This window comes from Sorangium sp. So ce1335 (genome assembly GCF_051521615.1).
GTDB lineage: Bacteria > Myxococcota_A > Polyangia > Polyangiales > Polyangiaceae > Sorangium.
This window is the reverse complement of the sequence record NZ_CP150363.1, coordinates 7118858-7349543: the sequence shown is the minus strand read 5'-3', so window position 1 is coordinate 7349543 and position 230686 is coordinate 7118858. Positions and strand designations below refer to the sequence as shown.

Genomic DNA, 230686 nt, shown 5'->3' with positions numbered 1-230686 from the left:
ACCGCGTAGGTGCCGGCCAGCGGGTGCGACGAGACGGCGCGCGCGCGGCGCGAGAGCAAGAGCTCCGGGCTCGCGCCGAGGAAGCCGTCGAAGTGGAAGATCGCGCACGAGGGGTACAGCGCGGTCAGGCGGCGCAGGACCTCCTCGACGACGATGGGCCGGTTGGCCTCGACGTCGACAGCGCGCGCGACGACGACCTTGGAGAGGTCGCCGCGCTGGATGTCCGCCACGGCGTGCGCGATGCGCCCGCACCACTCGTCGTGCGGCAGCGCCGACTTGAGCGTGAAGCTGTCGGGCGAGCGCCTGTGACCCTCGCTCCGCTCGAGGTGCGGCGCGGGCGCGGCGCCCTCGCCGATGGTGGTGACCCAGGCCGTCCCGTCGGGCGCCGAGCCGACGATCTGGGCGGGCACGACGAGCGCGGCCGGCTCCGTCCGGTCGAAGGGCAGGGCGCCGAGCGCCACCGGGCCGCAGCCCGGGCGGCCCACGGCGTCGGTGGTGGCGATGGACGAGAGCACCTCCTGGACCCACCCGACGCCGCCCTCGATGCCGTGCGGCAGCTCCAGGCGGGCGGCGATCCCGTGCGCGATGAGCTGCGCGCTCGGGTGCATCCACACGCGCGCGTTGTCCCCGGCGAGCGACGAGATGCCGCCGGGCATCCTCGCGAGCGTGTCAGCGTCGAGCCGGACGGTGCGGGCGACCAGCCTTGCCGCCTGGCGGGGGGCATCGGCTGAAGAGGAGAGCGTCAGGGGGGTCATACAGCCTGCGCAGGCCGGTTCGGGCTCGTCCTGCTCGGCAGGAGCAGGCTGGAGCCAGCAGGCCGAGCGCCCGCGGCACCATGCCGGATCGCGAGCGCCGGCCGCGCAGCGTCGGCTCTAGCCCCTCCGGATGGGCTCCGCAAGCGCAAAGCAGCCCGCGCCAGGGGCGCGCGGGGAGGCCGATCCGGCGCAGAAATCGCGCGCGGTGTCGCGTGTCTGTTCGCGTCTGTTCGCGTCTGTTCGCGTCCGTGCGCGTCCGTGCGCGTCCGTTCGCGTGTCCGCCGCCTGCGCCGTTCGCGAAAGCGCGTGCGCCTCCGCCGCCCGCGTGACGCTGTCGTGCGGTGCGCGATGCGCGCGCCGCACCTCGTGCAACCCGCTCGCGCTCGTCGACGCGCAACGCCCTTGCGCTCCGCCTTCATGCGACCCGTTCGCGCTCCGTTGCACCTCCGCCGTTCGCGCAGCGCACGCGCGGTTCGCCTCCGCGTCGCGCACGCGCTCGGCGCGCCTCGTGATGCGCCGCGCGCCTCGTGATGCGCCGCGCGCCCGCGTCGCTGCGGCGTGGCGTGTCGCGCGGCGCAGTAGGCTGCGTCCCTATCCTTGATCAGGTATCTCCCGACGTTGAATCCGTTGCGGGCAGGCGGTGCGAGCCCTTGCCCCGGAGCGCGTATCTGTTCGATGCTGCTGCGGGCCTCTTCTTCGCGGCGCTCGTGGGCGGCGCGTCTCGATAGTACCGAGGGGCCCCGGGTACCTGGAAATTCCCCCAGAACTGAGCTCAGAAAGGATCTGCGATGGACCTCACTCGGCAGCATGACCTCCGCGCATGGCGCGCCACAACGCTGCTCCTCTTCGTCGTTGGACTGTGCGCCTGCCGCGGCGGCGACAAGAGCCCGCCTGCCGGCGAGAGCCGCCCTGGCGCCGCCGCCCCGACCGCGGCCGCGGTCGCAGAGGCCCCGGGCGACAAGGCGATCAAGGCGCAGCCGCCCGCGGTGCCGAACGCCGCCGAGGCAAAGAAATACGCAGGCAGCAAGCTCAAGTATTACAGCGAGCCGCTGGGCGTGGGCGCCGAGCTCGACAGGGTGATGGTCCAGCAGTTCCAGAAGGACACCGGCATCGAGGTGACCATCATCCCCCGTCCCAAGGACGCGACAGAGACCTACGCTGTCTACCAGCGCCTCTTCCAGGCGCAGTCCGGGGACGTCGACGTCATGATGATGGACGTCATCTGGCCCGGCGCCTTCGCGCAGAACCTCGTCGATCTGAACGAGAAGCTCGGCGAGGCGGCCAAACAGCACATCGAGAGCATCGTCCAGAACAACACGGTCGACGGCAAGCTCGTGGCCATGCCGTGGTTCACCGACTTCGGGCTTCTCTACTACCGCACCGACCTCCTGGAGAAGTACGGTTACGCGAAGCCGCCGGAGACGTGGGACGAGCTCGAGCAGATGGCGAAGAAGATCCAGGACGGCGAGCGGGCGCAGAACCCGAACTTCCTCGGCTTCGTCTGGCAGGGCAAGGCCTACGAGGGGCTGACCTGCAATGCGCTGGAGTGGGTCGCCTCGCACGGCGGCGGCGCGATCATCGAGGGCGGCAAGATCACGGTGAACAACCCGGGCGCCGAGAAGGCGCTCGCGCGCGCCAAGGGCTGGGTGGGCACGATCTCCTCCGCCGGCGTGACGAGCTACGAGGAGGAGGACGCCCGCAACACGTTCCAGGGCGGGAACGCGGCCTTCATGCGCAACTGGCCCTACGCCTACGCCGCGGGCAACGCCGACAAGTCGCCCATCAAGGGCAAGTTCTCCGCGGGCCCGCTGCCCCACGAGCCAGGCCAGAAGAGCGCTGGCACCATCGGCGGGTGGCAGCTCGCCGTGTCGAAGTTCTCGACGCAGAAGGACGCGGCCATCGAGCTCGTCCGCTACCTGACGAGCCCCGAGGCGCAGAAGTTCCGCGCGACGGCCGGCTCGTTCATCCCGACGATCCGCGCCGTCCAGCAGGACCCGGACGTGGTGAAGTCGCTGCCCTTCCTCGCGAACGCGAAGGACATCGCGCTCGTGCCGCGCCCCTCGAACAGCACCGGCGCCCGCTACAACGAGGCGTCGATCGCGTTCTTCCAGGGCGTGAGCCAGATCCTGCAGGGCAAGCAGCCGAAGGAGGTCCTCGGGCAGGTGGAGCAGCGCATCACGCGCGCGCTGCGGTAGCCGGCGCTCGCGTCGGGCCACCCGCGTTCCATCGACCTTCGGCCGCGCCGCGCCCGCGCGGCGCCCGCGAGCCCACGGCCACGCTACCTCACGAGAACGGATCGCCCCATGAGCACGCCGGTGAACCCCAACGTCACGAGCGCGGCGGCCCGCGCCCACCACGCCTCGTTCGAGAAGCGGCAACAGCGGCGCGCCTGGCTGTTCCTCCTGCCGACGCTCGTGGTCGTCGCGTTCGTCGCGCTCTACCCGCTCGCCCAGACGTTCTACCTGAGCTTCACGAACGCGCGCCTCGGCACGGGGGAGGCCGCCAGGTTCATCGGCGCGCAGAACTACGCCGACCTCGTGCAGGACAGCTTCTTCCATGACGCCGTCCTGCTCACGGTCCTCTTCACGGTCGTCACCGTGCTGAGCGAGCTCGCGCTCGGGCTCGCCATCGCGCTCATCGTCAACTCCCAGTTCAAGGGCCGCTCGGCGGTGCGCGCGGCCATGCTCATCCCCTGGGCCATCCCGACCGTCATCTCGGCCCAGATGTGGAAGTGGATGTACAACGACGTCTACGGCGTCTTCAACGACCTGCTCGTCCACCGGCTCGGCGTCCTGGAGCGCAACGTCGCCTTCGTCGCCGATCCGGACCTGTCGTTCTGGGCGGTGGCGATCATCGATATCTGGAAGACGACGCCGTTCATGGCGCTCCTCCTGCTCGCCGGGCTCCAGCTCATCCCGAGCGACCTCTACGAGGCCGCGCGGGTCGACGGCGCGACGGCGCTCCAGCAGTTCACCCGCATCACCCTGCCGCTCCTCAAGCCCGCGATGCTCGTCGCGCTCATCTTCCGCACGCTGGACGCGCTGCGCGTCTTCGACGTCTTCTTCGTCATGTTCGGCAACCGGCCGGACATGCAGACCATGGCGACGTACGCCCAGCAGACGCTGGTCAGCGTCTCCAACATCGGCTACGGCTCGGCGATCTCCGTCGCGCTCTTCCTGATCATCGCGGTGTTCATCATGATCTATCTCGCGGTGTTCCGCACCGAGGAGGCGTGAGATGAAGGGCTCTCCGCAGGGCTCCGGGGCGCGGCGCTCGCCGGGGCAGCGCGCCCTCCGGGCCGCGTTCTACGCGCTCGTCGCCGCGGTCGTCGTGTTCACGGTGTTCCCGTTCGTCTGGGCGTTCGTGTCCTCGATCAAGCCCGACGCCGAGCTCTTCACGACCCCGGTCCGCTACTGGCCCGACCGCGTGACGCTCGAGAACTACCGCCTCGTGCTGGAGAACGGCGAGTTCCAGACGGCGCTCCTCAACAGCGTGATCGTCGCCGTCTCGGTGACCGCGCTCTCGATCGCCGTCGGCTCCCTGGCCGCGTACGCGCTCGGGAGGTTCCGGTTCCGCGGGCGCAGCGTCGTGCTCTACACCGTCCTGGCCATGACCATCTTCCCGCAGATCGCCGTGCTCGGCGCGCTGTTCGAGATGATCAACTTCTTCAAGCTGTACAACCAGCTCCCCGCGCTGATCCTGACGTACCTCATCTTCACGCTCCCGTTCACGGTCTGGGTGCTCACCGGCTTCCTGAAGGCGATCCCGCGCGAGATCGAGGAGGCGGCCTACGTCGACGGCGCGACGCCGTGGCAGGTGTTCACGAAGATCATGCTGCCGCTCTCCGTCCCGGGGATGGCGACGACCGGCATCCTCGCGTTCATCGCCGCCTGGAACGAGTTCCTGTTCGCGCTCTCGTTCACCCAGACGCCGGACAAGCGCACGGTGACCTACGCGATCCAGGCGTTCTCGACGACGACGAGCGGGCTCTACGAGATCCCCTGGGGGCAGACCATGGCGGCCTCCATCGTCGTGACCGTGCCGCTCGTCGTGCTGACCCTCGTCTTCCAGCGCCGGATCCTCGCGGGGCTCACGGCCGGCGCGGTGAAGGGCTGACGGCGCGCCGCGCGCCGCGCCGGGCCGCGCCGCGCGGGCGCGCCTCGCGCGCAGGGCCGGCGCGGCGCCTGCGTCACGCGTCCTCCGGGAGCATCTCGCGCGGCAGGGCGGGGCTCCTCGGGGCGACGGCCGCGTCGGCCAGGTCGCGGACCTTGACGAGGATCGGCTGCTCCGCGTCGCTCTCGGCCTCCTCGCAGAGCGACCGGATCTGCCAGAGCAGCTTGCGCGTGCGCCGCAGCTCGAAGACGAGCCACCGCGTCTCCGGCCGCGCCTCCTGCGGGTGGCGCTCCAGCTCGACCTCGATCGCGCGGATGCGCTCCTCGATCTGCTCCCCCGTCGGAATGATGCGGCCGTTGCCGTTACAGTCCTTGCAGAGGTAGGGGCCGGAGTCTGTGTTGATCTCGCCTTCGCCGTAGCAGCTCGCGCACGTAACCAGATCGTAGGAGTTCATGGCCGGCACTCTATCCGATCCCGCGGCGCATCGGAGACGGCGGAGCGTCGCGACTGGGAGGCAGCAGCCCGGCATCGCGCGCCTGCCGGGGGCGGAGCGGCCTGCCGCGCGGTCGCGTTGATCGCCCGTGATCGCGCGCGATCGCAGCGGTCCGGCCCAAGATGGCCGGGGCCTGCGCGTCCTAATTCCGCTTGCGCCGTTCCTTGCGGTAAACCGGGAGGCCTCCCGTGACCTACCCTCGTCCCTCGCTTGGGGGCGCGCTCTGCGTCCTCTCCCTCTGCGCCTCGTCCCTCGGCTCGCCGCGCGCCGCCTCGGCGGCCCCGCCGCGCCCGCGGCTCGCCGTTCACCGGACGCCGTCGGCGGCCGACTGCCCCGACGCGCCGTCGCTGGCCGCGGCGGTCGAGCGCCTGATGAAGCAGCCCGCTCTCGACCCCGTGAGCACCCCGTCGGCCGCGGACGGCGCCTCGGTCGGCGCGGACGGCGCCTCGGTCGGCGCGGACGGCGCCTCGCCGGCCGCGGCAGGGGCCTCCGCGGGCGCGGGCGGCCCGGCGGCCGCAGGCGGCGCCCCGGCCGTCGCGGGCAGTGCCCCGACCGTCGCGGGCAGTGCCCCGACCGTCGCGGGCAGCGCCCCGGCTGCCGCCGCTGCGCCGGGCGCCGGCGCGGCAGCGGACGCCGCTGCGCCGGGCGCTGGCGCGGCACCGGGCGCCGTCGGCGCCGTGCCCGAGTACGAGGTCCACTTCGTCCGGACCGAGTCCACCTACACCGCCGTCCTCCAGGCCGGCGGCCGCGCCCGGCAGCTCTCGTCGGAGGCGGGGGCGACCTGCGGCGAGCTCGTCGAGGCGCTGGCGCTGACCATCGCCATCCTGCTCGACAGCGAGCCGGCCCCGCCCCCGCCCCCGCCTGCGCCGGCCCCGGTGCCGCCCGCGCCGGTCCTGCCCCCGCGCCGGCCCGCGCCGCCGCCCCCTCCGCGCCAGACGCCGTCCTGGGACGTCTCGGCGGAGCTCGGCGCCGCGGGGACCGTGGGCATGCTCGACCCGTTCCGGGCGGCCGCGACGGCCGGCCTCTCGCTGCGGCGCCGCGCATGGTCGGCCGGCCTCGGCGCCGTGTGGCTGCCGAGCCAGGACATCGACGTCGCGCCGGGCGTCGCCTCGATCGGGCTCGTCGCCGCGACGGCCCGCGGCTGCGCCACCATCGCCGGCCAGCTCGACGGGCTGCGGCTCTCGGCGTGCGCGGCGTCGGTGCTCGGCGCCGTCCACGGCGCGGGCAGGGGGTTCACCCCGAGCCGCAACGAGTCCGCGCCCTGGTTCGCCGTCGGCGGCTCGGCCCTCGCCGAGGGGCCGCTCTTCGGCTCCCGCGCGCTCGGCTGGTCCGCGCGCGCGACCGTCCTCGTCCCGGTGGCGCGGGCGCGCTTCACGATCGACCGCCGCGCCGGCACCGACGCCGACGCGCCGGTCACGACGGACCCCGTGCTCGACCCGTCCCCGGTGGGGCTGCTCGTCGGGCTGGGCGCCCGCGTGTCGATTTTTTGATCCGCGTGTCGATTCCCTGATGGCGAACCAGGCGACCTTCCACGGAGGGGGCGAGCATGACGAGAACCGGCAGGACAGGATGACCTTCGGAGAGGTCTATGCGCAGCATTTTCGGTTCGTGTGGCGCTCGCTGCGCCGGCTCGGCGTGCCCGAGAGCGACGCCGCCGATGCGGTCCAGGACGTGTTCCTGGTCGTCCACCGCCGGCTTCCCGAGTTCGAGGGTCGGTCGAAGATCACGACCTGGCTGTACAGCATCTGCTTTCACGTCGCGCGCGATCGGCGCAAGCTCGCGCACATGAGACGGCGCGCCCACGACGACGAGCCGCTCCTCGACTGCGCCGACGACCGCGCCGACGTGGGCGCGCAGGCGGAGCGGCGGCAGGCGATCGAGCTGCTCGAGGTCATCCTCGACGAGCTGCCCCTCGAGCAGCGCGCCGTGTTCACGCTGTTCGAGCTCGACGGCATGGGCGGCGAGGAGGTCGCGGAGCTGCTCGACGTCCCGCTGGGGACGGTCTACTCGCGCCTGCGCCTCGCGCGCGACGCGTTCCGCCGCGCCGTCGCGCGCCTGAACGCGCGCGACCAGTTCCGCGTGGGCGGGCCGGCGGTCACGAAGTCGCAGCCCGTGCTGAAGGCGGCGGCCGTCGACGCCGGGATCTCGTCCGCGGAGCGGGCGCCCGCCGCGCGGGGGCCCTCGTCGAACGTTCTTCCCTTGCCGGGGGTCGAGCGGAAACCCGTCTGGAAGCACGCGGGAGGGGAGCGATGAGCGATCCCGTGCGATGGATCGACGCCGACGAGGGCGCGCTCGATGTGGAGCGCGAGCTGCTCCGCGCGGCGCCGCCGGTGGACCCGCCCGACGGAGAGCAGGAGCGGGTGTGGGCGGCGATGGCCGCGCAGCTCGGGCTCGCCGCCGGGGCCGCCTCGCTCGGCGGGGCGCAGGGCGCCGGGGGAGGGGCGCTCTCGGGCGGCGCGGGCAGCGCGGCGAGCGCGGGCAACGCGGTGAGCGCGGCCAACGCGGCGAGCGCGGCCAACGCGGCGAGCGCGGCCACGGGCGGCGCGGGCAAGCTCGCCGCCGCCGCGTCGGCCGGGAACGTCGCGGTCGCCACGCCCGTGGCGAAGGTCGCGATCGCCGCGTCGGCGGGCAAGGCCGCGGCTGCAGCCGCAGGCGGCGGTGGTCTCGCCGGCGCTGCCAGCGCGGCGGGCGCCGCCGGCGCGGCGGCCGCGGCGGGCACCGCGGGCATCGTGAAATCGATGCTGCTCGGCGCCGCCTGCGGGGGCCTGTTCCTCGCGGGCTATGCGGTCGTGACCCCGCCGAGCGCCGCGCCGCCGGCGCACGTGGTCGAGGCCGCGCCGGCCGTCGCACCGCCGGATGCCCCGCCGACGGCGCTGCCGGCGAGCCGGAGGAGGCCTGCTGCGCCGGCCGAGGCACCTGCGCCGGCCGAGCAGGCGCTGCCCGGCGAGGGGCGCGCGCCGGCCAGGGCGGCGGCGCCGGCCGAGGCTCCTCGGCCGGCCGCGGCGCCCACCGCGCCCCGCGCCGCCGCGGCGCCTCCGAAGCCGAACGCGCCGCGGCCGGGGCCTGCGGCGAGCCGGCCGCTCGCGGCCCCGGCGGAGGACTCCGCCGCCGCGCCCGCGCCGGAGGAAGCCGCCGCCGCGCCGGAGGCCGCGGACGCCGCCCTCGGCGCGGAGGACGCGCCCGGCGCGGACGGCGCGCCCGGCGCGGATGGCGCGCCCAGCCCGGCGGCGCTGCGCGAGAGCCGGCTGCGCGAGGAGCTCACGCTCCTCGGCGACGCGCGCGCGGCCCTCCGGCGCGGCGACGCCGCCGGCGCGCTGGTGATCGTCGAGCGAGCGCGCCTCCGCTTCCCGGGCGGCGCGCTCGCGCAGGAGCGCGAGGCGCTCACCATCGAGGCGCTCTGGGACAGCGGCCAGCGCGCCGCCGCGGCGCAGCGCGCGTCGGCGTTCCTCCTCGCCTACCCCTCCAGCCCCCACGTCTCTCGCCTCCTCGCCTTCACCCGCTAGAGCGGGGCTCGTCCGCTTCGGATACGGGCCCATCTCGGCGTTTTCGGTGCTCGGCGTACGAGAGTACGCCTGCGCGCCGAAAACGCCGATCTGGGCCCGTCTCCTGTGCGGACGAGCCCCGCTCTGAGGTCGCGGAGGGGAATCCGTTGGGCGAGCGGGGGGAGAGATTCCTTCGTGTTCTCAACGGGGCGGTCGTCGGGATATTGCGGTCGATGAGGGGGGAGACGATTTCTTGAGCGAGGGGGATTTTTTGAAATGGGGAGTGGGGGGAGCGTCCCTTCATGCTCGTCACGGCCGGTGTTCGGCGGTGCCCTCGACCGGAGGAGATACCATGGTGTGGAAACTCGCACGGGCCCTGTCGCCTTGTGTCGTTCTGGGCGCCATCGCGCTCGCTGGATGTCAGGTGGAGGTATCGCTCGGCGGGGCAGACGCCAGCTCGGGCGCCGGCGGGGCCGGCGGCGCGGCCTCGACGACGACCAGCGCATCAGGGACGGGAGGCTGGGATCCTCCGCAGTTCACGCCGGACAAGGTCGACCTCCTGTTCGTTGTCGATAACTCCGGCTCGATGTCGGACAAGCAAGAAATGCTGCGCCTGGCGCTCGCCGACTTCGTCAACGGCATGACCAACCCACCCTGCGTCGACCCGACAGGATCGACGGCGTTCGTGCCCGGGAACGGACTGAGCCCATGCCCCGCCGGCACCTCGCGCGCGAGAACCCCGGTGCACGACATGCACATCGGCGTGATCAGCAGCAGCCTCGGCGGCCATGGATCGGGCGCCTGCCCGGCGGAGACGTCCCCTTCCAACGTCGACATGGCCCACCTCCTCGCTCGCTCCGATCCGTCGCGCTTGGAGAACGATCTGCCAACGTACCTGGACAAGGGCTTTCTCGTGTGGGACGCGAACGGGAGCCGCACCCCCGCAGGAGACTCCGATCCGATCGAGCTCGTCAGCAAGCTCGGCGCGATCGTCGAGGGCGTCGGACAGGCAGGGTGCGGCTTCGAGGCGCCGCTGGAGAGCTTCTATCGCTTCCTCGTCGATCCCGAGCCGTACGCGACGATCGAGATCGGGGACGGTGCCGCCGCCGTGCCGGTAGGGATCGATCAGACGGTCCTGCAGCAACGCACGGAGTTCCTCCGGCCAGACTCGCTCCTTCTCATCGTGATGCTGTCCGACGAGAGCGACTGCTCGATCAAGGACGGCGGCGTGAACTACTTCGTCGCCGAGACGAGGAACGGCTTCAGGCTGTGGCGGCCGCGGAGCGAGTGCGCCACAAACCCGAACGACCCGTGCTGTAGGCCCTGCTCCGCGGATCAGACGGGCTGCCCCGTGGACCCGGCCTGCACGGGCGATGATGGATCCCCCGCCAGGCTCACCGCGGACGAGGATCCGGTGAACCTGCGGTGCTGGGACCAGAAGCGCCGCTTCGGGGTCGACTTCCTCTACCCGATCCAGCGCTACGTCGAGGCGCTCTCGTCGCCCGTCGTGGCGTCGCGGAGCGGAGAGCTGGTGCCGAACCCGATCTTCTCGGATCTCGATCCCCATGACGGCATCACGCGCACCCGCGGGCCGCAGCACGTCATCTTCACCGGCATCGTCGGGGTGCCGTGGCAGGACCTCGCGCGCCAGAACGCGGACGGCATGCCCGATCTCCTCGGCGGCCTCGACGCGGAGAACAACCCGGTCGGCGGGCTCAAGAGCGCTGACGAGCTGCGCGCCCCGGTGCCCGGCGGCTTCAGCAGCACCTGGGAGATCATCCTCGGCGATCCGGCGAACCACGTCGCGCCAGAGGACCCGTTCATGATCGAGTCGCGGGCGCCGCGCTCGGGCGCGAACCCGATCACATTGGACGTGATCGTCCCGCCGAGCCAGACCGGATGGAACGCGATCAACGGCCGCGAGTACACGGTCCCGGCGGGCGGCGCGGGAGACCTCCAGTACGCCTGCATCTTCCCCCTGCTCGTCGAGCGCTCCTGCGAGGGGAACGCCCAGAGCTGCGATTGCAGGGAGATCCCGGGGCACGCCGTCGACAGCCCGGTGTGCATGCCAGAAGGCACGAACGATCCGGCGGACCCGCTCCCGCGCACGACGACGCAGATCATGGCCAAGGCTTACCCGGGCCTCCGCGAGCTGGAACTGCTCCAGCGCCTCGGCGAGCGGGGCGTCGCGGGCTCGATCTGCCCGGCGCAGCTCGCGGACACCTCGTCGCCCGACTTCGGCTATCGACCGATCATGAACGCGGTGCTCGACCGGCTCTCCACCGCGCTCTGATCGGTCACGAGCACCGGGGACCGGCCGCGCCGCCAGGCCGTCCGGCGGCGCGCCGGCCCCCAGGAACCTCGTTGAACGAAGATGCTTTTTTTGAAATGGAAAGCCGCTCGTGCGCCCCTTCACGCTCTGTCACGACCGGTCTTCGGCCGCGCTGCCCGGCGCCGCACAAGGAGAAACCATGTCATCAAAGATGTCACGAACCCTGCTGCCCGCTCTCGTCCTGGGCGCTGCCTCGCTCACCGGATGTCAGCTCGACCTCTCGCTCGGCGGAGTGGACTCCACCACGACCTCGAGCTCGGCCGGCGGCTTCGGCGGGGCGGGCGGCGGCGGCGGCGGGACGGGTGGCCTCGACGCCTCTACCACCGTCTCCATCTCCAGCACGGGCACAGGAGGCTGGGATCCGCCGGACTTCACGCCGGACAAGGTCGATCTCCTGTTCGTCGTCGACAACTCCGGCTCGATGGCGGACAAGCAAGACGTCCTGCGCATGGCGGTCGCCGACCTCGTCTCCGGCATGACCAACCCGCAGTGCGTGGACCCGACCGGCTCTCCGGTGCGCGAACAGCCGGTGAGCGGGCTGAGCGCGTGCCCGGAAGGCTCATCGCGCGTGCGCACCCCCGTGCACGACATGCACGTCGGCGTGATCAGCAGCAGCCTCGGCGGCCACGGGGCGAGCTCGTGTCCGCGGAACGTCTCTCCGTCGAACGCCGACATGGCCCACCTGCTCGCGCGCTCCGATCCGAGCATGACGGACAACGATCTGCCGACCTACCAGGACAGGGGATTCCTCGTGTGGGACACGACCGGGAGCCACGACCCCGCGGGGGAGTCCGATCCGTTCGCGCTCGTGACGAAGCTCAGCAACATGGTGAGAGGGGTCGGGGAGGCAGGGTGCGGCTTCGAGGCGCCGCTGGAGAGCTTCTACCGCTTCCTCGTCGATCCCGAGCCGTACCAGACGATGGCCCTCGAGGGGGACATCGCCGTGCCGGCAGGGATAGACCAGACCGTCCTGCAGCAGCGGAGGGACTTCCTACGGCCGGACTCGCTCCTTGTCATCGTGATGCTGTCCGACGAGAACGACTGCTCGATCAGGGACGAGGGCAGGAACTACCTGGTCGCCGAGACGAGGAACAACTTCAGGCTGTGGCGGCCGCGGACCGAGTGCGCCACAAACCCGAACGACCCGTGCTGCAAGTCCTGCTCCCAGCCTCTGGGAGAGTGCCCCGTGGACCCGACCTGCACGGGCGCTGATGGATTCGCCACCAGGCTCACCGCGGAGGAGGACCCGGTGAGCCTGCGGTGCTGGGACCAGAAGCGCCGCTTCGGGTTCGACTTCCTCTACCCGATCGGGCGATATACCCAGGCGCTCACGTCGCCCACCGTGCTGGCGCGGAACGGGGATCTCGTGGCGAACCCGATCTTCTCGGACCTGGATCCCGAGGACGGCAACTCGCGCACCCGCGGGCCGCAGCACGTCATCTTCACCGGCGTCGTCGGTGTGCCGTGGCAGGACCTGGCGCGCCAGAACGCGCAGGGCGTGCCGGATCTCGCGGACGGCCTCGACGCGGAAGGCAACCCGGTCGGCGGGCTGAAGAGCGCCGGAGAGCTCGAGGCCCCGGTGTCCGGCGGCTTCGACAGCACGTGGGAGGTCATCCTCGGCGATCCGGCGAACAACGTCCCGCCCGCGGATCCGTTCATGATCGAGTCGATGGCGCCGCGCTCGGGGGCGAACCCGATCACCGGCGACGAGCCCGTTCACCCGGACGACATGGGATGGAACGCGATCAACGGCCGTGAGTACACGATCCCGGCGGGAAGCACCGGGGATCTCCAGTACGCGTGCCTCTTCAACCTCCCCATCGCGCGCACCTGCGACGGGAACGTCCAGAGCTGCGACTGCAGGTTGATCGGGGGCCAGCCCACCGACAACCCGCTGTGCAAGCCCGAGGGCACGAATGATCCGGCGGATCCCCTCCCGCGCACGACGACGCAGGTCAATGCCAAGGCGTACCCGGGCATCCGTGAGCTGCAGCTCCTCCGGAGCCTAGGGCAGCAGGGCGTCGCGGGCTCGATCTGCCCGGCGCAGGTCGAGAGCTCGACGTCGCCTGCCTACGGCTATCGGCCGGTGATGAACGCGGTGCTCGACCGGCTCACCACCGCGCTCTGACCCGTACGACACCGAGGATCGGCGCGCTGCCAGGCCGCCCGGCAGCGCGCCGGTCCTCGGGGCCCCCGTCGAACGAAGAAGCTTTTTTTGAAATGGGAAGCCGCTCGGGCGTCCCTTCACGCTCTGTCACGCACGGTCTTCAGCGGCGCCCCTCGGCGCCGCGCAAGGAGGAACCATGTCATTGAAGATGTCACGAACACTGTTGCCCTTTCTCGTCCTGAGCGCCGCCTCGATGGCCGGATGTCAGCTCGACGTCACGCTCAACGGCGTGGATCCCATCACGATCTCGAGCTCGAGCTCGGTCTCCGGCAGCGCCAGCGCCAGCGTCGGCAGCGGCGGGTTCGGCGGCTTCGGCGGCGGCACCAGCGTCGGCAGCGCCAGCGCCAGCGTCGGCAGCGGCGGGTTCGGCGGTGGCACCAGCGTCGTCAGCGGCAGCGTCGTCAGCGTCGGCAGCGTCGGCAGCGGCGGCTTTGGCGGCAGCGGCGGCGAAGGCGGCAGCGGTGGCGAAGGCGGCGGCTGGGATCCGCCGGCGTTCACGCCGGACAAGGTCGATCTCCTCTTCGTTGTCGACAACTCCGGCTCGATGGCGGACAAGCAGCAGGTCCTGCGCTCGGCGGCCACCGATCTCGTGCTCGACATCACCAACCCGCGCTGCGTGGACGGCGCCGGTCAGCCGGTGCCCGCGTCGGAGCAGCCCGCGAGCGGGCTCGAACCGTGCCCGGCCGGCACCTCGCGCGCGCGCACCCCGGTGCACGACATGCACATCGGCGTCATCAGCAGCAGCCTCGGCGGCCACGGGTCGGGCACCTGCCCGGCGGCGGTGTCCCTCTCCAACGCCGACATGGCGCACCTGCTCGCGCGCTCCGATCCGTCGTCGGTGGTGAACGACCTCCCGACCTACCTGAACAAGGGCTTTCTCGTGTGGGACGCGGCCGAGAGCCGCACCCCCGCAGGGGACGCCAGCGTCACGACGCTCCAGGGCAAGCTCGGCGCCATCATCGATGGGGTCGGGCAGGCGGGGTGCGGCTTCGAGGCGCCGCTGGAGAGCTTCTATCGCTTCCTCGTCGATCCCGAGCCGTACCAGGAGGTGGTCCTCCAGAATGATAACGCCGTGCCGGCAGGGATCGACCAGACCGTCCTGGCGCAACGGATCGAGTTCCTCCGACCGGACTCGCTCCTTGTCATCGTGATGCTGTCCGACGAGAACGACTGTTCGATCAGGGACGAGGGCAGGAACTACCTTGCCGCCGAGACGAGGAACGGCTTCAGGCTGTGGCGCCCGCGGAGCGAGTGCGCCACAAACCCGAACGACCCGTGCTGCAGGTCCTGCGCCCAGAACCAGGCCGGCTGCCCCGAGGACCCGACCTGCACGGGCGCTGATGGAGCCCCCGCCAGGCTCACCGCGGACGAGGACCCGGTGAACCTGCGGTGCTGGGACCAGAAGCGCCGCTTCGGGTACGACTTCCTCTACCCGATCGAGCGGTACACCGAGGCCCTCACGTCGCCCACCGTGGCCTTGCGGGACGGGAGCGTCGCGCCGAACCCGATCTTCTCGGACCTGAATCCCCACGATGCCACCACGCAGACCCGCGGGCCGCAGCACGTCATCTTCACCGGCATCGTCGGTGTGCCGTGGCAGGACCTCGCGCGCCAGAACGCGCAGGGCGTGCCGGATCTCGCGGACGGCCTCGACGCGGAAGGCAACCCGGTCGGCGGGCTCAAGAGCGCCGGCGAGCTCGGCGCCCCGGTGTCCGGCAGCTTCGACAGCACGTGGGAGGTCATCCTCGGCGATCCGGCGAACAACGTCCCGCCCGCGGATCCGTTCATGATCGAGTCGCGGGCGCCGCGCTCGGGCGCGAACCCGATCACCGGTGATGCGATCGTCCAGCCGAACCAGACGGGATGGAACGCGATCAACGGCCGAGAGTACACAATCCCGCCGGGGAGCACCGGCGATCTGCAGTACGCCTGCATCTTCGATGTCGCGGCGCGCTCCTGCGATGGAACGAGCCAGAGCTGCGATTGCAGGTCGATCGCGGGCCAGCCCACCGACAACCCGGTGTGCAAGCCCGCAGGCGCGAACGATCCGGCGGATCCCCTCCCGCGCACGACGACGCAGGTCAAGGCCAAGGCGTACCCGGGCCTCCGCGAGCTGCAGCTCCTCCAGAGCCTCGGGGATCAGGGCGTCACGGGCTCCATCTGCCCGGCGCAGACGAGCGATCCCCTCGGCGACAGGGCCGACTACGGCTACCGCCCGGTCGTCAAGGCGGTGCTCGAGCGGCTCGACGCGGCGCTCTGACGCCGGCGGCGGTCCGATTGCCCAACTTGTGCATGTGTGGCGCTTGAAGTGCAAGCGCCGCACGGCGCACAAGGGGAGAGAACCTACGCCCGCGAGGCCGGCACACCCTCCCGCCAGGGCGTTGGCACAACCAGGACACAGCGAGACATCACGATCGCGGTGCGCGCGCCGGAGAGCATGAGCTCGGCGAGAAACACGGCGCGTTCCAGTGGCACCGAAGCTGCTTGAAGGCGGTCGTGATGGTGGGACGCCGTCTCGAACGACCCTCTGCGGCGAGCGCAGACCACAGCAGCCCTGCTGTTGGTCTGGACGGCCGCGCCGGAGGGGGTCGCCGCGGCGGCGCCCGCACACCATGTTGTGCCGCGCGGTCGCCGTCCGGGGCCGCAGCGGGGTTCGGACGGGTACAACGCGGAGGTGAGGTTGTGATGCGCCACAAGGGACTGGCTTTCTTGCTCATGGTGATCGGGCTCGTCGGCTGCGCGAAGGAGGATGGCGGCGACACCGGTGAATCGCAGGATCCGCAGGGGACCGAGACCTGCGGAGGGTTCCTCGGCACAGAGTGTCCAGAGGGGCTGGCGTGCGTGGACGATCCGAGCGACGACTGCGACCCGGAGCACGGGGGCGCGGACTGCATCGGCGTCTGCGTGGAGCCGAAGCCGACGATGTGCGGCGGGTTCGCCGGGTTCCCGTGCCCTGATGGGCTCGAGTGCGTGGACGACCCGGGCGACGACTGCGATCCGGAGAACGGGGGCGCGGACTGCGCCGGCATCTGCGTGGAGCCGAAGCCGACGATGTGCGGCGGGTTCGCCGGGTTCCCGTGCCCCGAGGGGCTGGAGTGCGTGGACGATCCGGGCGACGACTGCGACCCGGAGAACGGGGGCGCGGACTGCGCCGGCATCTGCGTCGTGCCCGAGCCCGCGCCCACCACGTGCGGCGGCATCGCGTCGCTCCCGTGTCCCGACGGGCTCGTGTGCGTGGACGATCCGCGCGACGACTGCAGCCCGCCGCTCGGCGCGGACTGCGGCGGCATCTGCGTGGAGGGCTGAGCCGGCGCGCGCGGGCGGCGCGCCTGAGCCGGCGCGCGCGGTCGGCGCCTGAGCCGGCGCGCGCGGGCGGCGCGCCGCCCCGACGGACGGGAGAGCGCCCCGCGCGGCCGGCGCTCAGTACCGGTGCTTCCAGAGCAGGTCCAGGGTCGTCCCCATCTGGTCGCCCGTCGCGAACCCGGCCCGCACCGACCAGTCGCGGCGGAAGCGCCACTCGAGGCTCACCTCGGTGCGGGCCTGCGCGCCGCTGTTGCCGCCGCCGCGCGCCGGCCCGGTCCCTTGCACGCCTTGCCCGCTCGATCCCCCCGCCTCGTAGCTCGCGCTCGCGGTCACCCGCTGGCCGAGCTGGTAGCCCACCGTCGTCTTCAGCGCGCCCTCGTCGGTCGTGTCGAGCTGCGTCTCGAAGTTCTGGAGCGGGCCGATGCTCTGCAGGATCATGTTGATCTGCGCGGACGCGAGCCCCGTGCCCACGCCGGCCGCCACCCCTCCGGCGGCGCTGCCGCCGCCGGAGCCGGGCTCCTCGGTCGACGTGCCGCCCGCCAGCGTCCCCTCCGCGTACTCCTTGCCGAGCAGCAGCTCGGCGATGACCTCGTTCTCCGGGCGCGGGGGCTCCGAGCGGAAGGTGATCTTCTCCTCGGTGATCGGGTTCAGCTCGCCGACGTAGTCGATGTAGATGCGGGTCCCCTCCGCCGTGTCGTGGAACGCCTTCACGTTCAGGTACGGGTTCGAGGGATCGCCCTGCAGCGCGACGACGCCCGGCTCGATCTCGAACTCCTTGCCGATCACCTCGAGCTTGCCCGACAGGATGTTCACGTTGCCCTCGATCTTCGTCTCCCCCGCGACCGTGATGCGGAGCGGGTGAGCGCGATCGCCGGACAGCGAGGCCTGCACCATGTCGCCCTCGACGCCGATCCTGCCCAGGTGGACCTCCATCACGAGCGGCGTGCCGCCCGCGTCCCGGCTCGCCTTGCCCTCCACCGGCTCCGCCGGCGCGCGCCGCGCCTCGTACTCCTCCTGGCTGAGCGGCGCCGAGGTGACGATGTCCTCGTTCTCGTCGAGCGGCTGGACGCTCCGCCCGATCGTCGGCGGCAGCGTCAGATCGAGCGTGGGCACGTCGACGCGCACCGCGATCTGATCGTCGCGCTGCTCGGCCGCGAGCGCCACCTTGCCGCGCACGTCGCCCATCGGGACACCCTCCAGCGCGATCGGCAGGTCCCGGCCCTTCGGGATCTCGAGCTCGGCGCGGGCGCTCCGGAAGGCGAGCCCCTCCATCTGGAGCGTCGCCTCGCCGCGGACGAGGCCGCTGCCGGCCTCGGCGCGGATGTCTTCGAAGCGCAGCTCGCCCGAGGGGCTCGCGGTGACGCGGAACGTGGCGTTCTCGAACGGCTGGCCGATCGTGGCCACGTGGAGGAGGCCCTTCGTGAGGCGCATCTGGCCGGTGAAGCCCGCGTGCGCGCCGAGCCCGAGCCGCACGTCGCCGTCGAGGATGCCGTCGAGCCGGTTCACCGTGCCCTGAACGAACGGCTCGACCGCCGCGAGCCGGAAGCGGTCGACCGACAGCGACACCTCGGCGTTCTGGTCGTCCGTGAGCGTCGGGACCGCGTTCGCCTCCCACGTGACGGGCGCCTCCGCCCTGGCCTCGAGCCGGCCGCCGTCGCGCCCGACGAGCCGCACGTCGGCCACCGCCGCGGTGCGCCCGCCGTCGCCCGGCGGCGGGACGTCGAGCGACACCTCGGCGGTCTCGTACTGCGCGTCGGGGCCCATCCGGAGGCCCGGGAACTGGAGGCGCGCCTTGACCTCCGGGGCCGCCCCGAAGAGGCCCCGCACCGCGATCTCGCCGCGCGCCTGGCCGCTGACCTGCATGTCCGCGAGCACGGGGATCTCGGCGAGCGGCAGGTCCGCGATCTTCGCCTCGAGGCTGCCCTCGCTGAGGAGCGGGGCGCCCGGGGCCCCGCCCATGAGGGCGGCGGCGTTCGCGCCCACCTTCGCCTTCGCGGTCAGGTACGTGCGCGGGCCGCGGAACGCGTACGCGTCGAGCGCGGCGTCGCGCCCGTCGTAGACGAGCAGCGTGTCGATCCGGAGCTTGCCGAGCGGCGAGGAGCCCCCCATGCCGCCGATGTTCGCCGCCGTCGCGCGGGCCACGAGCTTCGGCTCGGCGATCGTCCCCGCGAAGTACACGTCGACCCCCGCGGCGCCGGACAGCACCGGGGTGCGCTTCCCGAGGGCGGCCAGCTCGGCGAGGTCGTTGAGCCGGCGGCGCGGCACCTGGAAGTGCGCCGCGATCGGCATCTTCGGCAGCGCCGCCGCCGGATCGGCGAAGAGCGCCGGGAGATCCGCCTGGAACGCGGCCGAGAGCTCCGCCACGAGCCGGCGATCGAACACCGACAGCGTCACGTTGGCGTCGCCCGACTTCGCGTCGAGGTCGCCGGCGAGCCGCGCGTCGAGCTTCCGCGACACCCACGCCGGCGCGCCCGTCTCCTCGTCGATCGGCCCCGCCGCGCGCAGACCCTCGGTGCGGACCAGGAGGCTTCGCACCGACGGGAGCCGCTCTCCTGCCTCGCGCACCACCGCGAGGCGCGCGGTGAGCCGGCCCGCGAGCTCGCTCAGCGCGAGCGGCACCGGCGACGCCTGGGCCAGGCACCCGAGCTGCCACGCGTCGGCCTCCATGCGCGCCGAGCCCGTGACCGTCTCCCAGGTGCGCCCGGACATCAGCGACCCGCGCAGGTTCGCCGCGCTCCCGTCGACGAGGAAGCGCGCGATGGCGCCGTGGCACGCCGGCGGCGGCGGCGCCTTCGGGCGCTCTGCCAGGTCGCCGACCGTGGCCGACGGCTTGTCCGGCGTCGCGCCCTGCCGATGGGCCTCCCGCGCCTGCGCGGGCGGGGGCTCGGGCGGCGCGATGAGGCGGACGAGGCCATCCGCCTTCAGCGCCTCGCCCTCGACGCGCGCGGTCATGTTCACCGAGAGCCGCGGCGCCACGCCCTCGACCGAGCCGTCCTCGAGCTCGACGAGCACGTGCCCGGCGCGGCGCTTCCCCCGGCCGTGCATCGACACGTCGAGGTTGGCGAGGCCGCCGACCCCGAGCGGCACGCCGGCGACGTCCGCGACGCGCCGGAGGTCGATCGCCGTGCCGCGGAGGTCGCCCTCGATCTCGTCGCCGACGAGCGACAGGCTCCCCTTGAGCTCCCCCACGCCGCCGCCGCGCAGCGCGAGGTCGCGGACGGCGATCCCGCGGTCCCACGCGACGCGCGCCGCCTGCGCGACCACCACGTCCTCGCCGCGCGCCACCTCGACGCGGATCCGCCGCGCCTCGCTGCGCGGGATGTCGAGGTCGGCCGAGGCGGCGAGGCGGCGCTCCGCGCTGGCCAGCGACACGCGCACGCGCGGCGCGGTGACCGGCCCCGCGGCGCTCGCCGCGACGCTGTCGAACGCGTACTGCTGCGCGCGGAGGTCTGCCCCCCGGAACGCGCCCTCGATCGTGAGCTTGTCGAGCGGCCCTGCGGCCTTGGCCCTGATCTCGCCGCGCCCGAGCGCGAGGTCGGACCCGACGCGGAGCCCCGCGACGCGCACGGTCGCCCTGGCGTCGAGCGCGTCGTCCTTGAGCGCGCCCTCCACGTGGAGCGCGGCGCTGCCGTGGATGCCGCTCGGCACGTGCTGCACGGCGCTGAGCGACGGGATCTCGCTCCGCGCCTCGAACTGGATCTCCCCCTCCTTCGAGAGGGCGACGCGCGCCTCGATCGGCGCGCCCGGCTCGCGGATCGTCGCGGTGGCCCTCAGCGCGCCGCGCTCGAAGGTCGCGCGCGCCTCGGTCGCCGGCACGCGCTGCCCCACGACGAGGAACGGCTCGGTCCTCGCCTCGGCGACGACGCGCGGCCCGCCCTCCTCGTCGAGGGTGATGTCGCCGCGCGCCTCGGCGCTCACGCGCGCGGCCGGCGCCGCCGCCCCGACGAAGGCGCGCGGATCGAGCTCGCTGATCCGGACCTCGGCCGTGATGCGCTTCGGATCGAGCGCGTCGAGCCGCGCGCGGGCGGTGATCTCGCCGGTCACGGCGTCGTCGCTGACGAGCGGATCGAGGACGGCGACGCGCGCGGTGACGGAGAGATCCGAGAGCTCTCCGTCGGCGGTGACGAGGACCGAGATCGGCCGCGCGAGCGGCGCGCTGGGATCGATCGCCAGCGCCGCCTCGGGCGTCACGCGCGCCGACGAGACCCGCGCCGAGAGGCGCTCGTCCTCGAGCGTCCCCTCGGCCGTGATCGGGATCGCGCCGACGCTCCCCTCGAGCCTCGCGGTGAGCTCCATCGGCGCGTCCGCGGGGACGCTCACGCTCCCGGCGACGCTCGTCGCCTCGACCGGCACCGGCAAGAGGCGCCGCTCGGTGATGCGCACGCGCTCGAGCGCGTACCGGCTCTGGTCCGCCACGACGATCGCGCCGGCGAAGTTCTCGATGGTCGCGTCGATGGGGGTCTCGGGGGCGACCGTGCCGTGGACCGCGGCGCGGTCGAGCACGATGCGCGAGAGCTCGAGGCGGAGCGGCCGCCCTTCCTCGGCGGGCGGCTCCTCCGACGGCCTCGGCGTGAACGCTTCGGCGAGGGTGAGCGCGCCCTGTTCATCCTGCTCGAGCAGGACGTCCGCGTCGCCGACCCGGACGAGCGGGATGGTGATGGCGAGGTCGCCGTCGCCGAGCAGCAGCTCCTTCACGATCGCGAGCGCGTTGAAGTCGGCGTGGACGCCGCTGACGCGCAGGAGCTCCGTCCCGCCGGGGTGGCGCACGGTGACCGTGGAGACGTCGGCGGTGAAGAGGCCGAGACGATCGATGTGCGCGATCTCGATCTGCCCCTCCAGGCTGGATCGCAGGATGTCGTTGACGAGCTGCCTCGTCAGGCTGCGCGTCGAGGGGGTGTTCAGGTGAATCACCGCGCCGACCGCTGCGGCCGCGACGAACACACCTCCCAGGCCGATCACGCTGGCCGACACGGCGGCCGCGCGCGCGAGCGCCCGGCGAAAGCGGCCCTGCCGGTGCGGGACCGCCGCGCGGGGATCGGGAGGGAGCGAGGGATCTTCGGGCATGGGGATCAGCTAGGGATACAGGTCAGGACCGCAGCTCCGCGAGACAAACGAACCGACGAATCCGGGGAGACCCGACGGTCTCTTGCGGATCTCCCCGGGGGTGCGGCGGCTCCTGGCGCGACGCGCTCCCGTCGGCGGCGGAGCTGCGCCGGCGATCCGCCCGCCCGCCGTCCAGCAGACGGCGGGCGCTGTCGATCCCGCGTCGCGCGGACCCGGGGCTCCGGCCCTCCTCGCTCCGCTTCCGCTGCCGCGCTCACGCGCGGGGGAAGTCGTGGCGCGGGACCTCGTAGGGCGACGGATCCGGGATCTCGTGCGTGTGCGGAGGCGCCGGCACCTCGGGCTGGTGCTTCTCCGGAGCCCCTCCGGGGGTGGGCTGCTCCGTCGTCCCCGGCAGGTGGATCTCGCGGTCGGGCGAGGTGCGGCCGGGCGAGCCAGGGTTCTCCGGCTCCGGGCCGGGAGGGCTCATCATCGGCTGCGGCACGCCGGGCCGCGAGGGCTCGCCGGTCGACGGTTGCGATACGTTCCTCATGGCTTCACCGATTCCTTTGCCTCATGTCCGCATCACGTCGGGACGCGGCGCCCGAGCGCGAGCGAGATCACGGCGAGCACCAGGAAGGCGACGAACAGGATCTTCGCGATGCCCGCGGCGCTCGCGGCGATACCGCCGAAACCGAAGATGGCGGCGATGATCGCGATGATGAAGAAGGTGACAGTCCAGCCGAGCATGATGTCCTCCAAAGGGGTCTCAGGGGGTCGATCCGTTGTCTTCGTGGAGACGACCTCAACGTCCCGTTTGCTTGCACTCCCTGATTGCACCCCCCGTGCCGGAGCGCGGTGGAGGCTGGCGGCCGGCGCGCGCCGCGCCCTTCCGGGCCGGACGCGGCCGCGGGGCGCCGAGCTCGGCGCGCTACCTTCGGTCGGGGCTTCCGTCCGGGCACGCGGGCGGCGCTGGTTTTCCTGGGGCAGGATGCCCCGACCGTGACAGGGTGGACCTGTGCGGGCGCCGGCCGCGGCCGCGCTGCCGCGGCCTCCTGGGGGCTCCGCTGCACCGAGGCTGCACGTGGACGCCCCACAACTTCCCGGATCGGGCGACTCGGGACGAGCTATAAGGACCTGGCCATGCCGAAATCGAAGGTTGCTGTCATCCGCACGTCCCCCGCGACGGTGCTCTCGGACTACCACCGGCTGATGAACCTGGCCGGCTACCAGGATGTGGTCGCCAAGGACGCCGACACGGCGCTCAAGGTGAACATCTCCTGGCACTTCTTCTACCCGAGCTCATCCACGACGCCCTGGCAGCTCGAGGGCGTCATCCGGGCGATGACGCAGGACGGGTACTCGAAGGACCTGATCCACGCGTGTCACAACCGCACGGTCGTCATCGACGCCCACCTGGGCGAGCGCGAGAACAAGCAGGTCGACGTCGTGCAGGCGCACGGCCTTCGCAACGTGCACCTCTACGAGGGGGAGGAGTGGATCCCCATCGGCGAGGCCGTCGGCGATCTGCGGAAGAAGTTCCTCTGTCTGAACGAGGTGTACCCGAAGGGGTTCTCGATCCCGAAGCGCTTCATCGGTGAGAACATCATCCACCTGCCCACGGTGAAGACCCACATCTTCACGACGACGACGGGCGCGATGAAGAACGCCTTCGGCGGCCTGCTCAACGAGCACCGGCACTGGACGCATCCGGTCATCCACGAGACGCTCGTGGATCTCCTGATGATCCAGAAGAAGATCCACCGCGGGGTGTTCGCGGTGATGGACGGCACCTTCGCGGGCGACGGCCCCGGGCCGCGCTGCATGGTGCCGCACGTGAAGAACGTCCTGCTCGCGTCGGCGGACCAGGTGGCCATCGACGCGGTGGCGGCGAAGCTGATGGGGTTCGACCCGATGCGCGACTGCAAGTTCGTGCGCCTCGCGCACGACCTCGGCCTCGGGACGGGCGACGTGCGCGACATCGAGCTCGTGGGCGACCTGGACGCGGCGAACGAGAACTGGAACTTCGACGGGCCGTTCAAGGAGATGACGTTCGCCTCGCGCAACCAGCACCGCATCTACTGGGGCCCGCTCAAGAAGCCGGTGGAGTGGTCGCTCAAGACCTGGCTCGCGCCGTGGGCCTACGTTGCCTCGGTCACGTACCACGACATGTTCTGGTACCCGCGCTACGCGAAGGAGAAGATGGCGCCCGTGCTGGAGAGCCCGTGGGGCCGGCTGTTCGCGAACTGGGGCAAGGTGCAGCCCGACGCCGAGGGGCGAGGGTACCCCGACGTGGGGACGGCGAGCCCGGATCTGGTCCGCACCGGCGTGAGGCACTTCCTCGAGGGCATGCGCCTCGTGGGCATGGCCGTGGCGGAGTCGCCGGAGATCCAGGTCCGCAAGCGGGCGCGCGCGCAGGCGGCCGGCGGGAGCGGGGCGCCGGCGGTGTGAGGAGGCGGGGGGAGACTTTCCGCCGAGCAGCGGCGGCGGGCGCCCTGAGAGGCGCTCGCGCCGCTTGCCATGGCGGGCAAGCGGCGCTTTACTGGGAGCACGTCGAAAAAGGCGGACCGGTTCGGTGAGCCCGGTCGCTTCCGCTAGGAAGTTCTGTCCGACGCACGAGCGCCAGGACCCACGACGAGCAGGGCGCGGTCTGTGCTGCGCTCTGGTCGGGCGGTCCATGGGCGAGCACATCCATCACCAGCATCGTGCGAGAGCGCGCGCCGGCACACGTCGGCGCGGGATCGCTCGCGCATGGCGGGGCCCGACCTTTCATCCACCGGAAAGGACCCGACATGCACCTCAACCACCTCGATCTCTGCGTACCCAGCGTCCGGGAGACCAGCGAGTTCTTCGAGCGGTTCTTCGGCTTTCGCTGCCAGCGGGAGAAGGGGCGCGACGCCCTCGCCATCCTGCAGGACGAGGCCGGCTTCACGCTTGTCATCAGCCGGCTCCGCGCCGACGACCCGACCAGGTACCCGGCCCAGTTTCACGTCGGCTTCCTGCTCGAGAGCGAGGCCGCGGTCCACGAAGCCCATGAGCGGATGACGGCGGCCGGCGCTGGAGACGTCTCCCCGGTGCGAGATGTCCGCGGCGGGCCGGCCTTCTACACGCGCGCTCCCGGCGGCGTGCTCGTCGAGGTCAGCCACCGTCGCTGAAGGCGCCGGGGCGGCGCGCCGCCGACGGATCAGGGAACGACAGGGCCGCCCTGTCGACGGCCGCGCGTCGCGCGGCGTCGCTCAGGCGTCCGCGGGGCGGGCGAAGACCTTGAGATAGAGCTCGTCGACCGCCAGATCGCATCCGATGGAGGCGAGCTGAAGCTCCTCGCCCGGGCCGAGCACCCGGAGGAGCCAGGTCCCGTCCGGCTGACGGCAGAAATGCTCGATCTCCACGTGCGACTGGGAAAGAAGGACGTAATCGGTGATCGAAGGGATCCCCCGATACAGCGCGAACTTGCCGCCGCGGTCGTAGCGCTCCGAGGACTCGGAGAGGACCTCGAAGACGGCCGTGGGGTTGAGGAGCGTGTCGCGGTGCTCGTCCTCGAACAGGGGTTCACCGCAGACGACCGACGCGTCCGGGTAGACGTAGCGGTTGGCCGTCACGCTCTTGATCCGCAGGTCGGACGCGTGCGCCTCGCACGGGCGCGCCCGCAGCGCGCTTCGGAGCTCACCCACCACGTTGGCCGCGATGAGGCTGTGCTCGCGCGTGCCGCCCGACATCGCGAACACCTCACCGTCGGCGTACTCGTGCTTCAGCTCGGAGGAGCGCTCGAGCGCCAGGTACTCCTCCGGGGAGAGCTTCGCCTCGGGTGCCTTCTGGGCCATGCGGCATCGTAGCATCCGGCCCCGAACACCGGCGCCACGCTCCTTGGTCCGCCCGCTCAGCAGGATGGCGCGGCGGCAACCCGGGAAGGAGGCCGCGTGGTGCCGACGCTGGACGGCGCGCTGCCGACCGAGGCCGCTCGCGCCGGCAGCTCCTCCGGCGGCGCTCGTCGCGTGCTCAGCGCGCCGCGCTCGTGGCGTGCGACGGCCGTCGCCCCGACGTCACCGCCGGCGCCGCGCCCGCGATGAACCGGACGCGCACCGGCCTCGGTCGGAGCGGCGGCAGCGACCGCGCGAGCGCCTCGTAGGCGTCGCGCCCCACGCGCCGCTCCTCGTGCACGAGCGTCGCCCAGATCTCGGCCTCGCGTGCCTCGGCGTGCTCGGCCGCGCGCGGATCGAAGCGCAGGCCGCGCTCGATGGCCTCCGCGCCGGGCACGCCCTCGGGGGGACGCTGCGCCGCGCGGTCGCGGAAGACGCCGGGCCCGAAGCGGTCGTACTGGAGGATCGTGTGCGCGGTCGACACGGCGCCGGCCCACGGATACGTGCGCAGCGTCCATCCGCGCGACAGGTCGGCGAGCCGCGCGTCGACGTCGGCGCGCTCGGCGTCGGTCTTCCACGGCGCCCGCGGGACGAAGAACAGGCCGAGCCCGAGCTCGTCGCCCTCGAGCGCGAACACCTCGTCGATCCCGAAGCGCTCCGGCGCCTGCGCGACGAGCGAGCCGTGCGTCAGACCGAACTCGCCGACGATGTAGACCGCGAGCGCCTCGCGCCGCGCGCGGAGGAAGTCGAGCGTCGCGACGGCCTCGGCGTGCGTCTCGGTGGGGAAGTCCGTGAAGCACATCGCCTCGGCGGCCACGCCCGCGGACGCGAGGTTGTCGATCACGTCGGAGACGACCTCGACCGGCGCGCCCTTGTCGATGAGGCCGAGGACGCGCGGCGACGCGGACTCGACGCCGAGCGCGCACGCCACGGCGCCCGCGCGGCGCAGCACGTCCGCGCGCTCCTTCGTGAGGTATTTCTCCGGCTTCAGGTCGGTCGCCCACCGGACGTCGAGGCCGGCGTCGAGGATCGCCTGCGACATCTTCACGAGCGTCTTCGGCGCGACGGAGTCCTGCGACAGGTAGAAGTGGCGCGTGCCGTGCCGCGCGGCGAGCGCCCCGAGGTGCGCGACGATGGTCTCGACGGCGCGCTCGCGGTACGCCGCGGTGCCGACCTCGGCGAGGCCGTAGTGGCAGAAGGTGCACTTGCCCCAGTAGCAGCCCCGCGTGGGGTCGTACGGGAGCACGAGCGCCGGGGCGAGGTAGGCGTGGAGCGGGAGCCCGTCGAAGTCGGGGGCCGGGAGCGCCTTCAGGTCCTCCATGCCGTGCCCGGACAGCCAGCGCGCGCCCATCAGGCGGTCGCGCACGACCACGTCCGGCACGTCGCGCAGCGGCCGCCCCTCGTCGAGCGCACGGGCGAGCGCGAGGAGGGTGTGCTCGCCCTCGAAGAGGCACGCCGAGTCGAACGGCCCGAGCGCGCGGGCGAGCCGCTCGCCCGAGAGCCGGAGGAGCATCTGCGTGACGCCGGGCCCGCCGCACGTGACGTGCACGCCGGGCAGCGCCTGCTTGATCTTGAGCGCGAACGCGTACGCGGGCTGGAGCTGGCCCGGGAAGCACACGGAGAGGCCGACGATGTCGGCGCGCGCGTCGCGGAGCCGCGGCACGAGCGTCTGCTGCACCCAGCCGTCGAACGGATCGTGCTCCGGCTGGCTCGACCGGGCGATCTCGTCCATCGAGAGCAGGCCGAACGGCGTCCTGTACGCGGTGAAGTCGAGCTTGAGCGGGTGGTGCGTCGCGGAGACGACGCCGAGCGCCGCGTCGATGGTCGCGACGGCGCGCGCGTAGGCGTCGGGGTCGTGGAAGCCGTCGCCGGAGCGGAGCGTGGCCTTGGCGCGGTCGATCGCGGCGGGGACGGCGTGCGCGTCGCCGCGCGCGCGGGCGAGGGCGAGGTACTCGAGCTGATCGACGTGCGGGAGCGCGTGGCGCCGGTCGAGCTCGCCGAGGCGCGCCTCGAGGCGGTCGCGGAGGCCGGCCATGGGCTCGGGCGAGAGGAGCGCGTCGAAGGCCTCGACGTTCGCGTCGACGGGCAGCACCTCCACGCCGTTGGCGCGCAGGAAGCCGGTCAGCATCGGCACCGCGAGGTACGGCGCGGTGGGGTCACAGGTCGGCGGGTAGACGAGCGCGAGGCGCATTCGGGCGGCGGTCTAGCACACCCGGGGGCGGAGCAAGGTGCGGTGGCGGGCGCGACGTTACATCGGCGCGGGACGCGAACCGCGTCACAGCCCCGCGGGCTCCTTGAGGAGCCGCATCACCGCACCGTTGCCCACGGGGACATCGCTGCCCCCCATGGCCGGCGCGACCGCTCCTTCGTTGGTCCAGTAGACCGCCTCCTGGTCCACCACGATCGCCCTCGGTCGATCCTGACCCCGGGCCAGCTCCACCGGTGCGCCCCCCGCCTTGGGCGCGTACATCACCGTGCCGCCTTGCCAGTTGGTCCAGAACACGAACTCCCGATCGATCGCGATCCCCCTGGGGGCCGCCTGCCCTTCGGCGAAGATCTCCGGTGCACCCAGGTCGCTGCCGCCGAGGTTGATCCGGGAGATGGTCCCGTGCTCCATGTCGGCCCAGTAGACTGCCTGCGCGTTGCCCTCGGCGTCGACGTCGAGCGCGATCGCCTGCGGCGTCCCCTGTTGCTCGGCGACGATCCGCGCCGGCTCTCCCTGCCGCTTGCAGGCCACCGCGCCGGGGCTCCGCTGCTCGCGTTGCTGTCCGCCCTCGTAGATCCAGCACACCACGTCCGCCGCAGCGGCCACCCGGTACGGTGACGCGCCGAGCAGCGCGCCCTCGGTCAGCGCGGAGACGTCGTCCTGCGCGATCAGCTCAGGCCCTGCGCCGGCCGTGGTCGCTTGAAAGACCTGGTCGCCCAGCTGCTCGGTCCATACCAGCGACTTCGCGTTCGTGCTCGCGCCCTTGTAGCGCGCGATCCCGAGGGGCCTGCGCCTGCCCGTGAGCACCGGCAGCGCCGCCTCGGTCTCGGGCGACCAGGCGCGGATCTCCCCGTCCTGCGTGTCCATGCCGGTCACCGTCCAGAAGACCACCCCGGTGTCCTGATCGATCACGAGATCGCTCGGCGCGCGCAGCTCCTCCGCGATGGATAGCGGGTCTCCCCCGTCGCGCGGGATCCATCGCACGGCCCCATCCGGGTTCGGCGTGCTGTCGTCGAACGTCCCTCCCTCGACCCAGTAGATCCTGCCCTTCCTGGCCTCCGTGTCCTGCGTCGCCGCGAGCGCGATCGGGCGCAGCAGCCAGAGCGCCAGCGGCAGCGGCTGCGCCTGATCGGGCGCCGTGTAGAGGCCTCTCCCCGACGAGGACCACGGTCCGCACGTGGGCACCTTCGCGTCCTTCATCGGGCAGGTTTCGCTGGCATCTGCCACGGCCAGCCCCACGAGCTTGCCCTCTTTCGCCTTCGTGCACACCGCCTCGGGCAGGGTGATCCACCCGTCGTCCGCCGCGCGCCAGCCCGTCGTGCTCTGGGCGTCCATGGGCACGTAGCAGGCGCGATCCCCGCAGATGCCGCCGCCACGGGTCAGCAGCGCCACGTTGATCTCCGTTCCGCGGTGGGGCAGCCGCGCCCGGCACTCCCCCGCGGTCGCGTCGCTGAGCTCCGCGCTGGCGACGCCCTGCTCGAAGCAGCCCACGGTGTCGAAGCACAGCCCGCTCCCGTCGCCGTCGCCGCCGCCGAACACCAGCGTCGGCTCGTACTCGATCAGCTCTTCCGAAGGCTTCACGGCCTTCACGCAGGCCCCGGCCTCGCAGGTCTGCCCCTCGTCACAGAGGCTGTTCCTCGCCACCACGGCGTTCGTCCCGTCGCGCTTGACGGTGCCGTCCGGGTTCCGCTCGGCCTCGCCCGAGCCATAGCAGAGGAAATGGAGGGGCACCGCCAGGAGCGCGGTCCGGTCCTCGGGCACGGTGGTGACCACCTCGCGCAGCACGCGTATCTGGTCGTCGCCGCCCTGCGTCGCGATCACGCGCAGGCGCAGCGCCTGGCTGGGATCGTCCGGCGTCAAGAAGCCGAGCGTCGCGGGCAGCTTGATCCCTTCCTCCGATCCGAGCGACCTGTACGTCTGGTCGAAGATCACCGTGCCTTCGAGCGTCACCAGCACCCGGATCGCGTCGATGTCCTTGGGCAGCGACATGTCCGTCTGGAAGGCGAACATCAGCTGCCCCTTGGAGCCCGAGCAGCCCGCCCCGCCCCCGCTCGCCGCCCCGAGCGCGAGCAGCGCCCCTGTCAAGCACCATCCAGCCCGCAGGCTCCTCGCCATTATCGACCTCCGCGGCGCACATCCTAGACGCGCTCTGGGTGTGGCGGTGAACTTTGGTATGCGCTCCCGCGCCCCGCGCGCTCGCCGCGCGGCCGCAGGGTCGGCAGCCGCGCCCGCGCGCGGGACATCCGCCTCGGTGCCCGCATCCGCTGGCAGGCGAGGGGCTCGGCCGCTGCAGCCGCGCGATGGCCGCGTTGCCCGTCGAATAGAAGCGATCGTTCGACGGAACGCGCGTAGACTGCGGCGCGTGAGCGGTGAGACCATCTGCGCGCGAGGATCCTGGCTCTGGTGGGCAGCTCAGATCGCCCTCGCGGCGGCGACGGCGGCGTGCGCGAGCCGTGAGGAGCAGCCCGAGGAGCGGCTCGGAGTGGCGCTGGGGCGCGCTGTGGCCGAGGGGAAGCTCGCGTCCCCCGACAGCTCCCCGGGCGACTCGTTCGGGTATGCGGTCGCCGTGTCCGGGGACACCGCCTTGATCGGAGTGCCCAACGATACTCCCGGTGCGGGTTCCGCGTTCGTCTTCGTCCGTGATGCCGTCGGGAGCTGGTCGGAGCAGGCCAAACTCCAGCCGGCCGGCGGCGTCAGCGGCGACGGCTTCGGCTTCAGGGTCGCGCTGGACGGGGACACGGCCGTGGTGGGATCCCCTTTCCGCGACAGCGCAGGCACCGATTCCGGCGCGGCGTACGTGTTCGTGCGCGCTGGCGCGAGATGGGCCGACGGAGTGGAGCTCACGCCGGATGACGGCGCCGGAAACGATGCGTTCGGCATTGCGGTCGCGGTGGACGGGGATACCGTGCTCGTCGGGGCGCCCTCTGCCGGCAGGGCGCCGGTCGGCGGCGGAGCGGCTATCGAGTCGGGCGCGGCCTATGTGTTCGTGCGCGAGGGGGCGAGATGGCGGCAAGAGACCAAGCTCACGCCGGACGACGGCGCAGCCGGCGACAATTTTGGTCTGGCGGTCGCGCTCTCGGGCAACACGGCCATCGTGGGGGCCCCGAACCAGGACGCGTCGGACAGCCAAGATGCAGGCGCGGCGTACGCGTTCGTGCGCGCCGGCGCGACATGGCTCAGCGAAGGCAAGCTGCTCGTCGACTCTGCTGCGGACGATAAGTTCGGCACGTCCGTCGCCGTCTCTGGAGAGACTGCGCTCGTCGGGGCACCCCAGGACGATGATGATGACAGAGGGGCCGACGCCGGGGCGGCACATCTGTTCGTTCGCAGCGGTTCGAGCTGGTCCCACTCCACCAAGCTGCTCGCCGACGACACACGCTCAGATGACCAGCTGGGCGGGGCGGTGTCGCTCTCCGGAGGAAATGCGCTGATCGGGGCTCACCGCCACGACAGCGCTGCCCTCTCCAACGTGGGGGCCGCGTATCAGTTTGTTCGGATCGGCGGAGCCTGGATGCAACAGTCCAAGTTGCTGCCCGCTGACGGTGCGGCCAGCGACACGTTCGGGGTCGCGGTCGCCGTGGATGGGGCCACGGTCGTGGTCGGATCTCCCAACCACAACCGCTTCACCGGCGCGGCGTACGCTTTCCGCGCCACGCTGCCGATCCCGGCCTCTTGCGCTGTGGGCGCCGAGTGTGACAGCGGATTTTGCGTGGACGGCGTGTGTTGCATCAGCGCTTGCGGCGGCGGGGTTGCTGACTGCCAGGCGTGCAGCGTCGCTGAAGGCGCCGAGCAGGACGGCCGTTGCTCCTTGCTTCCGACGGGCGCGCCCTGTCCGGACGGCGTCTGCTCGGCGGACGGGCGCTGCGCGAGCCCCCGCGGGGCGTCTTGCGCGACAGCCGCCGAGTGCGCCATCGACCAATTCTGCGTGGACGGCGTGTGTTGCATCAGCGCTTGCGGCGGCGGGGTTGCTGACTGCCAGGCGTGCAGCGTCGCTGAAGGCGCCGAGCAGGACGGCCGTTGCTCGTCGCTTCCGACGGGCGCGCCCTGTCCGGACGGCGTCTGCTCGGCGGACGGGCTCTGCGCGCACATCCCTCGGCTCGGGGCGCCTTGCGCGACAGCCGCCGAGTGCGCCACCGACCAATTCTGCGTGGACGGCGTCTGCTGCAATGAGCTCTGCGGCGGCGGGGTTGCTGACTGCCAGGCGTGCAGCGTCGCTGAAGGCGCCGAGCAGGACGGCCGTTGCTCGTCGCTTCCGACGGGCGCGCCCTGTCCGGACGGCGTCTGCTCGGCGGACGGGCTCTGCGCGCACATCCCTCGGCTCGGGGCGCCTTGCGCGACAGCCGCCGAGTGCGCCACCGACCAATTCTGCGTGGACGGCGTCTGCTGCAATGAGCTCTGCGGCGGCGGGGTTGCTGACTGCCAGGCGTGCAGCGTCGCTGAAGGCGCCGAGCAGGACGGCCGTTGCTCGTCGCTTCCGACGGGCGCGCCCTGTCCGGACGGCGTCTGCTCGGCGGACGGGCTCTGCGCGCACATCCCTCGGCTCGGGGCGCCTTGCACGACAGCCGCCGAGTGCGCCATCGACCAATTCTGCGTGGATGGCGTCTGCTGCAATGAGCCTTGCGGTGGCGGGGTTGCTGACTGCCAGGCGTGCAACCTCGGCGGGGACGCGGACGGCACCTGCACGGTTGTCATGAACGGCACGCCGTGTCCGGGGGGCGCCTGCGCCGACGGGGGCTGCGAGAGCGCCGCTCAGGACCGCGATGGTGACGGCACTCCCGACGACAAGGACAACTGCCCGGACACCTACAATCCCAGCCAGAACGATGACCCTGACGGCGACAAACTGGGCGATGCTTGCGATCCGGACGACGACGACGACGGGGTACTCGACGCGGACGACAACTGCCCGGTGCTCGCCAACCCCGCGCAAGGCGTCAATGACTGCGGCTGCGACGCGAAGGAGGACGGGGCGGCCTGCGACGATCGCGACCCGTGCACCAGGAATGACCGGTGCCGGGAGGGCGTCTGCTCGGGCGTAGAACCGGTCGCGTGCGAGCCGTCTCAGGACGCGTGCAACACGTCCGCCTGCCATCCGATCACCGGGGAATGCGTGCTCCTCCCCAACAATGGCGTCCCCTGCGACGGCGGTATCTGCATCGGCGGGCAGTGCTATGCCGGCGGGCCTGTGACTGGCTCAGGCGGCGCGGGGGGGACGGGCGACGGAGGCCACGCGAGCGATGGGGGGGCTCCACCCGGAGGTGATGGCGGGGGCGGTGCAGGAGGCGCGGGCGGCGTCGCGTCCACCGGTGGCATCACGGCATCGGGGGCCGGCGGTGAGGAGCCGTCCGGTGGCACCACGGCCCCCGAGGCAGGTGCCGACGAGTCATTGCGGCTGCGAGGCGGTGGCTGCGCCTTGGGCGCTGCGCCGGTGCGCGTGGGTCAGGCGCCGTGGCTGTTGCTCGGGCTTTTGCTGGTGGTGCGGCGCGGCGCCGTGCGGCGGCGCCACGCCGGGACCTGACAGGGCTCGCCTCGGCTCAGTACGCGATCCCGACCGTGCCGCTGCAGCTGTGGCCGGAGAAGCAGCCGGACCTGATGACGTAATTGCCGCCGCCGCCGGGGGGCACCTGGTACATCAGGAACGTCGACAGGGAGTTGCAGGAATCGTCGTTGGAGGCGACCTCCACGCCGAATGGATTGAACAACCGCAGCCACGTGTCGCCGCTCGCCGACGCGCCCGGGACTCCACACGTGCCGATCGAGACCGTCGTGCCCTCAGGGAGCGTCACCGTGTGGTTGTGCGTGTTCCGTGTGGCGCTGCTCGTGTCGCTCGCGCTGTACGAGTAGTGGGTGAGGTGGGACGGGCAGCCCTCGTTGACCTGGCCGTCGCAATCGTCGTCCTCGCCCGTGTCGCAATCCTCGGGCTGCGGCTGGTCGGTCTGCACGCACGTGAGGATGCCGGAGAAGCAGGACGTCGTCCCCCGCGCGCAGCGGCCAGGGGTCCCGGTGTCGCAGGAGCTTCCGAGCCCGACGATATCCTCGTCTACCGCGGCGTCGCAGTCGTTGTCCAGTCCATCGCAGATCTCATCGGATGCGGGCGCCGCGCTGACACAACGCAGCTGACCATCGCTGCAGGTCATCACGCCCGCGGCGCAGACGCCCGGCTGACCCGTCTCGCAGGAAGTGCCGCCGCCGGGATTGCCCTCGTCGATGTCGCCGTCGCAGTCATTGTCCAGGCCGTCACACAGCTCGGGCGCCGGCAGCACCTCGTTCTTGCAGGAGGTCCAGATCCCTCGATAGCCCTGTCTCACACATGACTTGTAGCCGGATTTGCATACCCCGACGCCCTGCGTACCGTCGGGTCCGGTGTAGCAAGGGGGGAGTGAACCGTCGGGATTGCAGATGCACCCATCGTCCGGGTCGCCGTCGCAGTCCTCATCGTCCGGCATCGAGCAATCCTCGGGTTGCGGGGTCACCTCACCCTCGCACGGCCCCCAGGCTCCATCGATGCACCGCCGGACTCCGGCCTGGCACCGCCCCGCATTCTCTGTGCCAGGCGGACCCGAATAACAGGGAATCGGCGGATCGTCCTCTTCGCACTCCTCGCAACCGTTGTTGAGCCGTCCGTCACAGTCCTCATCGACGCCGTTCTCGCAGACCTCGCTCGTTGCGTTCACCTGCCCGACGCACGCCCCCCACGTGTACCCGTTGCAGACGCGGCGGCCGACCTTGCAGGCGCCCTGTCCTGGCTCGCCCGGGCCGGTGTAGGCGCACTCCTGGATCGTGCCCGGGGCGCCGCACGGCACGTTGACGGTCAGCGTCACCGACTCGCAGCCGCCGGTCCCGCACGTCGCCTGGGCGCTCGGGGTGACGGTGATCGTGTCCTGGGGATCCCAGAACGAGCCCACCGTGATCATCGCGGTGCCGTTCCTTTTCACCGGCACGCAGGCGGTGCCGGCCTGTCCGGTCACCTCGCTCCGCTGGTAGCCGTAATCGACCCCGCGCGCCGTGACCGTCCGGCCGGCGAGCGGCGCGCCGTCCTGGTCCTGCACGGTGACGTTCACGCAGCTCTGCGTCTCGATGGGCCTGTCGCAGTTCCACGAGCTGAAATGAGAGACCTCCGCGGTCCAGACGAGCACGTTCGGGTCCTCGGGGGACGGCTCCACGACGCCGAAGCCTTCCTCGACCCACACGCCCTCCGCGTGGTCGAACCACCAGGACTGAATGAGGTCGCCCGGGGCCACCGTGGCCGCGAAGTCCGGCGGCAGCCTGAACGTGATCGTCGCCGTGGCGCCCGGCGCGAGCTGGAGCGGACGCCCGTCCTGCGTCAGCTGGATCTCGGCCATGTACCCGCTCTCCAGCAGCACGGGCTCGGCCCCGGGCGCGGTCACGCCCAGGAAGGGGCCCGGCGCCGAGGCGATGTCGTCCGTCGTGGGATCCAGGGGCGCAAACGCGATCTCCGCCGTCCCCGTGACGGGCTGACCGTCGTCGTCCAGGAGCGAGCCGGCGGGGAGCTCCACCTGCACCGCGTCGGCGACGACCGTCGCATCCTCGTCGGCGTCGAACGCGATCGGCGGGCCGAGCGGGCGCAGCGAGATGGTCGTCCCACCATGGACCGCCGACTCCAGCGCCGCCGCGACCGTGCCCGGCGCGAAGCCCGGGGCCCGCACCACCGCCACGGCCGCACCCGGCGCGAGGTCCTCGAGCAGCGCGTTGCCCAGCGCGTCGGTCGGGACCTCCACGCCGCCGACCTCGACCGTGGCCCCCGCGATCGGCGCTCCCGCCGGGTCGACCACCTGGATGAGCAGGCTCGTCCCCGAGGGCTCGATCGGCGGCCCCATGGGCGGCCCCGGATCGGGGTTGCAGGGGCCGCAGTGCGGGCCGCCGCAGTCGAAGCCGGTCTCCTCGCCGTTCTGAGCGCCGTCGTCGCAGGTGACGTAACAGACCGTCAGCGCGGGCCGCTGGGTCACGTAGGGGCTGTTGCTGCTCCGGAACTCCGTCGCCCCCGGATCCGTGAGGTCATCGAGCACGAGGCCGTAGTTCGGCGCCTCGCTGCTGATCCAGTCCTGCACCAGGCCGCGCACATCGATCGCCCTCGTCCCGCTGCTGCCGCCTCCGAGGACCTCGAAGGTCGCGACGGGAGCGGGATCGAACGCGGCGCCGAAGCTGCTCCAGGTCGACGTGCCCTCGGACCATGGCGCCGTGGCGCGCAGCACGCTGACGATGCTGTTGGATCCGCTCTTGTAATTCTGAAAGAGGGAGAGGGTCGCGGAGACGACGGTGGCGCCGGCCGGCACGCCGCCCAGGTCGAACCGGAGCAGCGATCGGCTGTAACCGCCCGTCGCGCTCGTGCCGGTCCTGATGCGTTCGTTGGCGCCGTCGTTCCAGGTGGGGGCCGCCTGCCAGAGGGTCACGTCCTCCGCCTGTCCAGACGCGCCCCGCTGCACGGTCAGGCACACCTGACGGTCGGTGGAGAGCGCCTGCGCCAGCGAGCCTGATGGTTCGTTCGCCGCGCCGTCGTCCCGGTCGGACAGGCTCTCGCAGGCCACCGCCGTGATCACGAGAACCGGGAGCCACGCACGGCGCGTAGTGCATCGTAATTTGCCCAAGCTCAGCCGCCTTTCTGATGGTTGATGCTAACGAGTCGTCCCGCGGCATGCAGGCGACTCCGGGCCGGCGCAGACCTCCAGCGCATGTCAGCAGCCCGCCCCCTCCGAACGCGACGCAGTATCTCATTGCGCGTGAAAGTGGAAGTGGACCTTTGGGGGTAGCTGCCGCGTCCGATCCATTCCATTGGGCGCGCCGTTTCACCCTCGCATCGAACGCCTTCGCCCGGGCGGCCACGCCGCCGAGGCGATCATCTTGGACCCCGCTCCCCGATCGCCTAGAGTGCCCGTCGGCTTCCTCTCGAAGCCGCTACAGCAGGAGAGTTCGCCGTGAGCGCACGGATCACCGAGGGGCAGGTCCTGGCAGGCAAGTACCGGGTCGAGCGGGTGCTCGGGAAGGGCGGTATGGGCATGGTGGTCGCCGCCATGCACCAGCAGCTCCAGCAGCGGGTGGCGGTGAAATTCCTGCTGCCGGACGCGACTCCGGAGATGATCCAGCGCTTCCTGCGCGAGGCCCGCGCGGCCGTGCGGCTCAAGAGCGAGCACGTCGCCCGCGTGATCGACGTCGACACGCTCGAGGACGGCACGCCTTACATGGTCATGGAGTACCTGGAGGGGGTCGATCTCTCGCAGCGAGTCCGCCAGGCAGGCCCGCTCCCGATTGACGAGGCGGTCACCTATGTGCTTCAGGCGTGCGAGGCGATCGCCGAGGCGCACGCCGCGGGCATCGTCCACCGCGATATCAAGCCCGCGAACCTGTTCCTCACCACCGCGGCCGACGGCTCGCAGATGGTCAAGGTGCTCGACTTCGGCATCGTCAAGGCCCTCGCCGACGCCACGGACGAGGCGGGCCCTGACGGACAGGCCGCCATGGCGCTCACCCGTACCGCGGCCATCATCGGCTCGCCGCTGTACATGTCTCCGGAGCAGCTCATGTCGGCGCGCTCGGTCGACTCCCGTGCCGACATATGGTCGATGGGCGTCGTCCTCTTTCAGCTGCTCACCGGCCGGCTCCCCTTCGAGGCCAGAGAGTTCGGGGAGCTGTTCGGCATGCTCACCACACAGCCGCCGTCCCCGCCGCGGCTCTTCCGCGCTGACCTCCCCGAGGAGCTCGAAGCGGCGATCCTCGGCTGCCTGCGCAAGCCCCGCGAGGAGCGCTTCCAGCACGTGGGCGAGCTGGCGCTGGCGATTGCTCCCTTCTCCTCGCCCGAGGCGCAGGTCTCGGTCCCGAGGATCCTGCGCACGCTCGGCGTGGCAGCGTCCTCGCCGCCCAGCAGAGGCTCTTCCATTCCGTTCGGGTCGCGGTCGTCATTCCCGCCATTCAGAGCGTCGGCCGTCTCCACGGCGCCGTCGGCCGTCTCCACGGCGCCTGCGAGCGAGATCGCTCCGAGCCGCCCGCCGTCACAACCGCCCGCCCGCGCTTCGCTGCCGCCGAGGGCGTTCGCGCCCGCGGCGCAGGCGCCTTCGGGGCCGGAGAGCCGCGTCTCCTCGTCGACGGGCGACGTGGTGGAGAGGATTTCGGCAGCGCCCGGCGCCCGACCGGCGGCGCGGCGCGGCGCGGCAGGGGCCATGGCCGCGGCCGTCGTGGCATTGCTCACGATGACCGGCGGCGCGATCGTCGTATCGCAGCTCTGGGCGCGGACCGAGGACGAGGCCGATGTGTCTCTGAAGGCCAACGTATCTCGGGAGGAGACGGCGCCGCAGGCCGTCGAGGCCGCGCCAGCTCCGGTGAACAAGGAAGAGACGGCGCCCCGGGACAGCGAGGTCGAGCCGGCGCCGCCGGACCCGGCGCCGCCGGCCCCGACGCTGCCGGCCCCGACGCCACCGACGCAGAAGATACCGACCGCGCCCGCGCCGCCGAACGCAGCCCCGAGGGCGCCGGCGCCGCAGCCCAAGCGCCCGCCGAGCCCTGGCCCGACGTCCACGCCGGCCCAGGGCGCGAGCTCGGCGGCATCGGATACGTCGACCCGTCGCGAGAGCCCGATGGAGATCCTGATGCGGCGGACGAATCAGAACCAGCAAGGGACTCCGAACGGGCAGGTGCCTCAGTGATGCGGCCGCGCAGCGCCGGACAGGAGCGCAGGGGGCGAGGGAGCGTGCGGTGGGCCGCGGCGCTCGTGACCGTCCTCGCGAGCGCCCACGAAGCCGCAGCGCAGCCTGCTCCTGCGCAGCCCGTCCCCGCCGAGACCGCGACATCCGGCGCGCCGGCGTCCTCCAGGCCCCTCGTCGAGGTGCTGACCGGCACCGCCCGGGCAGAGTACGAAGCCGGCCTCGTCCTGTTTCAGGATCGCGACTACGCCAACGCCATCATCAAGTTCGAGCGCGCCTACGAGCTGTCGGGCAAGCAGCCGCGCGTGCTCTGGGACATCGCCCTCTGCCAGTGGCACCTCAAGCGCTACAGCCGGGTCCTCACGACGATCGAGGGGCTGCTCCACGAGGGCGGCCCTGATCTTTCGGCGCAGGAGCGTCAGGACGCCGAGGCGCTCATCCAGGCCACCAGGCCCTACGTGAGCCGCCTCGAGCTCCTGGTGAGCGAGAAGGACGCGGAGGTCTTCGTCGACGGCCGGCCAGCGGGGAGGACGCCGCTCGACAAGCGGGTGCTCCTCGACGTCGGCCAGCGGGAGATCCGCGTCTCGAAGCGGGGGTTCAAGGACGTCACGATCTCCCGAAAGATCGCCGGCGGCGGTGAGACCGCGCTCGTCGTGGTGCTCGAGAAGGAGGTTCACCGCGGGCGCCTGATCGTGGCCGCCGGGCCGGGCGACCTCATCGCGATCGACGGCCGGGTGGTCGGCCGCGGCGCGTGGGAAGGCGAGCTGCCGAGCGGTGGTCACACCTTGCGCGTGACGGGTCCGGGCATGCTCGCGCACCAGGCCGAGATCATGCTGAACGACGACCAGGTACGCCGCGTGGACGTGCGCCTCACGTCGCGGCCGGGCGACGGCATCGAGCGCTGGTTGTGGGCGGGGGGCGGCGCGGCCCTCCTCGCCGGCGCGGTCGTTGCGGGCGTGCTCGTCTTTCGCTCCGAGCCGCCGACGCCGGGCACCGTCGAACCGGGCACCGTCCGCGTGGCCAGCCGGGGCGGCGGGCTCGTCGTGCGCTTCGGGGAGGCCCGATGAGGTCGGCGCTGCGCGCGGCGGCGGCGGTGATCGGGCTGATCGCGCTGGGAGGATGCTCCTCGCCCAGCGAGCTGATGATCGCGGTCCACACCGATCTCGGCGTGCCCGACGATATCGACCTGGTGAAGATCGCGGTGTTTCGCGGCGGCCGGGAGAAGTTCGTCGATGAGTACCCGAACCTTGGTAGCGAAGGCGCCGGGGCCCGGCTCCCGTTCACGCTGGGCCTCGTCGCCGAGGCGCCGGGGGTCGAGGTTCACGTCCGGGCGAGCGCGTGGTCAAAGGGGCTGCCTCGGATCGTGCGAGATGCGGTGACCACGATCCCGAGCGAGCGGGTGGCGCTGCTGCACCTGCCGCTGCACTTCCTGTGCGACGGCTCCGCCCGGCGGGTGGATCGAGCAGACCTCGATGCGCCCCTCGACGGGGTGGAGAACGCGCGCTGCGGCGAGGGCGAGACGTGTGTGGCGGGCGCATGTGTGGCCGCCCAGGTGGACTCGTCCACGCTGGCCGATTACGCGCCCGAGGACGTGTTCGGAGGGAGCGGCGGCCAGGGCGGCAGCGCGTGCTTCGACGTCGCGCGCTGCTTCGCGGCCGCCCGCGAGGTCTCGCTCCTGGACGCGGGAGGCGATTGCTCGTTCGTCAGCGTGCAGGAGCCGGGGAGTGCTGGGCAGCCGGTGAACGTGGCGCTGAAGACGACGCCGCAGAGCGAGGCGCGCGGCATCTGCGGCGAGAGAGGCTGCTTCGTTGCGCTCGACGCGGGCAGCGAAGCTGGCTTCGACGAGGGGGCTGACGGGGTCGTCCGCCTGCCGCCCGCGGTCTGCGGTCAGATGGCGGCGGGCAAGGGGATCGAGGTGGTGTCGCAGCCGGCAGGTGAGGGCTGCCCGCAGAAGGTCCAGGCGCTCCCCACGTGCGGGCCCTGGTCGGTGGCAGGGGGCGGGTAGCCTTTCACTTCCTCTCCAGCACGAGGAGCTGCACCCGCCGGTTCTTCGCCCGGCCCTCCGCCTTCGTGTTGTCCGCGATCGGCTTGCTCGCACCGTACCCCTTCGCCACGAGCCGGTCCGCCGCGATCCCCTTCTCGACGAGCCATTTGCGCACCGCCTCTGCCCGCGCCGCGGAGATCATCTCGTTGAACTTCGCGTCCCCTGTGCCGTCGGTATGCGCCTGTACTTCGATCCTCGCCCACTCCGGGTGGTCCTGGATCACCGCGGCCATTTCCTCCAGCGCGGGCGCCGATCGCGGATCGATCGCCGGCTGCAAGGCCTGCACGCCCTTCCACCCGATCGGCTCGAGCAGCACGACCTCCTCGCCCTGAACCCGTACGCGCTTCGGACAGCCGCGCGCCGCTGCGTCCTCGCTGGCCGGCCCCTTCTCTCGCGGGCAAACGTCGTCGGGATCCAGGATCCCGTCGCCGTCCGCATCCGTCACCGGCGGCGGCGCCGGCGGCGGCGGCGGCGCGGGGCACCCCGGCTTCGTGTCCTTGCCGTCCGCCGCGCCGGCCTCCTTGGGGCAGAAGTCCAGTGAATCTTGCAGCCCGTCGCCGTCGGTATCCAGCGGGCACCCCCGCCGCGAGGCCGTCGCGCCGGCCTCGCCTGCCTTCTCCGGGCAAGCATCGTCCGGGTCTGGCACGCCGTCCTCGTCCCGATCCTCCACCGGGCAGCCGTTGCGCCTCGCGTCCGCGCTGCGCTGTCCGGCCGCGTACGGACACGCCTCCTCGGTGTCCAGCAGCCCGTCGCCGTCCGAGTCTGCGGCCGCTGCGCCGCGGCCGCCGGAAGGCGGCGCCCAGGCCAGCATGCCCACGAGCCGGAACGCCGGGGTTCCGAGGCCCTCGCCGAACCCGGGTCCGAGAGCGGCGCCCACCACGAGGCCGCCGAGCGCGGTGCCTGCGAGCGGCCGGACGCGGGCTCCGAGCAGCGCCTCGGCGCGCGTCGTGCGCCTGTGCTCCACCCGCGTGAAGTCGGAGAGGCCCACCGAGCCGCCCTGGATCGGCGTTGCGGCGTAGATCTCCGGGCCCACCTGCAGCCGCTCCTCCCAGAGCAGCAGCGCCGCGCCGCCGCCGTAGGTCACCGTCGAGGGGTTGCCCGAGCTGCGGAACGTCGCGCCCACCGCGGCGCTCCAGACCAGCCGCTCCACACGTCCGCCGGCGATGAGCTGCGGCGTGACCCGCACCGTTCCCTCGCCCATGTACGCGTCGGTCGCGCCGGTCGGCAGGTGCAGCCCGAAGCTCGCGCCGATCTGCACCGGGGCGTCCTCCCCGCCGAACGCCCGGATGCGCACGCCCAGGCGCAGATCGCCGGCGGCGGGCGACTCCGGCGCGTCGGGCGTCGGCGCACCTGGCGGCGCCGGCTCGCCTGGCACCGCCGCGCCGTCGCCGGTTTGCGCCACGGCGAGCGGCAGCGTCGCGGACACGAGCAGCCGATCCCACAGCGGGAGCGCCAGGCCGAGGTGCAGGATCGTCTGGCTTCCCACCACCTCTCGCACGTCATCGCCCTGCGCGAGCGTCAGAGGCGCGTCCGCATGGCTGACGGACACGTGGGCTCGCGGGACGACGTGGCCGTCCACCCAGGGAGACGGCACCCCGAAGAAGGGATCGCCGGCAGGTGCTGGATCGAGCTGGTCCAGCGCAATGGCGGTCGACGACTGCGCCGCCGCCTGCGTGGGCAGAGAGAGCGTGGCCAGCAGCAGCGCGGTCCCGAGCAAGAGCCTCATGAGCGCGCGATGCTACTTCCCCAGGCGGCAGCCAGGCAAAACGAGCGCGATGGAGCTTACGATTTTCTCCGTTCGGACCGGCGCCGTGGCTAGGATGCGCCGTGGTGGCGGCGGGTAGGCCTCCGCTGAGGGACGATGAGGGCGAGCAGAGCGCGGCGTGATGTACCAAGGGTGTGGACCCTGCTCCTGATCATGGGGCTTGGCGTTACGGCTGCCGGTGCCAGGGCGCAGACGCAGCCGCCGCCCCGGCCGGCGCCGAGCACGCCCGCGCCGCCTGCGCCCGCGTCCGCGCCGGCAGAGCGGCCGCCGCTCGCGCAGTCGCTCACGGGCATGGCCAAGGCGGAGTACATCACGGCGGGCGTGCTCTTCCGGCAAGGCGACTACAGCGGCGCGGGCGAGCGGTTCCATCGCGCCTATGAGCTCTCGCGGGACCACCGGTTGCTCTGGGACGTCGCGCGTTGCCACAAGGAGATGCGCCGTTACGCGCGGCTGCTCAAGACGCTCGATCGGATGGAAGCCGAGGCCGGGGCTGCGCTCACGGTCGACGAGCGGAAGGACATCGTCGAGCTCCGCGCGTTCGCCGAGCGGCTGGTGAGCCGCATGGAGATCCTGGCGAGCGCGCCGGGGGCCACGGTGTTCGTCGATGGCGAGGTCGTGGGGACGACGCCGTTTCCGGAGCCGGTACCGGTGGACATCGGAGAGCGGCAGATTCGGATCGTCAAACCGGGCTTCAAGGAGCTCACGCGTACCGAGACCGTCACCGGCGGGGGACATATCGCGTTCTCCGCGGCCCTGGAGAAGATCGCCCCCCGGGGTCGTCTCCGGGTGGTGGCCGGATCGAACGATGCGATCGCGGTCGACGGCAAGGTGGTCGGTCGCGGCGCGTGGGAGGGCTCTGTGCCGAGCGGAGCGCATCTGTTGCGGGTGACTGCGCCGGGGATGCTGGCGTATCAGGCCGACGTCCTGGTGCGAGACGGCGAATCGCGGCGCATCGAGGTGAAGCTGGACGATGCTCGCGGGCGCGCCGCGTACTGGTTATGGCTCGGCGGTGGCGCGGCGCTGCTCGCCGGCGGTCTGATCACGGGAGCGCTCGTGTTCGAGCCGGGCAGGCCGGCGAAGCAGGGGACGCTCGGCTCGTTCCCGCTGTCGCTCGGCGGCGTAGGCGGGCGGCGATGAGCGCGCGCTCGATCCCGAGCGGCCGCGGCGCTCGTCGCGCGCGGCGCGGCGGTCGTCGTGCCTGCCGGCTGCTCCGGGACCGTCCTGAACTGGATTGACGAGCGATCGCCAGGCCCACGGGAGCGCGACGGGGCGATCCTGCGCCTCCGCCTCCAGCGGGCCACGCGCCCCCGGCCGGGCTCCGCTGGGCGGCGTGCCGCGAGCCTCTCCGGCGGATGCGCTCCCGGCGCCGATCCTCTAGAGCAGGTCCCCATGCGCAAGATCGTCGTCCACGAGCCCGGCAGCCACGACAAGCTCCGCGTCGAGGAGCACCCCGACCCGACCCCTGCGCGCGGCGAGGTGCTCGTCGACGTGCAGGCCGCGGGCGTCAATTACGCCGATTGTGTCGTCCGCATGGGTCTCTACGAGTCGGCGAAGAAGTACGTCGGCTGGCCGATCACGCCCGGCTTCGAGCTCGCCGGCACCGTCGCCGCGCTCGGCGAGGGCGTCTCCGATCTCGCCCCGGGGGCGCCCGTGTTCGCGGTGACCCGCTTCGGCGGCTACGCGTCGCGCGTCGTGGTCCCGCGGCACCAGGTCTTCCCGCTGCCCGCGCGCCTCACGCCGGAGCAGGCGGCCGGCTTCCCGGCGGTCTTCATGACGGCGTACTACGCGCTGTACGAGCTCGTGCGCCTGCGGCCGGGCATGGCGTTGCTGGTTCACTCGGCCGCCGGCGGCGTGGGCGGCGCGCTGGTGCAGCTCGGCAAGGTCGCCGGCTGTCGCGTGGTGGGCGTCGTGGGGGCGGCGCACAAGGTCGAGGCGGCGAGGCGGCTCGGCGCCGACGCGGTGATCGACAAGAGCCGCGAGCCGCTCTGGGTTGCGGCGGAGCGGCTCGCGCCCGAGGGCTACGACGTGGTGCTCGACGCGAACGGGGTCGAGACGCTGCGGCAGAGCTACAGGCACCTCGGGCCGGCGGGGAAGCTCGTCGTGTACGGCTTCCACACGATGCTGCCGCGGCAGGGCGGCCGCCCGAACTACGCGAAGCTCGCGCTCGACTTCGTGCGGATGCCGCGCTTCAACCCGCTCGACCTCTGCAACGACAACAAGAGCGTGCTGGCGTTCAACCTCTCGTACCTGTTCCACGAGACGGAGATCCTGCGCGAGGCCATGGAGCGGCTCGCGGGCTGGCTGGACGAGGGGCGCCTGTCGGCGCCGCCGGTGACGACGTACCCGCTGGAGCGGGCAGGGGAGGCGCACCGGGCGCTGGAGTCGGGCAGCACGGTGGGCAAGCTGGTGCTGACGATGTAGGGCGCCGGCGTGCTGCCTGAGCGCTGCCGGCGTGCCGCCTGAGCTGCTGGCGCGCGCGGCGTCGTGGGCTGCTCACGCCGGCGGGCCGCGCTGGCCGGATGACAGACGCCGGACAGCACGAAATCGCCACGGCCGGCATTCGTTCTTCCCCCTTGCCCCCCCGGGGGTCGAGAGGCTCCGGGGAGAATTGAAATTCAACCCGCAGGCTGTCGGGAGCCGCGGACAGAATTGAAATTCAACCCGGAGGCTGTCGAGAGGCTCCGGGGAGAATTGAAATTCAAAGCGGAGGCTGTCGAGAGCCGTCGGGAGAATTGAAATTCAACCCGGAGGCTGTCGGAAGCCGCGGGGAGAATTGAAATTCAACCTGGCACCTGCCGAGCGCCCACCAGGACAGCTTTTTGCCGGCCCGGCGGATCACCCGGCCGTGCAGGGCCGCGCGGAACAAGAAAACGACGGGGGCCCCGGTCGATTTTCGTGACCCGATCGGGGTCGCGCTCCCGATTTACCCCTGTGACGGGACAGAGCGACGCCGGGCGGTGATCCCCTTCGCGCGGCGCGCTCCTTCCCACGGGCCCCGGTCCATCGTGCGCTCGCGTCCCGCGCGGCGCGGCGATGGGCCGGGCCGGGTCCAACCAACAGCCTCCCTGTTCGAGGAGACTTCAGGAGGAGAGACATGCCTGCTGCGACGAAGACGAAGAAGCGCTCCCTGACCGCCGCCTCTGGAGAGCCGTCCTACACCCCGCCCATCTACGACCCTGCGGCCGGGAAGAAGGCCATCGAGGCGCTCGCCTCGCAGCTCGACGGCCTCTCCGAGGCCGAGCTCGTCACCGTGAGGATGGACGTCGAGGCGGCCACGTACGCGGCGCTCGGCGTCGTCGGCTTCGTGTCATCGCCCGACGTGCGCGCGCGCTTCGCGCGGCTGCCCCGGGAGGAGTTCGACATCACCCACCTCGACGAGCTCGGGCTCGCGTGCTTCGCCACGCTCCACGCGCTCGCGGAGGCGCGGGCCGCCGGCGCGCTCGAGACGGACGCGCGGCTGCCGGAGGCGCTCGTCACCGAGGCGGTGGAGGTCGAGGGGCGCATGCAGGCGCTCTGCGAGTACCAGCTCGCGGACGATCCCGCGATCAAGCCGGAGCTCGACCGGCTGCGGCCGGGCACCGGCCACCGCGACCTCGCGAACGACCTGCTCGGCTACGCGCGGATCTACGAGCTGCGCGCCGACGTGGTGAAGGCGGACCGGAAGCACTACCGGGCCGGCGACGCGGCGCGGGCGCGGGAGCTGGCCGGGGTGATGATCCAGAAGCTCTCGGCCGCGCTGACGCCGAAGGCCCGGGAGGCCTACGACCGGTACGTGCGGGTCTGGACGCTGCTCTGCCAGCGCTACGACGAGGTGCGGGCGGCGGCGCTGTGGCTCTGGCGAAAGAACGCGCGCGTGCAGGAGCGGTTCCCGTCGCTGTTCGTGGCGGGCCGGCCGAACGTGGGCCGGTCGAGGAAGGAGACGCCGAAGGGGAGCGAGGGGCCCGGGAAGGGCGGCAGCGGCGGTGGCGGGACCGGCGGCAGCGGCGGCGGGGAGGACCCGGACATGACGCCCGTCCCGGATCTCGTGGCGGAGAGCCCTGCCTGAGCGAGGCGACGGTGCCGTCCTGCGCGCGAGCCGCTTCGAGCGCAGGGCGGCAGCGCAGCGTTTCCGGGCTTCCGGCTCGCGATGCGTTCGCGTGCAGGCGGGTCGCCTGACCGGGATCACGGGCGGACGATGCGGATCGATGCCTCGCCCACCACGACAAACGCGCCGGCCAGATCGGCGGCATGGTGCGCCAGGAGGCGCTGCAGGGCGGCGATCTTGCTGGCGCTGCGCTCGTCTGCCAGCCGAAGCAAGACGACGCCGCGATGCGGCTGGCGGGAGCGGAACACGCGCTCCCCGAAGTCCGTATCGTTCGTGATGAGGATCCGGTCTTCCTGGACAGCCATTGCAAGCACGCTGGCGTCGTCGAGGCCGCGAGCTTGTTCGTAAACCGAGAAGACGTCGTGCTGCTGATCGCGCAGCCAGCTCGCCACGCGCGGTCCAGTGCACTCATCTACCAGGAACCGCACTCAGACCGCTTCCCTCAGGCTCGGCAGAAATGAGGTCTGCTCCAGGGAGCGGCTGGCGAAGAGCAGGCAGGCCTGGATGTCCTCGCGGGTCAGGCCTTCGTACTCGTCCAGGAGTTCGTCGACGGTGGCGCCGTGGGCGAGCAAGCCCAGAAGGAACGGCACGGTGAGCCGGGTCCCGCGCACGACCGGCTTCCCGGACATGATCTCGGGTTCGGCGGTGATGCGTTCGAGCAGGCTCTGGTCCGTCATGGGGTGCCCTCGGCGGCTCAAGCTTAGCAGGATCACCCCCCATCGCGCCGCCGTTCGCGCGGGGCGGCCACTGGCGTGCTTGCGCCACGGGATCACCCCCCGGGGGGACCTCCGGAGCTCATCCGGGGGCCGCGCCCGGAGACCCCGGCCCGCTCCGGCGCGGACGCGTCCCCCTGCGCGCGCTGCCGTTCCGCGCGCAGCGCGGCGGCGAAGCGCTTCCGGGCCGCGGTGCCGCGCCGCTTCGCGGTGCTCTCCGAGCAGCCGAGCGCGTCGCCGATCGCCTGCCAGGTCCGCTGCTCGACGTGATGGAGCAGGAGGACGCGCCGCTCTCCCTCCGTGAGCCGCGCCAGCGCGTCCTCCGCCGCGCGGATCGCGCGCTCGTACGTGGCGCGGAGCCGCTCGCCCTCCTCGCCTGGCGCGGCGAGCGCTCGCCCCACGAGGCCGAGCACCGCCGCCGCGGCGACCTGGTCGCCCATCTCGTCGACGTGCGCGGTCGTCTCGGCGTCGCCGTCGGCGAGGAGGTCGCTCGCGTCGTGCACCGCCTCGGCGGCGTCGTAGCCGTCCTCGCGGGCGGCGCGCCAGTGCTTCGACTCCTGCCGCAGCGCGTCCGAGAGCGCGCCGTCGATGCGCCGCCACGCGTAGACCGCGAAGGGGACGCCGCGGGCGGGGTCGTACCCGAGCGCGGCCTCGTGGAGCGCCTGGAGCGCGGCGGAGCGGAGATCGTCGGCCACGTAGCGCGCGCGCGTGCGCCGGAGGAACTGGTCGCAGAGCTTCTCTGCGAGCGGCACGGCCTGCGCGACGAGCGCCTGCTGCTCGGGGCTCAGCGGCCTCTGCGCCCGGTCGTCGGGGCTCATCGGGGGCGCCCTCGGCCGCGTCCCTGGTTTGCGCTCGACCTCGCCGCGAGCCGCTCCGCCGCCGCGGCCAGCGCCGCCGGATCGCGCCGGTCGACCTCGCCGCTCGAGGTGGGCGGCGTGCGCGGGCGGATCCGGTCGACGAGCGGGGCGGCGACGGGGTGCGTCGCGAGGAAGCGCGCGGTCAGCGCGCGCAGCGCCTCGAGATCCTGCGCCGGCAGGAGATCGGCGTAGGGCGCGACGGCGTGGTCGACGCGGGCCTCGAGGGTCGGATCGCCGTCGTCGGGTTCGGGGCGCTGGCTCGACATGGGGCTCCGGGGGCGCGCTGCTCGGGCGCGGCGTGCGTCGAGCGCGCGATGGACACCCGAAGCTACCTTTCCCCGGGAGGGGCAACAAGGGTAGAGAAGCGACGATGGCCGGTGTGTTGCGGCGTGGCGCGCCGCGAGGCGGGGAGTCGCGAGGTGGCGGGGAGTCGCGAGGTGGCGGGGAGTCGAGAGGTAGAGAGCGTCGATGATCTGACGCGCCCCGGGGCGCTGTTCCAGGGGCGCTTCCTGATCGACCGCCTCCTCGGGCGCGGCGGGATGGGCGAGGTCTGGGCCGCGCTCGACACGACGCTCGAGCGCCCGGTGGCCATCAAGATCATCCACCGCGCGCTCGCGGGGGAGGCGCGCTACGCCGAGCGCTTCCTCCGGGAGATGAAGCTCGTCGCGCGGGTGGCGCACCCGAACATCGTGCGCCTGTACGACGCCGGAAGGGCAGCGGACGGGCGGCTCTTCATGGTGATGGAGCGCGTGGTCGGCGTCGCGCTGCGGGAGATGATCGCCGGCGGCGCGCGGCTCGACGTGGTGCGCGCGCTCCACTGCGCGATCCAGATCGCGGACGCGCTCTCGACGGCGCACGCGGCCGCGCTGGTGCACCGCGATGTGAAGCCCGAGAACATCCTGGTGAGCGACGGCGTGCGCGCGCGCCTCGTCGACTTCGGCGTGGCGAAGGACGCGCGCGGGCTCGCGCTGACGCGGCTCGGGAGCGTGGTCGGGACGTCGCGCTACATGGCGCCGGAGCAGGTGAAAGGGGGCGCCGTGGACGCGCGCGCGGACGTGTATGCGCTCGGCGTGGTCCTCTACGAGATGCTGGCGGGGGTGCACCCGTACGCGGTGCTCGACGAGGCGTCGGGCATCGGCGAGACGGAGATCCAGGCGGCGCACGTGCACCTTCCGGCGGCGCCGCTGCCGGACGTGCTGCCGGGGTGCCCGGAGGCGCTGTGGCGGGCGGTGGCCACGTGCCTCGCAAAGCGGCCGGAGGAGCGGTTCGCGCGGGCGGCGGACCTCGCGGAAGCGCTGCGCGACGTGGCGCGGCGGGTCGTGCCGGGCGAGGTGGCGCCGGAGGACGCGACCGCGCGGCAACTCGTGCGCGAGGCGGAGGATGCGGCGCGGGAGAGGGCGATCCGCGGGCGCGGGGAGATGGACCGGGAGGAGGAGGGGACGGCGAGGGGGGCGGCGCGGTCGGTGGACGCGCTGCGGGCGGGGGCCGCGCCGGTGGGCGGGGTAGCGGCGGGAGCCGCGGAGGGCAGGGCGGCGGCGGGCGCAGATGCGCGGGGCAGGCTGGGGATGGCGCAGCAGTTCAAGGTGGACCCGGCCTGGGGGCTGCGAGAGGTGGGGGAGCCGGAGAAGGGGACCTGGAGCGAGGATGTGGCGGCCGGGGCGCGGTTGCGGTGGCCAGCGCTGCTTCCGATCGAGGGTGGGGTGGCCGAGACGGCGGAGGGGGACGGCCCGGGGGCGGGTGGGCCCGGTGCGGCAGAAACCAGCGCGCTGGTGAGCACGGAGAAATGGGACGGTGCGGCGGTTCCAGCGGCGGGAATGGGGACGCCCGCGAGCACGGAAAAGTGGGCGGGGGCAGCGGCGGTCATGGCGGCGAGGCCGGCGGGAGAGCGGCTGGCGAGGACGGAGCCCTGGGAGCAGGCGAGGGCTGGCGCTGGCGTGATGGCGACGCGTGCGGCGTCGTCGCGGATACGCTGGGTGCTCGTCGTTGTCGGGGTGCTGGCCCTTGGTCTGGTGGCGCTCCTTGCCACTGTGGTGGTCGGGAGCATGAGGCGGTGACGCGCCCCCGGGATCTGCCTCTGGCTTTGCCGGCCAGTCGCCGCGCGCGCCCACGGGACATGCGATGTCAGATCATGAGCTTTGCAGGGAGGCCGCGCGCTCGACGGACCCGACCACTCACCTGACCATCGTGAGGTTCACCAGCAGGCTCCTGTGAAGAACAGCCGGCCGGCTTTGCTCGCCCCTCCGACCGCGCTGTCGACGCAGGTGCCGCAGATCCTCCGGAACGCGCAGAATCCCGCGCATCAAGCCCCTCACTCGCCTTCATCTCCCGCGAGGAGGCCATGCACCGAGAACTCGACCGCATCGAACGGCTCGGCACGGGGAAGACCCATCCCCCCTGGCCCGCGTCCCCGGGCGCGCGGCCCGTAAGCCCCGGCGATCTCCGTGGTGAGCTCCGCCTGCGCGGCGCCGTGGCGAGAGCTCGGCAGCGCTTTGTGGACGAGCTCGCCATCGACTATCCCGTGGAAGCGCTCCGCCTCGGGAATCGCCAGGAGGTCCTCCACCGTCGCATGGCGGCATCCCGGGGTAGCGCTCGACATGAGCGCAACGATAAGGCGACTACCGCGATGCGGCCAGCAGCGCCTGGGTTCCAGGAGCGCAGCTCGGTAGAGCAGCGGTCTCCTGAACCGAAGGCCGCAAGCTCACGAGCTCCCAAGGGGGTATGCTCGTCGCGCATGCCGCTGCACGCCAGCGGTCTTCTGCTCACCCGGCGGTGAGCGCACACGCTGACACTGTCCTGGAGCCACCTTCGGGACTTGAACCCGAGACCTACGGTTTACGAAACCGTTGCTCTACCACTGAGCTAAGGTGGCACGCCTCGCGTTGAGGAGGCGCGCAGATTACCTACTCGTCCTGCCAAGTCAAGGGCTTTTATTCACGCCCCGGGCGGCCTCGCCTTCCCCCGTGGGCTTCTGCCGTCACCTTCCGGGATTCCCCGGCCCCGCCGAGCCCGCGCCCGCGTCCACGTCCGGGTTCCCTCGGCCGAAGAACTCCGCCAGCCGCGCCGCCAGCTCGCTCGCCGCCGACCAGTGCATCATGTGGCCGGCCTCCGGCAGCTCGACGTGCTCCGCGCGCCGGAGGCTCGCCGTCCGATCCGCCTCGTCCGGCGGGTGCCAGCCGTGCGGCCCCCCGCTCACGACGAGCGTCGGGCACGCGATGCGCTCCAGGAACGCCTTGAACGCCTCCAGCTGGAACACGAGCGGCGACGTCGTCCGGTGCACCGGATCGTACGCCCACGCGAGCCCTCCGCCCGGCTCCTCCCGCGTGAGCAGCGGCGCGCGCGTCGCGAGCACCTCGCGCGGCACGCGCGGGTGGTGCGCCACGAGCCGCGCGATCGCGTCCTGCATCGACGCGAGGCGCCGCGGCGCCCGATCGATCCCCTTCATCTCGCGCAGCCACGTCTCCATGCGCACGACCGCCAGCTCGGGCGCGTTCGCCGGCGGCCCCATGCCCTCGAGCAGCGCCAGGCGCTCGACGCGGTCGGGGCACGCGCCGGCGTAGTACACCGCGACCGCGCCGCCCATCGAGTGGCCCACCACGCCGAGCCGCGCCGGCGCGAGCGCGTCGACGAGCGCCGCGACGTCCGCGATGTAGTCGGGGAAGTAGTAGTAGCTGCCCGGGCCGACGCGCGCGCTCCGGCCGAAGCCGCGCAGGTCGGGCGCGACGACGTCGTGCCCTGCCCGCGCGAGCGGCTCGGCCACGAGATCCCACGTGCTCCCCGCGTCGAGGAAGCCATGGAGCAGCAGCAACGTCAGGCCGGTCGGCCGCGCGCCCTCGTCGCGGAAGCGATGGACGCACAGCCCGAGCCCGTTGACCTTCCAGGTGTCCGACGACCTATGCACCACGCGCGTGCTCTCGCGTGCGGATGCTCCCGTCAACCCCCCTCGCGCGCCGCGCCGTCACCGCTTCGCCGGCGCCGCAGGAGCCGGCGGCGGCAGCATGGCCCCCGTCGCCACCGGCACCGCCGTGCCCGGCGCCGCCGCCGCAGGCACCGCCGCGCCCGGCGCCGTGCCCGCGCCGCCGGGCGCCGTGCCCGCGCCGCCGGGCGCCGTGCCCGGCGCAGCGCCGTCCGATCCGGCCGGCGCCGCGCTGCCAGACCCCGCAGGCGCCACCGGGAGCGCGGCGCCCGTGAGCTGCGCGGCGTCCTTGAGCACCTCCTCGGCGTGCACGCCCGGATCCACGTCCGGATACACCTTCGCGACCTTGCCGTCGGGGTTGATCAGGAACGTCACGCGCGCCGTCATCCCGAGCCGCGTGGGCACGCCGAACGCGTTGGCCCACGTGCGATCGGTGTCGACGAGGATCGGGAACGGCAGCCGGTTCTCGGTGGAGAACTTCTCGTGCGACTCGCGCGAGTCGGACGACACGCCGAAGATCTGGACGTTTGCCTGCTTGAAGCGATCCCACGCGTCGCGGAACGCGCACGCCTCCTCCGTGCAGCCCGGCGTCCCGTCCTTCGGATAGAAGTACACGACCACGGCCCGGCCCCGCTGGTCCGACAGCCGCTGGATCGCGCCGTTCTGATCGGCGGCGAACACGTCGGGCGCGGGCGCGCCGACCGGGAGCAGCCCTTGTCCACCATCGGGTCGCTCGGCCGCGCCGCAGCCGAGCAGCGAGACAAGGGCAAAGACGACAGCAACTACGACAAATACGAGGGCAGTCGGGAAGCGTCTCATCATCAGAGCGCCACGTTAGCACGCACTCGGTAGGATCGATCCGACGCTTCTGATACGTTGCGCCGACAGGAGACGAGGCCGATGGCGATCTTCGGAAACGCGAGCGGCACCACCGACGGTACGGTGGGCCAGGGCAGGGGAATCACCTACCCCGATTTCTCTTCGCCTACCGTGGATAAGGTCATGGTCGAAGAGCGCGCAGCCGGGCTCGGCAAAAGGAGCATCAAGGGCCCCGCCAAGGTCGCCGGCCTCAAGCTCGCCATTTCCATGATGGACCTCACCACCCTCGAGGGAAAAGACTCCCCGGGAAAGGTCCAACAGCTCTGCCAGAAGGCGCTCCGACCCCACGAGCGCGCGGACATCCCTTCCTGTGCGGCGGTGTGCGTTTATCCCAAGCTCGTGCCCGTCGCCAGGCGAGCGGTCGAGGGCTCATCCGTCAAGGTGGCGAGTGTGGCGACCGCCTTCCCGAGCGGCCTGTCGACGCTCGCCGTCAAGCTCGCCGACGTGCGCCAGGCGGTCGAGCTCGGCGCCGACGAGATCGACATGGTGATCGACCGCGGCGCGATGCTCGCGGGCGAGTACGCCGCGGTCCACGACGAGATCGCGGCAACCAAGGAGGCCTGCGGGCGCGCGCACCTCAAGGTGATCCTGGAGACGGGCGAGCTCGGGAGCTACGACCGCGTCCGCAAGGCGAGCCGCATCGCGATGCTCGCCGGCGCCGACTTCATCAAGACCTCGACCGGGAAGATCACCCCGGCGGCGACGCCCCCGGTGACGCTCGTGATGCTGGAGGCGATCCGCGATCACGCGCACGCGACCGGCCGGCGCGTCGGGATGAAGCCGGCCGGCGGCATCCGCACGGCGAAGCAGGCGCTCCACTACCTCGTGATGGTCAAGGAGACCCTCGGCGACGCCTGGCTCTCGAGCGACCTCTTCCGCTTCGGCGCGTCGACGCTCCTCAACGACGTGCTCATGCAGCTCGAGAAGGAGCGGACAGGCGCTTACCAGAGCGGCGACTATTTCAGCAAGGACTGACCCGGCGCTCCGGCCGACCGTGCGCGGCGGCCGTACGCGCCCGAGCCCGCCGCGCGCAACCCGGCGAGCGCGCGCGCCCCCGGTCCCCTGCGCGCCTCAGCCCGCCGTGGGAGGCCACGGCCCGCTCCGATGTTCAACCCGCGGCGGCGGGCGTAGAGTGCGCGCCATGAGCGACAAGAGCACCGCCGCGGCAGGCGGCGACGGGGGCGCACCCCGGCAGACGATCGCCGCTCGGGACGCGGGCCCTGCGCGCGACGCCGCGCGTGACGCTGCCGACGCCGCCATCGTGTTCGGCGACGCGTGGCGCTACGCGCCGGCGCCCGAGGCGCGCGATCACGTGAAGATCGCGCCGCGGTACGACCTCTTCATCGGCGGCGCGTGGCGCGCCCCGGCGTCGGGCCGCTACCTGGACAGCATCAACCCGTCGACCGAGGAGAAGCTCTGCGAGTTCGCCGAGGCCTCCGAGCGGGACGTCGACCTCGCCGTGCAGGCCGCCCGGGCCGCGTACGAGAAGCACTGGTCGCGCCTGCGCCCGCTCGATCGCGGCAAGTACATCTACCGCATCGCCCGCGCCCTCCAGGAGAAGGCGCGCGAGCTCGCGGTCGTCGAGTCGCTCGATGGCGGCAAGCCGATCAAGGAGTCCCGCGACGTCGATCTGCCGCTCGCGGCCGCGCATTTCTTCTACCACGCGGGCTGGGCCGACAAGCTCGACCACGCCTTCCCGGGGCGCGACCCGCGCCCGCTCGGCGTCGCGGGCCAGGTGATCCCGTGGAACTTCCCGCTCCTCATGGCGGCGTGGAAGCTCGCCCCGGCCCTCGCGGCGGGCAACACGTGCGTCCTCAAGCCCGCCGAGACGACGCCGCTCACCGCGCTCCTCCTCGCGAAGATCATCGAGGAGGCCGACCTCCCGCCCGGCGTCGTCAACGTGGTCACGGGCGCTGGCCCGACGGGCGCCGCGGTCGTCGGCCACCCCGGCGTCGACAAGGTCGCCTTCACCGGCTCGACCGAGGTCGGCAAGCGCATCCAGCGCGCGCTCGCCGGCACCGGCAAGAAGCTCACCCTCGAGCTCGGCGGAAAGGCCGCCAACATCGTCTTCGAGGACGCGCCGCTCGACCAGGCCGTCGAGGGGATCATCGGCGGCATCTTCTTCAACCAGGGGCACGTCTGCTGCGCGGGCTCGCGCCTCCTCGTCGAGGAGAGCGTCCACGACGCGCTCCTCGTCAAGCTGCGCGAGCGCATGGCCACCCTGCGCGTCGGCGACCCGCTCGACAAGAACACGGACGTCGGCGCGATCAACTCGCGGGCGCAGCTCGAGAAGATCCAGGAGCTCGTCGCCGCGGGCGAGCGCGAGGGGGCCGCGCGCTTCTCGGTGAGCTGCGCGCTCCCGCAGCGCGGCTACTGGTTCGCGCCGACGCTGTTCACGGGCGTCGCGCAGTCGCACCGCATCGCGCGCGAGGAGATCTTCGGCCCCGTGCTCTCCATCCTGACCTTCCGCACGCCCGAGGAGGCGATCGAGAAGGCGAACAACACGATGTACGGGCTGTCGGCCGGCGTCTGGACGGGCAAGGGCTCGAAGAGCTTCTGGGTCGCGCAGCGCCTGCGCGCCGGGGTCGTGTGGGCGAACACGTTCAACAAGTTCGATCCGAGCTCCCCGTTCGGCGGCTACAAGGAGAGCGGCTTCGGCCGCGAGGGCGGGCGCCAGGGGCTGCTCGCCTACCTCGAGGTGGACTGATGGCGCTCGGCAACCAGGACAGCAGCGAGAGCGAGGGGCGCGCGGCGACCGGCGCCGGCGCGCACGACGCCCCGGCGGGCGAGCGCGTGGGCGTACGCAAGGCGTACAAGATGTTCGTGGGCGGCGCGTTCGTGCGCTCGGAGTCCGGGAGGTACACGCAGGTGCGCGATCACGGCGGCGCGGGCGCGGTCGAGAACATCCCGCGCGCGTCCCGCAAGGACGGGCGCGACGCTGTGGTCGCGGCCGCCGGCGCGTTCGCCGGCTGGTCGTCGCGCTCGGCCTTCAACCGGGGGCAGATCCTCTACCGCCTCGCCGAGATGCTCGAGGCGCGGCGCGCGGAGCTCGCGGCCTCGCTCGAGCGCGGCGGGCTCGACGCCGGCGCCGCGCAGCGCGAGGTCCTCGCGACGATCGATCGCGCGGTCGCGTACGCCGGGTGGGCCGACAAGTTTCAGAGCCTGTTCTCGAGCCTGAACCCGGTCGCGGGCCCGCACTTCACCTTCACGGTGCCCGAGCCGATGGGGGTCGTCGTCATCGCGGCGCCGCCGCGCCCGGCGCTCCTCGGCCTCGCGAGCTCCCTCTTGCCGGTGATCACCGCCGGCAACACCTGCGTCGTGCTCGCGAGCGAGGCGGACCCGCGCACCTCCCTCGTCTTCGGCGAGGCGCTCGCCACGAGCGATCTCCCGGGCGGCGTCGTCAACGTCCTCACCGGCCAGCTCGCGGAGGTGCTACCGCACCTCGCCGCGCACATGGAGGTCGCGGCGCTCGACCTGCACGGCGTGGACGCGGCCCTGCAGAAGCGCCTCGAGGAGGCGGCCTCCGCCACGGTCAAGCGCGTGCGCGCCCGCGCGCTCGACGAGGCGGCGTGGTTCGACGACAGGGCGGCGACGTCCCCCCGCTGGATCGAGCGGTTCGTCGAGATGAAGACGATCTGGCACCCGGCAGGGCCCTGACGCCGGCGCCCGCGCCGCGCGCGGCTCAGGTGCCGAGCACCATCCCCGTCTGCAGCGTCCGCCCGGCCACGAGATCCGCGGCGGCGAGCGGCTTCCGTCCCTCGACCTGCGCCCGCAGGATCTGGATCGCGCCCGTGCCGCAGGCGACGATCACCACGCCGCGGCCGGCCATCACCACGGTGCCCGGCGGCGCCTCGCCGTGCGGCGCATCGCTCTCCACGCGCGCCGCCAGCACCTTGAGCGCCTTGCCCCCGATCGTCGTGAAGGCGCCCGGCCACGAGGTCATCCCCCGGATGTGGTCGTGGATCTGCCGCGCGCTCCGGTCCCACCGGACGCGGCCGTCCTCCTTCTTCAGGAGCGGCGCGTGCGTCGCCGCCGCGTGGTCCTGCGCGGTCAGCTCGAGCTCGCCGTCGACCGCGCGGCGGAGGTCCTCGCGCACGACGCGCGCCGCGAGCGCGCCGAGCTCGACGGCGAGCTCGTCGGCCGTCGTGTCGGGGCCGATCGGCGTGCGGTGCACGGCGTAGACAGGCCCCGTGTCCATGCCCTCATCCATCTGCATCAGCGCGACGCCCGTCTCCGCCTCGCCCCGGACGATCGCCCAGGTGATCGGCGCGGCGCCGCGGTAGCGCGGCAGGATCGACGCGTGCAGGTTCATGCACCCGCGCCGCGGCGCCTCGAGCACCGCCTTCGGCAGGATGCGCCCGTAGGCGATCACGAGCGCCACGTCGGCGCCGGCGTCCCTCACCCACGCGGCGAACTCGGGCGTGCGGATCTTCTCGGGCTGCACGACCGGGATGCCGAGCTCCCCCGCCTTCACCTTGACCGGCGGCGCCTTCAGCTCGAGCCCGCGTCCGGCCGGCCGATCCGGCTGGCAGACGACGCCGACGACGTTGGCGATCGACGCGAGCGCCTCGAGCGAGGGCACGGCGATGGCGGGGGTCCCGAAGAAGAGCGCGCGCACGCCCTGGCTTCTAGCAGGAGCCGCGCGTCATCGGGCCTTCTTCTTCGCGGCGAGCTCCGCCGCGGCGGCGCGGCGTCAGGGCGTCCCCGCCGCGGGGCGCGGGTCCGCGCAGCAGCGGAAGCCGGTCTCGTAGAACACGAACGTCGGGTCGTGTGCGTCGTTCGTCCCGCGGCACCCCGTCCACGGCTTGGCCCAGAAGCCGCCCATGAGCGCGCCCGGCCACCGGCGGCCGGGGCGCGACGCGACCCACTCCTCGACGTTGCCCATCATGTCGAAGACGCCGAAGGCCGAGGCGCACCCCGGGTACGATCCGCTCGGGGCGCCCTGCCAGAGCCGCTCCACCTCGCGCTGCGCGACCGCGCCGGAGGCGCCGAGCTTCCGCTCGTCGACCGGCCGCCAGGCCTTGCCGCTGTTGCAGACCGTCCTGTCGACGCGCCAGCCGTAGGCGAGCGGGCGCCGCTCGGGCCCCTCGCACGCGAGCTCCCACTCCTGCTCGGCGCAGACGCGCTTGCCGCGCGCCGCGCACCAGGCGGTCGCCATCTCGAACGACTGCATCACGAGCGGCTTCGCGCCGCGCTGGTTCGGCGCCTCGAACTGGTCCATGCACACGGCGATCTCGGTCGTCCGACCCTCCTCGGCGGTGATGCCTTCCCAGTAGGCGAAGCAGTGGGTCGCCTTGCCGTTCTTGACCGGCTCGACGCAGACATGCTGCACCTCGTCATGGTGCGTGCCGGTGACGAGCCGCATGTCCGGCGGGCACGCTGCGCTGGGGCCTGGATCGAGGGAGGGCGCCGCTGGCAGGCTGAGCATCGCGAGCGCGAGCGCGCCGAGGCCGAGCAGGGGATCGATCATCGTTCCGCGAGGGCTGCGAGGGCTGCGAGGGCTGCGATGAGCGGCGCTCTCTGCGGCGGATCCGCCGCGGAGGATCCTGCGCTGCGTCGACCAACGGGCGAGCGCTGCAGGTCGGAGCTGACCGCAGCGTATCCACATTCAAAAAAATGACCAGGGCTGTGGCACGCGGCATGCGCCGTGTCTATGGTGAGCTCCCGTAGCCTCGCGGGCTGTCTTCGGGCCAGCAGGGCTCCGCGTCGCACGATTCTCATCCGTCTGGATGCAAGCCAAGATGACCGGGGCGCGCGTCGACCGCGCGGCCCGGCCGCGGTTCATGAAGGGGTTTACCTCCCCCGGTCGGGTGCCTAGAGGAGATCGCCATGTCCGAGAAAAAGAACCCGCCGATGCCGCCGCGCTCCGAAGAAGAGGTCGTCTTCGGGGACGAGCTGCCGGTCCTGCCGATTCGCAATGCGGTCCTGTTCCCGGGCGCCGTTGCGCCCTTCGACGTCGGCCGCGAGAAGTCGGTCGCGCTGGTCGAGGATGTCGACAACCTCCCCGGCCCGGTCATCGCGATTTTTGCCCAGCGCGATCCGTCGACCGACGATCCCGGGGCTGAAGACCTGTACCCCATGGGCTGCGCCGCGCGCGTGCTGAAGGCGCTCAAGCACAGCTCGGGCAACTACTCGCTGATCCTGCAGGGCCTCACGCGGATCCGGCTGGAGAGCGTCACGGCGCACTCGCCGTACCTGCGGGCCAAGATCCGCCGCATGGACGAGCCGGCGACGGAGGACGTCGAGGCCGAGGCGCTGGCGATGAGCCTGCGCGACATCGCGAAGCAGGTCATCCAGCTCATGCCCGAGCTGCCGCGCGAGGCGGGCTCGCTCATCGACTCCATCCAGGCGCCCGGCGCGCTCGCCGACCTCGTCGCGGCCAACCTGGACGCGCCGGTCGAGGAGAAGGCGCAGCTCATCGAGACGATCGACGTCAAGGAGCGCATCCGCAAGGTGCTCCGGCTGCTCACGCGGCAGCTCGAGATCCTGAAGATGCGCGAGCGCATCAACTCCCAGATCAAGGAGGAGATGGGCAAGAACCAGCGCGAGTACGTCCTGCGCCAGCAGCTCAAGGCGATCAAGGAGGAGCTCGGCGAGGACGACGGCGATCAGGGCGATCTCGACGGCCTCGAGGACCGCATCGCGAAGGCGAACCTGCCGACCGAGGCGGAGACGGTCGCGAAGAAGCAGCTCAAGCGGCTGCGCACGATGCAGGTCGGGTCGGCCGAGTACACCGTGGTGCGGACGTACCTCGACTGGATCCTCGACGTGCCCTGGACGCAGTCGACGCAGGACAACCTCGACATCGGCAGCGTCCGCAAGGTGCTCGACGAGGATCACTACGGCCTGGAGAAGGTCAAGAAGCGCATCCTCGAGTACCTCGCGGTGCGCAAGCTGAAGCAGGACAAGAAGGGACCGATCCTCTGCCTGCTCGGCCCGCCCGGCGTCGGCAAGACCTCGCTCGGCCGGAGCATCGCGCGCGCCCTCGGCCGCAAGTTCCACCGCGTCTCGCTCGGCGGCGTGCACGACGAGGCGGCGATCCGCGGCCACCGGCGCACCTACGTCGGCGCGCTCCCTGGCCAGATCATCCAGGGCATGAAGAAGTCGGGGACGATCAACCCGGTCTTCATGATGGATGAGGTCGACAAGATCGGGCACGACTTCCGGGGCGACCCCTCGGCGGCGCTGCTCGAGGTGCTCGACCCGGAGCAGAACAACACCTTCGCGGATCACTACCTGGAGATCCCGTACGACCTGTCGCACGTGATGTTCGTCGCGACCGCGAACGTGGCCGACCCGATCCCGCCGCCCCTCCGCGACCGCATGGAGATCCTCGAGATCCCCGGCTACACGCGGAAGGAGAAGCTCGCGATCGCGCGGCAGCACCTCCTGCCGAAGCAGCTCTCCGAGCACGGGCTCACGACGGAGCAGCTCGAGGTCACGGACAAGGCGCTGGAGGAGATCATCGATCACTACACGCGCGAGGCCGGCGTTCGCTCGCTCGAGCGGCAGATCGCGGGCGTCATCCGCGGCGTGGCGGTGAAGGTGGCGGAGGGCGACACGCAGAAGCGGCGCGTCGACAACGAGGACGACCTGCACGAGTTCCTCGGCCCGGCGAAGTACACGAGCGAGGTCGCCGAGCGCACCGCGGAGAGCGGCGTCGCGACGGGCCTGGCGTGGACGAGCGTCGGCGGGGAGATCCTCTTCATCGAGGCGACGAGGATGTACGGCACGGGCAAGCTCCAGCTCACCGGCCAGCTCGGCGACGTGATGAAGGAGTCGGCGCAGGCGGCGCTGTCCTTCGTGCGCAGCAACGCGGGGAGGTACGGCATCGCGAAGGACTTCCTCGAGAAGAGCGACCTGCACATCCACATCCCCGCCGGCGCGATGCCCAAGGACGGGCCGAGCGCCGGTGTGACGATGTTCACGGCGCTGGTCTCGCTCCTCACGGGGATCAAGGTTCGCCACGACGTCGCGATGACGGGCGAGATCACGCTCCGCGGTCGGGTGCTCCCGATCGGCGGCCTGAAGGAGAAGGTGCTGGCGGCGCACCGCGCCGGCATCAAGCGCATCATCGTCCCCGAGCGCAACCGGGCGGATCTCGAGGAGGTTCCGAAGGAGGTCGTGGACGAGCTGCAGTTCTTCTTCGTCAGCCGGATGGAGCAGGTCCTCGAGGCCGCGCTCGAGCGGCTGCCCGAGCCCGCGCCCGCGACCGAGGAGTCGAAGGACGGAGAGAAGAAGGAGCTCGAGAAGTCCGAGAAGAGCTCGATCGCCAGCAACTGAGCCCTGATCGCTGAGCGACAGGGCTCCACGGGCGCCGCGCGTCTTGAACGCGCGGCGCTTTTTTCGTCAAGAGGGGGCGTGGCCCGGTGACTCCCGCTGCGCGCGCGCCGGTCCTGACGCGACGAAAGCGCGCTCCTCTGCGGTCGGCCTTTCGTCTCGACGGATGTCAAGCGAATCGGTAGCCTCGTCGTCGCATGAGGCCGTGCCCGAATTGCGCGTGGATGCTCAAGGAGACCGACACCGCCTGCTCGATGTGCGGTGCGAGCGTGGCCGGCGCAGCTCCTGGAGCCTCTGTCCCGGTCGCGCCGCCGCCGCCGGTGCAGGCGGGGGGCGCGTATGCTCCACCCGGCCCTCCGGGCTACCCGGCGCAGCCGGGCGCCTCCAACTATGGCGGCGCGGTGCCGCAGCCGGTGTCGTCGGGGTACGGCGCGATGGGGGGCGGGCAGGGCGCCTATCCTCCTCCGCCTCAGCCGGTCGGGCTGGGAGGCGGTCTCGCGGCGCCTGGCGGTGCCGTCGCGTTCTCGACGGGCGCCGAGGCTCCCTTCCCGGTCTCCCCGTGGGCGCGCGCGGCGCCCTCGGCGGGGCTCACGTCGCAGCCCTCGTCCCCGCCGGCGAACACGCCGGGCGTGCCGCCGGCCCAGCCGCCGCTTGCGTCGCCGATCCCGGGGATCGGGCCCGGGGCGGGGCTCGGCGGCCTCGGCGGCGCGATGGGGCAGCAGCCTGTGCCGCAGGCCCCGGTGTTCGGCGCGCCCCCGCCGATCGTATCGCCCCCGCCGATGGTGACGCCGGGGATGGTGGCGCCGCCGCCGCTTGTGCAGCAGGGCGGGGCGGTGGCGCCGCCGCCGCTCGTGCAGGGCGGGGTGCCCGCGGCGGTGCCGACGGGGACGCCGGGGATGGTGGCGCCGCCGCCGCTTGTTCAGCAGGGCGGGGCGGTGGCGCCGCCGCCGCTCGTGCAGGGCGGGGTACCGGCGCAGGTGCAGGTCAGGGCGCCGGCGATCGTCGCGCCGCCGGTGGTGCAGGGTGCGGTCCCGGGCGTTGTGCAGCCGGTGTCGGCGCAGCCGTCGCGCGTGCTCGTCGGCTTCATCGTGACGTTCCAGAACGATCCCGGCGGCAGCTTCTGGCCGATCTACAGCGGCCGCACCCAGGTCGGGCGCGCGGGGGCGGATCCGGGGACGGAGATCGGGCTCGCGGACGCGAGCGCCTCCTCGCGCCACGCGTCGCTCCACGCGGACCCGACGACGGGTCAGGTCTTCATCGAGGACGACGGCTCGCGGAACGGCACCTTCGTCAACGAGCAGCGCCTCGCGCAGGGCGAGCGCCGGCAGCTCCGCGACAACGACCGGCTGCGGCTCGGGAGCACGACGTTCGTGGTGAAGGTGCTGGTGGCGTGAGCGGAGGCGTCCAGTCCAGGACCGGAGGACAGCTCTGCGCCTGCTGCGGAAGAGAGGGATGCCTCGGCGATCGGGCCGTCATGCTCCCAGCGCAGAGGTGGCCAGTCTCGAGCGATCCTGTCGGCTGAGCTCGCCTAGAGCAACAAACGGGTTGAACCCGCCTGAAACGAGCAGACCTTCGAACCGCCAAGGCATTGTCTTCTTCTTGGCGTCCTTGGCGTCTTGGCGGTTCATTTCTCGCTCGCTCAACGTGACCGTTGTTCTAGGGGGCAGCCTAGCGATCGGGGCCCTCGGTCGACAGCGAGGCGGGGTTACTCTCCCCCTGCGCCGCCCGAGCCGCCTGCACCCGCACCGCCTCCGGTCATAGCGCTTGCGCTGCTGCCGTCAGGCGCTTTGCACTTGAGAAATCCGCTGCTGTCGAGCACACACGGCATTCCTGCGCAATCTTGATCCACTGCGCATGACTGACCATTGTCGCACCGCTTGTCGCAAAGCATGCCTCCGCAGTCGACGTCGGTCTCCAGTCCGTCCTTCTGGCCGTTCGCGCAGAGCGGCGCAGGAGGCGGGATGCGGCAGTTGAAGTATTCGATCACTTCCGGGGGGGTGGAGACCTGCTTCACCTTTTTCCCCTCTTCGTCCTCCACCTCCGTGATCGCTTCGCTCTGCGGGTAGTGGATACTGAGCTTGATGAAGCCTGCATAGTTCTCCACCGTTTCCGGCGCCGTCGGGCCGGCATCCGGCGGAGGCTGGTTGCCAGGGCTCGCCACCAGCACGGCTCGAGGCTGCAGCCTGTCTTGCCCGCTCGCCGCACATTCCTCGATGTCGACCCGGTTGAAGTGGTGGGATGTCCCGTCTGCACAATTCACATCGAGGATATCCCTGCCCTCCGGTGTCGCTAGTGTGATGGTCCTGCCGACCATACCCGTGCTGTCGGTGCCGGCATCCACGCACCCTTCAGCGCCGGCGTCGACGTCCTCACCGGTGCAGGGCACCTGAACGGTCACCGAGTAGCTGAATTCGCCTGAGAGCGTGACAGAACCGCACTCTGCTGCCTGGCTATCAAGTCGCTTGAACGCGACGCTTGTCGGTGGAAACGTCGCAATATCGAGGGGTGGATCGAAGACGATTTGCCCGCCACCTTCGAGGAAGCAGACGTCGAGCTTCTCTCGGCTTGCAAACGTGCCGCTTGGTGAGCTCTCGCCGGACGGCCAGCAGCGAGTCGAGGTTTCGTCCCGGAACTTGTGATAGCAGCTATTCGGCTCGTCGAGGAACGCGCAGATGTTCTCGAACTCCTCGCCGCAACCGGGAACAGACACGGCTGCGGTCACGGCGAGGAGCGGGGCGACGGCGGCGGCGAGCAAGACGTAACGGCGCATGGGCGCAGTCTACGCGGTCTCCCTGTGGGTAGGCCAGACTCGCAGAGGTCGCCCGTCGCGGCGGAGGCGACTCGCGCCTCCGCCCCCCGCGCCGGCGGCTCGGCTCAGAGCTCGGCGTACGGCCCCGGGACCACGTACGCGTCGTCGTTGCCCGCGTACGTGAACACCCCCCAGCAGACGAGCTTGTACTTGATCGCGAACGCCATCGCCTCCCTGAGGCTCGCCTTCGGCGCGAGCACGGCGAGGTTCGAGCGGTGGACGCCCCACCAGCCCGGGCCGTGCTGCAGCAGGGCGTCGTGGAGATCCTGCGTCGCGCCCTTCGCGTCCTCGAGCACCGCCAGGCGCAGCCGGACGAACGACCTGTCGCTCGCGGGGAAGTCGAACCAGTACAGGTTCGACCTCGCCAGCTTCGGGGAGATGTCCCCGGCGCCCTGGGCCGCGAGGAAGCGGGTGAGGTCGTCGGGCGACAGCTTCTGGGTGACCGGGTGCGTGTCGACGCCCTGGCACGTCTCGGGGCCGACCTTGAACTTGCCCAGCGCGAGCGACGGATCCTTGCCGTTCTCGGGTGTCAAGAGGTATCGATCGATGTCGGGCAGGTCGCTCGGGTACTCCACGCCGGCGTCGATGCCGCTGCACGCCGGGGCCCCCAGCGCCAGCGCGAGGGCCGCTGCCAGCGCAGGGCGTCGGGGCGCGCGGCGGCTCGGCGCCGGACGCCCGCGATCGGGGCTCGTGCTGCAGGGGGTGCTCGACGCGCTCGCCGCCGGTGCTCCGGCGGGCGCGCCCTTGCGGCTCGGTTTGCTTTCGTTCGACATGGCTCTCTCGCGGCGCCTGGGGCGCCGCCTCGATCGGCGGGCGCAGCGCTGCCCGGGCCGGGCAATCATTCAATGCCGGACGCCTCGATGGCAAACTCCTCTGCGAACATTTGGCTGGCGCGCCCCCGCTGGCCTAGAGTTCGGCCGATGAGGCACCTCGGAATGCCGATGCTCGCGCACGCCCCCGCCCCCCGCGCCCGGCGTCCGCTCGCAGCCACCCCAGGGCGCACCGGCGCGTCCTGCGCGGCCGTCGCCGCGATCGCGCTGCTCGCAGGCTGCGGCGGGTCGCCCACCGCCCCCAAGCAGGACGACGTCTTCTACCTGCACGGCGCGGCCGGCCTCCTGAGCAAGGACGCGAGCTTCGAGGTGCACTTCCCGCCGCTCGACGCCCCGGCCACCGACCGCGTGCCCCGCAGGATCGGCGTCGGCCTCATGAACGGCGACGTCCGCATGAGCCGCCCGATCGACTGGAACGTCGGCGGCGCCGACTACACGCCGGAGCGCCGCTTCATCACGTACCAGTCGCCGCGGCAGTTCCTGTTCTCGATCTACGAGCGCATCGACAGCCCCGAGGACCCGTGGCCCGACGTGCTCAAGCGCTACGAGGCCGACCTCGAGGAGCAGGGGGCGGAGATCCTCTCCGGCCGCGCGCCCGTGGCGACCGCGAACACGCAGGGGCGCAGCTACGTCGTCAAGGCGAAGATCCCCTCGAAGCCCGTCTCCGAGGCGTTCGCCCACGAGATCCTCGTCCGGAGCCCCCGCCGCGTCCTGCTCGTGCAGATCGTCCACCACGAGAACATCGACGCGAACGCCGACGAGATCACGGCCGCGCTCCAGAGCCTCACCGTCTACTGAACGCCGCAGCGCCGCGGCGCAGCGCGGCGTCGCTCACATCGGCGGCGGCTCGCCGCGATCCTCGTCGTCCTCGTCGTCGCCGCCCGCGAGGTGCTTGTCATCGAGGGGGATCGTGATCACGAGCCGCTCCGCCGCGGAGCCGCCGATCCACGCGGTGCGCTTGAGCGTGGAGGCGCGCGGCGAGCCGAGCTGGAACCGCGGCGCCTCGTCCGTATCCACGTGGATCTCGAGCATCACGTCGTGGATGCCCGGCGTGAACGTCTCGATGACGCCGCGCACGAGCTCCTGGCGGCTGCCGCCGGGCAAGAAGGAGAGGTACTCGTCGTAGCCGACGGGGCCGAGCACGACCTTGTAGCGGCCCGAGCCGTCGAAGACGTAGCGCCCCAGGGTCAGGCTCTCGCCGAGCTGGTGGTTCATCACGCCGAGCTTGTTCCGGAACGGCTTCTCGATCTTCGTCCAGTGACCGACGAACTGCTCGATGCGCACGCCGATGTTCCCGAGCATCTCGGAGAGCACGGTCTCGAGGTTCCGCGCCGAGCGCGACTTCGAGGCGAGGATGGACGCGTAGCGGAGGAAGAAGAAGCGATCGAGCGGCGTCTCGTAGTCGCGGAACCCGTCGAGGCCCACCGCGCAGAGCATCCGGCGCGAGAACGGGTCGGCGCCCCGCTTGCGGTAGGTGACGGGCAGCCGGTACTTGGTCCACGCGCGGTAGAGCAGCGACAGGAGCCGGTGATGGAGGACGTCGAGGAGCTCGCGGACCGGCTGCGGCCCGCCCTGGTAGTCCGCCAGCGCGATCTGCTCGATGAAGTACGCCGGCAGCGGCGACACCGAGCCGTACAGGGCGAGGAACGTCGTCGAGACGCGCGCCCGCTGCACCGCGTCCGGCGACTTGACCACCGCGAGCTCGCTCACGTCGCTCGAGGCGAAGATGAGCGACGGATCGCCGCGGAGCCGGATGCGCTCGTCCTGCACGGGCCCGAGCTGACCGACCGGCGGCGCGGCGGGGAACAGCCGCTCGAGCAGGTAGATGAGGCGGTAGTACGAGAACCGCGGCGCGGTCGCCTCGAAGCGCCGGAGCGTCTCCAGCGCGGCGGGGTCGGCGCTCGCGGCGCCCTTCGGCGCAGCGGCCTTCAGATCAGGGTCAGGCTGCCGCTCTTCGGCTCCCATTTGTGCACCACGCGTGTGTTCGTGCCGGTGACCGTCAGCTGCGTGAACGAGTTCAACGAGACGTAGGACCCCAGCATCTCGTTCAGGATGCTCGCGAACAGGTACATCTCCCCCTCGCCGACGAACCCGCCCTCGTCGAGCTCGATGTCGACCGCCACGCCGCGCACGGGCGCCCCGCGGTACAGCCGATCCGTCGGCCGCACGCGGATCGACTTGATCGCGGCCAGGCGGAGCTGGTTGGCGCGCGCCGCCTGACGGTCGACGATCGCCTGGAAGTTGTAGAGATCGACCGTCGCCCGGAGCACCTCGAGCTCGGTGATCGAGCGGTAGCTCATCGCCATGTGCGCCAGAACGCGCCACTGCAGCTCGCGCCCGATCGGCGGCGGGAGCGGCGCGGTGACGCCGGTGAGGTTGGTGAAGCTCGCCACCGCGGGGGACGTCGCCGTCGGCACCCGGAGATCGCCCACCCGGAGCTGCGCCGGCAGGCGGCGGTTCGTGCTCGTCGCCTCGATGCTGATCACGTCGAACTCGGGGAGGGCGCCCGCGTCCTGCGGCGAGCCGAACGACAGGTACATGTCGACCCCGTCGCCGATCGCCGCGGGGCGGAGGTGCGCCTGATAGAAGATCGTCCGCGCGGCGGCCTCGGGATCGAGCTCGTGCTGGAAGCTGAAGAACGAGGGGATCTCGACGCGCTGGCTCGTGCGCCGCGCGATCCCGACGACCTTGTCGATGCTGTGGATCTCGTAGGCGGAGGGCGCCGCGCCCGCCGGGCGGCACAGGTACTCGTGCTTGGTGGCCTCGGGCTTGATCGGGTCGCTCGTGTGCTCGAACAGGTTGACGACCGGCGAGCAGAAGAGGCGGAGGTTCTCCTTGCCGACCCGCGTGCCCGGCGGGAGCCCGTCCTTGAACTGCAGAAGGATCGCGAACCGGTCGGAGATCCGCTCCGCCGAGAGCGCCTGGAGCTCGGTCACCTCGAAGAACGCGAACTTCTGCGGGAGCGTGAAGAACTCCTGGAGCAGCCGGAAGCCGGGGTAGACGGTCTTCGGGTACGGGATCAGCGCCTCCTCGTCGGTGAAGCCCGTGAGCCGCACGGCGCGCGCGGGGAGCGACGCGATCGTCGTGTCCCGCCCGGCGGCGTCCACCGCGGCGAGCGCGACGGCGTCGACATGCGCGCCGACCCAGAGGCGCAGGTCGTCCTGGAGCCTGCGCTCGCCGTGGATGTAGAAGCGCAGCGACGAGAGCGACAGGCTCGACAGCGCGGCGCCCCCCGTCAGGCGGAGCTCGATGCGGAGCGTCTGCGCGAGCTGCGCGCCCGTGTCGACGCGCACGTCCTCGACCGCCAAGGGGACCAGCTCGACGTCCTGCGTCGTGCGGAACCGGCACGAGACGCCGTCGACCGGGACCGACCCGACCTCCGCGTGCCGGGCCACGACGAGCTTCTCGCGCACCACGTTCGGCAGCGGCGTGAACTCGACGATCGACGTCGCCGGGATCTGGCGGAGGTAGTGCGGGAAGAGCAGCGACGCGACCGAGTGGATGACCTCGGGGAGCTCGTCGTCGAGCTTCTGGCGGATCTTGCCCGTCAGGAAGGCGACGCCCTCGAGGAGCCGCTCGACGTCGGGGTCGCCGCCGCGCTCCGCGAGCATGGGCGCGATCCCGGGATAGGCGGCGGCGAACTCCCGCCCCAGGTCCCGCAGGTAGGTGAGCTCGTCCTGGTAGTACTTGTTGAACATCCTCTCGCCACCGCCAGTCGACCGCCGGGGCCGGAGCGTGTCAACCGCCGAGAGCCCGGACGCCGGGCAGGCGCTACGTCATCCGGACGTTGCCGCTCTGGTCCACCGCGGCGCCCAGCCGGAGCGCCTGGCGCCGGCCGTCGGCGAACTGGATCTGCGCGGTGATCTCGAACTCGAGGACCATGGACTGGGTCGCGTCGCTGCGCAGGTGCCGGACCTGGACGTTCTTCAGCCGCGGCTCGTAGGACTGGATGCAGTTCTTGATCGACCGTTGCACCAGGCCGATCGCCTCGGGGAACTCGTGGAGCACCTCGGACACCTCCATGAGGCCGTAGTCCGGACAGGTCAGCGAGCTGCCCTGGCGGGTGTTCAGCATGTGCCCGAGGTGCGTCAGGATCGCCGTCTCCAGGTCGTGATCCCGGTAGGTGTGCCGCTCCGTCGAGTGCGGGTCGGCCGCGTGCGTGATGCGGGTGAGGAGCGATGCGCCGGCCACGGCGCCATCGTAGATCAGCTCGCGCCTCGAGCGGAAGCCCGCCCGTTCAGCGCGGGGTGAGCCAGTCGTCCTCCGCCGAGATGCCCCCGTCGTTCCACGTCCAGACGACCTTCTGGTAGGTGAACGCGATCTGCTCCTGCTCGGGCACGCGCGCGAGCGCCGGGTTCCTCACGTTGAGGACGTGGAACTGGATGCTCGAGATGTTCGCGTTCGTGAGCCGGACCGTGAAGATGGGCCGCTCCACGCCGATCGCGATCGACCTGTAGAACTGCAGCTCCCAGTGCGGGATGTTCTCGTTGTGGCAGAGAACGTTCAGGAGGTGGGGGGTGGACCGGTCGAGATCCTTCGTGACGATGAAGGGCTTGTGCATCCGCTTGCCCGTCGGGCGACCGGTCACCGGATCGCGCGGAGCGACCAGCGAGTGGAATACCTCAGTCACCAGGATGCTACCTTCACGCCCCTTCTGCGTGACGGAGCCCCTGATTTCCCCTTGTCTTTCGCCGACGAGTCTGAGGTAGGCGTGGAGGGGCATGCCAACATTCTGATCCTGCTGAGCGTGATGGCCATGCCTGATCTGGGGCCCCCTGGCACCCCCATCTCAGGACGACAAACGCAACCGGGCGACCCGAAGGCCGCCCGGTGCGATGAGACCTCAGCCGCTAGGCGCTACTGCTGCGGCGCCTCCCAGTCGTCGTCCGCCTGGCGAGCGCCGTCGCCGTCGTCGTACGACCACTCGATCTTCTGGTACGTGAAGGCGATCTTCTCGTACTCGGGGATCTCCCTGCCGTCCGGCCGGCGGGTGTTCTCCATGTAGAAGTCGATGCTCGCGACGGTCGCGTTCGTGAGCTTGACGGTGTAGTGGTTCTGCTCCTTGCCGATGTTCTTCGCCGCCTGGGTGCCCGGCGTGTAGAACTTGAGCGTCCACTCCGAGATGCTCTCGTTGTTGACCAGGGCGTTGTAGAGGAGGGGGGTCGCCTTGTCGAGCTCCTTGGTGATCACGAAGGGCTTGTGCTGGCGCTTCCCGCTGGGCATGCCGGTCGCCGGATCACGCGGGCTCACGATCTGATGCTGCACCGCGATGATAGCGATCGACTTCTCGCGACCCTTCTGGGTGACCGAGCCGTCGATCGCCCCCTGCGTGACACCCTTCAGCGTAAGATGAGCTTGCAACGCCATGATCAGATGCCTCTTCCTTCTAGGTCTCGCCGCCTGGGCTCAGTCTACGCCCCATTGCGCGCTGGCAGACGGTCCGTCCCGTCGGGAGTAGGAGTTTGAATATCCAGAGATACGACTCTCATCGTATCTCTATCCCTGCTCATCGCAGGGAGTCCAGAAGGTAACTCCCTATATGGGAGCGTCAAGACTTTTGTGTCCCAGAACAGCGCGTGCTCCAGACCGCGGCAGACTGTCGCGGATCGTCCCCTGCCGTTCCCGATGGCCGAAATATTCCGTCGCAGGGACACGGCTTCGATAGGGAGGCAAGGGCGTGTCCAGCGCGTTGCGAAGCGGCGGACGCTGTGGGCGACGTGACGTCGTGCGGTGTGACGGAGCGATCCTGGGGTGGGCGCGACAGCCGACATGGAGAACAGGGTAGTCTGGCCGGCCAGCGGGCCTGGCCGGCCAGGGGTGGCCGGCCAGCGCGCGGCGGGCCAGCGGGGCAGGCGGGCCACACGCTGGCCGGCCAGGTGTTCGGTCGCGAACTCGCCTCGGCGATGCCTGGCATGATACGAAGGGCGCGTGAGCATCGTTCGTTTCGGCTCCGTCGTCGGCCTCGGGCTCGCCGCCGCCCTCACGGGCTGCGGATCGTACCCCGAGCAGCCGCACGGCGAGCTGCAGACACGCAAGCAGAATCCGATCCCGGTGTGCACCGCCCAGCTCCCGCCGGCGCGGCGCGCGGCGGGGGACAAGGCGGCCGTCCGCACCCTCGACGCCGACCAGTGGCTGGGGATCGTCGTCCCCAGCTACAGCGAGGAGCGCGGGATCGGGCCGACCGACGTCGACTGCACCGGCCACTACGTGTTCGCCAACGAGACGCTGCGCGGCGGCGTCTCCAAGTCCGGCTGGCCGCGCAAGATCGACCCCGACGAGGTCGAGATCCGCTCGGGGCCGGAGGGGCTGCGCGCGATCTGGGTGCGCGTCCTCAAGTTCGAGAACGGCGACGAGGGCGGGCTCGTCGCGCTCGTGCGCGCGGCCGGCGATCGCGCGGACGTCTACGGCGTGGGCAGCTTCCGCGCGCCGGGGAAGGGGACCAAGCTGTCGCCGGTGCGCCTCGGCAACGACAACCTCGTCGTGGCCGAGACGAAGGACTGCCCGGATCCCGACGACTGCAGGCAACGAGCGCACTTCTACCTCGCGCGGAGAGGGCGGTTGATCGAGGCCGCGTCCGTCGACCTGGAGCGCACCGCGGTGGTCCCCTCGGTGACCGAGCGCGGGCTGTACGCCCGCTACGTGCTGCGCACCGACGTCTCGTACAAACCGAACGGGATCCAGCTCCTCGAGCAGGTGCGGGTGAAGATCGTGAAGTACGAGGACGGCAACCGCGACAGCGACCGCGAGCTCCGCCGCGTCGAGTTCCAGCGCTTCCTCCGGGTGGAGCGGGATACGCTCTTCTCGTCGAACGACCCGCTCTGGGAGCGCGTCGTCGGACAGGACTAGAACGGCAGCGGCGGCCAGGGGGCCGGAGGGGGAGCGCGGGGGGGCGGGCGGGGGCCCGCCGAACTCGCAGGACGCGCGCCTCGCCCGCGCAGAGCGCGGACGAGGCGCGCGTGGATCTGCTCGGACACCGGCCCGTCCCCGCCCGCCCCCCCGCGCTCCCCCTCCGGCCCCCTGGCCGCACCACCGGGGGAAATGAAGGGGGCGCCGTCCCGGCGGCGTGACGCCGTGCTGGGGTTGGGAGAAGGGCCGTGAGAGAGGGGCGTGGGGCGCCGGCGAGGTCGCGACCGCGCCGGCGAGGGGACGCCTACCAGCAGAAGAGCGCGTTGCCGTAACCGCAGTTCGGGGGCTGGAACATCGCGTAGGCCGTGCCGATGGCGAGGCCGCTCAGGAAGCCCGTGACGCCGCCGATCGCGATCTGACCGGCGTGCTCGTGCGGGCGCGTGCGCTCACTCGGCGCGCCATCGGTGGCCATGCCACGGGCGATCGAGGTGACGACCGAGGCCGTGAGAGGGAAGGCCACATTGCCGATGAAGCCGCCTGCGTTGAAGCGGCCCGACGAGTAACGGAAGGTGTCGACCAGGAAGATGCCCGTACCCGCACCGGTCGCACCCCACGAGGCGAAGGCGTGCGTGGAAGGGCCACCGAAGGATCTGCATTCCGAGCTGGACAGGGCCGTCTTCGTCTCGTCGGTGCTGCAACCCCGGCGCGTCGACTGGATCGCGTCCTTGATCGGCAAGTCCACGAGCAGCGTCAGCGCGGTCATCGTCATGGCCGGCGCCAGGACCGAGAAATGCCAGCGCCCCTTCCAGCCGACCGTGGCCTCAGGGTCGCTGTAGTAGACGCGCGGCATCAGGAAGACGACCGAGGTTCCCAGGACGAGGCTCACGTCCGATACCGTGGCCCAGTCCTTGTCGCGCTTTACCTGCGCAGCCGCCTCGCGGGGGGCGAGGAGGCACGCGGCGACGGCCACACAACCTGCTGCTGCTACGACTTTCTCCCTGATTCGCATGAACGGCGCCTCGCGTTCGGCTGCGCCTCCGGCGAAGATCGGCGAGCCCAAGGCGCGGCTCGCCGCGTGAAGCCCCGCCGTCGAGGGGCGCTACCGTTTGTTCGGATTCCCAGAGACGGGGAAGCGGACGATGCTCCGGCCTCCCGGCTCGCCGGATGACACGTAGTCCTCTGCGGCGGTCGCAGCGTACGCCCGGTAGAACTGCTCGCCAAATATTTCCCGAAACGTCTCCTTGTCCTCGCCCGAGTAGTCGCCGTGGCGACGCTCGTACAGCCGCCAGAGCTCCTCGTACTTGTTCGAGAACAGCCCGCCCTTCTTGCCCTCGCGCTCGAGCTTCTCCTCGAGCGTCTTCGGCGAGAGCTTCACGAGCAGCGACCGGACACCCCCCATCACGCCGCTCAAGAGCGCCATCTGGTGGCTCATCACGTCGGCGAAGATCTCCTGCAGCTGACGCGCGGCGTCCGCGCCCCCCTCCGGCGTGAGCAGCACCGTGCCGAGCGCCTTCGCGTCCTTCACGGTCGCGACCTTGTCGGTCTCTCCCGAACGATCGCGGGCGAGCACCTCGGCCTCGAACGTCTGGTAGCCGTCGCGCAAGCTCACGAAGCACTTCAGGAAGACCTCCATCGTGTCGCGGAGCCGCCGCGCGAAGTTGACGATGCTCGCGACGTCGTCCGGGGGCTTCGCGCCCGGCGCGAGCGCGCTCGCGAGCTCCGAGAGCGCCGCGAACGCGGCGTTCGCTGGGGCCAGCTCGCCGAGCGTGCGGTAGTCCACGCCGTAGTACTGCGAGATCTTCTGGAAATCCCGCTCCGCGAGGACGCTCGGGTGCTCCTCGCCCAGGCGGCGGAGGTAGCTCTGGCGCGCGTCGGGCGGGAGCCGCGCGAGGTGATCCCAGATCATCCGGTACACCGCGGCCCACGCGGTCCGGTACGCCTCGAGGTACGGGACCACCTGGCGCAGGTACGGGTCCTCGCCGCCCGGCGCGGCGCGCTTCTGCGGCGTGAGCAGCGCCGAGAGGTGCTCGCCGCTCGTCCCGAGCAGGGTTCCGTCGTTCGGGCTCTCGGCCTTCAGCGGCGCGTCGATGATCGCGAGCCGGATCTGGATCGGGCCGATCGTGATCTCCGGCTGGCTGGTCACGTCCACCGACGTGTCGCGCGCCAGCCGGTGCCCCGCGAACATCGTCCCGTTCGTGGAGCCGAGGTCGCGCACGAGGATCCGGCGATCGCGGACGTCCACCGCCGCATGGAACTGGGAGATGTACGGCCGGTCGATGTGAAGGTCGTTCAGCTGGTTCCTGCCGATCCGGACAGGGAAGCGCTCGAACGAAGCGTCGAAGCTTTGGTTGGCCTGGGTGTCGGACACGCGGGCCGAGAGCGCCGCCGGCATGGGGTGCAGACTAGCAGACCCGCTCCGCCGCACGGGAGTGCCTGACGTGGCTCCGCGCCGGGCCGGCCCGCCTCGGCCATCGACCCGCGGCCCACGGCGCTCGCGCGCGCCGGCCGGTCGGTTTGTTGACCCGCTTGCCTACATGGTGCGACCTTAAACCACACATGAGCCTCGTCGATAAGATCCCTCCGATGGTCTCGGCCCTGGCGTTCGGCTACGGGGTCGGGATGGCGGCGCCGCAGTCGGCGATCTCGTCGGTCCAGTCGGCGGTGTCGACCTACCAGGTGGGCGGAGCGCGGACCACGGCGCCCGTCACCGCCGCGGCGCTCGCCGCCGCGTCGCCGACGTATGGGGCGCTGACATACGCGCCGCCGGCGCGCGGCTTCGGCGCGGCCGCGGCGACGCCGGGGAGCGAGTCGCGGGAGCTGTCGCGGCTGCGCGACGCCGCGGGGCGCGACGCGCGGGAGGGCGCCGCCTGCGATCTCGATCGGCCGAGCTACTCGCGCCCGCCGCGCGCGTTCTCCGCCGAGGGCACCTACGCCGACGACGTGGACGACCTCGACGCGGCCGGCGCCGAGGCGCTGTCGAAGCTGCAGCTGCCCGACCTCCGGCTCGCCGTGTCGCGCCGCACCCTCAAGTACGTCCGCTTCTTCACGCGCACCGATCGCGGGCGGCAGATGTTCGAGACGTGGCTGAAGCGCAGCGGGCGCTACCAGGAGATGATCCAGGCCGAGCTCAGGGACCGGCGGCTGCCGGAAGATCTCATCTGGGTCGCCATGATCGAGAGCGGCTTCGATCCGACCGCGAAGTCGCCGGCCGGCGCCGTCGGGCTGTGGCAGTTCATGCCCGCCACCGGGGCGGTGTACGGGCTCCAGCAGTCGCGGCACCTCGACCAGCGGAAGAACCCGCGCCTCGCGACGCAGGCGGCCGCCCACCACCTGCGCGATCTGTACATGCGCTTCGAGAGCTGGGATCTCGCGCTCGCGGCGTACAACATGGGCTACGAGCAGCTGCTCGACCGCATCGATCGGTACGGCACGTCCGACTTCAACGAGCTGGCGCGCCAGGAGGCGCTCCCGTCGGAGACGGCGGCCTACGTGCCGAAGATCGGGGCGGTGGCGATCGTCGCGAACAACCTGGAGCGGTTCGGGTTCGACAGCGTCGAGGTCAGCCGGCCGGTCGACGCCGCCGAGATCGCGGCGCCCCCGGGGACGCCGCTCAAGACCATCGCGAAGGCGGCGGGCGTCGCGACGTCGACGCTGCGGAAGCTGAACCCCGATATCCTGGGCGATCGCGTGCCGCCCGGCCGGGGGGACTACCTCGTGATGGTCCCCTCGGACACGCTGGCCCGGGCGCAGGCGGCGCTGCCCGCCATGCTCTCCACGGAGCTGCTCGCCACCGACGACGCGTCGATCCTCGATCCCGTCGACCTGCTCGGCGGGCGCGACTTCATGCCGCGCAAGGGGTACCGCGACGACGAGAGCCTGCTCTCGCTGCTCCCGAAGCCGCGGAAGCGGACGGCGGACACGGCGGACGACGACGAGCGCTCCCCGAGCCGCAAGCGGCGCTCGATGCGCGATCCGGTGGCCGCGGCGCCGCTCGACGACGGCGCAGGCGACCCGGACGACGCGGTCCGCGGCACGCCGCGGCCGGAGCGCAGGCGGCCGGAGCGCGAGGTGATGCTCTACCGCGTCGGGCCCGGCGATACGCTGATCGGCGTGGCGCGGCAGTTCGTCATCGACGTCGAGGACGTCGCGCGCGATAACGGCCTTGACCCGGACCAGAAGCTCCGCGTCGGCGCCCTGCTGAAGCTGCGGATACGGCCCGACATGGTGGACCGCGTGGCCTCCGGCGAGGCGCACGCCGCGCAGGCGAAGGACGGCAAGAGCGGAGGCGGCGCGGCGCCGGGCGGCGAGGCGACCCGCGGCGAGGCCAGGCCGCCCGCGCGGGGGCGCGGCGAGGCCGGCGGGACGGATGGACGCGCCCCGGAAGCCGCGGAGAAGAAGCGCAAAGGGCGCGGCTGACGACGGCGCTTTCGGACGAGGGCGCGCCTCGGTTAGCATGCCGCGCATGCAGCTCGTCGACACCAAGGCCATCGTCAAGCGACTAACCAAGAACTGCACTTCAGCCCTCGAGGCGGCGATTGGCCAGTGTGTCAACGCGCGCCACTACGAGGTGACCCTCGAGCACCTGCTCCTCGCGCTGCTCGACGACGCGAACTCCGACATCGCGTTTCTCGTATCCCACTATGATCTCGACCCGTCGCACCTCCGCGCGGCGCTCCAGCGCAGCCTGGAAGAGCTGAGGAAGGGCAACGCCGGGAGGCCCGTGCTCTCGCCGACGATGCTCGAGTGGATGCAGGACGCCTATCTCGTCGGATCCATGGAGTACGGATACCAGCGGGTGCGGAGCGGCGTGCTCTTCCAGCGCCTCGTCCAGCTGCCGACCCGCTACTCGGTGAGCGGCATCGGCGCTTACCTCGAGGGCATCTCGAAGGAGGACCTCAAGAACAACCTGCCCAAGATCGTCTCCGGCTCGAAGGAGGAGGCCGAGGCCGTCGCGGCGTCCGCGGGCGCGGGCGCGCCCGGGGCAGGGAAACTACCGGCGGGGATGGCGAGCGCCGGGCCCGATTCGGCGCTCGCGAAGTTCTGCGTGGACTACACGGGCAAGGCGCGCGCGGGGCAGATCGATCCGATCTTCGGGCGCGAGCGGGAAATCCGGCAGGTCATCGACATCCTCGCGCGCCGGCGCAAGAACAACCCGATCATCGTCGGCGACGCGGGCGTCGGGAAGACGGCGCTCGTCGAGGGGCTCGCGCTGCTCATCGTCGAGAGCACGCCGGAGAACCCGAAGGTGCCGCCGCTCCTCCAGGGGGTCGACATCCTCGGGCTCGACATGGGGCTCCTCCAGGCGGGCGCCGGCGTGAAGGGCGAGTTCGAGAACCGGATGAAGCAGGTGATCGCCGAGGTGAAGGGGTCGCCGAAGCCGATCATCCTCTTCATCGACGAGGCGCACACGCTGATCGGCGCGGGCGGCCAGCAGGGCGGGGGCGACGCGGCCAACCTGCTCAAGCCGGCGCTCGCCCGCGGCGAGCTCCGGACGATCGCGGCGACGACGTGGAGCGAGTACAAGAAGTACATCGAGAAGGACGCGGCGCTCGAGCGGCGCTTCCAGCCCGTCAAGGTCGACGAGCCGAGCGAGCCGGCGGCCGTCGTCATGCTCCGCGGGCTCCGGCCGAAGTTCGAGCAGGCCCACAACGTCATCATCCAGGACGAGGCCGTGACCGCGGCCGTGCGGCTGTCGGCGCGCTACCTGACCGGCAGGCAGCTCCCGGACAAGGCGGTCGACCTGCTCGACACCTGCGCGGCCCGCGTGAAGGTCGCGCTGCAGCAGCGCCCCGCCGCGGTCGAGGACGCCGAGATCCTCATCGTGAACACCGAGACCGAGCTCAAGGCGCTCGAGCGGGATCGCGACAGGGGCGTGCACATCGACGAGGAGCGGGTCGGCGCGCTGAAGGACAGGCTCGCGAAGGCGAAGGCCGAGCTCGAGACGGTGCGCGCCGCGTACGCGAAGGAGACCGCGGGCACGCAGCGGGTCATCGACGCCCGCAAGAAGATGGACGAGGCCAAGACGAACGAGGAGCGCGACGCCGCGCGCCGCGAGGTGGTCAAGGCGCTCGACGAGCTCAAGCAGAGCCAGGGCGAGGTGCCGCTGGTCCGGCCGGACGTCGACGAGGCCATGGTCGCGAGCGTCGTCGCGGCGTGGACGGGCATCCCCGTCGGCAAGATGGTCCAGGACGACGTGAAGGCGCTCCTCGAGATGGAGGACCGGCTGACCCGGCGGATCAAGGGCCAGACGAACGGCATCGTCACGATCTCCAAGGAGCTCCGGAGCGCGCGCGCGGGCCTGAAGCCGCTGAGCACGCCGCAGGGCGTGTTCCTGCTCGTCGGGCCGAGCGGCGTCGGCAAGACGGAGACCGCGCTCGGGATCGCCGACCTCATGTTCGGCGGCGAGCGGATGATGACGGTCATCAACATGTCCGAGTTCCAGGAGAAGCACACGGTCTCCCGGCTCATCGGCTCGCCGCCCGGCTACGTCGGCTACGGCGAGGGCGGCATGCTCACCGAGGCCGTGCGCCAGCGGCCCTACACGGTCGTGCTCCTCGACGAGGTCGAGAAGGCCGATCCCGACGTGATGAACCTGTTCTACCAGGTGTTCGACAAGGGCATGCTGAGCGACGGCGAGGGGCGGCTCGTCGACTTCAAGAACACGGTCATCATCCTCACGAGCAACCTCGCGACCGACAAGATCACGAACATGACGATCGCCGCGCGGGAAGAGGACCCGGCGCGGCGGCTCGACGCCGATCCCGAGTTCATCAAGGAGGTCGTCGAGGCGATCAAGCCGACGCTCTCCGCGCACTTCAAGCCGGCGCTGCTCGCCCGCATGACCACGGTGCCGTACCTGCCGATCTCGCCGGACGCGCTCGGCGAGATCACGCGGCTCAAGCTCGACGCGCTCGTCGATCGCCTGCGCAAGAGCCAGCGGATCGAGGCCTCGTACTCGGACGCGCTCGTCGACACGATCGCGGCGCGCTGCACCGAGGTCGACACCGGGGCCCGCAACATCGATCACATCCTCCGGGCGTCGCTCCTGCCGCAGCTCTCGGTCGCCGTCCTCGAGAAGATGTCGGAGGGGCCGCTCCCGAAGCGGCTCCAGATCGGCGTCGACGCCGAGAAGAACTTCACGATCGCGTTCTCGGACTGATCGACCCCGCCCCGCGCACCGAAAGTTGTACGAGCCGCGGGACTCCGCCTAAATTGGGTGGAGCATGGTCGCGTTCGCCAAGCTCCGACAGCGTTCGATGTGGATCGGGGAGCCGCGCTCGCCCTCCCCGGAACCGGAACCGGAACCGAAGGAGGAGGGCGCGGCGGCCCGGCGTGGGCCGGCGTCGCGCCTCGGCGGGGCAAAGCCGGCGAGGGTCGCCGCCGCCCTCGCCGCCGCGACCCTCGCCGCACTCCTCGGCGCCGCCCTGCCCGCGGCGATCGCGGGCTGCACGTCCGCCGCGCCGCCGCCCGCGGCGCCCGAGCCGTGCGACGTGCAGATCGTGACGCTCTCGATCTACGCGTCCGACAACATCAACCCCAACGAGAACGGGAACCCGCGGCCCGTCGTCGTGCGGCTCTACCAGCTCAAGAGCACCGCGCGCATGGAGAACGCGACGTACGACCAGATCCTGCTCCGGGACAAGGAGACGCTCGAGGACGACCTCGCGAAGGTCGACGAGGTCGAGGTCTTCCCGAACGACCTCGTCGAGGTGAAGTTCGAGCGCTTGCCGGACGCGAGCCACCTCGTCGGCGCCGCCTTGTTCCACAGCCCGAAGGGCAACAGCTGGAAGACGTTCTACGAGTTCCCGCTCCCGCCCGGAGAAGCGCAGTGCGGCGGGCGCGAGTCCGACGCGGGGCCGCCCGTCGCCGACCCGCGGGTCGCGTTCTTCATCGACTCGACGAAGATCGACAACGGGGTCGAGTTCGACGAGTCGATGTTCCCCAACGCGAGCGCCGTGCGCCGGCTCAGCCTGCCGAAGAAGGTGGCCGCGCCGGAGGCGCCCGCCTCGCGGGGGAGGTAGGCGATGGAGCGCCCCGGTCGTCCTCGGTGCGGTCGCTGCGGCGGTCCTCGAACGACGAGCGGCGCGACGCGCGCGCCGCGGCGTCGGGGCGCCCAGCGCGCGGCCAGCTTTCGCGCCGCGGCGCAACGCACATCTGATAAGACTGGACGGGCGACATGATCCACCCGCGCAAGCCTGTCTGGACCGAGGGGCTCTTCATGACCCCTCAGCATCTTCAGCAGTCGGACCTGTACCACGAGACGCTGCTCCACGCGCGCCTCCACGCCGTCGTGGGCTACGACTGGGGCATCACCGCGGCGCAGTTCGATGAGCGCGCGCTCTCGGCCGGACAGTTCAAGGTGGTGAAGTGTCACGGCGTCTTCCCCGACGGGACGCCGTTCTTCATCGGCGATCGCGGGGAGGACCAGGTCGAGGCGCGGCCGCTCGAGGGAGTCTTCCCGGCCGCGCTGAAGACGCTCGACGTCTTCCTCGGGATCCCGAACCTGCGCGAGACCGCCGCGAACATCAGCCTGGACCCGGCGAAGGCTGGGCCGGCGCAGCGGTTCGTGGCGTCGCAGACGACGGTCCCGGACGTGAACTCCGGGCGCAACGACACGTCTGTCACCTGGGCCCGCGCCAACCTGCGGCTCATCTTCGGCACCGAGCCGCGCGACGCCTACCAGACGGTGCGCATCGCGCAGCTCGCCCGCGACCGCGCGGGCGCGATCGTCCTCCAGAAGAGCTTCATCCCGTCGGTCCTCCGCATCAACTCGTCGGACCACATCATGTCCGGCCTCCGGCGGGTGCTCTCGGCGCTCGTCGGCAAGCAGAAGTCGCTCGTCGACGGGCGGCGCATGCGCACCGCCGCCTCGGTCGACTTCCAGGCGTCGGACATCACGAAGTTCTGGCTGCTCCACACCTTGAACTCGTACATTCCGATCGTGTCGCACCTCGTCGACCACGGGGGCGCGCACCCGGAGCAGTGCTACGTCGTCCTGGGCTCGCTCATCGGCGAGCTCTGCACGTTCTCGGCGGCGGACAGCGACCCGACGACGCTCCCCAAGTTCAACTACCTCGAGCTCGAGGGCGTCTTCGATCCGATGTTCGATCGGGCCGTCACGCTCATCAGCGGGGTCGTCACCGATCAGTTCGTCATCGTGCCGCTGGAGAAGCGCGAGGACGGGATGTACCTCGGCAAGTTCGACGACCCGAAGCTGCCGCGGAGCCACGAGCTGTTCCTGGAGGCGAAGGGGACGGACGAGGCCACGCTGCGCGAGCGGCTCCCGCGCCTGCTCAAGATCGGATCGTGGAGCCAGATCGGGCACATCCTGCACTCCGCGACCCCCGGCGTGCGCGTCGCGATCGAGTACCGGCCGCCGGGCGCCATCCCGGTGAAGCCGGGGCTCGTCTACCTGCGCGTCGACCAGGCCGGCGATTACTGGAACGACATGCTCGGCTCTGGCACGATCGCCATCTACCAGCCCATCGAACCGCAGAAGGTCGACCTCCGGCTGATCGCGGTCCCGGCAGGGAAGTGATCGTGCCCGGCCGTCTCTCCCGGGTGAGGAGCCCATGAGCCTCTCGCAGACGATGTACTTTGTTTGCTCCGACGTCCTGTCGCTGATCCTGCAGCTCAGGAACTCTCGCGATCTGCCGGCGCCGGACATCCTCCAGCGGCGCGTCCTCGGCCTGTTCGAGACGATGATGCAGAACGGGCGGGAGGCGCGCATCCCCGAGCAGGACATGATCGACGCGAAGTTCGCGCTCGCGGCCTTCGCCGACGAGGTGATCTTCAACTCGAACTGGCCGGGCAGGACGCAGTGGCTCCAGAACCCGCTCCAGTTTCAGTTCTTCCAGCTCAACACGGCCGGTGACGGGTTCTTCACGAACCTCGACAACCTCTACGGCCAGCGCGGCAGGAACCACGTCGCGCAAATCTACTTCCTGTGCTTGGCCCTCGGCTTCCAGGGGAAATATCGTCTGCGCCAGCAGGAGGGCCTCGGCGCCGTCATCGAGGGGGTTGGCAACTACGTCGCGGTCAGCGAGGGCGGCGGGGAGGTCCTCGCGCCCAACGCGGAGCGCAAGGACGGCGGCGCAGGCGCGGTGCGCCGCGAGCTGCCCTACCTCGCGATCGCGCTCGGCCTGCTCGTGCTCGCCGTCCTCGTGGTCATCGTGCTCCGGCTCGTCGTGGCCTCGGACGCGGAGGACGTCGCCGACCAGATCAGAAAGCTCATCAGCACAGGGACCTAGGCGAGTCCGCCCGTCCTCTGCTGTTCCCGAGGGAGACTTCCGATGTGGCTGTGGATCCTGAGCGCCCTGTTCCTCGCCGCCGTGTGGGGACTGTGGTTCATGCTGCGACCCGGGGCAGGGGAGGGGGCCGAGGCGTTCCCGATCGAGATCCCGCTCGCGGCGACGGCGGCCGTCGTGGCGCTGCTCGTCGGGCTCGCCGTGTACCGGCGCATCCGCGCGGCGCGCGCCGCGCGGGCGCTCGAGAAGGCGATCGCGCAGCAGGCGCAGGAGCAGGTGATCAACGCGAAGCCGGAGCGGCGCGCGGAGATCCAGGAGCTCAACCGGCAGATGCAGGAGGGCATCGCCGCGCTGAAGGCCTCGAAGCTCGGCGGGGGTAAGCGCGGCGCGGACGCGCTCTATGTCCTGCCCTGGTACGTGATGGTCGGCCCGCCCGGCGCCGGCAAGACGACCGCGCTCCGGCACTCGGGGCTCGTGTTCCCGTACATCGACCCCGAGCGCACCGGGGTGCGCGGCGTCGGCGGCACGAGGAACTGCGAGTGGTGGTTCACGAACGAGGCGATCCTCCTCGACACCGCCGGCCGGTACACGACCGAGAGCGACGACCACGACGAGTGGATGGCGTTCCTCGAGCTCCTCGTCCGCTACCGCGAGCACAAGCCGCTGAACGGCATCATCGTCGCGGTGAGCCTGAGCGAGCTGCTCGACGCGAGCGACGACCAGATCGACCAGACGGCCAAGAAGATCCGCGCGCGCATCGACGAGATGCAGCAGACGCTGCACATGGTGCTGCCGGTCTACGTGCTCTTCACGAAGAGCGATCTCGTGGCGGGCTTCACCGAGTACTTCGGCGACCTGAAGAAGAGCGAGCGCGCCCAGCCCTGGGGCGCGACGATCCGGCTCGACGAGAACAAGGACGAGCCCGGCAAGATCTTCGACCGCGAGTTCGACGTCCTCGTCGAGAAGCTCCACGCGCGGCTGACGAAGCGGCTCATCGGCGAGCGCAGCCGCGAGGTGAAGGAGAAGAGCTACCAGTTCCCGCTCGAGTTCGCGGCGGTGAAGCGCAACCTGTCGGACTTCATCGCCGCGGCGTTCGCGCCCGGGGCCGGCGCGGCGCCCGCGCCGATCCTGCGCGGGTTCTACTTCACGAGCGGCGTGCAGGAGGGGCGGCCGCTCGACCGCGTCGTCGGGGCGATGGGGCGGGCGTTCGGGCTGCGCGCGGCGCTCGGCGAGGGCGAGGAGGACGCCGCGATCCCGAAGGAGTCGAAGAGCTTCTTCCTGCACGACGTGTTCACGAACGTCGTCTTCCCCGATCAGGACCTCGCGGCGCGCACCGAGGCGGAGCTCCGACGGCGCCGGCTCCAGCGGATCCTCGTCGCGGCGGCGGCGGCGATCGTGGCGCTCCTGTTCCTCTTGCCGGCCTTGATCTCGTACTTCAACAACAGGGAGCTCGTCGCCGAGACCCGGCGCATCTCCGACGAGATCGCGTTCGTGGACTGGTCCGGGCGCAGCGGCGGTCCGCCGAACGTGCCCGCGAACATCGACAAGCTCGACAAGCTGCAGGCGCACGTGGGGAAGCTCGACGGCTACGTCGAGAACACGCCGCTCGACCACAGCTGGTTCATGTTCCAGGGGGACAAGCTCTTCCCGCCGACGATGGCGCAGTACATCAAGAGCCTGAAGCAGGGGTTCGTCGGTCCGGCGAAGGCGCAGCTCGAGGCGAAGCTCGAGCGGGTGCGCGACGGCGAGTTCCTCGAGGGCTACAACGCCCTGCGCACGTACCTGCTGCTCGGCAAAGAGTACCAGGACTACATGGATGACCAGGCGGCGCGGCGGGAGACCGGGCGGCTCGTCCAGGTCTGGGCCGACTTCCTGAAGCAGTGGACCGACCTGCCCGAGAGCGACCTCAAGGAGCGGCTCACGCCGCACGTCGCCTATTACATCGACCTCGTGCGGCGCAGGAAGCTCGAGGCCGAGGATCTGAACGGGCCCCTCATCGACAGGGCGCGCGCCGACCTCCTGCGGGTGGATCCGACGAAGCGCTACTACGACCAGTTCGTCACGAAGCTGATCGACGAGAAGTACGACGAGTCGGGGCCGAACACGCCGGAGAACCTGAAGTACCCGCCGGTGTCTCTCGACGAGATGTTCGCGGACCGGCCCGAGGTGCTGACCGTCGTCCACAGCGCGCAGAAGAACCGGACCGGGAAGTGGTTCCAGGTGCAGGGGCCCTACACGGCCAAGGGGCACGCGCAGGTGATCGAGTCGCTCAAGGAGGGGAGGAAGGAGCTCGAGCGCGAGCTCTGGGTGCTCCCGCTGACGAGCGTCGAGCAGCGGCAGGGCGATCAGATCCAGAAGGAGCTCGACCGCGTCCGGCAGGACTACGACAACGCGTACGTCGCGCAGTGGGAGGCGTTCTTCCGCGACATCCAGGTCGACGTCCCGCAGACGAACCGCGACGCGGTCCGCGAGTTCAGGATCCTCTCCACGCCCGACTGGCCGTACCGGCGGCTGCTCCAGCGGCTCTCGGACGAGACGCAGTTCGCGAAGGACGAGCAGCCGAACGTGCTGACCGCGGACGGCGGCCTGATCGATCGCGCCAAGAACATGATCGCGCAGAAGGTCGACCAGCGGACCGGCGCGCGGATCGACCAGATCCTCCCGGGCAGCAACCGGCGCGAGCACTACGACCCGGTGCCCAAGAAGTTCGAGTCGATGGCCCAGTTCGGGGTGCCGGGGCCGGCGGTCGAGGGGCAGCCTCCGCCGCCCGCGCCCAAGCTCAACCAGTACGTCGGGCACCTCGAGCGGCTCGCGGGGGAGATGAGCGTCGTCGAGGACGGGCCGCCGGACGCGGACACCTCGAGGGCCACGGAGGCGTTCCAGGACGCGGTGAAGGAGACCCAGGGGCTGCTGCTCTCGATGGACCCGACCGGGCAGCGGCTGATGGAGCCGCTGCTCATGAACCCCCTGCGTCAGGCGTACAAGGCCGTCGTGCGGCGCGCGGGCGGCGCGGCGAGCGGGATCTGGGAGGTCGAGGTCTGGCCGCACTACCGCGACAAGATCAAGGACCGCTACCCGTTCAACCTCGCCTCGTCGCGCGACGCCTCGCTCGAGGACGCGATGGCCTTCTTCAAGCCGAAGGAGGGGGTGCTCTGGGGCTTCTACGAGACGTACCTCAAGGGCTTCCACTACCAGGTCGGGCACGAGTACTTCCCGAAGTCGCACCTGTCGGGGCAGCCGCAGTCGGCGAAGCCGTTCACGCCGTTCAACCCGAACCTCTACAATTGCCTGCGGCGCTCGAACGAGATCACCGACGCGCTCTTCGGCAGCAGCGGCGGCGCGGAGCCCAAGGTCGTCTTCCACATCAACATGAAGACGGTCAGCCCCATCGTGAGCGAGGTGATCTTCGAGGTCGACGGCCAGAAGAGGCTCTATCGCAACGAGAAAGAGTTCTGGCACACCTTCAACTGGCCCGGGGAAGGATCGAAGGGCGCGAGGATCCAGGTGCGCGGCGCGGGCGGGCTCGACGAGGAGCTCGTGCGCGAGGGGCCGTGGGGGATCTTCCGGCTCTTCGAGGCCGGGACCACGACCGCCCAGAAAGACAACGACGAGCTCTTCACGGTGACGTGGCAGATGACGGCGCCTCCGGTGACCGTGACCATGGAGATCCGGCCGACCCGCGGGAACCACCCGTTCCCGACGAGCTTCTTCCGGGCCACCAACTGCCCCCCCAGCATCGGCGACCGCTTCGGCAAAGGGTGATCCGAACAGCAACGGAGCCGGCGGGGGAGGGGGTGTCGTGCGGGGGGCCGGCGGGGGCCCCTCCCGCGAACTCGCGCCTTGTGGTGGCTATTGCCGTGGGAACGGAGAGGCTTGGACTACGAGGGATCGCTGCGATGCGGGCCGGCGCTCGGATTCGCGGGGCCCTACCCCGCCGGCCCCCCGCACGACACCCCCTCCCCCGCCGGCTCTTTGTGACGGAATGAAGGGGAAGGGGGCGGTTGATCCAGGCCGCAACCGCCCCGGCCTGAGACCGCTCCAGCCTGCGCTGTGGCTCTGGCCCGCAACCGCAACCCGACATCGCTCCCGCCCACGGTCGCTCCACTCGAGCCTGCAGTCGCTCCAGCCTGCGGTCGCTCCCGCGGACGGTCGCTCCCGCCCCCTCTCGCTTCAGGCTGCGGTCGCGCCTGCCTGCGAACGATGAGCGTTGCGATCGTGACGACTTTTTATTTCAAAGGAGCCGGGTGGGGAGGGGGGCTGCGCGGGCGGGGGGCGGCGGGGGAGGGCCCCGCGAATCCGAGCGCCGGCCCGCGGCGAAGCGAGTCGCTCCTGGTCTCGCCTGGCCCGTATGTGAGGCAATAGCCACCAAAAGGCGCGAGTTCGCGGGAGGCGCCCCCGCCGCCCCCCGCCCGCGCAGCCCCCCTCCCCACCCGGCCCTCCCCACCCGGCCCTAGCGTTCCGTGTGGGGTTCGTGGTTCACTCTCGGGCCGTCATGTTCTGGCGCCGCAAGAAGGGCCCTGCCGCTCCGCCGCAGATCGGCTGCTTCGGCAAGCTGCCCGCCACGGGCGATTTCATCCGGCTGAACGCTGGCGGAGAAGAGCTCGCCGCCTTCGACCGATGGCTCGGCGCAGCCATCGATTTCGCCCGGCGCGCCATGGGGCCCCATTTCGACGCGTACTACCAGACCGCGCTCGGGCTCTTCGTCTTCCACGGCGACCCGAAAGGCGACGAGCCGCCCACCCGCGGGCTCGTGGGCGCCTGGGCCGCCAGCGGCGACAACGCTGGCCGGCTCTACCCGATCGTCGTGTTCGGCTCGTACGATTACGACCAGCTCGTCGCCGCAGGCGCGTCGCTCCCCATCACCCTGTTCCCCCTCCTCGCCGCCGCCCACGACGCCGCAACCAACGGGCGCAACATGCCCGTCGACGCGTTCCTCCACCGCGTCTCCCAGATCGCTCCGCCGTCGCTCGACGACGCCGAGACGTCGCACGCCAACTACCGCGCATGGCTGAAAACCCAGCCGATGAAGGCGCTCTGGGACGCAGGCTTCGGCACCGACGCGAGCCGCTTCTGGGTGCTGCAGAACATCCTCGAGTCGGTGACGCCGTTCCGCGGTCAGGAGCTGCCACGGACAGGGCTCGCGCTCAGGCTGCCGCTCGGCGCAGGCGACGCCTACGCCGCCGCCGTGTGGATGGACATCACCCTCCGCCTGTCCAAGTGGGGACGTACGCTGATGAACGCGTTCTGGACACCCCAGCGCACCCTGCTCCTCCACCTCGGGCCACCCCACGTGGGCTCGTTCCGCGAAATGATCGCGCCCACCACCCAGGCCGAACACATCGCCGACCTCTGCGGGCCCCCGCCGGTCGAGGAGCACGTCTCCCGACACGCCCTCGGGCCAGAGCTCGACGCGCTCGTCGCACGCACCGACCTGTCGCTCGATAGCTTCCTCGAGGCCCTCGGCTGACCGATGCCCGAGCGCCGACGCCCGAGCTGCCCCGTCCGCCGCACCCTCCATCGCACCCGTCACCGCCTTGGTTACCGCACGGGGCCGCGCTCCGGTCGGCGCGACGGCTTGCGCGCGGGGGTCCATGATTCGCCGTCCACGCTCGGGACGTCTTGATATCCTGCGCGACCCATGGCCGCTGAAGACGCGATCAACCAATCCAAGGAGCGCATCGAGGCGCTGTTCGCGCCCATCAACGGAGGCGTCGGCGCAGACGTCACCTACGACGAGGCGTTCGAGGCCCTCAAGAACGAGGTCGACAAGCTGCAGTCGCTCGCGGGCGGCAAGGTCGACTGGGCGCGCATCGCGAGCGGCGCCGACGAGATCCTCACCGAGAAGTCCAAGGACTTCCGCGTCGCCCTCTACTACGCGGCGGCGAAGGCGCAGCTCGACAAGCTCCCCGGCCTGCTCGATGGGCTCGTCCTCGTGCAGGAGCTGAACGGCGCGTTCTGGGACACCATGTACCCCGCGCTCCGGCGGCCCAAGGCGCGCGGCAACCTGTGCGCCTGGTTCAGCGAGATCTCGGCCGCCGCGCTCGCCGGCATCACGCCGTCCGCCGCAGAGCGCGACGTGGTGAACGCCCTCGAGCAGGTGAGCCGCGCCGTCGACGCCGACCTCGGCGACAAGCTCGGCGAGGCGTACGGCGGGATGGGCCCGCTCCGCAACGCGATCCGCAGCCTCGTCGCAAGCCTGCCGGCCGAGGCGCCGCCGCCCCCGCCGCCGCCGCCCCCGCCGCCGCCGAAGCCGGAGCCGCCGAAGGCAGAGCCGCCGAAGGCCGCCGAGGCGGCGCTGGTCCAGGCGCCCGTGGCCACGGCGGTCGTCGTCACCCCGCCGCCGAGCCCGCCGGCCGTCGTCGCCACGGCGGACCCGGCGCTCAGCGTCGAGGCGATCGTCGACGAGGACTCCGCGCTCACGGCGCTCGGCCGCTGCGCGCCGCTGCTCGCGCGCGCGGGCGACGCGCTCCGCGCCGCAGATCCGAAGCGCGCGGCCGCGTACCGCATCCTCCGCGTCGGGCTCTGGGTCGACCTCCTCGACGACCCGGGCGCCTCGTCCCCGAACGGCGCAACGGCGATCCCGCCGCCGCCCGAGCACGTGCTGCAGACGCTCCCGGCGCTGACGAGCCAGGGCGCGTTCGCCGACCTCCTGTCGGTCGCCGACGAGTACGCGCAGAACTACCCCCTCTGGCTCGATCCGCACCGGTACGCGGCGAACGCGCTCGAGCAGCTCGGCGAGGACTACGCCGACGCGCGGCGCGCCGTGCTCGTCGAGGTGGGCGCCCTCGTGCTCCGCGCGCCGCTCCTGCCCAACCTCAAGTTCAGGGACGGCACGCCGTTCGCGGACAGCGAGACGCAGGCCTGGCTCGCGAACGAGGTGGCGGCCGTCCTCGGCGGCGGAGGGAACGGCGCGGCGGCGCCGGCGAGGCCGCGGAGCTACCTCGACAAGCCGCTGTCCGAGGCGCGCGGGCTCGTCGCGAACCAGCAGCCCGTCGACGCGATGGCGCTCCTCGAGAAGGCCGCGGCCGCCGCTCCGTCGGCGCTGGACCGCTTCCGCGTGCGGCTCGCCATGGCGCAGATCAACATCGATCTGTCCCAGTTCCTCGTGGCGCGCGCGCAGCTCGAGGCGCTGGAGCAGATCGTCGACCACCACCGATTGTCGACATGGCAGCCGGATCTCTGCGCGGAGCTCTACGCCGCGCTCCACACATGCTACCGGGTGCTGAACCAGGGCTACGAGGCCACACCCGAGGCGAAGGCGAAGGAGGCGCTCTGCTTCGAGCGCGTCTGCCAGCTCGACGCTGCGCTCGCCCTGAAACTTTCGCTGGAGGCCTGAGGAGGGCCCGTGCGACGCCCGATGCGCGCCGCGCCGAGAAGCTTGCCCGATGGGCGAGGGTTTTGGTCTATGCTCGAACGGCCTGCGGGCGCTCCGCCCGCTGCCGACGGGGAAAGGAGCCTGCGATGAAAGAGGGATCGGTCGCGCCGAAGGAGCGCGTGAACATCACGTACAAGCCGGCCACGGGGAACGCGAAGGAAGACGTCGAGCTGCCGTTGAAGCTCCTGATGCTCGGCGACTACACGCAGCGGCCGGATCCGCGGCCCCTCGAGGACCGCAAGCCGATCAACGTGGACAAGGACAACTTCCAGAAGGTCATGAGCGAGCAGAAGCTCGCGCTCACCTTCAATGTCAAGGACGTCCTCTCCGAGCAGGAGAACAGCGAGCTCACGGTCAACCTCAAGTTCCGCCGGCTCAGCGACATGGAGCCCGAGGCGATCGCGAACCAGGTGCCGGAGCTCAAGAAGCTGCTCGACCTGCGCGCCGCGCTGACGGCCCTGAAGGGCCCGCTCGGGAACGAGAAGGCGTTCCGCAACAAGATCCAGCAGATCCTGAGCGACCCGGCCCAGCGCAACAAGATCGTGAGCGAGCTCGGGCTCGACAAGGAAGGGGAGTGAGCGATGGCGACAGAGACACAGGTCGCGGGGAGCGCAGGCGTCCAGACCCTCGAGGGAGGGTCCCTGCTCGACGAGATCCTCGCCGAGACGAAGATGACGCCCGGCGACGAGGGGTACGAGATCGCCAAGAGGGGCGTGCAGGCCTTCATCTCGGAGCTCGTCGCCCCGCGGCGCGAGGGTGAGAAGGTCGACAAGGCCTTCGTCGACGCGCTGATCGCGGAGATCGACGTCAAGCTCTCGCGGCAGATCGACGAGATCCTCCACCACCCCAGCTTCCAGAAGCTCGAGTCCGCGTGGCGCGGCCTCAAGTTCGTCATCGACCGGTGTGATTTCCGCGAGAACATCAAGGTCGAGATGCTCAACTGCTCCAAGGAGGACCTCCTCGCCGATTTCGAGGACGCCCCCGAGGTGCCGAAGAGCGGCCTGTACAAGCTCGTCTACTCGGCGGAGTTCGGCCAGTTCGGCGGCAAGCCGGTCGGCGCGATCGTCGCGAACTACGAGTTCGGGCCCGGACCCCAGGACATCGCGCTGCTCCAGAAGTGCGCCGCCGTCGCGGCGATGTCGCACGCGCCGTTCATCGCGGCGGCCGGCCCGCAGTTCTTCGGCCTGAAGGACTTCATCGGACTGCCCAACCTGAAGGACCTGAAGGCGCTCTTCGAGGGGCCGCAGTACACGAAGTGGAACGCGTTCCGCGAGACGGAGGACGCGCGCTACGTCGGGCTCGTGATGCCGCGCTTCCTGCTCCGCCTGCCGTTCGGCGCCAACACCGTCCCGGTGAAGGCGTTCAACTACGAGGAGGACGTGGTCGGCAAGCACGACGCGTACTGCTGGGGCAACGCGACGTACGCCTTCGCCACCCGGCTCGCCGACAGCTTCGCCAAGTACCGCTGGTGTCCGAACATCATCGGCCCGCAGGCGGGCGGCGCGGTGGAGAACCTGCCGCTCCACCAGTACGAGGCGATGGGCGAGATCCAGACCAAGGTGCCGACCGAGATCATGCTCACCGAGCGGCGCGAGTTCGAGCTCTCCGAGGAGGGGTTCATCGGGCTCACGTTCCGCAAGGACTCGGACAACGCCTGCTTCTTCTCGGCCAACTCCGCGCAGAAGCCCAAGTTCTACGGGCAGAGCGAGGAGGGCCGGGCGGCCGAGATGAACTACCGCCTCGGGACGCAGCTCCCGTACATGCTCATCATGTGCCGCATCGCGCACTACCTGAAGGTGCTGCAGCGCGAGCAGATCGGGACCTGGAAGGAGCGCGCCGACCTCGAGAAGGAGCTGAACGACTGGATCGGCCAGTACGTTGCCGATCAGGACGTCGTCTCCGCCGCGACCCGCGGGCGCCGGCCGCTCCGCAAGGCGAGGATCATCGTCACCGAGGTGCCGGGCAACGCCGGCTGGTACAAGGTCGACATGCAGGTGCGCCCGCACTTCAAGTACATGGGCGCGTTCTTCACGCTCAGCCTCGTCGGCAAGCTCGACAAGGAGTAAGCCGCCCGACGCGCGCCGCGCCGCCTGCGCGCGGCGGGGTCGTCGACCCGGCGCCGCGCCCGCCTGCGCGCGGCGCCCCTGCGGGGCTCACGCCACAGCGGCTCGCCACAGCGCGTCGGCCAGCGGCGCGACGGTCCCCCGGGGGGAACGCCGCTGGAACGGGCGCGCCTGCCGGCGTAGGCTCGCCCCATGAGGAAGCTCTCGAGGATCTGCGTCTACTGCGGGTCGAACCCCGGCGCGTCGCCGGCCTACCGCGAGGCGGCCGTGCGGCTCGGGGAGCTCCTTGTTTCGCGAGGGATCGGGCTCGTGTACGGGGGAGGCCGCGTGGGCCTCATGGGCGCGATCGCCGACGCGGTGCTCGCGCGCGGCGGGGAGGTGACCGGCGTGATCCCCCACTTCCTCAACCAGCGAGAGATCGAGCACCGGGGGCTGACGGAGCTCCACGTCGTCGAGACGATGCACGAGCGCAAGGCGAAGATGGCGGCGCTGTCCGACGCCTTCATCGCCCTGCCAGGCGGCATCGGGACGCTGGAGGAGCTGTTCGAGGTGTGGACATGGACGCAGCTCGGCTCCCAGGACAAGCCAGTCGGGCTCCTCGACGTCCAGGGGTACTACCGCCCGCTGATCGCCTTTCTGGATCACGTGGTGTCCGAGCAGTTCATGAAGCCGGGCCACCGCGCCGTGCTCCAGGTGGCCGACGACGCGACGGAGCTCCTCGCGCTGCTCGCCGCGTGGCGCCCGAGCGCCGAGTACAAGTGGATGCTGCCTGGAGAGCGATAGGCGCCGCGCGCGCTCCTCAGCAATCCAGGAGCGGCGTGCATTCCCTCGAGTCGAGTGCTCTTCTAGCGTCCTGAGCGCGCAGCCCGGACGTCGAGTGTCGCCTGCGGTGTTTTCCTTAGGGAAGAGCCCAGCTCGTCTCCGGTGCTCGATGTAGCTTCTCGCCGTTTCGAGGGGCGTTTTCGGCCACAAGGAGCCCACGTGGGATCTTTTTGAACCGCCAAGGGGCCAAGGACGCCAAGAAAACACAAAGATCTTGGCGTTTTATGGCGCCTTGGCGGTTCCATCATGCCGGCAGGGCGGGGGAATTCCCCACCACCTCCGCCGGCTGCGGAGGCGCCTCTCCGGGCGCATCGATGTTGCATCCTTCGTGAAGAGGCAGCAGGAAACGCCCGATCCGCGGCGCATTTTGCCCCATCTGTGGCAGGTTCGTCCGTTGCGTCCGTCGAGCGCTGCCCACGCGGCGGGCACGCGCCGTTCGCGCTCCACGCAGCGGATGTAGCGGATTGCCGCGCTTCCAGGGGCGGCGTTTCACGCCGTGATCGCGGCGTCTCCGTCGATGGCTGTATCGTGCCGTCGGCCCGTAACTTGCTAAACGTCCGGCGCGCACAGGTTCCCTTTTCCACCGATTGGAGACAAGATGAAGCAGGCAGGGCCGGATCTCATCTGTTTGTCGCACCTGCGCTGGAACTTCGTCTTCCAGCGACCGAACCACCTGATGAGCCGCTTCGCGCAGGAGAGGCGGGTGTACTTCGTCGAAGAGCCGGTGTTCCAGGAAGGACCTCCGCGGCTCGAGGCGAGACACATCGAGGCCAATCTCACCGTCGTTGTGCCGCACCTGCCCCACGGCACCGAGCCGGAGGAGGCCCTCGCGCAGCAGCGCCGGCTGCTCAACTCCCTCGTGAAAGAGCAGGACATCCGGCAGCCGATCCTCTGGTTTTACACGCCCATGTCGCTGCCGATCGCCGCCGACGTGGAGCCGTCGCTGGTCGTGTACGACTGCATGGACGAGCTCTCCGCCTTCCGCGGCGCGCCGCCGATGCTCCGGGAGCGGGAGCGCGAGCTCTTCTCGCGCGCCGACCTCGTGTTCACGGGGGGCCAGAGCATCTACGAGGCGAAGCGCGCCCACCACCCGTCGGTGCACGCCTTCCCGAGCAGCGTCGACGCGGCCCACTTCGCGCGGGCGCGCGAGGCGACGCCGGACCCGGAAGATCAGCGCGACATCCCCAGGCCGCGCCTCGGGTTCTTCGGCGTGATCGACGAGCGGCTCGACGTGGAGCTCGTCGCCCGCGTGGCCAAGGAGCGGCCCGATTTCCAGCTCGTGATGCTCGGGCCGGTCGTCAAGATCGACCCCGCCACGCTGCCCCGGCGGCCGAACATCCACTGGCTCGGCCAGAAGTCGTATCAGGATCTCCCGGCCTACCTCGGCGGCTGGGACGTGGCCATCATGCCGTTCGCGCTCAACGAGGCGACCCGGTTCATCAGCCCGACGAAGACCCTCGAGTACCTCGCGGCGGGCAAGCCGGTCGTCTCGACCGCCATCCGTGACGTCGTCACGCCGTACGGGGACAGGAAGGCGGTGCACATCGCCGACGCGTCCACGTTCGCGGCGGCCGTCGATGCGGCGCTCGCGCAGCCCAGAGAGGAGCGCCTCGCGATCGCGGACGCGATGGTGAGCGCGACGTCGTGGGACAAGACGTGGCGCTCGATGTCCAGGCTCATGACAGACGCTCTCCACTCCAAGCGTTCGGCGGCGGTCCGGACGGAAGGAAACGTGCCGTGTTCGACTATCTGATCGTAGGTGCTGGGTTTGCTGGCAGCGTCCTCGCGGAGCGCCTCGCCTCGCAGATGAACAAGTCGGTCCTCCTGTGCGACAAGCGTCCTCACATCGGCGGCAACGCGTACGATTGCTACGATGACGCCGGGGTCCTCATCCACAAGTACGGACCGCACATCTTCCACACGGCGTCGCCGCGCATCTTCCGCTACCTGTCGCAGTTCACGGAGTGGCGCCCGTACGAGCACTGCGTGCTCGCGCACGTCGACGACAAGCTCGTTCCGTTCCCGATCAACGTCGACACGGTGAACGCCCTCTACGGGACGAGCTACTCGCCCGCCGAGGTCGAGGCGTTCTTCGCGCGCGTCGCCGAGCCGATCAAGAACGTCCGCACCTCCGAGGACGCTGTCGTCAGCAAGGTGGGACGGGAGCTCTACGAGAAGTTCTTCCGCAATTACACGCGCAAGCAGTGGGGGCTCGACCCGTCCGAGCTCGACGCCGCCGTCGCGTCGCGCGTGCCGGCGCGCACGAACTACGACGCGCGGTACTTCACGGACGAGTTCCAGGCGATGCCGCTCCGCGGGTACACGCGGATGTTCGAGAACATGCTCGATCACAAGAAGATCAGGATCGTCCTGAACACCGATTATCGCGACATCATGAACGAGGTGAACTTCAGGGAGATGATCTATACCGGGCCGGTGGACGCCTTCTTCGACCACCGCTTCGGGAAGCTTCCCTACCGTTCCCTCGATTTCAAGTTCGAGACGCACGACAAGGAGATCTTCCAGCCGGGCGCGGTCATCAACTACCCGAACGAGCACGCGTACACCCGGATCACGGAGTTCAAGTACCTCACCGGGCAGCAGCACCCGAAGACGAGCGTTGTCTATGAATTCCCGACGTCCGAGGGCGACCCGTACTACCCGGTGCCGCGGCAAGAGAACGCGGAGATCTACCGGAAGTACAAGGACCTTGCCGACGCGACGCCGAACGTGCATTTCGTCGGGAGGCTCGCGACGTACCGGTACTACAACATGGACCAGGTGGTGGGTCAGGCCCTCGCCACCTACGACCGCATCCGCGAAGCCAAGATGAACGGAGCCGCCGTCACCGTCGCCGCCTGATAGACCCATGCCCCGACAGCACCTTGCACAGATCGGCATCCCTGGTTCGGTGCCGCCGCCTGCCGATGACGGCAAGAGCGGCGGCTCCCGCGGTTACCCCCGTCCTCTGCTCAGGCGCGACGACTGGATCTGCCTGAACGGGACGTGGGAGTTCGCCCTCGATCCGCGGGCGGACTGGTGTTCCCCGGCAGACGCGCGCTTCGACAGGAAGATCGAGGTGCCGTTCGCCCCGGAGACGCAGCGGAGCGGGGTCGGGGAGACCGGCTTCTACAAGGCCTGCTGGTACCGGAGGCAGGTCGACGTGCCGGAGCTCGAGCCGTCCGAGCGGCTGATCCTGCACTTCGGGGCCGTCGATTACCTGGCCAGGGTGTGGGTCGACGGCGGCTTCGTCGGCGAGCACGAGGGCGGCTACACGCCCTTCAGCCTCGACATCACCGAGCTCGCGCGGGGGCGCAAGAGCGTCACGATCGTGGTCCAGGCGTACGACGATCCGGGCGACCTCGCGAAGCCGCGCGGCAAGCAGGACTGGAAGCTCGAGCCGCACTCCATCTGGTACCCGCGCACGACCGGGATCTGGCAGACGGTGTGGCTCGAGCGCGTGCCGCGGATGCACGTGGAGTACCTGCGGTGGACCCCGAACCTCGAGCGCTGGGAGATCGCCGTCGAGGTCCGGGTCGCGAACGCGCCCGTGGAGGGCGCGCGCGTCGGCGTGCGGCTGCGCGTCGGCGACGTGACGATCGCGAACGACCAGTACACGGTCGTGGCCGGGGAGGTCCACCGGCGCATCACGCTCTCCGACCCGGGGATCGACGACTTCCGCAACGAGCTCCTGTGGTGCCCCGAGCGCCCGACGCTGATCGACGCGGAGATCGTCCTCTACGATCAGGCGGGGGGGACGATCGACCGGGTGAAGAGCTACACCGCGCTGCGCTCGGTGGCCGTCCGCGGCGACCGCTTCCTCCTGAACGGGCGGGCGTACGTGCTCCGGATGGTGCTCGACCAGGGCTACTGGAACGACACCGGGATCACGGCGCCGGACGACGACGCGCTCCGCCGCGACGTCGAGCTCACGAAGCAGATGGGCTTCAACGGCGCCCGGAAGCACCAGAAGATCGAGGATCCGCGGTACCTCTACTGGGCGGACAGGCTCGGGCTGCTCGTCTGGGAGGAGATGCCGAGCGCGTACAGGCACACGCGCAAGTCGATCGATCGGCTCGCGCGGCAGTGGCTGGAGGCGATCCGGCGCGACATCAGCCACCCGTGCATCATCGCGTGGGTGCCGTTCAACGAGTCGTGGGGCGTCCCGAACCTGCCCGACAACCCGAACGAGCGGCACTACGTGCAGGCGCTCTACCACCTCACGCGGTCGATGGATTACACGAGGCCGGTCATCGGCAACGACGGGTGGGAGAGCGTCGCGACCGACATCATCGGCATCCACGACTACGATCCCTCGCCCGAGCGCATCGCCCGCCGCTACTTCGCGCACGACGTCGTGCCGAAGCTGCTGAAGCGGGAGCGGCCCGGCGGCCGCGCGCTCGTGCTCGATCCGTCGGTCAGCCACGAGACGGCCATCGTCCTGTCCGAGTTCGGCGGGATCGCCGTCGCGCCGACGAGCTGCGGCGAAAACGGCGGCACCTGGGGGTACTCGGCGTGCAGGACGCCGGAGGAGTTCGCGGAGCGCTATACAAGGCTGATGAAGGTGATCAACTCCCTCGAGCTCTTGGCAGGCTTCTGCTACACGCAGTTCGCTGACACGTACCAGGAGGCGAACGGGCTGCTCTACGCCGACCGTACGCCGAAGTTCCCGCTGCACCAGATGGCGGCCGCGACGCAGGGGATGCCGTTCGTGGGCCCGAGCGTGACGCCCTCGGCGCTGAGCGACGGCGGGCTGGCGGACATGCCGGGGCTGGCGGACATGCCGGAGCTGGCGGACATGGGGGCGCCGCGATGACGGCGGCGGCGCAGGGCTTCGAGGCCGTCTTCGGCCGCCCGGCGAAGCGCCTGGCCGAGGCGCCGGGGCGCGTGAACCTGATCGGCGAGCACACCGACTACAGCGGTGGTTACGTGCTCCCGACGGCGATCCCGCAGAAGACGCGGATCGAGATCGCGCCGCGGGACGACGGGCTCGTCCGGATCGCGACGACGAACGTGGACGGCGGGGCGCACCTCTCCTTCCGCGCCGGGGAGGAGGCGCGCCGCGGCCTGTGGATCGACTACGTGCAGGGGATCACCGCGGTGCTCCGGCAGCGCGGCGTCGCGGTCCCCGGCTTCGACGCGCGGATCGCGTCCACGGTGCCGCTCGGCAGCGGGCTGTCGTCGAGCGCATCGCTGCTCGTGGCGCTCGCCCGCGCGCTGCGCGCGATGCTCGACCTGACGATCGACGACGTGGACATCGCCCGGATCGCGCACGCCGCGGAGCATGACTTCGTTGGCGCGCCGGTCGGGACGATGGACCAGATGGCCGCGAGCCTCGCCGACGAGAACACGGCGCTCTTCCTCGACACGAGGACGCTCGCCTTCGAGCGCATCCCGCTGCCGGCGCAGGCCGAGCTGCTCGTGATCAACTCCGGGGTGGCGCACCAGCACGCGAGCGGCGACTACAAGACGCGGCGCGCGGAGTGCGAGCGCGCCGCGGCGGCGCTCGGCGTCCCGCAGCTCCGGGACGTCGACGCGGCCGCGGAGCCGCGCATCGCGTCGCTCCCGCCGCCGCTCGACCGGCGCGCGCGCCACGTCGTGACCGAGAACGCGCGGGTGCTCGCCGCCGTGGCCGCGATCCGCGCCGGGGACCTCGGCCGCCTGGGCGAGCTCTTCGACGCGTCGCACCGGTCGATGCGCGACGACTTCGAGGTGTCCGTGCCCGAGATCGACGATCTGGTGGAGAGCGCGCGGGCGCAGCCGGACGTCTTCGGCGCGCGGCTGACCGGCGGCGGCTTCGGCGGATCGATCGTCGCCCTCGTGAAGCGCGGGAGCGCGACGAAGGTGGGGCGGGCCGTCGTGGACGCCTACGCGCGCGTGCCGGGCCGGCGGGCGACGGTGCTCGTGGGAGGGCTCGTCCCGTGAGGGACCGGTCCGGGATCGCGCTCTGGGCCGGCGTGGAGTGCACGGTCAACCGCGTCGGCGACGCGTACTTCAACCAGCTCGAGCGGACCGGACATCACGACCGCATCACGGATCTCGATCTGCTGGCGGAGCTCGGCGTCAAGGCCGTGCGGTACCCGGTGCTCTGGGAGCGCACGGCCCCGGACGGCCTCGGGAGCGCCGACTTCTCCTGGGCCGACGAGCGGCTCCACCGGCTGAAGGAGCTCGGCATCGACGTGATCGTCGGGCTCGTCCACCACGGGAGCGGGCCGCCGTGGACGAGCCTGATGGAGGACAGCTTCGTTGCCGGCCTCGAGGCGTTCGCGGGCGCGGTGGCGGAGCGGTACCCGTGGGTGCGCGACTACACGCCCGTCAACGAGCCGCTCACGACAGCGCGCTTCAGCGCGCTCTACGGGCACTGGTACCCGCACCGCCGGGACTCGGCCTCGCTCATGCGCGCGCTGCTCGTGGAGACGCGCGCGACCGCCGCGGCGATGCGCGCCATCCGGCGGGTGCGCCCGGACGCGCGGCTCGTGCAGACCGAGGACTTCGGCGCTGTCGCCAGCACGCCCCGGCTCGCCTACCAGGCCGCGTTCGAGAACCACCGGCGCTGGCTGAGCCTGGATCTGCTGTACGGGCGCGTGGACGCCGCGCACCCGCTCCACACGCACCTCCTCGACTGCGGCGTCGCCGACGAGGAGCTCGCGCAGGTCGCGGCGGCGCCGTGCCCGCCGGACGTGATCGGCGTGAACTACTACCTGACGAGCGACAGGTTCCTCGACGACCGCCTGGAGCTGTACCCCGCGTGGACGCACGGCGGGAACGGCCGCGACGCGTACGCCGACGTGGAGGCGGTGCGCGTCCGCGAGGAAGGGATCTTCGGCCATCACCACGTGCTCCGCGAGGTGTGGGAGCGCTACAGGACGCCGATCGCGATCACCGAGGTCCACCTCGGGTGCACGCCGGAGGAGCAGATCCGCTGGCTCGTCGAGGCGTGGGAGGCCGCGCACGCGGCGCGCGCGGAGGGCGCCGACGTGCGGGCGGTGACGCTGTGGTCCGCGTTCGGGGCGTACGACTGGGACAGCCTCGTCACGCAGGCGCGCGGCCACTACGAGCCGGGGGTGTTCGACGTGCGCGGGCCCGCGCCGCGCCCCACGGCGCTCGCCGTCGTCGCGAAGGAGCTCGCGGAGGCCGGCCGGTCCGAGCACCCGCTCGCCGACGTGCCGGGGTGGTGGCGGCGCGACGAGCGGCTGCTCTACGGGGCGCCGCGCGCGACGACGCGGACCCTCTGCGAGCCGCGCGAGCGGCCGATCCTGATCACCGGCGCGGGCGGGTCGCTCGGCGCGGCGCTGGCGCGCGCGTGCGAGGAGCGCGGCATCCACGTCCGGGCGATGACGCGCAGCGAGCTCGACATCACCGACGCGGCGGCCCTGGAGCGCGCGATCGCGGAGGTCCGCCCGTGGCTCGTGGTCAACGCGGCGGGCTACACGCGCGTGCACGACGCCGAGGACGAGATCGAGGCGTGCCGCCGCGCGAACGTCGTCGGCCCGACCCTGCTGGCGGAGGCGTGCAGGCGCCACGGCTCGCGGCTCCTGATGTTCTCGTCGTCCTTCGTGTTCGACGGGAGCAAGCCCGCGCCCTACGTGGAGGATGATCCTGTCGCGCCGATCAGCGCGTTCGGCGCGGCGCAGGCGCAGGGCGAGCGGGGCGTCCTCGAGGCCCTGCCGAGCGCGCTGGTGGTCCGGACGGGCAGCCTGTTCGGGCCGTTCGAGGCGCGCAGCTTCGTCGCCCTCGCGCTCTCGGCCGTCCAGCGCGGCGAGCCGTTCCGCGCGGCGGACGATCTCTTCGTGTCGCCCACCTACCTGCCGCACCTGGCGCACACGTGCCTGGACCTCGCGATCGATCAGGCCGAGGGGGTGTGGCACCTGGCGAACGACGGCGTCGTCAGCTTCGCCTCGTGGGCGAAGATGATGTGCGACGCGTTCGGCCTGCCCTCGCGGGCGGTGCACCCGTGTCCCGCGCACACGCTCGGGCTCCGGGCGAGCCTGCCCCGTCAGGGAGGGCTCCACAGCCGTCGCCGCGCGACGCTGCCGACGCTGCCCGAGGCCGTCGAGCACTACGTGAAGCACCGGGCGGACGCCGTGCTGGCGACCCTGTAGCGCGGCGCGCAGACGGGGATCGCGCCGTCTGGGCGTCCGGGAGGCAAGGAGAAGAAAGGTATGGTTCTCCTGGCGTCCCTGGCGTCCTGGCCGTTCTCGTGATCCGGGCTCGACCCTGTATGCTCGCGTCCATGATGAGACATGGTTCATGGACTGCTGGGATCCTCGCGGCGCTGCTCTGTACCGTCGCCATGGAGTCGATCGCTGACGCGTGCAGCCCGCCGCTGCCGGGCCTGACGGGCACATTGCCCGAGAGCGGCGGGGCGCTCCCGGGGAACGCCGCTATCTTCTTCGACGGGTTCTCGATCTCGCTGGACGCCGTGTCGGTGACCGTCGACGGCGAGCCGGCGAGCCTCGTGGCCGTGAAGGACCTGCCGCCCCTCGGGTACAGCCTCGTCGCGCGGATCGAGCCGCCGCCCGGCGAGGGGCAGGCGATCGTGATCGAGGGCGACTTCTGCGGCGCGCAGGAGCCGTGCGGGCAGAGCCGGATCGAGCTCACGGCCGGCGCCGCGGACACGGAAGCTCCCGCGGGGCCGAGCGGGCTGTCGTTCGACCTCCACGACCATGCCGATTTCACGTCGAGCGGCGGAGACTGCCAGGTGGACAGCGATCTGACCTGGTGGGTCACGGTCGAGGCGGAGACCGCGGGGAGCGGCGAGGCGCCCGTGATCACGACCGTCGAGGCGTTCCGGGACGACACGTTCACCGACCCGGTGTTCTCGCAAAGCAGGTTCATGAATGCCACGCCGGTGACCGTGGCCCTGAGCCGGACAGTCGACGTGCTCGGCGGCGCCGCTGCCCCGGAGGCGTTCTGCTTCCGGGCCACGGTGACGGACACGGCCGGGAACGCCGCGGGCGCGCCCGTTCACGCCTGCAAGCCTTGCTATCACCGGAAGGACCCGGATACGGCGCAACCGGGCCTCGGTGGGCCGCCCGAGCCGGCGTGGACCGAGGAGGACGTCTATCCGGGGGGGACGTGCGATTCCGGGATGGGGCCTGGCAGCGGCGGCACGGGCGGCAGCGGCCCTGGCAGCGGCGGCAGCGGCCCTGGCAGCGGCGGCAGCGGCCCGGGCACAGGCGCAGGCGGCAGCGGCCCGGGCGCAGGCGGCAGTGATGGAGGCGGTGAGACGGAGGAGAGCGGGTGCAGCTTCCGCGCTGCCGGCGCGTCGGGCGGCGCGGGGAGGGCCGGGATTGCCGCGCTGGCGCTGCTCGTGTGCGCGGCGCTCGCCGGGCGAAAGAAGCGCTGAGTCGCGGCGCTGCGATTCCGACTCGGTCCGTTTGAATGGCTCAGGGCGCCGCCGCAACCGGCGAGCTGCCGTCGGCGTCGCCTGGAGCCCGGACACGACAAGGACGGTCGAGCACCGCGCTGCCGCGAGCGGGACAGTTGCCGCGTGACACTGGCGGTTGGGCTCGGGCAAGATGGTGGCATGATGACCACAATCCGCTCCACCGGACCCTCCTTCGCCAGGATGGGCGCGCTCTTTATCTCATTTTTTCTCTGTCACTGCACCGGGTCAGGCCCGGATGGCGGTGATCCCGGCAGCGCTGGTCAGGGGGGGACCGCCTCGGGGGGAGGCGGCGGCAGCGCGACGGCAGCGAGCTCGAGCGGAGGAGGTGCATCTGTCGGGATGAGCTCGTCCTCGTCTTCCACCTCGGCGGGGATGGGCGGCTCGGGGACGGGCGGAATGGGTGGCTCCGGGACGGGCGGAATGGGCGGCACGCCGGTGTTCGAGCCCAGCTTCATCCTGGGCGCGGACATCTCCAGCATCCAGGAGGCTGTCGACAGCGGCGCGAGGTACACGGACACCGACGGAAACGAAAAGGGGATCCTCGACCTGCTGAAGAACCACGGATTCAATTACATCCGGCTCCGGACGTTCGTGGACCCGGGCGCCCGCTACGGCTATGCCCTCGGGACCGGCGGCTCTTGCGAAAAAGAAGAGACGTATTGCGACAGGGACCACACGATCGAGTTCGGAAAGCAGATCAAGGACGCAGGCATGGGGTTCCTGCTCGACTTCCATTACAGCGACACCTGGGCCGACCCTGGCAAACAGATCATCCCCGAGGCCTGGCGGGACGCCCGGTCGATCGACGAGATGACCGGCCTCTTGAAGGCCTACACGAAGGACGTCGTCGCCGCGCTCGTCAGCGCGGGCGCGCGCCCGGACATGGTGCAGATCGGCAACGAGATCACGCCGGGCATGCTCATCCATGTGCCGTCCGCGAACACAGATTGCTGGGGGAACGATTCGGTCGTCAATCCGAGCGGCCTCACCGGGCGAGCGACGAACCAGAACTGGGACAACCTGGCCGCCCTGCTCAAGGCCGGCATCGACGGGGTCAAGGAGGTCGACGACACGATCAAGATCATGCTGCACGTCGAGAACACCGAGGACGCGAGCGGCGTCGCGTGGTGGGTCGACAGCGCGAAGCGGCGAGGCGTCGCGTTCGACGTCCTCGGGCTCTCCTGCTACACGGCATTTCAGGGCGAACCTGAGGTATGGGAGAATACCTTCAATACCCTGGCCGAGACGTTCCCGGACCTGTCCTTCGCGATCGCGGAATACAACCCCGAGCGCACGAGGGCCAACCAGATCATGCGCGACCTGCCGGACGGCAGAGGGCTCGGGACGTTCTTCTGGGAGCCCACGCAGAGCGGCTCATGGGGCTCGTCGCTCTTCACGCAGCAGGGCGGCTCGTACAGGGCCAACAGCGACGATTTCGCGGAGTTCGACGCGCTCAAGGCGAGCTTCGGCCTGTGATTCGCCACCGCTATCCGTTCCTGGGGATGACGCCCGCGCTCAGAGCACCCGCGCCAGGACGACGACCGAATAGCCGACCGCCGGCTGCTTGCCGGGGTTGTTGTACGAGTGGCGCTGATCGCCGCGGAACACGGCGACGTCGCCCGCGCCGAGCGTGAACCGCTCGCCGCTCACGACGAGCAGGAGCTCCCCCGACTCGCACGTCAGGTACTCGCGCGTCCCCGGCGTGTGCGGGACGCCCGTCATCCGCCCGCCCGGGGGGATCTCGATCCGATCCATCTCCATGCCCGGGATCGGGTCCGGCAGGAGCTTGCGGACGAACGCCTGCCCAGGCGTGCGCGTGGGCAGCGCGTCGCGCGCGTAGAGCTGGCACGTCGCGCGGGGGGCAGAGAGCATCTCCTCGATCGAGACCTGGAGCGCGGCGGCGGCGCGGTGCAGGACGCCGAGCGTCGGGTTCGCCGCGCCGGACTCGAGGTGCGCCCAGGTCGCCCGCGGCACGCCGGCGAGCCTGGCGAGCTGCTGCTGCGTCAGCCCCCGGGCCTCCCGTAGCTGCTTGATGTTCTTCGCGAGCCTCCCCGCGAGCACCGCGTCCTGGTCCATGCCCGGAGATTAGCACGTATCCAAGAAATTGGAGCCATCTCCAACACGCGAGCCAGCGCGGATTAGCCTGGGATCGAGGAGGAAACGACGATGAACAACGGATCGACCGGAAGCGACGCGCTCATCCAGGCCGAGGCGGGCTCCCAGGCGCCGTCCCCCCGCGCCGCGGGGGCGGGGGCGTTCGCGCCGCGCGCGGCGCTCGTGACGGGGGCGAGCCGCGGGCTCGGCGCCGCGCTCGCGCGCGAGCTCGCCCGGAGGGGCGCGAAGGTGGTGCTCGTCGCGCGCGAGCGCGCGCCGCTCGAGGCGGTGGCGGACGAGATCACCCGGGAGGGCGGGGTCGCGCACGCGCTCGCGGCGGACGTCGGCGACAAGGGGCAGACCTACGCGATCGCGGGCGCGGCGGCGGCGCTCGTCGGGCCCATCGACCTGCTCGTCCACAACGCGAGCACGCTCGGCAAGACGCCGCTGCCGATCCTGCTCGACACCGAGTGCGAGGATCTCGGCCGCGTGCTCGAGGTGAACGTGGTCGGCCCCTTCCGCCTCACCAAGGTGATCGCCGGCGCGATGGCGCTCCGGCGCCGCGGGGTCGTCGTCCACATCAGCTCGGACGCGGCGGTGAACGCCTATCCGCGGTGGGGGGCTTACGGCGTCTCCAAGGCGGCGCTCGACCACCTCTCGCGCACCTGGGCCGCGGAGCTCGAGGGCACGGGCGTCTCGTTCTACGCGGTGGATCCCGGCGAGATGGACACGCGGATGCACGCGGAGGCCATCCCCGACGTCGACCCGAGCACGCTGGCGAACCCCGCGGACGTCGCCCGCCGGATCGTCGGCCTTGTCGCCCGCGCGGGCGAGGTGCCGAGCGGCGCGCGCCTCGAGGCCGCGAGCCTCCCGGAGGCGCCATGAGCCCCGCGGCCTGGCCTCGCGAGAGCCCCCTGGAGGAGCGGCTCCTCCACGTGGACCCGCGCCTCGGGCGCCTGCGCGACGCGCGCATCGCGGATCTGCCCGCGCTCCTCGAGCCGGGCGATCTCCTCGTCGTCAACGACGGCGCCACGCTGCCGGCCTCGCTGCACGGCGAGACCGGCGGCGGCGCGAAGGTGGAAGTGCGGCTGATCGGCGAGCTGTCGGAGGGGCGGTATTCGGCCCTCCTGTTCGGCGCCGGCGACTGGCGCACGCGCACCGAGGACCGCCCGGCGCCGACCGCGCTCGGCCCGGGCGACGCCGTGACGTTCGGTGACGACCTCTCGGCCGTCGTCGAGCGCGTCTCCGCGGCCTCGGCGCGCCTGGTCGAGATCGCCTTTCGCGAGCGGGGCGCGCCGCTCTGGTCGGCGCTCTACCGGCGCGGGCGCCCGATCCAGTATGCGTACCTCGCGGGCCCGATCGAGCTCTGGCACGCGCAGACGCGGTTCGCGAGCCGGCCGCTCTGCGCCGAGCTCCCCTCGGCCGGGCGGCCGCTCGCGTGGGGGCTCCTGCTCGAGCTGATCCGCCGCGGCGTCCGGGTCGCGTGGGTCACCCACGCGGCCGGGATCTCGTCGACCGGCGACGCGGCGCTCGACGCCCTGCTGCCGCTGCCGGAGCGCTTCGAGATCCCCGAGGAGACGGTGGCGGCGGTGCGCGAGGCCAGGGCGAGCGGGCGCCGGGTCGTCGCGGTCGGCACGACCGTGACGCGCGCCCTCGAGGGGTGCGCCGCCCAGCACGGGGGGGAGCTCCGCGCCGGCCCCGGCGTCACCGATCTCGTGCTCCACCACGGCTTCCGGCCGAGGGTGGTCGACGGGCTCTTGACCGGCGTGCACGACCCGACGGAGAGCCATTTCCGGCTCCTCGAGGCGTTCGCGCCGGCCCCGCTCCTCCACCGCGCAAACGCCCACGCCGAGCAGGCGGGGTATCTCTGCCACGAGTTCGGCGACTCGTACCTCGTCCTGAGCTGACGTGGGGTGAACAGCGCCGGCCGGAGCGCGCGGCCGGTCAGCTCGCCCTGTCGGCGCGGGCGCGCCCGGCGCCCGTGTAGAACGAGAGCTCCAGCCCGTCGTCGAGCGGCACGGCGACGGAGAGATAGCCGCTCTCCGCCTTCCGGACGTACTCGAGATAGGGGGTCACCGACTCCGGGTACACCGTCGTGTCGTCCGCGATGACGAGCGATCCAGGGCCCAGGCGCGGCTCCAGGATCTGGAGCACCGGCAGATAGATCTCCTTCCATCCGTCGAGGAGGACCATGTCGACCCCCGCCTCGAGCCCCTGCGTGAGCGTCTGGAGCGCGTCGCCCTCCCGGAGATCGACCAGGTCGGCGAGGCCCGTGGAGCGCAGGTTCTCGCGGGCCTTCGCGGCCTTGATCGGGTTGAGCTCCGTGGCGATGAGCCGCCCCGCGCCGTTATCGCGCAGGGCGGAGGCGATGTGAATGGCCGAGATGCCGAACGAGGTGCCGAACTCGACGACGAGCCGCGGCCGGCGCGTCCTCGTGAGCATGTAGAGGAGGCGGCCGACGTCCGGCGCGACAGGCATGTACGCGCGGTCGAGCTCCTTCGCCCAGTACTGGGCGCTCTTCGGTCCACCGGTCCGCTCGATCTCGGCGATGATGTGATCGAAGACGGCCGGATCGGTGCTGTCCGCCTCGCGGTAGATCCGGTCGAGGACGCGGGAAACTTCGGGGGTGCTCAGCGAATCCATCAGGGGTTCTCCTGTCGGGCGTGGTTCCGGTGTTGATCGAAGGGAAGCAGGACCCGGGCGTCGTCCGAGGACGCGTTGGCCAGGATGGATCCTCGCTTCATGAGGCCATCGCCTCGTGACCCACCGTGAGAGCAACGCCCGTGCCCGACGCGCGAATCCGAGCGCCCGCGCGGCCTCGAGCGATCGAGATCGGCCCGGTCCGCGGCCTGGCCCGAGCTCCCCAGATCGCCCGCCGCCCGGACCTTTGCTCACCCGCGTTGCGCACTCGCGCAAACATCGGTCGGAGGGGCGCTCATGGCCTCGCCCGCCGCCGGGCCGCGCTGGCGCGGCGCGCGCGTAGAAGCGCGGGTGACGACGCGCGCGGAAGCGCGGGCGGAACACCGCGACGGTCCGATGGACCGCGCGTTGCACTCGGCCGCGGCGAACGTGTGATCACGTGGGTCCGCAGCACCGAAAGGATGGCGCGCATGCATATCAAGGTCTCGTTTGGGTCGAGCGACGACTGGAGCCAGGCCGTCGATCTGGTTCGCCAGAAGTACCGGCGCTCCTTCGGCGCCGAGGTGAGGCCCAACCCGGATTGCTTCGTTGTCTGCACAACGGATCACGGCCTCGGCGCCGCCCCGTCGAAGGTGGTCGCCTGCGCCGGGCTCACCTTCAGCTCGGGCGACCGGCTCTTCTCCGAGCAGTACATCGACGAGCCGATCGAGCAGGTCATCTCCGCGCTGGAGCGGCAGCCGGTGAGCCGCGACGCGATCGTGGAGGTCGGGTCGCTGGCGTCCATCGAGCACCGCGCCGGGACCGAGCTGATCCGCGCCGTGCCGATCCTCGCCTGGTGCCTCGGCAAGAAATACATCCTCTGCACGATCACCGCGAACCTGAAGATCATCTTCGACGCCGTGGGGCTCAACTTCCAGCCCGTCCGCGGCGCGGACGCCGCCCGGCTGGGCGAGGGAGCGCAGGAGAGGTGGGGCAGCTACTACGAGCAGCGGCCGCAGACAGGCTATATCCGGCTCGACGCGATCGCGGACATGTTCGCTCGCAACACGGGCCGCTACAGGTTCTCGGCGCTCGATCTCAGGCTGGAAGAGCAGAGGCGAGCGGAGCGCTACCATGAGGCTCATTGACGACATCGTCGCCATGGGCGAGGCGCGGCCCGACGCCGTCATGATCGAGGTGCTGGACGCCGCGCCGGGCGCCCGGCAAAGCTACCGATGGCGCGAGATGCTCGACGCGGTCTCCGCGCTGCGGGGCCTGCTGATCGGCCTCGATCGCGAGGCCGGCGGCGGCCTGCGGGTCGGGCTCGTCATGGCCAATTCGCCGGAGTGGGTCGCGGCCGATCTGGCGCTCTGGCTCGGCGAGGCCGTCGAGGTGCCGATCCCGCTCGCGTTCTCGGCGGAGCAGGCCAGGCACCTCCTGGAGCACGTCGATGTCTGCCTCGTCGACGCGCCGGGACAGGCCAGGCTCCGCGCCTGGGCGGAGGCCGGCGTCCCGGCCCCGAGGTGCGTCCCCGTCGACGTCGACGCGCTGTCCGGCGCGCAGCGCGGCGGGCCGAGGGATCTCACGCCGTGTCGGCGCCAGGATTTCGTCTGCAAGATCATCCACACCTCGGGCACCACCAGCGCGCCGAAAGGGGTGAAGATCCGCGCCTTCGGCGTGGCCGATCTCGTGGCGGCGCTGCGCCGCAAGGTACCGCCGGGCACGTACGCAAGGTACCTGTCCATCGTGCCGCTGAGCCTGCTCATCGAGCAGGTCACCGGGATCTACATGACGCTGAGCGACGGCGGCACGCTCGTCCTCCTCTCGCCGCCGTCGCTGCTCCTCGGCACCCCGGGGACGACGGCGAAGGCGATCTTGCCCTACCTGCGGCTCGCGCGCCCCTCGGCGATGACCCTCCCGCCGGCCATGGTCGAGGCGATCGACCGCTTCTGCCATGCGCCCGACGCGGTCGACATGCGCGGCGAGGCCCTCTTTCAGGCGCTCTTCGGCCGCGACGAGCCGGCGTTCCTCGGCTGCGGCGGCGCCCCGGTCGCGCCGGACGTGCTCTCCCGGCTCGCGCGGCGCGGCATCGCCGTCTACGAGGGATACGGGCTGAGCGAGAACTCGTCCGTCGCGACGTGGAACGTCCCCGGGAGCGCCAGGATCGGGACGGTGGGCAGGCCTCTCGATCACGTCGAGGTCCAGCTCGCCGCGGACGGCGAGCTGCTCCTCCGGAGCAGCTCCCTGTTCGCCGGCTACACCTCGGCGGACCCGTCGAGCTGCGCCGTGGACGCGAAGGGCTGGCTGCACACCGGCGACATCGCGGAGATCGACAGCGACGGCTTCGTCCGCATCACCGGCCGGAAGAAGAACCTGATCATCACGGCCAGCGGGAGGAACGTCTCTCCGGCGTGGGTCGAGTCGAGGTACAAGTCGCTCGATTTCGTGGAGGAGGCGGTCATCTTCGGCGATCGCCTCGAGAAGATACACGGCCTCTTCATCGTGGAAGAGCGCGCCGATCCCGACGCGGCCCGGGCCGCGATCGACGACTTCGGCCAGCGGCACCTGTCCGAGGTGGAGCGCGCCGCCGAGATCGTCGTCCTGAAGAGCACGCCCGAGCTTTACCGGCATTGCTTCACCATCACCGGTCGACCCATTCGCACAGAGCTCTGGAAGCGCATGACGCTGGAGCTCGCCTGCAAGGAGAATTCATGTCCAGCGTGACGACGAACACCAGCCATCATCACGGCGACGGCGCGCTCATCACAGCGCAGCCGGGCACGCCGCTCGACGTCCTCGACAGGTCCACGGTGATGCAGGTGCTGGCGGACGCCGGCTTCCTGCTGCTGCGCGGCTTCGACACGAGCGTGGGCGAGTTCTCGCGGCTCGTGCGGCGCATGAGCGAGCGGATCACGCTCGACCCGGCCCGGTCGCTCCACGGGGGCGTGGCGCAGAAGGTCGACGCCGGCCTCGACGCCATCGGGCTCCACTGCGAGAACGGCAACAGCCCGTTCATGCCGCACCTCTGCTGGTTCTTCTGCGAGAGGGCGGCGTCGATCGGCTCGGAGACGACGGTGTGCGACGGCTACCGGGCGTGGGACGCGCTCTCGCCGGCGGCGCAGCGGGCGTTCCTGGACAGGGACATCGTGTACAGCCGCCACGTCGAGGCCGCGAAGTGGAAGAGCTTCGTCCACCACGCGCTGCAAGGGGCGAAGCGGGTCGAGGACATCAGCCTCGACGACCTGCTCTCCCTCGCCGACGCCCGGCCCGGCACGGTGATCCGCCCCTCGGCCGGCGAGGCGATCTACTACGAGTTCCAGGTGCCGGCCGCGAGGAGGACGCTGTTCTCCGACCGCATCGCGTTCGCCAACAGCATCCTCGGGCCGTCCTACAACTACGAGAAGCCGAGGATCACGTTCGCCGATCGCGAGCCGATCCCGCTGTCGCTGCTCGACGAGGTGGTCCGGGTGACCGAGGCGGTGACCGTGGACATCGCCTGGCGAGACGGCGACGTGCTGCTCGTCGACAACACCCGGGCGATGCACGGCCGCCGCGCGATCCTCGATCCTCGCCGCACCATCTACAACGCCCTCAGCTTCATCGGGCATCGAGAGACGCCGGCGGGGGAGGGGTGAGGGGCGTGCGTTCCGAGCTGCACGACATCAATCGACAGGCGCACCTGCGGACGATGCACCCGAGCGGCCTCGACTGGCCGGAGCAGGTGCCCGCGGACGAGCTCGACTTCCTCTCGCGCGTGGCGTTCGACGCGCCGGGGCACAGCGCGGAGGCCGTCGTCTACCTCGCCAAGGAGCTCGCGCAGCTGGCCGAGATAGAGCGCCACGTCTCGACGGTGATGACCCATGTCATGGCGGAGGTCCAGGCGGACCCGCGGCCCCTCGGCGATGGGTTCGAGCTCCAGCACGCGCTGTCGTGCTTCGCCGCGGAGGAGCTCCAGCACGCCAGCATGTTCTATCGCCACGTCCGGCTGCTGTCGGGTCGGGACTTCAAGTGCCCCGACAACCGGTTTCGCGAGCGGGTCGCCGTGTACCACGGCGACGACTCGCCGTACGTGAAGCTCTCGGCGCTCTGCTGCTCCGCGTACATCGGCGAGTCGATCATCACGGTGTTCGAGCGCCGCCTCAGGGCGCTGGATCCGAAGAGGACGTTCTTCTTCACCCAGGTCCTGCACGCCCACGGGCTGGACGAGGCGCGCCACGTCAAGTTCGATCATTTCCTGTTCGATCACGTCGTCCCGGCCCTGAGCCGGCAGGAGCGGCGCCGGATGCGCGAGATCCTGGAGCGCACCGAGGCGCTCAACACCGAGATGGCGAGGCGCGTCGAGGCGCACGCCAGGGCGACGTTCGGCCTCGACTACACGGCGCAGAACCTCGGGCACGAGACGCAGCTCAGGCTCTCGAGGGCGTTTCGCGGGCTCATGCTCGACGGGGAGATCGTCCGGAAGGTGGATGACGGCATGAGCGAGGCCGATCGGCGCCTCGTGCGGGAGTTCTGCCACGCGGAGACGATCCACGGCCCGGGGTGACCCCCCGGGCCTCGCTCAGGGGAGGATGGCCGGCGAGGGCTCCCCCGTGTAGACCTGCGAGCAGCGGGGCTTCTTCACGTCGGACGGGCAGCTGAGCCCCTGGTAGAAGCTCAGCGAGTTGGACAGGGGGGCGTAGCCCGCCGGGACCTGTTGCCTCGCGACCTGGCCGAAGTAGGCGAGGCACGCGTCGCGCCACCAGCGCGCCTCGTAGTGCTGGATCTCCAGGAACTCGGCCACATCGGCGAAGCGCTTGCTGTCGACGCGGCCCTCGACGGACTGCCATGCGTCCCGCATGACGCCCACCTCATCGACGCCGCGGCTATAACGATGGACGAGCTCCTCCCAGAGCGTCCTCCCCGAGCTCAGCTCGTCTTGCCAGCCGACGCGGTGGAAGAAGAGAAGGAAATCCTCCGGCACCGTCTCCCGACCTCCGAACTCCTGTGCCACGGGCGCGAAATACTGGGCCACCGCGTTGCTGCCCGACGACGTGCGGTTGAAGCCGACGCCGCTCGCGTCCGCCTTGTGGTAGTAGAACGGGTTCCACTCGGCGCGGCTCAGGTTGTTCACCCACGGGGCTGGCCCGTAGTGATGATCGGTGCCCATGATGTGGACGAGGCCGAGGGGCGTCATGTAGTCGACGAGCGCCTGGTGGGAGCTCATCATCATCCGGACGACCGGCGTGACGACCGCGGGGTCGTTCGAGAAGGTCTGGCGGACCCACTCCTCGGCGATGGCCTCCGCGGAGAGATCCGGGTTCCACGCCAGGCGCCCGAACGCGTACCAGTTCGCCTGGTTCATGTGGGATCCGGTCCAGTTCGCGTCGTCACCTACGTTGGAGACGCCCGCGATCGCGCTGAGCGCATGGCCGTGGAGCGAGCCGTCGATGACCTTCGCCACGGTCGAGCCCTCGCCGTCCGCGTACGTGTCCGCGTCGAGGACCTCCTCGAAGAGCGGGCCGAGGTAGGCGAGGTGCGTGTCCTCGCCGAGGTACTCCTTCGTGATCTGGAGCTCGAGGGCCAGGGGCGTCTCGGGCATGGCGCCGAACAGCGGATGGAACGGCTCGCGAGGCTGGAAGTCGAGCGGGCCGTTCTTCGCCTGCACGAGCACGTTGTCCTTGAACTTGCCGTCCAGCGGCTTGAACTGCTCGTAAGCCTGCTTGATGCGGTCCGGGGGGTTGTCGTCCGAGTAGACGAAGGCGCGCCACATCACGATGCCGCCGTGCGGCGCGACCGCGTCGGCGAGCATGTTGGCGCCGTCGGCGTGGGTCCGGTTGTAGTCCTGCGGTCCCGGCTGCCCCTCGGAGTTCGCCTTCACGAGGAAGCCGCCGAAGTCGGGGATCTGCCTGTAGATCTCGTCGACCTTGGTCGCCCACCACTGCTTGACGTTGGCGTTGTTCGGATCGGCCGTGCTCAGGTTGCCGATCTCGATCGGCGCGCTGAAGCGGGCCGTGAGGTAGACCTTGATGCCATAAGGGCGGAAGACGTCGGCCAGCGCCTTGACCTTCGTGAGGTACGATGGCGTCAGGATCTGCGCGTTGGCGTTCACGTTCGTGAGCACGGTCCCGTTGATGCCGAGGGAGGCGTTGGCCCTCGCGTAGTCCTTGTAACGGGGGGAGAGCGTGCCCGGCAGCGCGCTCCAGTCCCAGATGGAGCGGCCCGCGTAGCCGCGCTCCACGCTGCGATCGAGGTTGTCCCAGTGGTTCAGGATGCGGTGCTCGATCCTGGGCTTGCCGGTGAGCGACAGGCCCGCGAGGGTGCGGTGGCTCTGGAGGTGCCGGAGGAGCGCGAAGGTGCCATAGAGCACGCCCACCTCCGTGTTGCCCGCCACGGCGATCACCGGCTGTCCCCCCACGTCCGCGGCCTCGACGAGGTAGCCGTCGGGGCCGAGATCCCCGAGGCGCGCCGCGAGCGGCAGGTCCTTGATGATGTCCGCGGTCGCCGTCCCGATCACCACGGCGCCCGGGCCCTCGACGGCCGCGCCTGTGTCCACGGCCGCGCCGGTCAAGCCGCTCAGGCCCTTGACGAGCTCGGCCTCGGCGATGTCCAGGGTCGCGCCGCTCCCCGGCTTGACCACGCGCTTCAACGCCGCCTGATACTCCGCGACGCAGCCCGGAATCGTGACCTTCGGGTACCTGAGCCAGAGGTCTGCGCCGGTCTCGTCCGGCAGGGAGTCCGGCGCGGGATATTCCTCGTCGCAGCCAAGCGCTCCGCCAGAGCCCCCGGCGCCCTCGCCTTCGCCTGCGCCTGCGCCGCCGCCTCCGCCTGTACCGGTCGAGGCGCCGCCGCCCGAGCCGCCGCTCGCGCTGGAGGAGGTCCCGGCCATGGAACCTCCCGACGAGGTGGACCCGCCGCCGCCGGTCGTGTCGTTCGACCCGTCGGAGCCGCACGAGGCAGAGGCGGTTGCGAGCGCGACGCCCAGGAGCCCGACGAGGAGGCGTGGCACCCTCGGGTGCGTCGTCGAACGGGACCGCTCGGGGCGCGGTCGGCCTGAGCAACGTGAGATCTCGTGTTCCTCGGGGAGCGTCATCTGCATCAGCCTTTCCAGGGGAGGGGGAGCCGGGAAGAGCAAAGGCAAACGAATTGCGGGTGTCAAGGGTGAATCATGACGCGCGTCTCCGTCTGGCGTTGGGGTGATCCGGGTCGCCCTCGGCGTCTTCGTCCGGGAGCCCGCCGCGATAGAAGATTCCAACAGCGGTCCGCCCGTTTTGGAAAGCAACACCTCTGTTGTCACGAATCTACCCGCCGAAGGGGCCGCGTTCACGTGACGGCCTGCCGCTCGGGCGATGCCCTTCGATTCGCGGGAGAGAAGGGGGACAGCGGCGCTGTGTCGTTCTGACGTCCGGGGATCCGGGGCGCCTTCTCCCTCCCTGCCGGACCCCGGGGCCGCCGGTGGTTTCTTACCGGGCGATCGTGAAGGCGAACGGCGCGAGCCCTCGTTTTCGCACCACGGCGGTGACGAGCAAGGCGACCGCCTCGGGCCCGCGGGCGGTCGCGAGCTCGCCGAGATCTTCGATGTAGCCCTCCGGCCACCCCAGATCGCCGAGCAGCCGCCGGACGACCGCCTTCGCGTTCTCGTCGTCGCCGGAGAGGAACGCGGTCGGGGGGACGCGAAGGCTCGTGGGATCCGCCATGACGGTGAACAGCATCGTGTTCAGCGTCTTGACCACGGCCGTCTCCGGCAGCGCCGCCTGCAGGCGCTCGGCGACGCTGCCGCTCGCGTAGAGCAGGCCGCTGGGCAGGCCGTCCTGACCGCGCAGCGTCGCATTGGACACGTCGATCAATACCTTTCCTTTCAGCTCCTCCCGGAGGGCGCCGAGCCGCTCGACGCTCGTGTCTCCGGGCGTGGCGTTGACGACGATCGCGGAGCGGCGCGCGGCCTCCGCGCAATCCCTGAGCGCGACGCGCGCCCCGGCCCACGCCGCCGCGGCTCGCGCCGGGTCTCTGGTGCCGATCGTGATGGCGTGACCGGCGCCCGCGAGCTTGCCGGCAAGGGCCCTTGCGACCCGGCCCGAGCCGAGAATTCCGATGTCGTGCATGACGCGCTCCATGGTTCAGGATCCTCTCTTCATCGAATGGTGGACAGGACGTCGACCGCGCCGGCGTGGAGCTGCGGCGCTGCAGCCAGGAAGTCCTCGCTGGCGAGGGTCCAGCGGCTCCCGCGTGTGTCCGTGACCGCGCCCCCGGCCTCCGCGACGAGCAGCGCGCCCGCGAGGAGCCCGGAGCGGATCTGGCTGTACTGCCAGAAGACGTCCATCCGGCCGGCCGCGACCTGGAGGAGCTGGAGGGTGGCCGGGACCGAGACGCGCAGGACGAGCGCGCTGCCGAGCATCGCGCTGACGGACTGACCAATCCGCCGGTACGTCTCCGTGTCTTCGTCCGGCGCGGCCTGCCCGGTGCCGACGAACGCGGCGTCGAGCGCCGCCTTCGTCGACGCCCGGAGCCTCTTGCTTCCCTGGTAGGCGCCGGCGCCCTTCCGGGCGGTGTACGTGTCGCCGCTCAGGGGCAGGTGCACCGCGGTCAGGACAGGCTCGTTGTCGCGGACGAGGGTCGCCGTGACGCACCAGTCCGTCAGCCCGTGAACGTGGTTGATGTTCCCCTCCACCGCGTCGGTGACCCACCACTCCCCTGGCGGGAGAGGCCCGCGCGCGATCTCGTCCTCGACCCACCCGGCGCCCGGGCGAGCGCGCGAGAGCGGCTCGCGGAGCGCTTCGAGGGAGACCGCATCGTTGTCGGCGAGCGCGGTGAAGATCTCCTCCCGGCTCCCGAGGCGCGGCTCGGCCGAGAAGCGACGGACGAGCCGCTCGCCCGCCGCGGTGAGCGCCGCGACGACGGTGGGCAGCAGGGACTCGTCGTCGGCGCAGGCGGCGCTCCGGTCCCGCCCCGTGGCGTGGTGGGTCTCTGGCTCGGCAAATATCGACATGATTCCTCCTGAGGCGAGAGGCCTGCGCGTGCCCGCGCGCCATCGCTCGGAGCAAGTGAACCCTGGACATCGTATGACGTCCAATGCATAGTTGCTATGCAAAGGATTACCTGAATGCATGTGGATCTGAACCTGTTGACGGCCCTGGACGCGCTGCTCGAGGAGCGGAGCGTCAGCGCCGCCGCGGCCCGACTGCACCTCTCCCAGCCCGCGATGAGCCGGACGCTGGGCCGCATCCGGGACGCCACGGGGGACCCGATCCTCGTGCGCGCCGGCCGGACGATGACGCCGACGCCGCGCGCGCTGGCCTTGCGGCAGGAGGTGCACGCGATCGTCCAGCGGGCGCGCGCGGTGCTCACGCCCGAGCGGGAGCTCGACCTCGGGCGGCTCGATCGCACCTTCGCGGTCCGCTGTCACGACGCGCTCACGACGGCGATCGGCGCGCGGCTCCTGCGCGCGGTGCAGGAGCAGGCGCCGCTCGTGAAGATCCGGCTCCTGGCCGAGCCTGCCGCGGATACCGATGATCTGCGCCACGGGCGCGTGGATCTCGAGATCGGCTCGACGGAGCCGGCCATCCCCGAGATCCGCGGGGAGCTGATCGGCCAGGATCGCGTCGTCGTCGCGGTCCGTCGGGGCCACCCGCTCGCGCAGGGCCGGCTCACCGCCAGGCGCTATGCCCAGGCGCTCCACGTCATCGTGTCCCGCCGCGGGCGCCTGCGCGATCCGGTCGATGACGCGCTCGATTCCCTGGGGCTGCGGCGGCGCGTCGTCGCGGCAGCGCCCACGACGGCGGCTGCCATGCACCTCGTTCACGAGAGCGATCTCGTCGTCGCGCTGCCGGCGCGGGTCTGTGGTCCGGTCCTGCGGACGCTGGGCCTCGGCGCGCTTCCGCTGCCGCTCGAGGTGCCGGCGCTGCGGATCGTCCAGCTCTGGCACAGGCGCCACGAGACCGACAAGGCGCACGCGTGGCTGCGCGGGCTCACGCGCGAGATCCTTCAGGCCGTCGTCCCGGACGATCGCCGTCCAGCGCGGGCTCGCCTCGAGGGCGGGGCGAGGCGCTGACGGGCAGGCGTCGCCCTCGTCACGCGCGCGGGCCCGCTGCGCGCGCGGCGCCACGCGCCGAAGGAGGCCGCTTGATCTCCGCGGGTCGCCCGGGGACCATCCGCCGCAGCGACCCCGGGCGGGCGCCGGGAGAGCCGGCGCGCGGCGCGGGCGCGAGGGAGAGCCAGATGATCGACCTGTACACGTGGACCACGCCGAACGGCTACAAGCCCGTCGTCCTCCTCGAGGAGCTCGGGCTTCCCTATGCCATCAAGCCCATCGACATCGGGTCTGGCGCGCAGCACCAGCCCGATTACCTGCGCATCAACCCGAACGGGAAGATCCCCGCGATGGTGGATCACGACCACCCGAAGGGGCCGGTCACCGTCTTCGAGTCGGGGGCGATCCTCATCTACCTCGCCGAGAAGACGGGCAAGCTGCTGCCCGCGAGCGAGCCGGGCCGATCGCGCGTCATCGAGTGGCTGATGTTCCAGATGGGCGCAGTGGGGCCGATGCTCGGGCAGCTCGGCCATTTCCGGAACGCCGCGCCCGAGAAGATCCCCTACGCCATCGAGCGCTACCAGAAGGAGCAGGACCGCATCTACAAGGTGCTCGACGGGCGCCTCGCCGAGTCCGAGCACCTCGCCGACGAGTACTCGATCGCGGACATCGCGACCTTCCCGTGGATCTCGATGGCCGCGCGCATGGGGATCGCGCTGGATCCTTATCCGAACCTCGCGCGCTGGGAGCAGGCGATCAAGGCGAGGCCGGCGGTCACGCGGGCGTTCGAGGCCAAGATCAAGCCCTGAGGGCGCGGTGGCCCGTATAGCCCTGGGCGGGGTTGCGCAGGGCGCCGCAGATCCCGCCGAGCGCCTCTCCGGCGCTCGGCGACCAGCCCATGGCGCGCAGCTTGGTCGCGTCGAGGGCCGCGTCGACGGCGAGGAATTCGGCCATGAGCCCGAGGGCGCTCCGGGCCTCCGCGAGGCTCCACGAGCGCACCGGCACCCCGGCGGCATCGCCGACCGCCGAGAAGAGGGCCGCCATGGGCTCGGGCGACGCCTCGGCGGCGTGGAAGACGCCGGTCGCCTCCGACTCCAGCAGCATCGCGTAGGCCAGCGCCAGATCCTGCACGTGGACGGTGGACCAGCGGTTCTGGCCCTCGTCGATATAACGCGCCACCCCCGCGGCGCGCGCGCCCTTCACCAGGGTTGCCACCGGGCCTGCGCCGTCGCCGTAGACCATGGGCGGCCGCACGACCACGCCACGGATGCCCGCCGCGTCGAGCACGCGCGACTCGGCAGCCGCCAGCCACTCGAGCGGTCCACCGGGGCTCGCCGTGTCGTCCTCCGGCACGGGCACCCGGGAGGAGCGCGCCCGCGGCGCTCCGGTGGTCGTCACGAAGGCTCCGCCGCGCATGGCCGAGAGCATCGCGGTCACCGCCGCCGCGTCCGTGGCCGCGCGATCCTCTCCCGTGGTCGCCGCGGCGTGCACCACGCCGTCGCCGGCCGCCGCCGCGCGCGCGAGCACGTCGAGCTCGTAGAGACTGCCGCGGACCGGAGCCGCTCCGCAGGCGCGCACCTTCGCTTCAGACGCGTCGCTGCGGGCGAGACCGCGCACGCGGTGCCCGCGGGCCACGAGGGCGCGAGCGACCGCCGAGCCGATATAGCCACTCGCGCCGGTGATGAAAACATCCATGTCTGTCTCCTTGTCAGTCGGTGCGTGGATCGTGGCGGACGCCCGGCGGGCTCACCATGTGATAGCGTCCATCTCCCCTTTGTGATCGTCCAATGCCCGATGTCCTCACCGCGCTGCTCCGCCACGTGCGCATCGAGACCAGCCTCTTCGGCCGCATCGAGCTCGGTGCCCCCTGGGGGGCCCGCGTCGGCCGGCGAGAGGCTGTCCTGCTCCACCACCTCGTCGAGGGCGAGATGTGGTTGGAGCTCGACGGCCGAGAGATCCGTGTAAGCCGGGGCGACCTGCTGCTGCTGCCGCACGGTATCCCCCATTGCCTCCGACACCGGCCGGGGGCTCCGGTCTCCGATGAGGAGCGCTGGATGGAGCCTCCTCGGCCGGGCGCGCAGGCGGTGCGGCGTCGACTCGGCGGCGACGGCTCGAAGACGGTGGTGCTCTGCGCTGCCATGAGCCTCGCCGGCGCCGGAGGGGCGCTGCTCCTGCGCGCGCTGCCCTCGGTGGTGCTCGTCGGCGGCGGTGCCGGTGAGCCGGTGCCAGGTCTCGGCCGGCTCCTGGACGGCATCCGCGACGAGGTGCGCGGCGGGCGACCGGGCGCGCCGGTCATGGCCGCTCGATTTGCGGAGCTGCTCCTGCTGCAGGCGATCCGCGCGGAGCTCGAGCGCCCCGCGCCGCCTGGCTCCTTTCGTGCTGCCCTCGGCGACGAGCGCGTCGCCCGGGCGCTGGACGCGCTCTACAAGGCCCCGGAGCGCGCGTGGACCGTGGCGACCCTCGCGCGGGAGGCCGGCATGAGCCGCTCGGGCTTCGCTCACGCCTTCCGTGAGCAGGTGGGAGAGAGCCCGCTCCGGCACCTGACCCGCTGGCGTATGGAGCTGGCGAAGGAGAAGCTGAGAGACCGTCCCGAGCTCGCCCTCGCCGAGGTGGCGTCGTCGGTGGGTTACCGCGACGAGGCCGCCTTCAACGTGGCGTTTCGCCGCGAGGTCGGCGTCCCCCCGGGCGCCTACCGTGCCGGGGGCGAACCGCGGCCCTGAGCCGCGCGACGCCCGGGGGCGACGCGCCGCCTGAGCGAGGGGGGTCAGCGTCGGAAGGCGGGCGAGCGCGCGTCGCGCGCGCTCCCGGCGCCGCGGCGTCGCGCGACGAGGGCGAGGCCGAACAGGGAGACGGCGAGCCCGAGATGCCCGGACGGGTTGGCGCCGCCGCGGAAGCTGCATTGCGTGTCGCCGCTGTCGGCGTTCCCGTCAAAGGCGCCGCTGGTGGTAGAGACGCTGGAGGTGCCCGTGCCGGTGCCGGGCTCCGCGCCACCGGTGCTGCTCGTGCCGGGTTCCGCGCCACCGGTGCTGCTCGTGCCGGCGTCCGCGCCACCGGTGCCGCCCGTGCCCGACGTCGCGCCACCGGTGCTGCTCGTGCCGGGTTCTGCGCCACCGCCGCCACCGGCGCCGGGCGCCGCGCCACCGGTGCCGCCCGTGCCGGGGTCCGCGCCACCGGCGCCGCCTGCGCCGGCCTCCGCGCCACCGCTGCCGCTGGTGCCCGGCGTCGCGCCACCGCTGCCGCTGGTGCCGGGGTCCGCGCCACCGCTGCCGCTGGTGCCGGGGTCCGCGCCACCGCTGCCGCTGGTGCCGGGGTCCGCGCCGCCGCTGCCGCCCGCGCCGGGGTCCGCGCCACCGCTGCCGCCCGCGCCGGGCGCCGCGCCGCCGCTGCCGCCGGCGCCCGCCTCGGCGCCACCGCCGCCGCCTGCGCCGGTCCCGGACGAGGGCTCCGGGGTGATCAGGTGGAACGCGATGCGCCGCATGTACCCGCCGATGCCGGACCTTTCGCAGGTCAGGAGGAGCCGGCCGTCCCCGCTGCTGGCCAGCCCCGTCGCTGTGCATTCTTCATCGAGGAGCAGCGCCTCCGCGCCCAGCGTCCCGTCGGGCGCCACGGCGCGGATACGGGGCCTGCGCGTCTCCGCCTCTTGCCACACCACCTGGTAGGCCGCGCCGTCCCAGGCCACGACCGCACCGCCCGCGCTCGTCGGCGCGATATCGAACGCCTCGCCCCGCCAGCCGCCGTCGCCGTAGATGCGACCGCTGATCTGCCCACCGGCGCTCGTGGCCGCCGTCATGACCACGAGCGTGTCCGAGCCGTCCGTCGCCCCGTAGACGGACACCGGTGGGGCCGACGGCAAGACGCTCTCCCCCACCTCTCCCGTGCGGCTCACGGGCACGAGACGCACGCCCGCGTCCATGTTCCTGTAGACCACCAGGTAGTCCTGCCCGGCGGGGAGCGGGTACGCGTACAACGGCGACTCGGTAGCGGTCGAGATCGGGAACGCCGGGCCAGCGCTCCCCGAAGCGTCGAGCAGGCGGCCCCACGCGGTGCGCGGGAAGGGGTCCTCCGCGCCCCTCTCGACGTACGTCACCAGATAACCGTCGCCGTTGCTCCCGATCGACGGCCCTGACGTCATGTAGCCCGACGGGATAGCCACCCTCTCCCCGGGCGCGCCGTCGCTCGCGATGGGACGCAGATACGGCACGTCGAGCAGCTCGCTCCAGGCGAGCACGGAGCTGCCCTTGCCGTTCGAGTCCAGCTCGAACGAGACGGCGCGGCTCTGGAGATCGATCCCGACCGGGTCGAGGACCTCGCCCGCGGCGCTCACGCGCACCGCGCGCACGAACACCTGCGCCCGGTTCCAGTCCATGTCCCGCTCGTCGCTCCAGGCCACGAGGTAGCTCTCGCCGGTCCAGACCACGGCCGCGTTCCACGTCCTGTTCGGCATGGGGCTGAGCACGATCCGGCCCGCGGCGAGCGTGAGATCCGGGCGGATCAGGCTGCCCTCGATGCCCTGACCGCGGAACGCGAGGAGGAAGTGCGACCCGTTCCACACGAGCGAGCTCCGGTTCGGATCCAGGACCGAGCGCGGCGCCCCGTCCGCGAGCCGGACGTCCTCGGTCCCCTGCACGACGCCGTCGACCGAGACGCTCGCCCCGAACATCGAGCGGCGGTCCCGCGCGTCGGCCCAGGCCACGAGGTAGCTCGTGCCGTCGAAGGCCGCGGTGGGGGCCTGCGTGCCCGGGCTCGACCGGGAGATGGGGAAGTCGCGCGCGGCGATCGTGCCGTCCGCGCTCAGCACCGCGCCCCGGATCGCGCTCGGCCAGTCGTCCCGGACCCACGTCACGAGGAAGCTCGCCCCGCTGGACGCGAGCGCGGGCAGCCGCGCGTTGACCGGGCCCTCCGAGATCGGGATGCCGCCGACGTCGAGCACCGTCCCGTCGCCGGCCACGCGCGCGGCGCGGACGGCGCGCTCGCTGCCGTTCGCGTCGTCCCAGGCCACGACGGACACGCCCCCTCCGGAGGTGACCACCGGGCGCGACGCCTCGCCGCTCGTGGAGACGGCGCGCTCGGCGCCGGGAACGACGCCGCCGCTCGGGTCGACGAGCGTCACGCGGACGTCATCGACGCCGTCGGCGGTCATGCCGAGCCATGAGACGACGAAGCGCTCGCCGTTCCACTCGACCGAGGGGAAGAACTGGGCCGCGCCGGACGACGCGATCGCGAAGCTCGCCGACCCTTCGAGCGTGCCGTCGGCCCGCATCATGCGGCCGTGGATGGTGTACCCGTCGCCGTCATTGCGGCACCACGTGAAGAGGTAACGGCCGTCGCCGTAGGCCACGCTGGGCTGGATCTGCCCGACGCCGTCCTCGCCGAGATCCAGCCAGTCGAGGTCGCGCACGTTCCCGCTCGCGTCGACGCGGACCGCGCGGATGCGCGACAGGTACTCGAAGGCGACGACGTAGCCTGCCCCGTCGGTGGCGATCTCCGGATCGACGCCGACGTCCATCTGGACGGGCACGGGCGGCTCCGGTTCGATCGCGGGGCCCACCTCCGGATCGAGCAGCGCCGGATAGCCGCTCTCCTCGACGACGGAGGCGGGGACGCGCAGCTCGATGTGGCCGTCCGCCCAGCGGGCCGGCACCGGCACGCGGCGGCCCGACGCATCGATCCACGTGCCGTGGCCGTACACGAACCGCTGCCCGGGCGCCGCGCCGAGGACGAGGCCGCGCGCGTCGCTCGCGACGCTCGCGAGCGAGGGCGCGCCTCCTTCGGCGCCGAGCCGGGCGCTCACGCGCACGACGAGATCGCCGCTCCCGCCGGGGCGCGCGGGGAACCGGAACGCCTGCTCGGCGTTCGCCTCATGGTTCTTCCACAGCTCGCTGCACGTCTCGAACGCGCGCTCCGCGCCGCCGTCGTCGGCGATGCGCACGCGGCCCTCGCCGTCCACGCACTCGTAGCCGGCGCGCGCGATCGACAGCGTCGTCAGCGTGAGCGCGACCCCCGGCGGGCGCTGGCCGGACGCCCCGTCGAGGAGGGCCTCGCCGAGCGCGCGGCGGCGCGCCTCGAGCTCGGCGGCGGAGCGCGCCTCGACGAGCGCCTGGATGTGCCGATCTCGCCGCTCGCGCGCGGCCGTCGCCGAGGGCCGCGCGCGGATCCGCGCCGCGCCGCCCTCGAGGTCGATCCGGTGCGCGGCGCCCTCGGCGGAGAGCCCCTGCGGCGTGGCGCGAAAGCGCGCCCGCGCCCTGCTCACGATCTGCCCGATCTCGATCGGCGCCGCGCCCGGCCGCGGCGGGCTCTCCGCAGGACGCTCGGCCGGGCCATCCCCGACCGCCTGCGGGCCGGGGGCGCTGCACGCCGAGGCGCACCCCGCCAGCAACAACAACAACGCTCGACTGGAAGACGACGTCACGAAGCACCTCCCGGCGGCCATGGCAGCGGACGCGCCATTCGCCGCGCTCTGGATAAGACGCCGGGACGGTAACAGCGCGCGTCCTCGCATGTCGACCGCGAGACACGATGAAACCATGCGATGTCCCCGGCGTCGCGACCGGGCCCGACCGCGGCGTCGGCGACATCCAATTGATGCTGCGTGGTTGACAGGAGGCAGGCTCGCGGCGAGGCGCGCTAGCGGAGCGCGTCGCGCGCCGCCCGGTCGAGCGCGTCGAGCACCAGGCGCACGCGCGGCACGTTCCGCAGCTCCCGATGGTAGGCGAGGAAGATGGGAACGGACGGCAGCTCCGCGTCGACCTCGATCCGCACGAGCCCCGCCGTCGAGCGCACCGTGGGCTCGGACATCAGCGCGATGCCCTGCCCCTGGAGCGCCGCCTCGAGGAGCGCGAAGTGCGAGTTCGACCGCAGGACGAAGCGCCTCGCCCCGTGGGCCTCGAGCCACGTCATCTTCGTCCCTTGCCCCGGCATCCCTTCGTAACCGACGAAATCGTGGCGCTCGAAATCGGCCGTCTTCAGCCGCCCGGCCCGGAGCCTCCGCTCGACGTAGCTCGGCGCGGCGTAGAGCCCGAGCGGGACCCGCCCGAGCGCGCGATGGACGACCGCGGGCGACGACGATTTGCTCCCGCGCACCGCGATGTCCGCCTCGCGCCGCGCGACGTCGACGAGCCGCGCCTCCGAGAGGATCTCCAGCAAGAGCCCCGGATACAGCCGCCGGAGATCGCAGAGGAGCTTCGTCGTGGGCTGAATGATGGTATCGGCCAGCGACACGCGCACCGTCCCGGAGAACGCCTCCTCCCCCTCGTCGCGGCGGATGGCGCGCAGCCTGCTCTCGATCTGCTCGGCCAGCGCCACGAGATCGAGCGCGTCGGGCTCGACGGACGTCCCCCCGTTGCTCCGGTGCACGAGCGGCCGCCCGAGCGCCGCCTCCAGCGCGTCGATGCGCCGCGCGGCGGTGGAGGTCGAGATCCCGAGCGCCTTGCCCGCGGCGAGGAGGCTGCGATGGCGGTGCAGCGCGAGGAGCACGCGGAGATCGTCCCAGAGCGGAGAACCTGCGTTTTCCATTCCTGGAAAACGGGTTACCACCGATGCCCGTTGTCGACAAGCGAGCCGCAACCCATGATCAAAGGCATGAGTACTTTCGATTTCACGGGCAAGACGGTGCTGGTCACGGGCGCCTCCATGGGTATCGGCGAGGCGTTCGCCCGCGAGCTGTCGCGGCGCGGGGCCACGCTCATCCTCACCGCGCGCAGCGAGGCGAAGCTCGCCGCGCTCGCCTCCGAGCTGGGCAAGGCGCACGTCATCGCCGCAGATCTCGCCGCCCCGGGCGCCGCGCAGCGCCTCTTCGACGCCGTCGCCGCGGAGGGGCTCGCGGTGGACGTCCTCATCAACAACGCCGGTTTCGGCGTCCACGGCGCCTTCGGCGATCTCTCCCTGGCGACGCAGCGCGAGCAGGTCCAGCTCAACGTCGGCGCGCTCGTCGAGCTCACGCACCTCTTCATGCCCATGATCGAGCGGCGCCGCGGGGGCGTCATCCAGGTGGCGTCGACGGGGGCCTTCGTGCCGATTCCGTACTTCGCCGTCTACGCGGCGACGAAGGCGTTCGTCCTCTCCTTCAGCGAGGCGCTCTGGGCCGAGTACCGCCCGCGCGGCGTGCGCGTCCTCGCCCTGTGCCCTGGCGCGACGGAGACAGCGTTCTTCCAGCGCTCGGGCGACGTCCCGATGGCCGACAGGCGGGCGCGGCCCGAAGACGTGGTGCGCGTCGGGCTCGCGGCCTTCGCGGCAGGCCGCGCGTCGGTCGTCCACGGCGCCGTCAACGGCATCATGGCGTTTGTCCCCCGCCTCCTCGGTCGGGAGTTCGGCGTGAAGTTGATGGCGCGCTTCGGCAAGCCGAAGGCGCCTTCGCTCTCCAGCGCCGCCGGTCGCGCGGTGTGATCTCACGCACACGAGACCCATGCTCCGCGCGATGGGCGTGCGGTGGGTGGAGGTGCTCGCAAGGCACCTCAGCAGACAAATCCATTCCCCTCCTCGTCGCGTCGCACCTCTTGCGGTGGTGCGCGAAGTGTTTTACAAGCCTGTAATCCGTACCGGGCTCGGCACCAGCCATCGTGAGCGTCGCGGCCTGTTGCCGCGAGAGACGTGATCGAGGCGGCATTCCACGGAGCGTGGACACGCGGTCGCGCTGCGATCCGGTGTTCCCGACGGCGGAACACGCGTCTCGACCGGCTCGAGCGTGACGGCGCCGGGCCCTGTAGACCCAGGGAGGCCCGCCATGTCCTTATCGCACATCAAGCTGCTCACCGGAACCGCCTTGCTCCCGCTGCTCATCGCGTGCGGATCAGGCACCGACGATCCGTCGGGCGGAGGCGACGGAGGCTCGGACGGCGCCACGACGTCTGCAGGCCAGGGCACCGCGAGCGGCTCAGGCGCGGGAGGGACGGGCGCCGGCGGACCGGGCGGCGCCGGGCCCGTCGAGGACAGCGGCGCTGGCTGCCCCAGGCCGACGCTGCCCGACGCGTCGTCTCTCCCGGCGTACGAGGCGCACCATGATCCATTCCTCATGTTGAGCGGCTCGCGCATCACGAAGAAGTCGGAGTGGGCGTGCCGGCGCGCGGAGATCAAGGCGCAGGTCGAGGAGTACGAGTCCGGGCCGAAGCCCGCGGTGTCGAGGGACAATGTCACGGCCGAGTTCTCGGGGAAGAAGCTGACGGTCAACGTCAGCGAGGGAGGGAAGAGCGTCTCCTTCTCCATCGACATCGAGCGGCCCGCCGGGGCGCCTTCGGGGCCGATTCCGCTCCTCATCAGCTTCTATGGCTTCGGCGCCATGACCCTCGACGCGAGCGTGTTCAGCCAGAACGGCGTCGCGACGGCCGTCTACAACAACAACAACATGGGCGCCCAGAGCGGGGGCGGCTCCCGCGGGACGGGCATCTTCTACGATCTCTATGGCAAGGATCACCCGGCCAGCTCGATGATCGCGTGGGCGTGGGGCATCAGCCGGATCATCGACGCGCTGGAGAAGACCCCGGGGGCCAACATCGACCCGCGGCGCGTCGCCGTGACGGGGTGCTCGCGGGACGGCAAGGGCGCGCTCACGGCGGGCGCGTTCGACGAGCGCATCGCGCTGACGATCCCGCAGGAGTCGGGCGCCGGGGGCTCGGCGAGCTGGCGTGTCTCGCAGGCGGCCTCCAGCGCCGGGGAGAACGTGCAGACCCTCTCCCACGCGGCCGGCGAGCAGCCGTGGTTCCGCGCGAGCTTCGGCTCGAGCTTCGGCAGCCGGGTGAGCAACCTGCCGTTCGATCATCACATGGTGATGGGCCTCGTCGCGCCGCGCGCGCTGCTCGTCCTCGACAACAGGATCGACTGGCTCGGCATCGACAGCACCTTCACGGCGGGCTCGATCGCCCACGCCATCTGGGAGGGGCTCGGCGCGCCCGACACGATGGGTTACTCGCAGCTCGGCGGCCACCAGCACTGCCAGTTCCCCGCCGCGCAGAGGGGCATCCTCGAGGCGTACGTGAAGAAGTTCCTCGTCGGTGGCGGCACCGACGATACGAGCGTCCTCGAGGGCGACGGGGCGCGGGCCGACCTGGCCCGGTGGATGACGTGGACACCGCCGGCGCTCGAGTGACGCGAGCGAGCGCTCCCGGCGAGGGGGGCCGCCCGGCCCCCGTCGAGCCGATCCGGCCGCCGATCCCGCCGGCGCGGCGCCGCGCCGCGCCGCGCGAGGGCGGCGAGCTCTGGCGTGAAGGGCTCCCGGTCCCCGTCTGACCCGATCGCCGGATCATCGCTGTTTTCCCGGGACAGTGAACGAGCTGAACGAGCTGAACGCGGCGCCGTCTCCAGAGCCCGCGCGAACAACGTGGCTGTACATTGATGTGGGCCACGGCCGCTGCACGGCGAAACAGCCTGCGATAAATAAAAGAGTGTTGACTTTGTGCTCACGTCTGTATGAATGTTCCAATACCGCCTTGGCCATCTGGACGGTCCTCGGCCGTGTGCAGCGGTCGGTCGCCGGATGCTCAGGGCCCGACTCCGGGTGGACTCCGGGGGGGACGATTGCCGGGATAGCTTGCTTCTTGCGGCCGTGCGCTCGCGTTGCGCTTTCTTCTTCTTCTGATTCCGCTGATCCAGCCGATGCCCGGCCCACCACGCGGGGTGTTCACAGGTGAGTGTCTCTCTGACAGGCATCATGGTTGCCAGGCATGTAGTCGGCACAGGCCTGCGGGTAGTCGTGATCAAGAGCCCGCTGGCCGGGAATTGGGAGCCTCAACAACGGAGCGGAAGAGCTCGCAGGCGTCTCGCTGGTTCACAACTTCATCGTGAGCGAAGCCCGCGGCCCGACCGGTCCGATCATGGAGAACCTGGATGCGCATCACTCGCTTGCTTGGCTACATTTCCACTTCATTCACCTGCGGTCTGCTGGCGTGCAGCGCTGAGCCCATCGAGGGCGAGGATCTCGACGCGCTGGACTCCGCCGTGGAGAGCGCGGACCGCTCGATGGCGGCCGATATCAAGGTCACGTCGGACTGGGGAAACGGCTACTGCGCGGACGTGACCGTGACGAACAAGAGCCGCTCGCCGAGGACCACCGGCTGGAGCGTTGTCGTCGCGCTCAATGGCTCGTCGAAGAGCCAGGCGTGGAACGTGAGCCTCGCGGAGGGGAACGGGCAGTTCACCGCCTCGAACGTGGCCCACAATGGATCGCTGGAGCCGCCGCCCCCGGGGCAGTCCCCGGGTGAGGGCAACTCGACGAAGTGGGGGTTCTGCGGGACCGGCTCCGGGCGGCCGTCGATCGTATCGGTCACCGGCAGCGGCGGCACGGTCGGCAGCACGAGCGCTTCCTCGTCGTCGAGCAGCAGCTCCAGCTCATCGAGCAGCAGCTCGATCTCGTCGAGCAGCAGCTCGGGGACGGGCGGCGGCGGCGGCGCGGGCGGCGCGGGCGGCAGCGGCGGCGCGGGCGGCAGCGGCGGCGCGGGCGGCTCCGGCGGCGCGGGCGGCTCCGGCGGCGCGGGTGGCTCCGGCGGCGGCGGCGGGTCGGGCGGCTCCGGCCCCGTCGAGGACAGCGGCGCGAGCTGCCCCAGGCCGAGCTTGCCGGCCGCGTCGGCGCTCCCGGCCTTCGAGACCCATCACGACCCGTTCCTGAACGCGAGCGGCTCGCGCATCACGAAGAAATCGGACTGGGCGTGCCGACGCGCGGAGATCAAGGCGCAGGTCGAGCAGTACGAGTCCGGCCCGAAGCCGGCGGTGTCCAAGGACAAGGTGACGGGCTCGTTCTCCGGGAACAGGCTGACGGTCGGCGTCAACGATGCAGGAAAGAGCGTCTCTTTCTCCATCGACATCAGCCGGCCTGCTGGGGCGCCTGCGGGCGCCATCCCGCTCGTCATCGGCATCGGCGGCAACAACCTGGACACCAGCGTGTTCACCCGGAACGGCGTCGCGACAGCCAACTTCGACAACAACGGGATGGGCGCCCAGAGCGGGGCCGGCTCGCGTGGGACGGGCAAGTTCTACGACCTCTACGGCAGGACGCACGCGGCGAGCTCGATGGTCGCGTGGGCGTGGGGCATCAGCCGGATCATCGACGCGCTGGAGAAGACCCCGGGGGCCAACATCGACCCGAAGCGCATCGCCGTGACGGGCTGCTCGCGCAACGGCAAGGGCGCGCTGATGGCGGGCGCGTTCGACGAGCGCATCGCGCTGACGATCCCGCAGGAGTCGGGCGCCGGGGGCTCGGCGAGCTGGCGCGTCTCGCAGGCGGGGAGGAACGCCGGGGAGAACGTGCAGACCCTGTCGAGCGCGGCCGGCGAGCAGCCGTGGTTCCGCCAGGACTTCGGCTCGAACTTCGGCAGCCGGGTGACCAACCTGCCGTTCGATCATCACATGGTGATGGGCCTCGTCGCGCCGCGCGCGCTGCTCGTCCTCGACAACAAGATCGACTGGCTCGGCATCGACAGCACGTTCACGGCCGGCTCGATCGCCCACGCGATCTGGGAGGGGCTCGGCGTGCCCGACAGGATGGGTTACTGGCAGCTCGGCGGCCACCAGCACTGCCAGTTCCCCTCGCAGCAGCGGGCGATCCTCGAGGCGTACGTGAAGAAGTTCCTCGTCGGAGGCGGCACCGACGACACCAACGTGCTCCGGAGCGACGGGGCGCGGGCCGACCTGGCCCGTTGGATGAAGTGGACGGCGCCGCGGCTGGAGTAGCCGTCCCCGGCGAGAGGCCGCCTGCCTAGTACTACAGCCGCACCTCGACATCGATCCGGTTGGACCCAGGATCCGCCTATGGATCCGGGGGCAAGCGAGCTGCCAGCAGCGGCCGCGTGGGACGCGCTGGCAGCAGATTTTGAGGCATTTCACGCGCGATTCGCGGGGCTGTTCGCGCGCAGCGAGCCGCGCGAGCAGGCGATCAAGTACGTGCGCTCGCTGATGGGGCCGGCGGCGAGGCGGAACGGTTGGCAGCTGGCCGAGGCCATCGGGGATCCGACGCCCGATCGCGTGCAGCGGCTGCTGTACAGTGCGGACTGGAGCGCGGATGCGGCGCGCGATCTCCTGATGGACTTCACGATCGAGCAGTTCGGCGATCCGCAGGGCATCGGCGTGCTAGACGAAACGGGCTTCCTCAAGAAAGGCACAAAGTCCGTCGGCGTGGCGCGGCAATACAGTGGGACGGCAGGCAAGATCGAGAACTGCCAGATCGGTGTGTTCCTCAGCTACAACGGCCCACGTGGACATGTGATCCTTGATCGTCGTCTTTACTTGCCGGAATCGTGGTGCAGCGATCCGGAGCGGAGGCAGGACGCTCACGTTCCGGAGGATGTCGCGTTCCGGACTAAGCCGCAGCTGGCGATGCAGATGCTGCATGGCGCCTGGCAGCGAGGTGTACCGATGGCGTGGGTCGCCGGCGATGAAGTCTACGGGGGCGACCGCGTGCTTCGCGACGGCATCGCCGCGCAGGGCCATCGGTATGTTCTCGCGGTCGTCTCGAGCACGCCGGTGTGGCCCGAGCGACCCGAGGTCGCGGAGCCCCCAACCGAACGAGAGCACCCTCGTGGTCCGCTCCGCACGCGCACTCGTCTTGCACCGGGCGCGCCGCACGCCACCACCGTGGCCAAGGTGGTGGCCCAGTGGTCGCCGAAGCAATGGCATCGCCTCGCCATCCATCAAGGCGAGAAGGGACCCATCGAGTACGACTGGGCCTGCGCGCGCGTCGTCGACAGCCGTCGGCGCTTGCCGGCCGACGACGTCTGGCTACTGGCCCGCCGTTCTGTTTCGAAGCCGTCGGACGTGGGCTACTACCTGTCCAACGCCGGAGCCGACACGCCGCTGACAACGCTCGCGCACGTGGCCTCCACGCGCTACACGATCGAGCAGTGCTTCGAGGAGGCGAAGGATGACGTGGGCCTCGACCACTACGAGGTCCGCTCGTGGCCGAGCTGGCATCGGTACATCACCCTCGGGATGATGGCCCTGGCGTGGTTGGCCTTCGTGCGCGCGAAGCTTCCCGCGGAGGGCGCCTTCCCGTACGCCCCGGCGATGAACCCCGAGCTCGTGCCCAAAGCGACGCGCCCGGGATCGAGGAAGAACGTCAAGCCCATGCAGAAGACGGCGCTTGACACGTCGGGGAAAAAAAGCCTGCCGCGCCCGAAGAAACCGACGGTCCGCCGACGCTGGCGCCCTGGAGCATTCCCGAAGTCCGCCGCCTGATGGAGCTGGTACTTCCGCTGCCCGCCCATTCGCCCGAGTTCCGCTGGGCGTGGTCGAGGTGGCGACGCCGAAAACGCGCCCAGGCTCGCGCCTGTTGCTACCGGCGCCGCCGCCATCGGCCGCTTGCCCGCGCCCGGGCTCCCTAACCGCGGCTGTAGTACTAGAACAACGATCACGTTGAGCGAGCGAGAAATGAGCCGCCAAGACGCCAAGGACGCCAAGAAGAAGACAATGTCTTGGCGTCTTTGGCGTCTTGGCGGTTCCAAGTTCTGCTCGTTTCAGGCGGGTTCAACCCGTTTGTTGCTCTTGCGCCTTTGGGTTGAAATCTCTCTCCGGATCCCTGGTTCGACCCCTCGTGCGCGGAACCCGCGCGTGCGCGCGGTCCTGGGCTTGCTCACTCCTTCGCTGCTCGCTCGATGAACGCCTTCAACGTCCGAGCATCGAGGGAGACCGATTTCGTGTGCAGCTTGTCCGACGTCTCGCAGATGGCTGATGTCTTGGTAGACGTCAAGAATTCGATGATCGCCTCGCGGCCGGCCATCCATATCTTGGTTCCCATCGTCATGGCCGCCTACGCCGCGAAGAGCGCGTCGTCCGGCGGCTCAAGCACGTAGAGCGACGCGCCGAGCTCGACACGGTGGGCGACTCGTCCGACGCACGGAACCAGGGACTCCGAGCGGCTGGCCAGCTCCGCGACGCAGCGCGGCTGCCTCGTGATGCGTCCCCGGCGTTGCCCGCGCGGCGCGTCCATTTCAAATTCCTGCGGTCCAGTATCAGCAAACCGCTTCGCTTCAAAAGGATCGGTCGGCGCTTGAGGCGCAGGGAGAACGAACGCTGCTGATGGTGGAATTTTTTGGCGTCACGGTCTTCTCCTCGTGTTGTCCTGGAGCCGAATCCTGGATACCAGGCTCCCAGGATGCGATAGACTGGGCCCCGGCGCTTGGCTCTTTGCGGGCGAGGTCCGCCGCACCGGCATCGCGACGCCGGCCCACTGATTCCGCCATGCTCTTCAAGATCGCGCCCCGGCGCGACGAGGTAACGACCATGACCGAGATGAACCGCACCATCCGAGGCACACCCAGAATCCTGCTCCTCCCGCTCCTCTGCATCATCGCTGCGTCCGGTTGTGGCGAGTCCGATTCGCCCGGCGCGACCGGTGCGAGCGACAACACCGGAGGGGCCGGCGCGGGGACCGGAGGCGCCACGGCGAGCAGCACGAGCGCTGGAACCGGAGGCGGCACGACAGGCAGCACGAGCGCGGGGACCGGAGACGCCGCGACGGGCAGCACGAGCGCTGGAACCGGAGGTGACGCCACGGGAGGGACCGCATCGGCGAGCAGCGGGTCAGGCACCGGCGGCGCGCCGAGCTCAAGTCCGACGTTTCACATCTTCATGCTCATGGGCCAGTCGAACATGGCTGGTGTCGCAGACAAACAGGACAGTGACCAGAATTCTGACCAGCGGCTCAAGGTCCTCGGCGGGTGCAACCAGCCGGCCGGACAGTGGAACCTGGCCAATCCGCCGCTCAGCGATTGCCCTGGTGAAAAGGGATGGAACCTGTCGACCGCCGTCGACCCGGGCATCTGGTTCGGCAAGACCCTGCTCGGAAAGCTGCCCGAGGGGGACACGATCGGGCTGGTCGCTACCGCGGAGAGCGGTGAGTCGATCAACACGTTCATCACCGGTGGCTCACATCACCAGATGATCATGAACAAGATCGCCAAGGCGAAGACGGCCGAGAACGCGCGCTTCGCGGGCATCATCTTCCACCAGGGTGAATCCGACAGCGGCCAGGCCTCATGGCCCGGCAAGGTCGTTCAGCTCTATAACGAGGTGAAGGCGGCCTGGGGGGTCGACTACGACGTCCCCTTCATTCTCGGAGAGCTCCCCGCGGGCGGGTGCTGCAGCGGTCATAACAACCTCGTGCACCAGGCGGCCGACATGTTGCCGATGGGGTACTGGGTCACTCAGCAGGGGACCAAGGTCATGGATCAGTACCACTTCGATCATGCGTCCGTTGTTCTCATGGGCCAGCGTTATGGTGAGACGATGATCGAAGCTCTGGGGTGGTAACAAGGCGGCTCGCGGCGGGGGGCCGCGCACCGAGGCCGCTCGAATCCCCAGGATTCGAGCGGCCTTTGTTATCGCCGGCCGTGGAGATCGCGGGCTGAGGACTCCTCATTCGTCCGCGGTGTCCGCGAAGGAGTGAACCACGTGGTCGGCTGCCGAGCTGCGCCGCTCGTACTGCCGTCTCGCTCTCGCTGTCGTGGTCGTTCACGCCGCGCTCCGGGCGCCGCGCTCCCGCTGGATGCATCGTGGCGCCCGACGCGAGGACGATCTCGTTCGATCTTCACGTCGACGCTGCACGAACCCCGCACGGCTCGAGCGCCGACGTCGCGCTAGCACCCCTTCAGCGAGCTTGCCTCGGAGGGCCACGTTCACTCCAGGGCTTGCGAGGGGTCCCTCCGGCGTGTATTGTGAACGTTCACATGGCCGCATTGATCCGGTTTCACGCCAGGAGCGACACGTCGCCGGGCGACGAGCCCGTCGCCTCCGGCGCTCGTTGACCCCCTGACTCGGCGCGGCCGCCGCCCGTACCCCCGGCGCCGCCCGACCCGGCGCCTTCGCTCGTCGAGGAGCACCGCGTTTTCGGGATGGGGACGGAACGCACGTGTTGGATCCGTGATCGCTTCGCGGCCAGATCACCTGCGCGGGGAACGGGGATACAGCGTCACCTTTCGAGGAGGGAGGTGGATTGCGTCAGGTTTCCAATGTCAAATGACGCGTCCGGCGTGGTCGTCCGTTGGGACGGACGCCACGAGGAGCTCGGATCTCGGATCGCGTTTGGATGATCTGGCGCCTCGGGCTTTCGCCAGTCGAGCGGACCGGCCATGTGCGAACACTATCCGATGGCCCAGATCGAGGAGATGGTGGGTCGCGTCTCACCTTTGTGACGACGCAATCCTCGTGGAGGGAGCAGCATGGCGACGATTCGTGGAATTCCTTGGTCAGCGTTGACAATGGCGGCGTGGATCGCGGGCGCGTGCGGCGGCCCGCAGACCGTCGGCGCGCCCCCTGCAGCAGAACCGCCGCCACCGGCGGCGGGGGCCCCCGCGACGGACGCCGCTCGAGCGGCCCCCGCGGCCAGCCCCGAACCGGCTGGTGGTGAAGCAGCGAACGCGAAGCCCGCGCCCATCTCCAAGGCGCCGTTCGGCAACGCCGATGGCAAGGAGGTCGTCCTCTACACGCTCACGAGCGCGAGCGGCATGGTCGCCAAGGTGATGACCTACGGCGCGGCGCTCACCGAGCTTCACGTCCCCGACAAGGCAGGAAAGCTCGGGGATGTCGTCCTCGGCCACGACAACCTCGACGGGTACTTGAAGAACAACCCGTATCTCGGGTCGACCGTCGGCCGCGTCGCCAATCGCATAAAGAACGCGCAGTTCCAGATCGAGGGCAAGACCTACAAGCTCGCCGCGAACAACGGCGCCCACGCCTTGCACGGCGGCAAGAAGGGCTGGGACAAGGTCGTCTGGGACGCGCAGGCGATGGAGACGCCGGACGGCCCGTCCGTCAAGCTCACGTACGTGTCAAAGGACGGGGAAGAGGGATATCCCGGCACCGTCACGGCGATCACGACCTACACGCTCACCAGCAAGAACGAGGTCAAGATCGAGATGTCGGCCACGACCGACAAGACAACGATCGTCAACATGGCCCACCACTCCTACTGGAACCTGGGTGGGCACGACTCGGGCCCCGTCACGGAGCACGAGCTGACGCTGCACGCCGACAGCTACACCCCGCCGGACGCCACCCTCGTGCCCTCGGGCCAGGTCAAGCCGGTGAAGGGGACGCCGTTCGATTTCACCACGGCCAGGTCGATCGGCAAGGACCTGAAGGCCGCGGGCGGCGAGCCGGTCGGCTACGATCACAACTTCGTCGTCAGCGGCGACCCGCACAGGCTCCGTGAGGTGGCTCGCGCGAAGGATCCGAAGACCGGTCGCGTGCTGACGGTCGAGGCCGATCAACCTGGAGTCCAGTTCTACACCGGTAACTTCCTCGACGGGTCGATCAAAGGCAAGGGCGGCGCCGTCTACAACCAGTACAGCGGCTTCTGCCTCGAGCCGCAGAGGTTCCCGAACTCGATCAACGTCCCGGCCTGGAGGGACGAGGTCCTCCTCAGGCCCGGCCAGCGTTACGCGCAAATGGTCGTGTTCCGGTTCACGACCGAGTAGACGATGGTCACGATGCCGTCGGCGCCTTGATCGCACAGGCGCTTCCACCGGCGCGCGGCTGGGCGACGTCAGGCCGGTGCCGTCGCGGCGCTGCGGGTTTCCTCGCGCGATCTCTCACGCACAGGCTACTTCTCCAGCCGCCCCGCGGCGGCCGCGCGCGCCGCCTCGACGTGGCGCGCGCAGGCCTCCCGGCCGGCCCGGGCGGCGGCCTCGCTCACGCGCAGGAGCTCCACCCGCCGCTCCACCGGCATGCAGTAGGTCGTCGCCGCCCACAGCTTCGGGTCGTCGACGTCGCGGAGCTCGTCGAGATCGGTCCACACCCGCACCACCGCGTCGTCCGCCGCGGTGACGATGCGCTGGCCATCCGGGCTGAACGCCACGGCGTTGATCGGCGAATCGGAGGCGCGGAGGACCAGCGGCTCGCCCGCGACGTCGACGTTCCACACCCGCACCGTGGCGTCCTGTGACCCGGTGGCGATGCGCCGCCCGTCGGGGCTGAACGCCACCCCCAGCACCCAGTGCTCGTGACCGCGAAGCACCAGCGGCTCGCCCGTGCCGTCGGCGCGCCACACGAGCGCGGTCCGGTCGAGCGACGCGGCGGCGATGCGCTGGCCGTCAGGGCTGAACGCCACCGCGTAGATCCCGGCGTCGTGACCGCGGAGGACGAGGGGCTCGCCCTTGCCGTCGGCGCTCCACACCCGGACCGTGTTGTCCGACGACCCGGAGACGATGCGCTTGCCATCGGGGCTGAACGCCACCGAGTAGATCCGATCCGCGTGACCGCGGAGGACGAGGGGCTCGCCGGTGCCGTCGGCGTTCCACACCCGCACGGTGCGGTCCCATGACCCGGTGGCGACGCGCTTGCCATCGGGGCTGAACACCGCCGAGTAGACCTGATCGCCGTGACCGCGGAGGACGAGGGGCTCGCCGGCGCCGTCGGCGCTCCACACCCGCGCTGTCTTGTCGGCCGACCCGGTGACGATGCGCCCGCCATCGGGGCTGAACGCCACCGCGTTGACATCGTCGTCGTGGCCACGAAAGACGAGGGGCTCGCTGGCCCCGTCGGCGTCCCACACCCGCGCTGTCCGGTCGAGCGACGCGGAGGCGACGCGCCGGCCGTCGGGGCCGAACGCCACCCCGTAGACGCGATCCGTGTGGCCGCGGAGGGCCAGGGGCTCGCCGGCGCCGTCGGCGTCCCACACCCGCGCGGTCCTGTCGTGAGACGCGGTGACGACGCGCGTACCATCGGGGCTGAACGCCACGGAATAGATCTGGTCGTCGTGGCCGCGGAGGACGAAGGCCTCGCCGGTGCCGTCGGCGTTCCACAGCCGCGCCGTCTCGTCCTGCGACGCGGTGGCGATGCGCTGGCCATCGGGGCTGAACGCCACGCCGTAGATGCGATCCGTGTGGCCGTGGAGGACGAGGGGCTCGCCGGTGCCGTCGGCGTTCCACACGCGCGCCGTCCTGTCCCAGGACGCCGTGACGATGCGCTTGCCATCGGGGCTGAACGCCACCGCGTAGACGCGATCGTCGTGGCCGCGGAGGACGAGGGGCTCGCCGGTGCCGTCGGCGTTCCACACGCGCGCCGTCCTGTCCTGCGATCCCGTGACGACGCGCTTGCCGTCGGGGCTGAACGCCGCCGCGTAGACCTGATCCGTGTGGCCGCGGAGGACGAGGGGCTCGCCCGTGCCGTCGGCGCGCCACACGCGCGCCGTCCTGTCGGACGACGCGGTGACGATGCGCTCGCCGTCGGGGCTGGGCGCCGCCTCGTGGACCCAGTCCTCGTGCCCGCGGAGGACGAGGGGCTCGCCTGTGCCGCGGGCGCTCCACACGCGCGCCGTCCTGTCGGACGACGCGGTGACGATGCGCTCGCCGCCCGGGAGGAACGCCGCCGCGTTGACCTGATCGGTGTGGCCGCGGAGGACGAGGGGCTCGCCTGTGCCGTCGGCGTTCCACACCCGCACGGCCTTGTCGGAGGACGCGGTGACGATGCGCCTGCCGTCAGGGCTGAAGGCCGCGTCCAGCACGCCGTCCGCGTGGATGAGCACCGCGCGCGAGATCCTGCTGAACAGCGCCCAGCGCGCGAGCACGGCCCACCCGCGCGGCTCGTCGGGCGGCTCGACCTCGCGCAGGAGCGCGATCACGCTCGTCGGATCGGCCTGGAGCTCGCGCGCCGCTGCGACGCGCGTCGCGTTGCGCGCGCGCAGCGCCTCCCGGTCGGCGCGCGTCGCCTGCTGGTCGGCGCGGACGGCCAGGTACGACACCATGACGGCGAACGCGGTGAGCGCGGCGATCACCCCCGTCGTGAGCCGCCGGCGCAGGCGGCGCGCCCGCTCGCAGTGGGCCACCACGGCGAGCAGGTAGCGCTCCTCGCGGCCGCCGAGCCCGGCGCGCCACTCGTCGCCGTGCTCCTCGCGGCGGCGCCTGTACCAGGTGCGGGCGTCCTCCGCCGCGCGGTCGCGCCAGAGCAGCCCCTCGGCCCGCCCGCTCGCCTCCCACGGCTCGGCCGCGGCGCGGAGCCGGGCCAGGAACTCCGCGTCCTGCTCGCTCTCGGCGAGCCACTGCCCGAGCTTCGTCCACCGATCGATCAGCGACTCGTGCACGAGCTCCACGGTCGGGCCCTCGCGCTCGGCGCCCGTCTCGATGAGCAGGAGCCGGGCGCCGGCGAGGTGCTGGACCACCTGCGCGATCGCCTGGCCGGCCTCGCCCCGCCCGTCCCGCGCGAGCTCGCGGAGCTCGTCCATGCGCACGACCGCACGCGTGCGCTCGGGCGTCACGAGGCGCAGGAGCACGGCCCGGGCGAGCCGCTGCTCGCCGGGCGGCAGCGCCGAGAGCACCGCGTCCGCGTGGGCGGACAGGGCGCCGGCCACGCCGCCGAGCTGCTCGTAGCTGTGCCGCGTCAGGACCCGGCGCTCGCGATCCCGCGCCTCCCACAGCTTCGCGGCCGTGAATTGAAGGAGCGGCAGGGGGCTCCGCGTGCTCTCGAGTGTGTCGAGCATGTGCTCGATCGTCGCCGCGCTCTCGAACCGGTGGCCGGCCGCCTCGATCGGCCGCATCAGCGCGTCGCGGAGGCCGTCGCGCCCCATCGGCGGCAGGAACGTGAGCCCGCGGGTCACCTCGGTCACGAAGTGGTGGTCGTCGGCGATGCAGTCGAGGAAGTCCGAGCGGATGGCGAGCACGGCGCGCAGGGTCGACGAGGCGTCGTCGGCCGCGCCCTGCAGGCAGGCGACGAACGCCGCCCGCTCCTCGGGCGGGGCGCCGAGCGTGTAGAGCTCCTCGAACTGATCGACGAAGAGCAGGATGCGGTGCCGCTTGCCCTCGCGGCGGCAGCGCGCCCGCAGCCGGGCGCCCAGGTAGCCCGGCTGGGCGCGCAGCATGGCGACGAGCTCGTCGTGGTCGCGGATCTCGGTCGAGCCCGGCCCGCCGGTGTGCTCCGCCTCGGCGACCTGCTCCAGCACGTCGACGAGCGCGGACAGCGGGCGGGGGCCCGGGCGCAGGATGAACGCCTCCCAGCGGTTGCCCGAGCGCTTGAGCACCGGGATGAGGCCGGCGCGCACGAACGACGACTTGCCCGCCCCGGAGGGGCCGGCGACGGCCACGAGCTGCTGGTTGCGCAGCCGCGTCGCCAGGGCGGCGACCTCGCGCTCCCGGCCGAAGAAGCGCGGGGCGTCCGCCTCCTGGAAGGCGGAGAGCCCGGCGAACGGGTTCTCGTCCTCGCCGAGATCGAGCGTCTTGCGGCCGGGGACGAGCGCCTCGAGCTCGGCGAGCAGCTCCCTGGCCGAGCCGATGCGCTCGGAATTGCGCTTCCTCAGGCAGCGGTCGATGAGGGCGTCGAGCGCGCCGACGTCCGGGCGCCGCTCGCTGGCCGAGGGCATGGGGATGTCGAGGTTCATGATCTCCACGAGCCGCCCGGCCGAGAACGGGTCGAGCGGGTGCGCCCCCGTGACGAGCTCGTGGAGCATGATGCCCACCGCCCAGAGGTCGGTGCGCGCGTCGATGTCCCAGCCCCGCAGCTGCTCGGGCGACATGTACCGCGGCGTGCCGAGGATCGCGCTCTGCCCGCTCTGCTGGGCGCCGGCGACGAGCACCATCCGCACCCCCGTGAACATCGAGATCACGTCGGCCTCGACCTGCTTGGCGATGCCGAAGTCGAGCACCTTGATGCACCCGGTGTCGTCGAGGAGGATGTTCTCCGGCTTGAGATCGCGGTGAACGATCCCGAGATCGTGCGCGCAGGTCAGCGCGCGGACGACGGGGATCATGAGCTCGACGGCGAGGCTCGGCGACACGGGGCCGGGCGGCGTCTGCACCGCCGGCGTCGCCCCGGGCGTGCTGGGGTGCTCGCGCTGGGCCATCCACTCGCGCAGCGTGCGGCCCTTGACGTACTCGAGGACGAGGTAGGGGTGGCCGTGGAGCTGGTCGACCTCGTGGATGACGACGATGTTCTCGTGCCTGCAGCGCGCCGTCGCCCGCGCCTCGGCCAGGAAGCGGCCGATGCCCTGCCCGCTGTGCTCGCGGAGCAGCTTGATGGCGACGAGGCGCCCGAGCCGCGTGTCGCGGGCCAGGAACACGATGCCCATGCCGCCCTGGCCCAGCTTGCGGATGATCTCGTAGTGCTTGATGCAGTCGCCGACGTCCGGGACCGCGTAGCCCGCGATGGGCTCTGCCGGCGTCGTCGGCTCCTCCTCCGGGGAGGGCCATGGCCCTCGCAGCTCCGGCGTCTCCACCTCCTCGGGGAGCGCGCCCTCCGAGGACCTCTCCGGCGGCCGCGCCGGAGGCCCGAAGCCCTGGCTCTCCTCCCGCGCGTCGCTCACCCCGGCGCCCCGCTCCATGTTCATGTCGGCGCCTCGCTCCGTGCTCGTGCTGGCGCCTCCTCTCGCGTTCATCTCGGCACCTCGTCGCGCGCTCATCTCGGCACCTCCGAGGGCACCGGCACCGCGTGGGTCGGCCGGCTGCCCTCCCGGAACGAGGAGAGGAGCTCATCGCCGCTCTGAAACACCATCCCTGGAGCGAGTGTCTGCCGGTTCATCGCAACCCCTCCAATCGCGGCCGCCCTCCCGCGACGCTCCGGGCGAGAGGCCCGGACCATGAGAGCACCGCGGCGAGGACGGCTGTCGAGCTCGTCCAGCGCCCGTGCCTGGAGAGGTCGACCAGCTGGCTGGTCGGATGCTCCGGCAGCCGATCTCGCTGCCGCTTACTTCATAAAGTGCCTCCCGCGCCTCGTCCGGCGCAGGCGCGCCGCGAGCGCACGTCGGCCGGGCCGCTCGCCTCGCCGCGGGGCGGCTCCTCGGGCGAGCGCCCGAGCGAGGCTGTGCCGCCCGCCGCAGGCGCGCCTTGCGCGATTGCGTTCCTGAGCAAACGCGCGTCGCGCGGGAGCTCGCTCCCGCGCTCGGCAGCCCGCGCGCGGCGCGGCCCCCAGGTGGTGAATCGCGCCGCGGCGCGCTCGCAGGACCGTGGCACCGCCGATGCTTTGGGGTGGCGCGAACAGCCATCCATTCTCCTGGGGGGATCCCGAACATGTCCGCCTCGAACGCTCAGCTCGCTGGAACGCGCGACGCACGACGCTCTCCTTGCGCTCCGGAGCACGACGGAGGGACCGGTCTCCGGGACGAATTCCTCGCGCTCGCGTCGCACGAGCTCATCACCCCGCTGACCGCGCTCCGGCTGCAGGTGCAGCGGATGAAGCGGATGAGCGAGCGGCAGGCGGAGGAGTCGTCGGCGTGGCTCGCCTCGCTCGACGTCGTGGGCCGGCAGGTCAACCGGCTCACCCGGCTCTGCGACGACATGCTCCAGGCGATCAGGCTCCGGGCGGGCCAGCTCGCGCCCGAGCGCCAGAGCGTCGATCTCGGGGCGCTCGTCTGGGAGGTGATCGCCGGGCTCGCGGTGGAGCTCCGCTCCCCGTCGTCGGCCATCCTCGTCGACGCGCAGGAGGGCGTGGTCGGCCGCTGGGATCGCGAGCAGATAGGCCGCCTCGTGTTCCACCTGGTCAAGAACGCCATCGTGTTCGGCGAGGGCCGGCAGATCGTCCTCCAGGTGGAGCCCTGTCCCGGCGGCGCGCGGCTCGTCGTCCTCGACCACGGCAAGGGCATCGCGGAGGAGGACCAGGAGCGCATCTTCGCCTGCTTCGAGCGCGTGGGCGACGTGGACCACTACGGCGGCCTCGGGCTCGGGCTCTACCTCGCGCGCGAGATCGTGCGCGCCCACGGCGGCTCCATCGGCGTGGAGAGCGCGCCGGGCCGCGGCGCGACATTCACCGTCGAGCTCCCGCTCGATTGACGTTCAGGGGAGGCCTAACTGCGCGAGCGGGCCGGAGAGCCCTGCCATCACGACTTCTGCGGCGCGCTCCCGGACGTGCCTTGGACCGCGGCCCCTCGTGTGCCACGATCGCGCCGGGGGAGGGGACATGGATTTGCCCCGTGAAGGCATCACCGAGACGACGACAGCGCTCGTGGGCGACAGCTTCATCGATGCGATCTGGCGGCCTCAGCCGGCGGGAGGCCAGGTCACACTCCAGATTTACCACCGTGAGGGGGTGGAGCGCGTCCTCCTGATGCCGGGCGTGCCTGTCGTCGTCGGCCGCGCGCCGCCGTCGCAGGTGCGCATTCAGGACAGCAGCCTGTCGCGCGAGCACGCCCGCTTCACGCTGTCGGACGGCCTGCTCACGGTCGAAGATCTGCAATCGACGAACGGCACCTGGGTGAGCGGCTCGCGGGTCGCCCGCGCCGAGGTGAGGCCCGGCGATGACATCATGCTGGGCAACCTGCTCGTCTCCGTCCGCGCGTGCTCGTCGGAGGAGGGGGTGCCGGCCGTCCTCCTGAGCCACGAGCGGTTCCGCGTCGTCCTGGAGGACGAGGTGATCCGCGCCCGGCACTTCGGCCGCACCTTCGGCGTCGTGATGGTCCGCGCCGAGCGCGCCGCCGGGACGCACGTGAGCCGGTTCTTTCCCCGCGTCAGGGCGCTCTTGCGGCCGGTCGATCGGATCGGGCTCTACAGCCCCGACACGCTCGCGATCCTGCTGCCCGAGGCGCGCCCCGAGTCGACGATGGCGCTCGCCCGCGCGCTCACGGCGCCCGCCGCGTCGGGCGGGCCGTCGCTGCTCGCCGGCATCGCCTCCTTCCCGGACGCGGCGACCTCGGCGGAGAAGCTCCTCGAGCTCTGCTTCCGGACGACGCGGGGCCTGACGAGCGATCGGCCGGTGCAGGCCGCGCAGGCCGGGGCCTGCACGTACAGCGGCGCCGCCGGGGGCGGCGAGCCGGCGGACGAGATCGTCGCCGAGAGCCCCGCGATGCGCCGCCTCTTCGAGGTCGTCGCCCGGATCTCGCGGTCGACCGTCCCCGTGCTCTTGCTGGGCGAGACGGGGACGGGGAAGGAGGTCGTCGCGCAGGCGATCCACAAGCAGGGGCCCCGCAGCGCGCGGAGGATGGTGACGGTCAACTGCGGGGCGATCCCCGAGCAGCTCGTCGAGAGCACGCTGTTCGGCCACGAGCGCGGCGCGTTCACCGGCGCGAGCCAGCAGCAGAAGGGCGTGTTCGAGGAGGCCGACGGGGGGACGGTCTTCCTCGACGAGGTGGGCGAGCTGCCGCCGCCGGCGCAGGCGGCGCTCCTGCGCGCGCTGGAGACGCGGCGCGTGACGCGCGTGGGCTCGTGCCGGGAGATCGAGGTCGACGTGCGCGTCGTCGCGGCGACGCACCGCGATCTCGAGGCGATGTGCGCGAGCGGTGGTTTTCGCCTCGATCTGCTCTACCGGATGAACACGATCACGCTGACGCTCCCGCCGCTCCGGGCGCGCACCGAGGAGATCGAGGCGCTCGCGCTGCGGTTCTTGCGCCAGGCCAACGACGCGAACGGCACGGCGATCCGCGGCGTCGCGCCCGGGGCGCTGGCGCTGCTCAGGAGCTACACGTGGCCCGGGAACGCGCGGGAGCTGCGCAACGCGATCGAGCGCGCCGTCGTCATCGCCGAGGGCGAGTGGATCTGCGAGCACGACCTGCCCGAGCGCGTGCGCGCGGCGCAGGTGGTGCCGGCGGCGCCGGCGGCGCCGGCGGCGCAGGTGGTGCCGGCGGCGCAGGTGATGCCGGCGGTGCCGGCGGCGCGGGCACCTTCCGGGGACGAGGCCGCGCGCGCGGCGCAGGGGGCGCAGGCGCCCTCCGGGGACGAGCCTGCGCTGGGCGGCGAGGAGCTGGGCGCCGAGATGTCGGACGGCGTGGACGGCCTCAAGGCGCGGCTCCTGCGGTACGAGGCCGAGGTCATCGTCGGGGCGCTGCGCAAGACGGGGTGGAACCAGACGGAGGCGGCGCGGGCGCTGGGGATCCCGCTGCGGACGCTGGTGCACAAGCTGAAGGCGCTCGGGATCAGGAAGCTCGGGTATGCGCCCGCGGGGGAGAGCCCGCACTGAGGGGCCGGGGCCGCGCCGTCGGCCGGGCTGAGCCACCCTGATGCACAGCTCAGTCCGATGGATGCCAGCGCGGCGCAGCTGATCTCGAAGATTCTTCGCTCCGTTGCGCTCTGACAGGGGCCCGCTCGGCCCGATGAAGACACGCTGGGCCGGGCGCAGATGCCCTGACGAATGCCTTGAGCTCAGCATGAGCAACGGGGACCGACTCCGGAACAGCGGTTGACTCGGGCTGCCGCGCCATGGCCTCCTCGGCGCGAGGGAGGCTGCGATGGAGCTCGTTCTGCGACGCGTTCTCCGGGCGACAATCCCGCTCTTGATGTTTCTCGCTTGCGTGCTCGCGCAGGGGGGATGCCAGTGCCTCTTCGGCGGCCCGCCCCTGGAGCCGCCTCAGGGCCTCGTCGCCTGCCGGACCCAGCGCACACACGGCCCCGCAACGGCCCGCCCCGCGCCGGGAGTCGAGACCGTCGCCGCCGGCAGCATTCCGGGGACGTTCACCATCTCGAGCACGGGGGAGGCCGTGTATACGATGGATTTGACCACCGTGCCCTCCCGCGCGGGCATGGGACCAAGGCTCCAGCTCGTCTATCGCAGCGATGCGGGCGACGGCGTGCTCGGCGCCGGCTTCTCCATCGCAGGGCTCTCCGCGATCACGCGATGTCCCAAGAACCTCGCGCAGGACGGGGAGATCCGCGGCGTACGGTACGACGGCGACGACGCGCTCTGCCTCGACGGCCAGCGCCTCGCGCCCGTCCAGGAGGGACCGGGGACCATCGAATACCGGACGTTCCCGGATACCTTCGTCAAGGTGGTCGGGCGCTACCCTCCGGAAGGGGCTGCGCCCGCCGAGGCGCTCTTCTTCGAGGCGCACCTGCCCGACGGCCGCGTCGTCGAGTACGGGCGCACCGAGGGCAGCAAGCCGCTCGCGCGGGGCGGTGTCCCGCGCGCGTGGCTCGCGAACAAGGCCCGCGACGGGCGCGGCAACGCGATGACGTACGCGTACTGCGTCGCCGAGGCAGAGGACGGCCATGCCGCCGAGTATGCGGTGGACGAGATCCGCTATACGGGCTTCGAGGGGGCGCCGTCGCTCGCTCCTTCGCGGGCGGTGCGCTTCCTGTATGGGACGAAGGATCCGGCCGCGATTCGTACCGGCTACTCGGGCGGCATGGCGCTCCAGCGCTCGCTTCGCCTGGAGGAGATCCAGATGCTCGGCCCGGGCGATACCCTGGTCCGGCGCTACGGGTTCGGCTACGAGCTCAGCCCGGCGACGCACCGCACGCTCCTGACGCAGGTCGAGGAGTGTGCGAGCGACGGGGTTTGCAAGCCCGCCACGCGGTTTCGCTACAACCGCGCCACGCCCGGGTTCAAGCGGATCACGACGGGCATCGACGAGCCGGTCTCCGAGAGGGCGAGCCCGATGGTGTTCGACGTCGACGGCGATGGGCGCGACGACCTCGTGATTCCGGACATGGACGCGGCGCTCAGCACAGCGAGCAACCCGATCACCGCGTGGTGGGTGGCGCGAAACCTCGGGCCCCGCGCCCCGCCGTCCCTCCTCGCACCGGCCAACCTCGCGTTCCTCGAGGAATGGCCCACGGTCGCCGACCCGAGCGGGCCCTCCGATCCGGCCCTTCTTCAGCCCGAGCTCGGGACGGTCCTGGACTACGACGACGATGGGCGAATGGATGTCCTTCTCCACGACGTCTATGGTGCCGAGGTCACATGGCATGTGCTCCTGTCCCGGCCGGACTGGACCTTCGCGCTCCAGGACACGGGCATCCGAAGGCCCTTCCCGCTGAAGAGCACGCCCGCGCCGCCCAGCTTGAGCAGCCCCGGCGCGTCGATGCACCTTGCCGATCTGGACGGCGACGGCATGCCGGATCTGATCCAGTGCGAGGACCACGCCCGCGAGGGCCAGGCGCCGCTGCCGCTCTCTGCCGTGTGGATCGTGCATCTCTGGCGGCCCGCGCGCGGCGCGACCCCCGCGGGATTCGAAGCCACGGGCGAATCGGTCGAGCTGCTGACCGGCTATCCCTGCAATACGGAGCTCCACACGCTCGACCTCGACGCCGACAGCAAGATCGATCTGATCGTGCCGTCGTTGCGGCGGTCCGGCGACGGGACGGTCGTCGTCGGAGCGAGTTACGACGCGATCATGCGCCGGGGCGATGGGCGCTGGGAGGTGCTCGACACCGAGCTCCCTGTCGTGGGATCCGGCGGCCGCGTCGTCTTTCTCGACGTGAACGGCGACGGCCTGCCCGATGCCGTCGAATCCGGCTCCGGCCACCACCAGCTCACAACCTACTTCAACACAGGGCCGACCTTCGTGGCCTCGCCGTTCCGTACCGTCGACGCGTTCAGCTTCGGCGATCTGCTGGGTTCCCCGGATCAGGACGCGTTTTTCCGGCTCGCCGTGCCGCTCGACTTCAACGGTGACGGGCGGCAGGATCTCCTCATGCCCGTCCCTCCGGGCATGCTGCTGGGCGGCTCGGATGCGCTGCCGTCGTGGGCCATCCTGCTGGCCACCGGCGATCGCGATGGGCCGCCGTTCACGCTCGTCAACCCGCAGGTGCGGTTCGAGGCCAGCCTCGGCGATGCGGTCACCCTCGCCGATCCGCGCGGGCCGCGCACCGGCGACGTGAACGGGGACGGGGCCCAGGACGTGATCCTGACGCTCGACGGCGTGTTCACCATCCTGCAGAGCCTGTCGGCCGATCAGGACCTGCTGGTCGCGATCTCCGATGGCATGAACGGCCACGAGCCGAACGAGCCGGCCTTCGTGCCCAACGTGAGCATCTCGTACGGGCACCTGACCGACGCGCCGGTGGCGGCGGGGGAGGACGACAGCGCGGAGGACCCGGCGCGGGAGCGCCCGCTCTACCTCGCGCGCTCCGGCGCGGCGGACGACTGCGCCTATCCGCGCCGCTGTGTCGTGGGACCTCGGCGGGTGGTGAGCGCGTACGCGCTCAACAACGGCGCGGATCGACCGCGGCGCTTCGAGGTCGGCTACCGCGACGGGCGCTACCACAGACTGGGCAGAGGGTTGCTCGGGTTCGGAGAGCGGATCGTCACCGATCTCGACACGGGCGCCGCGGCGCTCGAGGTCTACGACAACGTCGCGTACGACGACGAGCTCCAGGTCTTCCCCTTCGCAGGGCGCGTCGCACGGACGTGGCGCTGGGCTCCGGGCCTGCCCAGCCAGCCCAGGCCGGAGCAGATCGAGATCGCGTTCGTCGATGTGACGCGGACGCTCGTCCCGACGAACGACGGAGCGACGTACTTCACGCTGCCGACCGAGCGCCGTCTGAGGCGAGCGCAAGGGATCTATCCGCCCCCGAGCGGCGAGCCGCCCGCGATCGAGACGTACGTGCGGCAGGTTGAGGGAGGAGGCGGCGGCGCGACGCTGCTGCAGGACTCGGTGTCGAAGGTGACGGACTTCGACGCGTACGGCAATGTGCGCGCCGAGGAGATCTCGACGGGCGGCGTCGACCTCACGTTCAACGTCACGCGGACGTTCAAGAACGACACCGAGCGCTGGATTCTCGGCCAGCTCGAGACGCAGGAGGAGTGCAGCGCGGCGGCCGGGACATCGCAGTGCCGGACCCTCACGCGAACCACGACGATCCACGGCGAGGTCGACACCGAGTCCACGGAGAGCGACGACGGCCTGCCGGATACGAAGCTGAAGGTCACCTACACGCGCGACGACTTCGGCAACATCACCGCCGTCACGGCGGAGGACGCCTTCGGCCACCGGCGAACATCCAGCACGGAGCTCGACGACGAGGGCATGTTCCCCGAGAAGCACGTGAACGCGGCCGGGCACACGACGATCGTGGCGTACGACGACGCGCTGGGCGTGCTCCTCAAACGGGTCGACCCGAATCAGCGCGTCACGACGTGGCAATACGACGGCTTCGGTCGCCTCGGCGTCGAGAGGCGCCCGGACGGCACAGCGACGACGGTCGCACTGTCGCGCACCAAGGACGGCGGCCCGAGGCAGGACGCCTGGCGCGTGATGGAGCGGAGCACCACGACCGGCGGCGCCGACGATACGGTCGAATTCGACAGCCTCGGCCGCCCGATCCGGTGGTGGTGGTACGGGCCCGACCCCGAAGCGGCGCAGGGCTCGGGCCGTGCGAAGCGCATCGCGCAGGAGGTCGCGTATGATGTGCTGGGCGAGCACATCACGCGGCGCTCGGTGCCGGTCAGCGAAGACACGCCCGACCGCGAGCGGCTGTACGAGCGCTACGAGCACGACGCCGTGGGCCGCGAAGTGCGCACCACGACGCCGTGGAACGCGGTCACGACGACCGAGTACGACGGCCTGCTCGTGCGCGTCACCGACGCGCTCGACCACGTGACCGTGACCGAGCAGGATCCGCTGGGGCGGACCAAGGCCATCACCGACGCAGCCGACGGGATCACCCGCTACAGTTACGGCCCGTTCGGCCTGCTGCAGACGGTCACCGATCCCGGCGGCGCGGTGACGCGCATGACGCGCGACGCCTTCGGCCGCGTCCGGCAGCTCGACGACCCCGATCGGGGCACGACGCGCTCGATCCACGACGGATTCGGCGAGCTGATGTCGTCGACCGATGCGCTCGGGCGCGAGACCACGTGGGAGTACGACGCGCTCGGCCGGCCCGACACGCGCATGGACCGGCACGGCGCCGAGCGTCGGGCGACGAAGTGGACGTGGGACACGGCGGCGCACGGGATTGGCGAGCTTCACGCGCTCGCGAGCCCCGACGGCGAGAAGACGTACGGGTACACCCGCCTCGGCCAGCTCGAGACGGTCACGCTCCGCATCGACGGCGAGGGCGCTCCCCTGCAAGCCAGGCTGGGCTACGACGATCTCGGCCGTATCGATGCTGTCACGTACCCGACGCCGGCCGGCGCGGCGTCGTTCGTCGTGGCCCACGACCACGACGCGCACGGCCATGTGCTCGCCGTGCGCGACAGCCGGACGAAGGCCGCGTACTGGCGCTTGACGGACGTCGACGACGCGGGGCGCTTTCGAGAGGAGATGTTCGGCAACGGCGCGGTCACGACACGGGGCTACCACGCCGACAAGCAGCGCCTCGGCCACGTGGTGACGCAGAGCGGGGCGGCCGAGGTGCAGGACCTGGACTACGGGTACGATGACCTCCTGAATCTCACACGCCGCACCGATGCGCTTCAGGCCCGTAACACGACGGAGCGCTTCCGGTACGATCCGCTCCAGCGGCTGACGTGCGCGTATTTCAGCGAGGTCGAGAGCGCCGCGGCGCCCTGCGCGGTCCGCTACGACCACGCGCCGAACGGTAACCTCACCTTCAAGTCGGACGTCGGTACGCTGTCCTACGATGACCCGCTGCACCCGCACGCGGTCACCGGCGCGGGCACGGGGAGCTTCGCTTACGACGCCGTGGGCAACCAGATCGCGCGCCCCGGCGGCGCGACCGTGCGCTATACGCCGTTCGACCTGCCGGAGCGCATCACGCAGGGCGCGAGCACCGTCACGTTCGCCTACGACGGCGACCAGCAGCGGATCCGCAAGACGACACCCGAGGAGGAGACGCTCTACTTCGGCGACCTGTACGAGCGGGTCACCGATGCGGCATCGGGCGACGTGGAGCATCGGTATCACGTCCACTCGCCGGAGCGGGTCGTGGCGATTGTCACCCGGGGAGGCTCGGCCGACGGCACGCGCTATGTGCACGTCGATCACCTCGGCTCGGTCGACGCGCTCACCGACGAGGACGGCACCGTGATCGAACGGCGGAGCTACGATCCGTTCGGGCAGCGGACAAATCCCGTGTGGGGAGAGCCCGCGCCGGCGTCGTTCACCAGCAAGACGACGCAGGGGTTCACCGGGCACGAGAGCGACGACGAGCTCGGGCTCGTGAACATGAAAGGCAGGATGTACGACCCAAGGATCGGGCGGTTCTTGACCACCGACCCGTTCGTGTCCTTCCCGTTCTTCGGGCAGAGCTGGAATCCCTACAGCTACGTGCTCAACAGCCCGCTGAGCTTCGTGGATCCGAGCGGGTTCGAGCCGGAAGAGCAGAAGGTCTTCGTCGATCCGGAGTTCCACGACGATCCGGAGGTGCGGCGCACCCTGAGTTGCGGCGGGCTCGAGTGCAACCATCCATTCTTCAAGGAGGTAGAGGGTCCGCGCGAAGCGGCGGAGGTCGGCGCGGCGGCGGCGCCGGTCGACGTCAGCACGACCGGGAGCGCGTCCGGGCATGTGCCGCAGCCGATGACCACGGCGCCGATCGACTGGTCGCAGAACCCTTATGTCCAGCTCGAGGGAGGGTTCGTCGCCGGGCTCTTGCTCGGGGCGGTCCCTTTCGCCGGCGTGGGACACGGGCTGCTGGACGCCGCGGGCGTGCTGGCCCATGGGACGCCAGAGGCGAGGATGGGCCTGGCCATCGGGCAGATCGTGGGTGGGCTGGCCCTCACCATCGGGGGCTTGACGGGGGAGGTCTTCGGGGGCATCACGAGCGCCACCGGAATCGGCGCGGCGATCGGCGTGCCTGCGATCGCCGTGTCGACCGGGCTCGTCGTCGGTGGGATCGGGAACATCGCGGCGGGGATCCAGGGCCTGTCGCAGGCGATGATGTCGCAAGGGTCGGGGAGCAAGGGCCCGCAGGCAACGGCACCCACAGCAAGGGAGCGAGGACCGCGGAGGTTCTCACCCGAACAGCGCGAACGAGGTCTTGAACGTGCGCGGGACGCGGACGGTGTGCCGCGGTGCGAACACTGCGGCACTGAGCTAACGACAAATCCTGGGAAACCCAACACTTACGAGGCAGATCATCGCATTCCGTATTCGCGTGGTGGTTCAACCGCTGACAAGAACCTGGACCCGACATGCCGTACTTGCAACCGATCGAAGGGAGCACAGACCCCTGAGGAGTGGAGAAGCCGATGACCGAGCGCGAACTTGCAGCATACGTTTGTGAACACGTCTTCGAGGGGAGCCGTCCTGTATTGCTGGTAGCACACGAAGATGGCTCCTGGCAGTTCTTGTGTGGCGATTCTCATGGCTCCGATGCGATTCCCAGGGTGATCGGGATGAACCATATTCTCGAGGCTGATCCTTCATTGTGCGACGTGCTCAATCTGCCAGACAACTGGGAGGCCGAGCGCAGCTCAGTGGGGCTCGCGTGGACCAGAACAAGAATAGATCCACCGGCGCGCTGACGACGCGCAGGCGGATTGATATGATGGCCGGTCGCAGATCCCCTATGTGCAGGCCCAGGGAGGGTTCATCGCCGGGCTGCTGATCGGGGTGGTTCCTTTCGCCGGCGTCGGGCATGGGCTGCTGGATGCGGCGGGCGTGCTGGCCCTGGGACGCCGGAGGCCAGGATGGGACTGGCCATCGGGCAGATCGTGGGTGGGCTGGCCCTGACGATCGGCGGCTTGACGGTGGAGGTCTTCGGGGGCATCACGAGCGCCACCGGAATCGGCGCCGCGATCGGTGTGCCTGCGATCGCCGTGTCGACCGGGCTCGTCGTCGGTGGGATTGGGAACATCGCGGCGACAGGATGACAGGCCATACCGGCGGCTTCGCGCTTGGGAGGTAGCAAACCATACGATGACGACCATTGAAAACCATGGGTCGAAGATTTTAGATGCTGACATATCGAATCTCGAGTGGCGAATCGGGGCAGTCTTACCAGATGAGTATCGTCGATTCTTGCTCGAGTTCAACGGTGGCAACCCTGTGCCAGACACAGTTGATGTAGAAGGGTTGCCTGGAGTGTCGGCCGACGTGCAAGTGCTATTCGGTATCGGAAGATCGATGGAGTCAAGCAATATTGATTGGAACCTGACAGCTCTGGCCGAACGACTGGAAGCGGGCATGTTGCCGATCGCGACTGACTCCAGTGGGAACGTGTTCTGTCTTGCCCTTCAAGGACACCGCCGTGGCAGTGTCTTCTGTTGCGATCTCGAATCCGTTTTCGGCGACCTTGCAGCCACACCGCAGCTGTTCCAAGTGGCGCCGAATTTTGACGTGTTCATGACACAATTGCGCCCGTTTTCATGACGTGGCGATCGACGCCCAGTCCACTTACCTGGAGGTCAAAGAGGCTACGAGGATCTGAGTCCCATCGCGATGGTCACGACACGGGGTTACCACGCAGACAAGCCGCGCCTCGGCCACGTGGTGACGCAGAGCGGCGCGGCCGAGGTGCAGCACCTGGACTACGGGTATGACGATCTCCTGAACCTCACGCGCCGCAAGACGGGGTGGAACCAGACGGAGGCGGCGCGGGCGCTGGGGATCCCGCTGCGGACGCTGGTGCACAAGCTGAAGGCGCTCGGGATCAGGAAGCTCGGGTATGCGCCCGCGGGGGAGAGCCCGCACTGAGGGGCCGCGCCGTCGGCCGGGCTGAGCCAGCCCCGCTCTGGACGCCGCGCGCGTACTCGCCTGGCGTCGTGCCGACGATGCGCCGGAAGTGCCGGTTGAGCTGGCTCTGGTCGTAGAGGCCGACCTGCGGGGCGATGTCGCGCGGCCTCACGCCGGCGGCGAGCATCTCCTTCGCGCGCATGATCCGCAGCCGCGTCAGGTACGCGTACGGGGACATGCCGACCTGCGCGCGAAACGCGCGGCACAGATGGAACTTTTCCAGGCCGGCGTGCGCGGCGAGGTCGTCGAGCGTCACCGGCTCGGCGAGCCGCGCTCGCAGCAGCTCGATCGCGCGGCGCACCGGTCGCGTGTGCTCGCGCTGCGCGTCGCCGACCGCCGCGAGCGCGCCGATCGCCTCGGCGACCGCGACCTCGAGCGCGATGCGATCGGCGCCGGCGCGCACCGCGTCATGCAGGCGGTGGAACGCCGCGCCCCGCTCGTCGTCGGCGGCGAGCTGTGGAGGGACGCGGACCTCGCCGATCGCGCTCTCCACGAGCTGCGCCGAGAGCGCGACGCACTGGCCCGTGCCCGGGCCGTCGCGCGAGATGTCGCGGTGCACGTCGCCGGGCCGCAGGATCTGGAGCGAGCCCGGGCCGCTGCTCCACACCTTGCCGCGGCACCACCACTCCGTGCGCCCGGCCTCGATGCGGCCGATCGCGTACGTTTCCTTCATGCCGGCGTAGAGATCGTCGGTCGCCCAGCGCGTCGCGCGCACGCCGGGCACGGGGACAGGAAGGATGTCGGCACGGGTCGCCACGCCCCCATCTTACGACCGACGCGCCCCCTCGGCTTGGGCATTCTTGGCCGCCTCTCGACCGGCCACGACGACGGCCCCGCCCCGCCGGCGTGGGCATCCTTGGCCGCCTCTCGACCGGCCACGACGACGGCCCCGCCCCGCCGGCGTAGGCATCCTTGGCCGCCTCTCGGCCGGCCACGACGACCGCCCGCCCCGCCGGCGTGGGCATCCTTGGCCGCCTCTCAACCGGCCACGACGACCGCCCCGCCCCCGTCGACTTGGGCGTTCTTGGCCGCCCTCTCGACCGGCCAAGAATCACCAAGGCGGCGCCCGCGACGGTCGCTATCCAGGCGACATGCAAGATAAACCCGTCGCCCTCGTCACGGGGGCCAACAAAGGTATCGGCCACGCGATCGCGAAGGAGCTCGCGGCGCGCGGCTACACAGTGCTCGTCGGCTCGCGCGACCTCGCGCGCGGCGAGGCCGCGGTGAAGCAGATCGCCGGCGATGCTCGCGCGATCGCGCTCGACGTCACGAGCGCCGACTCCATCGCCGCCGCCGCGGCGCGGATCCGTCGCGAGCTCGGCCGGCTTGACGTCCTCGTCAATAATGCTGGCATCGTCAAAGGCGCGGCGCAGCGCGGGGTCACGGTCGAGGAGATCGCTCGCAGCGGAAGCCCGAGCGTCGCCTCGCTCGCCGACGTCCGCGAGGTGTTCGAGACCAACGTGTTCGGCGTGATCGCCGTGACCCAGGCGATGCTGCCGCTCCTCCGCGAGGCGCCGGCCGGGCGCATCGTCAACGTGTCGAGCCGCCTCGGCTCGATGACCTGGATCAGCGACCCCGCCAGTCCGAACCGCAGCGTCGGCGGCGTCGCGTACAGCCCGTCGAAGAGCGCGCTCAACGCGGTGACGATCGCGTTCGCGCAGGAGCTCGCCGGCACCGCGATCAAGGTCAACGCGGCGTGCCCCGGCTACGTCGCGACCGATCTCAACAACCACAGCGGTACGCGCACGGTCGCCGAGGGCGCGCGCGAGCCGGTGCGGCTCGCGCTGCTCGGCCCCGACGGACCGACTGGCACCTTCTCGGACGACGCAGGCCCGATCCCCTGGTGAGAAGTTTCACTGAATCAAGAACGAGAGGACGAAAGGCAAACATGGGCAAGCTTGACGGAAAAGTCGCGATCGTGACCGGCGCCTCCAAGGGCATCGGGTGGACACGATCACCCGATCGCTGGCCAAGGAGCTCGGCCCTCGCAACGTTCGCGTGAACGCGATCAACCCTGGAATGGTGGAGACCGAGGGCGTCGAGTCTCTGGGCGATCTCGGTAGCCAGCTCTTGAAGCAGGGAGCCGCCGCGACGCCTCTCGGGCGCCACGGGCAGCCCGACGATGTCGCGCTGCCCGCGGTCTTTCTCGCCAGCGACGATGCTCGCTGGATCTCGGGGGAGACCCTCTACGTTTCTGGCGGCGCGGCCGTCTGATCCGGCTGGAGCTCCTGTCCCGATCGATCCGGGGTCGGTCTCGCAGCAGGTCGATCGCCGCGTGTGGAATCACGGCAACACGCCGGCCCTGCCAGCGTATACATTTTGCGTCTTCCGGCGCGGCTCCGGCAGCCGGAAGCCTGCGCCCGGGACAGCGGGGGCGAATCCAGCGGCATGGATGCGCTCCCCTGGGGGCCGGCGCGCCCGCAGCGATCTCGCTCGTTCCGGGGAGAGCTGCTGTCGTCGGGGGCTCGATTCACGATCCCGGCAGCCTTCTTGCAAGGCCGCGCCGTCGCAGGAGGCACAATGAGAGCTCTCTCCGGAGCGCGGCGCACCGCGCTCGTCGCCATGATCGCGGCCATCGCCGGGTGCGCCGTGCTCCCGAACCATGATGACGACCTCTCGTGGGACCAGCCCCCGCCGTCCTTGGATCTCGAGGAACCAGCGCGGCCCCCCAACATCTCGGCGGTGCCGCCTCCCCCGATCAGCGGCGGGACGCTCCTCGTGACCGCCGACAAGGCGCTTGCCATTGCTGCGGATCCGGACCGCGACAGGATCTCCATCGTCGACCTCGTCACCTTCGAGGTGGACGCCATCCTCCCTCTGGAGAGGGACGACGAGCCCGGGCGCGTGGCCGAGGGGCCGGCTGGCTCCGTTCATGTGGCGCTCCGCCGCGGGGGCGCGGTGGTCACGATCGATCTCGCGACAAGGGAGATGCACCGCAGGCCCGTTTGCCCCGCGCCCCGCGGGATCGCGTACGACGCCTCGACAGACCTGCTCCACGTGGCGTGCGCGGGCGGCGAGCTCGTGACGCTCTCCTCGGATGTCGCTGCCCCGCCGGTCCGCGAGCTCCGCCTCGACCGCGACCTGCGCGACGTGGTCGTCGAGGGGGACTCGCTCCTCGTGAGCCGCTTCCGGTCCTCCGAGCTGCTCGTGGTCGCGAAGGACGGGACCGTGGCCGAGCGCATCAGGCCGCTGGCGTACGCGCCGGGCGAGCTGTACGACGACAAGGACGATGCGCGCGTGTTCGAGCCGGCGGTGGCGTGGAGGACGGTCGCGCTGCCCGGGGGCGGCGTGGCCATGCTGCACCAGCGTGGCCTCGCCACGCCCGTCGACAGTGGGGGGGCAGGCGTCTACTACTCGATGAACTGCAGACGGAGCGTGATCCATACGGCGGTGACCGTCATGCGACCGCTGCCCAGCGAGGCCCCTTCGGCGAGCGCTGCGCTGTCCAGGCATGGTGTGGGCGGCGTCGGGCTGGGGCTGCTCCCGGTGGACATCGCGGTGTCGCCGGATGGCCTCAGCGCGGCGATCGTGCAGGCGGGCAGCCGCGATCTGGTCGAGACGCCGCTCGCGACCCTCGAGCGGCACGACGGGGTCGACATCTGCTCGCTCGCCCGCGACCAGCGCAGGCTCGTTGTCGGCACCAGCGGCGAGCCCATCGCCGTCGGCTACGACGGAGCGAGGAACCTGCTCGTCCAGATACGCGAGCCGCCGAGCCTCCTGCGCCTCGCGACCCTCACCGGCGAGCCGCTCGGCACGCTCGCTCTTCCCGGTGAGAGCCGGCTCGACGATGCCCATGCCCTCTTTCATGGCGACGGTGGTCGATCCCGCTCTGTCACCTGCGCGTCCTGCCACCCGGAGGGGCATGAAGATGGCCGGGTATGGAACTTCCAGCCCATCGGCCCGCGCCGCACGCAGTCCGTCGCAGGCGGCGTCCTCGCGACGGCGCCGCTGCACTGGGACGGCGATCTGGGAGACGTCGGGGTCTTCATGGGGGAGGTGTTCGAGAAGCGGATGGGCGGCTCGCTTCCGGACCACGATCACCTCGACGCGTTCGCGGCGTGGCTCGACGCGATAAAGGCCCTTCCCCGGTCGAAGCCGGCGAACGAGGACGCCGTCGCGCGCGGCGAGGCGCTCTTCAACGACCCGACCCTGGCGTGCGCGACGTGCCACTCCGGCGAGAGGCTCACGAACAACCAGACGGTCGACGTTGGCACGGGCAAGCCGTTCCAGGTGCCCTCGCTGCGCGGGCTCGCGGCGCGCGCCCCCTACATGCACGACGGCTGCGCCGCGACGCTCCACGACCGCTTCGGCCCGTGCGGCGGAGGGGACCAGCACGGCGTCACGTCGGGGCTCACGCCGGCGCAGATCGACGAGCTCGTCGCGTACCTCGAGACGCTCTGACCCGAGAGCTCCCGAGCGGGCCGCCCAGGCATCGGGCAAGGCCGGCGCCCAGCCGAACAGTTGCTCGGCGGCTCGACGGGGACGCCGAGTGGCGACGCAGATCTGCCCGAGCGAGGAGGACCAAGCGGTCGAGGAGCGCCCGCCCCTCCTGCGCAGCCTCGCGGCCCGCCTGCGCAGCCCCGCCGCCCCTCCTGCGCACCTCCGGTGGCCTCCTGTGCGCCCCATTCGGTGGGCTGCGTTACGGTCGTGTGGCTCCTGCGCACCCCTTTTTGTGTCCTATGCAACCACGCTGCGACGCCTGCGCGGCCCCGGCGCCCTCCTGTGCGGCCCCGACGCCCTCCTGCGTGGCCCCGGCGCTCTCCTGCGCACCCCTTTCTGTGTCCTATGCAACACTTTCCCCCTCCTGCGCATCCCCCGCCGGCTCCCCCGGGGACGAGCCGCCGCTCACCCGCGAGGAGATCCACGGGCTCAACCCCTGCCAGGGCTCTGCTTCGCGCGGGGAGAGAGTTCGACGCAAAGACGCCAAGAACGCAAAGACGCAAAAATGCATGAACTGGATTGGATGTTTTTTTGCGCCTTTGCGCCTTTGCGCCTTTGCGTTGAAATCTCTCTCCCGATGCCTGGGACCGGCTCCGCGTTGACGGCGCCGCGGCGGCCCGCTAGACGGCCTGCCGATGGCCGACACGCCCGAGACCCCGTTCGAGCTGCTGGGCGGCGAGCCTGCTGTCCGCCGGCTCGTCGAGCGCTTCTACGACCTCATGGCCCGCGACGAGCCGGCGCTCGCGCGGCTCCACGTCTGCGACGAGGGCGGCCAGGTCTGCCGGGAGAGCCGCGACCGCTTCGCGCTGTTCCTGATCGGCTGGCTGGGCGGCCCGCAGGACTACATCGCCGCGCACGGCCACCCGCGGCTGCGGATGCGCCACATGCGCGTCCCTGTCGACGTCGCCATGCGCGACGCCTGGATGCGCTGCATGCGCGCGGCGATGACGGAGGTCGGCGTGCCGGAGCCGCTGTACGGCTTCCTCGATCAGCGCTTCGGCGAGGTGGCGGACTTCATGCGCAATCGGCCCGGTTGAGCCGCCGGCGGGCAAGGCATGCTGCCGGGCGCTCCGATGGCGCCGGGCGCCCCGCGGCCGCCGCACGGCCCGCCGCGCCACGACGGCTCCACGCTGGACGCGGGCGCCGCGGGGCTCGCGCGGCCGCCGGCGAGGCGCGCTCGGCCCGGGGGCGCCCCCTCTCCGCGTGGCGGAGCAGCGATGACAGCGGCGAGGCAACAGAAGGCGCAAGTCACCCAGGGCCGGACGTGCCAGGGCAGGTCGTATCAAGGGACGACCGCACCACGGCATTCACCTCTACAAGGTCGAGGCGCTCGGGGGGTCATCGCGGCAACGGCCGGTCCTCCACGTCGAGGAGCCATCACAAGGGCGTCCCGGAACGCCGTTGGCGGAGCGCCTGCCTCACCATAAATTCCTGGGTACGCTTGACAGTGCGCACGCTGGCGACATAATCGGTGCGCCCTCAACACTGGCGACCATACTCGCCTGTTGATGTCTGTTTTGTGAATTTCTTCCGATAGTTCTACGCGCTCGAGCAGGAATTCACGATCAGGGCGATGTGACGTTGCTGGCGACGTCGTGCTCGCGCACCTCATTCTTGTTTGTCCAGGAGGATCTTTGCGCATGAGATTGAAGCATCTTCCATACACCTCGACGGCGATCGCGTCGCTTCTCTTGATCGGTGCGGCGGGCTCGGCTCACGCGGCGGTCTATCCTGCGAGCTCGTCGAGCGGCGGGCCCGGCGTGAGCGGGTGCACGGGCAGCGCAGCCTGCACGAATGAAAGCTGGGGTGTCGACCTCAATGACAATACCGGCTTTTCCTGGAGCGTGGCCGGCGGCGCCGGCGGCGGCGCGGACCTCTACGTGAAGGTCGCCGTGCTGTCGCAGACCAGAGCGATGAGCCTCTGGTTGAACGGCACCCAGATCGCCGTCATCACCTCCACCGCCACGGAGAGCCCGCGCCCGACCGGGAAAGAGCTCGGCCCGTTCCCCGTGACGCTGCAGGCCGGTGCCAACACGGTGGAGCTGCGGGACACACAGGGCACTGCGGAGTTCGATGTGCACAGCCTGCGCGTCGAACCGACGAGCGCCGGCGACGATGAGCTCGAGATCGGGCTCTGGCGGCTGATGTCCCGCGCCGACCGTGGCACGTTGACCCGCGATGCCATCACCGGGCAGCTGGTCGGCGCCGATTACACGGGCGATGACCATCAGCACTGGCGCTTGATCGGCGTCGGGGCGAGCAAGTATCAGTTCTTTCACGAGGACACCGGCCAGTGCCTGGTCGCGTCGAGCGGCTCGGCGGTGCTCGGCAGCTGCAGCGGCAGCGCGGCGGAGTGGACCGTGGACACCCTGCGCGCCCGCACGGTGGAGCGCCCCGCCCTGTATCACCTGCGCTCGAACGTGAACACCTGCGCCATCCCGAGCGGCAGCTCGCAGCCCACCCTGGGGACCTGCAACGACAGCGCACGCTGGTATCTGGAGCCCGTCGGCTTCGGTGAGCGCATCGCGAGCGTGGAGTTCGATTTTCATGGGCTCCTCCTCGTCAAGCCCAACACCAACGTCCCTGGTGTCACGCAAGGCTCGCTGCCGACGAGCGTCGTCGACGCGGTGCAATTCGCCTTCGAAGACCAGGTGGCTTACTGGTTGGATCTGATCACGGACGGCCGGGTCGCATGGTATGGCTCCAGCGTCGTATCCAACGATCCCATCACGTCGCTGTCGACCTCGGTGGATGATCCCAATCACTTGCCGGCGGCCATCCACCTTCAGCCAGACGTGCAGAGCTTCGTGCCTCGAGGCGAGTACGACACCGTGCAGGTGTTCTTCACGCCCGGTGACAGCCAGCCGGGGGGCTGGGGGTGGGGCCCGGGGAGCAGCCGCGAGTCCAACTACACCATGTGGACGACGGTGAACGGGAAAAACACGGTCGCCTCGCAATGGCTGTCCACCGTCAACAGCGAGCCTGTGGAGGTGTTCATCCATGAACCCATGCACGGCCTCGACGGGTTCTACGAGGAGCTGGGGATCCCGCTCCCCGAGGGGCTATTGCACGGATCTCAACCGAATCGCTACGCCAAATCCGGCATTCCCGACCGCACGTGGTTGCACTGGTACCGCGACTACTGGCTCGGGACCGTCATCGCCTCCGATGACACCTACCGCGGCTTCGGTCCACGCGCGTTCGCCGAGATCACTCCGAGAGATTACGCGTTGAGCTCCGCGGTGGACGAGTACAAGATCGTGCAGTACACCAGCGGAAAATGCTTTGTCCCGCAAGGCGGCGCCACGATGCCGGCCAACGACACGCCGCTGGTGCTGTCGAGCAGCTGCAGCACGCTTGCCTCTTCTTTCAGGGTTCTGGACAGCGGCTTGCTCAAGCATGTTCCGAGCGGAATGTGTGTTCACCCGAATCAAGGGACCGCCTACAACAACGTTGGTCTGATCCTCAACGGATACTGCGGCCCCGAGGTGCGCCTCTCCTTCGACGTGACGTCCGGTGGGAGCCTGCAAAACGCCGAGACCGGCCGCTGCGTTCACCCGCAAGGCGGATCGGCGAATCCCGCCGAAGGAACCGACCTGATCTTCCACGACGGTTGTGATGAAGCGCGCCTGCGCTTCGACTTCGTGTTGCAGTGAAAGAGGTGCGGGCGCCCGTGCGGCGGGCGCGTCGCTGCGACGACAGCGACCTCATCGCGCATGGCCTCCCATGACCCGTCGAGACGGCGGCCTCCGGCGCGATCCACCTGGCCGAACGGCGGCCGCCCCGCTCCGGCGGCCAGCCGTCGCTGCTGGTACGAGGCTTGCTCCGAAGCGCGTCATGAAAAAGCACCGGAAGAACGAGCCGACGCCAGCGACGAATCAGCAGGAGCAGGCGGATCCGGCCGAGAAGGAAACGAAGGAGTCCTCGACGGAGGGCGATGTCGTCGGAGGCGGCGCCAGGGGAGCCGCCCTCGGAGGCCTCGTGGGCGGCGCCGGCGGCGCGGCGATCGGCGGCGCGGCCGGCCTGATCGGCGGCGCGCTCGGCGAGGACGAGGGATCCGGCTGGTGACCGGCGTCAGCCGTCCGCGTCGGTCGCGGGCGGCGAACCGTGCGCCTTTTCGCCCCACCCCGGGCCGTCGATGAGGCGGGCCACCACCATGCAGCTCACGTTGTCGCCAGCGGCGTTGACCAGCGTGGCCGGCGGATCCACGAGCGCGCCCACGGTGGAGATGATCGGCAGCGCCTCCATCGGGAACCCGAACAGCGACACGATCACCAGCTCTCCGATGAACCCCCCGCCGGGGATCCCGCTCATCACCGTGCCGCTCAGGATCGCGACCCCCAGCACGGCCATGTAGGTGTCCGCCCCGGCGAGCTCGCGGCCGAAGAGCCCGAACAGGAGCGCCGTCTTGAGCACCGCCGACAGGCACGATCCCTCCATGTGGATCGTCGCGCCGATCGGGACGATCACCTCCGCGATGTCGTCCGGCACCCCGGCGCGCCGCGCCGCCTCGAGGTTCGACGGGATCGCCGCCATGCTGCTCGAGGTCGCGAGCGCCGTGAGCGCCGGCGCCGGGATGTTCCGCCAGAACGCCCTCACCCCGCGCCCCCGGCCCGCGAGCCACGCGTACAGCGTGAAGGCGACGAAGAAGTACGCGATCGCGATCGGGTAGAAGAGCCCGATCGCGCGCACGTACGACGTCAGCAGCGCCGGGCCGAAGCTGCCGACGAGGTGGGCGAAGTAGGCGCCGAGGCCGATCGGCGCGTAGAGCATCACGAGGTCGACGACCTTGAGCATCACCTCGTTCGCCGCGGCGAGGAGCCGCGCGAACGGCTGGCCGCGCTCGCCGGCCGCCGTGGTCCCGAGGCCGACGAGGAAGGCCATCACGATGAGCGGCAGCACGTTCTTGCGCGAGAGCAGCTCGCCGAAGTCCGAGACGCTGACGGCGCCGACGAGCTGGTCGCCGAGCCGCACGGGCGCGATCTCCGGCGCGCCGGGCAGCGCCGCCTGGAGCCCCTCCGCGGGCGGAACGATCTTCACCGCGACGAGCATCAGCGCCGCCGCGACGAGGCCTGTCGCGACGAAGACGCCGAGCATCGCCGTCACGATGCGCCCGAGGCGCCGCAGGCTGCCCATGCCCGCCACCGCCGACGAGATGGAGAAGAAGATCAGCGGCACGACGAGCGTGAACAGCAGGTTGAGGAAGAGATCGCCGAGCGGCTTGATCACGGCCGCGCGCTCGCCGAGCGCGAGGCCGAGCCCCGCGCCGGCGGCGATCGCGGCGAGGAGGATCAGCGTGAAGCGGTAGGTCGTGAGCAGGGTCCGGAGCGTCCTCGCCATCGCGCCGGCCAGCATGCCGCGTTACTCGGGCCGAAGCGCGGAGAGCGTGGCGCGGGCGAAGATCTCGGCGATGAGCCCGATCGCGCGCTCGTCGAGGTCGAAGGCGTGGTGGTGGTGCGGCGCCGCGGTCGGCCCGCCCGCGCCCACGGTGAAGAGGCAGCCCGGGACGCGGTCCGTGAACTCCGAGAAATCCTCGCTGACGGTCAGCGGGCCCGGATCGATGACCTGGGCGCGCCCGGTGGCGCGCGCGGCGGCCGCGATCCGATCCACGGGCGCGGCGGCGTTCGTCGTCACGGGCGAGGTCGACACCACCTTGAACTCGCACGCGGCGCGCAGGGCAGAGCACACGCCCGAGGCGATCGCCTGGACGCGCTCGAGCGCGTGCTCGCGGCTCTCCCGGGAGAACCAGCGCACCGTGCCCTGGAGCGTCACGCGCTCGACGACCACGTTGGCCGCGTTGCCGCCGGAGATGGCCGAGATGCTCACGACGACCGGCTCGCCCGGCTTCACCTCGCGCGCGACGATCGACTGGAGCGCGGTCACGACCTGCGCCGCGGCGTAGATCGGGTCGACCGACATGTGCGGCAGCCCGCCGTGGCCCGCCTTGCCGATGACGGCGATCTCGAAGGCGTGGTACCCCGCGAAGAACGGCCCGGTCCGCGTCGCCACGACGCCGAAGGGGAGGGGAGAGATCACGTGCGCGCCGAACACCTCGTCGACGCCGTCGAGCGCCCCCGCCTCGATCATCCCCAGCGCGCCGCCGGAGAGCTCCTCCGCGGGCTGGAAGACGAAGCGGACCTTGCCGGCGAGGCGGCCTTTGCGCTCCGAGAGCAGCGTGGCCGCGCCGAGCAGCGCGCTCACGTGGGCGTCGTGGCCGCACGCGTGCATGACGCCCCTCGTCTCGGACGGGAAATCGTGGCCCGACTGCTCCTCGACGGGGAGCGCGTCCATGTCGGCGCGCAGCAGCACGGTGCGGCCCGGGCGCTCGCCCTCGAGATCGGCGATGACGCCCGTCCCGGCGACGCCCGCGCGCACCGAGAGGCCGAGCGCGCGGAGGCGCTCCGCGACGAGGTGCGAGGTGCGCACCTCGGCGTAGCCGAGCTCGGGGTGGCGGTGCAGATCGCGCCGGACGGCGACGAGGTCGCGGTCGAGGAGCGAGACGTCTCTGCTGAGATCATCGGCCATGCGGCGATGGTAGAACACCCATCACGTCGAGCGAGCGAGAAATGAACCGCCAAGGCGCCAAGGACGCCAAGAAGAAGACAATGTCTGGCATTCTTGGCGGTTCGAAAGTCTGCTCGTTTCAGGCGGATTCAACCCGTTTGTCGCTCCAGCACCAGGCGCCGCGCCCCAATGCGCGGAGGTCGGAACCGCTGTGGACTCGACATATGCCGGGCGAAACACCGACGTTCGCGCCGTCGCATCGATTGACCGGCGGTGGTCGTGAACTAGGATGTTCGATCCGGTTCAAGCGAGCCGATGGGGGGAAACATGAGAGTCGATGCTGCGCGTCTTCCGGTCGTGGACCTATCTTCTATGACAGCCCAGACGACCCTGGGGACGTCCGACAAACAGGTCATGGAGCGCCTTCTCCAGGCCAGGCAAGGGCTGTATGAGCGCGGGATCGCCGGCATCATGGCGACGGTGGCGGCCTGGTCGTACTCCGACGTGACCACGTTCGCCGAGGTGATGAGCCGTCGCGGGTTCGGCGGCGGAAATGCGGTGTCCATCAACCTCCAGAACGATGCGCTGCTGGTGGGTACGACGGCCTTCCTCCTCCAGAGCGCGGACAAGCGCGTGGTGGTGCTCTCGTTCCGCGGGACAGAGCCGCGCAGCCTGATCAACTGGCTCGCCAACATCAACGCCAAGGTGGAGCCGTTCCACGCCCTGGGGTACGTGCACGGCGGCTTCTACCGTCCTCTCCTGGCGCTATGGCACACGCTCCTACCGTTGCTCAATGCCGCCATGTCAGGAGAAGCTCTCTGCGACCTGGGCGAGCAGACGATGCAGAAGTATGACTGCCATCCGTCCCGCCCAGGCTCCCCGATACACATCAGGATCCCTGGTCCAGGCGGCGGCGAGCCTCCCGCCGCGCCCTCCGAGCCCGCCGCGCCCTCCGAGCCCGCCGCGCCCATAGAGCCTGCCCCGGACGCCATCGGGGACCTCGAGCCTGGCGGTGAGGGCGAGCTCAGAAGGCCGGCGTTGCGCTCCCCGAAGGGCGGAACCGGCGGCCCCGGAGGCGCCCCGGCGGTCGGAGACGCAAACGAGCCGGTGCTCTACATCACGGGCCACAGCCTCGGCGGCGCGCTGGCCACGCTCGCCGCGGCGCGGATCTATGCGGAGAGCTCCCTCCACGAGAAGTACTGGAAGAGGCTGCGCGGCATCTACACGTTCGGCCAGCCGATGGTCGGCACGCAGGAGTTCGCGAAGCGCTTCGAGGGGGTGCTCGGACAGATGCTCTACCGGCACATCTACAAGAACGACGTCGTGCCGCGGATGCCTCCGCGCACTGCAGGAGACTTCAGGCACATCGGGGAGGAGTACCGCTCGACGGATGAGGGGTGGGCGTATCAGAGCAAGATCGTGAGCCAGGCGCGAAGCTTCGTCGGAAGCACGCTCACGGGCGTCCTGGCCTTCGTCCTGGACCAGCTCGCCGGCGTCCCCGTCCTCGGGAGAATCACCTTCCCTTACTCCTGGGAAGCACACGCGCCCATCCACTACCTGCGCGTCTCGCAGACGGCCCACCCCGCCGTGGCGCTGCTCTGATCCAAGGGGCCGCCGCCCGGCACCCCCGCGACGAGGCCCCGTCCTCGTGGGCGAGCCATCCCCAGCGGCCGGGTAACGCGCCGCGTCCCGCCGTCGATCGCACGCGCCGGTGACGATCCCCTGAGTCGACCCGCCCTGCCGGAAGGTGCTCGTGCTGCGCGACCGACGTCGAGGGGACGACGGGCGAGGCGGTCTGCCAGGCGCTCGGCCTCGGCGAGGCGGCCAGGAAGCGCCGGCTCCACCGGGCGGCCCGGGCGCGCGGGGGCGCGGGGGCGCGGAGGCGCGCGCCCCGAGGGGCCGTGTCGGTCGTGCCGGCCCGGCTGCGCCGCACCTCGGTCGCCCGGTTGCGTTGACAGCCCGGGGACCCCGCACTAGTAGCCGACATGGCATTCATCTACGAGGAGCCGAGCAGGACGTTTGGCGAGTACCTGCTCGTCCCGAACCTGACGACAAAGGACTGCGTTCCCGCGAACGTCGACCTCACGGCCCCCGTGGTCCGGTTCAAGGCGGATCCGGGGGTGAGCCCGCCGGACCCGAAGCAGGCGCCGCTCACGATCAGCGTCCCCATCACGAGCGCGATGATGCAGTCGGTCTCGGGCGCCGACCTCGCGATCGCGCTCGCTCGCTGCGGCGGCCTGTCATTCGTGTACGGCTCTCAGGGCATCGAAGAAGAAGCCGCCATGGTGCGGCGCGTGAAGAACTACAAGGCCGGGTTCGTCGTCAGCGACTCGAACCTGCGCCCCGACGCGACGCTCGCCGACGTGCTCGAGCTGACCGATCGAACGGGCCACTCGACGATCGCGATCACCGAGGACGGCACGCCCACGGGCCGGTTCGTCGGCATCATCACGAGCCGCGACTACCGGATCGGCAAGACGCCGCTCAGCACGCCGGTGCGCGAGATCATGACGCCGTTCAAGTCGATCCACTGCGGCAGGGTCGGCCTGGATCTCCAGGAGGCCAACGAGCTCATCTGGCGGTACAAGCTGAACACCCTGCCCGTGATCGACGAGCGGCAGCACCTGCAATACCTGGTGTTCCGCAAGGACTACGAGTCGCACCAGGCGCACCCGCTCGAGAACGTCGACCGCGAGAAGCGGCTGATCGTCGGGGCGGGCATCAACTCGCGCGATCACAAGGAGCGCGTGCCGGCGTTGATGGAGGCGGGCGCCGACGTGCTCTGCATCGACTCGTCGGACGGCTACTCGGAGTGGCAGCGCGACACGATCGCGTTCGTGAAGTCGAACTACAAGCAGGGCTACATCGGCGCCGGCAACGTGGTCGACCGCGAGGGGTTCCTCTACCTCGTCGAGGCGGGCGCCGACTTCGTGAAGGTCGGCATCGGCGGCGGCTCGATCTGCATCACGCGCGAGCAGAAGGGCATCGGCCGCGGGCAGGCGTCGGCGGTGATCGAGGTGGCCAAGGCGCGTGACGAGTACTTCCAGAAGACCGGCATCTACGTGCCGATCTGCTCCGACGGCGGGATCAGCCAGGACTACCACATCACGATCGCGCTCGCGATGGGCGCCGACTTCGTGATGATGGGCCGCTACTTCGCGCGCTTCGACGAGTCGCCGGGGCGCAAGGTCCGCGTGAACAACCAGTTCATGAAGGAGTACTGGGGCGAGGGGAGCAACCGCGCGCGCAACTGGCAGCGCTACGACCACGGCGACACGAGCAAGAAGAAGGACCAGCTCGAGTTCGAGGAGGGGGTCGACAGCTACGTGCCGTACGCCGGCAAGCTGAAGGACAACCTCGACGTCACGCTCGCCAAGGTGCGCTCGACGATGTGCAACTGCGGCGCCCTCTCGCTGCGCCAGCTCTACCAGCGCGCGCGCCTGACGGTCGCCTCCGCGGTCAGCATCCACGAGGGCGGCGTCCACGACGTCATGCTGAAGGACACGCGCAGCAACCCGCGCGAGGCGTGAGCCGCGGGGCCGCGCGAGGCGCGCGCCGCGGGGCCGCGCCGAGCGCCGGCCCCGGGCCGCGCGAGGCGTGAGCGGCGGGGCCGCGCGAGGCGTCGGCCCCGGGCCGCGCGAGGCGTGAGCGGCGGGGCCGCGCGAGGCGCTGGTCCCGGCGGCCTGCTCGGCGTATGGACAGGACCATCATGCATCGGGTGTTCATCGACGGGCAGGAAGGAACGACAGGGCTCCAGATCCGCGAGCGGCTCCAGGGCCGCCGCGACCTCCAGGTGCTCGAGATCGACCCGGAGCGCCGCAAGGACCCGGGGGCCCGTCGCGCGCTGATCAACGAGGCGGATGTCCTCATCACGTGCCTGCCCGACGACGCCGCCCGGGAGTCGATCGGGATGATCGAGAACCCGAGGACCCGCGTCGTCGATCCGAGCACGGCGCACCGCACGGCCGAAGGATGGGTGTACGGCTTCCCGGAGCTCCGGCCCGGGCAGCGCGAGGCGATCCGGGGCGCGCGGCGCGTCGCCGTGCCCGGGTGCCACGCGACAGGGTTCCTCGCGCTCGTCGTGCCGCTCGTGGCGCAGGGCCTCCTGCCCAGGGACGCCCGCGTCGTCGCCCGCTCGCTCACCGGCTACAGCGGCGCCGGCCGCAAGACGATCCAGGCCTACGAGCAGGCCGACGAGGCCAGCCGCCGCAAGATGAGCGGCCCGCGCCCGTACGCGCTCACCCTCCAGCACAAGCACCTGCCGGAGATGCGCGCGCTCGCCGGGCTCGACCGGGCGCCGTTCTTCGAGCCGGTCATCGGCGACTTCTACAAGGGCATGCTCGTCTCGGTGCCCCTGTTCGCCGACGCCCTGAGCCGCCCGGCGACGCCCGCGGCGGTGCACGAGCTCTACGCGAGCTACTACGCCGGCGAGCCGTTTGTCCGGGTGATGCCGCTCGGCGGCGAGGGGGCGCTCGACGGCGGCTACCTGAGCCCGCTCGAGTGCAACGACACGAACCGCCTCGACGTGTTCGTGTTCGGCAACCCGGACCAGATCCTGCTCGTGGCGCGCCTCGACAACCTCGGCAAGGGCGCCTCCGGCGCGGCGGTGCAGAACATGAACCTGATGCTCGGCGCGACCGAGAACACCGGCCTGGACTGACCGGCGCGCGCGCGACGCGCGGCGGCGCTCACTTCCTCGAACGCTCCAGCTCGGCCTCCGCGGAAAGGAACACGGGGGATCGCAGGAGCGCGCCCATCAGCCGCAGCGTCTCGCGGGCATTGGACGCGGAGACGTCCACCTCGTCCGGATCCGGCGCGGCCAGGTCGTACAGCTCGGGGGCGCCCCACTCGAGCGGCAAGACGAGCTTGTAGCGCCCGTCGAGGATGCCCACGCGCGCGATCTGCTGCTCCGAGACCGCCGCCGCGAGCAAGGGCAGCCGGCGCGGGGGAGGCTCGGGATCGAGGAAGCCGAGGAGATCCTCGCCGTGGTAGCCGTTCATCGGCGGATCGGGGGTGAGCAGGCGGGCCATCGTCGGCGCCACGTCGATGAGCGAGACGAGATCGTCGACGGCCATGGGCGGGACGCCCGGGACGCGCAGGACCAGCGGCACCCGCAAGAGCGACTCCCACAGGAAGGTCGAGTGCGGCCAGAACCCGCGGTAGCCGAGCGCCTCGCCGTGATCCGACACGAAGAGCACGATGGTGCGGTCGGCCAGATCGAGCTCCTCCAGGCCGCGGAGCAGCCGGCCGAGGTGCTCGTCCAGGCTCCGCGCCACGACCCGGTAGCGCCAGTTCCAGCGGCCCTCGGCGGGCACGTTGTAGCGCTCGGCGGCGCCGTCGACGTACGTGCCGTCGAGCTCGTGCCAGTTGTGGACGTCGAAGTTGAAGAGCCACGCGAAGAACCGCTGCGAGCCGCGCTGGGCGAGCCAGGACAGGACGTGGTCCACCATCGGCCCCGCCGTCGGCCGGTCGGCGCCGTAGCCCCAGACCCCCCCGCGCGCGTGGTCGGGCAGGCGGTACGTCTCGTCGAACGTGAACCCCGGCAGGAGCAGGGAGATGAAGTCCGCCGCCGAGGCGGGGATGAACAGGCTCGTGGGGATCTCCTGGCGCTTCGCCAGGTCGAGCAGGCTGCCCGGGCTCCGCGCGAGGCCGTCGTAGCTGCCGCCGAGCAGCCCGGGCAGCGCGCGCAGCGTGTCGGAGCCCGTCGAGTACGCGCGGTCGAACCGGATCGCCTGGCGCGACAGCGCGGCGGCGTTCGGCATCACCTCCTCGTCGTAGGCGACGTCGCTGCGGAGGCTGTCCACGTAGTAGACGAGGACGTTGAAGTCGGCCGCGAGCGCGCGCCCCCCGGAGCCGCCCGCGCGAGGCCCACCACGCCAGGCCGCGTCCCAGCGGGGGTCGCGCGTCGACGTGTCGACGTCGTACCGCTCGCGCAGCTCGTCCAGGCGGCTGGCGCGCATCTCGGCGCGGTCCTCGCCGCGCACGATGGCCTGCGCCAGCTCGATGCGGCGCAGCATCCGCCCGACGTAGACGGGGTCCCGGCCCGTGTGCGCCAGCGCCTCGTGATGCCAGGCTCGAAGCCAGGGCGACGACGCGAGGGCCAGCGTCCACACCGCGGCCGCGACGGCGGCCGCCCGGGTGACGGCCCGCGCCCGCGGGCGCCGGGCGAGGAGCGTCAGCCCGGTGAAGCAGGCGCAGCCGAGCAGCGCCGCCCCGCAGAGCTCCAGGGCCGTGTGCAGGCGCCTGTAGATGGCAACGAGCACGGTGAGGTCCACGATCACGAGCGCCGCCCCGAGGATCGCGAGCGCCGCCGCCGTCACCGCCGCCACCGCGGAGCCGCCCGCGCGCCCGGCGCCCGCCGCGCGCAGGGCGCGGCCGTGGAAGAGCGCGACCGTGGACGCGGCCAGGCCGACGCCGGCCAGCGCGAGGTAGGGGCCGAGGGTGCCCAGCGCGCCTGCGTTCGCGACGCGCCCGGAGAACGCCCAGAAGGCGGTGCTGGAGAGCGCCGCGACCGCGAGCGCCCCGTAGGCCGCCGCCCGCGCGATCTCGGCGGCCCGCGGCGCCCGCCGCTCCAGCGGCGCCGCGAGCAGGCGCACGAGGGTGACGAGCGCCCAGGCGGCCAGCCCGACGCACGCGCCGACGGCGACGTACAGGCCCACGGCGGCCCTCAGGTGCCCGGCCAGCCCGACGCCGGCGACGTCGTGGCGCACGGCGGTGTCGGCCGCCACGGCGCCGAGCCCGACCGCGACGCCCGACGACACGCACCGCGCGAGCGCGTCGCTCGATGGCCTGCACCTCGCGGCGAGACGGGCGAGCCGCGGTGCCCGATGCAGAGCGGCGTGTAGCGATGTCCGAGGCACGCCGCCGCGAGGGTAGGAAACGGCGCCGGGTTCATCAAGCGGCGTCGCCTGCTGAGCCCGCGCGCGCTCTCCACGCTTTCCACGGCGCTGCCCATCGCCCGCCGGCCGTGCGCGCCGCGCCGCGCCGCGCTGTCCGGCGTGCGCCCTGGCCACCGCGCGCCGAGGTCAGCGCGCGACCGCCGAGGTCAGCGCGCGACCGCCGAGGTCAACGCGCGACCGCCGAGGTCAGCGCGCGACCGCCGAGGTCAGCGCGCGACCCGGTAAGCCTGCGTCCAGGCGCGGGACCCGTCCGGCGCCGTCACGCGCGCGCGCACGTACTGCTCGGGGCCGCGGAGCCGGTAGCTCGCGCGGTAGGCCGCGCCGGACATCTCGGCCTCGGCCGTCGCCGGCACGGCGTCGAGCAGCGCGCCCCACCGATCGATGAACTCGACGGTGACGTCGGGAGGATCGACCCAGAGCGTGATCGTGTCCGACGTGACGGCGAGGCGCGTGAGCCTGGGCCCCGACGAGGCGTAGAGCCGGCCCGCGCCCAGGGCAGCGCAGATCGCCTCCTGCGACGCCTCCTCGGCGAACACCTCGACCCACCCGGTGCCAGGTGGCACCTGCGGCACGTGCTTGTTCGCGCCCGTGAGCGAGTGCATGTCGTCGACAGCGACCGCGGCGATCGGGTGGCCCGACGACAGCGCCTGCTCCCACTTCGCTTCCGCGGAGGAGTGGGCGTCGTCGCCGTCGCTCCGCACGTGCGGGTGACCGCTGAAGATCTCGACGAGCTGCGCGCCCTCGGCGTACGCGACGTCCTCGGCCTCGAGGGCCCAGTGGAAGTTCGGGTGGTTCACGAGCGCAACGCCCCCCTGCGCCAGGATCTCCGACGTCGCCCAGGCGAGCGCGGCCCGCGCGGTGCGGAACGTCCCGCCGCCGATCCGCCGCTTCGTGCAGAGCGCATTGACGTGCACCGGCTGCCCCGCGGCGACCATCGTCACCTCCTCGCCGGGGAGGACCACGAGATCCCGCACCTGCGAGGCAGGGGGGCGCGTCACGTCGAGGTAGTTGTTGTGATCCGTCAGCGCGAGGAACTTGTAGCCGTGGTCTCGATACCAGGCGAACACGAGCTGCGCCGGGCTGTCACCGTCGGAACGCGCGGAGTGCGCGTGGAGGTTGCCGCGATGGAACACGCTGACGTCCAGCTGCTCGACGAACCTCGGCGCCCGCGACGGCAAGGGATCCCGCGAGATGTCGAGCGCCCCCGCCGGAGCGGCGTCCCGGATCGTCCCCGCGCGCCAGAGGAGCACCGCCGCGAGCGCGGCCGCGACCGTCGCCGCCGCGGCCCACCGCGCGCATCGCCTCGCCGTCGTGGGCTTCACCCCCAGGTCGGCCATCCTCGGCGTCGGGTCGGAGCCGCGCGACATTGGGCCTCAGCGTAGCACCGGTCGTGCAGCGCGGCACACGCCGGGACAGCAAGAGGGCTGCGCTTCAGGCTCGATGGGCGAATGAATGGTCGGGCGAGACCATGACGGTGCGGCACCGCGGCACCGCGGCACCGCGGCACCGCGGCACCGCGATAACCTGCTTCGTTCACGGGGTACGGCGCGGAGCGCGAACGACGGCGCGGCTGCCGCGATGGTAGCCTCCGCCCGCGGCGTCTGTTATAGCGGATGTTCGTCCACGGTCCGACCGGTCCGGCTCGACGCGCGGAGCCGCCTGGTCATGAAGCGCATCGGCCTGGCGGCCCGCCGTCCTTCCACGATCTCGCCACGATCTCGCCACGCTCTCTCGCCGCGACCATCGCGCGGCCGGCCTCGCCCGGGCCGGCGGCGGGGCCTGGATGGACGCGGGGCCGCCCACAGCTCAAGGAGAAGCAGCACATGCGGTTTCGTCCGGATCCCACCTTCTACCCGTCGCCGCGCCTGGCGATGGAGGCGCCGCCAGAGCGGCTGGCCTACGTGACCGCGCTCGACGCCGGCGCCGCGCTGAGGCGCCCGGGCGACGTGCGCCACGACGCGCTCACGGTCGTCGATCTCGATCCGAGGTCGCCGGCCTATGGCACCCTCGTCTCGGTCAACGAGCTGCCGACCTACGGCGACGAGCTCCACCACTCCGGCTGGAACGCGTGCAGCGCCGCGCTGTGCCCCTACGCGCCCCACCCGCACGTGGAGCGCCGCTTTCTCCTGCTCCCGGCGCTCCGCTCGTCGAACATCTTCGTCTTCGACGTCAAGGCGGACCCGCGCCGCCCCGAGCTCGTCCACACGGTCCGCGCCGAGGAGATCGCGAAGCGGGCCGGCTACTCGCGCCCGCACACGCTGCACTGCGGCCCTGACGGCATCTACGTGAGCGCGCTCGGCAGCCCCGACGGCGACGGGCCGGGGGGCATCTTCGTGCTCGACTGCGAGAGCTTCGACGTGCTCGGCCGCTGGGAGATCGACCGCGGGCCGCAGTTCCTCCACTACGACTTCTGGTGGCACCTCGGCCACGACACCCTCCTCACGAGCGAGTGGGGGACGCCGAAGATGATCGAGGACGGCGTGAACCCGGAGCTCCTGCTCGGCAAGAAGTACGGCCACCGAGTGCACGTCTGGGACCTGCGGAAGCGCAAGCACCTCCAGGCGCTGGATCTCGGCGACGAGCACCAGATGGCGCTGGAGCTCCGCCCCGCCCACGACCCGACGAAGGCCCATGGCTTCGTCGGCGTCGTCGTGAGCGTCAAGGACCTCTCCGCCTCGGTCTGGCTATGGCACCGCGACGGCGACAGGTGGGCGATCCGCAAGGTGATCGAGGTGCCGGCCGAGCCCGCGGAGCCCGACCTCCTGCCGCCGCTGCTCCAGGGCTTCAAGGCGGTCCCGCCGCTCATCACCGACATCAACCTCTCTCTCGACGACCGGTTCCTCTACGTGTCTTGCTGGGGCACAGGCGAGCTTCGCCAGTACGATGTGTCGGACCCGTTCCACCCGAAGCTGACCGGCTCGGTGCACCTCGGCGGCATCGTCCGCAGGGCGGCGCACCGCCGCTCCGGGCCGCTGCGCGGCGGGCCGCAGATGGTGGAGGTGAGCCGCGACGGGCGGCGCGTCTACTTCACGAACTCGCTCTATGCCTCCTGGGACGAGCAGTTCTATCCGGAGGGCGTCGGCGGCTGGATGGCCAAGGTCGATGTGGCGGCCGGCGGGGGCATCGCGCTCGACCCCGAGTTCTTCGTCGATTTCGGCGCGCTGCGCCCTCACCAGGTGCGGCTCGAGGGGGGCGACGCGTCGTCCGACTCGTTCTGCTATCCGTGACCGGCCATGACGCCCTGGCTCACGCTGGCGCTGCTCGGCGCCTATCACGGCATCAACCCCGGCATGGGGTGGCTGTTCGCCGTCGCGCTCGGCCTGCAGGAGAAGCGCAGCAGCGCTGTGCGGCGGGCGCTCGTCCCGATCGCGATCGGCCACGCGGCGTCGATCGGCCTCACGGTCGCGCTGCTCGGGCTCGGGCTCGCGAGCGTCCCTGTCTCGGCGCTCCGCTGGGTCACGGCGGCGGCGCTCGTCGCGTTCGGCGTGCTGAAGCTCGTGAGGCCGCGCCACCCGCGGTGGGTCGGGATGCGCGTGGGCTTCCGCGACCTGACCTGGTGGTCCTTCCTGATGGCCACCGCGCACGGCGCGGGGCTCATGCTGCTGCCGGTCTTCCTGCTCGGCGCGGACAACCCGGCGCCGTGCCACGGCGGCGGCTGCCACAGCGCAGCGGGCCTGTCGCTGACGAGCCCCCTCGGCTACCTCGCCGCCGTCCTCGTGCACACGGCCGCCATGATGGCGGCGGCCGCCGCGGTGGCGCTCGTCGTCTATCACAAGCTCGGCGTCGCGATCCTCCGCACGGCCTGGTTCAACCTCGACCGGGCCTGGGCCGCCGCGCTCATCGGCGCCGGCGTGCTCGCGGTCGCGCTCTGAGGGGCGCATCGCCACAATCCATGGCCGGACGTGTCGCCGGTGTCGGCGCCGTCCGCGCACCGCAGCGCCGTCACGTCGACCTGCTCGCTGCAGCCCACCGCGCCGCCGGCCAGGCCATCGAGCGCATCGCATCTGGCCAGCACCGCATCCCGTACGAGCTCGCTCGTTTTGCATTCTCGCAAACTGGATTGGCGCCGGTGCGCGTTGCGTGGCAGCTCAGCCGACCTCAACGTCAGCGCATGCGAATCGCCATCGTCGGTCCCGGGGCCATCGGAAGCACCTTTGCCTATGCGCTCGCCCGCGCGGGCCACGACGTCACCGTCATCGCGCGAGGCCAGCGCCTGGCCTGGCTGGAGCGCGAGGGCGCGATCGTGCTTGGCTCGGGTGAGCGCGCCGAGGTGAAGGTGCAGGGCGCCCTCGACGCGTCGACGGCGTGGGACCTGGTGCTGGTGACGGTGCTCGCGCCGCAGGTGGCCGCGGTGATGCCCGCGCTCCGCGCCAGCGCGGCCCGCAAGGTGATGTTCATGTTCAACACCTTCGAGCCGATCGCTCCGCTGCGCGAGGCCGTGGGCGCCGAGCGCTTCGCCTTCGGCTTTCCCGGCGGGGTGTTTGCGCTGCTCGTCGATGGTCGGGTGTACCCGCAGATCCGCCGCGGCACCACCTGCTCCGACGCGGCGTGCGCCGAGGTGTTCGGCGGTGCGGGCATACCCACGGTCGTCGAGGCCGACATGCAGAGCTGGCTGCGCACGCACGCCGCCATGGTGGTGCCGCTGATGGCCATCGGAACGATCGTGTTCGCGCGCCGCAATGGGGTCTCGTGGCGCGAAGCGGCGGCGCACGCCGTGGCCTTCGAGGCTGGCATGGACATCGTGCGCGCGGTGGGGGCCCGCGTTCGCCCGCCGGTCATCGGCGCCATGGCCCGGCTGCCGCGCTTCGTCCTCACGGCGCTTCTCTGGGCGCTGAGCCGGACCAGGATGCTTCGCGATCTCGGCGCGCTCGGCACGGCGGAGCCGCGAATGCTTGTCGACATGATGCGCGTGGCCGCCCCGGCGCTCGCCGCGCCGCTCGAGGCGATCCGGCCGTGACGCTTCAGCCGAGGTGACGGCGAAGCTCGGCCTCGAGCTCGCGCGCCACGACGCGCACCCGCGGCGTCTTCCTGGCGTCGCGGTGAAATGCCAGATAGACGTCGGCCGAAGGGGGCCGCTCGTCGGTCTCGATGCGCACGAGCTCGTCGAGCCCGAGCGCGTGCGCCTCGCCGAGCAGCCCGATGCCGAGGCCGGCGAGCACCGCCTCCTCGATGGCCGTGAACGAGCTGGATCGAAAGACAAAGCGCGTCGCGCCGTACGCCCGCAGCCACTGCTCGTGCGGCAGGCGCTCCAGGCCACGGTCGAAGCCCACCCAGTCGTGACGGCCCGCGGCGTCGCGGCCGAGCCGCGCCGTGGGCAGGCGCCGCTCGACGTAGCTGCGCGAGGCGAACAGGGCGAGGTGGGCGCGCCCCATCGGCTTCTCGACGAGCGTGGCCGACCCGCTGCGGGCGACGCGGATGCCCACGTCGGCCTCCCGGCGCGCGAGGTCGACCATGCGCGACTCCGATGTGAGCTCGAGCAGCAGGGCCGGGTGCTTCACACGGAGGCGGGCAAGGACTCGCGTGGTCAGCCGCACGAAGCCCTCGCTCACCGCCACCCGCACGGTGCCGGCCACCGTCGCGTCAGGGGCGTCGCGCCGCAGCGCCTCCAGGCCCAGCTCGATGTTCTCCCCGAGCCCCACCAGCGCGAGCGCCTCGGCGTCGACCTGTACGCCCGTGTTGCCGCGGTGCACGAGCGTCCGCCCCAGGGCCCGCTCGAGCGCCTCGATGCGCCGGGCGATCGTCGACGTGGCCACCCCGAGCGCCTTGCCCGCAGCGAGGAAGCTCTTCTCACGGTGAACGGTGAGCAGAATGCGCAGGTCGTCCCACGAGGGTCCGTCCGTCGGCATGGCGTGAGGCCCAGGAGGCCCAGGCGCCATCCGGAAGTCAAGATCTCCTGGCCACGACCGCCTGTCTGGCGCTGAAGCGCTGACGGCGCGCCCGGCAAGGCGCGCGAGGCGCAGCAATTTCACCGCGTCGCAGGCCTTGCGCAGGCGGCCCGGCGTCGCGGCCTTTCCGGGGCGCGGGAGCGCGCTGGTCGGCCGTTTGCATGGGTCCTCGGGCAGGCGCAAGGGAGCGGAGCGCGCAACGGCGGCAGGCATGCTCATGCGTGCCGAGGGCGCAAGGAGTCTGTCCGATGAAGCTCAAGGAGAATCGCAGGGTCGAGGATTACATGAGCACCGCGGTCATCGCGCTGAAGGAGGCCGACGCGATCAGCGCCGCGAACCTCGAGATGAAGCTCGCGCAGATCCGGCATATCCCCGTCGTCGACGCGAGGGGGCGCGTCGTCGGGATCGTCTCCGATCGCGACATGCTCCGCCACGCGAGCAGCCTCGACGGCAGTCCGATCCCGATCGCGTCGATCATGACCCGGCGCGTCCTCACCGTGCGACCGACGACCCCGGCCGCCGACGCAGCCCAGCTGCTGCTCGATCACAAGATCGGCTGTTTGCCCGTGCTCGGCGACGAGGAGCAGCTCGTCGGGATCATCACCGAGACCGATTTCCTCAGCATCGCCCAGCAGGCGCTCCGAGGCGTCGACGTGACCCACGACGCCGAAGATCGCTAGAACCACGATCAATCACGTTGAGCGAGCGAGGAATGAACCGCCAAGACGCCAAGGACGCCAAGAAGAAGACAGTGTGTTGGCGTCCTTGGCGTCTTGGCGGCTTGAAATCCTGCTCGTTTCAGGCGGGTTCAGGCAGCATCGCGGCGAGAGGGGCAGGAGAGCGCGCGCCGCGTCACGGTTCCCGGTAGCTCTCGTATTCCCAGGCGAAGCAACGCCGGGGGTTCTCGACGCAGGCGGGCCAGGTCTCGGCCTCGCAGGACGCGACGGTCCGCTCTAGCCAGCGCCAGAGATCGTCGAAGTCATACCGGCGCATCACGAGCAGCGGGCGGGTGGCGAGGATTCCGTCGCGCGCCTCCAGCCGGTCCAGCCCCGCGGGCGTGGCCATCCTGAGGGTGAAGGAATCCGCGCCCGCCCCCTTCCTGGGCCCGATGTCCAGCATCACGAGCTCGGCGAACGCGTCGGGATCGTCGGGCGCCCATGTCCGGAGATTGGGATGTCCCCAGACGCCAGCGGAGCGGATGACGAGCTTCATGGCCGGGGAAAAGCGAAGAGCAAACCGACCCGCGGGTCAAGGATCCCGAGTAAATTTCTGCTCCTACGGTTCATCCGGGGTCCGCCAAAAAAAATCGCGAGTGGCGCCCAGAGTGGTGACCGAAAGCGAGCACCCGATCCCACATACCTGTCGAGCTCTGGAAGCGGTGATCCCGGACGTCCCGAGGCGGCGGCTCTGCGGCCCCTCGGTCGCGGCGTGATCCGCGACAAGCTCACGCGCGCCACGCTCCGGCAGCGTCGGCGTCGCCGTCTGGCTTTTTCTCGATTGGCTTGAAAGGCGAGTACTACAATGAGAGGCATTGCGTACGGGGCCATGGCCCTGGCCGTGGCGGGAGGCCTGGGTGCGTGCAGCGGGTCCGAGTCGGGCCTTGAGGGGTCTGGTGGCGCTCAGAATGAAGGCGGCGCTTCGGGGCAGACATCCAGCGGCTCTTCCGGGCAGGCGTCCGGCGGCGCTTCGGGGCAGACATCCAGCGGCTCTTCCGGGCAGGCGTCCAGCGGCTCTTCCGGGCAGGCGTCCAGCGGCTCGTCGGGGCAGGCGTCCAGCGGCTCGTCGGGCGGTGGAGGCTCCGGCGCGGGCGGCGCCGACGGGCCGGGCGAGTCCATCTGCGGGGTGACGCCGGCCGCCGCGACGGGCCACGTCAGGATGGAGAACCTGTGCCGCGGCGTGGTGGCCGTGCGCTCGGGCGAGGGCAACTTCATCAGCTGGCGCCTGATGGGCTACGAGGATCCTGGGATCGGGTTCAACGTCTACCGCGACGGCACCAAGGTGAACGACGCCCCCATCACCGACTCGACGAACTACGTCGACGCGGGGGCCCCCGGGAGCGCGAAGTACACCGTCCGCGCCGTGATCGATGGCGTGGAGCAGGGCGACTCGGCCAACACGCGCGACGGGGAACCGGGCACGCCCACGTGGGAGCGAAACTACCTGACCATCCCGCTCCAGACGCCCAACAACTACGAGGCCGGGGACGCCTCTCCCGGCGATCTCGACGGCGACGGCGACTACGAGCTCGTCGTCAAGGAGCAGAACAGCCCGCGCGATCCGTCGCAAGACGGCCGCACCGGCCAGCCCAAGCTCGCGGCCTACGACACCGACGGCACCTTCCTGTGGCGTATCGACCTCGGCATCAACATCCGCGAGAGCGAGCACACCACGCCCTTCGTCGTGTACGATCTGGACGGCGATGGTCGCGCCGAGATCGCCGTCAAGACGGCGCCCGGCACACGCGATGGGAAGGGAGCGTTCCTGCACACCGGCCCCGCCGCCGACGATGACGACGCGCGAGACTACCGCAACGGTGCGGGCAAGATCTTGAGCGGGCCGGAATATCTCACGATCTTCAGCGGCGTCGACGGCTCGGAGCTCGCGACCATCGCGTACCACGCCCCCATCACGAGCGGCAGCTTCGGCGACAACAACGGCAACCGCTCGGATCGCTACAACGCCTCGCTGGCGTTCCTCGACGAATCGGGCCAACCGAGCGCCGTCATGCAGCGGGGCTACTACGCCCGGACGACGTTCGGAGCGTACAATTACCGCGACGGCAAGCTGAGCCTCGCGTGGAGCTTCGATTCGTCCGCGGGCGGCAACGGCGCCTACGGCGGCAAGGGCGCTCACAGCATGATGGTGGCGGATACGGATGGCGACTTGAGGCAGGAGATCATCCCGGGTGCCGCGACGATCGGTCCCGACGGCAAGGGCAAGTGCGCCGTCAACGGCGTCGGACACGGCGATGCGCTTCACATCACCGACCTGGTCCTCTCACGCCCCGGGCTCGAGGTGTTTCAACCGACCGAAGCTGGCGGCCAGCCCGCATACTACGTTCGGGATGCGAACACCTGCGAGATCCTGTGGCGCGGACCCAACAGCGAGGGCGAGGGGCCGGGCCGCGGCGCCGCCGGCGACATCACGCCCGACAGCCCCGGAGGCGAGGCCTGGACCAACACCGCCGGCCTGTTCAGCGCGGAGAGCGGTCGCAACATCGGCTCCCGTCCCCGCCAGGTGAACTTCCTGATCTGGTGGGACGGCGACGAGAGCCGCGAGCTGCTCGACGGCAACACGGTCACGAACTTCGACGGCGAGGGGCGGGGCTTCACCGCGAACGGCTGCACCTCGATCAACGGCAGCAAATCGGTGCCGACGCTCAGCGCGGATCTGTTCGGCGACTGGCGCGAGGAGGTCGTGTTCCTGTGCGGCAACAGCCTGCGCATCTACACCACCGATCAGGTCACCAGGCGCCGCATCCACACGCTGATGCACGATCCGCAGTACCGCGCGAACGTGTCGGCGCAAAACGCGAGCTACAACCAGCCGCCGCACACCAGCTTCCACATCGGCGGCGGTATGAGGGAGCCCCCCAGGCCCGACATCACTGTGCGGTGATGCCGGCCTGCCGTCGTGCGACCGGAGCGCTGCCGTCAGCGGCTTCGCTCCGCCGCCGCGGCGCCAGACGAGGCACGCTGCGTGATAGCGCACCTTCTATCCGATCGTCCATGGAAGCTGCACAACGGTAGACGATGACGAGAAGCTTGACCTGCGGACAGCGTCTGGACTGCCCGCCTCCTCGACGGGGGCGGTATCGATCGACGCCGCTCGCTCATCTGGAGATCCGATATGAGCTTACGATCGTTGGGTTGGATCTGCGGCCTGGGTTCGTGGGTGCTCGCCTGCACCGGGCAGCTCGGCGATCCGTCCTCGGAAACGGCGAGCGGCGGAACCGGCAGCGACGTTCCCCTGCCGCAGGCCGACGGCAGCTTGCCGTACGCGGCGCCGCAGCCCGCCTCCGCGGCGCTGCGCGCGCGGACATGGCTGCTCACCCCGGAGGAATACGGTCGCTCCGTCCAGGACCTGCTCGGCGTGCGGGTCGACGTCTCCGACATGGATCCCGTGCCGGACAACGGCATCTATCCGAACATGTCCACCAGCGGGCTCGTCCGCGTGACCCTGGCCGAGCAGTACGCGGCAAAGGCCGAAGCCGCGGTGCTCGCGCTCAGCGATCAGCAGCTCCGCGCGCTGATCCCGTGCGGCAAGGTGGACGCGACGTGCAAGGCGGACTTCCTCCGCGCGGCGGTCGGCAAGGCGTTCCGGCGGCCCGCGACGGCGGAGGACCTGACCAGTTACGGCGAGGTGTTCGATCTCGCCGCCGAGGCAGGGGATCCGACGCTGCCGTTCCGCTGGGCGCTGAAGGGCGTGCTGACCTCGCCCTATTTCCTGTACCGGACCGAGATCGGCGCGCCGAGCGACGAGGCGACCGAGGCGTTCCGGCTGACGGACCACGAGATCGCGACCTTCCTCTCGTACAGCGTGCTCGGCGCGCCGCCCTCCACGACGCTGATCGCCGCCGCCGATCGCGGTGAGCTGGCCGATCCCGCGCTGCTCCCTGGCCACATCGAGCAGCTCCTCTCGACGCCGGGCGCCGCCGACCAGCTCGGTCATTTCCTCGTCCAGTGGCTGCGACTCCACACGTTCGACGCCGAGGTGGAGAAGTTCGAGGACGTGTTCCCCGGCTTCGCGGACGTGAAGGAGGCGATGTTCGCCGAGACGCAGGGCTTCCTCCGCGTGAACGGGGGCATGGCGGGCTCGATCGCGAGCCTGCTCACGGCGCCTGTGCCCCGGTCCGATCCCGCGCTCTCCGCCTTTTACCGGAGCGACCCCTCGGGCGCGGAGGACACCGCGCGGAGCGGCCTCCTCTCCCTCGGCGCCCTGCTCTCCAGGACGGCCAAGCAGTACCTCACGTCCCCGACGCTCCGCGGCCTCTTCCTCCGCGATCAGCTGCTGTGCCAGCACATCACGTTGCCCGAGAACTTCACGCCGCCGCCGATCGAGGAGAGCGAGCTGCGCATCGCCCCGAAGACGACGCGCGAGCTGTACGAGACGCACGCCGCGCAGTCGGCCTGCAAGGCCTGCCACGCGCTGACCGACGACATCGGCTACATGCTCGAGAATTTCGACGGCGCGGGCCGCTACAGGACGCTCGAGCAGTACAGGAGCCCGTCGCTCACCGCGCCCGCGGCCGGGCCGCAGCCGATCAACGCGGTGGGCCGGCTTGTCAACACGGACGTCGACGGCGAGTACGAGAGCGCCGCCGAGCTGGGGGAAGCGCTGTCGCGCAGCACCTGGGTCCGCGAGTGCGTGGCGCGGCAGGCCTTCCGCTTCTATTTCGGCCAGGTCGAGTCTGCGCGCGGGATCCCGCCGGTCGCGCAGGGCACGGCGGCGCTCGATCGCACCGGTCTCCTTCGCGATCTGCTCGTGGCGCTCCTCTCTTCACCGAGCACGGTGGAGCGCGTGCGTGAATAGCTTCAACCATCGAGGATCGAACATGCCCAAGCCCTTCGACGTATCCAGACGAGACATCCTGAAGACGGCGCTCGGCGCGATGTTCCTGGCGCCGCTCTTGCGCCACCGCGAGGTCGAGGCGCAGACCATCGTGCCCAGGCGGCTGGTGCTGGCCTTCACGCCCGACTCGCACCCGCCCGAGTGGTGGCCGACCGGCAGCGGGTCGACGTTCCAGCTCCAGGAGCCGCTCGCCGACTTCCGCGGCCTCGAGAAGGACATGCTGTTCTTGCGGCGGCTCGACCACGCCTGGACGTTCGATAACCATCACGAGGCGGGCATGGCGCAGCTCTTCACGGGCGCGCGCTTCATCGACAACAGCTCACGCCACGCGAACGGCCCCTCGCTCGATCAGATCCTGCTCAAGAACTCCGACCTGCGCGGCGGCACGCCCATCGCGAGCATCCACCTGTGCGCGGCCGATCGCGGCGGCGCCGACAAGCGCCACATCATCTCGTACAGCGGCCCCGGCCAGCCTATGACGCACACGGCCGACCCCGCGCGCGCCTTCAGCACGATCTTCGGCGGCGTCGACTTCGACGGCGGCGGGCCGACGTCCACGCCCGACCCGAAGTCCGACGCCCTCGCGGCCGCGAAGCGCCGCGCCGACGAGCGCATCCTCCAGATCAACACCGGCGAGCTCAAGACCATCCAGCGCTTCCTCGGCCAGGCCGAGCGCGAGAAGCTGGAGCTCCACGTGGAGTCGCTGTTCGAGCTGCAGCAGCGCATCGCGGGCATGGGCGGCGGCACGTCGGAGCCGGTCGGCGGGGCGTGCGAGCGCGTGGACACCTCCGGCTACAACAACAGCACCAACAACGCGACAACGATCACGCGCTGGGCGCAGATCCAGGCCGACATCATCGTCAACGCGTTCACGTGCGATCGCACGCGGGTCGCGGACTACCACTTCAGCTTCTCCGGCGGCCACCACGAGGGACTGCTCGGCTTCGGCCAGAGCTGGCACGACAATGTCGCGCACGTCAGCCGCACGAACGACAGCGTCCGCGTCGACGGTGAGTCGATGACCACGCGCGAGGCCTTCATCACGTTCGATCGCTTCTGGGCGAGCCACATCGCGTACCTGGCGAAGAAGCTCGCGAGCATCCGCGAGGGCAACGGCACGATGCTCGACAACACGATCATCCTCTGGGGGGTGGAGAGCGGCACGAACCACAACCACAGCCCGCGGGACATGCAGTACCTGGTCATCGGCGGGAAGAACCTGGGCGTGAACGTGGGCAACTACATCAACAACACGACCGCGCAGAGCTCGAACAAGCTGCTCACGTCGGTGATGAACGCGCTCGGCCACGACGCGAAAGGCATCGGCATCGAGCCGAGCTGCGGACCACTGCCGGGCTTCCTCGCCTGACGCGGCAGCGCGCCTGGCTCGGAGGCCAAACTTCACGAGGACGCTTCGGAACGCGGTCCACGGAGCGGCTACATGCCGGCGTGTGGTCGATGGCGCGCTCCCCATCGGTGAAGCCTTCCGTGTAGCGCGCGCGGCGGCATACGGGCACAAACGAGCTGGCTTCTGCGCGCTGTGCTACATGAGCGCCATCCACATGTGAGCCCTCGCGCGTCCGGCGCGGGAAGGGATTGGATCCGGTCGCAGGGCGACGTACGCTCGTCCAACCGTGTCAGCGCCTGAACCGCGCCAGGGCGACTCCCGTGTTCCCTTGCATCACGTCCTTTCCGAGCGAGCGGCTGGCGAGCCATCATCGCGCGCGCGCCGGTCGGGAGGTGGACGGTCGATGAGCAGCTCGAGGGTCGAGTCGGTCGCCGCGAGCAGCTCCGGGATCGAGCCGAACCTGGGGACGACACCGCATCTGGGTGAGCGGCCATGACGAAGAAGCGCCGGACGATCGCCCTCTTGATGGACTACATGCGCGGCGAGTTCCAATCGTCCGTGCGGATCGGCGTCGAGCGCGCCGCGGAGGCGCACGACGTCCACCTCATCTTCGCCGTCGGGGAGATCCTCGCCGGTGACGCCTCCTCCGAGGCCGTCCAGAACAGCATCTATCGCCTCGTCGCCGCGGAGGCGGTCGACGGCGTCGTTGTCGCCTCGGGGACGCTCTGCAACTACCTCGGCGTCGAGGAGCTGCGGCGCTTCTGCCGGAGCTTCGCGCCGGTTCCCCTCTGCAGCATCGGGCTCGCGCTGGAGGGCGTCCCCAGCATCGTCGTCGACAACGGCCTCGGGATCGAGATGACAGCCGGGCACCTGATCGACGACCACGGGCGCCGGCGCATCGCGTACATCGGCGGCCCGCCGAGCAACGGGGAGGCGCGGATCCGCGCCGAGGCATACCGGAGGGCGCTCGACGCGCGCGCGGTGCCGTACGACGAGCGCCTGGTCGCGTTCGGCGAGTTCACGATCGACACCGGGCGCAGCGCGATGCGCGAGATCCTCGATCGCGGGATCGGTTTCGACGCGGTCGTCGCGGCGAACGACAACATGGCGCTCGGGGCGATCGAGTTGCTCAGGGCGCAAGGCATCGGCGTCCCGAAGGACATCCTCGTGTGCGGTTTCGACGACGTCGGCGCGGCGCGTTACACGAATCCATCGCTGACGACGGTGCGCCAGCCGATCAAGCGGCTCGGGGCGATCGCGGTGGAGACGGTCCTGCGGATGCTCGACGGCGAGGACGTCCCGGAGCTCAACCTGCAGCAGATCGAGCTCACGCGGCGCGAGTCGTGCGGCTGCGCGTCCCGACCCGTCGTCGTGCGCCCGCTCACGGTGGCCCCGCCGCCGCTCGTCGCGCCGCCGTCGCTCGTCGCGCCGCCGCTCGGCGCGCCGTCGCTCGGCGGCCGGCGCGACGAGCTGGAGCGCGCGCTGGAGCAGGCCGTGGGCATCCCGGCCGCCGCCTTCGGGGGCTGGCCCGCCGAGCTGCTGTCGGCGCTCGAGGAGGAGCTCGAGGGGCGGGAGGGCCGCTTCGTGCAGGCGCTGGAGCGCCTCCTCGACATGGCGGCGCTCGAGGGCGTGTTCCTCGACCTGTTCCAGGGCGTGATCACGCTCCTCCGCGCGCAGCTCCGCCGTCCGCCCGAGGATCCGGCCGCGGCCGCGACGAACGAGGCGCTCGAGCGGCTCTGGCACGCTGGCCGCGTCCTCATCGGGAGCGCGTCGGTGCGCGCCGACGGGCGCCAGCGCCTTCATGTCGAGGTCACCTCGATCAACCTGAGCTGGAGCGCGCGGTGGTTCTCGACGTGCCTGAGCCTGCCCCTCCTCAAGCGCATGCTGGCCTCGCAGATGCCGAGGCTGCACTTCACGCACGCCGCCATCTCGCTCTACGAGGACGCCCAGCGAACCACCCTGAAGCCGCTCTTTTTGATGGAGGACGGCCGCGAGGTGGAGCCTCCCGCCGAGATCTTCCCGGTCCAGAAGCTCGCCCCGCCCGGGTTCCTGGACGCGCGCGAGCGCAGGAGCACGGTCGTGATGCCGCTCATGCTGGGGAACACCGAGCATTTCGGCGTCGTGGCGCTCGACAGCGGCGCGAACGAGATGGTCTATGACGCCCTCCGCCTCCAGCTCGCCTCTGCGGTGAAGACGGTGGCGCTCCACCGTGAAATGGTGCGGCAGGTGGAGCTGCGCGAGCGGCTGGAGCAGGAGCGGGGGCGCGAGGAGAGCCTCGTCGCGGCGCGGATCCAGACGACGCTCGTGCCTGAAGGGCCCGAGCAGCTGCAGAACATCGAGGGGCTCGAGATCAGCGCGGCGATGACGCCGGCCACGGAGGTCGGCGGCGACTACTACGACGTCATCCCGACGCCCGGGGGCGGGTGGCTCGGGATAGGCGACGTCGCCGGGCACGGGCTCGCGGCGGGGCTCGTGATGCTGATGATCCAGAGCATGGTGTCGGCGCTGACGAGCAGCAACCCGGGCGCCAGCCCGAGCGCGCACATCGCCGCGCTCAACAGGGCGATCTACAAGAACGTCCGCGGTCGCCTGAAGCGGGACGAGCACGCGACGCTGCTGCTCTTGCGGTACGAGCGGAGCGGCCGCGTGACGTTCGCGGGGGCGCACGACGACATCCTCGTGTGCTCGGCGCGCACGCGGCGCTGCGTGGGCATCCCGAGCACCGGCGTCTGGCTCGGCGTGTTCCCCGCGATCGACGCGATGACGCGGGACTCCGAGCTCATCCTGGAGGACGGGGACGTCCTCGTGCTCTACAGCGACGGGGTGACGGAGGCCCGCAACGTCCACCAGGAGCAGTTCGGGCTGGAGCGGCTCTGCGCCGCGATCGAGGCCGCGCAGTCCGCGCCCGTCGAGGTGATCCGCGACCGGATCCTCAGCGAGGTCGAGGGCTGGTGCTCGAGCGCCGACGACGACATCACCGTCGTCGTGGCGAGATACCGCGCGCCCCGGTAGCGCCGCGCCGCGCGGGTCCGAAGTGCATCGCCGACGGCGTGCTTCGTGGCGCGTCGACGAAGGCGGCGCCGTGGTCGAGGTCGACGCGGTCGACGTCGAGGGGGACGCCCATCGACTCGATCCCGACCTCTGGTGAGCACGAATCTGACGACTCGGCATCAACGGACGAGCCCGCATCAACGGACGAGCCCGCGCCGGCTGACGAGCCCGCATCAGCCGTCGTGAAGCCCAGGCAAACACGTCACGTCCCGCGCTCGTGCACATGGGATACCAATGCCGAGGACCAGGGGTGGATCGACGAGGATCTATCATTTTTGCTACAGGCTCGAATTACAAGATCGTCTTGACCGACAGGCCATTCCAATTAAATCAATCGCGTCCGATTTGCTTTGAGCCTCAACGTGTCGACGGCGCCCCGAAGGCAGCCTCGTCGGCAAAACGAAGGGAGATCGTCATGAGAATGATGCAATTCGCGTCCAGCATCGTTGCGCTCGTCGTGTGCGGTTCGACCCTGGCCATCGGGTGCGCCGGCGGGGGCGATGAGGCTGAAAACGAGTCGCCCCGGGAGGTGGCCACCGGCCCCGAGACCTTGACGATGGATCTCGACAACGTGGTCGCGCACAGCGCGAAGCTCAGCCCGTCGCTCGTGCGCGTGGATATCTACGATCGCGCAGGGACACCGCAGTTCTCGGTGGACTACCAGCTTGGCAGCGCCGAGGGGGAGACGATCCGCTGGACGCTCCTCGCCCAGGACGGCGCGGAGGCCCAGGGCGCGCCGGTCGAGGGCAGCCTGCGGCCCGAGCTCGACGAGCTGCCCACCCTGGAGGACTCCATCAAGGGGGCGCTCTACCTCCAGTCGAAGGTCGTGAATTCGCTAGAGGGCCAGGAGTACGACAACTACGGGTGCGATCTGCCGTCCTGGGTGTGGTTCGGCGACAGCTGCGGGAGCAACGGCGCTTGCTGCGATGTACATGACGCCTGCTATGCGCAGAACGGCTGTACCGCGTCCAGCTGGTACTGGACATTGCCGGGCGGCGCGTGCGATCGGTGCAATGGCGCTGTCGTCTCCTGCATCCTGTTCGACAACCCGGGGCCGAGCTCGTGCTGCGCCGCCGGGAACTGCGGCCAGCCCCGCTGAGGCGGCGCGACGCTGAGCCAACGACGTATCCATGCATCGAAGGGGCCGCGTTCACTCCATGGCCTGCGGGGCCGCCCTGCTCCTGCTTTGCGGGGCGGGGTGCGCCCCCGCGGACGGTCCCTTGCCGCTGGACGCCGCCGAGGCGCGGCAGGAGGTGAGGAACGGCACGCCGGCGACCGAGGACTCAGCGGTCGTCGGCATCGCCGTGGGCGGCGCCGTCGGGTGCACGGGCGTCGTCATCCGACCGCGCGTCGTCGTCACTGCGGCGCACTGCCTCGCCAGCCATCCGGACACGGTGCTCGTGGGGCCGTCCGCCGCCGAGGGCGTCCACGTCGACGTCGCGCGAGCGTGGCCTTCTCCGGACTACCGGGCTGGCGCTGCCGATCATGACATCGGCCTGCTGCTCCTGCGCGAGCCGCTCGACGTGGCGCCGATCCCGGTGCGCGCGGAGCCCCTGACCGACGAGGACGCCGGCCGGAGCGTCCGGATCGTCGGCTTCGGCAGGGAGGACCCCGAGGAGCGCGGCGACGCCCGGAGGATGCAAGGGACGGCCGTCGTCGGCGAGCTCGACGCGCTCACGTTCTCCCTGACGCCCTCGCCCTCCAGCGCTTGCGCCGGCGACTCGGGCGGGCCCGTCCTCGGCGCGGGCGGCGGGGGAGAGGTCCTGCTCGGCGTGATCTCGCGCGGCGACGAGGCGTGCGCCGAGCGCGCCAGCGCCGCCCGCGTCGACGCGCACCTCGGCGGCTTCATCGAGCCGCTGCTCGCGGCGATCGAGGCGCGCGGCGGGCAGGCCGGCGAGCCCTGCGTGGAGCCGGGCAACTGCGCCTCGGGCCTCTGCGTGTCGCCGGAGGACGCGCCGAGCTTCCCCTACTGCTCGCGCGCGTGCGGAGGCCCCGCGGACTGCCCCGCCTCGATGCGCTGTGAGGGCGGCGCGCCGGGAGCATCGCAGTGCAGGTACCCCCGGCCGAGCCCGGGCGCGATCGGCGCCGCGTGCGATCGCGACGAGGCGTGCGAGTTCGGGATGTGCGCGCGGTTCGACGGGGAGCGGTTCGACGGGGAGGAGAGCCCGACGTGCAGCGCGCTCTGCTTCCCGGAGGACCCGGAGCCCTGCCCCCAGGGGGGCGTCTGCTCGCCCGTGGCCGGGGCGGCGCGCACCCACGGCTGCAGGTACGAGGCGCCCGCGCCGCCGGCGGCCGCGGGCGGCTGCGCGGCCGGGCCATCGCCGCCGGGCGCCCGCGCGCGCTGGCTGGCGCTCGTCCAGGTGGGCGCGCTCGTCCTCGGGCTGCGCGCGCTGCGCCGCCGCGCCGCCTCCGGGGGGCGCCGCGGCGCGGTCTCCAGGGAGACGCCATCCGAGACAACCGCGTGATGGTGAAATGCAGATCGAGGCTGCCAACGGTGCTCTGAGGGCGATTCACCGCCGGCCCGGTCCCGCTGTCCGCTGGCAAGAGCTCGGCTATGCGCGCGCGAAGTAGGTGCCGTGCTCGAGGTCGGCGAGCAGGCCCGCCTGCGCGGGCTTCCAGCCGAACCGCGCCTGCGTGAGCGCGCTCGACGCGGGGGTGTCGGACGCGAAGAACGCGCCGAGCCAGCCGAAGTGCTCCTTCGGGACCGACTCGACCGGCAGGCCGAGCTTGCGGCCGATGACGCCGGCGATGTCGCGGGTCGGGACGCCCTCGTCGCCGACCGCGTGGAGCCGCGCGCCGGCCGGCGCCTCCTCGAGCGCGAGGACGAACAGCCGCGCGGCGTCGAGCCGGTGCACCGCGGGCCACCGGTTCTCGCCGTCACCGATGTACCCGGAGCGCCCGGTCTTGCGCGCGATCTCGATCAGCGTCGCGAGGAACCCTGCGTCGCCGTCGCCGTGGACGATGGGCAGCCGCAGCGAGGACACGCGCACGCCGCGGCTCGCGAACGAGAAGGCGAGCTGCTCGGAGGCGGCCCGCGGGCCGCTGGCCGACGGGTCGAGCGCCTCGTCCTCGGTGACGACGCGGCCCGGCGTGAAGCGCGCGGTGCCGGACGTGATGACGAGCGGGCGATCGGAGCCCGCGAGCGCGCCGCCGAGCGCCTCGATCGCGCCGCGGTCCTTCGCGCAGTTGCCGGCGTAGTCGTTGAAGTCCTCGTGAGGGAACGCGCAGTGGATCACCCCGTCGCACGCCGCGGCGCCGCGGCGCAGGCTGTCGAGATCCGTGAGATCGCCGCGGTGCACGTCGACGCCGGCGGCGGCGAGCTTCGCGGCGGACGCGTCCGAGCGCGCGAGGCCGACCACGCGGTGGCCGGCGCGGACGAGCTCCGGGATGATGGCAGAGCCGATGAAGCCGCTGGCTCCAGTGAGGAAGACACGCATGGGAAACCTCTCCTTGGCTCGCGAGCGACTCCCTGGCTCGCGATCCGCTCCTTGGCTCGCGAGCGACTCCCTGGCTCGCGAGCGACTCCCTGGTTCGCGATCCACCATGGCACCGCCGCGGCGCCCGCGAAATACACGGCCGTCTTCAGTTCTTGCCCGATCGTCTACGCAGGGCTAGGCTGCGACCGTGATCCCCGGGCGCGACCAGTTGAAAGACCTCGTCGCGCGGTGGTGCCCAGGCGACGGCGTGCACGCCGCGCCGGTGCCCGGAATTTCTTGCATCAAAGTCTCGCGCCCGCAGCAGCGCGCGAAGCGGCACTGGCGCGCGTCGTTCTGCGTCGTCGTGCAGGGCACGAAGGAGATCCTGCTCGAAGGGCAGGTCTATCGCGAGCGCGAGCCGCACTACATCGTCAGCCCGATCGACCTGCCGGTGACGAGCCGTGTCGCTGGCGTGTCGCCCGCGCAGCCGCTCCTGTGCCTGAGGATCGATTTCGATGCGGTCGCGCTGCGCGAGGTCGCGGCGCAGCTCGACCGCGCCAGGCCGGACGACCTCGATCACCCGGGGCGCGCGATCTTCATCGGCAAGGCGAGCGACCGCATGCTCGACGCCGCGCTCCGGCTGGGCGCGCTGTTCGTGACGCCCGACGACGCGACGGTGCTCGCGCCGCTCGTGATGAGGGAGCTGATCTTCCACCTGCTGAAGGGCCCCGACGGCCCGGCGATCCGCCAGCTCGTCCGCGCGGGCAGCCACGCCCACCGCATCGCCGAGGCGGTCTATCACCTGCAGGCGTCGCTCGACGAGGACGTCGATATCGCCGCGCTCGCGCGCGCCGCAGGGATGAGCCGGGCGGCGTTCTTCAAGCGGTTCAAGGAGGCCACCGCGATGAGCCCACTGCAGTACCAGAAGCGCCTGCGCCTGCTCGAGGCGCGCCGCCTGATGGTCGAGGAGGGCCTGGGCGCCGAGGTCTCGGCGTTCCGCGTCGGCTACACGAGCGCCTCGCAGTTCAGCCGCGAGTATTCGCGCATGTTCGGCAACTCGCCGCTGCGCGACGCCCGCGCGCTGAAGCAGGCGGAGGTCGTCGTCCGGGACATGTAGTCCGGACGGCGGGGCCCTCGTCACCGCGGGGAGGGCCCCTGGCTTCGAGCGCGGCCGCGCCAGCGGAGCGCCGGAAGGGGGGCATTGACCGGGCGCCCGACCGCTGAGACGTTCGTCGCCGGATGATCACCCCCGATGCTCCCCCTGGCTCTCCCACCGCGCCCGCGCCCATCCGGCCCGCGGCGCTCGCGCCGCTCGAACGCCCCGGCTTCGGGGCGGGCCTCAAGGCCATGCTGGGCGGCTACGGTTACCTCTTTCGCACGCCGGACCTCTGGCCGCTCGCGCTCGTCCCCACGGGCATCGCGCTCGTCCTCACGGTCGTGCTCGCCATCGTCGGCGTGGAGCTCGCGCCCTCGCTCGTCGCGCTCGTCGTGAAGGAGCCGGGGACAGGGGCGCTCTGGACCGCGCTCATGATCGTGCTGCGGATCCTCTCGCTCGCGGTGGTGCTCGTGGCCGCTCTCGCCCTCTCGTTCGGGCTCGCGAAGCCGCTCTCGGGGCCCGCGCTGGAGCGGATGGTGCGCAGGGCCGAGGCCGATCTCGGGGCGCCCGCGTGGCCGGACGTCGGCTTCTTCGCGGACATGTGGCGCGCGCTGCAGTCGTCGCTCGTGGCGCTCGCCTTCACGCTCCCGATCCTCCTCGTGCTCGGCGTCGTGGGTTTGCTCTTCGCGCCGGCGAGCGTCGTCGTCGTCCCGCTTCAGCTCGCGGTGACGGCGCTCGCGGGGGCGTGGGACCTCTGCGACTGCCCGCTGTCGATCCGCGGCGTGCCCGTGGCGGCGCGGGTCGCCTTCGTGCGCCGGAACCTCGCCGCGGTGATGGGCTTCGGCTCCGGCCTCGCGCTGCTCTCGTTCCTGCCCTGCGCGCTGCTCCTCGTGCTCCCGGCCGGCATCCTCGGGGCGGCTCGGCTCGTCGTCACGCTGGAGCGGTGGGAGGCCACGAGGCGAGCGCCGCGCTGAGCTCGGGCCCGGGGGCGCGTCATCGCGCGCCGCTCGCCGCCCGCCACGCCCTCTACCTGGCCGCGCGCGCAGCGGGCCCGCCGCAGGGCGCCCCGGCGCTGGACCGGCCTGCCGGAGCGCTCACCTCACCGCCTCCACGAGCTCGGCCACGACCCGCATCTCCCCGCCCTGGGACCGGAACTTCCGTGCCTTGAACGCTGGGTTGTCCGCGCGGAGCTCGACCTCCTCGACACCGCCCTCGGCGCTGAGCCGGGTCACGCGCCAGCGCTTGAACGTATACCTTCCGCCCGTGTCGGGATCCTCGTCGCGGAGCTGCACGATCACACGTCGCCCATCGAGGGCCGTCGGCGCCGGCGCCGTCCCGGCGGGGAACATCCGGAAGATGGCCCAGGACCCGTCGGGGACGCCGGGCTCCATCGCTTCGCCGACGATGCGGGCCGCGAACATGCTGCGGTCGAGGGGATGCGTGGACTTCAACCGCGCCCAGCCGATGGGCACGGGCGCCTGCGAGGTGGAGATCGCACCGGCGTGCGCGGACAGGTCGTAGACGGGCAGCGCGCTCTGGAACTGCTCGGCTTCGGCCACCGTGGACACGATCTGGAAGGTATTCTGCTGGAAGAGCGGCTCCTGGTCCGGGTAGAGGGGCAAGGATTCATGGTGCTCGAGCAGGCGGCCGATCTCCTGCACGGAGAGCCGCTCCCACCACGTGATGTCGGTGCGGCCGCTGGGCTCGTTCTCGATGAGGAGGAGATAGTGCCACGGCTCCTGGTCGTGCTCGGTGAGCGTCTCGCAGGTGCGACGGCCACGCTTCGCCTTCGCCTTGTCCCGATCGTCGAGCCGTCCCTTCACCTCGATGATGAAGTTGTGGAACACCTGCCCGAGCTTCGCGCGCACGATGAAGTCCGGGAAGTAGTGGGCAGTGTAGCCTTGCCAGTCATAGCTGATGGAGTAGCCGACGCCGCTCCGATGGTTGTAGACCCAGCCGGTGACGTCCACCGCGCCGTCGAGGAGCACGGCGAACCGGCGCTCCTCCGCGCTGTCCATCGCCGCGCAGGTGAACGCCGACTTGCGTGGCGCCTCGAGGACGTGGCGCTTCAGCGCCTGATAGCTGCCGAGATCGAACGCGGAGCGCCGGATCGACAGATCCGCCGGCGTGGCGGGGCGCTCGCCATGGATGGCGCTCTGGAGCACCGGCACGAGGGCGCTCTTCACCGCCTCCATCACGTCGGCGCGGGCGAGGTTGTAGAAAGCGATGTGGGCCTGGTCGGTCTCGAGGATCCTGTCGAAATCGGGCACGACCCCCGGCGGCAGGAGGAACGTCTTGTGCTTCAGGTACTCCTTCACGATCTCCTTCACGGCCGTCTTGTGCTGGAACGAGGCGCGCATCTCCCTCAGCATCGGGCGCACGTAGGCCACCTCGACGAGGTTGTCGAAGCCATGGAAGGTATACGCCTCGGGCAGGACGAAGCTCTGCCCCTCCTCCTCGTGTTGCGAGAGCGCCCGCTGGAGGTAGGTGCGGACGTCCTTCTCGGGGACATCGTCCTTCCAGGGCTGCCGGTACTTGAGCGCGGGCAGCTCGCGGACCACGATCGAGCTCCGCCAGTCGGTGCGGACCTCGCGTAGACCCTCGAAGCGAACCAGGCGGACGTCGACCTGCTCGCGGGCCGCGACGTCTGCCTTCAGCTCGACGGGCACGTACTCGCGGGGGTGATCGATCTCCCCCGTGTCCTTCACCTCGACCAGATCCTCGATCTCCTGGATGATCTGCTTGAACGACGGGTGCTGCATCACGTACAGCTCCTCCGCCTTCAGCTCCGCCGCGCCCTCGTCGTCGATGAGCGGGTGGTGCATCTTGCGCAATCCGCGGCCCAGCGTCTGCTCCGTGAGCGTGCGCGAATCGCAGGGGCGCGTCGGGACGATCACCTTCACGTTGCGGACATCCCAACCCTCTTTCAGCATCATCACGCTGACGACGACGTTGTACGGGTTCGGCACCGTCAAGGGGCGGCCCAGATCGTCGGTGCGCCCCTCGGGGTCGAGGATCTCGTCATGATCGATGGCGTTCACCGATCGGCGTATCTTCTCCCACTCGGCCTCGTTCGACTCCTCCTTCTGCCCGATGTGGATCTCGATCACGGTGGATCGCGCGACGCCGTCGGCGCCCTGCTCGATGAACAGCCTCGAGCCCGTCGTCGGGTCGAGGTAGCCGGTCGGGACGCGGCTCGACAGGTCCTCACGGACGGCCTGGCCATGGGCCAGGTAGTTGGCGATCTCGCGTGCTTCGTTGCGATCGTTGCAGAGGATGAAGAGGAGGGGTTTGCGGCGGTCGCCCTCGTCGGCGAGCTGATCGCGGACCTTCTTCCAGCGCTCGATGCCGGTGACGAGGAGGTTCCGGTACTTCGCCCAGGCGTCGGGGGCGCCGTTGTCGATGAGCTCCTCGGCGTGGCCGGTCTGCTTGTCGCGCACGATGACGCGCTCGAGCACCGGCTTCTTGACGATGCCGTCGCGGATCGCCTCGGCGAGCCCGTAGTGCACCGCGGTGTGGCGGAACAGGTCCCGTGCGCGGAACTCGACGGTATCGTAGCCCGACGTCTTGCCGGCCGTCTTCTTCGCGCCCTGCTCCTGGAAGAGCGTCGCCGAGAGATCCACCTGGAGCGCGACCCGGCCGGGGCCCTGGCGGTCGCCGTTGAGGCGCCGGATGCTGCGGATCCAGGCCATGGCCGCCTCGGCGTCGTCTCCGCCGCTCTTGACCTTGGCCTTCTGCTCGAACTGCGCGTGCCCGGCCTCGTCCCAGACGTGGTGCGCCTCGTCGTTGAGCACGACCAGGCCGCGCGAGCGGCCGAAGCGATCGATCAAGGGCGACTGCACGGCCTCGAGCCTGGAGGGGTCGGCGTCCTCGAAGAGCAGCTCCATCTGGCGCATGTGCGGCGAGGTCGGCCGCAGGTCAGGGGCGTCGTCCCTGGTGCGGAGGAGCTGGTGGTAGTTGGTGACAACGAGCGCGCCCTCCTCGGGATCCAGCCTCAGAGGGCAGGTGTCCGGAGAGTAGACCTTCAGGTCCCAGTCGCTCTCCAGCTCGGGGGGAATGACGGGATCCGACCAGAAGATGGGCGGCCGGTCGTCCTCGGGGAAGAAGTCCTGGAGGAGCCGGTCGCGGACGAAGAGGCCGGGCGCGATGAGGACGGCGTGCCGGCCGAAGCCGAGGTCACTGTCTGGCTCCCGCACGGCGTTCAGGTAAGCCCAGGCGATGAGCAGGCTCATCATCTTGGTCTTGCCCGATCCCGTGGCGAGCTGGCCGCCGAGCTTCGCCCAGGGATCGCGCTGGGGCTCCGTGGGATCGACCCCGGCCAGCGCGTAGAGCTGCTCCGTGCGCCGGATGCGGCGGACTTCATAGAGGTAGATGAACGTCTCGACGAGGCGCCGCTGGTGCGGCCAGTACTTGAAGCCGTGCACCTTCGGCGCGTGGCCGATCATGTGCGGCTCGCGCCGGAACCAGTGGAGGAGGAGCGTGAGCGAGGTCTCGGTGAGCGCGTGCTCGCCGTCGTGCGCCGGCTCGTAGCGCGGCGGCGCGGCGGGGTAAGGCTCCGCTGCCCGCCCGAGCGGGAAGCCCCGCCACGCGTCGACGAGGCGGCCGATCTCGTGGATGACCCTGGCCTGGCCTCGGAGCTCGTTCGTCAGCGTGAGCATCACTTCACCTCCACGTCGATCGCGGCGATGCCGTCATTGCCGAAGACATCGGTGACCCGCGCCGCGACGCGGTAGCGGCCGGGCTGGCGGTACGTGAGCTCGGCCGTGAACACCAGCGGCTCGGCCTCGCCCTTCGACCTGCGCACCCGGAAGCTCTGCCACTCGTTCTCGAAGATGGGCTTGCCGTCCGCGTCGACGCGGTGCCCATAATCCGAGTCCACGGCCCAGAAATCGACGAACTTCTGCCAGCTGGTCGCCTTCGCCAGCCACTTCTGGAGCTCCGCCTCCCGGGCCGTCCACTTGTCCTGCTCGGCCTTGGCCTTCTTGCGCGCCGCGGGCGTCATGCCGTCGGTGACGGGCTTGAGGATGGGGCGCTGGCTGGCGATGAACGAGTCGATGTCGATCTCGCAGCGCTCGAGCGTGACCCGGGCGGTGCGGCCCGAGACCTCATGGCTCAGGACGATGGAGAGCGGGGCGTAGAAGGCCGGGATGGCCATCGACTCGATGGGGGCGTCGGGCCTTGCGCGGAGCAGCTCGATCCGGCGCTTGACCTCCTCGATCGCGCTCGCCGGGATGGCGCGGACGGTGACGGTGACGCCGGTGTGCTCCTTGACGGCGTCCTTGTCGCTGCCCGAGAGGGTGTCGAAGTCGGCGGAGAGGACGGTGACCGCCTTGCGGTCGGTGCGCTGGGCCTCGCGGGCGATGCTCCAGACCTGGCCCGACGCCACCGGGCCGTCGAGCGGGCCGACGTGGATCCACGAGTCTCCTTTCCTGCCGTGGAGGAGCGGCGAGTGGTTGACCGGCTCGCCGCCGAAGACCTTGATCATCTCGTCGCGGTAGCGGCTGCGCTGGGTCTGAAAGTCCTGCCACTGCTCGGCGCGCTGGTAGACGCCCATGTTCTCCACGGTGAAGGGGCGCACGGCGAAGGGGCCGGGGCTCCGCTGCTTTCTCTCCTTGCGCTCGACGTTGTGGCACCTGTCGCACTCGACGTAGTCGGCCTGCGGCTTCTCGGGCGGGCGAGGCTGGCCGTGAAGCTGGATCAGGCGCTTGCGGGCGAGGTGGATGGCATACTTGCCGTTGTCGATGCCGATCCAGCGGCGGCCGAGGCGCTCGGCCGCCTCGCAGGTGGTGCCGGAGCCCATGAAACAGTCGAGGACGACCCCGCCGGGCGGGCAGGAGGCGGAGATGATGCGCTCCACCAGCGTCACGGGTTTTTGCGTCGGGTACCCGAGGCGCTCGACGGCTTGAGAGTTGACCGCGGGAATATCGGCCCAGAGCGCCGAGAGGGGCAGGCCCTCCTCGTCGAGGTAGCGCTTCAGGCGAAGCTGCCCTTTCCCCGGTCCGCCAGGCGGGTAGCTGATGAGCCCCTGTGCGTCGAGCTGCGCCATCGTCTCGGGTGAATAGGCCCACCCGTTCGCGTGGGGCTTGTAGCCCTTCCATATATACATGAGGTTGGGCCGAGGGTTCGGGCTGCGCATCGAGACCAGCGTGAACCTCTTTCCGTTCTTGGGATCGATCTGGCTGTAGTGCGAGCGCACATACTCGGGTGTGAACGGCGCGTTCACCGGGTGCCAGTACGCGGAGCGAGACCCGTAGCTGAGGATCGTGTCGTGGATCAGGTTGAATCCCTTGGAGTCTCCGCGCGCGCTGGTGCGTTTCCAGACGATCTCGTTGAGGAAGTTCTCGTACCCGAACAGCTCATCCATCATCACCTTGACGTAGTGCACCGCGTGCCAGTCCAGGTGAACGTAGATGGTCCCCGTCGGCGCGAGGAGCTCCTTGAGCAGCTCCAGCCGCCGCCTCAGCATCGTGAGAAAGCTGTCGAGCCCCTGCCGCCACGTGTCTTTGTAGGCGAGGATCTCCACCAGCGACGGCTCCTTGGTCGCCTGCACCCCCTCCTCGTCGTCGATCTCCACGTCGATCGTGTTATCGGCCCGGAAGTCGTTGTTCACCATGAAAGGCGGGTCGATGTAGACGAGATCGACCTTCCCCCGGTATTTGTAGTCCTTCGTCACGACGTCGCGCTCGTCGAGCAGCGTCGCCAGCGCGACCAGGTTGTCGTTGGTCCAGATGAGCCGGTTCGGCGGCAAAGCGCTCTCGCTGCGCGCCGCGGCGGCCCGCGCCTCGGTGTTCACCAGCGAATCGCCCCGGTCCACCGCCCTGCCTGGCCGGACGACCTCCACCACCTGTGTCGGCACGGACACGGCCCGCTCGCGCCGGTCCATCCCCTGCCACGCCAGCCTCGGCTTGCGCGGCTCCACCTCGATCGCCAGCGTCAGATCCGACCGACCCGCGGCCGGAGCGGCAGGCGCCTCGGCGACTGGCACCTCGACAGGGGCGCTCGTGGCGGTCTGCTCCTCGTCCGCGGCCGGCGCCGGCGCGGGCCGGGCCGCCTCCCCGGTCGCCTCCAGGATCCGCACGATCGCCGCCGCCCGCTCCGCCCCCGCCGGCAGCCCGAGGGTGGCGCCGATCTTCGCCAGCGACGCGTCGGGCAGCTCGTGCAGAATCTGGTCTACCTTTGCCCGCCCGCTCTTGACGAGCGCGTTGTGCAGCTCCTCCACGGACATGCGCCGGCTGATCTGGAGCTTGAAGGTGCGGCCGAGAAGCAGGAGATCGGCTCGGGAGAGGGCGGCAAAGACACGGCGCTTGTTGGTGTCGGACATGGCTCCATGGGGGCTGCGGCGCTGCCAGAAACAGCGCGCGGGCCATGGAAGCACACCCGGAGCCCGCCGGGCTACGGTCGCTCCCGTCCTCGCTGTGTGGCGCGCCGCACCGCCATCCGATCGCGAGCGCCGATGACAGCGAGATCGCCACGCGAGTCGGCGAAGGAGGCCAGACCTCTCGCGGGGGCTACGGCGCCCCGGCCGGCGCGCCCTGCCGCAGTATCTCGGAGAGCCCGGGCGCGGCCTCGCGGACGTCGGCGGGGAAGTCGGAGAGCTCCTGCACCTGGCGGATCTCGATCACGCCGTCGTCCGAGCAGGGGCAGCGCGACGCCCACGCGATCGCCTCTTCCTTCGACTTCACCTGGATCATCCAGTAGCCGCCGAGCACCTCCTTCGCCTCGGCGAAAGGCCCGTCGATCACCCTGGGCTTCCCGCCGGGGAACTCGATGCGCGCGCCCATCGAGGGCGGGTGGAGGCCGTCGAGCGCGAGCAGCACGCCGGCCTTCTGGAGGGATTCGTTGTACTTCATCATCGCGGCGACGGCCTTCGCGTCTGGCATGGTGCCCGGCGCTGCGCTCTCGTACCCCTTCGGGATCATCAGCATCATGAACCGCATCGTCGTGTCTCCTTCTCGTGCTCGGAGCCCGGCTTCAGGACGGACCGGGCGGGGGTGAGCCCCCGCCTCGATGGGGCGACGAACGAGGGGCCGCGCGATCGACACGGCGGGCGATTTTTTTCGGGCAGCGCCGCCGCCCCGGCGCCGGCGCGCTCCGGGGCCGCCGCCCTGAAGCCTCCGGAGCCGTGCGCCCCGGCGCCGCCGCGCCCCGGGGCCGCCGCGCCCGGGGCCGCCGCGCCCGGGGCCGCCGCGCCCGGGGCCCCGCGCCCCGGGGCCGCGCCCTGATGCCCCAGGCGCCGCGCCTCACCCGGCGCGCCGGTGGAGCCGGGGCGCCGAGCCATCGAGCGCCGTGACGAGGCGCTCCGCGGCGTCCTCCGCCTCGCGCCGGTAGGCCATCCGCCACGGACGGCGGAGCGGGCCGGACGACAGCCGCTTCACCGCGAGGTCGCCGCCGTCGAGGTACCCGTCCGCCATCCACTCCGAGAGGACCGCGATCCCCATGCCGGCGCGCGCCGCGTCGATGACGGCCTCGGTGAGCGGAAAGCGCAGGAACTCGAGCCTGGGCTTCTGTCGGCCGAAGACGGTCGTCAGGAACCAGCGCGCCTCGGCCGGCGGCGTGTTCGACGTGATGAGCGGGCTCTCCCGGAGGTGGTCGCGCGTGATCGACGCCCGCCCGGCGAGCGGGTGCGAGGTCGAGACCACGAAGACGACCTCGTCCGAGAAGAGCGGCCGCTCCACGAGCGCGGCGCGCGCCTCGCGGGCGGCCGGCAGCGCCGCGGTCGTGAGCAGCGCCACGTCGATGTCGCCCCGGGCGAGGGCGCCGACCGGATCCTGGGTGTGCTCCACCGCGAGCTCCACCTCGAGGCGGGGCAGCCTGCGCCGGAGGTTCGCCATGGCCGAGGGCAGCCAGCGGTAGGCCGTGTAGCACTCGCACACGAGGCGGACGCGCCTCGTCGCGGGGGCCGGCGCCGCGACCTCCCGCTCGAGCTCCCGGAGCTGCGCGAGCACGAGCCCGGCCCCCGCGATGAGCCGCTCTCCCGCGGCCGTCGGCGTGACCCCGCGCGCGGTGCGCTCGAACAGGCGCGCGCCGATCCGCTCCTCGGCCTGGGCGAGCGCCCGGCTCACGGCGGACTGCGTGATGTGCATCGCCGACGCGGCGCCCGCCGTGCTGCCGGCGGCCGAGAGCGCGAGGACGAGCTCCAGATCGCGGACCTCGAGCTGGGGCCGCGGCCCGATGGCGGAGGGCGCAGGGAGATATGTTATGCGTTGCACGCATCGATCCTATCACGATGATGCGTTGGACGCACAGGCTTCGGAGAGGCACGTTCGTGTCGTCAGGAGGTGCTTGTTCATGAAGCTCTATTTCTCCCCGCTCGCATGCTCTCTCTCCGCGCGCATCGCGCTCTACGAGGCCGGCGCCGAGGTCTCGTACGTCGAGGTCGACCCGCGAACGAAGCGCACCGAGGATGGCGCCGATTTTCGCGCGATTCACCCGCTCGGGCTCGTGCCCGCGCTCGAGATCGAGGGCGGCGAGCTCGTCACCGAGAACGCGGCGATCTTGCAGCTCATCGCGGACCGGTATCCGGAGGCCGAGCTCGCGCCGCGGGATCCGGCGGGTCGGGCGCGGCTCCAGCAGTGGCTCTCGTTCATCGGGACCGAGCTCCACAAGGCGCTTTACGTGCCGCTCCTGGACAAGGCGGCGCCGGCCGACGCGAAGGCGTACGCGCTCGCGAAGGCCGACGCGCGCCTCGGCTGGGTGGCCGGGCGGCTCGCGGGGCGGGAGTTCCTGCTCGATCGCTTCTCGGTGGCGGACGCCTACCTCTTCACGGTGCTGAACTGGTCGCAGGTCACGCCCATCGATCTGAAGGCCTGGCCGGCGCTCCCCGCGTACCACGCGCGCCTCCTGCAGCGCCCGAGCGTCGCGCGCGCCTTCGCCGAGGAGCGGGCGCGCTACGCCCGGGAGATCGAGCGGCACGCGAAGGGCGCGTCCGCCGGCGCAGGGCGCGCGGTGGATACCCGCTGACCGGCGCTCGGTGCCCGGCGCACCCGGCGCGATGTGAAGAGAGCGCGCGAAAGCGCGCGTGCTCCCGACACGCGCCGACACGCGCCGCTCCTCGCCTCCTGTCGAAGAGGCTGGATGACGCGCGATGACGGCGGCGCGCCGTCATCGCGCGTCCGCCGGGCACGCTTCTCATGCGCGAGGGTCTCTGATACGAAGTCATCATGAGACACTTGCGACAGCTCTTCGTATGCTCGGTGCTGGCGGTCGTCACGGTCCCGGTTGGCTGTGGAACGGAGGCGCCGGACGGCGCCGAGGACGCGTCCGATGTCGGATCGATCCGCCTCTCCCTCGTCGGGACCAGCGTCACGGGCGCGACGTACCGCCTGTCGAACGCGTGGTTCGACATCGTGGGTCCGACGAGCCGGCTCGTCCACGGAGACGGCGACACGACGGCGCTCACGGAGGTGCTGCCGGTCGGCCGCTATGACGTGTACCTGCAGCCGGGCTGGCTCCTCGAGCGGTGGACCGGCTCCGGTTACCAGCAGGTCCCGGCGGCCCTGACGTCGCCGAACCCGACGCCGGTCTTCATCAACGAAGGCGCGCCGTCGACCGTCGCGTTCCAGTTCCGGGCGGACGACGAGGTGGTCTCCGTCGGCCAGGGGACGCTCGACATCGTCATCGGGGTCGACGACGTCACGACGGGGCGCGAGGACTCCGACGCGGCCTGCAGCAACGGCCACGACGACGATGGGGACGGGCTGGCGGATTGCGCCGATCCGGACTGCCAGTGGCAGCTCGTCTGCCCGATAGCGGGCACCCTGATCGACGGCTTCGAGGACGGCGATTTCCACGCCACCTCGCCCTACGCCGGCAGCCACCCGCCGTTCACGGGGCCCTGGATGACGTGGGACGACGGGACCATCCCGAGGGTCGACCTGTACCCCGTGGCAGGGGCGTTCAGCCCGACCGGGCTCGGAGTTTACGCCCCCGAGATGCCGTCCGCGGCGGGCGCCGGCGTCATCCTCTCCTTCGACGGGGGGCCGGTCGAGATGGTGGGGTTCGAGGGCATCCGCTTCTACGTCCGTGGCCAGGGCGCCCCGGTTCGCTTCGAGATCGGCACGCTCCTCACCATGCCCGAGGGCGGGCTCTGCTCGGATTGCTACGACCATCACGGCGTCGACCTCTGGGTCGGACCGGAGTGGACCCCCGTGGAGCTGCCCTGGTGGGATCTGACGCAGCAGGGGTGGGGGACACGGGTGCCGTTCGACCCTTGGTACGTCATGAGCCTGATCTGGCGCTCGCCCGCGGGGCAGCCGCTCGCGATCGAGATCGACGACGTCCAGCTCTTCTGAGCGGCTACCGTCGTCCGGCGTGCCTGTTCGCCTGGGGCGGTGAATTCCTGCTCTTGCTTGAGAATGGATACAGGTTGCTTTATACGGGCCTGTCTCGGCCGGCGCCACCAACGGGGGATACGCGGCGCTGTGACGAGCTTCATCGCGCGACACCGCAGAAGGAGATCTGTTCATGCAATGGCGATCAGCTTTGCTCAGCGCATGCGTAGGTGCATCGCTCTTCACGCCCGGGTGCTACGCGCCGGACGAGGACGCCGCCGAGGTCGTCGGCGAGGCGGCCGCGCCGCAGCTCGATCCGGACGGCAGGGCCTGGCGGCTCTACACCCTGAAGCTCGGCGGGATGCCGTTCGCCAGGACGCTGGTCATCGGCGACGGGAAGGTCGCCAATTACAAGGAGGCGACCGAATACTGGTACGTGAACCCGCAGGCGCTCTCGGCGCTCGGGTCCCAGAGCCTCGTGCTGTCCCATGTCAGCGGTGACGACTCACCGCCCCAGCTGAGCGGCACCCAGACCTTCGCGTTGCCCAGGGACGTGGCCTGGGCGCCGTTCTGGGGCGACCCGGTGAGCGGCGGAGCCCTCTACAAGAACGGCAACGTCTACCTCCGCATCACCACGAATGCGAAAGGGCTCGGGCGGCTCACCTGGTATCAGATCCTCCCGAGCGGCGCTCCGGCCGAGAACATCGTGCCTTCGGGGACGTTCACGCCGGTCGCGGGGAAAGTGTCCGTGCCGGGCGGGCATACGGGGTTCTACATCGATCAATGGATCCAGTAGCCCCGGCGGGATGCGGCGGCGCCGCTCAGCCGCCGGCGCCCCGGGTCGGGAGGCCGAGCAGGTAGAGCTTCCTGGCCCGCCCGCGGATCACGCCCTTCTCCCACCGGTAGCCCTCGTCATCGAGCCCCTGCAGCAGCTCGTCCAGATCGGAGAGCGTGTATGTCCGCGCGTTCGACACCGCCCCGTCCCACGCGAAGCACAGGGGGATGATCGGGACGAGGTAGGTGAAGACGAGCTGCCGCGCCGTCATGGGCCTCGCCAGGGGCGTGATGAGGAGGCACATGACGAAGCTGGCAGGCAGCGCTGTCCACCAGAGGAAGCGCGGAAAGCTGTTGTCGCTGATCTCGAAGATGCAGATGGGCTGTCTGCTCCGCTGGGCCGATTCAAGGATCTTCCGCGCGGCGTCCGGCTTCATGTGATGGAAGCTGCCGACCATCGTCCGGAGCCCCGCCGCCTCGCCGTCGGCCTGCGTGGCGTCCAGGGGGCTGAGCCGGTACGAGACGTTGCTCCCCTCCTGGCCGTTGATGCGCCGCGCGACCTCCTCGTCGGGGTACAGGTCGGTCAAGGTCAGCGTGACGTGCTCGAGCCCGGGCTTCTTGTTCAGGATCCGGAGGACGTCGAGCATCGGCCCGCCGCTCCCGGAGCACATGTCGACGATGCGCGGCGCGCCCGACGCCTCGAGCGCCCTCGCGATCAGCTCGGCCAGCTCGTCGCTCGAGCCGAGCGCCCTGTGCATCGTCACGATCAGGCGCGTCATGCAGGTCCGCAGCCAGCCCGGAAACCACGCGAGGTCCTCGAGCTCGAACAGGTGAATGCGCTTCATCTCGTCTCCCGGAGCCGTGTGCGCCGGCTCCAGGGCGCAGCGTAGGCGCTCTCCGCGCGGCGAAGCGAGGCGCTTCGCGCGGTCATGCGGTCACACGCCGGGCCGCACCAGCGCGCGAGCGCGGCCCGGAGGACGTCGAGGCGCGCCGCGCGCGTCGAGAGGCGCGCCGCGCCTTGGCGGTTCCCGAAGCATCGCACGACCCTCGCGTGGGGGAGGGGAGGCCGGGGAGCCGCCCCGGCGCGGCGTCACCGGGCCGCGCAGGTCCTGCGGAGGGCGCGCGCCTTCTCGATGCACCCCGCGAGGGCGTCCTCGGCGGGCTCGTCCGGGCACGCGAGCTCGAAGTCGCGCAGGGCGTCGCGGAGCCCCCGCGCGCCGGGGCCACCCAGGTCGAGGTCGAGCTTGCGCTTGCGCTGCTCGTCCTCGTCGTCGTCGCCGCCGACGAGCAGCAGCGTCCCGACCACCGCGCCCACGACGACGACGCCGGTGAGGACGCCCGCCACGATGACCCCCGTCTTGCCCTCGATGTCCGGCGGCTCGGCGTCCGGGAGCGAGGGCGTGCCCGGCGCCGGCATCGGCGGCGCCTCGAGGCCCGCGGCGAGCACCGTGGTCGTGATCCCGCCCGCGAGCCCGAGGCCGCCGATGACGAGGCTCGACACGGTGAGCGCGCTCGGCCCGCCCCCCGCGTCGGCGCGCGCGTTCACGTTCACGCTGGCGGAGAGGCGCGCCTGCGCCGCGCTGCACGCGGCGTGGGCGTCGAGGCGGTGGATCTCGAACGACGCGCGCGGCGCGGTGTCGGCCGGCAGCCTCGCCGCGAGGATGATGTCGTCCGCCGAGCGCCGGATCGTCAGCGACGCAGCCGCGGCGTCCGGCGCGGCCGCGGGCTCCGGCGCGGCAGCGGGGCGCGTGGAGGCCTTGCCGCACCCGGCCAGTCCACATGCGATGATCAGGAGCGTTGTGCAGGAGAGGGCATGATCGCGTCGCAGGGTCATTCCGTCACGCTACGCTGAAAAGTTGCGCCCCCGTCGAACGAAATCGATCTCGTCGCGGGGCCGGACCACCGCGGACAGGCGGGCTGAGCGTGGGATGACGACGCGGCGTGTACGACGCGCGGAGTTGCTCAAGGCGCGATGTAGGTCGGCCCCGCGACGGTGTTGAGCGTGAGCTTCACCGCGCTCCCGATCGCGTCGCTCGTGAGCGCGACGAGCGCGGGCTCCTCGCTCGTGAGCTCCTCGGCGTCGATGCGGTACAGCGAGCCCGAGCTCCCGGGCATCCACAGGTTGCCGGACTCGTCGACGGCGAGGTCGGTCACGAGCGCGAGCACGTCGATGTCGAAGAGGACCTCGGGCGTCAGCGTGCCGCTCTCGGCGCGCTCCTCCGGCGTGTACCGCACGAGCTGGTTGCCCGCGAAGTAGCCGACCCACAGGTTGCCGTCGGCGTCGAACGCGAGCCCCTGCGGGCCGCGCAGGTTGGCGACGACGGGCGGCCCGCTCTGGCCGAGGAGGACGACGTCGGCGGGCTCGTCGACGATGCTGGCGCGGAGCCGCTCGGCGGCGAACTCGACGACGCCGTTCGTGGCGCCGTCGCCGACCCACAGGTTGCCCTCGGCGTCGAACGCGAGCGACTCGGGGCGGGTCGCGTCGGGGCTCGTGATCGATATCTCGGGCTCGGGCTCGAGCGGGCCGTCGAGCGCGTCGAGCGCGTCGGGCCGGATCTTCACGATGCGGCTCAGGGTCGCGACCCACAGCGCGCCCTCGGCGTCGAAGGCCATGGCGCCCGGGCCGCACGGCGACGCTTTCTCGCAGAGGCCGGGGCCCGCGAGCCCCGCGTCGGGCGCGTCGCCGCTCGACGCGCCGAGGCGCGCCGCGTCGTACACGGCGAGCTCTCCCGCGCGATCGCCGATCCACAGGCGCCCCGCGCCGTCGACCCGCAGGGCCGTGGGGCTCGTGAGGCCCGCGTCGAGGATCACGCTCGGGGTCTGCTCGCCGCCCGCCGCGAGCTGCTCGGCGTCGAAGGCGAGGATCTGGCCCTCGCCGTTGGCGTTCGTGACCCAGAGCTTCTCGCTCCCGGGCTCGCGCGTGTAGCGCACCGCGACCGTCGTCGTCTCGCCGTCGCGCACGCACACGGTGTCCTCGCCCTCGATCGCGCCCTGGTAGGCGGGGCCGACGATCTCGCCCGCGCTGCGCACGCGGTGGGCGCTGACGCGGTATTCGCCCGCCGGCAGCGCGAGCGTGCGGCTCTCGGCGGCCGTGCCGCCCTCCACCACGCCGGCGGCGTCGCTCACGCGGACGTCGGCCGGAACGGCCGACTCGATATCGAGCGCGAGGGTGCCTGTCCCTCCGGCGGCGCACTGGCCAGCTCCGCCGCCGGTCTCGCCGCTGCCGTCGCCGGAGCAGGCCGGGAGCATCATTGAAATGGCGAGCGCCCAAAGGTTCCGTGCTTTCATGGTGCCTCCTTGGCTCCTCGTGAGAGGAGATCGTCCGTTGCGTCGCCGGCCACACGACACGGCTCCGCATTCCGGTCGCGGAGCGAGGCGCGCGTGTGCGGGCGAATGCGGTGCTTGTACCACCGGCATACGCACGGCGGTGCTGTGCGCGGCATGACCCGGCGCACTCCGCCTGGATCGGCGCCGCGCCGCGGAGCTACGCTGAGCCTGTCTCATGCCGTCGCATCGACCGCCTCGCCCCCACGGCCCGCACCACCACGGCCCGCACCACCACGGCCCGCACCACCACGGCCCGCGCCACGCGCCGCTGCCCTCGTCGGTCGTGTCGGCGCTCATCCGGCCCGAGCGGCTCGACGCGCTGCTCGCCCCCTGGATGCCCGACGCCGAGGAGCGCGCGTTCGTCGTCCGGTGCATCGTCGGCGAGGGGCCGGTCCACCACCGCGGCGCGAGCTACACGCTCGTCTGCCTGCTCGGCCTCCTGCTCGAGGAGCTCGGGCCCTCCCAAGAGGGCGGCGCGCCCGCGGGCGAGTCGCTGCCCGTCCCGATCCGCCTGCCGCCCCACCTCGCGCGCGGCGACGATCACGACTACCCGCTGAGCATCCCGCTCGCGCCGCTCACGCGCCTCGCCCCGAAGGGCTCGCCGGAGCTCGCCGCGCTCGTCGACTGCCTCACCGACGGCCCGCCGCACCACGCGCTCGCCAACGCCGCGATGATCTGCCTGCTCGACGCCCTCTTCACGCGCGCGGCGCGCGCCCGCGCCGCGGCGGAGCCCACCTGATGGCGCTGCCGCCGGCGCTCGGACAGGCGTTCCGGATGGTGGCCGCGGAGCTTGGCATGCGCTCGGCGGCGCGGCTGTTCGTCCGCGAGCTGATGGAGGCCGGCGGCGCCCCGCTCGTCGGCGAGGCCCGCGACCAGCTCGGGCGCGAGTTCCCCGTCCTCGACTTCATCGCCGAGCAGCGGCTCTCCGGCATCGACGAGGCGCCGCTCGACCCGGCGGGCGTCCTCGAGGCGCTCCGCGGCGTGACCCGGCTGCTCGTCGTGGGGCTGGAGGCCGACTGCCTCGACGCCCTCGTGCCGCGGCTCTCCGGCGCCGAGGTGGGCCTCGTCACCGACGCGGGCGGGCTCGATCCGGACTTCCGCCGGGTGCTCGCGAACTACGACGGGCTCATGGAGCCGGTGGGGCTGTCGGAGCTCCAGCGCTGGGCCGGGCGGAGGAGCGCGCTCCTCACCTTCGTCTACGGCACCGACGGGCACGCGGCGCACGTGAGCCCCTCGTGGCTGCGCGTCTCGGGCCCCGACGTGCGGACCCAGTTCCGCTCGCTGATCGGCTGGGACATCCTCGGCCGGCCCATGACCGTCTATCCGCGGTGGATGGTCGAGACGAGCGCGGGCGATTTCTCGCGCCTCGTGGGGCCGCCCCCGCGCGCGGCCGCGCCCGAGCCCGCGCTCGCGAGCGGCGGCGCCGGCCGCCCGCGCCTGCTCGATCCCGCGCGCGAGGCGACGTGACGGCGCCCCAGGCCGCCCTCTTCACCGTCCTGCTCGGCGCGCTCCTGCTCCAGGCCCTGGTGCCGTCGCGCCGCGTGCTCATCGTGACGGGCGGCGCGGCCCTCGCCTGCCTCGCGTCGACGCTGCTCGGGGTCGCGACGGCGCAGCGCCTGCTCGCCGAGGTGCCCTGGGACGTGCTCGTCATCCTCGTGACGCTGGGGCTCCTCTCCCAGCTCTTCGCGGCCTCGCGGCTCTTCGATCGCGTCGCCGTCGCGGCGACGCGGCTGAGCGGCGCCGATCCGTTCCGCGTCCTGCTCGTGTTCTCGATCGCGATGTACCTCGTGAGCGGCGTCGTCAACAACCTCACGGCGCTCGTGCTCGTGCTCCCGGTGCTGCACGTGCTGCTCAAGCTCATGGGCACCCGGCAGCGGTACGTCTCCTGGCTGCTCGGCCTCCTGCTCGTCGCCTGCAACCTCGGCGGGGCCGCCACCCCGATCGGCGATTTCCCCGCCATCCTGCTGCTCGGCCGGGGGAGCATGACGTTCGGGGACTACCTTGCGCGCGCCGCCCCGGCGACGCTCTGCGCGCTCGCCGCGCTGCTCTTCGTCGTGCGCTTCGCCGTGCGCCCGGCCGCGGGCGTGCCGCGCGACCCTGTCTCGGCGCGGCTCACGCGCGCGGCGATGGAGGCGCTGCACCGGCGGGTGCGCGTCGACCGGCGCCTCCTCGCGCCGGCGGCGGCCTCGCTCGCCGCGATGGTGGCCGCGTGGCTGTTCCTGCCCCCGGAGCTCGGCGTCGGCCCCGAGCTCGTGTGCTGGCTCGGCGCCGGCGCGGCGCTGCTCATGGCGCGCGCGCTCGGCGAGAGGCTCGCGAGGACGGGGCTCGACATCGAGGCGGTGCTCTTCCTGCTCTCGCTCTTCGTCATGGTCGCGGCGGTGCGGCGCACCGGCCTCTTCGAGGAGGTCGCGCGCTCGCTGGAGCGGCTGCCGATAGCGCCGTCGCTCCAGCTCGTCGTGTTCCTCGTGCTGGCGGGCGTGCTCACGGGGCTGTTCTCGGCGGGCCCGAGCATGGCGGCGCTCCTCGAGGTGGCCGAGTCGCTGGCCGCGCGGCTGCCAGGGCCCGCCGTCTACGTCGGCCTCGCCCTGTCGGTCTGCGCGGGCAGCTCGCTCTTCCTGACCGCCGCCACGTCCGGCCCGCTCGCGCAGGCGCTCACGGAGCGGGCCGACCTCAGGGACGTCGACGGCAGGCCGATCCGGTTCGGGTTCTTCGACTTCCTGCCGGCCGGCCTGCTGAGCTTCTCGATCATCCAGGCGGTGGCGATCGCGTACGCGCTCCTCGCCCTCTGGGCGGCGCGGTGAGCGTCAGCGCGCGCCCGGGACGAGCAGCTCCTCGAGGACGCCGGTCAGCTCGTCGAGCCTCACCGGCTTCGTGAGGTAGCGGTAGAATCCGGCCTCCTCGGCGCGGCGGGTGTCCCGCGGCATCGCGGCCGCGCTGAGCGCGATCACGGGGATGGCGCGCGTCTCCGGCCACTCCTGCAGCCGGCGCATGGCCTCGTAGCCGCTCATGCCGGGGAGGTTGATGTCCATGATCACGACGTCGGGCCGCCGCGCCCGCGCGAGCTCGATGCCGATCTCCGCGTTGGGCGCCGTGGTCAGGTGGACGCGCTCGAACTCCGAGATGAGCTCCTCCATGAACGCGATATTCGACGGGTTGTCCTCGACGTAGAGGACCGTGTGGCGGACGCCGCCGGGGCCGGCGAGCGGCGACACCTCGACGCGCGCGCTCGACTGCGCCGCGGCGTCGGACTCCGGCGGGGCCTCGTGCGCGGGGAGCGCGATCCAGAACTCGGATCCGCTGCCCGGCGCGCTGCTGAAGCCGACGCGGCCGCCCATGAGCTCCGCGAGCCGCTTCGTGATGGCGAGGCCGATCCCGGTCCCCTCGATCGGCCCCGTCTCCTGGCCGGCGCGCTGGAACGGCTGGAAGAGCTTCGCGTGCTGCTCGCGCGCGATGCCGATGCCGTCGTCCGCCACGCACACCCGCACGAACCCCTCGTCCGGCGCCGACACGACGAGCGTCGCGTGCCCGCCCCGCCGGCCGTACTTGATCGCGTTCGACCCGTAGTTCATGAGGATCTGCGCGAAGCGCGTGCGATCCGCGGTGATCTTCGGCAGCCCCGCGGGCAGGGGCGCGAGCGAGAGCTCGATGCCGGCGCGCTGGGCCATCGGATCGAGCGTCGTCTTCACCTCGGCCAGCACCTCGGGGACGTCCACGGGCTCGAGCGACACCGTCACGCGGCCCGCCTCGATGCGCGAGAGGTCCAGGATGTCGTCGATGAGCTTGAGCAGGTGCTCGCCGCCCTTCAGGACGTGCTCGATCCGCTCCCGCTGGCGATCGGTGAGCGGCGTCTTCCTGTCGCGCTGGAGGAGCTGGGCGAAGCCGAGGATCGCGTTGAGCGGCGTGCGGAGCTCGTGGCTCATCGACGCGAGGAACTCGCTCTTCGCGGTGCTGGCCGCCTCGGCGAGGGCCCGCGCCTTGCGCAGCTCCTCCGCGCGCTGCTCGTCGCCGGTCACGTCCCAGATCGTCGTCACGGTCCCGCCCTCGGCCGTGCGGCGCTCGGTCATGCGCAGGCTGCGCCCGTCGCTCGTGCGGAGATCCAGGGCGCCGCTCGGCTCGGCGTGGTAGGCGAGCAGCCGCGCGCGGAAGGCGGCCGGGTCCTCGCCGGCGAGGGCGAAGAGCTCCGCGCCGAGGCTCTCCTCGAGGAGCTCGCCGTGGCTCCGCCCGATCATCGGGCCGTTCACCCGCGCGCCGAGCCAGTGCCTGTACGCGCTGTTGCAGAGCGCGAGCCGATCCTGCGCGTCGAACACGGCGAACGCGCCCTGGATGCTCTCCACCGCGCTCCACAGGAGGTCGTTCGTGCGCTTGGCCGCGGCCTCCAGGCGCCTGCGCTCGCTGATGTCGCGGGCCACCTTCGAGGTGCCCACGACGTTGCCGAGGGAGTCGTAGATCGGAGAGACGGTGATCGAGACGTCGATGTCCCTGCCATCGCTGCGCCTGCGGACGGTCTCGAAGTGCTGGATGTGCTCGCCTCTCCGGATCCGCTCCAGCGTCCGGGGCACCTCGTCCTCCCGCCCCGGCGGGGAGAGGAGGGTGACGGGCCTGTCGAGCATCTCCTCGGCGGAGTAGCCGAAGATCTTCTGCGCGCCCCGGTTCCAGCTCGTGATGCGCCCGTCGAGCGACTCGCCGATGACGGCGTCCTCGGAGGAGTCGACGATCGCGGCCAGCCGCTGCATGGTGAGCTCGACCCGCTTGCGCTCGCTGATGTCCCGGATGGCGCTCGAGACGAGCGTGCCGCTCTCCGTCTTCAGCGGGCTCAGGCTGATCTCGACAGGGAACTCGCCGCCGTCCTTCCGCCGGCCGAACAGCTCCAGGCCCGATCCCATCGGGCGCGCCTTCGGCGCCGCGATGAACGACGAGCGGTGCGCGACGTGCGTCTGCCGGAAGCGCTCCGGCAGGAGGATCTCGATCGACTGCCCGATGAGCTCGCCGCGGGCGTAGCCGAACAGCCGCTCGGTCTGGATGTTGACGAACACGATGCGCGCCTGCTCGTCGACGACGACCATGGCGTCGGGCGCCGCGTCGATGAGCTGGCGGAACTTGTCGTCGTCGAGCTGCGGGACCGCGGGCGCGTGCTCGGGCGGACGCGCGCGCTCGGGCTGTTCATTCCTCATCGGGGAGCCTCACACAGAAGATCGCGCCGGGCGCGTTGTCCTCGACCCAGATGCGCCCGCCGTGCGCCTCGACGGCCATCTTGCAGAACGCGAGCCCGAGGCCCCGGCCGCCCCGGTGGAGGTCCGCCGCCTCGCCGCCGAGCTGGACGAAGCGATCGAACACCCGCGCGCGCATCTCGGCGGGGACGCCCGGGCCCGAGTCCGCCACGCGGAGCTCCACCTCGCCGCCGTCCTTCACGGCGCCGACGACCACCGCGCTGCCGACCGGGGCGTGGGAGATCGCGTTCTCGAGGAGGTTCTCGATGGTGCGGCGGAGCAGGTCCGGGTCGGCCCGGACCGCGGGCGCCTCGACGGCCTCGCGCAGCGACAGCGACCGGGAGCTCGCGCGCAGCTCGAGCGCGGCGAACACCTCGAGCACGAGCGCGCGGAGGTCGACGCGCGCGCGCTCCGGGGCGAGCCGCCCCTCCTCGCTCTTGCTGATGTCGAGCAGGTTGTAGATGAGCCGCAGGAGCGACCGCGCCTCTGCGCGGATGTGCCGCGCGGAGTCGCGCGCCGCCTCCGGGAGCGCGCGGTCCCGGAGCAGGTACTGCGCGTGCAGGTCCATGCTGCTCACGGGGTTCTTCAGATCGTGGACGACGAAGGCGGTGAGCTGCTCCTTCTGGAGCTGGAGGCGCATGAGGGCGTCGCGCTGCTGCCGGACGAGCTCGACGTGCTCGCGCAGCTCCGCGCCGAGGCGGCGCAGCCGCAGCGCGGCCTGCACCCGGACGAGCAGCTCCGAGGGGCGGACGGGCTTCGTCAGGAAGTCGTCGCCGCCGGCGCGCAGCGCGCTGTCGAACGTGTCGACGTCGCGGAGCGCGGTCAAGAAGACGATCGGCGTGCCCTCGCCGCCGGGCAGGCCGCGGATCCGGGCGCACACGGCGAAGCCGTCCATCCCGGGCATCCGCACGTCGAGCAGCACGCAGTCCGGCCTGTGGCGCTCGAACTGCTCGATCGCCTCCTCCCCCGTGACGGCGAGCACGACGTCGTAGCCGTCGTCCTCGAGCGTCGCCTGGGCCAGGGCGCGGTTCTGCGCGTTGTCGTCGACGACGAGCACCCTGGACCGCGACCCCTGCTGCTCCATTCGCCCCCGGCTCCGGGCGCGAGGTTACACGAGGGGCGGCGCTCCCACCATAGCCGCCCGCGGATCGCGGGAGAGCAGCGGTCTCGTCGGACTACCGATCGGTGCCGGTGCGCTTCGCGCCGTGCAGGCCGCGGAGCCGGTTCCAGAGCTCGTAGTCGGTGTGCTTCTTGGGCACGATCAGGTCGTCGGGCCTTGTCACCTTCTCGCCCGTGACGGTGAACTCGCCGCGCTCGCGGTCGTTGAGGTCGATGTACGTCGCGTTCGTCTCGAGGCGCCGGCCCGGCCGGACGATCCGCAGGGACCGTAGCTCTTCGTTGTTGAGCTCGGGGAGCAGGATGTGGGTCTCCTTGAGGTCGGCGGCGGGCATCGTGTCGTCGGCCGGCGAGGGCGCGCCGATGTTCTGGCCCGCCATGGCGTTGGGGTTCAGGTCGCTCTCGTACTCCGCCGGGTGCTTCACCGGCGTCTCGGCTTGGTGTCTTGTCATGGTGGTTCCCTCGGCGGGCGTGTGGTGCCCGGGGGGGCCGACCGCAAGCGCCGCGATCGCGCATTCCACGCGCGATGCCCGCGCGATCCCCGCGCGGTTCGCCTGGGCCATGGCGGCGGGATCGCCTGGCGATCACGCGGCGCGAGGCGCTGGCACGGCGGCTCAGCTCGGGTCGTCCGGGGGAGCGGCGAAGACCCGCAGCAGGAGCTCGCGCTGCGCCCGCACGTAGCGGATGTCCTCTTCGTAGAGCGCGGGGTGGCCGGCCGCGATGTGCGCCTGGGCCGCGGCCTCGCCGGCCTCGGCCCGCGCGCGCATGGAGGCGAGGAGCGCCGTGAGCCGATCGGTCACGGTGTCGAGCAGCGAGGCCCCGGGCTCGACGCCGTAGGCCCGGCAGAACCGGGCTGTCCGCCGGGCCTGCTCCTCCGGGCTGCCGGCGCTGTCCGGGTTGGTCGGCGCGTGCAGCGGGGCGAACCGGTAGACCGCGTACGCCAGATCCCAGACGCGCGGGCCCGGGTGGGCGACGTCGAAGTCGATGAAGCCCACCACCCGGCCGTCGCGGACGACGCTGTTGTAGGGCGCGACGTCGCCGTGGCAGATCACCTCGGCCGGCGATCGGGGCGGGTGTTGCCACCTGTCGTCCGGCCTTGGCACGAACGTCGCGGTCGCGTCGTGATAGCGGCGCAGCAGCGTGGCGGCGGAGATCAGGAGCTCGGGGGTCCGCAGCGCGGCCGGAAGGGCGTTGTGGACGTCGCCCTCGAGGTACGACAGCACCTCGTTCCCCTCGTCGTCGTACCCGAACGGCTCCGGCGCCGCGTCGAAGCCTGCTGACCGCAGGTGCCGCAGCAGCCGGTGGATGGCCGGCGCCGCGGCGGACGCGGGCCGGTACACCCTGTCGCCGCGCCGGCGCACGGTGTTGATCCCGCCCTGGAATACCGTCTCTTCGACCACCTTCTCGACCATGCCGCGCCATCCTGCCACGCGCGGGCGAGCGGGGCGAGATCATCAGTCGAAACACGATGTTGCGCGCGTCGCGTGTCTGGTCTGGCGCGATCTCCCGTGACGCGCGCCGCCCCCGAGGCGCGTCTCCGAGGCCTCGCCGGCGAGCGCGTCCTCGGGGGCGCGCTCGCCGGCGGACGACGGTGGCGCTCAGAGGTTGTAGGTGATGCCGTCCTGGCACACGAGCGGCAGATCATCGAGGAACGGGCTCTGGTAGGTGAAGAACTCGGTGATCAGCTCCCAGCCGCGCGGCGTCCTGCGGCTGCGCCGGTACACGGCTTCGACAGAGAGGCGCACTTGCCTCACGGTGCCTCCGTGCTCGTGATCGATGAACGTGAAGATCGGGGCCCCGTGGATGATGACGGTGCTCAGATCGATCGGCTTGAAGGTGTAGTCGAGGGAGATGTCGAGGAACTCCGGGGCGCTCGAGGCGAAGATCTGCCCGAAGTAGCTGGCGAGGCTCGTCCCCGGCGAGACCAGGGTGCCGCCGGGGATCAGGAACGTCGTGTCCGCGGTGACCGAGCTGAAGCCGTCCTCTGCCGTGCCGGGCTCGCCGGGGTGCAAGAGCGCGTAGACGTGGGGGATGAACTCCTGCTCATAGAAATCGTGCGCAGTGTAGCGGCACAGCAGGCCCATGTCGGCGTGCCCCGCGCCGAGACCGTGGCCGCTGGGGCTGAACTGGGAGCCGCAGATGATCTGCGACGGGTGGAGGGGATCCGTGAGCGCAGCAGATGCCGGGTTCGTCAGCGCGAGCGCGGTCGTCGCCACGGAGAAGGCAAACAGGGTAGGTCGCGGCGTGAGCATGGATGGCTCCTTGATGGGCGTTCCCTCCGTGATCCGGCGCCGGCCCGACGGAGGGGCGACCTGACCGACGCTCCCTCTCCCGACCGACGAGAGCCGCCGAGATGTCGAGCTGTCGGTAGCCCGCATCGGATGTGATGAGGGGAGTAAAGCCTACCAGGTGAGCGGCTGGACGATCCGCGGGATCGATCTCGTATCGCCGTATCGCCCGGAGGTCGCTCTTTGGGTCAGCGTCGCGGGCGGGGAGGTCAGCGTCGCGGGCGGGGAGGTCAGCGTCGCGGGCGGGGAGGTCAGCGTCGCGGGCGGGGAGGTCAGCGTCGCGGGCGGGGAGGTCAGCGTCGCGGGCGGGGAGGTCAGCGTCGCGGGCGGGGAGGTCAGCGTCGCGGGCGGGGAGGTCAGCGTCGCGGGCGGGGAGGTCAGCGTCGCGGGCGGCTGCGCCGCGGGGGCAGGCCTCGGTCGAGGCCTGCTCCCCGCGCGCCCGCGGCCGACGGGTCAGTTCGGGATGCTGTCGTACTGGCAGGTCACGCTGCAGCCGTCGCCGCCCACGCGGTTGCCGTCGTCGCAGTCCTCGTAGAGGCTCTGCAGCCTGCCGTCGCCGCAGTACGGGCCGTAGACGCACCCCGGCGCGCACTTGCCGTACCCGCCGGTGTTGTTGCCGTCGCCGTCGTCGCACTGCTCGGTGCCGTTGCGGATGCCGTCGCCGCAGCGCGGGCCGAGCTGGCAGCGCGGGCCGCACTCGCCGTAACCGCCGTCGTTCTTGCCGTCGTCGCACTGCTCGCCGACCTGGACGACGCCGTCGCCGCACTGCGCGCCGAGGCGGCAGTTGTTGCTGCAGCCCGTCGCCGCGTTCGGCGGGTCGCACTGCTCGCCCCAGTCCTCGTCGACGCGGTTGTCACCGCAGCGCGCCGCCGGGGTGCACTCGCGCGTGCAGCTCCCGTAGAAGCCGTCGTTCTTGCCGTCGTCGCACGTCTCGGCGCCGCTGATGACGCCGTCGCCGCAGTACGGCCCGTACTGGCAGAGCACGTTGCAGCCGCCATAGGCGCCGTCGTTCTTCCCCTCGCCGAGGTCGCAGTCCTCCTCCTCGGGCTGGACGATCGCGTCGCCGCAGCGGGGCCCGTACACGCACCCCACGCCGCACTGGCCGTAGCCGCCGTCGTTGATGCCGTCGTCGCACTCCTCGCCGAACTGCGCCTGCGTCACCCCGTCGCCGCAGTGCGAGGCGAGCCGGCAGCTCGCGCAGGTGAGGTCGTTCACGCTGTCGCACTCCTCGCCCCACTCCGCGTCGACGCGGTTGTCGCCGCACCTCGGCGCCGGCGCGCAGCCCGGGGCGCACGTGCCGTACGTGCCGTCGTTCACGCCGTCGTCGCACGCCTCGGCGCCGTTCCTGACGCCATCGCCGCAGTACGGCGCGTAGGTGCAGGCCGCCGTGCAGCCGCCGTAAGCGCCGGTGTTCCGCCCGTCGCCGAGGTCGCATTCCTCCTCGCCGGGCTGGACGATGCCGTCGCCGCAGCGCGGCCCGTACACGCACGACGGGCCGCACTGGCCGTACCCGCCGTCGTTCACGCCGTCGTCGCACTCCTCGCCGTGCTCCGGCTGCGTGACGCCGTTGCCGCATTGCGAGGCGATCCGGCAGTTGACGCAGGTCGAGTCGTTCGGGCTGTCGCACTCCTCGCCCCAGTCCACGTCGACGCGGCGGTCGCCGCACCTCGGCGCCGGCGTGCAGCCCGGGTTGCAGGTGCCGTACGCGCCGTCGTTCACGCCGTCGTCGCACCCCTCGGTGCCGTTCCGGATGCCATCGCCGCAGTACGGGCCGTAGGTGCAGGACGCCGTGCAACCGCCGTAAGCGCCGGTGTTGCGCCCGTCGCCGAGGTCGCAGCTCTCGTCGCCCGGCTGGACGATCCCGTCGCCGCAGCGCGGCCCGAGCACGCACGACGGGCCGCACTGGCCGTACCCGCCGTCGTTCACGCCGTCGTCGCACTCCTCGTCGTACTCCGGCTGCGTGACGCCGTTGCCGCACTGCTCGGGGATCCGGCAGTTGACGCAGTTCGAGTCGGTCGGGTCGTCGCACTCCTCGCCCCACTCCTCGTCGACGCTGCCGTCGCCGCACCGCGGGGCCCGCGTGCAGTTCGGGTTGCAGGTGTCGTACGCGCCGTCGTTGATGCCGTCGTCGCACTGCTCGGGGCCGTTCACGACGCCATCGCCGCACGACGGGCCGATCTCGCACGACGTCGTGCAGCCGCCGTAGCCGTTCGCCGTGTTGCCGCTGCCGAGGTCGCACGCCTCGTACGGGGCGTTGACCGCGCCGTCGCCGCAGCGGGGCGGGGCCACGCACCCCGGCGCGCAGGCGCCGGACGCGTTGGCGTACGTGCTGTTGTTGACGCCGTTGTCGCACGCCTCGGGGCCGTTCCGGATGCCGTCGCCGCAGTACGGCCCGAGCTGGCAGTTGTTGCACTTGCCGTAGCCCGGCCCGTTGTCGAGGCCGTCGTCGCACTCCTCCCCCGGCGTCACGACCGGCTCCTCCCCGCCGCACTCGGGCTCGCAGATCGACCTGCCGGCGCTGAAGCCCGCCAGCGTGAGCTGGTAGTTCGAGCCGGTGACGTGGCGCTCGGCCTGGAACACCGCGATCTCGTAGACCCTGCCGTGCTGGAGGTTCAGGGTGACGTTGTAGGGATCGCGCCGCGTGCAGTTGTTGTCGTCGCAGGGGGTCACGCGGGCGTTGCCGTTGTCGAGGATGGTCACGCTCTCCTGGTTGCGCTGGTGGATGCCGCCGATGTCCGCGGTCAGCGTGTTCTTGATGAACACCCAGACGTCGTCGTCACCGAAGAACGTGAGCACCGGGTCGGCCTCCCCCGGGTCCGAGTTGAACTGGAACCAGTAGCGGACCTCGCTCGTGAAGTAGAAGTTGTGCCGCTGGTTTCCGTCGCCGTTCTGCGCGACCTCATCGCCCGTGGCGAGCAGGCTCTCGAGCACGGGATCCCCGGCAGGCGGGTTGAGGTCGAGCGGCCAGAACGGCTCCCGCTCGTACACGAAGGTGCCGGGGGTCGTCTCGATCAGGTCGATCGTGGTGATGAGCGTCCTGTTGTAGTTGGGGTTGTCCCGGTACCACCACTGGAAGTTCGTTTGCCCCGAGGTCCAGCCGTTCGCGGCGGACGGCGTGAAGAAGCCGTTCCCGCGGGCGTTCACGGGCTTGCCGTCGGCGTCGAGCGTCGAAAGGACGGTGCCGTCGGTCTGCGCGCCGTCGGGGTTGATCTCGAAGTCGAAGTGCCCGCGAAGGCTATCGCGCTGATCGGCGTCGCAGGCGCTGTTGGCCGTGGAGCTGAAGTTGTAGTCCTGCGGGCACCAGCCGATGAAGTCGCGGAGGACCATCGGCAGCCGCATCTCCGTGGGCTCCACGGAGCAGACGTAGCCGGGCTCGATCGCGCAGTCGGCGGAGCAGCCGTCCCCGCTCTCGTTGTTGCCGTCGTCGCACTGCTCGGTCTCGTCGCCCGGCAGCAGGATGCCGTCGCCGCACTCCGACACGCACTCGCCGGCCGGGCAGCTCGGCTCGCGCTTGCAGTCCGGCGTGCAGCCGTCGCGCCAGGTGGTGTTGCCGTCGTCGCAGACCTCGGTGCCCTCGACGATGCCGTCGCCGCAGACGGAGTAACCCCCGCAATCCTGAGGCTCGCCGTCGTCGCACACCCGGCCCGGCTCGATCTTGCAGGTCTCGTCGCAGCCGTCGCCGCCGAAGAGGTTGCCGTCGTCGCACTGCTCGGCGCCCATCTTGATGCCGTCGCCGCAGACCGTCTTGCAGGGGAAGCCCACGCGCGAGCAATCCCACCCGTCCTCGATGATCTGGCAGTCGGCGCTGCAGCCGTCGCCGTCGGCCGGGGGCTCCTGGCCGTCGTCGCACGACTCGGTGCCGCCGATCACGCCGTCGCCGCACACGGGCTCCGGCGGCGGCGTGCAGCGCCCGCCGGCCTCTGGGCACGTCCAGCCGAGCTCGATCTTGCACTGCGCGGTGCAGCCGTCGCCGCCGACGGGGCTCGTGTCGCCGCCGTCGTCGCACTGCTCGCCCGCCTGGATCACGCCGTCGCCGCAGAACGTCCTCCGCGTGCAGGGCTGTCCCGGCCTGCAGATCCAGCCGTCCTCGAGCCGGCAGTCGGCCGTGCAGCCGTCGCCGGACGCCGCCCCGCCGTCGTCGCACTGCTCGCTGCCGTTCACGCGGCCGTCGCCGCACCGGTGGAGCAGCACGCAGGGCTCACCCGCCTCGGGGCACGCATAGGCCGCCTCGATCGCGCTGCAGTCCGCGGTGCAGCCGTCGCCGCTCACGGTGTTGCCGTCGTCGCAGAGCTCGCCCGGGTTCACGGCGCCGTCGCCGCAGCGGGTCGTCCGCGTGCAGGGCTGGCCCGGCGTCGGGCAGGTGTAGAACGCCTCCTCGCGGCAGAGGCTCGAGCAGCCGTCGCCGCCGGCGGTGTTGCCGTCATCGCACTGCTCGCCGGTCTCCCTGGCGCCGTTGCCGCAGACAGGGAGCCGCGTGCACGGTTGACCGGGCCGGCTGCACTGATACCCCTCCTCGCGGGTGCACGTCGCGCTGCAGCCGTCGCCGGACGCCGGCGGGTCGTCGCCGTCCTCGCACTCCTCACCGTTGTTCACGCGGCCATCGCCGCACCGGAAGGGGAGGGTGCAGGGCTGGCCGGGCCGGGAGCACACGTAGGGCGACTCGACCGCGCTGCAGTCCGCGGTGCAGCCGTCGCCGCTCACGGTGTTGCCGTCGTCGCAGAGCTCGCCCGGGTTCACGGTGCCGTCGCCGCACCGGATCGTCCCCTGGCAGGGCTGGCCCGGCCTCGGACAGGTGTAGAACGCCTCCTGCCGGCAGAGGCTCGAGCAGCCGTCGCCGCTCGCGGCGTTGCCGTCGTCGCACTGCTCGCCGCTCTCGAGGAGCCCGTTGCCGCAGACCGGCAGGAGCTCGCAGGCCTCCCCCGGCCTCCGGCACACGTAGCCCGGCTCGCGGGTGCACGTCGCGCTGCAGCCGTCGCCGGACACCGGCGGGTCGTCGCCGTCCTCGCACTGCTCGCCGTTGTTCACGCGACCGTCGCCGCAGCGGTACAGGCGGATGCACGGCTCGCCCGGCGCGGGGCACACGAACTGCGGATCGAGCACCCGGCAATCGGCGCTGCAGCCGTCGCCGCCCGTCGTGTTGCCGTCGTCGCAGATCTCGCCGGGGTCGACCCTGCCGTCGCCGCACCGGATCTGGAGCTCGCAGGGCTGGCCCGGCGTGGTGCAGGTGTAGAACGCCTCCTGGCGGCAGAGGCTCGAGCAGCCGTCGCCGCTCAGGTCGTTGCCGTCGTCGCACTGCTCGCCGGCTTCCTTCGCGCCGTTGCCGCAGACCGGCAGCCGCTCGCAGGGGTGATTGGGCCGCGAGCACGCGAAGCCCGGCTCGCGCGTGCACGTGGCGCTGCAGCCGTCGCCGGAGCTGTCGTTGCCGTCGTCGCACGCCTCCGAGCCGTTCACGCGGCCATCGCCGCAGTCGTAGAGCAGCGTGCACGGCTCGCCCGGCCGCGGGCAGACGTACGACGGGTCGACGAAGTAGCAGTCGGCGCTGCACCCGTCGCCGTCGGCGGTGTTGCCGTCGTCGCAGAACTCGCCAGGATCGAGGACGCCGTCGCCGCACGCGATCGTCAGCACGCACGGCTCGCCGGGCGTCGGACACTCGCAGTAGGGCTCGATCTCGCACAGCCCGGAACAGCAGTCGCCGGGCAGGCTGTTGCCGTCGTCGCACGCCTCGCTGGCCTGGTTGATCTCGCCGTCGCCGCAGGCTGGCTCCTGCGGCAACTCGCACTCGGGGGGCGGGTCGTCGCCCGCGCACGGGTCGGGCCCGTCGCCGCCGGTCCCGCTGGTGGAGCCGACGCCGCCGGCGAAGTCGCTACCGCCGCTGCCGGCGTCGCCGGTGCCGCTGGAGACCGCGCCGCTCCCCGCGCCGCCCGCGCCGCCCGCGCCGCCCACGGAGGGTGGATCCCCCCCGCAGGCGGCAGTTACTTGAAGTAAGCCCACCGCCAAAGCCAGATAAGACGTTCTCAAACTCACGACACACCTCGACGAACACGAGCGACTGCGCTCGGGCAGGAAGTCGACGACCCTGTTCCAGGGTAGATCGGGCGCCCCTCGCACCTCTAGCCGAAAATCGCTCCATCCTGCGCGACTCGACGCCTCGCCACGACGTCTCTTCACGACGTCTCTCCACGGTGGATTCCACCCGCGCGGCGCGGACGAATGACGCGCATAGCGCGCCGCGGCGGGGACGGACTCGGCAGCTTCCTGTGCCCCGCGGAGGTCCTCCGCGCGGTGCCGGGCTCCAACAACCCGTTTGGGCTTGACATCCGGGCGTCCGCGGGACGTCGAGAGATGCGTGGGAGGCTGATGGCGCAAGGCTCGCGCGCTCGCGCTCCGGCCGCCTCGCTGGGCCGGGCGGCGGTGGCTCAGATGGCGTTTCGCCTGCTCTCTCGGAAGAGGATCGCGGCGCCGAGGGCCGCGTCGGCAGGGACGAAGAGGTCGCCGGCGGCCGACACCTTCAGCGGGAATCCGTTCTCCTCGAGCAGCTTCCGCGCGACGCCGACGTCGCGCACCGCGACGGCGTAGGCGACGAAGGCCGGCAGCGCGGGGGCTCGCTCGCCGGGCAGGATCGTCCCGAGATCGCCGTCGGCGACGAGGGTGATCCGCGAGCCGTCGAGATCGAAGACGCGCGCCGGTCCTTCCGCGCGCGCGGGGCGGCCGAGGTACTTCTCGTAGCGGCGCTCCACCTCGGGCAGGTCGGCCTGGGCGACGCAGAGCACGGACTCGACGAGATCCACAGCGCCGTTGGGGTGCTCCAGGTGGGGCTGCGCCGCGAGCAGCGCTGCCGGCGAGTTCTCCGCGACGGCGAGCCTCCCCTCGGGCACCTGGCCTGCCCCGGGTGCATCGCTGTCGAGCTCGACGAGCCGGACCGGCTCCATCTGCGTCCCGCTCGCGGTGTCCACCGGGCGTCGAATGGTGATGACGCCCCCGTGCCCGACGCCCTCCGCGCTCAGCCGGCGGGCGGCGGCGTCGGCGTCGGCGGTCTTGAGCACGAGGATGTGCAGGCCCTGGAAGCGGGCGGCGCACGCGGCGATCTTCGCGACGGTGCTGCGGATGGACTCGGTGATCCGCGCGAGGTGCTCCGGGGGCGCCTGGAGGGGGATGCGCTTTGCGTTGGCCGGGAGCCGGTCGGGGTCGTCGTCGTCGACGCAGCTCACGAGCTCCACGAAGCTGCGCGGGAAGTCGGCGTGGGTGTTCCCCGCGCCGAAGGGCCGGGGGGGCTCGCCCTGGCTGCGCGACAGCATGGGATAGGCCGGCGGCGATATGCGGAAGCCGAGCCGCCGGTAGAGCTCGAGGCCTCCTGCCATGTCGCGCACGACATGGCCGACGTGGTGCAGGTGATCGATGTCATGACTCATGGTGGGTCACCTCCGGGGGTAGGCCTGGCAGGCCGTCGATGCTCGTCGTGTTCTTCTCCAGCTGATAGCGCGAGAGGCCCTCCGGCCCCTTCCGCTCCGCCCATTTCGACAACGTGTCCCGCTCGCCCTCGTACACCATGTGCGGCACGGCGTAGCCGCACGACGTGGCGATGCGATCGAGCGCGATCCGGATCACCGCCCGGACCCCCTGGAGCGGCGGGAACAGGCCCGCGAGCGCGTCGAAGCGCGCGTCGCCGGGGAAGACCGGCTCGCCGCGCCCCTGCAGGCGCAGGATGCGCGGTGGGCCGGAGAACGCGCAGAACATCAGCGTGATGCGGCCGTTGTCGCGCAGGTGCGCGATGGTCTCCACGCCGCTGCCGGTCAGGTCGAGGTAGGCGACGGTCCGCGGGTCGAGGACGCGGAAGGTGTCGTACCCCTTCGGCGACACGTTGACGTGCCCGCCGTCGCCCGAGGGCGCGGAGGCGACGAAGAAGATGCGCTGCTCGGCGAGGAAGGCGGTGAGGTCGTCGTCCAGCTCGGAGAAGGTTCGTCCCATGAGGTCCTCGGGTGCGACAGGTACGGCCAGGGCGCTTCGAAGCCTGTCCCCGCATCTTCGCGCATCGGCGGCTCTTGCGCGCGATGAGACGGGACCATGGACTGCTGTCGCGTCCGCGGTGCTGTAGGGGCGGCGCTGCGCCCGGGGGAGGGGGCAAGCGGGCCCGCTGGTGCCGGGGAGGGCCCGCCGCCTCAGCCCCACGGCGCGCGCGAGGGGCTCCCGACGTGGTAGAGCTCAGCGGCTGATCCATGCGCGTCGACTACCTGCCTCCTGCGATGACCGGCCTCCTTGCGGGCATCGGGATGATGGCGGCGCCCGGGCAGGGCCGCGCGCTGGTCGATGATCTCGACGAGCTCCGCCGCCTCCACGGCGCGGACCTCCTCGTCTCCCTCGTCGGCGAGCACGAGCTCGATTACCTGGGGATCCCGGACCTCGTCGAGCGCGCCGGGGAGCGGGGGCTCGTGGTCCTGCGATGGCCCATCGGCGACTTCTCCGTGCCGTCCGATGTCGCGACGCTGAAGGAGCCGGTCGATCGGATCCTCGACACGGCCGCGCGCGGGCGCGCGGCGATCGTTCACTGCTGGGCTGGCCGCGGCAGGACGGGCCTCGTCGCGGCCGCGTGCCTGGTCAAGCGCGGCTTCGCGCCGGCCGAGGCCATCGCCGCCGTGAGGCGCTGCCGGCCGGGGACGATCGAGAACAGCGACCAGGAGGAGGCGGTCGCCGATTTCGCGCGCGCGCTCGGGCGGAGCACCTGACGCCGCCAAGACATTGTCTTCTTCTTGGCGTCTTGGCGGTTCATTTCTCGCTCGCTCGACGAGAACGATGTTCTAAATTCCCGATCCTGATTCGGGAACGCCAGCAATTCCAAGCGCTTGAACGGAAAGCTTGCAGGTCGGCCTCTCCGTGCGCTCGTGGCCGCTGTGAACGAACCCACCACGAGGAGGAGAGGCCGATGGGGAGAATGTTCTTCGGCTTCGTTCCCGGCACAAGCGGGTGCTCCAGCAGCGAGCCCGAAAAGCGCGGGACGGGGCCTACCGAATCCGCTGCCTGATTCTGCTGAGGTTGGACGCCGGAGCGACGCCGGCACGTATTGCAGAGGAGCTCCAGGTCGCTCGCTCGACGATCAGCCGGATCCGCTCGCGCTTTCTCGCCGAAGGACTTGCGGGCCTACGCGACCATCGCGCACACAACGGTCAGCGCAAGGTTTCTGCAGCGCACCGGCGGCGACTTGAGCAATTGCTCGACGCGAGCCCGCAGGACTTCGGCTGGGCACGGCCGACGTGGACGCGCGAGCTGCTGGCGCTCCAGCTCGAACGCGACACCGGGCTACGCCTGAGCGTCGGCCACATCGGTCGGCTGCTGCGAGCGATGGGGGCGCGCCGCAAGCGCCCCCGTCCCGTCGTCCGCTGCCCGTGGCCGAAGGCGCGCGAGCGCCGCAGGATCGGAGCGATCCGCAAGCTGATCTGCAGCCTGCCCCGCGACGAGATCGCGTTCTACGTCGACGAGATGGATGTCGATCTCAACCCGCGGCTCGGGCTCGACTGGATGCGGCGCGGTCGGCAGAAGCGTGTGCTCACGCCCGGCAACAACCAGAAGCGCTACGTCGCTGGCGCGCTGACGATCGGCTCGGGCAAGCTGACGTGGGCGTTCGGCGCTCGCAAGAGCAGCGACTTGTTCATCGCGGCGCTGGCCACGCTGCTGCGCCGCTACCGGCGCTACCGGCGGCTGCACGTCATCGTCGACAACTTCGGCATCCACACGAGCAAGAAGACCCGAGCATTCGTCGAGGCCGCGGGAGGCAAGCTCGTGCTGCACTTCCTGCCGCCGTATGCGCCCCAGTACAACCGCATCGAACGTGTCTGGAAGCAGGTCCACGACAACGTCACCCGCAACCATCGGTGCGCGAGCATCGACCAACTCGTCGAGGAGGTGGATGATTGCCTGGAGGCCCTCTCCCCGTACCCGGGGTCGTCCGCGAGCCTGCGGCCTGTGGTCAGCTCGCCCGTTGCCGATTCGGGATCGGCTATTTAGCTCGTTGCCATCCCGGAGTCAGCGCTTGATCTGGGCGTCGGGCCAGAGCCCGAGGATCTCTTGCAGCTGATGCTCCGGAGCGAACTCCTCCCAGACGATGCCGTTGCAATCCCGCGTATCGGAGAAGGCGCTGGCGGCGTCGTCCTCCCATCCCAGATGGCGCAGACCCGTCGCGTCGCCGGCGGGGACCTGACGAATGGAGAAGTTCACCGTGTCGGTGCGCCACAGCGCGTACTGGTCAGGCACGATGACGTGCGGCTGCGCCGCCAGGCGCCGCGTGTAATCGACAATGGAATCCGTCAGTGAACGCACGCCCAGAGCAACATGGAGCCTTCGCATCTACGACCCTCCGCGCGGCGCCGACGTCGACTCGATGAGACACGCCGTGACGGAGCTCCGCGCCAGGCACCGGTAGCATGGGCGAGGCAACGGCACCAGCTTCGGCGAGCTCATCCTCACTGTGTCGCCGTCGCGCCTTCGCCTGGCCGGCGCGGCGAGGTTCCGCCCCATAGAGCACACGAACCTGGGAGTGACACGTTGCGACAGCGCGTCGAGGACCTCGAGCAACGTGTCGCGGAACAGCAACATACCATCGATGTCTTGCGCCAGGCGAGCGGGTGGAACGGTAGCAGCGCCGTCCCGTTGCACGCGCTGCTCCGGCTGATCGATTGCAGCTCCGACTTCATAGGGATAGCCGACATGGAGGGCCATGCCCTCTACGTCAACGAGGCTGGCCGGAACATGGACGGGCTCGAATGCATCTCGATGGACGAGCGCGATGGCTCCGGTCGGGCGCTGTGGGTCGCGGCCATCCACACGGCTGGACGCCGCGCGCTCGAGAGCGGCGCGCTCCTGCGCGGCGGTGACGCCCCTCAGCCCCGCTGCGGCCCCGATGAGCGCTCCGCGACGGCGTCGTCCGCCTCCGGCCCCTCTGGGTCGTGGAGGTAGAACCCGGGGCCCTCCGGCATGCCGGCGGCGGCGAACGCCGCGCGGCGCTTCTTGCACTGCGTGCACCGCCCGCAGTGGCGCTCGTAGCCCAGCATGCAGCTGTACGTCTGCCCGTAATCGATGCCGAGCCGGACGCCCTCGGCGAGCACCGCGCGCTTGTCGAGCCCGACGAGCGGCGTCTCGATGGCGACGGTGCCCAGCGCGGACGCGAGGTGGCGAATCGCCTCGAGGAACTTCAGCGACGCGCTGGCGTATCCATCGATGTCGTCGCGGATGACGGCGATGGCGATCGCCGCCGCCTCGATCTGGGCCGCGTACGAGAGCGCGAGGCTCAGGACGACGAGGTTCCGGTGCGGCAGCGGGATGTGGAGCTTCGCCTGCTGCTCCGCCCGGAACGCCGCCCCGACGGCGCCCATGTCGAAGCGCCGCAGCGAGAGCCCGAGCGCCGCGCACTGCCGCTCGGCCGCCTGGTGCTCCCGGTGCGCGGCGCGCTGGCCGTAATCGACGAACACCGGGACGACCGGCGCGCGCGCGTGCACGACGTGGAGCAGCGTCGTGCTGTCGGCGCCGCCGGTGAGGAGGACGATGGTGGGAGCCTGCATGACCGAAGAAGATCGGCGATCCGGCGCGCGAGCGCCAGGCCCTTTCGGGCCGGCTGCGCCGCGGCGCGCGGCAGGGCGCGCGCTCGTCGCTGCATTCGGGGGGGGGCGCCGGCGGGCGACGGCGCCGCCGGCGCGTAAGACGCTAGCGGCCGAGCAGGGCGTCCAGCACCCTGTTGTAGGTCGCCTTCTTCTGGTACTGGTCGTCGAAGAGCAGAGACTGCGAGCTCTGCCCGTTGCACAGCGCGCCGCTCCAGGAGTTGAGCCACGACCTTCCGTCGTTGATCCCCCAGAAGGTGATCGCCGTGCACTCGGGCATCGAGAAGCAGGCCGCGACGATGTCGTGGTAGTACGTGAGCTGCTCCTCCGCGGTGACCACGCCGCCGCAACGGTTGATGTCCATCTCGGAGATCAACACCTCGAGGCCCAGATCGGCGAAGCGCCTCAGGTTCGCGGCCACGTCCGCGCCGCCGGCCTCGTTGTTCGGCGGGCCGATGTGCATCTGGAACCCGACGCCGTCGATCGGGACGCCCCGCTCGACCATGCCCTTCACCATCTCGTAGACGAAGTCGGCCTTCTCGTTGAGCGCGTCGATGCTGTAGTCGTTGTAATAGAGCTTGGCGGTCGGGTCTTGCTCCCTCGCGATCTGGAAGGCGAGGTCGAGGTACCTCTCACCCAGCGCGTTGAAGAACACCGAGGGCCTCATGCGGGGGTTGCCGACGCCGGTGTCGCTGTTGGTGATGACCGCCTCGTTGACGACGTCCCAGTGGTTGATGCGGTCCTTGAAGTGCCCCATCACGTTCTCGATGTGCCGGCGGATCGCCTGCTCCACCGCCGCCGCCCCGCTCAGGGAGTTGGCCCATCCCGGCAGCTGGTTGTGCCACACGAGGGTGTGGCCCTTGACCTTCATGTTGTTCTGCCGCGCCCAGTTCACGATGTTGTCGGCGGCGCCCCAGCTGAACTGCCCCGGGTTCGGCTCCAGCGCGTCCCACTTCATCTCGTTCTCTGCCGTCACGTAGTTGTGCTCGGCGGCAGCGACGCTCTTGTAGCGGTTGTCGTTGAGGCCGCCGCCAGAGATGGCCGCGCCGATCAGGATCGGGGGGTTCGCCTTCTCGCCGGCCTCCCTCAGCGAGCTGGCGCTCGCGGCGGGCGTCCTCGTCCGCGGGGTGCTCGGGCCGCCGCCGGTGCCGCCCCCGCCCGTGCCATCCATCCCGGTGCTCGTGCTGCTCGTCGCGCCGCCCGTGCCGCTCGCGCTCGTCGTGACGCCGCCCGTGCTGCCCGTCGTCGCGCCGCTCGTGCCGCTCGTCGCGCCGCCCGTCGCGCCGCCCGTGCCGCTCGTCGCGCTGCCCGTGCTGCCCGCCGCGCCCGCGCCGCCGGTCCCCCCTTCCCCCCCGTCGCCACCGCCGTCCGAACAGCCGATGGCGCACAGGAATGCCGAGAGTAGAAGGGTAAGGGGTGCTGACCTCATGCTCGCCTCCAAAGTAAAATGTCTTTACTATTTCCCGCGGTATGGAGCCTTGGTCATCGCCGGCCCCACCCCGCGAGCGCGCGGCGCCTGAGAAGGCGCCGGAGCGGCAGCAGATCGGCCGCTATCCCCTACGCCTACAGCTTCGCCACGCGGGTTCCAAGGGATATGAATACCCGAGCGGAGTTCCAAATTCACGCAAAAATTACGTTGTGGTGATGTTGCGTGTCCAACAACGAGCCAGGTAGGGGGGCCCACGCAGCGTGACCCTACGTGTGTCCCGCGGTTTACAGGGGCCGCTCCCGCGTGACCCTACGTGTGTCCCGCGGTTTACAGGAGCCGCTCGCGCGTGACACCCTGTGTGTCCCGTTGTTTACAGGGGCCGCTCCCGCGTGACACCCTGTGTGTCTCGCCGCTTCCAGGAGCCCCCTCGGGGCGACCCTATGCGGTTCCCACACATGTGCCGTGGCGTGCTCGGCAGCCTCTCCGGCGCGCCTCGTTCCTGCCGGGGACGCGCGCGTCCTCGTCGCGCGCTCCGCCGCTGCCTCACCAGCGGAGCTCGGCCGGCAGGAAGTCCGCTATCAGGTCCCTGTAGAACGGCTTCAGGCGCTGCACGTCGGGAGGGGCGTCGGCCTTCGAGTACAGATCGTACGGGTTGAACCGCCGCACCCACTCCATCATGCGGCGGTCTTGCTCGTTCATCAGGTGCCCGTACGCGCCCTCGCGGTGCGCCGCGTAGAACGAGTGGTATCGGATCATGGCAAGCGCCTCGAGCGGCAGGTGATCCTTCACCACATGATACAGGTACTCGTCGTGCCCCCACGACATGTGGACCCGGGAGAGCCCCGCGCCCTCCTCGTAGATGCCGCACGGCGTCCGGTACGCCGGGTTCGCCCTGTCCGGGTTCCGCGCGAAGAGCTCGGGGAAGACGACCCGGTCCGAGTGCGCGCAGCCCACCGGGAAGGTGTCGCCCACGACGGCCCACTGCGGCTCGCCCCACGTGCACAGGATCTTGCCGGCGTCGTGGATCAGCGCGGTCAGCACGAACCACCGCGGCTGCCCGTCCCGCCGCGCCGCCTCCGCGGACTGGAGCGCGTGCGCGATCTGCGACGTCTCCGTGTCCGGATCGCTGTCGTCGACGAGCCGATCGAGCAGCTCGAGCGCCTCCCACATGCCCATCCGGCAGCGGTCGAGGCCGAGGTACTGCCGCTGCTTCGCCTGCACGAAGGCGAGCGTCTGCCCCTCGTGGTTCAGCCGGTAGAGCTCCTGTACGCTCGGCCGCACCCCGGCGCGGTAATCGCGAAACGCCGAGGCCTCCTTCTTTGCCGCTGCTCCGCGCGCGTCGCTCGCTTCCACGCCCGGGACGCCCGACACACCAGATTCCACGCCTGAACTCTGCTGACCTTGCTCGCTCATCGCTCCGGCCGACAACGTACCACCCGGCCCAGCGCGGCGCGAGCCGCCGGCGGCCGCGAGCACACCCGGCCCTGGCCCGCCTGACCTCGCCCGCTACCGGGCCTGCGGTGGTCCGCGCCTCCGTTCAGCAGCCGTGTCCGAGCGCGCAGCCACGGTGGGCGGGATTCTCGTCCTCGAATGAAGGGGGACCTGATGGGCGGGTATCCGAGCGACCGGCCGTCAGGCAGCCTTGCCATGGCTTGAACGCCGATGCGCGGCGAGCGCAACACCGTTGTTCGCCGCGTCCGCACGACGGAGGTCGAGGCGTCACGTCGAGCATGCCATTGCAATATTCCCGCGTGGGTGCGTGCCCGGCGTCGATGGACATCGGCTTCCCATGTCGCGGCGCTGGCAAAATACGAGGTTCGCCGCCGCGGGCGGTCGGAGGGCTGTCCTGCGGGCATGCCCGTGGTGGTAGTCTCCCCTGCAGGAGACGATGAGCGATGGGGGCAGGGCGGTCATCCAGGGGGGATATCCCGCGTCGTCGTGCGGACGCACCTTGGCCGGGGCGCCGGCGCGCCGAGCCCCGGGCCGCGCGGCCGCGATGGAGGCGCCATGGACGGCGATCGTGACTCCCTGAGCGGGCGCAGCATGTTCGGCGAGGACACCGCACGCACGATCGCGCTCGCCCACAGCACGCGCCCGCAGATCATGGCCCGACCGGCCCCCCGCGCCAGGGCACACGACTCCGCCCCTCGCCCCCTGGACGCAGCGGCGCTGCCGCCGCCGGAGATGCCCATCGCGGGCGGCCTGCCGATGACCGTCGGGGCCACCATCAAGCAGTACGAGATCCTCCGCAAGCTGGGGGAGGGCGGCATGGGGACCGTGCTCCTCGCCCGCGACACGAAGCTGGGGCGCCTGGTCGCGATCAAGCTCCTGCACGAGTTCAGCGGGCAAGAGGCGGAGCGCTTCCTGGCCGAAGCGCGGGCGACGGCCCGCTGCCGGCACGAGAACATCGTGGTCATCCACGAGGTGGACGAGATCCATGGATACCCGTACATGGTGCTCGAATACATCCAGGGCCCCACGCTGCGCGCGTGGATGGCGCAGCGCGGGCGCGCCGGCGGGGCCGAGCAGCTGGCCGCCGACTCCCTGGGCGGCCCGCTGTCGCTGAGCCGCGCGGTCGAGCTCATGATCCCGGTGGCCCGCGCGCTGATCTGCGCGCACGGGCTCGGGATCGTGCACCGGGACCTCAAGCCCGAGAACATCCTCCTCGACGACGCGGGCGCGATCAAGGTGCTCGATTTCGGCATCGCCAAGCAGATCGAGGGGCGCGTCGTCGCGTCGATCACGGGCCCGCAGGCGGCGCTCACGGAGAGCGCTGGTGAGCCCGCGGCGAGCTCGATCGTCGGCACGCTCCCGTACATGTCGCCCGAGCAACTGCTGGGCAGGGGCATCGATCATCGGGCTGATATCTGGGCCATGGGCATCGTGCTGTACGAGCTCGTCACGGGGGGGCACCCGCTCGCCCCGTTCTCGCCGGCGCGGCTGCCGGAGCTCGTCGACCTCGATGCGCCGATGCCCAGCGCCCGCGAGCGGCGCCCGGACGCGGGCGCGCTGGGCGCCCTCATCGACCGCTGCCTGAAGAAGCGCGCCGCCGAGCGCCTCGGCTCGGCCAGGGAGCTGCTCGCGGGGCTCGAGGCGCTGCTGCCCGGGAGACGCTCGCTCGACCTGGGCGAGGGGGAGAGCCCGTTCGCCGGGCTGTCCGCGTTCCAGGAGGAGGACGCGGCGCGCTTCTTCGGCCGCGATCGCGACGTCGCGGCCGTGACGGCGCGGCTGCGCAGCCACCGGCTCGTGGCCGTGGCCGGGCCTTCCGGGGCGGGCAAGTCGTCGTTCGTGCGCGCGGGCGTGATCCCCGCGTTGAAGCGCGCCGGGGAGCGCTGGGAAGCGTTCCTCCTGCGCCCGGGGCGCCACCCGCTGTCCGCGCTCGTCGATGTGCTCGTGCAGGTGGCCGAGTCGGAGCCTGGCGGCGCCGGGGCGAGCGCGGTGGCCTCGCTCGATTACGACGCGCTCGCGGCCACGCTGCGCGCGCAGCCGGGCTACCTGGGCGCGCGGCTGCGCGCGCGCTGCCGCCGCGAGGGCAAGCGGCGACACCTGCTGCTCTTCGTGGACCAGTTCGAGGAGCTCTACACGCTCGGCGCGTCCGCCGAGGAGCGGGCGGCGTTCGTCGCCTGCCTGGAGGGCGCGGCGGACGACGCCGCTTCCCCGCTGCGCGTGCTGCTCGCCATCCGGTCGGACTTCCTCGACCGCATGGCCGAGGATCGCCATTTCGTGGCCGACGTGACCCGCGGGCTCATGTTCCTGCCGCCGATGGGGCGCGAGGGCCTGCGGGAGGCGCTGACGAGGCCGCTCGCGGCCGCCGGTCACCGGCTCGAGACCGCGGAGATGACCGAGCAGCTGCTCGGCGCGCTGGAGCGCGCGCGGACCCCGTTGCCGCTGCTGCAATTCACGGCGGCGACGCTGTGGGACGCGCGGGATCGCGAGCGCCGGCTGCTGACGCAGCAAAGCTACGAGCAGATGGGCGGCGTGGCCGGCGCGCTGTCCGCCCACGCGGACGCGGTGCTCGCGGCGCTGTCGTCGCGCGAGCAGCGGCTCGCGCGCGCGGTGCTCTTGCGCCTGGTGACGCCGGAGCGCACGCGCGCCGTGGTGAGCCTGAAGGAGCTCGGCGAGCTCGCCGAGGACGCCGAGGGGGACGGCAGCGACGCGATAGCGCAGGTGATCCAGCACCTGGCGGGGGCGCGGCTGCTGCTGCTCGAGACCTCGGGCGAGCGCGAGGGGACGACCGTGGAGCTCGTGCACGAGTCGTTGATCG

The 230686-nt window shown here is 71.3% G+C and carries 165 protein-coding genes, 1 tRNA gene and 1 pseudogene (2 of these 167 cut by a window edge); 100 read left to right on the top strand and 67 right to left on the bottom strand.

Going from position 1 to position 230686, the window contains the following annotated elements; translation table 11 throughout:
- On the bottom strand, nt 1-755 hold the 5' portion of the coding sequence (locus tag WMF24_RS27120; protein ID WP_437730291.1) for an isochorismate synthase. The gene continues 526 nt to the left of window position 1, outside the view; the window shows 755 of its 1281 coding nt (coding positions 1-755); it begins with the start codon at nt 753-755; its stop codon lies off the left edge, out of view.
- 788 nt (nt 756-1543) lie between these two features.
- On the opposite strand from WMF24_RS27120, the gene WMF24_RS27115 reads away from it, so the two are divergent.
- The 3 genes from WMF24_RS27115 to WMF24_RS27105 all read left to right on the top strand — a co-directional run bounded on the left by WMF24_RS27115 (nt 1544) and on the right by WMF24_RS27105 (nt 4871).
- Nucleotides 1544-2950 carry an ABC transporter substrate-binding protein gene (locus tag WMF24_RS27115; RefSeq protein ID WP_437730290.1) on the top strand — a complete coding sequence of 469 codons (1407 nt, stop codon included), beginning with the start codon at nt 1544-1546 and terminating at the stop codon, nt 2948-2950.
- 108 nt (nt 2951-3058) lie between these two features.
- Entirely contained in the window at nt 3059-3991 is a 933-nt protein-coding gene (locus WMF24_RS27110) for a carbohydrate ABC transporter permease (protein WP_437730289.1), read from the top strand.
- Nucleotide 3992: 1 nt separating this feature from the next.
- Nucleotides 3993-4871: a carbohydrate ABC transporter permease gene (locus WMF24_RS27105; protein WP_437730288.1), complete on the top strand. Its 879-nt coding sequence runs from the start codon at nt 3993-3995 to the stop codon at nt 4869-4871.
- A gap of 73 nt (nt 4872-4944) precedes the next feature.
- On the opposite strand, the gene WMF24_RS27100 is transcribed toward WMF24_RS27105, so the two are convergent.
- Nucleotides 4945-5322 carry a hypothetical protein gene (locus WMF24_RS27100; RefSeq protein WP_437730287.1) on the bottom strand — a complete coding sequence of 126 codons (378 nt, stop codon included), beginning with the start codon at nt 5320-5322 and terminating at the stop codon, nt 4945-4947.
- Between the two features lie 227 nt (nt 5323-5549).
- On the opposite strand from WMF24_RS27100, the gene WMF24_RS27095 reads away from it, so the two are divergent.
- The 7 genes from WMF24_RS27095 (at nt 5550) to WMF24_RS27065 (ending at nt 16648) form a co-directional block, all read left to right on the top strand.
- Nucleotides 5550-6851 (top strand): hypothetical protein, encoded by a 1302-nt coding sequence (locus WMF24_RS27095; protein WP_437730286.1) that lies wholly within the window; start codon nt 5550-5552, stop codon nt 6849-6851.
- Nucleotides 6852-6870: 19 nt separating this feature from the next.
- On the top strand, nt 6871-7614 hold the full coding sequence (locus WMF24_RS27090; protein WP_437730285.1) for an RNA polymerase sigma factor: 744 nt from the start codon (nt 6871-6873) through the stop codon (nt 7612-7614).
- Nucleotides 7611-8864, top strand: a complete 1254-nt coding sequence (locus WMF24_RS27085) for a hypothetical protein (RefSeq protein ID WP_437730284.1) — start codon at nt 7611-7613, stop codon at nt 8862-8864. Before WMF24_RS27090 ends, WMF24_RS27085 begins: the two co-directional genes overlap by 4 nt.
- Nucleotides 8865-9267: 403 nt before the next feature.
- Entirely contained in the window at nt 9268-11136 is a 1869-nt protein-coding gene (locus tag WMF24_RS27080; RefSeq protein WP_437730283.1) for a hypothetical protein, read from the top strand.
- 178 nt (nt 11137-11314) lie between these two features.
- On the top strand, nt 11315-13303 hold the full coding sequence (locus WMF24_RS27075) for a hypothetical protein (protein ID WP_437730282.1): 1989 nt from the start codon (nt 11315-11317) through the stop codon (nt 13301-13303).
- Nucleotides 13304-13490: 187 nt separating this feature from the next.
- The gene (locus WMF24_RS27070; protein WP_437730281.1) at nt 13491-15602 is read left to right on the top strand and encodes a hypothetical protein; all 2112 of its coding nucleotides are present in this window, start codon (nt 13491-13493) and stop codon (nt 15600-15602) included.
- A gap of 425 nt (nt 15603-16027) precedes the next feature.
- Complete coding sequence (locus WMF24_RS27065; RefSeq protein WP_437730280.1) at nt 16028-16648, top strand: hypothetical protein; 621 nt, start codon at nt 16028-16030, stop codon at nt 16646-16648.
- Nucleotides 16649-16762: 114 nt separating this feature from the next.
- Here the strand turns inward: WMF24_RS27065 and WMF24_RS27060 are convergent, their stop codons facing one another.
- The 3 genes from WMF24_RS27060 to WMF24_RS27050 all read right to left on the bottom strand — a co-directional run bounded on the left by WMF24_RS27060 (nt 16763) and on the right by WMF24_RS27050 (nt 22435).
- The gene (locus WMF24_RS27060; protein ID WP_437730279.1) at nt 16763-21709 is read right to left on the bottom strand and encodes a translocation/assembly module TamB domain-containing protein; all 4947 of its coding nucleotides are present in this window, start codon (nt 21707-21709) and stop codon (nt 16763-16765) included.
- 253 nt (nt 21710-21962) lie between these two features.
- Nucleotides 21963-22238: a hypothetical protein gene (locus tag WMF24_RS27055; RefSeq protein WP_437730278.1), complete on the bottom strand. Its 276-nt coding sequence runs from the start codon at nt 22236-22238 to the stop codon at nt 21963-21965.
- Between the two features lie 32 nt (nt 22239-22270).
- Nucleotides 22271-22435 (bottom strand): DUF1328 family protein, encoded by a 165-nt coding sequence (locus tag WMF24_RS27050; protein WP_437630074.1) that lies wholly within the window; start codon nt 22433-22435, stop codon nt 22271-22273.
- A 393-nt stretch (nt 22436-22828) separates the two neighbouring features.
- Here WMF24_RS27050 and WMF24_RS27045 point away from each other — a divergent pair, with 393 nt between their 5' ends.
- Nucleotides 22829-24136, top strand: a complete 1308-nt coding sequence (locus WMF24_RS27045; RefSeq protein WP_437730277.1) for a DUF362 domain-containing protein — start codon at nt 22829-22831, stop codon at nt 24134-24136.
- Between the two features lie 341 nt (nt 24137-24477).
- The gene (locus WMF24_RS27040) at nt 24478-24840 is read left to right on the top strand and encodes a VOC family protein (RefSeq protein WP_437730276.1); all 363 of its coding nucleotides are present in this window, start codon (nt 24478-24480) and stop codon (nt 24838-24840) included.
- 81 nt (nt 24841-24921) lie between these two features.
- Here the strand turns inward: WMF24_RS27040 and WMF24_RS27035 are convergent, their stop codons facing one another.
- The 3 genes from WMF24_RS27035 to WMF24_RS27025 all read right to left on the bottom strand — a co-directional run bounded on the left by WMF24_RS27035 (nt 24922) and on the right by WMF24_RS27025 (nt 29833).
- Nucleotides 24922-25506, bottom strand: a complete 585-nt coding sequence (locus WMF24_RS27035; protein ID WP_437730275.1) for a Uma2 family endonuclease — start codon at nt 25504-25506, stop codon at nt 24922-24924.
- 175 nt (nt 25507-25681) lie between these two features.
- A complete protein-coding gene (locus WMF24_RS27030) occupies nt 25682-27733 on the bottom strand; it encodes a B12-binding domain-containing radical SAM protein (protein WP_437730274.1) in 2052 nt (683 codons plus the stop codon).
- An 84-nt stretch (nt 27734-27817) separates the two neighbouring features.
- The gene (locus WMF24_RS27025; protein WP_437730273.1) at nt 27818-29833 is read right to left on the bottom strand and encodes a hypothetical protein; all 2016 of its coding nucleotides are present in this window, start codon (nt 29831-29833) and stop codon (nt 27818-27820) included.
- Here WMF24_RS27025 and WMF24_RS27020 point away from each other — a divergent pair.
- Nucleotides 29718-33266, top strand: coding sequence for an FG-GAP repeat protein (locus WMF24_RS27020; protein ID WP_437730272.1), 3549 nt, complete (start codon nt 29718-29720; stop codon nt 33264-33266). The two genes, WMF24_RS27025 and WMF24_RS27020, sit on opposite strands and share 116 nt — an antisense overlap.
- Nucleotides 33267-33282: 16 nt before the next feature.
- Here the strand turns inward: WMF24_RS27020 and WMF24_RS27015 are convergent, their stop codons facing one another.
- The gene (locus WMF24_RS27015) at nt 33283-36306 is read right to left on the bottom strand and encodes a DNRLRE domain-containing protein (RefSeq protein WP_437730271.1); all 3024 of its coding nucleotides are present in this window, start codon (nt 36304-36306) and stop codon (nt 33283-33285) included.
- A 375-nt stretch (nt 36307-36681) separates the two neighbouring features.
- Between WMF24_RS27015 and WMF24_RS27010 the strand changes: the two genes are divergently transcribed.
- The 3 genes from WMF24_RS27010 to WMF24_RS27000 are packed head-to-tail and all read left to right on the top strand — an operon-like array spanning nt 36682 to nt 40405.
- Complete coding sequence (locus tag WMF24_RS27010) at nt 36682-38403, top strand: protein kinase domain-containing protein (protein ID WP_437730270.1); 1722 nt, start codon at nt 36682-36684, stop codon at nt 38401-38403.
- Complete coding sequence (locus WMF24_RS27005; protein WP_437730269.1) at nt 38403-39467, top strand: PEGA domain-containing protein; 1065 nt, start codon at nt 38403-38405, stop codon at nt 39465-39467. The genes WMF24_RS27010 and WMF24_RS27005 overlap by 1 nt, the downstream gene beginning before the upstream one ends.
- A complete protein-coding gene (locus WMF24_RS27000) occupies nt 39464-40405 on the top strand; it encodes a hypothetical protein (RefSeq protein ID WP_437730268.1) in 942 nt (313 codons plus the stop codon). The genes WMF24_RS27005 and WMF24_RS27000 overlap by 4 nt, the downstream gene beginning before the upstream one ends.
- Before the next feature lie 4 nt (nt 40406-40409).
- Here WMF24_RS27000 and WMF24_RS26995 read toward each other — a convergent pair whose 3' ends face one another.
- Entirely contained in the window at nt 40410-42170 is a 1761-nt protein-coding gene (locus tag WMF24_RS26995; RefSeq protein ID WP_437730267.1) for an OmpA family protein, read from the bottom strand.
- Nucleotides 42171-42341: 171 nt separating this feature from the next.
- Here WMF24_RS26995 and WMF24_RS26990 point away from each other — a divergent pair, with 171 nt between their 5' ends.
- The 3 genes from WMF24_RS26990 (at nt 42342) to WMF24_RS26980 (ending at nt 46254) form a co-directional block, all read left to right on the top strand.
- On the top strand, nt 42342-43346 hold the full coding sequence (locus WMF24_RS26990) for a PEGA domain-containing protein (RefSeq protein ID WP_437730266.1): 1005 nt from the start codon (nt 42342-42344) through the stop codon (nt 43344-43346).
- Between the two features lie 252 nt (nt 43347-43598).
- Nucleotides 43599-44630 carry a synaptic vesicle VAT-1 family membrane protein gene (locus tag WMF24_RS26985; protein ID WP_437730265.1) on the top strand — a complete coding sequence of 344 codons (1032 nt, stop codon included), beginning with the start codon at nt 43599-43601 and terminating at the stop codon, nt 44628-44630.
- Between the two features lie 673 nt (nt 44631-45303).
- On the top strand, nt 45304-46254 hold the full coding sequence (locus WMF24_RS26980; protein ID WP_437730264.1) for a hypothetical protein: 951 nt from the start codon (nt 45304-45306) through the stop codon (nt 46252-46254).
- Between the two features lie 116 nt (nt 46255-46370).
- Here the strand turns inward: WMF24_RS26980 and WMF24_RS26975 are convergent, their stop codons facing one another.
- From WMF24_RS26975 to WMF24_RS26960, 4 genes are all read right to left on the bottom strand, one after another.
- Complete coding sequence (locus WMF24_RS26975) at nt 46371-46721, bottom strand: DUF5615 family PIN-like protein (RefSeq protein WP_437730263.1); 351 nt, start codon at nt 46719-46721, stop codon at nt 46371-46373.
- Complete coding sequence (locus tag WMF24_RS26970; protein WP_437730262.1) at nt 46722-46970, bottom strand: DUF433 domain-containing protein; 249 nt, start codon at nt 46968-46970, stop codon at nt 46722-46724.
- A 92-nt stretch (nt 46971-47062) separates the two neighbouring features.
- Entirely contained in the window at nt 47063-47824 is a 762-nt protein-coding gene (locus tag WMF24_RS26965) for a sigma-70 family RNA polymerase sigma factor (RefSeq protein WP_437730261.1), read from the bottom strand.
- A complete protein-coding gene (locus WMF24_RS26960; protein ID WP_437730260.1) occupies nt 47821-48129 on the bottom strand; it encodes a hypothetical protein in 309 nt (102 codons plus the stop codon). Before WMF24_RS26960 ends, WMF24_RS26965 begins: the two co-directional genes overlap by 4 nt.
- A gap of 171 nt (nt 48130-48300) precedes the next feature.
- Between WMF24_RS26960 and WMF24_RS26955 the strand changes: the two genes are divergently transcribed.
- Nucleotides 48301-49917, top strand: a complete 1617-nt coding sequence (locus WMF24_RS26955; RefSeq protein ID WP_437730259.1) for a serine/threonine-protein kinase — start codon at nt 48301-48303, stop codon at nt 49915-49917.
- 254 nt (nt 49918-50171) lie between these two features.
- Here WMF24_RS26955 and WMF24_RS26950 read toward each other — a convergent pair whose 3' ends face one another.
- The 4 genes from WMF24_RS26950 to WMF24_RS26935 all read right to left on the bottom strand — a co-directional run bounded on the left by WMF24_RS26950 (nt 50172) and on the right by WMF24_RS26935 (nt 52598).
- Nucleotides 50172-50459, bottom strand: coding sequence for a hypothetical protein (locus tag WMF24_RS26950; RefSeq protein WP_437730258.1), 288 nt, complete (start codon nt 50457-50459; stop codon nt 50172-50174).
- A 198-nt stretch (nt 50460-50657) separates the two neighbouring features.
- Nucleotides 50658-50732, bottom strand: a tRNA-Thr gene (locus WMF24_RS26945).
- A gap of 105 nt (nt 50733-50837) precedes the next feature.
- Nucleotides 50838-51764 (bottom strand): alpha/beta fold hydrolase, encoded by a 927-nt coding sequence (locus WMF24_RS26940; protein WP_437730257.1) that lies wholly within the window; start codon nt 51762-51764, stop codon nt 50838-50840.
- A gap of 54 nt (nt 51765-51818) precedes the next feature.
- On the bottom strand, nt 51819-52598 hold the full coding sequence (locus WMF24_RS26935; protein ID WP_437730256.1) for a peroxiredoxin: 780 nt from the start codon (nt 52596-52598) through the stop codon (nt 51819-51821).
- Nucleotides 52599-52676: 78 nt separating this feature from the next.
- Here WMF24_RS26935 and deoC point away from each other — a divergent pair, with 78 nt between their 5' ends.
- From deoC to WMF24_RS26920, 3 genes are all read left to right on the top strand, one after another.
- Complete coding sequence (deoC, locus tag WMF24_RS26930; RefSeq protein ID WP_437730255.1) at nt 52677-53630, top strand: deoxyribose-phosphate aldolase; 954 nt, start codon at nt 52677-52679, stop codon at nt 53628-53630.
- 166 nt (nt 53631-53796) lie between these two features.
- The gene (locus WMF24_RS26925) at nt 53797-55362 is read left to right on the top strand and encodes an aldehyde dehydrogenase family protein (protein ID WP_437730254.1); all 1566 of its coding nucleotides are present in this window, start codon (nt 53797-53799) and stop codon (nt 55360-55362) included.
- Between the two features lie 110 nt (nt 55363-55472).
- Nucleotides 55473-56312 (top strand): aldehyde dehydrogenase family protein, encoded by an 840-nt coding sequence (locus tag WMF24_RS26920; RefSeq protein WP_437738859.1) that lies wholly within the window; start codon nt 55473-55475, stop codon nt 56310-56312.
- Between the two features lie 25 nt (nt 56313-56337).
- Here the strand turns inward: WMF24_RS26920 and fmt are convergent, their stop codons facing one another.
- Both fmt and WMF24_RS26910 read right to left on the bottom strand, forming a co-directional pair.
- Nucleotides 56338-57273, bottom strand: coding sequence for a methionyl-tRNA formyltransferase (gene fmt, locus WMF24_RS26915; RefSeq protein ID WP_437730253.1), 936 nt, complete (start codon nt 57271-57273; stop codon nt 56338-56340).
- 75 nt (nt 57274-57348) lie between these two features.
- Nucleotides 57349-58125, bottom strand: a complete 777-nt coding sequence (locus WMF24_RS26910) for a formylglycine-generating enzyme family protein (RefSeq protein ID WP_437730252.1) — start codon at nt 58123-58125, stop codon at nt 57349-57351.
- Between the two features lie 359 nt (nt 58126-58484).
- Between WMF24_RS26910 and lon the strand changes: the two genes are divergently transcribed.
- Complete coding sequence (gene lon / locus WMF24_RS26905; RefSeq protein ID WP_437730251.1) at nt 58485-60938, top strand: endopeptidase La; 2454 nt, start codon at nt 58485-58487, stop codon at nt 60936-60938.
- A 221-nt stretch (nt 60939-61159) separates the two neighbouring features.
- A complete protein-coding gene (locus WMF24_RS26900) occupies nt 61160-62329 on the top strand; it encodes an FHA domain-containing protein (RefSeq protein ID WP_437730250.1) in 1170 nt (389 codons plus the stop codon).
- A 311-nt stretch (nt 62330-62640) separates the two neighbouring features.
- Here the strand turns inward: WMF24_RS26900 and WMF24_RS26895 are convergent, their stop codons facing one another.
- Both WMF24_RS26895 and WMF24_RS26890 read right to left on the bottom strand, forming a co-directional pair.
- Complete coding sequence (locus WMF24_RS26895) at nt 62641-63705, bottom strand: hypothetical protein (RefSeq protein ID WP_437730249.1); 1065 nt, start codon at nt 63703-63705, stop codon at nt 62641-62643.
- A 104-nt stretch (nt 63706-63809) separates the two neighbouring features.
- Nucleotides 63810-64517: a hypothetical protein gene (locus tag WMF24_RS26890; RefSeq protein ID WP_437730248.1), complete on the bottom strand. Its 708-nt coding sequence runs from the start codon at nt 64515-64517 to the stop codon at nt 63810-63812.
- 147 nt (nt 64518-64664) lie between these two features.
- Here WMF24_RS26890 and WMF24_RS26885 point away from each other — a divergent pair, with 147 nt between their 5' ends.
- Nucleotides 64665-65372: a hypothetical protein gene (locus WMF24_RS26885; protein ID WP_437730247.1), complete on the top strand. Its 708-nt coding sequence runs from the start codon at nt 64665-64667 to the stop codon at nt 65370-65372.
- Nucleotides 65373-65405: 33 nt separating this feature from the next.
- Here WMF24_RS26885 and tssG read toward each other — a convergent pair whose 3' ends face one another.
- The 5 genes from tssG to WMF24_RS26860 form a co-directional block, all read right to left on the bottom strand.
- Nucleotides 65406-66539: a type VI secretion system baseplate subunit TssG gene (gene tssG / locus WMF24_RS26880; protein WP_437730246.1), complete on the bottom strand. Its 1134-nt coding sequence runs from the start codon at nt 66537-66539 to the stop codon at nt 65406-65408.
- A complete protein-coding gene (gene tssF / locus WMF24_RS26875) occupies nt 66503-68272 on the bottom strand; it encodes a type VI secretion system baseplate subunit TssF (protein ID WP_437730245.1) in 1770 nt (589 codons plus the stop codon). Before tssF ends, tssG begins: the two co-directional genes overlap by 37 nt.
- Before the next feature lie 73 nt (nt 68273-68345).
- Entirely contained in the window at nt 68346-68765 is a 420-nt protein-coding gene (gene tssE / locus WMF24_RS26870; RefSeq protein ID WP_437730244.1) for a type VI secretion system baseplate subunit TssE, read from the bottom strand.
- A gap of 46 nt (nt 68766-68811) precedes the next feature.
- Nucleotides 68812-69297, bottom strand: coding sequence for a type VI secretion system tube protein TssD (gene tssD, locus WMF24_RS26865; RefSeq protein ID WP_437730243.1), 486 nt, complete (start codon nt 69295-69297; stop codon nt 68812-68814).
- Between the two features lie 134 nt (nt 69298-69431).
- Nucleotides 69432-69941 (bottom strand): Hcp family type VI secretion system effector, encoded by a 510-nt coding sequence (locus WMF24_RS26860; RefSeq protein WP_437730242.1) that lies wholly within the window; start codon nt 69939-69941, stop codon nt 69432-69434.
- Between the two features lie 561 nt (nt 69942-70502).
- Between WMF24_RS26860 and WMF24_RS26855 the strand changes: the two genes are divergently transcribed.
- On the top strand, nt 70503-71420 hold the full coding sequence (locus WMF24_RS26855) for a hypothetical protein (RefSeq protein ID WP_437730241.1): 918 nt from the start codon (nt 70503-70505) through the stop codon (nt 71418-71420).
- A gap of 304 nt (nt 71421-71724) precedes the next feature.
- On the opposite strand, the gene WMF24_RS26850 is transcribed toward WMF24_RS26855, so the two are convergent.
- Together WMF24_RS26850 and WMF24_RS26845 are read right to left on the bottom strand one after the other, a co-directional pair.
- Nucleotides 71725-72480 carry a hypothetical protein gene (locus WMF24_RS26850; protein WP_437730240.1) on the bottom strand — a complete coding sequence of 252 codons (756 nt, stop codon included), beginning with the start codon at nt 72478-72480 and terminating at the stop codon, nt 71725-71727.
- A gap of 39 nt (nt 72481-72519) precedes the next feature.
- Nucleotides 72520-73812: a type VI secretion system-associated FHA domain protein gene (locus WMF24_RS26845; protein ID WP_437730239.1), complete on the bottom strand. Its 1293-nt coding sequence runs from the start codon at nt 73810-73812 to the stop codon at nt 72520-72522.
- A gap of 164 nt (nt 73813-73976) precedes the next feature.
- On the opposite strand from WMF24_RS26845, the gene WMF24_RS26840 reads away from it, so the two are divergent.
- The 18 genes from WMF24_RS26840 to WMF24_RS26755 all read left to right on the top strand — a co-directional run bounded on the left by WMF24_RS26840 (nt 73977) and on the right by WMF24_RS26755 (nt 102794).
- Nucleotides 73977-75836, top strand: a complete 1860-nt coding sequence (locus WMF24_RS26840; protein WP_437730238.1) for a transglycosylase SLT domain-containing protein — start codon at nt 73977-73979, stop codon at nt 75834-75836.
- A 37-nt stretch (nt 75837-75873) separates the two neighbouring features.
- Nucleotides 75874-78579 (top strand): type VI secretion system ATPase TssH, encoded by a 2706-nt coding sequence (tssH, locus tag WMF24_RS26835; protein ID WP_437730237.1) that lies wholly within the window; start codon nt 75874-75876, stop codon nt 78577-78579.
- A gap of 64 nt (nt 78580-78643) precedes the next feature.
- Complete coding sequence (gene tssJ / locus WMF24_RS26830; RefSeq protein ID WP_437730236.1) at nt 78644-79441, top strand: type VI secretion system lipoprotein TssJ; 798 nt, start codon at nt 78644-78646, stop codon at nt 79439-79441.
- A 155-nt stretch (nt 79442-79596) separates the two neighbouring features.
- Entirely contained in the window at nt 79597-80958 is a 1362-nt protein-coding gene (gene tssK, locus WMF24_RS26825; RefSeq protein ID WP_437730235.1) for a type VI secretion system baseplate subunit TssK, read from the top strand.
- A gap of 34 nt (nt 80959-80992) precedes the next feature.
- The gene (locus tag WMF24_RS26820) at nt 80993-81670 is read left to right on the top strand and encodes a DotU family type IV/VI secretion system protein (RefSeq protein ID WP_436608617.1); all 678 of its coding nucleotides are present in this window, start codon (nt 80993-80995) and stop codon (nt 81668-81670) included.
- Nucleotides 81671-81712: 42 nt separating this feature from the next.
- Nucleotides 81713-85429, top strand: a complete 3717-nt coding sequence (gene tssM / locus WMF24_RS26815) for a type VI secretion system membrane subunit TssM (protein ID WP_437730234.1) — start codon at nt 81713-81715, stop codon at nt 85427-85429.
- A gap of 730 nt (nt 85430-86159) precedes the next feature.
- Nucleotides 86160-87134, top strand: a complete 975-nt coding sequence (tagF, locus tag WMF24_RS26810; protein WP_437730233.1) for a type VI secretion system-associated protein TagF — start codon at nt 86160-86162, stop codon at nt 87132-87134.
- Between the two features lie 171 nt (nt 87135-87305).
- Nucleotides 87306-89003 (top strand): type VI secretion system protein TssA, encoded by a 1698-nt coding sequence (tssA, locus tag WMF24_RS26805; protein ID WP_437730232.1) that lies wholly within the window; start codon nt 87306-87308, stop codon nt 89001-89003.
- Between the two features lie 125 nt (nt 89004-89128).
- Entirely contained in the window at nt 89129-89620 is a 492-nt protein-coding gene (gene tssB / locus WMF24_RS26800) for a type VI secretion system contractile sheath small subunit (protein ID WP_012237614.1), read from the top strand.
- A gap of 3 nt (nt 89621-89623) precedes the next feature.
- Nucleotides 89624-91108 carry a type VI secretion system contractile sheath large subunit gene (tssC, locus tag WMF24_RS26795; protein WP_437730231.1) on the top strand — a complete coding sequence of 495 codons (1485 nt, stop codon included), beginning with the start codon at nt 89624-89626 and terminating at the stop codon, nt 91106-91108.
- 189 nt (nt 91109-91297) lie between these two features.
- On the top strand, nt 91298-91888 hold the full coding sequence (locus tag WMF24_RS26790; RefSeq protein ID WP_437730230.1) for a TIGR00730 family Rossman fold protein: 591 nt from the start codon (nt 91298-91300) through the stop codon (nt 91886-91888).
- Nucleotides 91889-92525: 637 nt separating this feature from the next.
- A complete protein-coding gene (locus tag WMF24_RS26785; RefSeq protein WP_437730229.1) occupies nt 92526-93680 on the top strand; it encodes a glycosyltransferase family 1 protein in 1155 nt (384 codons plus the stop codon).
- On the top strand, nt 93665-94789 hold the full coding sequence (glf, locus tag WMF24_RS26780; RefSeq protein WP_437730228.1) for a UDP-galactopyranose mutase: 1125 nt from the start codon (nt 93665-93667) through the stop codon (nt 94787-94789). Before WMF24_RS26785 ends, glf begins: the two co-directional genes overlap by 16 nt.
- A gap of 7 nt (nt 94790-94796) precedes the next feature.
- Nucleotides 94797-96743 (top strand): glycoside hydrolase family 2 protein, encoded by a 1947-nt coding sequence (locus tag WMF24_RS26775; protein ID WP_437730227.1) that lies wholly within the window; start codon nt 94797-94799, stop codon nt 96741-96743.
- Complete coding sequence (gene galK / locus WMF24_RS26770; protein ID WP_437730226.1) at nt 96740-97852, top strand: galactokinase; 1113 nt, start codon at nt 96740-96742, stop codon at nt 97850-97852. The genes WMF24_RS26775 and galK overlap by 4 nt, the downstream gene beginning before the upstream one ends.
- Nucleotides 97849-100029 (top strand): family 1 glycosylhydrolase, encoded by a 2181-nt coding sequence (locus tag WMF24_RS26765; RefSeq protein WP_437730225.1) that lies wholly within the window; start codon nt 97849-97851, stop codon nt 100027-100029. The genes galK and WMF24_RS26765 overlap by 4 nt, the downstream gene beginning before the upstream one ends.
- 131 nt (nt 100030-100160) lie before the next feature.
- Complete coding sequence (locus WMF24_RS26760) at nt 100161-101276, top strand: hypothetical protein (protein WP_437730224.1); 1116 nt, start codon at nt 100161-100163, stop codon at nt 101274-101276.
- 381 nt (nt 101277-101657) lie between these two features.
- Nucleotides 101658-102794, top strand: a complete 1137-nt coding sequence (locus tag WMF24_RS26755; protein ID WP_437730223.1) for a glycosyl hydrolase 53 family protein — start codon at nt 101658-101660, stop codon at nt 102792-102794.
- A gap of 39 nt (nt 102795-102833) precedes the next feature.
- Here WMF24_RS26755 and WMF24_RS26750 read toward each other — a convergent pair whose 3' ends face one another.
- The gene (locus WMF24_RS26750; RefSeq protein ID WP_437730222.1) at nt 102834-103394 is read right to left on the bottom strand and encodes a helix-turn-helix domain-containing protein; all 561 of its coding nucleotides are present in this window, start codon (nt 103392-103394) and stop codon (nt 102834-102836) included.
- Nucleotides 103395-103484: 90 nt separating this feature from the next.
- Here WMF24_RS26750 and WMF24_RS26745 point away from each other — a divergent pair, with 90 nt between their 5' ends.
- Together WMF24_RS26745 and WMF24_RS26740 are read left to right on the top strand one after the other, a co-directional pair.
- Nucleotides 103485-104297: an SDR family NAD(P)-dependent oxidoreductase gene (locus WMF24_RS26745; protein WP_437730221.1), complete on the top strand. Its 813-nt coding sequence runs from the start codon at nt 103485-103487 to the stop codon at nt 104295-104297.
- Nucleotides 104294-105319 carry an S-adenosylmethionine:tRNA ribosyltransferase-isomerase gene (locus WMF24_RS26740; protein ID WP_437730220.1) on the top strand — a complete coding sequence of 342 codons (1026 nt, stop codon included), beginning with the start codon at nt 104294-104296 and terminating at the stop codon, nt 105317-105319. The genes WMF24_RS26745 and WMF24_RS26740 overlap by 4 nt, the downstream gene beginning before the upstream one ends.
- A 37-nt stretch (nt 105320-105356) precedes the next feature.
- Here WMF24_RS26740 and WMF24_RS26735 read toward each other — a convergent pair whose 3' ends face one another.
- Nucleotides 105357-106055, bottom strand: a complete 699-nt coding sequence (locus tag WMF24_RS26735; RefSeq protein ID WP_437730219.1) for an O-methyltransferase — start codon at nt 106053-106055, stop codon at nt 105357-105359.
- A gap of 467 nt (nt 106056-106522) precedes the next feature.
- Between WMF24_RS26735 and WMF24_RS26730 the strand changes: the two genes are divergently transcribed.
- Genes WMF24_RS26730 through WMF24_RS26715 form a run of 4 tightly spaced genes read left to right on the top strand, consistent with a single transcriptional unit; the run spans nt 106523 to nt 110574 of the window.
- The gene (locus tag WMF24_RS26730) at nt 106523-107179 is read left to right on the top strand and encodes a thermostable hemolysin (RefSeq protein ID WP_437730218.1); all 657 of its coding nucleotides are present in this window, start codon (nt 106523-106525) and stop codon (nt 107177-107179) included.
- Nucleotides 107166-108755, top strand: coding sequence for an AMP-binding protein (locus tag WMF24_RS26725; protein WP_437730217.1), 1590 nt, complete (start codon nt 107166-107168; stop codon nt 108753-108755). The genes WMF24_RS26730 and WMF24_RS26725 overlap by 14 nt, the downstream gene beginning before the upstream one ends.
- Entirely contained in the window at nt 108743-109666 is a 924-nt protein-coding gene (locus WMF24_RS26720; RefSeq protein WP_437730216.1) for a TauD/TfdA family dioxygenase, read from the top strand. Before WMF24_RS26725 ends, WMF24_RS26720 begins: the two co-directional genes overlap by 13 nt.
- Nucleotides 109667-109671: 5 nt before the next feature.
- Nucleotides 109672-110574: a diiron oxygenase gene (locus WMF24_RS26715; protein ID WP_437730215.1), complete on the top strand. Its 903-nt coding sequence runs from the start codon at nt 109672-109674 to the stop codon at nt 110572-110574.
- Nucleotides 110575-110589: 15 nt separating this feature from the next.
- On the opposite strand, the gene WMF24_RS26710 is transcribed toward WMF24_RS26715, so the two are convergent.
- Entirely contained in the window at nt 110590-112896 is a 2307-nt protein-coding gene (locus tag WMF24_RS26710) for an alpha-glucuronidase family glycosyl hydrolase (protein WP_437730214.1), read from the bottom strand.
- Between WMF24_RS26710 and WMF24_RS26705 the strand changes: the two genes are divergently transcribed.
- Entirely contained in the window at nt 112895-113179 is a 285-nt protein-coding gene (locus WMF24_RS26705) for a hypothetical protein (RefSeq protein ID WP_437730213.1), read from the top strand. The two genes, WMF24_RS26710 and WMF24_RS26705, sit on opposite strands and share 2 nt — an antisense overlap.
- 291 nt (nt 113180-113470) lie before the next feature.
- Here WMF24_RS26705 and WMF24_RS26700 read toward each other — a convergent pair whose 3' ends face one another.
- Nucleotides 113471-114109: an NADPH-dependent F420 reductase gene (locus WMF24_RS26700; RefSeq protein ID WP_437730212.1), complete on the bottom strand. Its 639-nt coding sequence runs from the start codon at nt 114107-114109 to the stop codon at nt 113471-113473.
- Between the two features lie 29 nt (nt 114110-114138).
- Nucleotides 114139-114993, bottom strand: a complete 855-nt coding sequence (locus WMF24_RS26695; protein ID WP_437730211.1) for an inositol monophosphatase family protein — start codon at nt 114991-114993, stop codon at nt 114139-114141.
- Nucleotides 114994-115107: 114 nt separating this feature from the next.
- On the opposite strand from WMF24_RS26695, the gene WMF24_RS26690 reads away from it, so the two are divergent.
- Together WMF24_RS26690 and WMF24_RS26685 are read left to right on the top strand one after the other, a co-directional pair.
- A complete protein-coding gene (locus WMF24_RS26690) occupies nt 115108-116055 on the top strand; it encodes a LysR family transcriptional regulator (protein WP_437730210.1) in 948 nt (315 codons plus the stop codon).
- A gap of 167 nt (nt 116056-116222) precedes the next feature.
- Nucleotides 116223-116843: a glutathione S-transferase family protein gene (locus tag WMF24_RS26685; protein WP_437738858.1), complete on the top strand. Its 621-nt coding sequence runs from the start codon at nt 116223-116225 to the stop codon at nt 116841-116843.
- Here WMF24_RS26685 and WMF24_RS26680 read toward each other — a convergent pair.
- Nucleotides 116833-117729, bottom strand: coding sequence for an NAD-dependent epimerase/dehydratase family protein (locus tag WMF24_RS26680; protein ID WP_437730209.1), 897 nt, complete (start codon nt 117727-117729; stop codon nt 116833-116835). The two genes, WMF24_RS26685 and WMF24_RS26680, sit on opposite strands and share 11 nt — an antisense overlap.
- Before the next feature lie 92 nt (nt 117730-117821).
- Between WMF24_RS26680 and WMF24_RS26675 the strand changes: the two genes are divergently transcribed.
- Nucleotides 117822-118754, top strand: a complete 933-nt coding sequence (locus WMF24_RS26675; protein ID WP_437730208.1) for an AraC family transcriptional regulator — start codon at nt 117822-117824, stop codon at nt 118752-118754.
- Nucleotides 118755-118798: 44 nt separating this feature from the next.
- Here the strand turns inward: WMF24_RS26675 and WMF24_RS26670 are convergent, their stop codons facing one another.
- Both WMF24_RS26670 and WMF24_RS26665 read right to left on the bottom strand, forming a co-directional pair.
- Nucleotides 118799-122419, bottom strand: coding sequence for a hypothetical protein (locus WMF24_RS26670; RefSeq protein WP_437730207.1), 3621 nt, complete (start codon nt 122417-122419; stop codon nt 118799-118801).
- Between the two features lie 239 nt (nt 122420-122658).
- The gene (locus WMF24_RS26665; RefSeq protein ID WP_437730206.1) at nt 122659-123546 is read right to left on the bottom strand and encodes a LysR family transcriptional regulator; all 888 of its coding nucleotides are present in this window, start codon (nt 123544-123546) and stop codon (nt 122659-122661) included.
- Between the two features lie 66 nt (nt 123547-123612).
- On the opposite strand from WMF24_RS26665, the gene WMF24_RS26660 reads away from it, so the two are divergent.
- From WMF24_RS26660 to WMF24_RS26630, 7 genes are all read left to right on the top strand, one after another.
- The gene (locus WMF24_RS26660; RefSeq protein WP_437730205.1) at nt 123613-124416 is read left to right on the top strand and encodes an SDR family NAD(P)-dependent oxidoreductase; all 804 of its coding nucleotides are present in this window, start codon (nt 123613-123615) and stop codon (nt 124414-124416) included.
- Nucleotides 124417-124753: 337 nt separating this feature from the next.
- Nucleotides 124754-126112 (top strand): glucuronyl esterase domain-containing protein, encoded by a 1359-nt coding sequence (locus tag WMF24_RS26655; RefSeq protein WP_437730204.1) that lies wholly within the window; start codon nt 124754-124756, stop codon nt 126110-126112.
- A 737-nt stretch (nt 126113-126849) separates the two neighbouring features.
- The gene (locus tag WMF24_RS26650; protein WP_437730203.1) at nt 126850-128688 is read left to right on the top strand and encodes a glucuronyl esterase domain-containing protein; all 1839 of its coding nucleotides are present in this window, start codon (nt 126850-126852) and stop codon (nt 128686-128688) included.
- Nucleotides 128689-128766: 78 nt separating this feature from the next.
- Nucleotides 128767-130188: an IS701 family transposase gene (locus tag WMF24_RS26645; RefSeq protein WP_437729999.1), complete on the top strand. Its 1422-nt coding sequence runs from the start codon at nt 128767-128769 to the stop codon at nt 130186-130188.
- A gap of 416 nt (nt 130189-130604) precedes the next feature.
- Nucleotides 130605-130802, top strand: a complete 198-nt coding sequence (locus WMF24_RS26640) for a hypothetical protein (RefSeq protein ID WP_437730202.1) — start codon at nt 130605-130607, stop codon at nt 130800-130802.
- 388 nt (nt 130803-131190) lie between these two features.
- Nucleotides 131191-132261 carry a sialate O-acetylesterase gene (locus WMF24_RS26635; protein WP_437730201.1) on the top strand — a complete coding sequence of 357 codons (1071 nt, stop codon included), beginning with the start codon at nt 131191-131193 and terminating at the stop codon, nt 132259-132261.
- A gap of 908 nt (nt 132262-133169) precedes the next feature.
- A complete protein-coding gene (locus WMF24_RS26630; protein WP_437730200.1) occupies nt 133170-134426 on the top strand; it encodes an aldose epimerase family protein in 1257 nt (418 codons plus the stop codon).
- 125 nt (nt 134427-134551) lie between these two features.
- On the opposite strand, the gene WMF24_RS26625 is transcribed toward WMF24_RS26630, so the two are convergent.
- Both WMF24_RS26625 and WMF24_RS26620 read right to left on the bottom strand, forming a co-directional pair.
- Nucleotides 134552-139312 carry an nSTAND1 domain-containing NTPase gene (locus tag WMF24_RS26625; RefSeq protein WP_437730199.1) on the bottom strand — a complete coding sequence of 1587 codons (4761 nt, stop codon included), beginning with the start codon at nt 139310-139312 and terminating at the stop codon, nt 134552-134554.
- Between the two features lie 20 nt (nt 139313-139332).
- Nucleotides 139333-139455, bottom strand: a complete 123-nt coding sequence (locus WMF24_RS26620) for a hypothetical protein (RefSeq protein WP_437730198.1) — start codon at nt 139453-139455, stop codon at nt 139333-139335.
- A gap of 488 nt (nt 139456-139943) precedes the next feature.
- Here WMF24_RS26620 and WMF24_RS26615 point away from each other — a divergent pair, with 488 nt between their 5' ends.
- The 7 genes from WMF24_RS26615 (at nt 139944) to WMF24_RS26585 (ending at nt 151180) form a co-directional block, all read left to right on the top strand.
- Nucleotides 139944-140702, top strand: coding sequence for a sensor histidine kinase (locus tag WMF24_RS26615; protein WP_437730197.1), 759 nt, complete (start codon nt 139944-139946; stop codon nt 140700-140702).
- Nucleotides 140703-140829: 127 nt separating this feature from the next.
- Nucleotides 140830-142821 carry a sigma 54-interacting transcriptional regulator gene (locus WMF24_RS26610; RefSeq protein WP_437730196.1) on the top strand — a complete coding sequence of 664 codons (1992 nt, stop codon included), beginning with the start codon at nt 140830-140832 and terminating at the stop codon, nt 142819-142821.
- 268 nt (nt 142822-143089) lie between these two features.
- Nucleotides 143090-149737 (top strand): RHS repeat-associated core domain-containing protein, encoded by a 6648-nt coding sequence (locus tag WMF24_RS26605; protein WP_437730195.1) that lies wholly within the window; start codon nt 143090-143092, stop codon nt 149735-149737.
- Nucleotides 149734-150009: a hypothetical protein gene (locus tag WMF24_RS26600; protein WP_437730194.1), complete on the top strand. Its 276-nt coding sequence runs from the start codon at nt 149734-149736 to the stop codon at nt 150007-150009. The genes WMF24_RS26605 and WMF24_RS26600 overlap by 4 nt, the downstream gene beginning before the upstream one ends.
- Nucleotides 150010-150174: 165 nt before the next feature.
- Complete coding sequence (locus WMF24_RS26595; protein ID WP_437730193.1) at nt 150175-150357, top strand: hypothetical protein; 183 nt, start codon at nt 150175-150177, stop codon at nt 150355-150357.
- A 46-nt stretch (nt 150358-150403) separates the two neighbouring features.
- Nucleotides 150404-150856 (top strand): SMI1/KNR4 family protein, encoded by a 453-nt coding sequence (locus tag WMF24_RS26590; protein WP_437730192.1) that lies wholly within the window; start codon nt 150404-150406, stop codon nt 150854-150856.
- Between the two features lie 69 nt (nt 150857-150925).
- Complete coding sequence (locus WMF24_RS26585; RefSeq protein WP_437730191.1) at nt 150926-151180, top strand: helix-turn-helix domain-containing protein; 255 nt, start codon at nt 150926-150928, stop codon at nt 151178-151180.
- Here the strand turns inward: WMF24_RS26585 and WMF24_RS26580 are convergent.
- Nucleotides 151137-151976: an AraC family transcriptional regulator gene (locus WMF24_RS26580; protein WP_437730190.1), complete on the bottom strand. Its 840-nt coding sequence runs from the start codon at nt 151974-151976 to the stop codon at nt 151137-151139. The genes WMF24_RS26585 and WMF24_RS26580 overlap by 44 nt on opposite strands.
- A 334-nt stretch (nt 151977-152310) precedes the next feature.
- Between WMF24_RS26580 and WMF24_RS26575 the strand changes: the two genes are divergently transcribed.
- The 6 genes and pseudogenes from WMF24_RS26575 to WMF24_RS26550 all read left to right on the top strand — a co-directional run bounded on the left by WMF24_RS26575 (nt 152311) and on the right by WMF24_RS26550 (nt 159727).
- Complete coding sequence (locus WMF24_RS26575; RefSeq protein WP_437730189.1) at nt 152311-153066, top strand: SDR family oxidoreductase; 756 nt, start codon at nt 152311-152313, stop codon at nt 153064-153066.
- A gap of 97 nt (nt 153067-153163) precedes the next feature.
- Nucleotides 153164-153433: pseudogene (locus WMF24_RS26570) on the top strand (SDR family NAD(P)-dependent oxidoreductase); the annotation flags it as partial.
- A gap of 306 nt (nt 153434-153739) precedes the next feature.
- On the top strand, nt 153740-155620 hold the full coding sequence (locus tag WMF24_RS26565) for a c-type cytochrome (RefSeq protein WP_437730188.1): 1881 nt from the start codon (nt 153740-153742) through the stop codon (nt 155618-155620).
- Between the two features lie 674 nt (nt 155621-156294).
- Nucleotides 156295-156696: a group II truncated hemoglobin gene (locus tag WMF24_RS26560; protein WP_437730187.1), complete on the top strand. Its 402-nt coding sequence runs from the start codon at nt 156295-156297 to the stop codon at nt 156694-156696.
- A 603-nt stretch (nt 156697-157299) separates the two neighbouring features.
- Nucleotides 157300-159315, top strand: a complete 2016-nt coding sequence (locus WMF24_RS26555; RefSeq protein WP_437730186.1) for a hypothetical protein — start codon at nt 157300-157302, stop codon at nt 159313-159315.
- 181 nt (nt 159316-159496) lie between these two features.
- Nucleotides 159497-159727 (top strand): hypothetical protein, encoded by a 231-nt coding sequence (locus WMF24_RS26550; RefSeq protein WP_437730185.1) that lies wholly within the window; start codon nt 159497-159499, stop codon nt 159725-159727.
- 6 nt (nt 159728-159733) lie between these two features.
- Here WMF24_RS26550 and WMF24_RS26545 read toward each other — a convergent pair whose 3' ends face one another.
- On the bottom strand, nt 159734-161014 hold the full coding sequence (locus WMF24_RS26545; protein ID WP_437730184.1) for a dicarboxylate/amino acid:cation symporter: 1281 nt from the start codon (nt 161012-161014) through the stop codon (nt 159734-159736).
- A 6-nt stretch (nt 161015-161020) separates the two neighbouring features.
- Nucleotides 161021-162184 carry a M20 metallopeptidase family protein gene (locus WMF24_RS26540; protein ID WP_437730183.1) on the bottom strand — a complete coding sequence of 388 codons (1164 nt, stop codon included), beginning with the start codon at nt 162182-162184 and terminating at the stop codon, nt 161021-161023.
- 351 nt (nt 162185-162535) lie between these two features.
- Between WMF24_RS26540 and WMF24_RS26535 the strand changes: the two genes are divergently transcribed.
- The 3 genes from WMF24_RS26535 (at nt 162536) to argC (ending at nt 166823) form a co-directional block, all read left to right on the top strand.
- Nucleotides 162536-163765, top strand: a complete 1230-nt coding sequence (locus WMF24_RS26535) for a lipase family protein (RefSeq protein WP_437730182.1) — start codon at nt 162536-162538, stop codon at nt 163763-163765.
- Between the two features lie 383 nt (nt 163766-164148).
- Nucleotides 164149-165693 carry an IMP dehydrogenase gene (locus tag WMF24_RS26530; RefSeq protein ID WP_437730181.1) on the top strand — a complete coding sequence of 515 codons (1545 nt, stop codon included), beginning with the start codon at nt 164149-164151 and terminating at the stop codon, nt 165691-165693.
- A 176-nt stretch (nt 165694-165869) separates the two neighbouring features.
- Complete coding sequence (gene argC / locus WMF24_RS26525) at nt 165870-166823, top strand: N-acetyl-gamma-glutamyl-phosphate reductase (RefSeq protein WP_437738857.1); 954 nt, start codon at nt 165870-165872, stop codon at nt 166821-166823.
- Between the two features lie 28 nt (nt 166824-166851).
- On the opposite strand, the gene WMF24_RS26520 is transcribed toward argC, so the two are convergent.
- Both WMF24_RS26520 and WMF24_RS26515 read right to left on the bottom strand, forming a co-directional pair.
- Entirely contained in the window at nt 166852-168924 is a 2073-nt protein-coding gene (locus WMF24_RS26520) for a sulfatase-like hydrolase/transferase (protein ID WP_437730180.1), read from the bottom strand.
- A 344-nt stretch (nt 168925-169268) separates the two neighbouring features.
- On the bottom strand, nt 169269-170429 hold the full coding sequence (locus WMF24_RS26515; protein ID WP_437730179.1) for a CehA/McbA family metallohydrolase: 1161 nt from the start codon (nt 170427-170429) through the stop codon (nt 169269-169271).
- Nucleotides 170430-170885: 456 nt separating this feature from the next.
- On the opposite strand from WMF24_RS26515, the gene WMF24_RS26510 reads away from it, so the two are divergent.
- From WMF24_RS26510 to WMF24_RS26500, 3 genes are read left to right on the top strand one after another with little or no spacing between them, the layout of a single operon-like run.
- Nucleotides 170886-172289: a selenium-binding protein SBP56-related protein gene (locus tag WMF24_RS26510; RefSeq protein WP_437730178.1), complete on the top strand. Its 1404-nt coding sequence runs from the start codon at nt 170886-170888 to the stop codon at nt 172287-172289.
- Nucleotides 172290-172295: 6 nt separating this feature from the next.
- Nucleotides 172296-172934, top strand: a complete 639-nt coding sequence (locus WMF24_RS26505; RefSeq protein WP_437730177.1) for a hypothetical protein — start codon at nt 172296-172298, stop codon at nt 172932-172934.
- 20 nt (nt 172935-172954) lie between these two features.
- Nucleotides 172955-174019: a ketopantoate reductase family protein gene (locus tag WMF24_RS26500; protein WP_437730176.1), complete on the top strand. Its 1065-nt coding sequence runs from the start codon at nt 172955-172957 to the stop codon at nt 174017-174019.
- Nucleotides 174020-174023: 4 nt separating this feature from the next.
- Here WMF24_RS26500 and WMF24_RS26495 read toward each other — a convergent pair whose 3' ends face one another.
- Nucleotides 174024-174908, bottom strand: a complete 885-nt coding sequence (locus WMF24_RS26495; protein WP_437730175.1) for a LysR family transcriptional regulator — start codon at nt 174906-174908, stop codon at nt 174024-174026.
- A gap of 287 nt (nt 174909-175195) precedes the next feature.
- On the opposite strand from WMF24_RS26495, the gene WMF24_RS26490 reads away from it, so the two are divergent.
- On the top strand, nt 175196-175627 hold the full coding sequence (locus WMF24_RS26490; RefSeq protein ID WP_437730174.1) for a CBS domain-containing protein: 432 nt from the start codon (nt 175196-175198) through the stop codon (nt 175625-175627).
- 172 nt (nt 175628-175799) lie between these two features.
- Here WMF24_RS26490 and WMF24_RS26485 read toward each other — a convergent pair whose 3' ends face one another.
- Entirely contained in the window at nt 175800-176159 is a 360-nt protein-coding gene (locus tag WMF24_RS26485) for an immunity 8 family protein (RefSeq protein WP_437730173.1), read from the bottom strand.
- 407 nt (nt 176160-176566) lie between these two features.
- Nucleotides 176567-176878 carry a hypothetical protein gene (locus tag WMF24_RS26480; RefSeq protein ID WP_437730172.1) on the bottom strand — a complete coding sequence of 104 codons (312 nt, stop codon included), beginning with the start codon at nt 176876-176878 and terminating at the stop codon, nt 176567-176569.
- Here WMF24_RS26480 and WMF24_RS26475 point away from each other — a divergent pair.
- The 6 genes from WMF24_RS26475 to WMF24_RS26450 all read left to right on the top strand — a co-directional run bounded on the left by WMF24_RS26475 (nt 176853) and on the right by WMF24_RS26450 (nt 187382).
- Nucleotides 176853-178565: a rhamnogalacturonan lyase gene (locus WMF24_RS26475; RefSeq protein ID WP_437730171.1), complete on the top strand. Its 1713-nt coding sequence runs from the start codon at nt 176853-176855 to the stop codon at nt 178563-178565. The genes WMF24_RS26480 and WMF24_RS26475 overlap by 26 nt on opposite strands.
- A gap of 231 nt (nt 178566-178796) precedes the next feature.
- Nucleotides 178797-180479 carry a DUF1588 domain-containing protein gene (locus tag WMF24_RS26470; protein ID WP_437730170.1) on the top strand — a complete coding sequence of 561 codons (1683 nt, stop codon included), beginning with the start codon at nt 178797-178799 and terminating at the stop codon, nt 180477-180479.
- 22 nt (nt 180480-180501) lie between these two features.
- Entirely contained in the window at nt 180502-181887 is a 1386-nt protein-coding gene (locus WMF24_RS26465) for a DUF1552 domain-containing protein (protein WP_437730169.1), read from the top strand.
- 471 nt (nt 181888-182358) lie between these two features.
- On the top strand, nt 182359-184878 hold the full coding sequence (locus WMF24_RS26460; protein WP_437730168.1) for a SpoIIE family protein phosphatase: 2520 nt from the start codon (nt 182359-182361) through the stop codon (nt 184876-184878).
- Between the two features lie 454 nt (nt 184879-185332).
- Nucleotides 185333-186016: a hypothetical protein gene (locus tag WMF24_RS26455; RefSeq protein ID WP_437730167.1), complete on the top strand. Its 684-nt coding sequence runs from the start codon at nt 185333-185335 to the stop codon at nt 186014-186016.
- Between the two features lie 31 nt (nt 186017-186047).
- Nucleotides 186048-187382 (top strand): trypsin-like serine protease, encoded by a 1335-nt coding sequence (locus WMF24_RS26450; protein ID WP_437730166.1) that lies wholly within the window; start codon nt 186048-186050, stop codon nt 187380-187382.
- An 87-nt stretch (nt 187383-187469) separates the two neighbouring features.
- On the opposite strand, the gene WMF24_RS26445 is transcribed toward WMF24_RS26450, so the two are convergent.
- Entirely contained in the window at nt 187470-188354 is an 885-nt protein-coding gene (locus WMF24_RS26445; protein ID WP_437730165.1) for an SDR family oxidoreductase, read from the bottom strand.
- A gap of 187 nt (nt 188355-188541) precedes the next feature.
- On the opposite strand from WMF24_RS26445, the gene WMF24_RS26440 reads away from it, so the two are divergent.
- Both WMF24_RS26440 and WMF24_RS26435 read left to right on the top strand, forming a co-directional pair.
- Nucleotides 188542-189450: an AraC family transcriptional regulator N-terminal domain-containing protein gene (locus WMF24_RS26440; RefSeq protein ID WP_437730164.1), complete on the top strand. Its 909-nt coding sequence runs from the start codon at nt 188542-188544 to the stop codon at nt 189448-189450.
- Nucleotides 189451-189572: 122 nt separating this feature from the next.
- Nucleotides 189573-190403 carry an EI24 domain-containing protein gene (locus WMF24_RS26435; RefSeq protein WP_437730163.1) on the top strand — a complete coding sequence of 277 codons (831 nt, stop codon included), beginning with the start codon at nt 189573-189575 and terminating at the stop codon, nt 190401-190403.
- Between the two features lie 120 nt (nt 190404-190523).
- On the opposite strand, the gene WMF24_RS26430 is transcribed toward WMF24_RS26435, so the two are convergent.
- From WMF24_RS26430 to WMF24_RS26415, 4 genes are all read right to left on the bottom strand, one after another.
- A complete protein-coding gene (locus WMF24_RS26430) occupies nt 190524-194087 on the bottom strand; it encodes a hypothetical protein (RefSeq protein ID WP_437730162.1) in 3564 nt (1187 codons plus the stop codon).
- A complete protein-coding gene (locus WMF24_RS26425; protein ID WP_437730161.1) occupies nt 194087-196750 on the bottom strand; it encodes a site-specific DNA-methyltransferase in 2664 nt (887 codons plus the stop codon). The genes WMF24_RS26430 and WMF24_RS26425 overlap by 1 nt, the downstream gene beginning before the upstream one ends.
- A 187-nt stretch (nt 196751-196937) precedes the next feature.
- Nucleotides 196938-197366 carry a YciI family protein gene (locus WMF24_RS26420; RefSeq protein WP_437730160.1) on the bottom strand — a complete coding sequence of 143 codons (429 nt, stop codon included), beginning with the start codon at nt 197364-197366 and terminating at the stop codon, nt 196938-196940.
- A 303-nt stretch (nt 197367-197669) separates the two neighbouring features.
- Nucleotides 197670-198638, bottom strand: a complete 969-nt coding sequence (locus WMF24_RS26415; protein WP_437730159.1) for a LysR family transcriptional regulator — start codon at nt 198636-198638, stop codon at nt 197670-197672.
- Nucleotides 198639-198717: 79 nt separating this feature from the next.
- Here WMF24_RS26415 and WMF24_RS26410 point away from each other — a divergent pair, with 79 nt between their 5' ends.
- From WMF24_RS26410 to WMF24_RS26400, 3 genes are all read left to right on the top strand, one after another.
- Nucleotides 198718-199389, top strand: coding sequence for a glutathione binding-like protein (locus WMF24_RS26410; protein WP_437730158.1), 672 nt, complete (start codon nt 198718-198720; stop codon nt 199387-199389).
- Nucleotides 199390-199589: 200 nt separating this feature from the next.
- The gene (locus WMF24_RS26405; RefSeq protein WP_437730157.1) at nt 199590-200720 is read left to right on the top strand and encodes a hypothetical protein; all 1131 of its coding nucleotides are present in this window, start codon (nt 199590-199592) and stop codon (nt 200718-200720) included.
- A gap of 172 nt (nt 200721-200892) precedes the next feature.
- Nucleotides 200893-201495, top strand: coding sequence for a hypothetical protein (locus tag WMF24_RS26400; RefSeq protein WP_437730156.1), 603 nt, complete (start codon nt 200893-200895; stop codon nt 201493-201495).
- A gap of 25 nt (nt 201496-201520) precedes the next feature.
- On the opposite strand, the gene WMF24_RS26395 is transcribed toward WMF24_RS26400, so the two are convergent.
- From WMF24_RS26395 to WMF24_RS26385, 3 genes are all read right to left on the bottom strand, one after another.
- Nucleotides 201521-202318, bottom strand: a complete 798-nt coding sequence (locus WMF24_RS26395) for a hypothetical protein (RefSeq protein ID WP_437730155.1) — start codon at nt 202316-202318, stop codon at nt 201521-201523.
- Nucleotides 202319-202563: 245 nt separating this feature from the next.
- The gene (locus tag WMF24_RS26390; RefSeq protein WP_437730154.1) at nt 202564-203307 is read right to left on the bottom strand and encodes a transcriptional regulator; all 744 of its coding nucleotides are present in this window, start codon (nt 203305-203307) and stop codon (nt 202564-202566) included.
- Between the two features lie 128 nt (nt 203308-203435).
- Nucleotides 203436-204761 (bottom strand): Vgb family protein, encoded by a 1326-nt coding sequence (locus tag WMF24_RS26385; RefSeq protein WP_437730153.1) that lies wholly within the window; start codon nt 204759-204761, stop codon nt 203436-203438.
- Between the two features lie 214 nt (nt 204762-204975).
- Here WMF24_RS26385 and WMF24_RS26380 point away from each other — a divergent pair, with 214 nt between their 5' ends.
- Genes WMF24_RS26380 through WMF24_RS26370 form a run of 3 tightly spaced genes read left to right on the top strand, consistent with a single transcriptional unit; the run spans nt 204976 to nt 207601 of the window.
- Nucleotides 204976-205539: a hypothetical protein gene (locus tag WMF24_RS26380; protein ID WP_437730152.1), complete on the top strand. Its 564-nt coding sequence runs from the start codon at nt 204976-204978 to the stop codon at nt 205537-205539.
- Nucleotides 205539-206267: a hypothetical protein gene (locus WMF24_RS26375; protein ID WP_437730151.1), complete on the top strand. Its 729-nt coding sequence runs from the start codon at nt 205539-205541 to the stop codon at nt 206265-206267. Before WMF24_RS26380 ends, WMF24_RS26375 begins: the two co-directional genes overlap by 1 nt.
- Nucleotides 206264-207601 carry an SLC13 family permease gene (locus tag WMF24_RS26370; protein ID WP_437730150.1) on the top strand — a complete coding sequence of 446 codons (1338 nt, stop codon included), beginning with the start codon at nt 206264-206266 and terminating at the stop codon, nt 207599-207601. The genes WMF24_RS26375 and WMF24_RS26370 overlap by 4 nt, the downstream gene beginning before the upstream one ends.
- Nucleotides 207602-207604: 3 nt before the next feature.
- Here the strand turns inward: WMF24_RS26370 and WMF24_RS26365 are convergent, their stop codons facing one another.
- From WMF24_RS26365 to WMF24_RS26345, 5 genes are all read right to left on the bottom strand, one after another.
- A complete protein-coding gene (locus WMF24_RS26365) occupies nt 207605-209971 on the bottom strand; it encodes a PAS domain S-box protein (protein ID WP_437730149.1) in 2367 nt (788 codons plus the stop codon).
- Nucleotides 209961-211091: a hybrid sensor histidine kinase/response regulator gene (locus WMF24_RS26360; protein ID WP_437730148.1), complete on the bottom strand. Its 1131-nt coding sequence runs from the start codon at nt 211089-211091 to the stop codon at nt 209961-209963. Before WMF24_RS26360 ends, WMF24_RS26365 begins: the two co-directional genes overlap by 11 nt.
- Before the next feature lie 91 nt (nt 211092-211182).
- Complete coding sequence (locus tag WMF24_RS26355; protein ID WP_437730147.1) at nt 211183-211575, bottom strand: hypothetical protein; 393 nt, start codon at nt 211573-211575, stop codon at nt 211183-211185.
- 162 nt (nt 211576-211737) lie between these two features.
- On the bottom strand, nt 211738-212535 hold the full coding sequence (locus WMF24_RS26350; protein ID WP_437730146.1) for an aminoglycoside phosphotransferase family protein: 798 nt from the start codon (nt 212533-212535) through the stop codon (nt 211738-211740).
- A 186-nt stretch (nt 212536-212721) separates the two neighbouring features.
- Nucleotides 212722-213375, bottom strand: a complete 654-nt coding sequence (locus WMF24_RS26345; protein WP_437730145.1) for a hypothetical protein — start codon at nt 213373-213375, stop codon at nt 212722-212724.
- Between the two features lie 157 nt (nt 213376-213532).
- On the opposite strand from WMF24_RS26345, the gene WMF24_RS26340 reads away from it, so the two are divergent.
- On the top strand, nt 213533-213946 hold the full coding sequence (locus tag WMF24_RS26340; protein WP_437730144.1) for a hypothetical protein: 414 nt from the start codon (nt 213533-213535) through the stop codon (nt 213944-213946).
- Here the strand turns inward: WMF24_RS26340 and WMF24_RS26335 are convergent.
- The 3 genes from WMF24_RS26335 to WMF24_RS26325 form a co-directional block, all read right to left on the bottom strand.
- Nucleotides 213865-219354 carry a DUF4215 domain-containing protein gene (locus WMF24_RS26335; RefSeq protein ID WP_437730143.1) on the bottom strand — a complete coding sequence of 1830 codons (5490 nt, stop codon included), beginning with the start codon at nt 219352-219354 and terminating at the stop codon, nt 213865-213867. The genes WMF24_RS26340 and WMF24_RS26335 overlap by 82 nt on opposite strands.
- A 473-nt stretch (nt 219355-219827) precedes the next feature.
- A complete protein-coding gene (locus WMF24_RS26330) occupies nt 219828-220820 on the bottom strand; it encodes a VOC family protein (protein WP_437730142.1) in 993 nt (330 codons plus the stop codon).
- A complete protein-coding gene (locus WMF24_RS26325) occupies nt 220810-221376 on the bottom strand; it encodes a pyridoxamine 5'-phosphate oxidase family protein (RefSeq protein ID WP_437730141.1) in 567 nt (188 codons plus the stop codon). The genes WMF24_RS26330 and WMF24_RS26325 overlap by 11 nt, the downstream gene beginning before the upstream one ends.
- A gap of 275 nt (nt 221377-221651) precedes the next feature.
- Between WMF24_RS26325 and WMF24_RS26320 the strand changes: the two genes are divergently transcribed.
- Nucleotides 221652-222131, top strand: a complete 480-nt coding sequence (locus WMF24_RS26320) for a phosphatase domain-containing putative toxin (protein WP_437730140.1) — start codon at nt 221652-221654, stop codon at nt 222129-222131.
- Nucleotides 222132-222369: 238 nt separating this feature from the next.
- Entirely contained in the window at nt 222370-223407 is a 1038-nt protein-coding gene (locus WMF24_RS26315; protein WP_437729744.1) for an IS630 family transposase, read from the top strand.
- 18 nt (nt 223408-223425) lie between these two features.
- Here WMF24_RS26315 and WMF24_RS26310 read toward each other — a convergent pair whose 3' ends face one another.
- The 4 genes from WMF24_RS26310 to WMF24_RS26295 all read right to left on the bottom strand — a co-directional run bounded on the left by WMF24_RS26310 (nt 223426) and on the right by WMF24_RS26295 (nt 227805).
- On the bottom strand, nt 223426-223746 hold the full coding sequence (locus WMF24_RS26310; protein ID WP_437730139.1) for a hypothetical protein: 321 nt from the start codon (nt 223744-223746) through the stop codon (nt 223426-223428).
- A 533-nt stretch (nt 223747-224279) separates the two neighbouring features.
- Nucleotides 224280-224957, bottom strand: a complete 678-nt coding sequence (locus WMF24_RS26305; protein WP_437730138.1) for a 7-cyano-7-deazaguanine synthase — start codon at nt 224955-224957, stop codon at nt 224280-224282.
- Nucleotides 224958-225099: 142 nt separating this feature from the next.
- Nucleotides 225100-226422, bottom strand: a complete 1323-nt coding sequence (locus WMF24_RS26300; protein WP_437730137.1) for an endo-1,4-beta-xylanase — start codon at nt 226420-226422, stop codon at nt 225100-225102.
- A gap of 543 nt (nt 226423-226965) precedes the next feature.
- Entirely contained in the window at nt 226966-227805 is an 840-nt protein-coding gene (locus WMF24_RS26295; protein WP_437730136.1) for an inositol oxygenase family protein, read from the bottom strand.
- A 624-nt stretch (nt 227806-228429) separates the two neighbouring features.
- Here WMF24_RS26295 and WMF24_RS26290 point away from each other — a divergent pair.
- A protein-coding gene (locus WMF24_RS26290; RefSeq protein WP_437730135.1) for an nSTAND1 domain-containing NTPase crosses the window boundary here: on the top strand, nt 228430-230686 show its 5' end (the start). It continues 2522 nt past the right edge of the window; only the first 2257 of its 4779 coding nucleotides appear in the window; it begins with the start codon at nt 228430-228432; its stop codon lies off the right edge, out of view.

What these genes read in the sequence shown, in the direction of transcription:
- WMF24_RS26380 (WP_437730152.1), top strand. Translation starts at nt 204,976, where the DNA reads ATGCCGTCGCATCGACCGCCTCGCCCCCACGGCCCGCACCACCACGGC.
- WMF24_RS26420 (WP_437730160.1), bottom strand. Translation starts at nt 197,366, where the DNA reads ATGCGGTTCATGATGCTGATGATCCCGAAGGGGTACGAGAGCGCAGCG.
- WMF24_RS26435 (WP_437730163.1), top strand. Translation starts at nt 189,573, where the DNA reads ATGATCACCCCCGATGCTCCCCCTGGCTCTCCCACCGCGCCCGCGCCC.
- WMF24_RS27060 (WP_437730279.1), bottom strand. Translation starts at nt 21,709, where the DNA reads ATGCCCGAAGATCCCTCGCTCCCTCCCGATCCCCGCGCGGCGGTCCCG.
- WMF24_RS26950 (WP_437730258.1), bottom strand. Translation starts at nt 50,459, where the DNA reads ATGTCGAGCGCTACCCCGGGATGCCGCCATGCGACGGTGGAGGACCTC.
- WMF24_RS26845 (WP_437730239.1), bottom strand. Translation starts at nt 73,812, where the DNA reads ATGCCGGCGGCGCTCTCGGCCCGCGTGTCCGACACCCAGGCCAACCAA.
- WMF24_RS26490 (WP_437730174.1), top strand. Translation starts at nt 175,196, where the DNA reads ATGAAGCTCAAGGAGAATCGCAGGGTCGAGGATTACATGAGCACCGCG.
- WMF24_RS26620 (WP_437730198.1), bottom strand. Translation starts at nt 139,455, where the DNA reads ATGAACCGGCAGACACTCGCTCCAGGGATGGTGTTTCAGAGCGGCGAT.
- WMF24_RS26590 (WP_437730192.1), top strand. Translation starts at nt 150,404, where the DNA reads ATGACGACCATTGAAAACCATGGGTCGAAGATTTTAGATGCTGACATA.
- WMF24_RS26305 (WP_437730138.1), bottom strand. Translation starts at nt 224,957, where the DNA reads ATGCAGGCTCCCACCATCGTCCTCCTCACCGGCGGCGCCGACAGCACG.
- WMF24_RS26985 (WP_437730265.1), top strand. Translation starts at nt 43,599, where the DNA reads ATGCGCAAGATCGTCGTCCACGAGCCCGGCAGCCACGACAAGCTCCGC.
- WMF24_RS27005 (WP_437730269.1), top strand. Translation starts at nt 38,403, where the DNA reads ATGCGGCCGCGCAGCGCCGGACAGGAGCGCAGGGGGCGAGGGAGCGTG.
- WMF24_RS27040 (WP_437730276.1), top strand. Translation starts at nt 24,478, where the DNA reads ATGCACCTCAACCACCTCGATCTCTGCGTACCCAGCGTCCGGGAGACC.
- WMF24_RS26495 (WP_437730175.1), bottom strand. Translation starts at nt 174,908, where the DNA reads ATGCCGACGGACGGACCCTCGTGGGACGACCTGCGCATTCTGCTCACC.
- WMF24_RS26925 (WP_437730254.1), top strand. Translation starts at nt 53,797, where the DNA reads ATGAGCGACAAGAGCACCGCCGCGGCAGGCGGCGACGGGGGCGCACCC.
- WMF24_RS26405 (WP_437730157.1), top strand. Translation starts at nt 199,590, where the DNA reads ATGAGACACTTGCGACAGCTCTTCGTATGCTCGGTGCTGGCGGTCGTC.
- WMF24_RS26565 (WP_437730188.1), top strand. Translation starts at nt 153,740, where the DNA reads ATGAGAGCTCTCTCCGGAGCGCGGCGCACCGCGCTCGTCGCCATGATC.
- WMF24_RS26325 (WP_437730141.1), bottom strand. Translation starts at nt 221,376, where the DNA reads ATGGGACGAACCTTCTCCGAGCTGGACGACGACCTCACCGCCTTCCTC.
- WMF24_RS26550 (WP_437730185.1), top strand. Translation starts at nt 159,497, where the DNA reads ATGAAAAAGCACCGGAAGAACGAGCCGACGCCAGCGACGAATCAGCAG.
- WMF24_RS26740 (WP_437730220.1), top strand. Translation starts at nt 104,294, where the DNA reads ATGAGCCCCGCGGCCTGGCCTCGCGAGAGCCCCCTGGAGGAGCGGCTC.
- WMF24_RS26500 (WP_437730176.1), top strand. Translation starts at nt 172,955, where the DNA reads ATGGCCGGACGTGTCGCCGGTGTCGGCGCCGTCCGCGCACCGCAGCGC.
- WMF24_RS26650 (WP_437730203.1), top strand. Translation starts at nt 126,850, where the DNA reads ATGCGCATCACTCGCTTGCTTGGCTACATTTCCACTTCATTCACCTGC.
- WMF24_RS26665 (WP_437730206.1), bottom strand. Translation starts at nt 123,546, where the DNA reads ATGGAAAACGCAGGTTCTCCGCTCTGGGACGATCTCCGCGTGCTCCTC.
- WMF24_RS26605 (WP_437730195.1), top strand. Translation starts at nt 143,090, where the DNA reads ATGGAGCTCGTTCTGCGACGCGTTCTCCGGGCGACAATCCCGCTCTTG.
- WMF24_RS26995 (WP_437730267.1), bottom strand. Translation starts at nt 42,170, where the DNA reads ATGAGGCTCTTGCTCGGGACCGCGCTGCTGCTGGCCACGCTCTCTCTG.
- WMF24_RS26410 (WP_437730158.1), top strand. Translation starts at nt 198,718, where the DNA reads ATGAAGCTCTATTTCTCCCCGCTCGCATGCTCTCTCTCCGCGCGCATC.
- WMF24_RS26360 (WP_437730148.1), bottom strand. Translation starts at nt 211,091, where the DNA reads ATGGAGCAGCAGGGGTCGCGGTCCAGGGTGCTCGTCGTCGACGACAAC.
- tssB (WP_012237614.1), top strand. Translation starts at nt 89,129, where the DNA reads ATGAAAGAGGGATCGGTCGCGCCGAAGGAGCGCGTGAACATCACGTAC.
- WMF24_RS26750 (WP_437730222.1), bottom strand. Translation starts at nt 103,394, where the DNA reads ATGGACCAGGACGCGGTGCTCGCGGGGAGGCTCGCGAAGAACATCAAG.
- tssJ (WP_437730236.1), top strand. Translation starts at nt 78,644, where the DNA reads ATGGTCGCGTTCGCCAAGCTCCGACAGCGTTCGATGTGGATCGGGGAG.
- WMF24_RS26485 (WP_437730173.1), bottom strand. Translation starts at nt 176,159, where the DNA reads ATGAAGCTCGTCATCCGCTCCGCTGGCGTCTGGGGACATCCCAATCTC.
- WMF24_RS26530 (WP_437730181.1), top strand. Translation starts at nt 164,149, where the DNA reads ATGGCATTCATCTACGAGGAGCCGAGCAGGACGTTTGGCGAGTACCTG.
- WMF24_RS26660 (WP_437730205.1), top strand. Translation starts at nt 123,613, where the DNA reads ATGAGTACTTTCGATTTCACGGGCAAGACGGTGCTGGTCACGGGCGCC.
- WMF24_RS26860 (WP_437730242.1), bottom strand. Translation starts at nt 69,941, where the DNA reads ATGGCGTTGCAAGCTCATCTTACGCTGAAGGGTGTCACGCAGGGGGCG.
- tssH (WP_437730237.1), top strand. Translation starts at nt 75,874, where the DNA reads ATGCCGCGCATGCAGCTCGTCGACACCAAGGCCATCGTCAAGCGACTA.
- WMF24_RS27045 (WP_437730277.1), top strand. Translation starts at nt 22,829, where the DNA reads ATGCCGAAATCGAAGGTTGCTGTCATCCGCACGTCCCCCGCGACGGTG.
- WMF24_RS27115 (WP_437730290.1), top strand. Translation starts at nt 1,544, where the DNA reads ATGGACCTCACTCGGCAGCATGACCTCCGCGCATGGCGCGCCACAACG.
- WMF24_RS27100 (WP_437730287.1), bottom strand. Translation starts at nt 5,322, where the DNA reads ATGAACTCCTACGATCTGGTTACGTGCGCGAGCTGCTACGGCGAAGGC.
- WMF24_RS26645 (WP_437729999.1), top strand. Translation starts at nt 128,767, where the DNA reads ATGGATCCGGGGGCAAGCGAGCTGCCAGCAGCGGCCGCGTGGGACGCG.
- WMF24_RS26460 (WP_437730168.1), top strand. Translation starts at nt 182,359, where the DNA reads ATGACGAAGAAGCGCCGGACGATCGCCCTCTTGATGGACTACATGCGC.
- lon (WP_437730251.1), top strand. Translation starts at nt 58,485, where the DNA reads ATGTCCGAGAAAAAGAACCCGCCGATGCCGCCGCGCTCCGAAGAAGAG.
- WMF24_RS26655 (WP_437730204.1), top strand. Translation starts at nt 124,754, where the DNA reads ATGTCCTTATCGCACATCAAGCTGCTCACCGGAACCGCCTTGCTCCCG.
- WMF24_RS26895 (WP_437730249.1), bottom strand. Translation starts at nt 63,705, where the DNA reads ATGCGCCGTTACGTCTTGCTCGCCGCCGCCGTCGCCCCGCTCCTCGCC.
- WMF24_RS26980 (WP_437730264.1), top strand. Translation starts at nt 45,304, where the DNA reads ATGCCTGCTGCGACGAAGACGAAGAAGCGCTCCCTGACCGCCGCCTCT.
- WMF24_RS26610 (WP_437730196.1), top strand. Translation starts at nt 140,830, where the DNA reads ATGGATTTGCCCCGTGAAGGCATCACCGAGACGACGACAGCGCTCGTG.
- WMF24_RS26720 (WP_437730216.1), top strand. Translation starts at nt 108,743, where the DNA reads ATGTCCAGCGTGACGACGAACACCAGCCATCATCACGGCGACGGCGCG.
- tssD (WP_437730243.1), bottom strand. Translation starts at nt 69,297, where the DNA reads ATGCCCCTCCACGCCTACCTCAGACTCGTCGGCGAAAGACAAGGGGAA.
- WMF24_RS26635 (WP_437730201.1), top strand. Translation starts at nt 131,191, where the DNA reads ATGCTCTTCAAGATCGCGCCCCGGCGCGACGAGGTAACGACCATGACC.
- WMF24_RS26600 (WP_437730194.1), top strand. Translation starts at nt 149,734, where the DNA reads ATGACCGAGCGCGAACTTGCAGCATACGTTTGTGAACACGTCTTCGAG.
- WMF24_RS27085 (WP_437730284.1), top strand. Translation starts at nt 7,611, where the DNA reads ATGAGCGATCCCGTGCGATGGATCGACGCCGACGAGGGCGCGCTCGAT.
- WMF24_RS26540 (WP_437730183.1), bottom strand. Translation starts at nt 162,184, where the DNA reads ATGGCCGATGATCTCAGCAGAGACGTCTCGCTCCTCGACCGCGACCTC.
- tssM (WP_437730234.1), top strand. Translation starts at nt 81,713, where the DNA reads ATGTGGCTGTGGATCCTGAGCGCCCTGTTCCTCGCCGCCGTGTGGGGA.
- WMF24_RS26970 (WP_437730262.1), bottom strand. Translation starts at nt 46,970, where the DNA reads ATGACGGACCAGAGCCTGCTCGAACGCATCACCGCCGAACCCGAGATC.
- WMF24_RS26705 (WP_437730213.1), top strand. Translation starts at nt 112,895, where the DNA reads ATGGAACCTCCCGACGAGGTGGACCCGCCGCCGCCGGTCGTGTCGTTC.
- WMF24_RS26400 (WP_437730156.1), top strand. Translation starts at nt 200,893, where the DNA reads ATGCAATGGCGATCAGCTTTGCTCAGCGCATGCGTAGGTGCATCGCTC.
- WMF24_RS26900 (WP_437730250.1), top strand. Translation starts at nt 61,160, where the DNA reads ATGCTCAAGGAGACCGACACCGCCTGCTCGATGTGCGGTGCGAGCGTG.
- WMF24_RS26965 (WP_437730261.1), bottom strand. Translation starts at nt 47,824, where the DNA reads ATGAGCCCCGACGACCGGGCGCAGAGGCCGCTGAGCCCCGAGCAGCAG.
- WMF24_RS27090 (WP_437730285.1), top strand. Translation starts at nt 6,871, where the DNA reads ATGGCGAACCAGGCGACCTTCCACGGAGGGGGCGAGCATGACGAGAAC.
- WMF24_RS27110 (WP_437730289.1), top strand. Translation starts at nt 3,059, where the DNA reads ATGAGCACGCCGGTGAACCCCAACGTCACGAGCGCGGCGGCCCGCGCC.
- WMF24_RS26890 (WP_437730248.1), bottom strand. Translation starts at nt 64,517, where the DNA reads ATGTCGAACGAAAGCAAACCGAGCCGCAAGGGCGCGCCCGCCGGAGCA.
- WMF24_RS26560 (WP_437730187.1), top strand. Translation starts at nt 156,295, where the DNA reads ATGGCCGACACGCCCGAGACCCCGTTCGAGCTGCTGGGCGGCGAGCCT.
- tssK (WP_437730235.1), top strand. Translation starts at nt 79,597, where the DNA reads ATGATCCACCCGCGCAAGCCTGTCTGGACCGAGGGGCTCTTCATGACC.
- WMF24_RS26630 (WP_437730200.1), top strand. Translation starts at nt 133,170, where the DNA reads ATGGCGACGATTCGTGGAATTCCTTGGTCAGCGTTGACAATGGCGGCG.
- WMF24_RS26730 (WP_437730218.1), top strand. Translation starts at nt 106,523, where the DNA reads ATGCATATCAAGGTCTCGTTTGGGTCGAGCGACGACTGGAGCCAGGCC.
- WMF24_RS26920 (WP_437738859.1), top strand. Translation starts at nt 55,473, where the DNA reads ATGTTCGTGGGCGGCGCGTTCGTGCGCTCGGAGTCCGGGAGGTACACG.
- WMF24_RS26515 (WP_437730179.1), bottom strand. Translation starts at nt 170,429, where the DNA reads ATGTCGCGCGGCTCCGACCCGACGCCGAGGATGGCCGACCTGGGGGTG.
- WMF24_RS26885 (WP_437730247.1), top strand. Translation starts at nt 64,665, where the DNA reads ATGAGGCACCTCGGAATGCCGATGCTCGCGCACGCCCCCGCCCCCCGC.
- WMF24_RS26790 (WP_437730230.1), top strand. Translation starts at nt 91,298, where the DNA reads ATGAGGAAGCTCTCGAGGATCTGCGTCTACTGCGGGTCGAACCCCGGC.
- WMF24_RS26820 (WP_436608617.1), top strand. Translation starts at nt 80,993, where the DNA reads ATGAGCCTCTCGCAGACGATGTACTTTGTTTGCTCCGACGTCCTGTCG.
- WMF24_RS27050 (WP_437630074.1), bottom strand. Translation starts at nt 22,435, where the DNA reads ATGCTCGGCTGGACTGTCACCTTCTTCATCATCGCGATCATCGCCGCC.
- deoC (WP_437730255.1), top strand. Translation starts at nt 52,677, where the DNA reads ATGGCGATCTTCGGAAACGCGAGCGGCACCACCGACGGTACGGTGGGC.
- WMF24_RS26675 (WP_437730208.1), top strand. Translation starts at nt 117,822, where the DNA reads ATGCCCGATGTCCTCACCGCGCTGCTCCGCCACGTGCGCATCGAGACC.
- tssF (WP_437730245.1), bottom strand. Translation starts at nt 68,272, where the DNA reads ATGTTCAACAAGTACTACCAGGACGAGCTCACCTACCTGCGGGACCTG.
- WMF24_RS26330 (WP_437730142.1), bottom strand. Translation starts at nt 220,820, where the DNA reads ATGAGTCATGACATCGATCACCTGCACCACGTCGGCCATGTCGTGCGC.
- WMF24_RS26465 (WP_437730169.1), top strand. Translation starts at nt 180,502, where the DNA reads ATGCCCAAGCCCTTCGACGTATCCAGACGAGACATCCTGAAGACGGCG.
- WMF24_RS27055 (WP_437730278.1), bottom strand. Translation starts at nt 22,238, where the DNA reads ATGAGGAACGTATCGCAACCGTCGACCGGCGAGCCCTCGCGGCCCGGC.
- tssA (WP_437730232.1), top strand. Translation starts at nt 87,306, where the DNA reads ATGGCCGCTGAAGACGCGATCAACCAATCCAAGGAGCGCATCGAGGCG.
- galK (WP_437730226.1), top strand. Translation starts at nt 96,740, where the DNA reads ATGACGGCGGCGGCGCAGGGCTTCGAGGCCGTCTTCGGCCGCCCGGCG.
- WMF24_RS26300 (WP_437730137.1), bottom strand. Translation starts at nt 226,422, where the DNA reads ATGAGGTCAGCACCCCTTACCCTTCTACTCTCGGCATTCCTGTGCGCC.
- WMF24_RS26455 (WP_437730167.1), top strand. Translation starts at nt 185,333, where the DNA reads ATGAGAATGATGCAATTCGCGTCCAGCATCGTTGCGCTCGTCGTGTGC.
- WMF24_RS27075 (WP_437730282.1), top strand. Translation starts at nt 11,315, where the DNA reads ATGTCATCAAAGATGTCACGAACCCTGCTGCCCGCTCTCGTCCTGGGC.
- WMF24_RS27030 (WP_437730274.1), bottom strand. Translation starts at nt 27,733, where the DNA reads ATGCGCCTCGCGCTCGTCTACCCGCCGACCTGTGACCCCACCGCGCCG.
- WMF24_RS27020 (WP_437730272.1), top strand. Translation starts at nt 29,718, where the DNA reads ATGTCCTTGGGCAGCGACATGTCCGTCTGGAAGGCGAACATCAGCTGC.
- WMF24_RS26690 (WP_437730210.1), top strand. Translation starts at nt 115,108, where the DNA reads ATGCATGTGGATCTGAACCTGTTGACGGCCCTGGACGCGCTGCTCGAG.
- WMF24_RS26450 (WP_437730166.1), top strand. Translation starts at nt 186,048, where the DNA reads ATGCATCGAAGGGGCCGCGTTCACTCCATGGCCTGCGGGGCCGCCCTG.
- WMF24_RS26595 (WP_437730193.1), top strand. Translation starts at nt 150,175, where the DNA reads ATGGGACTGGCCATCGGGCAGATCGTGGGTGGGCTGGCCCTGACGATC.
- WMF24_RS26755 (WP_437730223.1), top strand. Translation starts at nt 101,658, where the DNA reads ATGAGCTCGTCCTCGTCTTCCACCTCGGCGGGGATGGGCGGCTCGGGG.
- tssG (WP_437730246.1), bottom strand. Translation starts at nt 66,539, where the DNA reads ATGGGAGCCGAAGAGCGGCAGCCTGACCCTGATCTGAAGGCCGCTGCG.
- WMF24_RS26575 (WP_437730189.1), top strand. Translation starts at nt 152,311, where the DNA reads ATGCAAGATAAACCCGTCGCCCTCGTCACGGGGGCCAACAAAGGTATC.
- WMF24_RS26760 (WP_437730224.1), top strand. Translation starts at nt 100,161, where the DNA reads ATGATGAGACATGGTTCATGGACTGCTGGGATCCTCGCGGCGCTGCTC.
- tagF (WP_437730233.1), top strand. Translation starts at nt 86,160, where the DNA reads ATGTTCTGGCGCCGCAAGAAGGGCCCTGCCGCTCCGCCGCAGATCGGC.
- WMF24_RS27000 (WP_437730268.1), top strand. Translation starts at nt 39,464, where the DNA reads ATGAGGTCGGCGCTGCGCGCGGCGGCGGCGGTGATCGGGCTGATCGCG.
- WMF24_RS26470 (WP_437730170.1), top strand. Translation starts at nt 178,797, where the DNA reads ATGAGCTTACGATCGTTGGGTTGGATCTGCGGCCTGGGTTCGTGGGTG.
- WMF24_RS26375 (WP_437730151.1), top strand. Translation starts at nt 205,539, where the DNA reads ATGGCGCTGCCGCCGGCGCTCGGACAGGCGTTCCGGATGGTGGCCGCG.
- WMF24_RS27070 (WP_437730281.1), top strand. Translation starts at nt 13,491, where the DNA reads ATGTCACGAACACTGTTGCCCTTTCTCGTCCTGAGCGCCGCCTCGATG.
- WMF24_RS26355 (WP_437730147.1), bottom strand. Translation starts at nt 211,575, where the DNA reads ATGACAAGACACCAAGCCGAGACGCCGGTGAAGCACCCGGCGGAGTAC.
- WMF24_RS26510 (WP_437730178.1), top strand. Translation starts at nt 170,886, where the DNA reads ATGCGGTTTCGTCCGGATCCCACCTTCTACCCGTCGCCGCGCCTGGCG.
- WMF24_RS26445 (WP_437730165.1), bottom strand. Translation starts at nt 188,354, where the DNA reads ATGCGTGTCTTCCTCACTGGAGCCAGCGGCTTCATCGGCTCTGCCATC.
- WMF24_RS26365 (WP_437730149.1), bottom strand. Translation starts at nt 209,971, where the DNA reads ATGAGGAATGAACAGCCCGAGCGCGCGCGTCCGCCCGAGCACGCGCCC.
- WMF24_RS26345 (WP_437730145.1), bottom strand. Translation starts at nt 213,375, where the DNA reads ATGCTCACGCCGCGACCTACCCTGTTTGCCTTCTCCGTGGCGACGACC.
- WMF24_RS26725 (WP_437730217.1), top strand. Translation starts at nt 107,166, where the DNA reads ATGAGGCTCATTGACGACATCGTCGCCATGGGCGAGGCGCGGCCCGAC.
- WMF24_RS26320 (WP_437730140.1), top strand. Translation starts at nt 221,652, where the DNA reads ATGACCGGCCTCCTTGCGGGCATCGGGATGATGGCGGCGCCCGGGCAG.
- WMF24_RS26745 (WP_437730221.1), top strand. Translation starts at nt 103,485, where the DNA reads ATGAACAACGGATCGACCGGAAGCGACGCGCTCATCCAGGCCGAGGCG.
- WMF24_RS26775 (WP_437730227.1), top strand. Translation starts at nt 94,797, where the DNA reads ATGCCCCGACAGCACCTTGCACAGATCGGCATCCCTGGTTCGGTGCCG.
- WMF24_RS26680 (WP_437730209.1), bottom strand. Translation starts at nt 117,729, where the DNA reads ATGGATGTTTTCATCACCGGCGCGAGTGGCTATATCGGCTCGGCGGTC.
- WMF24_RS26390 (WP_437730154.1), bottom strand. Translation starts at nt 203,307, where the DNA reads ATGACCCTGCGACGCGATCATGCCCTCTCCTGCACAACGCTCCTGATC.
- WMF24_RS26960 (WP_437730260.1), bottom strand. Translation starts at nt 48,129, where the DNA reads ATGTCGAGCCAGCGCCCCGAACCCGACGACGGCGATCCGACCCTCGAG.
- WMF24_RS26640 (WP_437730202.1), top strand. Translation starts at nt 130,605, where the DNA reads ATGAACGCCTTCAACGTCCGAGCATCGAGGGAGACCGATTTCGTGTGC.
- WMF24_RS26840 (WP_437730238.1), top strand. Translation starts at nt 73,977, where the DNA reads ATGAGCCTCGTCGATAAGATCCCTCCGATGGTCTCGGCCCTGGCGTTC.
- WMF24_RS26625 (WP_437730199.1), bottom strand. Translation starts at nt 139,312, where the DNA reads ATGAACGCGAGAGGAGGCGCCAGCACGAGCACGGAGCGAGGCGCCGAC.
- WMF24_RS26505 (WP_437730177.1), top strand. Translation starts at nt 172,296, where the DNA reads ATGACGCCCTGGCTCACGCTGGCGCTGCTCGGCGCCTATCACGGCATC.
- WMF24_RS26735 (WP_437730219.1), bottom strand. Translation starts at nt 106,055, where the DNA reads ATGGATTCGCTGAGCACCCCCGAAGTTTCCCGCGTCCTCGACCGGATC.
- WMF24_RS26585 (WP_437730191.1), top strand. Translation starts at nt 150,926, where the DNA reads ATGGTCACGACACGGGGTTACCACGCAGACAAGCCGCGCCTCGGCCAC.
- tssC (WP_437730231.1), top strand. Translation starts at nt 89,624, where the DNA reads ATGGCGACAGAGACACAGGTCGCGGGGAGCGCAGGCGTCCAGACCCTC.
- WMF24_RS26935 (WP_437730256.1), bottom strand. Translation starts at nt 52,598, where the DNA reads ATGATGAGACGCTTCCCGACTGCCCTCGTATTTGTCGTAGTTGCTGTC.
- WMF24_RS26700 (WP_437730212.1), bottom strand. Translation starts at nt 114,109, where the DNA reads ATGCACGACATCGGAATTCTCGGCTCGGGCCGGGTCGCAAGGGCCCTT.
- WMF24_RS26480 (WP_437730172.1), bottom strand. Translation starts at nt 176,878, where the DNA reads ATGAAGTTGCCCTCGCCCGAGCGCACGGCCACCACGCCGCGGCACAGG.
- WMF24_RS26430 (WP_437730162.1), bottom strand. Translation starts at nt 194,087, where the DNA reads ATGCTCACGCTGACGAACGAGCTCCGAGGCCAGGCCAGGGTCATCCAC.
- WMF24_RS26545 (WP_437730184.1), bottom strand. Translation starts at nt 161,014, where the DNA reads ATGCTGGCCGGCGCGATGGCGAGGACGCTCCGGACCCTGCTCACGACC.
- WMF24_RS26910 (WP_437730252.1), bottom strand. Translation starts at nt 58,125, where the DNA reads ATGATCGATCCCCTGCTCGGCCTCGGCGCGCTCGCGCTCGCGATGCTC.
- WMF24_RS26685 (WP_437738858.1), top strand. Translation starts at nt 116,223, where the DNA reads ATGATCGACCTGTACACGTGGACCACGCCGAACGGCTACAAGCCCGTC.
- WMF24_RS26555 (WP_437730186.1), top strand. Translation starts at nt 157,300, where the DNA reads ATGAGATTGAAGCATCTTCCATACACCTCGACGGCGATCGCGTCGCTT.
- WMF24_RS26785 (WP_437730229.1), top strand. Translation starts at nt 92,526, where the DNA reads ATGAAGCAGGCAGGGCCGGATCTCATCTGTTTGTCGCACCTGCGCTGG.
- WMF24_RS27105 (WP_437730288.1), top strand. Translation starts at nt 3,993, where the DNA reads ATGAAGGGCTCTCCGCAGGGCTCCGGGGCGCGGCGCTCGCCGGGGCAG.
- WMF24_RS26350 (WP_437730146.1), bottom strand. Translation starts at nt 212,535, where the DNA reads ATGGTCGAGAAGGTGGTCGAAGAGACGGTATTCCAGGGCGGGATCAAC.
- WMF24_RS26695 (WP_437730211.1), bottom strand. Translation starts at nt 114,993, where the DNA reads ATGTCGATATTTGCCGAGCCAGAGACCCACCACGCCACGGGGCGGGAC.
- WMF24_RS26395 (WP_437730155.1), bottom strand. Translation starts at nt 202,318, where the DNA reads ATGAAGCGCATTCACCTGTTCGAGCTCGAGGACCTCGCGTGGTTTCCG.
- WMF24_RS27065 (WP_437730280.1), top strand. Translation starts at nt 16,028, where the DNA reads ATGCGCCACAAGGGACTGGCTTTCTTGCTCATGGTGATCGGGCTCGTC.
- WMF24_RS26310 (WP_437730139.1), bottom strand. Translation starts at nt 223,746, where the DNA reads ATGCGAAGGCTCCATGTTGCTCTGGGCGTGCGTTCACTGACGGATTCC.
- WMF24_RS27035 (WP_437730275.1), bottom strand. Translation starts at nt 25,506, where the DNA reads ATGGCCCAGAAGGCACCCGAGGCGAAGCTCTCCCCGGAGGAGTACCTG.
- WMF24_RS26425 (WP_437730161.1), bottom strand. Translation starts at nt 196,750, where the DNA reads ATGTCCGACACCAACAAGCGCCGTGTCTTTGCCGCCCTCTCCCGAGCC.
- WMF24_RS26615 (WP_437730197.1), top strand. Translation starts at nt 139,944, where the DNA reads ATGTCCGCCTCGAACGCTCAGCTCGCTGGAACGCGCGACGCACGACGC.
- WMF24_RS26535 (WP_437730182.1), top strand. Translation starts at nt 162,536, where the DNA reads ATGACAGCCCAGACGACCCTGGGGACGTCCGACAAACAGGTCATGGAG.
- WMF24_RS26710 (WP_437730214.1), bottom strand. Translation starts at nt 112,896, where the DNA reads ATGGCCGGGACCTCCTCCAGCGCGAGCGGCGGCTCGGGCGGCGGCGCC.
- WMF24_RS26385 (WP_437730153.1), bottom strand. Translation starts at nt 204,761, where the DNA reads ATGAAAGCACGGAACCTTTGGGCGCTCGCCATTTCAATGATGCTCCCG.